The following is a 230,686-nucleotide window of genomic DNA, read 5'->3' as shown; positions in this document are numbered from 1 at the left end:
AAACAAGATTAATGGCCTGGATCCACAAGTAGTAAGAGACAGAGTATCTTTTGAACACCTTACACCGCTTTTCCCTCAGGAAAAATTCAAATTAGCAGAAAGACAAAGTACAATTTCCACAAGGATAATGGATCTATTTTCTCCTATAGGAAAAGGACAACGTGGAATGATTGTCTCTCAACCAAAAACAGGTAAAACAATGCTATTGAAGGATGTAGCAAATGCAATTGCTGCAAATCATCCTGAAGTATACCAAATGATACTACTAATCGATGAACGTCCTGAAGAAGTAACAGACATGCAGCGTAACGTACGTGGAGAAGTTATCGCTTCTACATTTGACAAAGAAGCACACGAACATGTTAAAATTGCAAACATTGTATTAGAGAAAGCAAAACGATTGGTAGAATGTGGTCATGATGTAGTAATACTTTTAGACTCCATTACACGTTTAGCAAGAGCATACAACACTGTACAACCTGCTTCAGGTAAGATTCTTAGTGGTGGTGTAGACGCTAATGCTCTACACAAACCAAAACGTTTCTTTGGTGCGGCTCGTAATATAGAAAACGGAGGATCACTTACTATTATAGCCACAGCTTTAACAGAAACTGGCTCTAAAATGGACGAGGTTATTTTTGAAGAATTTAAAGGAACTGGCAATATGGAATTACAGTTAGATCGTAAAATATCTAATCGTAGAATTTTCCCTGCTATCGACCTTACATCTTCCAGTACACGTCGTGATGATATTTTATTAGACGAAAACACTATTCAAAGAATGTGGGTAATGCGTAAATATCTTGCAGATATGAACCCTGTAGAAGCAATGGAATTTATCAATGATCGTTTTAAACAAACTCGTAATAATGACGAGTTCCTGATTTCCATGAATGGATAAATTATAAACCATATAATATATAGGTAACGGCTGTCAAAAATTTGACAGCCGTTTTTATTTAAAATTTTCTTAAGACTAAACCTGCTATTATCTAATTAATTAATTTTGCATCTTAAAAACTATCAGCCGAAAGGTTTATAAATAAATCTAGACTAAGCATTACTAAAAAGATATTTATCATGAAGACCTTATTATATAGCATATTTACTATTTCGATTTTATTAGTCGGCTGTCAAGGCAATAGTCAAACTCAAGATCAAAAAAAAGCAGCACTCCAAAATCAAAACATAACTGCAGTTCAAACCAAACCAATTAATGAACTAGAGCGAGCTTATTTTGCAAGTGGATGTTTTTGGTGTGTAGAAGCGATTTATGAAAGTGTAAAAGGAGTGAAAGAAGTTGTCTCTGGATACTCCGGAGGACATACAGAAAACCCAACATATGAATCAAGCAACACTGGACGTACAGGTCACGCAGAAGCAGTAGAAGTTTTATACGACCCGAAAATCGTTTCCTTTTCCTCGTTAGTCGACGTTTACTTTGGATCACAAAACCCGACTCAAATAAATGGACAAGGACCAGATAGAGGCTCCCAATACAGATCTATTATATTTTACCAAAATGACAATCAAAAAAACATAATTCAAAAAAAGAAAGATTTACTGAGCAAAACCCTCAATAGAAAAATTGCAGCAGAAGTCACTCCTTTTCAAAAATTTTGGAAAGCGGAAGGCTATCATCAAGATTATGAAAAAAGGAATCCTTATAACAGATATATTCAAAATGTTTCTATTCCGAGGCTGAAACGTTTTCATAAAAAATTCCCCGAATTAATTAAAGACATTCATTAATCGATTTCTCATTATACATTTACAGATTCTTTATCAAAAGAATCGTATTCTCAATAAAATCGTACACATAAAAAAGGTCAGCGATTTCTGACGACACCATAATTAGTTAAAAAAAAGAACATCAAAACTTGCATTTTGAAGAGCAGAAAAAGGAATGATTTTGTTAAATTTCACGATATATCTAACACTAAAACAATCTTTTATGTTTTACAAAAAATAAAATCACACAATACCGTAAGCGCCTTAATATCAAAATTATACGCATCTACTTTAAAAAGTCACTTATCTAAAAACTCAACAAAATACTATGCAAGCATAATAATAAATGTTAAAATATTGTAAAAAAAGCTAATTTCGACTATAAATATTTTTTCATTTAAAAATTGACAAAATTTAGTTTATAAGCAAATTACCCTTAACCGACTTCAGCCCTTATAAATGCAGCATAAATCAGATGTAATACACAAAATAATCGTTGAAAAACACAAATTGTTGAAAAAAAAAGTAGAATTTTATACAAATAAAATGGAAACAAGTTGTGTTTTTCATATTAATAACTTACTTTTGTTTATAGTTTAAGAGTTTTCAACTCAGTTAATTAATTAACAAGTTTAAACTTATACTGAAGAAAAACATGTTTAAATGTTTGATAAACAGGATTTTAGACTAAAAAAAGTTCTTTAAAAGATTATAAATTTTAACACAATGTCAAGATTTGTTAATAATTTATAAATGTCAAAAAAAATGTTTGGCATGTTTTTTGAGAGTGAGATTTTTGAACAATAATTTGAATAAAAACTTTTAAATCTGATAAAAAAAATAAGATACTAAAGCAAAAAAGATTAACACCTTTTATAAGAACCCTAATCTGCTTTATTTTTTGAATTTTAATTATGTAAACACAGAAAGATTATGAAATCAATTTTTACATTTATTTTACTATTGGTGATGACATCCTCGACTTTTGCCCAAATAAGGTCATTGGATCGCTATTTAATGGCTACCGCCAAATTAGAATTACGAACTGGACCAGGTGCAAACTTTGACATTATCGCAGAGATTCCTCAGGGAACTCAGGTATATGTTATTAGTTCTGGATACGGAGACTGGAGTACAGTCCAGCACAAAAACGGTAATGGTTTTGTGCAAACAAAATTACTAGCTGAAGATAGTAGTATTGCAGATGCTGAAAGAGCTGCAAAAGCCGCTGAAGCTAGAAAAAAGGCTGCACAAGATGCTGCTAATAAAGCAATCGCTGCTGCTGAAGCTGCAAAAATTGCTGCTGCTGAAGCCGCAAGAAAAGCTATCGCTGAAGCAGAAAGATTACAGAGACAAGCTGAAGCTGATGCTGCTGCCGCTGCCGCTGCCGCTGCTGCTGCAAATCAAAACAAAAGTGCTGCTGAACGTAGAAGATTAGCGGAACTTGCAGACACACAAAAAGCTTTAGAAGCTGCCAACAAAAGAACTTTAGGGAATACTGATACAGCGTATAGTCCTATAGAGTCGAAAACAGCTTCAAATGGCAGTAATGCTAATTCATCAAGAGCTACGGCCGCTCCATCAAAAGTGACTAGAGAGAATAAATTTGCTAGTTGGGAGAAAAAGAGCTATAAATCAGGTGCTACTCCAAAATCATTCAATTTCAAAGGTAAATTCGAATATAAGTTAGATAACTACCTTAAAGTAGATGTTGGTAACAATACGGACGTGGTTGTTAAACTTGTAAAAATGGGTAAAACTGAAAAGGATGATGAAACTGTGAGGATTGTATATATTAACAGCGGATCTACCCAGTTTATCAGAAATATTCCTCAAGGTGAGTACTACTGTGTAATTGCTTACGGAAAAGAGTGGAAAGAATCTCCTAGTAAAAATGGAAAAAAGCAAGGAACATTTACAAAAAATGCTTTATACGAAAAAGGACAGGACATCTTAGACTACAACACAATTAAGACTGAAGAAGGTATTAATGTACCATCTTACAGCTTATCTTTAGATCTTATGCCAAATGGAACATTATATAACAATGATGCAGAAGATCAAGATAATATCGATGCTAGTAAGTTCAATGCGTTCTAAGAAAATGATCTAAACAAAAAAATATATTTTATTATCACCAATAATAGATGTAAAGTAAAAAGGCACCATAAAATGGTGCCTTTTTTATTTCCAATTATCCTTTATTATATTAACAAAAGACAATCCAACCTATTAAGATGCTAATTACAAAATCCATCATCAAAAGCAATTGTCAGATCTATATCTCAAAACCTTAGTCAACCCTAGAAAAAAAGCCTTAGCGTTTATAATTAAACTTCTAAGGCCTTATATTAATATTTTATTACTTCTAATTTATAGATATAACGTAGTTTCAAGTTCTAAATAAATAATTTATAATTATCCATTATTACGATGTCTTTCTCTAGCTAACAACGTGTTTTTAAGAAGCATCGCTATAGTCATTGGACCAACTCCTCCTGGAACTGGTGTAATAAAAGAAGCTTTTTTGCTAACGTTTTCATAATCTACATCACCTACAATCCTATACCCTCTCTCTCTAGTATCATCGGCAACTCTGGTTATACCAACGTCGATAATGACGGCATCATCTTTTACCATTTCAGCCTTCAAGAAGTTAGGAACTCCTAAGGCAGAAATAACGATATCTGCTTGAGAAATAATCTGGGTTATATTTTTAGTATGACTATGGGTTAACGTTACCGTAGAATTACCTGGCCACCCTTTTCTTCCCATTAGTATACTCATAGGCCTCCCAACAATATGACTTCTTCCGATTACCACTGTATGTTTTCCTTTGGTATCTACATTATAACGCTCTAATAGCTCTAAAATACCAAATGGAGTCGCAGGAATAAAAGTTGACATATCCAATGCCATTTTACCAAAATTCATTGGATGGAAACCATCCACATCTTTATTAGGATCTACAGCTAACAGCACTTTCTGAGTATCAATTTGTGGGGGCAAAGGTAATTGAACTATAAATCCATCAATATCTGAATTTTCATTTAGTTCTTTGATTTTAGCTAATAGCTCTATTTCACTAGTAGTACTTGGCATTTTCACCAAAGTAGACTCAAAACCTACTCTTTCACACGCTTTTACTTTACTACCTACATAAGTAAGACTTGCTCCATCGTTACCCACCAAAACGGCAGCAAGGTGTGGAACTTTCTCGCCTCGGTCTTTTATTTTCTGAACCTCGACAGCAATTTCATTTTTTATATCGTTACTTACTTTTTTTCCGTCTAAAACTTCCATATTAAGCCCCTACTCTATTTTTAAGTTATATATTGTTTATACAAGTTATTTCATTTTACCCATCATCTGCATCATGCGTTTTCCGCCTCCGCCTTGCATCATCTTCATCATTTTACTCATCTGATCAAACTGCTTAAGTAATTGATTGACTTGCTGTACAGAAGTCCCCGAACCTTTACCGATACGTTTTTTTCTACTAGCGTTTATAATTTGAGGTTTTGTGCGCTCGTCTGGCGTCATAGAATGAATAATTGCTTCTATATGCTTAAAAGCATCATCATCGATATCTACATTCTTCATCATCTTACCGGCTCCAGGAATCATACCTACAAGGTCTTTCATGTTCCCCATTTTCTTAACCTGTTGAATTTGCTTCAAAAAATCGTCAAAACCAAATTGATTTTTAGCAATCTTTTTCTGTAATTTTCTGGCTTCCTCTTCATCAAATTGCTCCTGAGCTCTTTCTACAAGGGAAACAACATCTCCCATTCCCAAAATACGATCAGCCATACGAGAAGGATAGAATACATCAATTGCTTCCATCTTCTCTCCAGTACCAATAAATTTAATTGGCTTATTAACAACAGATTTAATAGAAATAGCTGCACCACCTCGGGTATCACCATCTAGTTTGGTAAGTATTACCCCGTCAAAATTCAAAACATCATTAAATGCTTTAGCCGTATTCACTGCATCCTGACCTGTCATGGAATCTACAACAAATAATGTTTCATCTGGGGTAACAGCTTTATGAATATTCTCAATCTCGGTCATCATTACTTCATCAACAGCCAAACGTCCCGCTGTATCAATAATCACCACATTAAATCCATTAGCTTTAGCGTGAGCAAGACCAGCTTTAGCTATTGCAACTGGATCGTTATTATCTCTATCACTAAAGACTTCAACATTTATTTGTTCTCCTACTACATGCAATTGGTCTATCGCTGCTGGTCTGTAAACATCACAGGCTACTAAAAGAGGGTTCTTAGTTTTTTTAGTTTTCAGAAAGTTAGCTAGTTTTCCGGAAAATGTAGTTTTACCAGAACCTTGCAATCCTGACATTAAAACTACAGAAGGGTTTCCAGATAAATTAACTCCTGCAACTTCTCCACCCATTAATTCGGTCAACTCATCTTTTACAAGTTTCACCATTAATTGTCCAGGCTTAAGGCTTTTAAGTACGTTTTGACCTAATGCTTTTTCCTTTACAGTAGCTGTAAAATCTTTTGCGATCTTATAATTTACGTCCGCATCAACTAACGCTCTACGAACTTCCTTAAGTGTCTCAGCAACATTTACTTCTGTAATTTGACCGTGGCCTTTTAGAATATGTAACGCCTTATCTAACTTATCACTTAAATTATCAAACATATGCTTTCTTCAGGTTTTTCTACATCCACTTTTTTAGCAGACAGGTGCAAATTTAATGATTTGAAGTGTATTAATAAAGAATGGTTAAGACAGAATTCTAAATATCCTAAGAAGAAATTAGCTTAAAATAAAAAAGCTATTAGAAAGAATAAGAATTCTCTTTCTAATAGCTTCTTGGACATCATAATTTTGGCTAATTCAAATCATGTCCTTTGGTTATAAAGATGGCGGAATTAATACACCATTAATTACATGTACAATACCATTAGATGCTTCAATATTAGCGATATCAACTCTGATAATTTCGTTTAAAAATACTTCACCATTAATCATTTCAATAGTTACTTCATCTCCTTGAACCGTAGTAACAGTCTGACCCGTAAGCAAATCATCTGCAGTAAACTTACCTGCTGCAACATGATATAAAAGCACTTCAGTTAATGCATCTCCTGCAGGAATTGCTTCTAAAGCATCAAATGCATCGTTAGTAGGCGCAAATACTGTAAAAGGACCTTCTCCATTTAGGGTATCTACTAAATCCGCTACTTGCAATGCTCCCACTAGCGTAGAGAGTTCTGGTGTAGCAACCGCTATCTCAACAATGGATTGCAGATCAGCTGGTGGAAGTAATACTCCATCAATTACATGTACGATACCATTAGAAGCTTCAATATCTGCAATACTAACTTTTACATTCCCATTCAAAAAGACTTCTCCGTCAATCATATCGATAGCAACCTCATCACCTTGAACAGTAGTAACCGTCTGACCAGCAAGTAAATCTTCTGCAGTAAATTTACCGGCAGCAACGTGATACAAAAGTACTTCTGTTAATGCATCTCCTGCAGGAATTGCATCTAATGCATCAAACGCAGCGTTAGTAGGAGCAAATACTGTAAAAGGTCCATCTCCATTTAAGGTATCTACTAAATTAGCTGCTTGTAATGCACCAACCAATGTAGAAAGTTCTGGTGTATCTACAGCGATCTCCACAATTGATTGTAGATCAGCTGGAGGAAGTAATACTCCATCAATTACATGTACGATACCATTAGAAGCTTCAATATCTGCAATACTTACTTTAATAGAACTATTTAAAAAGACTTCTCCATTAATTATCTCGATAGTAACCTCATCACCTTGAGCAGTAGTAACCGTCTGACCAGCAAGTAAATCTTCTGCAGTAAATTTACCGGCAGCAACGTGATACAAAAGTACCTCTGTTAATGCATCTCCTGCAGGAATTGCATCTAATGCATCAAACGCAGCGTTAGTAGGAGCAAATACTGTAAAAGGTCCATCTCCATTTAAGGTATCTACTAAATTAGCTGCTTGTAACGCACCAACCAAAGTAGAAAGCTCTGGTGTTGCAACTGCTATTTCTACTATTGATGGTAATGGTTGAAAAGATGGCGGTATTAACACTGTATCAATAATTTGGATTACTCCATTAGAGCCCCCAATATTTGCAGAAAGAAGTTTTACTGTATCATTGATAACTATCTCATTATTTTCGTTTAAACTTACTTTTACATCTTCACCTTGCAATGTTGTTATCATTTCCTCTATTAACAACTCTGCTGTATTGAATCTTCCACTAGCAACATGGTATAAAAGAATTTGTTTTAAAACTTCTAATCCTGGGACTTCCTCTAAGGCTGCAAAAGCTTCATCTGTAGGAGCAAAAACTGTAAAAGGACCTTCTCCTGATAACGGCGCTACTAAATCTGTAGCTTGTAACGCTCCCACTAAAGAAGTAAATCTACCGTCCTCAACAATTAAATCTACTATGGTCTTATCTGGAAAAACGGTCTCTATCAATTCTGCATTCCAATCTCCTCTTCCTATACCGCCGTTACCAAAAATTCTAAAACCTCCTTGTAAATTACCTTCTGTATCTACTCTTCCAATTCCGAAAATGAGACTTCTTCCTGGAGGGTTAATTATTAAATAAACAATTCCATCGCTTACAATAGCCCCTCTAGTTCTAGCTCTAGTTCCATCAGGTAAAATTAAATTCCCTCGAACAATTGTAAAACTTGCATGGTACAAGGTGAAATTTAACCTAAGTTCACCTTCAATGTCTGTTCCAGCACCTGCTCCGCTATTTATCGTTGCCGAAAAATCATATACTCTTCTTTCTCTACTAATATCAAATCTCGTACTTTTAGAAGTGTCAAAAGCTTCCTCATCATTTTCTGGCTCAGCCAATTCTCCATCAATAATGTTTTGGGTCATTTCTTCGATTTCATCAAAGCTTATAATCTTTGATTCTTCAAATTCGATCTGCTCAGGGTTTGATTGGTCTAATTCATTATTATCTGTTTGACAAGAGACCAAAAGGGACGTTACAAAAAGGCACAAGAATGGTACCGTTAATCTTTGGATTAGCGTTTTCATTGGTTTTAATTTAAATTAGTTAATACTTAAAATGAGTGTGAAAAAAGGGCATTTAGTATTGAAAAATCGGGGGTTTCAATTTCTAAATGCCCTTTCGGGGGAATTATTATCTTGGGGCAATAATTTTTTGTTTTTTAGTTTGCAGCTGGCAATAATACTTGATCAATCGCATGAATTACACCGTTAGCAGCTTGAACATCAACTACAATAATGTTACTTGCACTGGTATTTCCGGCTCCGGTTACACTAGGTGCAGATGCGTCGATCGTTACATCTCCATTTAAGGTCGTAACAGGACCATCAACTAAATCTGTAGAACGTACATTTGCTCCTCCTACCACATGATAATTTAAAATAGCAGCTACTTCATTCTCATCTGTTGGTACGGTAATCGCTGCAAAAGCATCATCTGTCGGTGCAAATACTGTAAAAGGTGCCGGGTCAGTACCTAAAGCAGTACTTAAAATACTTGCAAAATCCGTTGATGGAGTCAACGTTGTCAACGCAGCTACTAATGTTGAAAAATTAGCATCTGCTGTGGCAAAAGTTACAACAGTGGGTAACGTAATTACAGCATCTACCTTATGGATTACTCCATTAGATGCTACGATATCTGCTTCACTAACATCAGAAATACCATTGAATGAAACACCACTATCTGTATTGATATAAATACTTATGTTATTCATAGTATCACCGTAAGTAGCTAATGTATTCGAGTATGTTGTAGTAAGAGCTGTAGAAACATTTGTTCCAGCAATTACGTGATTTAACAGCACCTGTTCCAAATCAGCAGTTGAAAATCCTGAAATATCACCCAAATCTGTAAAAGCATCGTTATCCGGAGCTAATAAGGTTAGATCACTATCTTCTCCACTTAAAACAGCAGCAAAGTCCGTATTAAATCCAGTGGTCGTAGTAGCAACCGTTGCTAGTGTAGAAAAATTACTATCTAATCCTACGAATGTTAACATTGTTGGTAATGAAATTACTTTATCAACTGCGTGTATAACACCATTATCCGTCATTATATCCGGCGTAGTAACTGTAGACTCTCCGTTAATAACTACACCACTAGTAGTATTAATGTACATGCTTATGTTTGCTCCAGAATTAGCCTCAGTAGCTATGTTTTTCACATAACCTGTTGTTAAATCTGCAGCGGTTTCAGTTGTACCTAGTACATGATTTCGTAAAACTTGTTCTAATGTTGCAACTGGCACATCCTCTAAAGAAGCTCCGTCTAAAAATTCAGTGAATGCTGCATTATTTGGTGCAAATACGGTAAAAGTACCTGTTCCGTTTAAAGCAACATCCAGTCCAGTTCTTTGTAAAGCAGCTAACAAAGAGCTATAATCAGCATTATCTGCCACAAAATCTGCTATGGTCATCGAATCTGGAATAAATATAGTATCATCATCATCACTACAAGAAGCGATAGAAATTATACATAATGCTAAAAAAGCTTTTTTGAAGAAATTTTTCATGTTATTGGTTTTAATTTTATAATTAATTGTTCGATGATGAAACAACTGATAAAACAAAAGTGCTACCCTTAAAATTGATTTTAATACTTTTTTAACTTTTTGTTTAATGTTTTAGTTAAAAAAATTAAACAAAATTTATCCGTCATTTTCTTCACAGGATGTCTCAAAGGCAAGAATTCTAGATAGTAACTCGTCGTTATGTGTTGCATCTAGATACTCTCCATTGCTTAGCAATAATCTAATAGGATAATTTATTGCCACCAAAGTGTTTTCATCAAGATTTTCCATAAATCCAAATACTTGAGCGTCATGCACAACCTTTACTGTTCTAATTATATTATTATTAGAATTAAAAGTTGCAAATCGAAAAGGGTACACAAAATCCACGCATTCAATATCATCATCCTGTACTTCACAACTATTGGCTAACAATTGCAACTCTATATCATTTTCAATAATTTCTTCTACATGATTATCTCTAGTTACAGTAATAGGAAATTGAATTTTAATATCATCAGATTGATTTAATTGATTGTAATCTTCTATTTGATCAATTACAATCTCCTCTGTTGTATTTCTTATTATAGAATAAGGTAAATTAATACTATAGCAATTACCACCATCTACCAAATCGTCATAAGATCCATCATGTGTAACAATATTTCTCATTAATTTTGCTAGTTGTGAGTCTTTCGGAATCGTGTTATCGAGTGTCGAATCAATAAATTCTCGTTCTTCTTCTTGACAAGAAATCATAAAAAAAGTACAACTAACAAACACCCCTACAATACAATACCTTAACTTTTTCATATCACTATTCTTTATTCTACTTACTATAATAACAATTTAAGTGCCCAAATTCCCACTAGCTTAAGTTTTTTTTTAATTTTGAAGAAAACTAAAAATGCCTAAAGATCTATTTGAAAATGTTTGTGAAGAAAGATTGTTTTCGCAACTTTTTGCAAAACATTCTAAAAATCTTCACGACTTTATCTATTACAAATATGGTGAACATATCAACCCAAAAGATCAAGTTCAGGAAGCATTTATTAAACTTTGGGATAATTGTAATAAAGTTTCTTTAGAAAAAGCAAAAAGTTTTTTGTTCACAGTTGCCAATAATCTTTCCCTAAACCAAATAAAACACGATAAAGTAAAATTAAGGTATCAGCAAACAGAAACAAACGACAGAACCAACGAAAGCCCTCATTTTGTATTAGAAGAAAAAGAATACCTTCAAAAATATCAAACAGCACTTGCAAAATTAACAGAGGCTCAACGAGTAACTTTTCTGATGAATAGAATCGAAGGAAAAAAACATAAAGAAATTGCTGATTTATTAGGGATTTCGAGAAAAGCTGTAGAAAAAAGAATTTATGGCGCTCTAGAGAAATTAAGAAAAGACATCGAAGGAATTTAAAAACAACAAAGCAAGAGGTAGGAATTAATGCCTGTCGATTGTTATAGTATTAAGAATCTTGTTATGAAGAAGAAGGATCTTATTAAAAAGTGGTTGAACAACGAACAACTCACTAAGCAGGAATCAGAGGCGTTTGAGAAATTGGACGCCTATGATTCTTACGTAAAGATATCGGAAACTGCGAAAAAATTCAGTGCCCCAGATTATGATATCGCAAGCAATCAAGAAATACTTAAAAAGAAATTATCAGGACGAAAAAGAATTACTTCCAAAAACTCTTATCGAAAAACATTCTTACGAATTGCTGCGGTTTTTGTTCTCGGACTTGGATTATATTTTTCTTTCTTCAAAGAGTATGATACAACCATAGATACTGTTGCTAGCCAAAAAACTACTCACGAGTTACCTGACAAGTCTATTATTAGACTTAATGCACTTTCTTCCATAACTTATGATAAAAAAAATTGGGATGATGAGCGTAAATTATCTTTAGAAGGCGAAGCATATTTCAACGTAGCCAAAGGTAAGAAGTTTGACGTATATACTCCATCAGGTGTTGTAAGTGTTATCGGAACTCAATTCAATATTAAGCAAAGAGATGACATTTTTGAGGTAACCTGTTATGAAGGAGTTGTTAGTGTTACTATTGCTAATCAAACAAAATATTTAAGAGCTGGAGATGCTTTGGAGCTAGTTGCAGAACAAATAAAAGAAAAGAAAATTACAGATAAAGAACCTACATGGCATTCTAATAAAAGTTATTTCCAGAAAACCCCTTTCACAAGGGTATTGAAAGAACTAGAATGGCAGTATGGAGTCACTGTAAAAATAAAAAATATTGATCACTCTATACTTTTTACGGGTAATTTTGTACATTCAGATATTCAAACGGCATTAAAGGCAATTACGATTCCGATGCGTTTGAAATATGTGATTAATAACAAAACCGTAACCTTATACAAAGAGTGATTAAACCCAAAATCCTCGTTTCCAGTGTCCTGATATTTTTTGTTCTTTTTACGGCAATATCCCAAACCGAAAAAGGCACTCATTCTCTTATATCTGTTTTAAACACTATTCAGAAAAAATTTGGATACGATTTTTCATATATTAATGAAGAACTAGAAGGTGTTTATATTCCCAAACCTTTAGATTCCATAAATTTTGAGGAAACCATAAGGTATCTTGAGAGCAACACACCTTTTAACTATACTATTCTAAAAGATAATACGGTAGCACTAAGTTTTAAACCGTTAGAAATTTGTGGAATTCTAAAAGGTACAGATGATATCATTATAACTGATGCTACTATTCAGAGTTCGAACAATGCTGCAATTAGTGATATTGAGGGTAAATTCATACTTAAAATTGAATCACCTAATCAGAAAATCAAAATTAAATATCTAGGGTATGTACCTCTAATACTTTCTCCACTAGATTTTATTAAAGAACCTTGTAAAAACATTATTTTAACTCAAAAGGTTGAATATATAAATGAAATTATCCTTAATGACTATTTAATTAAGGGGATAGATAAACAACTAGATGGTTCTGTTCGTATAGATTATAATAATTTTGGTATCCTGCCAGGGCTTACTGAACCTGATTTGCTACAAACCATACAGGCTCTTCCGGGCATCCTGAGCGTAAACGAAACTGTTTCTGACATTAATGTACGTGGCGGAACTAATGACCAAAATCTTATACTATGGGATGGAATAAAGATGTACCAATCCAGTCATTTTTTTGGACTCATTTCTGCATTTAACCCCTATCTAACCAAAAACGTGCAAGTATTCAAAAATGGTTCTAGTGCAAGATACGGCGATGGAGTTTCTAGTGTGATCGCGATGAATACTACCAACAACATTAATAATGAACTAGATGCTAGTATTGGTCTAAACCTAATAAGTGTTGATAGCCATATTGATACTCCTATTAACAAAAAATCTTCCATTCAATTAGCTGTAAGACACTCGATCAATGAAATCCTAAAAACTCCTACCTATAATCGATTCTTTGATAAAGCATTTCAGAATTCTGAGGTAATTAGTAGTGATAATTCTGATGAACGGTTTTCTTTTTATGATGCAAGTATGAGATGGTTGTATCAACTATCATCAAAAGATCTTATTAAAATAAACGCCTTGGTAATGCGTAATAATCTTGTTTTTCAGGAAAACCCTAGGGATAGTCAAATTGATATTTCCAGAGAAAGCAGTGCTAAACAAAAGAATATTGTAGGTGGTATTCTGTATCAGCGTAATTGGAGTGAAATTTTTCGGAGCGAACTACTCCTGTATGGAACAAACTATACTCTAGAAACAGTTAATTCGGATATACAAAATAACCAGAGACTTTTACAAGAAAATGATGTTCTCGAAAATGGTTTAAAGTTAAATACTTTACTTAAGACTGATTTTAATATTAATTTAAAAAATGGATATCAATTCAATGAAACCGGAATATCATATCTACGGGATCTAAACAATCCGACGTTTAGAGACCTTACAAAAGAAGTCGTTAGAACACATAGCTTATTCTCGGAGATAGAATATAGATCTGATAGTAATTCTATATATGCCAATTTGGGAGCTCGTCTTAATTATTTAGAGAAGTTTGATACCTATATTTTTGAACCCCGTGTAAATCTTTACAAACGATTTACCAATCATTTTACACTGGAACTTCTTGGTGAAATAAAAAGCCAGTCAAGCTCTCAGATTATTGATCTTCAAAATGATTTTTTAGGGATAGAAAGTCGACGATGGGTGCTATCCAACAATGAAGACATCCCTATATTAAAAAGCAAACAAGCCTCTATTGGTCTTAGTTATAACCATAATAATTGGTTAGTTACAACAGATGTTTATTATAAAGATGTTGAAGGTATTATTACCCGAAGCCAAGGTTTTCAGAATCAATTTGAATTCATAAATGATCATGGTAGCTATGCTGTCTTAGGAATTGATTTTTTGGTAAATAAAAGATTTAAAAACTTTAGTACTTGGCTGAGCTACTCCTATGCAGACAATGAATATACATTTAATAATTTAAGTCCTTCTAATTTTCCTAATAATATTGATATACGTCATAATATAAATTTTGCTGTTGCATATAACAAGAATAATCTAAAAATCTCTGGTGGTGTTAACTGGCATAGCGGAAAACCAACTACTTTACCGAACCCAAGTAACATAATCCAAAACGAAACTATAAACTACTTAAACCCAAATAGTGACCGATTGGATAGTTACATCAGATTAGATCTTTCCTCTACATATACTTTTAAAATTACCGAAAAAATAAATGGTCTTGCAGGAATTTCTATTTGGAATATTACTGATCAGGAAAATATTTTTAATAATTATTACATCAGAAGAGATCAAAACGAAGTGGAGGAAGTGAAAGAATTAGGTCTTGGTATTACCCCAAATGCTGTCTTACGTCTAAATTTCTAAAGATTCTTTACACCATTGTAAGTAACTACATCTTCTCCTCCAGCTACTTTCTCAATATTTTTGATTATTTCAAAACCATTTTTCTTAAAAAAATCTTTTGTACTCATATTAATTCGAGTTGTTAAGATTCCTATGTTAGCTTCTTCGGCTATGTTCTCCAAAGTTTTATACAACTCTTTCGCAATACCTCTACCTTGATAATTTTGATGAACAAAAATATATTCTATTACTCCATCTTTACTAAGAGAAAATGAACCAACCACCTCTCCATTTAGTTTTGCATTGTACACAAAATCTTCAGTAAACTTTTCAATCCAATGTTTTTTATCCAACGCTAACCTAGAAAATATTTTCACTTCTTCTTTAGTGAAAATTTTGGAACCATAAATAGTAACTGTCTGATAAAAAAGACGCTGCATTAAAGGTAAATCACTATCAGTAGCTCTAGAAATTTGATAATTCATTTAGTATAGTAGAAGAAAACTTCTTTTGTTATGGGGTAAAACAACTTTTTTCTAAAATAAACAAAAAACACTTAGAAATAAAAATTTTTGTTAAAAAAAACATAAAATTAGATGAAAATATTGTAATTTATACCTGCCCTAAATAATATGTATGAAACACCGCTATCTTTATTTGACATTGGTATTACTCCTTTTTAGCAATGTGTCTCTTTGTCAACAAAAACAATTGGACAGCCTTATTCAAGTGACAAATTCTACATCAGATTCATTACATATTAACTTAGCTGCTGACCTAATTTATGAATTGAGCTTGAATGAACAATTCACAGAAGGTTTAAAGTATTGCGACACTTTCATAAGAATTTCTAAAAACATAAAATATGACAAAGGAGTTGGTCAATTACACAATGAAAAAGCATCTATATATAATCAAACTGATGAACTCTACGAATCATTAAAATGTTTTGACCAGGCAGCTTTATATTACGGAAGAATTAATTACACCCGAGGGCTTGCAATGATTCAAAATAACAAAGCTGTTATAGAACAGCGATTAGGCAACCCAGAAAAGAGTATTACCCATCTCTTGGAAGCAAACATATACTATGAAAAACTAAAAGATAGTGTTAGTCTATCGACGACTATCAATAATATTGGGAATGTATACGGAGACCTTAATGAATTTGATGCAGCTAAAAAATATTACTACCAATCATTACAACTAAAAAAGAAAACGAATTCCAAAACCATAGGTTCTACACTAAACAATTTAGCTATAATTTACACAAAAGAAAACAAGCTAGATAGCGCATTAGTGTTACTAAATCAATCTTTAAAAATAAACAAAAAAGATAATGATAGTAAAGGTATCTCTGAGGCATATAGTGCACTGGGTAAAATCTCTTTTATTAAGAAAGAATATCAACAGGCAAAAAAATATTACGAATCCGCACTTTTTCTTGGTGGGAAAATAGCTTACAAAGAACGACTTACCCGAACAAAGCTGTCATTAGGTGAAATTGCTATCAAAACAAACAAATATAAGGAAGCAGACACATATATCTCTGCTGCTAGGAAAGAGGCAAAAAACCTTAACTCTACCCCTTTATTACTTAATAGTTATGATTTATCTTCAGTCTTGGATTCTGCAAGAGGTAATTATGTAAGTGCCTATAAGTGGCAAAAAGAATATAAAAATTTATTTAATGAACATACACTTAAAGAAACCAGCCAGAAGATAGACCTAGTTAAAAAAAGGCTTGAAAACGAAAAAAGACAACAAGCTATTTTGGATAAACAAAAAATAGCAGAACAAGAGGTTAAGGAAGAGCTATTTAAACAAAAAATTTACACGTACATTGCGATTGCCGCTTTTGTTGTCGCCATTATTTTTATCATTGGAATCGTAAAAAGCAGGTTACAAAGGGCAAAGTATATCAAGGAACTTAATGCATCTAATCAGGTAAAAAATAAATTGTTTTCTATAGTTTCTCACGATTTAAAAAATGAAATTCACGGGCTGGACAACACGTTTAATTTATTAAGAGATGATGTAATTTCTGAAAATGAATTTAAAGAAATCATTCCAATACTTTCCAATAGTACTCATCAAACCTCTTTACTATTAACCAACCTTTTAAATTGGTCAAAATCTCAGATGAATGAACTTAGAGCAAGTCCCAAATCATTTAACTTTTCAGAAATAATACAGGATAAATTCACTTTTTTTGCATCCAAAGCATCTCATAAACAAATAAAGCTTATAAATAACCTTAATAATACTACTCAAGTTTATGCTGATAAAGATATGAGTAACATCGTAACACAAAACTTAATCGCTAATGCTATAAAATTTTGTAGCTCTGGTGACACAATCACTATTTATAAAAAAGAAGAAGAAAATAGTACCAAAATCTATTTTGAAGATACAGGAATAGGAATTTCTGAAGAAAATATAAGCAAACTATTTTCTGATGAAAATCTAACTACAAAAGGGACAAACAATGAAACAGGTACTGGTTTAGGGTTAAAAATCTGTATAGAATTAATTACTCTCAATCAAGGTACCTTAGACGTTGAAAGTACTCAAGGAGAAGGAAGCACTTTTTGCATTACACTTCCTAAAACTTCAGTCTCATAAATTATTATTACATACGTTCCGGAACCTGAACCCCTAATAGTCCAAATGCAGATTTTATAGTTGCTCCAACTACTCCCGAAAGTTGAACTCTAAAAATCTTTTCTGCCTCAGAATCTGCTCCAAAAATGGATACATTCTGAAAAAACGAATTATATCCCTTCACTAAATCATAGGTGTAATTGGCTATAATTGCCGGACTTAAATCCTTTGCTGCATTCTGAATGATTTCAGGATACATTTCTAACAACTTTATCAGTTCTTTCTCTCTTCCGTCCAACGTTATATTTTTCACAAGACCACTCCAATCAAAATCTGCTTTACGCAAAATTGCTTGAATTCTTGCATATGTATATTGGATAAAAGGCCCTGTATTTCCTTGAAAATCTACTGATTCTGAAGGGTTAAAGAGTATTCTTTTTTTAGGATCTACTTTTAGAATAAAATATTTTAATGCTCCCAGACCGATAGTTTTGTAAACTGCATTTTTTTCTTCTTCAGAATATCCTTCTAATTTTCCTAATTCTTTAGAGATTTCTCCAGCGGTTTCAGCCATTTCCACTATAAGATCATCTGCATCGACTACAGTACCTTCTCTACTCTTCATTTTACCACTAGGTAGATCTACCATTCCGTAGCTTAGATGATGTAAATTCCTGGACCAATCATATCCAAGTTTTTTAAGAATCAGAAACAGCACCTTAAAATGATAATCCTGTTCGTTAGCCACGGTATAAATCATACCTCCGATGTCTGGATTATCTTTAACACGCTGTATGGCCGTACCAATGTCTTGAGTCATATATACCGCCGTACCATCACTACGTAATACTAACTTTTCATCCAATCCTTCATCCGTAAGATCACACCAAACAGATCCGTCTTCTTTCTTAAAGAATACACCACTAGCAAGACCTTCTTCTATATTATCTTTTCCTAAAAGATAGGTGTTACTTTCATAATAATAGCTATCAAAATCGACACCTAATGTCTTATATGTCTGATCAAAACCTGCATATACCCAACTGTTCATGGTTCTCCAAAGTTTTACAACATCTTCATCTCCAGCTTCCCATTTTCTAAGCATTTCTTGGGCTTCCATTAAAATAGGAGCTTCTTTTTTTGCTTCGTCTTCTGTTTTTCCTGAAGCGATCAACTCTGATATTTCGCTTTTATATTCCTGATCAAACTTTACATAATAATTACCTACCAGTTTGTCTCCTTTTAACCCGGTAGACTCTGGAGTTGCTCCATCCCCAAATTTTTGCCAGGCTACCATACTTTTACAAATATGAATCCCTCGATCATTAATAATCTGGGTTTTATATACTTTTTTACCACTAGCTTTAATGATTTCTGCTACCGCATAACCTAACAAGTTATTTCTTACATGACCTAGATGCAGTGGTTTATTCGTATTGGGAGAAGAATATTCTAGCATTATAGCCTTATCCCCTTCTCTTGGAGTTACGAAACCATAGTGTTCGACATCTTTTATTTCTGTAAAAAAGTTTAAATAATATTGATCAGCAATTACAAGGTTAAGAAATCCTTTTACCACATTAAATGCAGTAATCTCTTCTACATGTTCTACCAAATACGTTCCTACAGCTTCACCTATCTGAACAGGATTACCTTTTACGACGCGTAACATAGGGAAAACCACCACTGTAATATCACCTTCGAACTCCTTGCGAGTTCCTTGTAATTCTACAGATTCTAAGTTTGCGTTATACAGTTCTTTTATTGCTTCTTTTACCTGTCCTGAAATGGTTTGCTGTAATATCATTTTATAAATTGTATTTGATACAAAAATCAGGCAGCAAAGATAATAGAAATATAATCTTCTACCACTTCAATACAGATCAATTCGTATCTTATAACAAAAGAAAAAAATGCTGATTAATAATACCTTCCGAGATCCCTAACTTAAAAAAAAATATTGATCAACAAGTTGGAAAACCATTTACCATAAAGTAACGAGTAAAATTAGGTGAAATCGTTTCTCCTAAACTTAGCATAACAGAAGCCAGTATAGAAATTAATAATTTAAACAGTTGCAATATAGAACTTAGGCCTAAAGGTGTTTTAGTAGGTTTTGGAGTTCACTTAGAAACATATTTATTAGTGATTCCTTTTTATAAATTAACAATCTACAAAGAGAAAGCAGAAGAATATAGTATTTATAAAGACAATTATTTTATTAAATTTTATGCAAAAAGTACGGATACAGTCATTCATAAATATGCAAAAAAATCAGCTATAAAGTAAATAAGTAGGTCTACAAAAATTGAAGATTTATGATAAAACCCGACTAAAGCTTTAATAACTAGCTTATGTAAAATCCTTCTATCCCAGCTAAGTATAACCAATTTATTTCTTCGTATCTTTTACCTAAAAAGATGCGGATACTACTTACTGGTGCCAACGGCTATATTGGTATGAGATTACTGCCCTTATTATTAGATTCTGGTCACGAAATCATTTGTACTGTAAGGGATAAGGATAGACTGTCGATCGATCAGGAGACAGTGAAAAGAATTTCTATTGTAGAGATAGATTTTTTAGAAGATCCAGATACTAAAATCCTGCCTAAAGACATTGATGTAGCATATTATCTAATTCATTCTATGAGTTCATCAACTTCTGACTTTGATAAAAAAGAAGAGATTTCTGCTCAAAATTTCAATACGTATGTTGCTCACACCAATATCAAACAAGTAATCTATCTAAGCGGTATTGTAAACGAAAAGAATTTATCTAAACACCTTTGGTCGCGAAAGAATGTTGAAGAAACCTTATATCAAGGAAATTTTAATCTAACCGTTTTACGATCAGGAATTATCGTTGGATCCGGTAGTTCTTCTTTCGAAATCATAAGAGATCTATGCGAAAAACTACCTGTAATGATAACACCAAAATGGGTAAACACCAAAACGCATCCTATTGCTGTTAGAGATGTTCTAAGTTTTATGACGGGAGTACTAGGCAACTCTGAATGCTATAACCAATCATTTGATATAAGTGGCCCCAATGTAATTACCTATAGACAAATGCTATTACTTTACGCAAAAGTAAGAGGGATCAAACTGTTTATTTTTACACTACCTGTTATGACTCCCAAGCTTTCTTCTTATTGGTTGTATTTTGTGACCTCTACCTCTTATAAACTTGCGTTAAATCTGGTTGACAGCATGAGCATACCTGTAATTGCCAATGATAAACGGTTACAAGAAATGTTAGGAATTGAACCTATGACATATACCAAAGCGCTGGAATTAGCATTTATTAAAATTGAACAAAATCAGGTAGTATCAAGCTGGAAGGATTCTATGATCAGCGGACGTTTTGATAAAGACATCCAGAAATATGTTACAGTTCCCAAAAAAGGATGTCTTAGAGACAAGAAGAAAATTAAAATTAGTGACCCTAATCTGGTAGTCGAAAGAATATGGGCAATCGGTGGAGAAACCGGTTGGTATTATGGAGATTGGATGTGGAAAATAAGAGGACATATAGATAAATTTTTTGGTGGAGTTGGATTAAGAAGAGGAAGGACAAATCCAGATAAAATTTACTCTGGAGACGCTTTGGATTTTTGGCGAGTTTTGGTTGCTGATAAAAACGAAAAGCGTTTGCTACTTTTTGCCGAAATGAAAGTGCCGGGAGAAGCTTGGTTAGAATTTGACATTGATAAAAACAACATCCTCCATCAAACCGCTACATTTAGACCAAGAGGGATTTGGGGTAGATTATACTGGTATCTTATGGTTCCTTTTCATTACTTTATATTTGGTGGAATGATACGCAATATCGTATCACAAAGCACAAAATAACATAGATAAAAAGCTTATTTTTATCGATAAATAGCACTTCTGCGGAAAAATATTAGTATTTTTGTATAAAAAGCACATGCAGAGATCATTACTTTTTCTAAGCTTATTAATTATTACAATTAGTTGTAGTACTAAGATAGAACATGACTCTCAACTAGAAGACCTTACTGAGTTTTTATCAGGGAAATTTTCATCAAAAAAACAAGCAAAAGAAGAATCTGGGTATTTTGCAGTATGCCTTATTAATATTCCTATTTGGAAAGATAGACCTGGTTATTGGTTTTATCAAGAACTATACGATGAAAAAAATAGTACCTCAATTTACAATCAAAGAATAATAAATTTTCAGAAATTAGATAGTACAACTATTAATAGTATTAACTATATTATCCCTAATCAAAAAAGATATATAAACGGTTGGAAAGATATTTCTATGTTTGATAACTTAACGATTGATAGTCTTAAAAACAGAGAAGGATGCGATGTGTATTTCAAAAAGGAGACTTCAACTATTTACCATGGAAAAACCAAAAATGGTACTTGTTCAAGTAGTTTAAGTAACAAAATATCTTACACAACAAGTAATATCGTAATTAGTAAAAACAAAATCACCTCTTGGGATCGAGGCTATGATATACAAGGAAAGCAGGTTTGGGGTAGCATTCAGGGACCTTATAAATTTATTCGAGTTCCTGAAGACTAAGAGATTAATCCATAAAATCTCCAAGCGTTCTATTTTCTAAAACTTTTAGGGTATTATCTCTTACTTCTATCATAAGCCGATGTACGGTACAGGCATCTTCATCAGGACAATCATCACATTTTTCATAAAAGTTCAAACTTACACAAGGCAACATTGCTATTGGCCCTTCTAACACTCTTATTACCGATGCCATTGAAATTTCTTTAGGCTCTTTAATTAGATAATATCCACCGCCTTTTCCTTTTTTAGAACCTAAAAGACCATTCTTACGAAGGGTGAGTAATATACTTTCTAAAAACTTTTGAGAAATATTTTCACTTTTAGCAATCTCAGATATTAAAACAGGATGTTCGCACCTTTTTCTTGCTATATAGGTTAGCGCTTTTAATCCGTATTTTGTTTTCTTCGAAAGCATTTGTTTATTTATTACATCAAAAATAGTTAAAAGATATCACTTCGCATTTTTACAATATCTTTTAACTATTTTCAGATCATAATTATCTCTTTGGAAGAAAAACTTCTGCCATCATACAACGGGCGCTCCCACCTCCTAATCTTTCGATTGTTTCAAGATTGCTATGCAAAATAGCACAATGTTTCTCTATTTTAGATATTTGATCCTTTGATAAACTATTATATGCCGCAGAAGACATTACTAAATATTGTTTTTCATCAGCTCCAACTACTTGTAACATATTCCCAGCAAAGTTATTTACCTGAGCTTCTGTAATTGAAATTATTTCTTTACCATCATTCTTTAGGTGGTTTACTAAGCTTTTTCGTTCTTTTTTATCATCTACACAATCTAAACACACTACCGCAAAAGTTTCTCCAACTCCCATCATAACATTGGTATGATAAATTGCCAATCGCTCACCTTTCACTGTTTGATATGCCGTAAAAATCACTGGAGTATACTCAAAATCCTCACAGAACTCAATGAGCAATTGTTCATCTGCTCGTGGCGAAAGTGCGCAGTACGCTTTTCTATGAAATCTATCCAAAACAAGACTTCCTGTACCTTCAAGAAAAATACCATCATCTTCTGCTTCGGTATAGTCTATTATATTTTTTATTTCAAAACCAGCATCTTCAATCGTATCTAAAACCTCGGGGCGACGTTCTCTCCTTCTATTAACAGCAAACATAGGATATAAACCTACATCTCCATTTTCGTGAAAAGAAACCCAGTTATTTGGAAAAATAGAATCCGGCGTATCATTTTCCGGCTTATCATCTATTACAATAACATTTACACCTACTGATCTGAGTTTTTCGATAAAACTATCAAATTCTTTTTGTGCTTTTATATTAGCGTCTTCCGTACTATCATCAGTGGTATCCTGATAGTAGTTATTAACTGCCGTTTCCTCATTCATCCTAAACTTAACCGGACGAATCATTACTATAGTGTTTGTGATTTGTTTCATTATCTAATCTCTTATCAATGGCATAGTAGAACAACGTAAAAGACCTTCTTGTTTTGCTATTTCTGAATAGGGAACTTCTTCTACAGTTATATTTAAGCTACGTAACCAAGTATTTAATCTAGTAAAGCCTTTCTCTGAAATCACTATATCTTCTGATATAGAAAATATATTAGAGTTCATATAATACATTTCATCTCTATTAATGTGAAATAAATTTTCATTTCCAAAAAAGTCAACTAAATATTTATAATCCTCTAAATTTCTGAATCCTTCTTTATGGATTATAGCTTTATTTTTACCTACAGGTTGAAAACAGCAATCTAAATGTAAAGCATTATCTCTTGGATCATTCATTGATTTACTGAGATCAAACTCTTTCACTATTTTATTTGGAAAAAGCGATCTAATATATTCTACCCCTTTCATATTAGTTCTTGCTACAATGCAGTCGCTATAATCTTCTCCTTTATAAGTACCTATAAAAACATGATCGTTATGGATCATAATATCACCTCCTTCAAAATGAATATCTTCTGATGGGGCTTTATAGACTTTATCTGGATCGATTTGATCAATTACATATTGAATCGCCTTAATCTCCTTTTCTCTATCAGGAAGTATATTTGATTTAATAAATGCATCCTCTAATACTAATGCAATATCTCTTGCAAAGATTTGATTATAATTATCTATTATTTCGGGTCTATATACTTTTACATCATACTTTTCAAAAACCTTAGCTACAGCTTCCATCTCTGAAACCATATCAGCCTCTTTAGGGTATGTTCCAGCTTTAATATGCTCTATGGATTTAGGATCGTAAGCTTCTTCAATTTTTGGAACAGGACCATTACTTATGGCCGTCCCTAAAACAACTGCTCTAAGTCTTGAAGTTTCATTTTGGATATTTAATTTCAATCGTCTAATTTTAAGGTAAAACTATAGTTGCTATATCATTTTATGATCCAACAAATATAGGAAGAGGGGCTATGTAGATGCTAATTTTATTCAAAAAAAATATCAACTTTTTATCAAATTCCTAAAGTAAGCTTCTTTAAAAACAACATATTGATAATTTCACAAAAAAAGGGTGTTGAAATATTTCAACACCCTTTTACTTTTATTAGCTTTTATTTATCTTTCAGAAACTGGTTTAAAAGACCTAAACGTTTCTCCTGTATATATCTGTCTTGGTCTTCCTATTGGTTCTTTACGAAGGCGCATTTCTCTCCATTGTGCAATCCAACCAGGTAATCTTCCTAATGCAAACATAACCGTAAACATTTCGGTTGGTATTCCTAAGGCTCTATATATGATTCCGGAATAGAAATCCACATTCGGATATAATTTTCTTTGTACAAAATATTCATCCTCTAAAGCTACTTTTGCAAGACCTTTAGCAATATCTAGAACAGGATCTTCCATTCCTAGATCAGCAAGTACCTCTTCTGCTGCTACTTTTATAATTTTTGCTCTTGGATCGAAGTTTTTGTATACTCTATGTCCAAACCCCATTAAACGGAAAGAATCTTCTTTATCTTTAGCCTTAGCTATATATTTTGCCGTATCACCTCCATCTTCTTTGATCGCTTCCAACATTTCAATAACCGCTTGATTTGCTCCTCCGTGCAAAGGTCCCCATAACGCTGAAATTCCTGCTGATAAAGAAGCAAACAATCCAGCGTGAGATGATCCTACAATTCTAACTGTAGAAGTAGAACAATTTTGCTCGTGATCTGCGTGTAGAATTAATAGTTTATCTAAAGCATCATTAACAATCTTATTAGCCTCATATGTTTTATTAGGCCTAGAGAACATCATTTTATGTAAATTCTCAACATATCCCAAAGCGTTATCTCCATAATCCAATGGCAAACTTTTTCTTTTTCTCATTGTCCAAGCTGCTAACACAGGAAACTTAGCTAAAATTTTAACAATAGCATTATACATCTCCTCCTCAGAATCAACATCTACAGATCCGGGATTAAAAGCTATCAACGCACTTGTTAGAGATGAAAGAACCCCCATTGGATGAGCACTTTTCGGAAATCCATCAAGAATTTTCTTCATGTCTTCATCTACGTGAGACTCCTCTTTTATGTCTTTATCAAATTTATCAAGTTGTTCAGCTGTTGGTAACTCTCCAAAAATCAATAAGTAAGCTACTTCTAAAAAATCTGCTTTTTCAGCTAGCTCTTCTATAGAATATCCGCGGTATCTTAGAATTCCTTTTTCTCCATCCAGAAAAGTAATCGCACTCTCACAACTCCCTGTATTTTTATATCCAGGATCAATAGTTGTTATGCCTCCAGTGGCACCTCTAAGAGTTTTGATATCAATTCCTAATTCTTTTTCAGTTCCTTCTATTATTGGGAACTCATATTTGTTACCGTCTATTTCTAAAGTAGCTTTTTTTGACATTGTGATTATTTAGAATTTTGCTGTTATAATAAGGGTTGCTAAATTACAAAATATAGTGTTAATATATTATTAATCGTACCATCTATTTTATAATAGAAATCTCTCTTTGATGTTATACCAAAAAAAAGAGGATTCATTACGAATCCTCTTTTTAAAATCATTTTTTTTCATAAAAAACCAACTTATAAATTATAAAAATTGATTAGTTATTGTAAATACATAAAACTGTGTATCAATAAGAACAATCCTAACAAGAGTTATTTCTATTCTTAAATCTATTTACTTTTTAACTTTGAATGCTTTTTCCTTTGGATAATAAGCTACAACACCTAGTTCTTCCTCTATACGAAGTAATTGATTATACTTCGCCATTCTATCACTACGTGATGCCGAACCTGTTTTAATCTGACCTGTATTTAGAGCCACCGCTAAATCAGCGATAGTGTTATCTTCAGTTTCACCAGATCGATGAGACATTACGGAAGTATATCCAGCATTATGTGCCATATTTACAGCTGCTATTGTCTCTGTAAGTGTCCCTATTTGGTTTACCTTAATTAAAATTGAATTAGCTATACCGTTTTCGATTCCCCTTGATAATCTTTCTACATTTGTAACAAATAAATCATCTCCAACTAGCTGTACTTTATCTCCAACTTTATCAGTTAAATATTTCCAACCATCCCAATCATTCTCGTCCATTCCATCTTCTATTGATACAATAGGGTATTTAGAAGCAAGTTCAGCAAGGTAGTCAGCTTGTTCTTCACTTGTTCTTATGACACCTGTTTTCCCTTCAAACTTAGTATAATCATACTTGCCATCAACGAAAAACTCTGCAGCAGCACAGTCTAAAGCAACCATTACTTCATCTCCAAACTTATATCCAGCTTTCTCAACAGCTAATGCAATCGAATCCAAAGCATCTTCTGTTCCATCTAATGTAGGCGCAAAACCACCTTCATCACCTACAGCAGTACTTAATCCTCTATCGTGAAGTACTTTCTTTAAATTATGGAATATTTCAGTTCCCATTTGCATTGCATGGGTAAAATCTTTTGCTTTTACCGGCATTACCATAAATTCTTGAAATGCAATTGGCGCATCACTATGAGATCCTCCATTTATAATATTCATCATCGGAACAGGTAAAGTGTTTGCACTTACTCCACCTACATAACGATATAATGGCATATTAAGTTCGTTAGCTGCAGCTTTAGCTGCGGCTAAAGAAACACCTAAAATTGCATTTGCTCCTAATTTTGATTTATTAGGAGTACCATCTAATTCGATCATGGTCTGATCTAATAAATTTTGGTCAAATACAGAATATCCTAATAATTCTTCAGCGATTATGGTATTTACATTTTCTACTGCCTTTTTAACCCCTTTACCCATATAATCACTTCCACCATCTCTTAGTTCTACAGCTTCGTGTTCTCCTGTTGAAGCTCCAGAAGGAACCGCAGCTCTACCTAAAACACCATTTTCGGTAATCACGTCTACTTCTACTGTAGGGTTACCACGTGAATCTAAAATTTGTCTGGCGTGAATATTTATAATTACACTCATTTCTTGATTTGTTTTTGTTGGATAATTTTAATTCTTCGCAATATACAAAACAGGTAAATTTAAATACCTCAGAAAACCTCTTAATTTATTGCTTAAACCACAGTAAACACAACAAGTTATCAACTATAACGTTATAGATCAACTTCTTGCTGAACACAAGGTATTTGCAACAACCACAGAAGTTTTAAGCTTCTACCTTTGCTTTTTTAATATTACTAATAAACTGATCGAATAAATAAATTGAATCATTTGGTCCAGGGCTAGCTTCTGGATGATATTGCACTGAAAAACAATTTTTGTTCTTCATTTTAATTCCAGCGACTGTGTGATCATTTAGATGAACATGAGTAATCTCTACATCAGAATTATTTTCTGTTTCTTCTCTATTAATTGCAAAACCATGATTCTGAGATGTTATTTCTCCTTTTCCTGTAATTAGATTTTTTACAGGGTGATTGATCCCTCTATGGCCGTGATGCATTTTATATGTACTTATACCGTTAGCTAGAGCGATTACCTGATGTCCTAAACAAATCCCAAACAATGGTAAATCCCTTTTGATTATTTCTCTAGCTGTTTCAATAGCTTTCGATAACGGCTCGGGATCACCAGGGCCATTAGAAAGAAAATAACCATCAGGGCCCCATTCGCTCATCTCCTCGAAAGTCGTATCATAAGGAAAAACCTTAATATACGCATCTCTTTTTGCCAGATTACGAAGTATATTCTTTTTTATCCCAATATCTAAAGCTGAAATCTTATATGTTGCATTAGGATCCCCAAAAAAATAAGGTTTTTTAGTAGAAACCTTGGATGCCAGCTCTAGTCCATTCATATCAGGAACTGCAGCTAATTGTTTTTTTAATGAATCGATATCCTCTATTTCCGTTGAGATTAAGGCATTCATTGCTCCATTATCTCGTATATAACTTACCAAAGCACGTGTATCTACATCTGATACCGCTAATAAGTTATGTTCTTCTAAAAACTCTTGCAGAGAACGATCAGCAAGGTCACGAGAGAATTCATAACTGAAATTTTTAACAATCAAACCAGAGATTTTAATCGAATCTGATTCTACTTCTTCGTCATTAGTTCCATAATTCCCTATATGAGCATTGGTAGTTACCATTAACTGCCCGAAATAAGAAGGATCCGTAAAAATCTCCTGATACCCTGTCATTCCAGTATTAAAACATACTTCGCCGAATGCCGTACCCTCTTTTCCAACAGCTTTTCCATAAAAAATAGTTCCGTCCGCTAGTAAGACAATTGCTTTTTTTCGAGATTGATATTTCATCTTATATACTTTTTGCTATTTAATTTCCTATTAAAGGTTCTAAACTTTTTTAAAAATATTCAAAAAAAAAGGATAAACGATGAACGTTTATCCTTTATAGTTATGTGTAAATCACATTTCTCATTTATTCTTCTTCAGAACTAGGAGTTTCAACTACTGGTGCAGTTTCAGTTTTCTTAGTTCTACCTCTTCGAGTAGATTTCTTTTTAGCTGGTTTACCTGCATTATAAAGCTCGTTATAATCAACTAGCTCTATCATTGCCATATCCGCATTATCCCCAAGACGATTACCCAGTTTAATAATTCTGGTATATCCTCCAGGTCTATCGCCAACTTTAGCAGCTACATCTCTAAACAATTCTGCTACTGCATACTTGTTACGTAATTTACTAAACACAATACGACGATTGTGCGTAGTATCTTCTTTAGACTTAGTTACTAATGGTTCTACAAACTGCTTAAGCGCTTTTGCTTTTGCAACTGTAGTATTTATTCTCTTATGTTCTATAAGAGAACAAGCCATATTAGCAAGCATAGCTTTACGATGTGCTGTCTTTCTACCTAAATGGTTTACTTTTTTTCCGTGTCTCATGACATTAAAAATTTAAGCATCATCTTGCTCAATCTACCTCGTGCAGAGAGCAAAATATGATGTGTTAGTCTTTATCTAATTTATATTTAGAAAGATCCATACCAAAATTAAGACCTTTAACATTTACAAGCTCTTCAAGCTCTGTTAAAGACTTCTTACCAAAGTTACGGAACTTCATCAAATCGTTCTTGTTATATGATACTAAATCACCTAATGTATCTACTTCTGCAGCTTTCAAACAATTAAGAGCTCTTACAGAAAGATCCATATCAATCAACTTAGTTTTTAACAACTGTCTCATATGCAATGATTCCTCATCATATGTTTCAGTCTGCGCGATCTCATCAGCTTCTAATGTAATACGCTCATCAGAGAATAACATAAAGTGGTGAATCAAGATTTTTGCCGCTTCAGTCAACGCATCTTTAGGATGTATTGATCCATCAGTAACAATTTCGAAAACTAATTTTTCGTAATCTGTCTTTTGTTCTACACGATAATTCTCAATGCTATACTTAACGTTTTTAATCGGAGTATAGATTGAATCTGTGAAAATTGTACCTATAGGAGCATTAGCTTTCTTGTTTTCTTCTGCAGGAACATAACCTCTACCCTTTTCGATAGTAATCTCAAGGTTAAGTGCTACTTTCTTATCCATATTACAGATAACTAAATCCGGATTAAGAACTTGGAAACCTGAAATGAATTTTTGGAAATCTCCAGCAGTCAATTGTTCTTGACCAGAAATTGAAATTGTAACAGACTCGTTATCGATATCCTCAATCTGACGCTTAAAACGTACTTGCTTAAGATTCAGAATTATTTCTGTTACATCTTCTACAACTCCAGAAATAGTAGAAAACTCGTGATCTACCCCTTCAATTCTTAATGAAGTTATAGCGAATCCCTCTAAAGAAGATAGCAAAACTCTTCGCAAAGCGTTACCAACTGTTAATCCGTACCCTGGTTCTAATGGTCTAAATTCGAATTTACCATCAAACTCACTAGAGTCGATCATGATAACTTTATCGGGCTTCTGAAAATTTAATATTGCCATATTATTGTTTCTTCTAAGAGTTATTACTTCGAATATAATTCGACGATGAATTGTTCGTTGATGTTTTCCGGAATTTGAATTCTTGCCGGAACAGATACGAAAGTACCTTGTTTTGTGTCATTATTAAAAGTAATCCACTCGTATACTTTGCTATTATTAGCAAGAGAATTTTGAATAACTTCTAATGACTTTGATTTCTCTCTTACCCCTACAACATCTCCAGGTCTTAACTGGTAAGATGGAATATTAACTAATTCTCCATTTACGGTGATATGTCTGTGAGAGACTAACTGTCTAGCTCCTCTACGAGAATTTGCCAATCCCATTCTGAAAGCTACGTTATCTAAACGAGATTCACATAGTTGAAGTAAAACCTCACCAGTAATCCCTTGTGATCTTGTTGCTTTTTCGAACATGTTACGGAATTGACGCTCTAGTACACCGTAAGTATATTTAGCCTTTTGCTTTTCCATTAATTGGATAGCATATTCACTTTTTTTACCTCTTCGTCTGTTATTACCGTGTTGACCAGGAGGATAATTTCTTTTTTCGAATGACTTATCGTCTCCGAATATCGCTTCGCCAAATTTACGTGCGATTTTAGTTTTTGGACCAGTATATCTTGCCATTATGTTATTAATTTAATTTTTAGAGGAGGTTATGAATTAAGGTCTCTTTCCTTCGATAATCCTTTGTTCCTCTTTTAGACTTACTTTTAATTACTATATATGAAGTATAAAAGATCCCGAAAAAATTTCGGGATACAATTATTATACTCTACGTCTTTTTGGAGGACGACATCCGTTATGCGGCATTGGAGTTACATCAATAATTTCTGAAACTTCAATTCCTGAATTATGAAGAGATCGTATTGCAGATTCTCTACCATTTCCAGGTCCTTTAACATAAACCTTAACTTTCTTTAATCCAGCTTCGATTGCTACTTTAGAAGCATCTTCTGCAGCTAACTGCGCAGCATATGGAGTGTTCTTTTTAGAACCTCTGAATCCCATTTTTCCAGCTGAAGACCAAGAAATAACGTCTCCTTTTTTATTTGTTAACGATACAATAATGTTGTTAAAAGAAGCTGTTACGTGTGCTTCTCCTACTGATTCAACAATTACTTTACGTTTTTTTGAAGTTGACTTTGCCATACTACTTATTATTTAGTTGCTTTTTTCTTATTAGCAACTGTTTTTCTTCTTCCTTTACGTGTTCTAGAATTATTCTTAGTACGCTGTCCTCTAAGTGGTAAACCAGCTCTGTGACGAATACCTCTATAACATCCTATATCCATAAGACGCTTGATATTTAACTGTACTTCAGAACGTAATTCTCCTTCTATAGTAAAGGTACCTACAGCTTCACGTATACGACCAATTTGATCATCATCCCAGTCAGAAACTTTAATACTCTCATCTACTTTGGCAGCGGCTAAAATTTCTTTAGCTCTACTTCTACCAATTCCGAAGATATAGGTTAATGCTATAACTCCTCGCTTTTGTTTAGGTATATCTACCCCTGCAATTCTTGCCATAATTACCCTTGTCTTTGTTTAAATCTAGGATTCTTTTTATTAATTACGTAAAGACGGCCTTTTCTACGCACAATCTTGCACTCGGCACTTCTCTTTTTTATTGATGCTCTAACTTTCATCTCTTTGTGTTTAAATTCTGAAAATACATATTAAGCATTTCAGAAGGTCTCGTTAACAAGATTTTCAGCCCGCAAAAGTACGTAAAAAATCTTAATTAACTAATATTCTTAAAATTATTAGTATCTGTATGTTATACGAGCCTTTGATAAATCATAAGGGCTCATTTCTAACTTAACCTTATCTCCAGGTAGTAATTTTATATAATGCATACGCATTTTACCTGAGATATGAGCTGTCACAACGTGACCGTTTTCTAGTTCTACTCGGAACATTGCATTAGACAATGCTTCGATTATACTTCCATCTTGTTCTATTGCTGGTTGTTTTGCCATTATGCTACTGCTTTACGGTTTTTACCAGTTTTCATTAATCCGTCGTAATGTCTATTCAATAAATATGAATTGACTTGCTGCATTGTATCTATTGCCACACCTACCATAATAAGTAATGAAGTTCCTCCAAAAAACAGTGCCCAACCTTGTTGTACATTTAAAAGCTTTACAGCAATTGCGGGGAAAACAGCAATTAACGCTAAGAATATAGATCCTGGCAACGTTATCTGTGACATTATTTTATCCAAATACTCTGCAGTTTCACTACCTGGTCTAATTCCAGGGATAAAACCACCGCTTCTTTTTAAATCATCCGCCATCTTATTGGTAGGAACAGTTATAGCAGTATAAAAGTACGTGAATATTATGATCAATAATCCAAACAATAAGTTATACCATAATCCAAATATATCGCTAAACGCAGCTGCTATACCTTGAGAGGTTTCGGACTGTGAAAGACCTGCTACTGCAGCTGGAATAAACATAATCGCCTGAGCGAAGATAATCGGCATTACACCAGAAGCATTAAGCTTTAATGGTATATATTGACGTGATCCGAAAACATTCTTTTCATATCCACCACTAGCAGTTCTTCTAGCATATTGCACTGGAATCTGACGTACAGCCATTACCAATAACACCGATGCTAAAATAATTACAAACCATATTACCAATTCAATCAATACCATAATAATATCACCACCTTCTCCAGAAGTTCTAGAAATAAAATTCTGAACAAATGATTGAGGCAGTGTAGCAATGATACCTACCATAATCAATAATGAAATACCATTACCAATACCTTTATCAGTAATTTTTTCACCTAACCACATAGCAAAAATACATCCAGTAGTTAAGATGATTACAGATGATACAACGAAAACAGTTTGACTGATCTCTGTACTAAAAGCAGCAGGAGGAAGTGTTGCAAATAAATTATAAATATACCCTGGTCCTTGAACTAAAGTAATTGCAATAGTCAACCATCTGGTAATCTGATTAATTTTCTTTCTTCCGCTTTCCCCTTCTTTTTGTAATTTTTGAAGATATGGAATAGCTATTCCCATCAATTGCACAACAATCGAAGCAGATATATAAGGCATGATTCCTAAAGCAAATACCGAAGCATTCGCAAACGCTCCTCCTGTAAATGCATTAAGTAATCCTAGTAAACCATCCTGAGTCTGAGTACCCAAATTAGCTAACTCTGCCGCATCTACTCCTGGTAGTACAACTTGTGCTCCAAATCGATATACTAAAAGCAATCCCAGTGTAACTAAGATTCTATTTTTTAGTTCTTCGATTTTCCAAATGTTTTTTATTGTATCAATAAATTTCATGAAATGTCTTTTATAAGGTTACTGCTTCACCACCTGCTGCTTCAATAGCTGCTTTAGCAGTGGCTGTAAATTTATGAGCTGAAACTTTTAGCTTAGCTTTCAATTCACCTCTACCCAGTATCTTAACTAAATCATTTTTTCCTGCGAGACGTGTATCTAATAGCACGTCAAAATCAACGGTATCAGTTATTTTACCAGCATCAACTAACTTCTGTAAGGTATCTAAATTGATTCCTTGATATTCTTTTCTATTGATATTCGTGAAACCAAACTTAGGCACACGTCTTTGAAGCGGCATCTGCCCACCTTCAAAACCAATTTTTCTAGAATATCCAGAACGTGATTTTGCTCCTTTATGACCACGAGCAGCAGTTCCACCTTTTCCGGAACCCTGACCACGACCTAATCGCTTACTGTTATTTTTTACTGAACCTGCAGCAGGTTTTAAGTTACTTAAATCCATGTGCTTATATTATTTTGTTTCTACAGAAACTAAATGTTTAACTTTATTTACCATCCCAAGGATATTAGGAGTGTCATCGTGCTCTACAACCTGACCAATCTTTTTAAGCCCTAAAGCCTCTAAAGTTCTTTTCTGTCTTTGTGTACGGTTAATAGCGCTTTTTACTTTCTTAACTCTAATCTTTGCCATCGTTCCTAATATTTATCCTTTAAACACTTTCTCTAGTGAAACACCTCTTTGTTTTGCTACTTGCGCTGCACTTCGCATTTGCAATAAAGCATCAAAAGTTGCTTTCACCACATTGTGTGGGTTAGACGATCCTTGATTTTTAGATAGTACATCGTGTACACCTACAGACTCTAATACTGCACGGATTGCTCCACCAGCAATAACTCCTGTACCAGTTGCAGCAGGCATTAACAATACTCTTGCTCCACCATACTTACCTTTTTGTTCGTGAGGTAAAGTTCCTTTAGTTAATGGTATACGTACTAAATTTTTCTTAGCATCCTCTACTGCTTTTGCAATAGCTTCAGCAACTTCTTTAGACTTACCTAAACCGTGACCAACAACACCATTTTCATCTCCTACAACTACAATAGCAGAAAATCCGAATGCTCTACCACCTTTAGTTACTTTAGTAACACGTTGTACTCCAACTAAACGGTCTTTTAATTCAAGTCCACTCGGTTTTACTAATTCTGCGTTTTTATATTTTTGATACATAATTTCTTAGAATTTAAGTCCTGCTTCTCTAGCTCCTTCAGCTAATGATTTTACTCTACCATGATATAAATACCCCCCTCTATCGAAGGACACAGTATCTACACCTGCTTTTTTAGCTTTTTCAGCAAGAGCCTTACCTACCAAGCTTGCTTTTTCTGCTTTATTTCCTGATGCAGCAGCAATGTCTTTATCTCTTGAAGAAGCTGAACCAATAGTTTTACCGGTTACATCGTCTATGATTTGCGCATAGATCTCTTTATTACTTCTAAAAACAGATAATCTAGGACGTTGTTCTGTTCCGCTTACTGTTCCGCGGATTCGCTTTCTGATTTTTAATCTTCTTAAATCTTTTGAGAATGCCATAACTTCGTTATTATGCAGATTTACCTGCTTTTCTTCTTAATTGTTCTCCTACGAATTTAACTCCTTTACCTTTATATGGTTCTGGCTTACGGAAACCTCTAATTTTAGCTGCTACCTGTCCCACTAACTGTTTGTCGTGAGAAGTTAATTTTACGATCGGGTTTTTACCTTTTTCAGATATAGTTTCTATTTTCACCTCAGGAGCAACATCTAATACGATATTGTGAGAGAAACCTAGAGCTAGATCCAATTTTTGTCCTTGGTTAGAAGCTCTATAACCTACTCCTACTAATTCCAATTCTTTGGTATAACCTTCAGAAACACCTTTTACCATATTATTTATCAAAGCTCTGTATAAACCGTGCTTTGCTTTATGATCTTTAGCCTCACTAGGTCTTTCTAGAACAACCTTATCTTCTTCTACCTTCACCTTGATAGCATCTATCTCTTGCGAAAGCTCTCCTAATTTTCCTTTAACAGTAACAACATTACCTGTCACTTCTACAGTGACACCAGACGGAATAGTTACTGGATTTTTTCCTATTCTTGACATTTCTTTTGTCTTTTATACTGTTAATATACGTAACAAAGTACTTCTCCACCTACATTCTCTTGCTTAGCCTGTTTACCAGTCATCACACCGTGAGAAGTAGAAACAATCGCTATACCTAGTCCGTTAAGAATTCTTGGTATTTCGCTTGACCCTGCATATTTACGTAAACCAGGCTTACTGATTCTTTGTAATTCTTTTATTACAGGTTCTTTGGTCAATTTATTGTATTTAAGAGCTATCTTAATACTACCTTGTGTTGTATTATCTTCAAATTTATAACTTAAAATATATCCTTGATCGAATAATATTTTAGTGATCTCTTTCTTAACCTTCGATGCAGGGATCTCAACAACTCTATGTTGAGCACTATTTGCATTACGTATTCTAGTTAAATAATCTGCTATAGGATCTGTATTCATTGTATATAATTTATGACCTTGGTTTTCCACTATTTTAGCAGAACCTTAGACCAATTAATTTTTTATTATTACCAACTAGCTTTAGTTACTCCTGGAATTAATCCTTGATTAGCCATCTCTCTAAATGTAACACGAGAAATACCAAATTGACGCATATATCCTTTTGGTCTTCCTGTTAATTTACAACGATTGTGCATACGGATTGGAGATGCGTTTTTTGGCAGTTTCTGTAATGCTTCATAATCGCCAGCTTCTTTTAAAGCTTTACGTTTCTCAGCATATTTAGCAACTGTTTTTGCTCTCTTCACCTCACGGGCTTTCATTGATTCTTTAGCCATAATTAATTCTTTTTAAAAGGTAACCCTAGTTCTGTTAACAATGATTTTGCTTCTTTGTCTGTATTCGCCGAAGTTTCAAAAGTGATATTCATTCCTGAAATCTTGTTCACTTTATCGATATCAATCTCTGGGAAAATGATCTGCTCAGTAATTCCTAATGAATAATTACCTCTACCATCAAAACCAGTAGCGTTAATTCCATTAAAATCTCTTACACGAGGTAAAGCTGAAGTAATCAGACGATCTAAAAATTCGTACATTCTTTCTCCTCTTAACGTAACCTTTGCACCAATTGGCATTCCTTTACGCAATTTGAAAGTCGCAACATCCTTTTTAGAAATTGTAGCAACGGCTTTTTGACCTGTGATCATTGTTAATTCATCTACTGCGTAGTCAATCAACTTCTTATCTGCTACAGCTGCACCAACACCTCTACTTAAAACAATTTTTTTAAGTTTTGGCACTTCCATTACATTACCATAGCTGAATTCTTCTGTAAGAGCCGACATTACTCTGTCGCTATACTCTTGTTTTAGTCTTGGGATATAAGCCATAACTATATTACTTCATTAGATTTTTTAGAAAATCTTACTTTCTTATCTCCTTCTACTCTATACCCAACTCTTGTTGCATCACCACCAGAGGTTAACAACGTTAAATTAGAAATATGAATAGCTGCTTCTTGCTTCACTATACCACCTTGTGGATTAGCAGCGCTAGGCTTTTGGTGTTTAGAAACTAAGTTCACACCTTCTACAATTGCCTTGTTCTTATCTTTCAATACTTTCTGTACGGTTCCCTGTTGACCTTTATTGTCTCCAGCGATAACCTTTACTGTATCTCCTGATTTAATTTTTAGCTTTGTCATCTTTGCTATACTATTAAAGCACTTCTGGCGCTAGTGAAACAATCTTCATGAACTGTTTATCACGAAGTTCTCTTGCTACAGGACCAAAAACACGTGTTCCTCTCATTTCTCCCGCTGGGTTCAAAAGAACACAAGCGTTATCGTCGAAACGAATATAGGAACCATCTGGTCTGCGCACTTCTTTTTTGGTACGAACTACAACTGCAGTAGAAACGGCTCCTTTTTTAATGTTTCCATTAGGAGTTGCTTCTTTTACACTGACAACTATCTTGTCTCCTACAGAGGCGTATCTTCTTTTTGTACCACCTAAAACACGGATAACTAAAACTTCTTTACCACCTGTGTTGTCTGCTACTTTTAATCTAGACTCTTGTTGTACCATAATTACTTCGCTCTTTCAATTACTTCTACTAATCTCCAGCATTTGGTTCTACTCATAGGTCTTGTTTCCATGATCTTTACAGTATCACCAATATTGCAGTCATTTTTCTCGTCGTGTGCAACGTATTTTTTCGTTTTTAACACGAACTTTCCGTACATCGGGTGTTTTACTTTTTTTACTTCAGCAACAACAATTGATTTTTGCATCTTGTTACTAGTAACTACACCTATACGCTCTTTTCTTAAGTTTCTTTTTTCCATCTTTCAGCAGAATTAACCGTTTAATTCTCTTTTAGTTAACTCAGTAGCCATTCTTGCAATAGATCTTCTCACTTTACGTAATTGCAAAGGGTTTTCTAATGGAGACATAGCGTGAGCCATTTTTAAATCTGAATACTCTTTACGAGATTTACCAAGTTCTTCTTGCAATTCAGCTGTAGACGATTCTTTTACTTGTGATTGTTTCATAGTCTCTTTTGAATTTTAACCTTGATAGGTTCTTGACACGATAAACTTAGTTTTTACTGGTAGCTTCTGTGCAGCTAAGCGCAACGCTTCTTTTGCTACATCATATGGCACACCACTGATCTCAAATAAGATTCTTCCTGGTTTTACAACTGCCGCCCAATATTCCACAGCTCCTTTTCCTTTACCCATACGTACTTCAAGAGGTTTCTTAGTTATAGGCTTGTCTGGGAAAATTTTAATCCACAGAGAACCTTCTCTTTTCATATAACGTGTAGCAGAAATACGTGCCGCTTCTATTTGTCTAGCAGTAACAAAACTTGAATCTAATGATTTAATTCCGAAAGTTCCGTTAGCAAGTGTATGCCCTCTTTGAGAAAGGCCCTTCATACGTCCTTTTTGTTGTTTACGGAATTTTGTTCTTTTAGGCTGTAACATTGTTAATTTACTTTAAAAAATTACTTTCTACGACGTGATTTATTATTTCCACCTCGTCCGGCTCCTCTATCGCCTCCTTTTCCTTGTTTCTTAGAAAGACCAACTAAAGGAGAAAGTTCTCTCTTACCATATACTTCGCCTTTCATAATCCATACTTTAACACCCAGTCTACCATAAGTAGTGTGCGCCTCAACCAAAGCATAATCTATGTCAGCTCTAAATGTTGATAAAGGAATACGACCATCTTTATACGACTCTGAACGTGCCATCTCAGCACCATTCAAACGTCCTGAAATCTGAATTTTGATACCTTCCGCATTCATTCTCATTGCAGCCGCAATAGCCATCTTGATTGCACGACGGTAAGAGATACGACTCTCTATCTGTCTTGCAACACTAGATCCAACTAAAAATGCATCAAGTTCCGGTCTTTTGATTTCAAAAATATTGATCTGAACTTCTTTATCAGTAATTTTCTTAAGCTCTTCTTTTAGCTTGTCTACCTCTTGACCACCTTTTCCGATAATAATACCAGGTCTAGCAGTAGTGATAGTAACGGTTACAAGCTTAAGCGTACGCTCAATAATCACTCTAGATACACTAGCTTTAGATAAACGTGCGTGTACGTACTTTCTAATCTTATCGTCTTCGGCAAGTTTATCACCGTAGTCATTACCTCCGTACCAGTTGGATTCCCATCCTCTAATGATACCAAGGCGATTTCCGATTGGATTTGTCTTCTGTCCCATACTATTTATATTAGCTTTGTGTATTATTTTTTGCTGCAACCACGATTGTTACGTGATTAGAGCGTTTTCTTATTCTGTGTGCACGACCTTGTGGAGCTGGACGTAGTCTTTTCAACATACTACCTCCATCTACACGGATCTCTTTTACAAAAAGATCTGCATCTTCGATGCTAGCGTCTTCATTTTTCGCCTGCCAGTTTGCTATTGCAGAAAGCAATAACTTTTCTAAACGACGTGATGCTTCTTTAGGATTAAATCTAAGAATATGAAGTGCTCTTTCAACTTTTTCACCACGAACTAAATCCGCTACTAAGCGCATTTTGCGAGGTGACGTAGGACAGTTATTAAGTTTAGCGAAAGCAATTTGCTTTTTCTCTTCCTTAATTCTTTCTGCCATTTCTCTTTTACGAACTCCCATAGCTTAAATTATTTTTTACCTTTATTTTTAGCACCAGCGTGCCCTCTAAAAGAACGTGTTGGCGAAAACTCTCCTAACTTATGACCTACCATGTTTTCTGTAATATATACAGGAACAAATTGGCGACCATTATGTACTGCAATTGTCTGACCAACAAAATCAGGTGATATCATTGATGCTCTTGACCAAGTCTTTATCACAGTCTTTTTATTAGCCTCTACATTCGCAGCTACTTTCTTCTCTAATTTATAGTGAATGTAAGGTCCTTTTTTTAATGAACGTGCCATATCTTATTATTTCTTTCTACGTTCTACAATATACTTATTACTCGCTTTCGTCTTAGAACGGGTTCTGTATCCTTTTGCAGGAAGACCCTTTCTAGAACGTGGATGACCACCTGAAGATTTACCTTCACCACCACCCATTGGGTGATCGACTGGGTTCATCACTACTGGACGTGTACGTGGACGACGACCTAACCAACGACTTCTACCTGCTTTACCACCAACCAATAATTGATGATCACTATTAGAAACCGCACCTATAGTCGCTACACAACTCATCAGCACCAATCTCACCTCTCCAGAAGGTAATTTTACCGTAGCAAATTTACCATCACGAGCCATAAGCTGAGCAAACGATCCTGCACTACGCGCCATAACAGCACCTTGACCAGGACGTAATTCTATACAAGAAATGATTGTACCTAAAGGGATATCACTAAGTGGCATTGCGTTTCCAATTTCCGGAGCAACATTGCTTCCAGAAACAATGTTCTGACCAACTTGTAGACCATTTTGAGCTATAACATAACGCTTCTCACCATCTTGATAGTTTAGAAGCGCAATAAAAGCAGTTCTGTTTGGATCATATTCTATTGTCGCAACGGTAGCAGGAATTCCTTGCTTATCACGTTTAAAATCAATAATACGATACCTTTTTTTATGACCACCACCTTTGTAGCGCATGGTCATTTTTCCTTGATTGTTTCTACCTCCAGATCTTTTTTTCGGAGCTAATAAACTCTTCTCCGGCTTATCAGTAGTAAGGGCATCATACCCATTAACTACTCTAAAACGCTGACCTGGGGTAATTGGTTTCAATTTTCTTACTGACATTTTTTAGTCTTAAAGATTACTATATAAATCAATTACATCACCTTCCGCCACCTGTACAATAGCTTTTTTAATAGCTTTTGTTTTACCAGTGACCATTCCCGTTTTTGTATAACGAGTTTTACGGTCTGGACGGACATTAATTGTACGAACTTTAGTAACAGATACTCCATAAGCAGACTCAACTGCTTTCTTGATCTCTACCTTATTCGCTTTTTTATCTACTACAAAACCATAGCGGTTATACACCTCACTATCAGCAGTAGCCTTTTCCGTAATAATAGGTTTTATTAAGATACTCATGGCTTCTATTTACTTAAATTCGTTTCAATTCCTTTCAAAGAACCTTCTAAAAGAACAACATTCTTTGCATTAAGTATTTTATAAGTACTTAATTCTGAGGAAGTTATAACTTCAGAGCTTTTTAAATTGCGTGACGACAAATATACATTTTTATTTGACTCTCCCAACACAAATAAAGATTTTTTACCATCAAGCCCTAAAGACTTTAAAACAGTGGTAAAATTCTTTGTTTTAATTGTATCAAAAGTAAAGTCTTCTACAATTGTAATTGCCTTCTCATTTGCTTTAATACTTAGCGCAGATTTACGTGCTAATCTTTTTAAATTCTTATTCAATTTAAAAGAATAACTACGAGGTCTAGGACCAAAAATTCTACCTCCACCTTTGAAGATAGGAGATTTAATACTACCTGCTCTAGCTGTACCAGTTCCTTTTTGTTTCTTTATCTTTCTTGTACTACCTACAATCTCAGCACGCTCCTTAGCTTTGTGAGTTCCTTGACGTTGATTTGCCAAGTACTGCTTCACATCTAAGTATACAGCATGATCATTAGGTTCTATACCAAAAACAGCATCAGAAAGGTCTACCTTTCTTCCTGTTTCTTTTCCGTTAATATCAATTACTGCTACCTTCATTACTTCTGAATCGTTACATAAGCGTTTTTATGTCCAGGAACACACCCTTTCACAACAAGTAAGTTCTTTTCAGCAACTACTTTTAACACTTTTAAGTTTTGAATTTTTACTTGATCTCCACCCATTCTTCCAGCCATTCGCATTCCTTTGAATACTCTAGCAGGGTAAGATGCTGCACCTATCGAACCTGGAGCTCTTAAACGGTTGTGCTGACCGTGTGTTGCTTGACCAACACCAGCAAAGCCGTGTCTTTTAACAACACCCTGAAAACCTTTTCCTTTAGAAGTCGCTGAAACATCAACAAACTCTCCTTCAGTAAAATGATCTACTGTTACTGTATCTCCTAATTTGTACTCCTCATCAAAACCCTGAAATTCGACAACTTTACGTTTAGCAACAGTTCCTGCTTTCTTAAAGTGACCTAAAGCCGCTTTAGTAGCATTTTTGTCTGCTTTGTCATCGAAACCTAATTGAATAGCTTCATAACCATCCACCTCTTCAGTTCTGACTTGGGTAACCACACATGGCCCAGCTTCGATCACAGTACATGGAATATTCTTTCCATTTTCATCGAAGATGCTAGTCATGCCGATCTTTTTTCCTATTAACCCAGACATATTTATTAATTATTAATTAGTATTCTACTTATTATTTTGCAAAAAAACAGGGTCAAAATACTTCAACCCTGAATGTATTTTTTTGCCGTTTTTCCCTTGCACGCAGCTTGGGACATTTATCGTAAGATTTTCTTACTTAGAAGTTTTATCACACTTTGATCTCAACCTCTACTCCACTCGGTAATTCTAGCTTCATTAACGCATCGATCGTTTTTGAAGATGAGCTATAAATATCCAAAAGTCTTTTGTAAGAACTTAATTGAAATTGCTCTCTAGATTTTTTATTAACGTGAGGAGAACGTAATACTGTAAAAATCTTCTTATGTGTTGGTAATGGAATTGGGCCAGTAACCACAGCTCCAGTACTCTTAACGGTCTTAACAATCTTCTCTGCAGACTTATCCACTAAGTTATGATCGTAAGATTTTAGTTTTATTCTAATTTTTTGACTCATTTCTGTAAAATTAAGCGTTAACTCCTTTTGCTGCTGCAATTACTTCTTCTGAAATATTAGAAGGAGTTTCAGCATAGTGAGAAAATTCCATAGTAGATGTTGCTCTACCAGATGACAATGTTCTTAACGTCGTAACGTATCCAAACATTTCCGAAAGTGGTACAGTAGCTTTTACAGTTTTTGCACCAGCTCTATCACCCATATCACTAACTTGTCCTCTACGTCTATTAAGATCACCTACGATATCACCCATATTCTCTTCTGGAGTAATAACTTCTAATTTCATAATAGGCTCCATTATAACCGCTTTCGCAGCTTTTGCAGAGTTTTTAAATCCTAACTTAGCAGCCAATTCGAAAGATAATTGATCCGAATCCACATCATGATAAGAACCATCTTTCAATGTTACCTTAACAGCATCAACTTCATACCCTGCTAAAGGACCATTTACCATAGCCATTTTGAATCCTTTTTCAATTGAAGGGATAAATTCTTTAGGAACATTACCACCTTTAATTGTAGATTCAAACTGAAGACCTACCACACCTTCATCAGCTGGTTCAATTGTAAATACAATATCAGCAAACTTACCACGACCACCAGATTGTTTCTTATAAACTTCTCTATGATCCGCAGATTGTGTAATAGCCTCTTTATATTCAACTTGTGGTTGACCTTGATTAACCTCCACTTTAAACTCACGCTTTAAACGGTCTACAATCACATCCAAGTGAAGTTCTCCCATTCCAGAAATAATAGTCTGTCCTGAAGCCTCATCTGAACGCACAGTAAACGTAGGATCTTCTTCCGCTAATTTAGCTAATCCCATACCTAATTTATCCACATCGGCTTTGGTCTTAGGCTCAACCGCGATACCAATTACTGGATCCGGGAAGTCCATAGATTCTAAAACTATAGGATGCTTTTCAGCAGTAAGTGTATCTCCTGTTTTAATAGATTTAAATCCAACAGCAGCTCCAATATCTCCTGCTTCTATATAATCAATAGCATTTTGCTTATTAGCATGCATTTGATAGATACGAGAAATACGTTCTTTTTTACCTGAACGATTGTTTAATACATAAGAACCTGCATCTAAACGACCCGAATATGCGCGGAAAAATGCTAAACGACCAACAAATGGATCCGTAGCAATCTTAAATGCTAAAGCAGCAAATGGCTCCTTTACATCTGGCTTACGAATTTCTTCCTGATCTGTATCCGGATTCACCCCTACAATACCTTCTTTATCCGTTGGAGAAGGCAAGTAACGACATACAGCATCTAATAAAAACTGAACACCTTTATTTTTAAACGCAGATCCACAAATCATAGGAATGATAGACATATCCATCACAGCAGCCCTAAGCGCAGCATGCACTTCTTCTTCTGTAATTGAATCCTCGTCTTCCATAAATTTCTCAAGAAGATCCTCATCATACGCAGCAACCTCTTCAATAAGTTTACCACGAAGTATTTTCGCTTCTTCTTTAAGATCCTCAGGTATATCTACAACATCAAACGTAGCTCCTTGCCCTTCTTCATGCCATACAATAGCACGATTCTTAACTAAATCTACGATCCCTTTAAAATCTTCTTCGTCACCAATATTCAATACTATAGGCACTGCATTAGAACCTAACATATCCTTAACTTGTTGACACACTTCCATAAAATTAGATCCTTGACGATCCATTTTATTTACAAATCCAATTCTTGGAACTTTGTAATTATCTGCAAGTCTCCAGTTAGTCTCTGATTGTGGCTCAACACCATCAACAGCACTAAACAAGAATACCAATCCATCAAGTACACGAAGAGAACGATTTACCTCAACAGTAAAATCAACGTGACCTGGAGTATCGATAATATTAAAATGATACCCTTTAGTATCATCTAAAGGTTGACCATTTTCTGTTGGAAACTTCCACTCACAAGTTGTTGCAGCAGAAGTAATTGTAATACCTCTTTCCTGCTCTTGCTCCATCCAGTCCATCGTAGCAGCACCATCATGCACCTCACCAATCTTGTGACTAACTCCCGTATAATATAAAATACGCTCAGTTGTCGTAGTTTTTCCCGCGTCAATGTGCGCAGCAATACCAATATTTCTTGTATATTTTAAATCTCTAGCCATTTCTGTTCGTGATTAAAATCTAAAGTGTGAGAATGCTTTATTTGCTTCAGCCATCTTATGAGTATCAACTCTTTTCTTAACCGCAGCTCCTTCTTCTTTTTCTGCAGCAAGAATTTCTGCAGCAAGTTTTTGAGCCATAGACTTTTCGTTTCTCTTACGAGAAAACTGAATCAACCACTTCATAGCAGTAGATATCTTTCTATCAGGTCTAATTGGGTTAGGAATCTGGAAGGTAGCACCTCCAACACGACGGCTTCTTACTTCTACATGTGGCATTACGTTAGACAACGCATCTTTCCACATTTCCAAAGCGGTTTTTTCTTCGTTTTGTTTTTTCTCTTCTACGATATCAATAGCATCATAGAAAATTTTAAAAGCAACCGATTTCTTTCCGTCCCACATCATCATGTTTACAAAACGAGTCACTAATTGATCGTTAAAACGTGGATCCGGCAAAATAGGTCTTTTTTTAGCCTTTCTTTTTCTCATGTCTTCTTCTTAAAGTTTTTTAATTACTTCTTAGGGCGTTTTGCACCATACTTAGATCTACGTTGCGTTCTTCCTTCAACACCTGCGGTGTCTAAAGCTCCACGAACAATGTGATACCTAACTCCTGGTAAATCTTTTACCCTTCCACCTCTAACTAATACTATCGAGTGCTCCTGTAGATTGTGACCTTCACCTCCGATGTATGCGTTTACTTCTTTACCATTTGTTAACCTAACACGAGCTACTTTACGCATAGCTGAATTTGGTTTTTTTGGTGTAGTAGTATAAACACGCGTACAAACACCGCGGCGTTGCGGGCACGAATCCAAAGCAGCCGATTTACTCTTCTTAGTTATTTTGGCTCTACCTTTTCTTACTAATTGTGAAATTGTTGGCATAATTTGCTTTACACTATTATTTAAATATATTTTACAATACCTCTTTTATGAGGGCTGCAAAGGTAGAAATATTTTCCAGCAATTCAAATCCTAATGCATTAATTTTCAAATAGATTTAAAATGATATTATTAAACCGTAAGAAATCCCTCTATTTTCCGTTATTTTAGCACTATTAAAAAGCAAATTGAAAACATCTATATTCTATATTCTTCTCCTTAATATATGTATACATTCATTTTGTAATGCACAAAACACCATTCTAAATCTATCTATTAAAGGAAATGATTCTATTGAAACTTTAAAAATAGACAGCATTGGATATGAAAAGCGTTTTAAGAATTTTCTAAATTTAAAAGCAGAGATAGATGTTACCCAGAAAAAGCTTTTAAAATCAGGATATCTCGACATCAGACTAGTTAAAGTTCAAAAAACATCCGACTCTTTATTTACAGGTCTTTTTGAACTAAATAAAAAATACACCAAACTAACCATTTCTTACAACAAAGAATTAATCCCAAGGGAAATCTTAAACCAAATATCAACCATTGTAACTGACAAACACTTTTCTATATCTTTTGAAAAAACAGAAGAAGCACTTCAATTTCTCACAAACTACCTGGTCAACCAAGGAAACACCTTTAGCAACTTATCACTTATCAATATTAAAAAAAACAAAGATGAAATTTCAGCAAAACTCATAAGTACTAAAAGCAAGACCAGAACAATTGATGACATCATTATCAAAGGCTACAGCAAGTTCCCATACTCCTATTTAAAATACAATAGCAGAATACGAAAAGGAACTGTATTCAAAAAAAACAGCGTCATTGAAAAATCTAAGAAAATTGATAACCTTGGTTTTGCGAAAAACATTAAACCTCCGGAGGTTTTATTTGAGAAAGACTCCACCAAAGTATACCTATATCTCGAAAAAAAGTCTGCCAACACCTTTGATGGATTTCTTGGTTTTTCATCTGATATTGAATCTGGCGATCTAGAATTAAATGGTTATTTAAACTTAAACTTAATTAACAACCTGAATTATGGAGAACAGCTTAATCTTATATACAAAAGCGACGGAAACGAGCAGCAAAGATTTCAAGCCAATATCTCATTACCTTACATACTAAAAACACCTATTGGCATAGAAGCTGGTTTAGATATTTTTAAAAAAGATTCCAGTTTTTTAATTACAGAGCAAAAAGCAAATCTTAACTATCTTATTAATGACAAGAAGAGTGCTTTTATCGGATACAAAACCATTTCTTCAAATAATCTTCTTGACACCCCTCAGCCATCTTTAAACATTAGCGACTATTCCTCATCATTCTTCGCAGCCGGCTTTAATCACACTAGAAGACGAAATAACAGCTTATTTCCGATCAAAAACAAATATACTATCACAGGAGAGTTTGGCAACAGGAAAACGGACACAGAGAGCATCAACCAAATAAAAGGGAGCATCGATATTAGCTACACCTTTGAACTAAACCAAAGAAACTCTATTTTCTTAAAAAATACTGCTTCCGCGATTTTTTCTAACAACCTTTTTACTAATGAGTTATTTAGATTTGGAGGCATTAATTCAATACGAGGTTTTGAAGAAAACAGCATCAATGCGTCCTTATTTAATGTATTAAACACAGAATATCAATACACATTATCGTCAAACCTATATATTCATTCTATTATAGACTACTCTTATTTCGAAGATGAAAGCTCTGAACTATCTGAGAACCTTACAAGCTTTGGATTTGGCTTAGGATTAAATACTCAAACAGGGTTATTCAGAATAATCTTCGCAAATGGAAAAAACAGTGATTCAAACTTCAAATTCTCTAATACGAAAGTTCATATTAGTCTTAATGCAAGGTTTTAAATCTTAATTAACAGTGTTTAATCGAACTAGGAACTCAAACAGTAATGCTACTTCAAAAATATCAAAACAGCGTCCTTTTACTTTTCCAAACAACCTGATTACTTATCACCACTAATATCTTATAATATATTATGAAAAAATACTTACACATAACCCACACAAAAAACACTTGCTTCTTTACATATAAACAACCTCTAAACAGAGATAAATAGTCAGCACAAAAAGTGCAAACACCACATTATAAGGTCATAACAAAATTTCATATTATTTTAACCAATAAGGGCAATAATTTGATTTTAAATTAAACAAAAGTTGTTTTATTAAGATATTATTATGATTTTTGGAATAGGCTAATTCTAATAATTAAAACAATAATGAAATCACAAACAAATCGAATTCTGATGCTTTTTCTAGCATTAGTCACACAAATCTCGTTTGCTCAAGAAAGCACTATAACGGGTAAAGTTACGGACGACACAGGCATACCTCTACCCGGCGTAAATATTATCGTAAAAGGGACTAACAATGGCACCCAAACTGACTTCGATGGAATCTATTCTATCCGAGCATCCCAAGGCAGTGTACTGGTTTACAGTTACCTTGGGTTTGCCGACAAAATGGTTACCGTCGGATCCAACTCATCTATCAATGTACAACTAGAAGCTTCTGCCGCAGAATTGGAAGAGGTAGTAGTAACTGGTGTTGCCTCTGGAACAAGTAAACGCAAATTAGGTGTTTCTGTAAATTCAGTTAAAGCTGAAGATCTGCAGGTTCAAGGTGCACAGTCAGTTGATCAGGCATTACAAGGTAAGATTGCTGGTACTATTATTCAGTCTACAACGGGTCAACCCGGACAACAACAAAATATAATACTCAGATCAATTAATAGTTTGAACTCTTCTCAACCAATGATATTAATTGATGGGATTCAAGTATCTACCTCTCAAACAAGTATCGGTGGTGCCTCTAATCAGAGTTCTCGTTTAGCAGATATTGATTTTACCAATGTAGAAAGAGTAGAAACAATCTCAGGTGCTGCTGCTGGTACCATTTATGGTGCTCAGGGAGCAAATGGTGTTATTAATATTATTACTAAAAAAGGTAAAGCTGGAGCTCCAAAGGTATCCATTAGATCTAACGTTAGTATCGCTTCTGCTATTACAAATGACGATGCAAATAGAGCAACTTTGCATCATTACTCAACCAACTCAGAAGGTTTTTTGATAGACCTAAACGGAACCCCTGTTACCAATCTAAATGGGAACGCTCAATATTTAGCAGTTGACCCAAACGAAAGAGATGTAAATGGAACCATGCTTGGAGCACAAGGTATTAATGACACACCATTCGCCGAACCAACATTTTTAGCATCGGATATTTTATTTACTAAGGCATTTAATACTACGACAGGAATAACAGTATCTGGAGGATCTGAAAATATTACATACTTAGTTGCAGGTAATCGATCAGAGCAGGAAAGTGTTCTCGTTGAAGGAAAATATATAAAATATGATGCGCGATTAAGCCTGGGGTTTGATTTAGGTAAGAAAATAAAAATAAATACCAGATTTGATGTTATTAACAGCACCAACGATACAGGAACTAATACAGACAATGCAAATGCGAGTAACCTGATCAACAATGTATTTCAGAACTTACCTCACGTAAATTTCTTTAACAGAAATTCTGATGGAGACTTAACAGTTTCTCCTGATGCGACTGATCCAAACTCTATTAATCCCTTTTTCTTTAGAGAAACTCAAACAAGACAAGATAACATTACTCGTTATCTCGCTAATTTTGACTTAGTATATAAACCTTTGGAGGTGCTTACGCTAAACATGAAATATGGATATGACACCTACACGCAAAACTTTGCTTTCTTTCAAGAAAACCAAAGCAGCCATTTACAATCAGGTTCGATCCCTACAAATATTACAGGAATTATAAATCAGATAGATACTCAAGAATATTTTCAGAACTTATTGTTATCTGCAAATCTAACCTTAGATTTTGAGGAGGACCTAAAGCTGAATGTACCTATTACATCTACTACGACTTTTAATTTTGATTGGAGAGATCAGGAATTGAGACAAACTCTTGTAACAGGTACCAATCTTCCTGCAGGCCCTTTTGGATCTTTTAATATAAACCAAGCCGTAGTAAAAACCTTTAATGGCTTTCTTGAATCACCATTTAGGACTTACGGATTTTTAATCAACCAAAAATTTGATTACCAATCGTTATTTGGGTTCTCAGGTGGTTTTAGAAGAGATTTCTCCAATAGATTTGGTAATGGTTTAGACTTTACCTTCCCACGTGCTGATGCCTATTTCAATATTGCAGAACTTTTTGATTCTAGTATTGTAAACTCATTTAAATTAAGAGCTGCTTACGGTGAGGCAGGTATACAACCGCTATTTAGCCAAAACATCTTTACGTTTGCCTTAACAACAGTAGGTAGTGAAGCTTTATCCAGCATCCCATCTACAGTTTCTAATCCGGACCTAGAAGTTGAATTATCTCAAGAAACTGAAGTTGGTATTGACTACACCTTTACTCCTAGTGATGGCACTTGGTTTAATAGAGTTGATGGTTCTATTAATTACTTTGACCGTAAAACAGAAGGAGCTATTTTTGATTTAGGAATCCCTTCTAGTACGGGTGGTTCTGCTGTTTTCGACAACTCTTATGACATTAGTAGTGATGGTATTGAAGCATCGATAGATTTTGGTATCTATAATTCTCAAAAAACTAAATGGGACTTTGGCGTACGCTTTACAAAATCCACAGCTACATTGGACAGAATAGAGAATGGACTTCCAGTAGTAGTTAATGACAATTTTGTTTTACAAGAAGGCGAGGAGATTGGTACATTTTCGGTTTTTCCTGTTATTACTAGTCTTGATGCTGTAGACAACAGCGGAAATAGAATTATTCCAGCTGCCGATGTAGATGACTTTACCATTGCAAGCTCAGGATATGTCGTAAATAAGAATACTGGTAATGTAGTTATTGGCCCAGACAAAGAAGTAAGAGGTAGCACGCAACCAGATTTTGTTTTAACTTTCATAAATGACATTTCTTTATTTAATGATGTTGTTGGACTTTCATTCCAAATTGATTGGTTCCAAGGTTTAGACGTATACAATAGAGCAAGACAATGGCTATACAACAATGGATTACATACTGATACTGCTGTACCTGTTTCTATTGAAGATCCTACAGGAGCGGTTCAAACAGGTGCTTTCGTAAGTTATTATACATCTCTTTACAATACCAATGTACCTACTTCAGAATTTGTGGAAGACGGATCATTCATACGTTTCAGAGACATTAGTCTTAGATTTAAAATTAATAAATTGCTTAAGGCAGATATTTTCGACCAGATAAACTTAACTGTTTCAGGAAGAAACCTTATCACCATAACAGACTATAAAGGTCTAGACCCTGAAGCAGCGAGAGGCTTTGGAAACACTTTCCAAAGAGGATTTGATGAATTTACGCACCCAAATGTAAAGAGTTACAATTTCGGATTAAATCTTACATTCTAAAAAATAAAAACTATGAAAAGTTTATTTAACTTAATAGTATTTCTATTAATACTAACCTGTTTAACAGGATGTCAGGATAACATCCTTGACACAGATATTGACCCGGTGGATAACAATCTACCAACTATAGCTTCATTAGGAAATGTTGATGGACTGACTACTTTTTCGAAAGGTATTTATGATTTTATTTCTTCTGAAGATGTTTTCGAGAGCGTAGGACCAGAAAAAGAAAGTCCGATGCTATGGTTTACTTATGGATATCACGAAACTATGGGAGATGTACTTACCATGCCTTGGGGTAATTTTGGTGGAAGATGGATAAATCAAACAGAATCCGTTGTTTTAGACGATGGAACTGTTGTCACCCCACCAGCAGGTGGACCTCAACCTGGTGAAATCGCAATTAGAAATACCCGAGATGCCGGTAGCGACAATGCTTTGCAATACGAATGGAGAGATATGTATAGCGTTATAGTGCAAAGTAACACTATCGCAGAAGCGTTACCGGAGCTACCAGCCGACGACGTTACCAAAGATGCTTTTCTTGCTTGGTCCTTATGGTGGAGAGCATATGCTTACAGCAGATTAGGATCGTTATACGAACTTGGTGTAATCAATGATAGTGGATTAATTACAAACCCTACTTCTATCCCAAGCACAGCTTTTGTTACAAATACAGCCATAATTGCAAAGTCAAATTCTTTATTAGATGAATTAGAATCTCTTTTAAATAGTGTTACAGACGATAGTGGTTTTGACAGTACTTTTACATCCTTCTTCCTTAGTCATATTGGAAGTTTAGGTAAAGCAGGTTTATTGGAAAACATAAACACCTTAAGAGTTCGAAATCTAGTATACAACACAAAGGTTGTTGATATGAGTGCTTCTGATTGGAATGAAGTGATTACTCTAGCAAGCAATGGTGTTTCCTTAAATGATAATGCTTTTGTAATGAGGTCAGAATCCTCGTTTATCGCAAATGGCTGGTTACCATCTGCAGTATTAGGTTTTTGGTACTTTCCTAGTGATCGTTTAATACAGGATATAAATCCAGGAGATGCAAGGTTTGACGAGTACTTTATTCAAGATCCGGATGATGGATTTCCTTTCCCTAACCAAAGAGGTAGAGGAATACAATATGGAGCCTCTTATTTCTGGCAGGTAGAATCACCAATCCAATCAAATGTTGCTGAAGAAATAGCAATGTATTATGCCGGTAGTTTTGAAGAAAATCAATTATTTTTAGCAGAAGCCAAAGTTAGAACCAATGATATCGAAGGCGGTCTTGTTCATTTGGATGCTGTAAGAACCCTTCAAGAATCAGAACTAGCAGCTACGGTTGGAACAGGCTTGACTCAAGATCAAGCCTTAGAGGAAATTAGAAAAGAACGTCGTTTAGCACTAATTTTTAGAGCTGTTTCCTTTTATGACGCTCGTCGTTACGGCATAGCATCCGGTTCTAGAACAGGAGCACGTGTACTAGATCAAAATGCTGTACTAAACACAAATGCTACAATTAATTATGGATATCTGGAATATTGGCCAGTGCCAGCATTCGAATCAGATTTTAATAATATTCCATCATCTTTGGAATAATAAAATAAGTTAAACTTTTTTACACAATAAAAGAGGTTGTTTATAAACAGCCTCTTTTTTACTTTTAAGTAATGAAAAATATCATTAAAATCCTGATATTACCTCTTTTCTTAGCTTCGTGCAATGAAAAAGAAACTTTACAGGCTCCCTTTTTATTTTCAAAATTGGATCACGAATCTACAGGAATAAATTTTCAGAACAACATTTTAGAAGATAGTAAGTATAATATTGTAAACTACCTATACTATTATAATGGAGGCGGAGTGTCTGTTGGAGACATTAATAATGATGGTTTACCAGATATTTATCTCATTTCTAACAGAGGCAAAAACAAACTTTATCTAAATCAAGGGAATTTAAAATTTAAAGATATTACTGAAAAATCAGGAACCGGTGGAAACTCTGATTGGAATACAGGCTCTACAATGGTTGACATTAATGGAGATGGTTTGCTTGACATCTATGTCTGTGCTGTAACTAAAATTTTAGGGTTCAAAGGCAACAATGAACTATTCATTAACAATGGAGACGGAACCTTCAAAGAAGAATCAAAAAAGTACGGATTAAATCTTAAAGGATATGCCACACAAGCATATTTTTTTGATTATGACAAAGATGATGACTTAGATGTTTACATAGTTAATCATGCATTACACACTAAAAACTCTCATGGGCCTTCGCACATTAGAAGAAAAAGAGTTGATTTTATAGGAGATAGATTATTAAGAAATGACGGTTCAACGTTTAATGATGTAAGTCTTGATGCAAAGATTTATGGAGGAGCAAATGGATATGGACTAAGCGCAGCAATTGCGGATTTTAACAATGACGGATGGGATGACATTTATGTCTGTAATGATTTTCATGAAGATGATTATTATTACATAAACAATAGAGACGGAACTTTTAGCAATGAATTATCCAAAAATTTCGCCTATACGAGCAGATTTTCTATGGGTAGTGATGTTGCGGATATAAATAATGATGGATATCAGGACTTAATTACTTTAGATATGCTTCCAAATAATGAAAAAGTATTAAAAGAATCAGACGGAGATATTTCATACAACACTCAAGACTTTCTTATTAAGCAGGGATACCAAAAACAATATGCCAGAAACATGCTTCAATTAAATAATAATGGAATGTATTTCACCGAGACCGCATTATATAATAATATAGCTGCGACCGATTGGAGCTGGTCCCCACTTTTTGCCGACTTTAATAATGATGGGCATCAAGATTTATTCATAACCAATGGGGTTTCTAAAAGACCAAATAACCTAGACTTTATGAGGTATCTTTCTAATTCATTTAAGACTAAGTCTAAAAACAATGACGACTGGCTCATTAAATCATTAGATGCAATGCCTACAGGAAAAGCCTCTAACCAAATATTTGAAGGAAATTCCAAAACCTTTACTAATAGAACAGGAAAATGGATTAACAGCACTTCTACGCTATCTAATGGAGCTACATACGCCGACTTAGATTTAGATGGAGATCTAGATTTTATCACCAACAACCTTAACGATTATGCTAGTATCTATGAAAATAATTCTAATTCCACAAACAACAATTCTAACTTATCTATAAAACTCAATTATACAAAACATAACAAATTAGGTATAGGCTCAAAAGTATACTTGTACTCCAAAAAAAATACTCAATATAAGCAACTCTTTTCTTCAAGAGGATTCATTTCTTCTGTAGAGCCCAAACTTCATTTTGGTTTAGCTCACAACGATAGACTCGACTCCATTGTTGTTATTTGGCCTAACCAAACAAAACAAAAACTTCATCCTGAAGCTTCTTCAAGTAATATTACCATTAATTATAGTAACAAGACTAAACCTATATCGGTTATAACAAAAAATACGCCTCCACTATTTATAAAAGAAAATCTTATTCAATACGAACATCTAGAAGATTCATATAATGATTTTAATATTAATAAATTAATTCCTTATAAAGTTTCAACTCAAGGTCCTGCTATTGCTATAAGTGATATCAATAACGACGGAATGGATGATATTTTTATCGGAGGCTCTTCCTATAAAAAATCCAAACTGTTCATAGGCTCTTCTAATGGTTACAAGGAAATATCTGCACCCGAAATAGAAAAAGACTCTATAAGTGAAGATGTAGATGCTATTTTTATTGATATTGACAATGATAATGACAAGGATCTGTTGGTAGCATCTGGCATTATTTTGAAAAAAGATTCTTTATACCAAAACGATAGAATATACATAAACAATGGGAATGGAATTTTTAAAAAAGGTAAAAACATTCCTAAAAACCAATTAAACACTTCTACTCTAAAACCCTATGACTATGATCAAGACGGAGACATTGATGTTTTCGTAGGAAATAAGTCAAATCCCGAAAGTTTTGGAGAAAAACCATCTGCTTATATCCTCAAAAATAAAGGGAATGGAATGTTTGAAAAAGACTCAAGTTTTGTTCTAAAAAGTATGATTACCGATGCCACTTGGGCTGACCTTAATAATGATGGGATAAAAGATTTATTAATTGCTTCGGAATGGGATCAGCCAAGAGTATATTTAAATCAATTAGGAAAACTAAAAGAAATAGAAGGGCTAAGTACTTTAAAAGGATTATGGCAATCAATAACGACTTTTGATATTGATAAAGACGGAGACCAAGATATTATGCTCGGTAACTGGGGATTGAACACAAAATTTAAGGCAACACCAAAAGCCCCAATAAGAATGTATTATGCTGATTTTGATCAAAACGGTAAAAAAGAAACGATTCTAGCTTACGCAATAAATCAACAATATTATCCAGTAAATTCTAAAGACGAATTAGCATCCCAATTACCAATTATTAATAAATTGTATAAAGACTACAAGAGTTACGCAAAAGAAACAATCGAAAATATCATAAAAAAACTGAATACATCTTCATCAATAACCGTTTATAATGTTAATACACTTTCGAGTGGCTATATTATTAATGATGGCAATAATTTCAGTAAATTTAGAGAATTTCCTTCTTCACTTCAGTTATCACCGATAAATTGTTTTATAAAACACGATTTCAAAAAAACAGGATCTGCACAACTATTAACCGCAGGTAATTTTAATGGTCTTAATACGTATCACGGTGTTTTTAACGCTAATACCAATTTTTTAATCCATCAAAACGAGCATATTTCGAACATAAAGTACCAATTATTAACTGAAATTGGCATAAATTCATTCAAAAAACAGATTGAAAAATTAAGATTAATTAAATATAAAGAAAAGGAATATCTAATATCCGTTTCTAATAACGATAGCTTATTTACATATAAATTAGAATAACACAATAATATCTTTATAAAACATAATCATTTTAAAACTAAGGTTTTCCAAAAGAATTATACTACAAAAAAAATAATTTATAATTTGTTAAAACTTATTATAAAGTTTATTCTACAAATAAACAAAATTAGCAAAACCCTTCTACTACAACGTTATAGAAGGGTTTCATATTTTAACACACCACTTTAACAATATTTTAAATTTTAGGATCAAAAAGTTGTTTTATAAAGATATTATTGTGATTTTTGGCATTGGCTAATTCAAATAAATTATAAAATGAGAACAAAGTTTAGAGGAATTCTAACGCTATTGCTGGCGTTTGTAGTGCAACTAACGTTTGCACAAGAAAAAACGATCTCAGGTAATGTGACCGACAATAGTGGTCTACCATTACCAGGGGTAAATATCGTTGTAAAAGGTACTAGTAAGGGTACGCAATCTGATTTTGATGGTAATTATACTATTGAAGTAAACAGAGGAGCTGTTCTTTCATTTAGTTATCTAGGTTTTACAACAAAAGAAGTTGTAGTTGGAGATGGAGACACCATCAACGTTCAACTTGCTGAAGATGCTGCTACCTTAGAAGAAGTAGTAGTTACTGCACAAGGTATCCGAAGAGAGAAAAAATCTTTAGGATATGCCGTTACTGTAGTACAAAGCGATGAAATTGAACAAAAACCTGAAGTTGATATTAATAGGGCATTAAATGGTAAAATACCTGGTGTTCAAATTACAGGAGCGGGTGGTGCTACAGGTAGTGCAACGAACGTATTCATTAGAACCAGTGTTTCTATTACTGGTAATAACCAACCACTTTATATAGTAGATGGGGTTCCTTTCGAATCCAGTCCTAATACAACTGGTGGTTTTACATCAGGTACTACAAGTACTAGTAATCGTACTCTCGACCTTAACCCAGATAACATTGAAAACATTAGTGTTCTTAAAGGTTTAAGTGCAGCCAATTTATATGGATCTCGTGGTAGAAATGGAGTTATCTTGATTACTACAAAAGCAGGTTCTACTCAGAAAAGTAACAAGAAATTTGAAGTAAATTTTTCTAATACAACTTACGTAACTCAAATATCTAATTTACCTGAGTTTCAAAACACATACGGACAAGGAGCTGACCAAGCTTTTAATCCAGGTTTTGTAGGTAACTGGGGTGCTGCGTTTTCTGATATAGACACTGTTATTCATCCATATGCAAACGGAAGAAATCCAGGTTTTGAAGAATTATTTCCTCAGTTTTTTGGAATAGAAATTCCTTATCAAGCTGCAGAGAATAATGTTAAAGATTTTTTTAGATCTGGTCTTGGTCGATCTACATCTGTTGGTGTATCAAGCGCAACTGATAAAGGAAACTTTAGTATAAACTACAACAATACTGATGAAGATGGATATATCCAAAGTAATAATTTAAGAAAAAATAGCTTCAGTGTTGGTGGTAATCTAAAGTTGTCAAACAATTTTAATGTAGGTGGTACTCTAAATTATGTTAATACAACACTTAGAACTCCTCCTATTAGTGCTAGTAATGGTATTGGAGCGCTTACTATTTTCCAAAGACTATTATTTATTCCAAGAAATATAGACCTAACAAATTTACCGTATCAAAATCCAATTGATGGTTCTAGTGTTTATTATAGACCTGATATTGAAAACCCATACTGGTTACTTGATAATGCAGGTACTTCATCTGACACTAGAAGAACATTTGGTTCTTTCAATGCTGGATACACTTTTAACGATCATATTAGTCTGCAATATACATTTGGTCTTGATACATATACTGACTTACAACGTTTTTCTGTAAATAAAGGAGCAGTTGCTCGAGCAGAATACCAAGTAGGTTATTTAAGAACAACAACGTCAACAAACGAGATTTTAAATCATAGAGCAATCTTAAACTTTGATGGTTATCGTGCTGGTAACTTTAGATTTGGTGCACTTGTAGGATTTGAAAGTAGAAGGGATGAATTCGGAAGAGACGGAATCGCGAGTACTAATCAAGTTGTATTCGGAAGACAAAATCATGATAACTATATCAATCATAACAGTGTTGATCCAGTATCGGGTGTAGATTTACAGTTTAACGACGAGAGAAATGTAGTTGGTTTCTTTGGAGAAGTTAAAGTAGATTATAACGATTTCTTATATGCAACAGTATCAGGAAGAAATGACTGGGTGTCTAACGTTCAACCGGCAAACAGATCAATTTTCTATCCAAGCGCATCTTTATCTTTTATTCCTACTTCAGCATTCGAGGGATTAAGAAGTGATGTTCTTAATTTTCTAAAATTACGTGGAGGTTATGCAACATCTGCTGGTTTCCCAACATTATTTAGAACGGCTCAACAGTTAAATTCTACAGCTAATGCATTTGGTGGAGCTACTAATCCTACCACAACAAACACATTATCTGCAGCTCTAGCTAATCCAGACTTAAAGCCAGAACTACATAGAGAAATAGAATTAGGTATTGAAGCAAATTTCTTTAACAGCAGAATTACATTAGACGCTAGTGTATATTCTAGAGTTTCGAAAGATCAAATTTTACAACAAAATTTATCTCCATCCACAGGGTTTTCATCAAGATTTTTTAATGCTGGTCAAATTGATGGAGAAGGTATAGAAATCGCCCTAGGTTTAACACCTATAAAAACTGATTCTTTTTCTTGGAATATACAAAACAACTTTACTGCTTTTGAAACAGAAGTTGTAGAGCTTCCTGAAGAAAGAATTTTAACTGCAGGATTTGGAGGATTAGGTAACTACGCTATAGAAGGAAGACCTCTAGGAGTTATATTAGGTACATACTATATAAGAGACGATAATGGAAATATCTTAGTAGATGCAGCTAATTCTACAACAGAAGGAAGATATTTAACTAGTAATGATGTTCCTGTTGATGACATTTTACAAGAAATTGGAGATCCTAACCCAGACTGGAGAATGACCACTATTAACACTTTTAGTTATAAAGGACTTTCATTATCTGCGCAGCTAGAATATACTCATGGTGGTGATATTCTTTCGAATACTGCTCAAAACTTATTATTAAGAGGAGTTACAAGAGATACTGAGGACAGAGAATCTACAACAATACTACCAGGTGTTGTAGGTGATCCTACAACAGGACTTCCTGTGCTAGACAGTAATGGACAACCAATACAAAACTCAGTGCAAATAGGAGCTAACGATATATACTTCCAAAATGTATTTAGAGCTGATGAAGGTAGAGTATATGATGGTTCAACATTAAGATTAAGAGATGTAACCTTAGCATATAAATTATCAGAAGAAATGTTAGCAAAAACTCCTTTCGGAAGTATTTCATTCGCAATATCTGGTCAAAATATATGGTATAAAGCTTACAACTTCCCAGAGTATCTTAATTTTGATCCAGAAGTATTAAGTACAGGTGTTGGTAATGGACAAGGATTAGACTTTCAAACCGCTCCTACATCTAAGAGATATTCTTTTAGCATAAAAGCTACTTTTTAATAACAAATTAAATTGAAAATGAAAAAAATTAAAAACAATATAAGTAGATACTTTGTAGGTATTGCCACATCTCTTACAATTCTATTAGGATCGTGTGACACAACAGAGTTAGACCTTACAGTTTCGCCAAACACTCTTTCTCCGGAAAGTGCAGATCCTAATTTTATCTTAAATCAAATGCAAATTGATTTAAATAAAATCTTTGAAGGAGTTAGAGATGAAGCTACAAGCGTAATGAGATTGGATAATATGTTTGACACGTACCAGTCTAACATAGAAAACACAACATTCAATTCCTTCGCACCTCCATCTGATGATAATGTTTGGCAAAGAGGTTATCGTATAAATGGGAATAGACTTTTGTTGGAATCTTTAGCAGAGGCTGATCCGGATCTAGTTCAAATAAAATCAATAGCAGGATTAATAACTGCCTATACCTTCGCGACTTTTGTTGATATTTTTGGAGATGTACCATTTAGTGAAGCGAACGATCCAGCAATTCTTAACCCTTCTTCCGATGATCAAGTTGCCATTTATGATGAGATGTTCTTATTAATAGATGCTAGTATTAGCGGATTAGTTGGACAAACCAGTAGAATAACTACTGATTTATATTATGGTGGAGATTTGACGAAGTGGATTACATTTGGAAATACATTAAAATTAAAAATGTATAATCAAATTAGTAATATAGATGCTACTAGAGCTAGAACAGGGATTAACTCTTTAATTGCCGGTGGGGACTTAATGGAAACTGTTGCTGATGATTTCCAATTCTCATACACTACTGATACAGCCCCTGCAGAAAGTAGACATACTTATTTTACAGAAAATTATCTTGCTGGAGGAGGTTCTATCTATATGAGTAACTCCTTAATGAGAACACTAAGAGATAGTAATGATCCTAGACTACGATACTATTTTTACAGACAATCTTTGACTGAGCCAACAGGTGATGACTTACCTTGTAACATAGATCCAAATGAATGCTATATCGGAGGGTTTTATTGGGGTAGAGTACATGCTTTCTCACAGGGAATTCCTGCTGATGGTTTAGCTAGAACTATTTATGGTGTTTATCCTGGTGGTGGATCGTTTGATAATGACAATAATACACCTGGTACGTTAAATCCAGGATTGAATGGCGCTGGGATTAATCCTATCCTTTTATCAAGTTATGCGAAATTTATACAAGCAGAAGCTGCTATAACTCTAGGAACTACAGGTGATGCAAGAACTCTTTTAGAAGAAGGGGTAAGAAACCATATTGCTAAAGTTATGGCTTTTGGTGCTGCAGATGCTCAAGCTGCCTTTGCACCAAGTACAGCTGACGTAGATAGTTTTGTTAATAATGTATTGAGTGATTACGATGCTGCGGCAACTGACGAGGATAGACAAACAATTATTTTGGAGCAATATTATATTAGTAACTATGGTAATGGTATAGATGCATATAATTTCTACAGAAGAACTGGACTTCCTGAACTTCAGGATCCAATTGATGCTTCACCATTCCCTAGATCATTTATAATAGCATCAGATGAGGTAAATGTGAATCCTAATATTGATTTTAATCAACTTACGGATCAGGTATTCTGGGATAACAATCCTGCAAACTTTATCGATTAATTTAATTTTCAAAAAACATGAAAAACTTAAATAAAATATTAGTCTTACTGTCATTCGCAATGATTATTTCATGTACCGATGACAGCAAAAATCCTTTACCCGATTTTTCAGCTTCTCAAGGTTCATTTATACGCTTTGTAGATGAAGTAGCTCCTCCCACGCTTAGTTTTGCTGTTCCTGCTGAAGCTAGCTTTTCTTTGCCAATAGAGGATATAAATGGAAACACTGCTAGTTATACTTTAGATATGGTAGCGACTGTAGGTGGACAAATTTCAACTGTAGATAATTTCCTAACAATTGATAGCTTTCCTGCTACATTAACTATTAGTGCTCAAATGATTGCAGATGCTATAGGAGTTCCCTTAAATTCTTTAGGATTTGGTGACAACTTTGCTTTTGTTGCTGAAGCAGTAAGAAACGACGGTGTTTCATTCACTGGACAAGTTCCTGTTTTTGATGCTGATACTGGGATTCTTTCTGGAGGTAACACTTCTACTAATTTATTAGGAGGAGTATACAGAAATGCAATGGCTTTCAATTTTACATTTGCTTGTCCTCAATTTGAATTATCCGAATTGGTTGGTAATTATGATGTAACCAGCAATGCACTTGAGGGTGGACTTGGATTAAGTGATCCAGATAGAACTAGAGAAGTTATTTTAGGCCCAGGCGCAAATCAAATTACTGTAGTCGGTGGCTCAGTAGGGTTTGTAGGAGGTGATGACTTAGTTGTTGATGTAGATACTTCTACTGGTGCATTGTCATTAGGAGCAAGTGGAGTTGCATTTCCTGTAGGTGCAGGTGGTCTTACATTTGATTCAGATTACGGACCTTTTGCTGCATCACCAGCTGGTTTAGCTCTAACCTGTACTGCTGACACTACCTTAACTATGCCCGTTACATTAACTTGTTGTGGAGGAGTATGGACTCTCGTTTTAACTAAACAATAATATATCATGAAAAACTATAAATATATCTTTTCACTATCTATAATTCTAGCAGGATTTGCATCTTGTGATGATGAAGATAATGAACTAAATAACGTCGTATTACCAAGCGCGCCATCAGTAAATGTTACTGCTACTATTAATACTACTAATGCATTTGCTGCTATAGGAAGTGATTTAAATTTTGACATCACTGTTCCTCAGGGTTTTTCTGATGACGCTATAATTCAAGTTGACTCGAAATCTCCAGCTATTATTACATCTACTCAAGTTAGATTAGAAGATGGTGCAACAACAGGTTCAGGTACAATCACCGCGCTAGATGTAGACGCAGGAATTGGATATGAACCTCAAAGTGTTCAGCTTGCTGCTTCTGGAGTAAGATTAGTAACCATAGAAGGTGAAGGTGATGATGAAACGATTACTCCTGTAGCTAACGACAATACAGCTTTAAGCTCTGAGCCAATTACAATAGACATTTATGATAGAATAGAGGAATCAAATCCTGCTGGAATGCTTGTATTGATTGACTGGCTTAACCCAAATGTTAATGACTTTGATGCAGAAATTATCGATGAAGGTTTTACCGGTTCTTTTGGTAGTTCTGGTACAGGATCAAGGTATGAAGTAATGGGCTTTGGTAATGGTAATCCTGATGGAAATTATGATATTTATCTTACTGTTTTCAGTTCAGATATTACTAACCCGGCTACAACGGAAGATGTACCTACAAGAATATTTTTTACAGGACCGGATGGTGTTACTACTATTGTAGAGGTTGTTGTTCCTGCTGGAACTGTTTCTAATGGAAGATTTCCTGTTGCCCGATACACCAAAACAACAGTTGGTGGTGTAGCTGAATACTCTAATTTTATAGCATTATAATAAATCGCTAATAAAATATTATTTATCGACAAACCTGTAATTTTTTACAGGTTTGTTGCTTTTTAGCACATTAACAAATCAAAAAAAACAGCATACAAATACAATTACATTGTGCGCTACCTATTAAGATGAAAAACGAATCACAAATCTTTGGAATAAGAGCAGTCATCGAAGCAATTAACTCAGGTAAAACTATTGACAAACTTTTTATTCAGAAAGGTTTACAAGGTGAACTAGCCAAAGAATTGATGAGTCTGCTTAAAAAAGAAAATCTTAATTTTTCTTCTGTACCTATCGAAAAGCTTAATAGACTAACTCGCAAAAATCATCAAGGTGTTGTCGCGCATATAGCTCCAATCGAATTTCAGGATTTAGAAAACTTAGTACTACAGGTTATCGAATCCGGTAAGACTCCCCTATTTTTAATTCTTGATCAATTATCAGATGTTCGTAATTTTGGTGCAATCATTAGAACGGCTGAATGTACTGGTGTACACGGAATAATTATTCAGAAGAAAGGAGGAGCTCCAGTAAGTGCTGATACTGTAAAAACCTCAGCAGGTGCCATATTCAAAATTCCAATTTGCAAAGTAGATCATATTAAAGATGCTATGTTTTATTTACAAGCTTCAGGAATCCAGATCGTGGCAGCAACGGAAAAAGCAACTTCCCCTATTTATGATATTGATTTAACTACTCCTACCGCAATAGTAATGGGTAGTGAAGGAAAAGGTATATCTAACTCCGTAATAAAGATTGCTGATCACATGGCTAAATTACCAATGTATGGAGAAATAGCATCTCTAAACGTTTCTGTTGCCTGTGGTGTGTTCTTATATGAATCTATAAGACAAAGAATGTAGGAACTAATAAATATTAATAATTTTCTTTAGAAGAATCATCTTTAGATTTATACTCATATACTATTTCGATATCACCTTCTTCTTCGGGAAGTTTTTCTATAAAATTACCGTTTTCATCGAAATGCTTTAGAAACTCGTCATCATCAGGATTATAATCTGAAGATTCCCAATAATATGTTTTTGGTTTAGCGATTCCTTTTTTTATCAAGAAAGCTAATAATACGCCAACTATTAAACCCGATAAATGCCCTTCCCAAGAGATCTTTGGATCTACAGGTAACGTATACCAAATCATGCTCCCGTAAATAAAGACCACCACAAACGACAATGCAATTAATCTAAAATGCTTTGCTATTATTCCTTTAAAAAACAAAAAACCGAAAAGCATATAAATAATACCACTAGCCCCAATATGATTGGCCGGTCGCCCTAATAACCAAGTCATACCACCAGTAAACAGCACTCCTAAAAATAATACCTTCCAAGAATTTTTCGGATAGAAGAAAAAAAGTGCCATCGACAAAATTAATAACGGTAATGTGTTATGCCATAGATGTGCTAAATCTCCATGAATAAAAGGAGAAAAAAACACCCCTCTTAACCCAGTTAAGGTTCTGGGGTATATTCCGAAATGATTAAAATCAAAGCCAAAGCGAATCTCAAACCAAAAAGTAATCCAGATAGCCAATACAAATAATATTGGATATCCAATAACTCCCGTACTAAATTTAAAATGATTACTTCTTTCCATAAGCATTTGATATAAATCAAAAAACCATCCAAAAACCAAACACCGCTAATTTGTCAGTAATTCGAACATTCAAATCGTATAAAAGATGTCATAAGCTGGTTGAATAACGAATAAAGTTACTAATTATAATATATCTACTTAACTCTCTTTAGTACCTTTGTGATTATGAATAAACCGCTGGCAGAAAGAATACGCCCTAAATCATTAGAAGAATATTTAAGCCAAGAGCATTTAATTGGTGATGATGGTTCGCTAACTAAACAAATTAAAAAAGGAATTATTCCTTCTTTAATTCTTTGGGGTCCTCCTGGCGTAGGAAAAACTACCTTAGCTAATATCATAGCTAACGAGTCAGATAGACCGTTTTACACTCTTAGTGCCATTAATAGTGGTGTAAAAGAAGTACGTGAAGTAATTGATAAAGCTAAACAAAGCGGTGGGTTATTTACTTCTAAAAACCCAATCCTATTTATTGATGAGATTCATCGTTTTAGTAAGTCTCAGCAAGATTCTTTGCTGGGAGCTGTAGAAAAAGGTTGGATCACATTAATAGGAGCTACTACAGAGAATCCAAGCTTCGAAGTAATTCCTGCTTTGCTATCCCGCTGTCAGGTATATGTTCTAAATCCTTTCGGAAAAAAAGAATTAGAAGCCCTACTTGATAGAGCTATGCAACAAGATGACTATTTACTATCAAAAAAAATAAAACTCAAGGAAACAGAAGCATTACTTAGATTAAGTGGCGGAGATGCTAGAAAATTATTAAACATTTTTGAACTAATAGTATCCAGTCAGGATCAGGATGAGATTATAATTACCAACGATCTTGTTTTAAAACTTGTACAACAGAACACAGTACGATACGACAAAACAGGAGAGCAACATTATGACATCATTTCAGCATTTATTAAATCTGTTAGAGGAAGTGACCCAAACGCAGCGGTCTATTGGTTAGCACGAATGATTGAAGGAGGAGAAGACCTAAAATTCCTAGCACGTAGGATGCTCATATTAGCATCCGAAGATATTGGCAATGCCAACCCTACCGCTTTGATTATGGCTAATAATACTTTCCAGGCGGTTACTACTATAGGCTATCCCGAAGCCAGAATCGTATTAAGTCAATGCGCTGTATATTTGGCAACTTCTCCAAAAAGCAATGCGTCTTACATGGCTATTAATAAAGCTCAACAATTAGTGAGGCAAACCGGAGATTTGTCTGTGCCTTTGCATATAAGAAATGCTCCAACTAAATTAATGAAAGAATTGGGTTATGGTGAGGATTATAAATACGCCCACGATCATAACAATAATTTTATACATCAAGAATTTCTTCCTGAATCCATAGAAAACACAAAGCTTTATGAGCCAGGTAATAATCAGCGTGAAAATGCACTAAGAGCTTTTCTAAAATCACGATGGGGTGATAAATATAATTACTAGAATTACTGACGAGCAAAAGTATCAGTAATCAACTTATCAGTCACCGGATTAATTCTTTCCAGAATAAAATTCCCGTATGCATCAAAATATCCGATACCACTTAAATCACCTGCTTGTATAATATAATTATTCTTCCTGCTTGACTTAAACACTTTTCCAATAGAAGTAGATTTTGCATTTTTCTTTTGCATTAATTCAAAACCGTATACTTTACTTTCAAAAAAGAATATTTCTTCATTATAGATAAAAGAAACCGCTTTTGTTACTGACATTTTTTTTGAAAGTTTATCTTGAGTTTCATTTGTTGCCTCTACCCTATCATTTTTGGTAACCGGAGCTTCTTCTGATACGACTGGTTGAGCTGAAACCTTTGGTTGCTGAACTGAATTATTTTCATTTTGCACAGAACCTTCATGTTTGCCATTATACTTATAATTTAGGTACTCTACATCTTTAAACGCATCTCTAAGAGCCTCGTGATAGGATTTTTTAAAATCTTTTTCTCTACTTGTTCCCTCTTTGGAACTAAAAATAATTTCACCATTACAATCAATTAAGTCAACAATAAGTTTTGTCTTCAATAATCCTGATTCTTTTTTCACATCAGCCCTTAACCCTTTACATCCATTCTTTTTTAGATCATCCGGCAATTCATCTCCTCGCATAAAGGCTTCAAAACCATACTTTTTAAATAAAAATTTCGTCAATGAGTTTAACTGATACCCATCATTTTCCTTTAAAAACATATACCCTTCTGGGACAATGACGTATTTATAATCATTTACACTCTGTTGAGCAGAAAAGTTGATAGTAAAGAAAAGTGCAAGCCCAAAAAATAAAATACGTGTCATATTCATTACATTATTACATTAAATCCTAATTGAACAGATACTCCCCTAGCATCTGCAAGATTAGAATATTCTAAAAGATTATTTGCCGAAATATAGAAATTAATTTTGTTAATATGGGTAGACATTAAAAAACCAATATTCTTATAAGAATAATCATCGACTGTATATGTCAGTTTTGTTCTTAGAAAACTAGACAAGCGCTTATAATAAAACAGTGATGCTGCATACTGCGGTCTTTTGGGTCTAAACTGCGTAAAAATCTGTAATCCAAAAGCGTCCTGATAAGGAGGGTCATTACAATCGCAGGTACCGTCATCATACTTATTATAGGAATACTTTATAGAACCGTTAAGTTTTAAAGGACGTAAAGCAGCGTAACTCGTATTAAGAGTATCGATAGGTATTGCTTCTTCTAACTCGTCTAAAACATCCTGACCATTATCATCTGTAATCGGAGTCTCTATTCCTTCAAAAGCAAAACTACCTCTAGCTCTGTAGGTCTCAACATCCTTCGTATAAAAAATCATTCCTAAATCGGTCATACTACCAGTAACAGTCAATTGATCTTCTAATTTATAACTAAATCCAATATCCACACCAACACCTAAATTTCCGCCCAGAAATGCTCTTCCTAAAAACTTATTAAGCACTTGTTTTGCTCCATCAGAATTATCTTCAGATTCAATGTCGCGCAAAGAAGCATATCCTGCAGTTTGCAAACTCACATCTGCATCACTTATTAAATGCTGATATATGTTATTTCCCTGAGGCGTCTCTATCGTAGTAAAAGTTCCTCTATTTTTTGTGCTTCGAAAATTAAATATACTAGAATAGAGCTTTGCTCTTGCACCAAACGTAAGCTTCTTATTTACTTTTTTATTGTAGCCAAAATGGTAAACAGTTAAGAATTCTCCGGTAGCGCTAATATTAGAAAATCGAAACGGAACATTAATAAAATCTTGATTTCCCTGATATGCTAATACTGCAAAATCTTTTGGGAAATAGACAATCAAATCAAGTTCCTGATATATACCTCCAGAATAGTATAAATTCTCATCATTTTTACTTCTCCATCCAAAATTTATGAGATCTAATTGCTGTGTAAGCGTAAAAAAATCATTGCTCCCCAACGTATTTATGGTATTTTCAATCTTATCATTTATATCCCTACCGTCATCAGCAAAAACATCATAAATCGAAGCTCCTTTAAACCCAACATTAAAATGTATCTGAGATAGAAATGGTACTCCAGCATGATACTTAAAATTTATGTCCGCGCCTGGATTAAGCATTAATGATTGGGGCAAATCTGTAAAATCATATAAGGTTTCTTTATTCTGAGAATATAATGAGCATCCCAACAAACCTAAAAGGCATAGTAAGATTCTCATAATTGATAATTTACATAGTAAGTAGCCTTTGATCTTATTTGCAAGGCTCCCCTTAGATCAGAATTTAAAGTTGGAACAATAATTTCCGTAGCTATTTTTTGAGCAGAAGCTAATTCATTTAAAGTTGCATTGTTTAATGGTTCAAAATCTGAAAATGATATAACAGGCTCTGTTCCTTCTCCTAATCCTGCTAGCACTTCAATATTATATAGTTGTCCTATCGGTTGACCTGCTTGTGTTAAAAACTGAAACTGGATCGTGAATGCTACTGGAATAGTGTTCCGAACTTCCATAGTTAACTCTACCCTATCTAAATTATCTATAGCAAAATCTGTACCTACTAAATCATAATTTATGGTATCTCGTAAAACTTCTGGAGGAATTGTAAATTCAGTATTTGGAGGAGTACCTTGAGGAATATTATCCTCTATATCAAATTCTGAATAAATAAAATCTGCTTCAAACACAGGTGTAAGAACAACCTCATCAAGTTGCTCAAAATCGAGTTCCTTGACACAAGAAGCTGTCATCAAAATTGCGCCAATAAATAGCAGCAATGCATAGGTTTTTTTTATTTTCATCTGGGGGGAGTTGTTTAGTAATAACGAAAATATACAAATATTTATTACTAAATGTAAGTTTTTATCTGATTTAATGCTGAAACCTGTATGGCTTTTGCCGGCAATTGCTCTTGGTGATAGTTAAAACATATTGTCTTGATCCCCATAGTTTCTGCACCGACAATGTCTGCTTCATAATTATCTCCAATCATCAAACTCCTATCAATATCGGCACCGGAAACCTTTAGAGCATGTTCAAAAATAATAGGATTAGGTTTTTTAACACCAACCTCTTCGCTATTGGTTATGGTTTTAAAATAATGTCTGATTTCAGCATTAGAAAGTTTTGTATGTTGTACCTCTCTAAAACCATTGGTAATAATATGTAACTGATATTTTGGCATTAAATACTCTAACAACTCTTTTGCGCCATCAATTAAATAATTATTAAGAGGCAAAAAATTAATATAATCATCAGACAAAGCATCTATAACCTCTAATGATAATTGTTTACCAAAAACAGCAAAGGCTTCTATAAGACGTCCTCTACGAAGTTCTGTTTTAGTTACTTGTTCTTCTCTATATAATTTCCAGTAACGTAAATTTATAGGCTGATATACTGATAAAAATTGATCAATAGAAATCTGAATTTCGAATTTATCGAACATTAACTGAAACGCCAAAGCCGAATTTTTATCAAAATCCCAAAGTGTATGATCTAAATCAAAAAATATGTGATCAAGCTTTTCTATTTTCATCTTTATTCCAAATAAATTCCAATATAGATTTCCAATAAGTTTGTTCATTGAGTTCACTAAACAAACCATTACTAAAAACCGGAATGAATAACCCGTTTACCTTTTTTATTTTGTCTATATAAGCATTTAACTCTTGCTTTACAGCATATTCATTTTCCGCATTCTCAAAACTTTTGGGTGTACAACAAAAAGAATGTATCACCAATGGTGTCTGCACCTCATAATCCAGATCATAAAACATGAAAGGAGTACAGGTTCCAGCTCTAAAACCAGAATGCCCTGGATAACCCATAGAATAGTCTTCTTTAACTTCTAATTCAATAAAATTCCTGTAAGCCTCGGGTAACTTTATTTTATAAAAAGCACATAACGAATATTGCAACTGTCTGTTTACAATATTCTCGATTCTCATTTTCTCTTTTTTTAATACTCCTAAATCCGAAATCGCTTCATAAGACACCTTAAGGCCAATATCTATATAATCCGAAACGTGTTTAATTATTCCTCTATGCTCAGGATTATTATGATTGATATTTTTCTCATAATTTGTATAATCGCCCAGACCAAAAAACATAATACATTTCCTGACATTCTTTTTTTGTAAGTCAATAATAAAATCAAAGGTATTATATGGATCTTTTTTCAATCCCAACATTACCTTTATTCTATCGGTTACTTCAGTGATTTTTAACTGCCAAAGATCCCGTATCCCCCCTCCTATTGATCTCAAAATTCCTTTTTGCCAATACGCAAAGGTCTGATTTACGTATAAAATAGGAAGAACACTAAATTGCTTTTCCTGAAATTCTATATTTGGATATTTTTCTTTTAAAACATTCTTGAATTTATATGACCATATATCAACCACTGGTTCTTCCAAAAATCCGTTTGTGTAAGCTATACTTTCTGTAGCAGTAAATCTTCCAAGTTCATCTTTTACATGCGGAAGATATTCCTCATACCTGGTTAAGAGATAAAACGTAGCTGCAAAAATGTCGAATGGTAATACTGCATTCGCATGTTTTACCTGAAAAAAACACTGAGTATCTTCCCAAGGAAAAACTTGAATATCCACCTCATTAAATCCATGCTCAAAAAGTAAATCAACACTTTGAAAATAAAGTTCTTTCCCCAGTGGCTGTTTACCATATGACAGTTTAGGTCCATCATGTGCAATGAATGACTCTATTTTAGAAGTAAAGTCAACCTCCAATCCCAAAATTCGTTTACAGATATGTCTAAACGTATAAGATACTCTGGGAGTTATTTTTTGAACATAAACTAATAGCATACTTCTGTTTATAGCATTACTTCATCTGCAAAGCTAAAATACTTCTTTTCTGTTATTATTAAGTGATCTAATAATTTTATATCTAAACTTACTCCAGCGTGTTTTAGCTTTTGAGTTAATGCTTTATCCGAGGAACTAGGAATTAACGATCCACTAGGATGATTATGAGCCAAAATTATAGAAGTTGCACCAAACTCTAATGCATACTTGTATACAATTCTTGGATCCACCAATGTTCCTGTCTTCCCTCCAATACTGATCTGTTTTTTCTGTAATACTTTATTTGAATTATTCAAATAAAGCACCCAAAACTCCTCATGTTCTAAATCTCCTATAAAAGGATTGAGAATACTATATGCATCTTTACTATTAGTGATTTTAGACATCACAGGATCGTCTTCTTCCTTCCTTCTTCTTCCTAGCTCCAATCCGGCAACAATGGCAATTGCTTTTGCTTCTCCTATACCTTTAAAGCCCATTAACTGTTTTACCGAGAGTTTTCCTAATGAATTGATTTGATGATCTACACTGGCTAAAATTCTCTTACTTAACGCCACAGCACTTTCATCGCGATTTCCCGAACCTATCAAAATAGCAATCAATTCAGAATCACTGAGCGCATTCTTCCCTTTAACCATTAATTTCTCTCTTGGACGATCATTCTCATCCCATTCCCTGATAGAAAATGAAGAATTATATTCACTCATAAAAAATTTTAACACAGTTTTATTCCCTAAACACTTTAAGACATAAGTATAAACTATTTATCTCAAATACAAGATATTATTATCCGAAAAATACCAACAAATATTGTTCACAGTGTTCATGTTTACGGATTGATTAAACATATATTTGTTTGAAAATGAAAGTTTTACTATATTTGACCACCCATAATCTAAAAACATTGAATTTAACAACTTCAAATTAACCTATTTATGAAGAACATTTTTACTTTCGTATTATTACTAGTTACTATTAGTTTCTATGGACAAGACAATAAACGTATCAGCTTTTTAAATCTAGTAGGAAACCACATACAAGTACCTAGAGGATGCCAAGCACAATCGGAGTTTGAATTACTAGCCTGTAATGGAACATCAATTAAGTGGGATTATTATAGCGATGATATGTTAAAAGATGTCTTTTACGCTACCATTAGTGCTTTTGCAGAAGGAAAGAGTGATGATGAACGAAGCGAAGTTATTTTTACTTCTTTTGGAAGTGAGTTGAAAGGTTTCAAATTTAAATTTGGAAATACTTTCCAATACTTTTTACAAGGAAAAATTAAAGACCAACCCTTAATGATGAATCTTGGAACACCTTCAGATATTTCTGCCAATGGTGATTTAGAAGGCATACTAAAGCTTGTTTTCGAAAAAGTAGGTTAGCAAATCTATTTTCTTTTTTGTTTTATTGAAAAGTTATTTAATAATAGCTTAGGATATCTATATCCAATTTTTAAAATAATTCTGTTATTTTTGAGTATTGGATACTAAACAATATAAGATATGAAATCCCTCTTTGATGAAACTGTAAAAAACGAAATAGAAGATCGCATTCATAAATTATCTAATGACAGTGCTCCGGCATGGGGCAAGATGGATATTTCTCAAATGTTTTATCATTGTCAGTTTCCACTTAAAATTGCATTAAAAAAAGAACACCCACCAATGAAACCTAGTTTATTGGCTAAGTTATTCTTTAAAAAAGCAATGTATAATGACAAACCATGGAAGAAAAGTCTACCAACACACCCAAAACTTAAAATAGTAGATGCTAAGGTTTTTGACGAAGAAAAACAGACTTTATTAAAACTGGTAAACGAATTCTCTGAAAAAAGAACTATTACCGAATGGGATCCGCACCCTATGTTTGGAAAGTTCACAAAAGATCAATGGGGTAAAATGCAATACAAGCATTTAGATCATCATCTACAACAGTTTAACATATAGTCTGTGTATCCACCAAAACATCACCAAGACTATAATACGGAGAATATTAAAAGTGTAGCAGTTGCATATCCATTTGCTACCATAATTTCTGCACAAGGAACAAAACCTTTTATTACTCATGCACCTCTTATATTTCATGGAGATAAACTCGTGGGACATATCGATGCCAATAATCCGCATGTAGAATTATTAAAAGACAACTACCCTATCATTGCTGTTTTTCAGGGACCACAAACCTATATTTCACCATCTATTTATACTACAAAGCAATTACCTACCTGGAATTATATCATCGCACACGCAACAGGAATTGTAAAAGAAATTAAAGATCCTGAATCTATAAAAAAATCTATGGTTACTATGACAGAGTTCCTCGAGGCTCCTAATCAAGATTTTAAATTATCAATAGGAGATCCGCGCATGGATCGTTTAGTTCCTTATATACATTGTTTTGAAATTGAAGTACAACAATGGGAAGGAAAATTTAAACTTAGTCAAGATAAAGTACCTGCTGATATTAAAAATGCTAAACAAGAATTAATCAAAAACAATCAGAAGAGTGTTTCTGATTTTGTTAATGGATTGTTTGAGAAGCATTTTTAATATAACATCTTAAAACCTGTTAATCTATTATTACCTCCCTATAATTAAAAGGAAATTTACGTTTAATCATCTTAACTTCTTCCTTGCACAATTTAAATTGTTCATTATTAAAAGAATAATCAAAACAATCCCCTTTATCTGATAATACCTCAAGGGCTTTTCTCTTTTTCAAAATAACTTGCTTATAGCAAGATAATACATCCATGTATTCCTGATAAGAAAGGTCTTTGGAATATTCGAGTTCAAAATAAACATCTTCTCTAATATATCTTTCGAATACTTTTTTTAACTCTTTATCTCCTACATTTTTTTGCTCTCCTATAGTATAACCATTTTCAACCAGTATAGTTTTTTTAGTAAGTCCTTCTAAATAAATCATATCTAACCTAGGTGGCATTGGAAACTCGGGCATTAAATAATCGGGAATTCTAATTCTTGTAGCAATACCATATTTAGGATAACGCTCAACAAGTTTATCATTGTTTTTAGTAACATATTTAATCCTATAATAACCATTAATATAAAGTATTTTCTCTAATTTTTTCACAATCTTAATTGGTGTCTCTTTTGCTGCTAACAAATTAATTGTGGTAAAATCCTTCCTATACATTTCATTCTCAATACTTTCCAAATAGTCATTATATCTATCCAAACCTATCCTAAAATCTCCTCTACCATAAATAACATAATACTTTCCTTCATCCCAAAACAATTTAAGGGTCATATATGAAATTATAGGCTCATAATTTTCGTATTCAGAAACTGGCAACTCTATAGTAGGATTACTTTCTTCCATTAGATCATTTATTTTTCGTGAATCTAATGGATGATGCAAAGCTAAAACCAAAGCAATAATCGTTAATATTAAAAAATGTAGGATTTTTGCTCTTAGTCTATTCTTTTTGATGACCTGACCTAGAGTTTTCCAGCTTTCCAAAAACAAGACAACTAACAATAAGACAAATACAAAATAATACTGATGGATGAATTCAAAATCTATGAACATAGAAACCATCAAACCAATAAAATAAGCAACTTTTGCAAACCAATACACAAAATTAAACGCAAGAAATATATGATCATTAATAATTCGTTTATGCTTTGTGGAATGATTCCCAAATACTCTTTGAGGTCTGCTTAAACAGAATAAAACAAATGCTGAATTACCTAATACAACTGCTAATCCAGATGATAAAACATTGTTCCAATATTGTCGATAGGGGCTAAATTTTATAATTCCGTTACTATCATTAAATCCTAATTGAAATATTCTAAAAACTTCAACAAAAATGGTTAAAAAAGAATACACAAAAAATATTGTAAAAAAACCAATTCCTAACCCAGTTATGAGTCTACTTAAACTTATCTTTTTAAAATCAAAATTGTTACCTCCAAATTTCCTTTTTACCATACCATGCCTCTTCCTAAATAATTCCTCTACAATATTGGTACTATTTATAATCATAGTGTTACATCATTAAACAGAAAAAGGTGTCACAAAAATGCAACACCTTATTTTTATCTTTCTGTAAACTTAAATTAAATCATCTCTTTCACCTCATCAAAGTCTAGTCCTCCGTAATTACCACTACTCATAAGTAACAAGGCAGAATCGGTAAAATCTTTTTGTTTTAAGTATGATTTAAACTCCTTCGGATTCGTATAAATAATAAGATCATCTCTTTTAAAAGCTCTTTCAATCTGATCTGCAGACACCTCTTCTAACTGTTTAATTTTTACAGCATTTGGTGAGTAAAACACTACAGCTTCATCAGCTGCATTTAGTGCGCCTTCATACTCCTTTAAAAACTCCGCATTTAGACTACTATACGTATGTAACTCAAGACAAGCCACTACCTGCTTATCTTTATATTGCTCCTTAACAGCATTGGTTGTTGCACTTACTTTTGACGGACTATGTGCAAAATCTTTATAAGCAACAGCATTAGAACTCTCTGCAATTTTCTCCAATCGTTTAGAAGCCCCGGTAAAAGATGCAATTGCCTCGTAAAACTCATCCTCATCAATGCCCATATGTTGGCAAATCCATTTGGCTCCAGCCAAATTACTCAAGTTATGTGCCCCAAAAACTTCAATAGGCATCTCCCCTTCTGGTGTTTGTAGTAAGGTCTCCCCATTTTCTACTCTATATTCTGGCGTATTATATGGTATTTTCCGAATCTGATTTTCTGAGTTTTCAACTACTTTAACTACTTCAGGATCTTCTGCATTATAATTTATGCTTCCTCCACGAACAATACTGTCTACAAAAACCTGAAACTGTTCTACATAATTATCAAACGTTGGGAATACATTAATATGATCCCATGCAATACCACTTATCAATGCAATATTAGGTTGATACAAGTGAAATTTAGGTCTTCTATCTATAGGCGAAGAAAGGTATTCATCACCTTCCAGCACCATAAAATCATTATCTTCTGTGAGATGCACCATCGTATCAAAACCTTCCAGTTGAGCGCCCACCATATAATCCACTTCCTTTTCGTGATAATGTAATACGTGCAAAATCATAGAAGTTATGGTAGTTTTTCCATGAGAACCACCGATTACTACACGAGTTTTATTCTTAGATTGTTCATAAAGAAATTCGGGATATGAATATATTTTCAATCCTAATTCCTGAGCTTTATTTAATTCCGGATTATCTTCCTTGGCGTGCATTCCTAAAATAATCGCATCAATATCTTTAGTGATTTTTTCAGGATACCAACCAAAAGTTTCGGGCAATAACCCATACCGATCTAATCTTGATTTTGATGGTTCAAAAATCACATCATCACTTCCGGTTACCTGATCTCCTTTTTGATGCAGTGCCATAGCCAGATTGTGCATAGCACTACCTCCTATCGCAATAAAATGTACACGCATAATTATATTCTTGATTCGAAAGAGTAAAGATAAAATTAATTGCGAAGTTAGAATTATGATTTACGATAAAACAAAAAGTCTGTTAGTTTTGGAATTTATTTATTTTTCACTCAACTAGCCTCAAACAACATCCTCACGCCCAAACATACCCACATACTCAAAAACTCTCACACTCAAAAACTCACCTCTTTGACTAAACAAAACAAGGTTTTCCCTAATTTATCGTTGCAATTATGTAGCTTTATATAGTTATTTACTTTCTTCAAGCTTTTATCCAATAAAGATTGGTATAAGACTTGTATTATTGTTTTAACAAACACAAAAAATCAAACAGATGAAAAAATATATCATTCTTGTTTTCATACTCTTTATTACAAACCTAAATTATATGATGGCTCAAGATAACTATCAAAGCGATTGGAAAAAAGTAGAAGATTTTGACCAACAAGGGCTTCCAAAATCTGCATTAGAAGTTGTAGAAATGATTCACACTAATGCTAAAAAAGTTAATAACACGAATCAAGCTACTAAAGCATTACTCTATAAAGCTAAGTATAATTTAGTATTAGAAGAAAATGCACAATTAAATATCATCAAGGAATTTAAAAGTGAAATTGCTAAAAGTGAATTTCCTAGAAGAAATATTCTAGAAAGCATTTTAGCCAATCTGTATTGGCAATATTTTCAAGAGCATCGATGGCAATTCTATAACAGGACTAAAACTTCTGAAAAAGTAGATAAAGAAGATTTTAGAACCTGGGATTTAGAAACTTTATTTGCAGAAATCCATTTGTATTATGAGAAATCATTAAATAACGGTCTATTAGCCCAACAAACAGATCTTGTAGAGTTTAATGATATCCTTTCTCAATCCAATGATTCTAAAATCTATAGACCTACGCTTTTTGATTTTTTATCACATAATGCACTAGCGTTTTATAAAACTTCAGAAACCAATATTACCAAACCAGCATATGCATTTGAAGTAGATTCTCCTGATTATTTAAAGAGCTATGAGGAATTTTCTAGACTGAATATCACAACGAAAGATTCATTATCGTTACAATTTCACGCATTAAAAATATATCAAAACCTCATCAATTTTCACAAAAGAGATAAGCAACCTGATGCTTTAATCGAAGTAAATATAGAGCGCCTGAAGTTTATCCACGATAATGCTCTATTTAGTGATAAACAAGAACTGCTACTAGCAACTTTGGTTTCGGAAAAAGAAAAACATCAAAATAATGCTTCTTCTACTTTATATGACTATGAAATTGCAACGCTATACCAAACCCAGGCTTCAACGTATATACCTACCGAAAATGAAACACATCGATGGGCACTTCAGAAAGCCTTAAAAGTTTGTGAAGAAGCAATTACTAAATATCCAAAATCCAGAGGAGCTAATAATTGTAATTATTTAAAAGATCAAATTCTTGAGAAACAAGTAAATTCTATCAGATTGGAAAGTTATATTCCGATTAACAAACCAACCAGACTTCTAGTGAATTATAAAAACTTGGAGTTACTATATTTTAAAGTTCTAAAAGTCAAACAAAATCAATTAAAGTCATTTCAGGAAATTTATAAACAAAAGGAGAAAATCGCTTTTCTGAATAAATTATCTGTTGTCCATTCTTGGAGTTCCACAATTCGTGACGAAAAAGACTATCAAAATCACACTACCGAAATTGCAGTTCCCGAATTAGAACAAGGAAGTTATATTATCGTCGGATCAACCACAAAAGACTTAAGTGAAGAACACACATTTTCTTTTGGAAATCTTCAGGTCACAAATATTACCCTAGTTGAAAACAAAACAGCAAGCGAAACAAAATTTCAGATAATAGATAGAAATAATGGTGCTCCGATTCCTAAAGCCACTATCAAATTGGTTTCTAACAACCAAAGAAACAGCTTAAACCAAACCTTGACTACTAACGAAAAAGGAGAAGCTTCTTTTTCTAAAGAAGGTTATTACTACAATGTTTTGGCAACAGTAAGCAAGGGAACAGACAAAGCTTATTTTAGTGGATTATATCTTAATCAGTATGCCAGCACCAATGAACCTGATATAAGTACCAGACACACCTCGTTCCTTTTTACAGACCGAAGTATTTACAGACCAGGACAAACGGTATATTTTAAAGGAATAATGATGGCTGCAACAGGAAAAGAAAATCCTAAAGTGGTAGCCAACAGGCAAACCTTTGCAAAACTTATTGATGTAAACGGGCAACAAGTTAAATTATTGAGCTTTATAACTAATGAATATGGATCCTTTGCAGGTGAGTTTATTCTACCATCCTCTGGATTAACCGGTAATTATACAATTCAAACAGATAATTACAATAGTACTTCGTTCTCTGTAGAAGAGTATAAACGCCCTAAATTCGAAACAAAATTTAACCCGGTTACTGAAACGTATAAAGTTAATGACAGTATCAAACTTACCGGTACTGCCACTGCCTATGCAGGTAGCAATATCACCGATGCTAAAGTAGTATATCGCGTATACAGACAAATACAATATCCACGCTGGTGTTATTGGTTTCCAAGAAACACCGAAGAACAGGAAATCACACATGGAGAAACTAAGACTAATGACACAGGTGAATACAGCATCACATTTGCTGCGCTACCAGACAAAAGTATTTCGAAAGAAAATCAACCGATTTTTACCTATAAAGTAATTGCAGATGTTACTGATATCAATGGGGAAACGAGAAGTACCACTACCTATGTTAATGTTGGATATCACGCCTTAACCGCATCCATAAATATCACTTCCGAAATTGACAAAACCAAAAAAGATAACACACTCAGTATCGCTACCCAAAATTTAAATAATGAATTTATAGCAAATAGTGGAACAATAAAAATCCATAAGTTACAAGCACCAGATTGTCCACTACGTACTCGCCCTTGGAAAGCACCGGATTATAGTAGCTTTACAAAAGAAGAATTCAAAAAATTATTCCCTCATGATGCATATGGCAATGAAGATGATTTTAGAAATTGGGAAAAGGGAAACATGGTTTTTGATAAAACCTATGATACCAAAGAAACTAAAGATAATGAGAAAGGTACTAAGGATATATCTTTTGGAAATATCAAAAAGTGGGAAGCTGGTAAGTATATTATAGAACTTAACACTAAAGATAAATTCGGACAAAAGGTAAAAGACATCAAATACATTACTGTATTTGACCAATCAGATAATACTATTTCGGATAATAAATTGTTTGAAATTACTACGAATAAAACAACCTACACTATCGGAGATGAAGTGATGCTAAAACTAGGTTCTGCTTCAGAAGATATGTATGTAACAATAGATATCGAAAAGAACCATAAGGTTATTGAAACCCAAATTGTAAAATTATCCAATAATAGTAAAACCATTAAAATACCAGTAAACAAAGAAGATCTGGGTGGATTTGCGGTTACATACAGTTTTGCTAATTATAACGCCTACAAAAGTGGTACTATGCCTATTGCAGTTCCTTATGAACCTTCAGAACTTACGATTGAGACTAAAACATTTAGAGACAAGCTACAACCGGGACAACAAGAAACCTGGAGCTTTACAGTTAAAGGTCCAAAGGGAGACAAAGTAACTGCCGAACTGCTGGCGAGCATGTATGATGCTTCATTAGATCAGTTCAGACCACATCAATGGTATTTCAATCCGATTAACAGACCTATTTACTATTCATATTCACAACGAAAAGCTGCCGGAAGCTTTACCCAAGGAAATTTCAATATTTATAACGGGTATACGCGACACACTAGTTTCCATCATCAGGGGTATGATCAATTAAACTGGTTTGGGTTATACTTTGGCAATTCTTATTATTATGGAAATGGTCTCGCAGGAAGTGTACGAGGAATGAAAAGAAGCAGAATGGCTAATAAAAGTGCTCCCGCTCCGATGGCAATGGAAATGGTTGCTGATGATGCAGAAATGGAAGAAGTTGCCGTATCTGGGAATGCTGTGAAAGAAGAAAGTGAGGCAGATTCATTGGGTCATGTCGAAAATAAAAATAATGTAAAAGAAGACAAGAAAGAGCCATTATTAGAAGGAGTTAAAATTCGTAAAAACCTACAGGAAACCGCTTTTTTCTTTCCGAAGTTAACCACTGATGCAGAAGGGAATGTAAGTTTTAATTTTACAGCTCCTGAAGCTTTGACCAAATGGAAATTACAGCTACTTGCACATACCAAAGAACTAAATGCTGGCACACAAGTATTAGAAACGGTTACCCAGAAAGAATTAATGATCTTACCGAATCCTCCCAGATTCCTGAGAGAAGGAGATCAAATTACCCTGAGTTCTAAAGTATCTAATATTTCTACTAAAGATCTTACAGGTATTATAGAATTACAATTGATAGACGCTTTAACAGGAAAATCCATAGATGCAGATTTGCAGAACGCAAATATTCGTCAGGATTTTTCTGTAAAAGCAGCAGGGAACACTAATGTATCTTGGAACCTTCAGATTCCAGATAATGTACAGACAGTTCAATATAAAATTGTAGCCAAAGCAGGAGATTTCTCTGATGGTGAGCAGAATGTATTACCGGTATTATCAAACAGAATGATGGTAACAGAGACATTACCGATGTGGATTCGTTCGAATCAGACCAAAACATTTACGTTAGATAAGCTAAAGGATAATACGTCTACTACGTTAAAAAACCATAAGCTTACCTTAGAAATGACTTCTAATCCAGCGTGGTATGCTGTACAAGCACTACCCTACTTGATGGAATATCCGTATGAATGTGCCGAACAGACATTCTCCAGGTATTATGCCAATTCATTGGCTAGTCATATTGCCAATTCTAATCCAAGAATTCAGGAAGTATTTAATCAATGGAAAAATACCGATGCCTTACTAAGTAGTCTGGAAAAAAATCAGGAGTTAAAATCTTTGATTATCCAAGAAACTCCTTGGTTACGAGATGCACAAAGCGAAACCGAACAAAAGAAACGCATCGCACTGCTTTTTGATCTTAATAAGATGAATAACGAATTGCAGAGTGCATTAAATAAATTACAGCAAGTACAGTTTAGTTCAGGAGCATTTCCTTGGTTTAAAGGTGGAAGAGAGAATCGCTATATCACACAACATATCGCGGCTGGTTTTGGGCACTTAAAAAAATTAGGTGTTACAAAATTTGAGAGCAAGACTCAGAATATGCTACAAAAAGCGGTTCGATATCTGGATCAGGAATTTGTAAAAGAATACAATGAGCTTAAGAAATACTGTGAGCGAAATAAGATCGATATCAATAAAGATCATCTAAGTTATACACAGACACACTATTTATACATGCGTAGTTTCTTTTCGGACATCAAAAGAGCTAATAGTACTAATGAAGCTTGGGAGTATTATATGAGACAGTCTAAAAAGTATTGGCTGAACAGAAACTTATATTCACAAGGAATGTTGGCTTTGATATTACATCGAAATAATGATGCTACTACGGCTACCAAAATCATTAGATCATTAGATCAAAAAAGTATCACTAGCGAAGAATTGGGTATGTATTGGAAATCGAATACCGCGAGTTGGTACTGGTATCAGGCACCAATAGAAACCCAGGCGTTAATGATTGAAGTTTTTGCGGAGATTGAGCAAGAGCCTAAAAAAACAGAGATTGTAGATAATCTTAAGGTTTGGTTATTAAAGAACAAACAGACCAATCGTTGGAAAACCACCAAAGCCACTACAGAAGCCGTATATGCTTTACTATTACAAGGCAGTGATTGGTTATCTGTGACCGATATGGTAGAGATTGTATTGGGCGATCAGAAAATTGATCCAAGCCAGATGGACGATGTAAAAGTAGAAGCCGGAACGGGATATTTTAAAACTTCCTGGAACGCTAATGAAATACAAAAAGATATGGCTACAGCCAAAATCACCAAAAAAGGAAAAGGGATTGCTTGGGGAGCTTTGTACTGGCAGTATTTTGAAAATCTGGATAAGATAACATCAGCAGAAACTCCATTAAAACTAAAGAAAAAATTATTCCTTAAAAAGAATACAGATACTGGTGAGGAGATTACAGAAATCACTGATAAAACACAATTACAATTAGGAGATTTGGTAAGAGTTCGAATAGAATTGCGATCAGATCGAACTATGGAGTTTGTGCATATGAAGGATATGCGCGCATCTGGATTAGAACCCATCAATGTGATCTCACAATACAAATATCAAGATGGATTAGGATATTATGAAAGTACTAAAGATGCTTCTACTAATTTCTTCTTTGACTATTTACCAAAGGGGGTTTATGTTTTTGAATATGATCTGCGTGTTAACAACAAAGGAGATTTCTCTAATGGTATCACTACGATCCAAAGTATGTATGCACCAGAGTTTAGCAGTCATTCTGAAGGAGTACGAGTGAAGGTGGAGTAATCATCAGTTTTTTCAAAGTGACTAAAACCATCTTAGAAATAGCTAAATTAATACTAAACAGATATGACAAAAAGTTTATTCTTGTTTGCAATTGCATGTATCCTATACAACTCAATCATAATTGCTCAAACAGATAAAGATAAAGCTCAAGAGCTTTTGAAAGAAGGCATCCAACTTATGGACAATGGCGCAATCGATGAATCCATTGAGATTCTGAAAAAAGGGACAAAACTATATCCAGATAGAATAGATTTTCCATACGAAATTGCATATGCCAACTATCTAAAAAAAGAATATAAAAAGGCTATCAAAATATTAGAAAAATTGACAGATCACAAAGATGTGTCAGATTACATTTACCAACTTTTGGGAAATAGTTATGATTACATCAAAAAACCAGAAAAAGCATTAGAAACATATCAAAAAGGGATGAAAAAATTTCCTAAATCCGGTAAGTTTTATCTGGAATCTGGGGTTATAGAGGCACTAAGAAAAAACTATAATGAAGCAATAGTATTTTGGGAACAAGGAATCAAAGTAGAACCTAATTACCCTTCTAATTACTATCAATTATCTAAACTATTCTCCAATACTGACGAGAAACTGTGGACCTTATTATATGGTGAAATATTTATGAATTTAGAAGCCGGATCAAAAAGAACTTCGGAAATAAGCAAATTACTTTATGACACTTATCAGGAAAGTTATGAAGTATTGACAGATTCTTCCGGTCAATTCAATATTACTAAAAAAGGTTTTGAAATAATTATTACTGATAAAAAGGATATGAAAGATCTTAAAAAAGGGATACTCCCTTTTGCCGGGACCTATGCGAGTGCGTATGCATTTGCTGGAATTAATTTTCATTCAGGAATCGATATTAAGTCGATCTACAATGCAAGAAAAAGTTTTTTAGATTTTTGGTTTGAACAGAAAAAGTTCCATAAACAGTATCCTAATAAAATACTCTCATTCCAAAAAGAAATTCAAAAAGAAGAAATATTTGAAGCATATACTTACTGGTTAATTTCAGAGGGGAATCCTGAAGAATTTGAAAAATGGTATAAAGAAAGTCCTGAAAAATTCGAGAAATTTGCAACTTGGTTTAAATCTACATCCATAGATATCAAAGAAAAGGATTTGTATTCTAGAAGAGATTATTAAGTTAAAACTTGTCTTTTTGATAACTCCTATTAAAAATCAAACTGTTTATTTTAATTGCTATATATGTCAAAAAACGATGAAAAACGTGAGATTTCTTGTGGAATATCTGAACTCAATAAAGAATAGCTCGAATGTTAGAAGTTTCGAAAAGAGGGATTGGAAAAATAAAAAAACGGCTTAGAACACGATATACGTGATCATAACAGCTAAGTAATAAATCTATAGGTTGTTGTACTTTTGCAATGGCGCAATGCTTGCAAAAAGGTAAAGTAGCAACCAATGCCTTGAAAAATCGAAAAGCGCGGTAACATTTTGCTCTGCTACGACACATATATTAAAAGTTGCGTTTTTAAATAAAATGAATAAATGAAATTTAACTTATTTAATAAAAAGAAAAAACCAATCAACATCAAAGAGGAATGGAATAACCTCGGAAGCAAATATGCCAAAGAGATTAATGAAATGGTCGAATTTGGAGAAAAAAACGGATGGGAAAACTGGAAAGGAACAGAACCAGTAGACAAAAGAGACCACTTAGCAGATGATATCTTTAACCTCTTAAAAAAAGCAAACGAGACAAACACTGTCAAAGAATTTAGGAATGACTATCCTCCTTCTCACGGTCCATTAATCAAGTTTTTGGAAAAGAAAAGCCAAAGTATAGAACAACTACAATTTATTAATGAACAGAAAATTGTATTCTTAACAGGAACATCATACCAAAAAAGGCAGGCTTATATTCTTGACAATGAAAATTCTTTAAAATTAGATTCTTCTATTAATGCTATAGGTAAATCCAAAAAAAATAATGTCTTTGCTATTGCAACTGAAAACAAAATAATAACTACTCAAGGTTGGGAAGGAGATATAATTTCGACTTTTGAATTAAAAGAGGCTAAAAATTTAGGAATAACGGAGTTAATCCCATTTAATGATGGGCTTAAAATTCTACTAGTCACTTCTGAAGGCATATATCTAATCACAAATGAATCTGAAAAAATGATTCATCCCGTACCTGATTTAGAGGATAAAGATTGGAATTCTTATATTGATATGGAAAATGCAACCTTATCTAATGACAACCGATTTATTGTGGTTGGAGACCAATGTTCAGAACATAGAATTTTAGACGAAGAAGGTTCGCAAATAGGTGGAATTGGGCAGCAATCAGAATACCCACATTATTGTCTTTTTTCTAAAAATGACAATCAACTAATTACGAATTCCTGCCATTTTTATAACGGAATTACAATTGGAGTATCAACAGATAATTTGAATGGAATTGATATTCCTGAATATGAAGAGAGTCAATTATACAAAACCATAGACGAAGGAATGCGTGTTTATTGTGGAGTTGCTACTTCAGACGTTTACATTTTAGGTGATGCTCACGGATATATAAGAGCAATAGATCACAATGGAAAATGTATCTGGAGGCATTTTTTAGGCTCAACAATCAGTGGAATTACAATATCAGATGACGAAAAAACATTGTGGATAGGTTCTTATTCTGGTATGCTTCATAAATTACAATTAGGAAAAGGATTTAGAGATAATCATACCATAGGTAATGGAAATCATTATGAAGATTTCCGATTGATTTTATGGAAAGAAGAACCTGTAATGAAGTGGTAAATAAAAATAACTAAACATACAAGAAATATTAAGTACAAGCTAAAAACAGCTTAGGAAATGAATTTAAAAATCTATCACGTAATACTAGTATTGTTTTTGTTTTCTTCTTGTAAAAAGAAACCAGCGAATTTTAATACAGAAGAATTAAATGGAGTCTGGTCAGGCCTTTTATTCCAAACTAAAACAAAATACGATTCGATAGTCATAAGACCTGCAAAATCACCTGAAAATGTTATTCTATACCAAAATGGAAAAGCTAATATCTTTAAATTAGAAAAAAAGGACAGTCTTTTGACTTTCACAGGTGATTCAGGACTAAGATTTGATGCGACTTTTTCCAATAACACAAAGTCGTTATATGGTGTGATTACTGATAATCTTTGGACTCAAAGTTTGCAGTTTCTGAAATCTAAAAACTATTGGATTGCCAAAATAGTTAAACCCGAGATAATTGACACAGATTATCAAGTATATCTAGAATTTTATAAAGATAGCATAGATGTTATTAAGGCAAAGATTCAGAGCAACAAAGAAAACAGAGAACTACATTTTAAGATTGATTCTGTTTTGATCAATGGTAATGAAATCAATTTTAATATTACAAATAATAGGTTTGGGATCTCAGCGGAGTTTAATGCAGAAGACAACAATCTTTTATTATCTTATGGTAATACGGGCGGAAAAAGGAAAGTAAGTATGACCAAACTAAATCCGTCAAAAATGGATGGGTACAAACCACTAGCTAATCAAAATTACACTTATAAAACTCCAGACGCTATTGATTCTCATATTAAAACCGCGTCTTTAGATGATGTTGGAATTAACAAATCAATGTTAGCATTAATGCCCAAAATGAATAGTGGCAAATATGACCATATTCATAGTATAATAATCACTAAAAATAATAAACTCGTTTTTGAAGAGTATTTTCACGGGTACGATAGAGAGTATCTTCATGACATTAGATCTTCCTTTAAATCAATTTCATCCTTGTTACTTGGAAAATCAATGATGATGGATAAAAACATCCAAGTCAATAATCCTATTTTAAATTACTATCCCGAATATAATATTTTAGATAAAGACAAAAACGAGATAACCATTCATCACTCTTTAACAATGAGTACAGGTTTGAAACTAGAAGACGAAGATGAAATGCAATGGGATAATAACGATTGGGTTGGTCACAAGTTGAATCTTCCAATGAAGCACGAACCTGGAAAAAAGTATCAATATTCATCTGGTGGAATGAATTTATTAACTGGAGTTATTCAAAAATCTACAGAAAAGTACTTACCTCTTTTCCTATATGAAGAAATTCTAATTCCAATGGAAATCTATAAGTTTCAGATGAGGACTTCCCCACAAGGAAGAGCATACTTGCCAGGAGACTTTTATCTAAGACCAATTGATTTTACAAAATTTGGACTTCTAGTTTTAAATAAGGGTGTATGGAATAATCAACAAATTATAAGCTCTGAATGGGTTAGCACCTCTACCCAACCATATATTAAAGGAAGTTGGCCGAAAAATTCAGATTATGGATACTTATGGAGACTATTAAAAAGAAATGTTGGAGGTAAACAAATGAAAACTATTGAAGCTTGGGGCAATGGTGGACAGTTTTTGATTATCATTCCTGAAATAGAAATGACTATCACTTTTACAGGAGGGAATTACAATCTCTTCCCAGAAATGGAAGAAAAACCTCTCAGTTTATTAAACGAGTTCATTTTACCCGCAGTAGAATTGAAAAGTAACTAGGCCCAACATCGCATAAAGTTAATTACTATTACGATCCTGCTTACATTAGTCCTAGCCGACTTCTATACGTGATTTATTTCCTAAATTTAGTGCTTAATCCACATAACTATTCTTATACAAACACGTCGCCAACATATCCAAAAAATGATGAAACGAATTATAACAATGTCATTTTAGGACTGATATTTTTGAGTTGTTCAGAAAAGTACATTGCACAACAAAATACCCTGTGAAAAGCATAGCTATAATAGTATTTTCGAGGAGTTTTTGCTTATTTAATTAAACTACCAAATTTTCATAAACCAAATAAGAAATAAAAATGTCAGGATAAATCGATTGGTTCAGGCTTGCTTTCCTTGATCAGATTCATATATTTGGTGGTAGCGATAATCAAAAAAAAGCACAAAATTATTGGAAATTAAAGTAGAGTTAATAGAGAGTATTGGAAAGATAGTTGTTTTTATAATGGTCATTCTTTCCGTTTTTCTTTTTACTGTTAAAACCAAAAACAAGTTATCAAATAGGTTATTTGGCATCTACTTATTAGTTATAGCATTTGATCTGATTGGTTTGTTCACCAACAAAACGTTAGAATATCCCAATATCCAAAATTTAAAGACCTCTTCTAGCCTACTACAATTACCCTTATTTTATCTTTATGTATTATCCGCTTGTTATTCTAACTTTAGGATTACAAAAAAACACATTGCACATTTCTTTTTATTCTTATTATTTGTTATCATTTTCAAGATAACTGCATTCTCTAGCCAAAGTTTATGGTTCTTTGAAATAATTGGAGAATTACAATATTTCGCATACATAATTACGGTATTTATAGTTTTAAAAAAATACAAAACACTATATCTTGAAAATTATTCCAATGCAAATTATGCAATCTACAAATGGCTATTTCAGATTACAATATTCTCTTGTATAGCGCATACATTTGTTATTACAAGATGGTATTTATCTAATTCTATGTATCAAGAATATGTCCTAAATATGAATATAATAATAAGCCTTTCTGTCTTATCCATAACTATATTCTTTGTTTTAAAAGCATTATATCAACCCGAACTTTTTACGGGTATTAATATAAATTTAAAGCCAGTAAGAACAATTATTGAAAAGAATTTATCTCAGAAAAATGTTCAAAAAAACCATTCCGAAAGTAAAAATCTAAAAAGGCTTACTTCATTTATGGAAACCGAGAAACCATACTTAGATTTTGAGCTAACATTACAAAAATTAGCATTACAATTAGATATTTCCGAAAAAGAATTATCCATATTAATCAATCATCAAATAGGGAAACATTTTTTTGACTTTGTAAATGAGTACCGTATAAATGATGCAAAACTACTACTACAAGATCCTACTAAAAAAGAGTTTACTGTTTTAGAAATCTTATATCAGGTTGGTTTTAATTCTAAATCATCTTTTTATACCGCTTTTAAGAAAGCGACAAATCAAACACCTACAGCCTACAGAAAATCAAACAACTAGCAGTAGTCCGACTTTAAGTCAAACCCATTATTTAGTCTGAAATCAGTCCGACTTTCTTTACTCGGACTTCTAAAACATTAAAATAATTCAGATTTGTATCAAATTAAAAAAAATAGATACTCATGAATTATATCTTAAAAGCAACAAGGGTTATAGCATTATTACTTTTCTCTCAGTCAATTCTGGCACAATATGAGGTTATTGAAAAGGGAACAATTAAAAAAATAGATTCTTTATTTAACTTCTATCATCAGGATAACCAGACCGGATCTGTAATGTCTATTATACAAAATGAGAAAACCATTTATCAGAACTATAAAGGACTAGCTAATATAGAACACCAAATTCCAATATCTAATTCTACTGTTTTTAACATTGCATCTGTTTCTAAGCAATTCACTACTTTTCTTGCAATGCTATTAGAAGAAGAAGGGAAACTCTCTTTTAATGATGATATTAGATTCTATATAAAAGAGCTTAAAGATTTACCCAATAAAATAACAATTAAGCAACTTGCTAATCATACACATGGCTTGCCTAATCCAGATGAATTATCGCACCTAAAAGGTGTAGAAACAATGAATCATAAGGAAGTTGTTGAAATGTTATTAAACATAAAACAAACTAATTTTGAAGCCGGAGATAAACTTGTATATAATAATACGGGATATATATTACTGTCTATAATTATAGAGCGAGTAGGTGAAAAATCATTTAAAGAGCAACTAGAAGAAAAGATTTTCACTCCATTAGGAATGAATAATACAACTGTTGTTGATAATAAAAATACTGTGATTATGAATAAAGCATATTCATATAACTTAAGCGGTAATAACTATATAAAAAATCCGGTTAAACTTTCTACGATTGGATCATCTGGTATTTTTACAACAATAGAAGATTTAGGTTTGTGGGTTAAAAATTATCAAAAGATAACTTTTGGAAAAAGGGAGTTTTATGAAAGAATGCAAACCATAACTGTTCTAAATTCTGGTAAAAAAACAAACTATGGTTTAGGTTTACAACACGATAAACACAAAGGTATTGATGTCGTATTTCACGGTGGAGGTACAGAAAGTTATCGTTCATACATTCTTCACGCACCAGAACACGAATTATCACTTATCTTTTTATCAAATAAGGGAGGCATGTTAGGATTGGATGTTATGTATAATGCTCTTGAAATTATTTTAAAAGATGCTATTCAAGAAAAGAAAGTAGACAAAACCGTAAACAATAAAAACCTAAAAAAACTAGAGGGAACTTATGAAATATTTCCAGGCTCTTATTATACATTTATTGCAGAAAAAGGAAATCTATATTTTCAGGAATTTGGAAGAACAGATAAAACGCTGCTTCCTGTACTAGATAAAAACGTCTTTAATTTTCCGCTTATCCCACATTCTAGGTTTACATTCTATAAAGACCATGTTGATTTTCATATTGCCGATATGACGTATCCCTGCGCAAAAACAGTTTTAAAATTACCAAAACCAGAGAGCATAAACTTATATAACTTTACCGGAACATATAAAAACACCGAACATAATACTTCATATGATTTGGTAGTAAGAAACAATAATTTAATTGCGACGCATAATAATAAAAGTTATGACATAGTACTAAAACCTCTAGGAAAGAATAGTTTTTATGGTAACCAATCATATTTTGGAAAAATAGATTTTATAACTAATACTAATGGAGTTATTGAATCTTTAAAAGTATCCGGGCAGAATCTAAAAAATATAGTTTTCAAAAAATCAATTGAGTAAACAAATACGTCATATAAAAATCAGTCCGACTTTTTTTATTCGGACGTTTAAGTCTATATGATTCTTCATTTTTATTTAAAACTAATAACTCACAATGATGAAATTTATTTACACATTCGCATTAGTGCTAGCCGCTCAATTATGCTTTAGTCAACAAATACCAAAAGAATTAAAAGGAATTGATGATGAAATCATTCAATTAATGAAAGAATATAATACAATTGGGGTATCTGTGGCTGTAGTCAAAGATGATAAAGTTATATATTCACAAGGATTTGGTTATCGAGACTTAAAACAACAACTGCCTGTTACTGAAAATACACTTTTTCATATTGCTTCTATGACCAAAGCTTTCACGGGTTCTTTGTTAGGTATTTTAGAATCAAATAATCAATTATCTCTAAAGGGCAAACCTGGACAATATGTCCCAAATTTTCAGTTTTACAATGACCAAATGAATAATCTTATTGCTATTGAAGATTTATTAAGTCACAAAAGCGGAATTGGTTCTCAAGGTGTTTCTTTAGAAATGTTCCCGGATAAAAATAAATTAAGAACCGTACAACGATTGCGCTATTTAAAGCCTGAATCCGAAGTTAAAAACAGTTGGAATTACAGCAATATGGGATATACTCTCGCAGGAACTATTGTTGAACAAGTAACAAATAAAAGTTGGGATGCTAATATTCAAGAAAAAATATTCGATCCTTTAAATATGAGAAACTCTTGTACTACAATCGAAGAAATGAGGCGATCTAACAATTTTTCATTGGGTTATGGAATGTACAAAGGAAAATCAGAACTAGTTCCTTATCAAAATTATTATGCTTTTGGTCCAGCTGGTGTCATTAAAAGTTCCGTAAAAGATCTATCTAGCTGGATGCGTACTTGGTTAAACAAAGGTGTTTTTAATGGAGAACAAGTCATCCCAGAAGCATATATTCGTGAAGCTTCCAGACCTCAAAACCTAAAATATAATGAAGAATATACAAAAGATTCATTTTTATATACAGAAGGGTTTGGTTGGCGTATTAGGTCTTGGAATGGTCACTACAGGTTACGTCATGGAGGCAATACTCACGGGTTTAGTAGTGTAACAGAGTTATTTCCCTTTGAAAATATAGGAGTTGTTGTTTTATGTAATCAAAGTGGTTCTATACTTCCTTACATTATATCTGATAAGATTTCAAGAAGACTATTTCAACTTACTCCAGAAAGTGAATATCCAGTACTTGTTTCTGATATATATAAACCTAAAATGGAGAATACATCATTTAATGCAGATAAAATGCCAACACAGCCTATAAACAACTTTTCTGGGATATACCAGGCTGATGGCTTCGGAAAAATAGAGGTTATTGAAAAAGCTGGTAAATTACTGGCAATATTTCCTATTAATACATTTAAATTAGAACATTCAAATTATAATAACTTCTATCTAAAAGGTATGAAAGATTTTAAAGAATCCTTCGACCCTGAATTTACTATTAAATTTATGACGGATACAAAAGGAAGAATATCAATGTTAGAAATGTATGCTCAAAAAAGAACCCATTGAATTTCACAAAAAGTAAAAACACTTTCTGAAAAAATGAAATATAATTTGCACAGTTACGACATATATATTAAACGTTAGCAAAAATAGAGAATGACTAAACGAAAAGTAATTTCAACAGGAATAAGATCTAAAAAATACTTTCTGTCTTGGTTTGTTATAATAATATCATATATTCTAGCTAAAATTGGAAACATTAATGGTGGACTCTTTCCCCGAAGATATTTCGTGATTTAAAACATTTAATAATTATAAATAGATAAATAACTAAAAAACTCATAATGATGGATATAGGTCATAATCGCTCAAAACCAATACTCAAGTCAAGCTACGATATACACATTAAATCTTCTTTGTAATTTCAAAAATAAATCAATGAGTTTGACATTTTTGGATATTTTAGTCTCACTTGGATTAGCCCTGAGCTTTTTCTTGGTAGTTTTAATATTTATTTCAAAATCTTTTAGAAGAGATGTCAATAACTATTTTGCAATAGCGATCATAGCACTTAACTTTTTTTTAATTATTACACAATTTGAAGACCTAGTCCCTTCTAATGGGATTTTAGAATTAATAAGTTGGGAGTTTTTATTTCCTCTCGCATTTCTAATGTTTTCTTTAAAAGCTATAAGACATCCTTTAAGTTTTAATAAGAAAATTTGGTTTCTGGGTTTTCCCTTTATTTTATTTAGCTCATTCCAAATTATAGACTTTTTTTTCGATTTTGATGTGTATGATTGGCTGTCAGGATACAATGAAGATAGATTGCTATACCTCATTGAAATTAAAGCTATGTTTTTCTTATTTTTTTCAATTGTGCTTATTGGCTTTTCGTATTTGAAAATCAGAAATACAAACACTTTATATAGAAAAGAAAAAAAATGGTTGGAGTTAAATAGTTTATTCCTCTTCTCATTCCTACTAGTTTGGATTTTTAGTGAAGTAATTGACAGCGTATTCGATTTTCCAATTTGGGAATACCTACTTGCCATACTTGGTATCTTTTTAATTCTAATTACTTACTTCGGAGTTCATCATCTCAATGTTTCTGAACAAAGACAACAAATGTCAAAATTGACAGTATCTAATGATATTGAAAATCAGACAATAAATACTTTCAAACTAAAACCTCAGAGCGAAGATATAACCCTTTTTCAAAAAACGAATAAAAAGACAGAGACTCTTATTTCGCTTATGGAAAAGGAAAATTACTACTTAGACTCGAATCTTACGCGTAGTATAGTAGCAAAAAAATTAGGAATAAGTGATGGGTACTTAAGTGAAATTTTAAAAACAGACTTAAACACAAACTTCAACGATTTTATTAATGGATACAGAGTGAATCAAACCATTAAAATGTTTCATGATAAAAGTTTTGACATTTTTACACTTGAAGCTATAGGTTATGAAGTTGGATTTAAATCTAAAAGCGTGTTTTATAAATCATTTAAAAAAGTAACCAAAAAATCACCTGGCACCTACCGAAACATATTAAAAATGTCCTGAAATGTCATAATACTGACAATTCTAAACCTATAGATGGTTCAGAAATAGAATTTCGAATTATAATAAAACGTTATTTGTATCTATAAAAACAAATAATAAATACGTTAAAATGACAGTAGTTAAATCCCAAAAATTAATGATTCCGAATATCATTCGCACGCTAACACGAATTACATTTATAACCTTTCTTTTAATAAGTTGTAGTAGTGATGATGATTCTGAAACCAAACCACCAAGCTTATCTATAAATAAAATAATGCCTTTAGGAGCATCGAGAGTTGAAGGAGCGCGACCAGAATTCGAAAGTTTCAGATACGAACTTTGGAAAGACTTAAAAGAGAATAGTTGGACTTTTGATTTTATCGGTACTCAGTCAGATGAAGCATCTTATCCTGCATTCAATGATGAAGATTTTGATATTGACCATGAAGGTAGAGGCGGTTGGACTTCGGGGCAAATTTTAAGCGGGTTAAATAATTGGCTCAATCAAACCAGTTCACCTGATATAGTTCTGTTTAGTTCACCAGGTGGAAATGACATATTGGAAAGTTTGAACTACGACCAAACGATATCAAATATTATTGAAATAATTAATACGTTACAGGCAAACAATCCAAATGTAACAATTGTTATTGAGCAACCCGCTCCGGGTCATTCGGACTTTATGACGGCAGAATTCACAAATGCTTTTAATCAAATTCAACAAGATGTTTTAACCATTGCAGATGAACAATCAACAACTACATCACAGATTATTGCAGTAGATATGTTTAGTGGATTTATTGATGATTTTTTAGCTGACGATGTGCACTACAACGAGGCTGGAGGAATATTTATAGCAAATAGGTATTATGATTTACTTCAAAACATACTGGAACAATAAGAACTAAAGAAAACAATGTGCATATAATCAATTGTAAAAAACAACAAAAATGATTAAAAAGATAACTACCCGTTTATAGTAACTAAAACCAAATGGCACCTCGTAAAAAATAAGATAGCAATTTCAGTACAGGACGGGAAATCAAAACCAGTAATACTAAATCTTGATAATGAAATAAGAACAGAACTTGACAGCATAAGCACTGACGGAGCAAGAGCAATTGGATGGAATAGCAATGGAGATTTATTAGCTGTAGGAGATTATGAGAGATTATTAGTAATTTTTGATGAAGATGGAACTTTTATAAAAAAATAGATACTGGTCAAATGATAGAGAATTGTTAGCCACTACGAGTGAAAATATAAGACTTTGGAATAAAAACGGAATCTTGGGAGCTCAAAAAGCTTCCGAAGGCCTTCTTTAGGGTATTGATTGTAATAGAGATGGAAGTAAATTAGTAACAACAGATGAAAAAGGGAAAATATTGGTTTGGGATAAAAACTTGAATGAATTAAAAGAACTTAAATATTCTAAGGCTGCCTACAACAAAGGTTATAATTTATTATTATGGAACTTCCTGCCGGAAATTCCTATCTTTAAACCGAAGCTCGGTTATCGCCGAATAGTCCTCGCGGACAATTCCGCAACGAAACCATAACCCAACAATTGCAAAACATTCAAATGAAAAACCTTTTTAATATCATAATAATCCTGAATTTTGGTTTTAGTTATTCGCAAACTAAAAACGATTCTTTGATTTTAAGCAGCTATCTCAAAACAGAATTAATGTTTGCAGAATTAGTTCCTGAAAAAATCTTAAATGAAAAAATCAAGTTTATACAAGAAAGCTTAATTGTTGAAGATTACGGCTTACCGTCTCGCATTAACTTTTCCGATTCTAAAAAACATAAACCTGTTCATCATTGGATTTCTTATAACATTATATCTGACAACCTAATTTTAACCAAACTTGATTTACCTTTCGATATTAATGGAGAATTGATTTACTCAAAAAATAAAATGAAAGAAATTCTGAAACCATACCTAAAAGTTTTGGAACGTAAAACCAATGTTGATTTAAAGAAAGCAATCGAAATTGCAAAAGAAAATGGATTGACAAAGATTTATAATTGGAGTATTGATTATGAGAATAGAAAATTAGTTTGGACTTTAAGAAGCAAACTTGAAAATAATATGCCAGAAGTTATTAAGATAAATTCTAAAAACGAAAAGATATTATCGAAAACTATTGAAATATCAATTCATTAAAAAAACGTTTTACAACAACATATATGTGTTTATAGCAGCTAAGTGATGAATCGAATAGATCTTGTATTTTTGGTTAGGCTCAATGTTTGCTTCAAAGACAAACTCCACAGTGTTACTTTTTAAATAAATTATTTTTTGTCCAGTTTATTAATTAAAAAACTGGACATTTTTGCTGTTTTTGAAAAAAACCTTGAAAGCAACTGAATATATTAGAAACACGATAGACCGACTACCAAAGGGATATATTTTCACCTACGAGGACTTTGATATTGATGTGAATAAAAAAGAAGCAATCATCAAAGCCTTAAATCGTATGGTAAATTCAGGCAAAATTGAAAAACTATCAAAAGGAAAGTACTTCAAACCTGAAAAAAACCCTTTCGGTACGCTTCAACCTAATCAAGAACAAATAGTTAAAGACTTAATAAATAAAAATGGTAAAGTGGTTGGATACCTTACAGGTTATAGCATATACAATAAGCTAGGATTAACAACTCAAGTCAGCAACATAATACAAATAGGGGAAAATCAAACTCGCCCTAAATTTAAACGAAAGTATAAACATAAAAACAAAGGTCAGTGTAAAACTAAAAAATTAGTAAGTAGAAATCTGCTATTACTCATACACGAGACCTTTATCTGCAATTTTAGAACGACATTCAGCTTACATCAAATTAAAGGAAAATACACTTTTTTTTTAATGAGAAAGTGCACTTATCACTTGAATCCAGTTAACACGAAAATTTATTTTATTAAAATACATGTCAAGTTACTTATCTTTATAATACATTAAATTAATCTTTTTATTATGGGACTAGACATTAAACCACCAGCTTCCTTTTGGGTCGTGGCAATTTTTGCTCTTTTATGGAATATTATTGAAATTTACTTTAGTTCTTTTGAAATAAATTTTCTACAAAAAAATTCAACTGCCGAGGAATTTGAGAATATACAGTCACTTCCTGTTTGGTATATAGTTGTATTCATAATTGCTTTATTTTCTGAAATGTTAGGTAGTTTTATGCTGTTTATGAGACAAAAAATTGCTACTAAATTTTTTGCAATGTCATTAATCACTTTGCTTTTTATAGAATCTTATTGGCTCTTTATTCTCGACATTAATAAAACTTCAATTGTGTTTTCCATTATTATCCCAATTGTAGTTATTGCTATAGCAACATTTCTTTATTTCTATAGTAAAAGAGCCACTAAAGAAGGCTGGCTTAAATAGACAAGAGTTCATTAAATTTTGACTTTTAGATTGCTTAAAAAAAATAGTGGAGAAATTGCTAAAACAAGAGTATCGACATAAATAAAGATCAGTAATAAATCGAAAAGTTAGTAAGTAAATCTATTACTTTTTCATATGATAGACCGTTACCTACGATTTAAAAAACATTATGAATATGAAAAAACTTATAGTCAGAATAGCTTCAAATCTATTTCCAAATATCATAACATCATTTGCGTACAATCAATTAACAAACCCTCAAGTTCGTAAACTTCGAGAAAATGAATTGAATACTTTAAACAAATCCGCAAAGGAAAATTTTAAATTCAAGGACTTTGACATCCAACTATATACTTGGAAAGGTGGTGAAAAAAAAATCCTCCTAATTCACGGCTGGGAAGGTCAGGCAGGAAATTTTTCGGATTTAATAGAAAAGCTTTTAGAAAATGGATATACTGTGCATTCTTTTGATGGACCATCTCACGGTTTCAGTAGTAAAGGAAGGACGAGTTTATTCGAGTTTTCGGAATTAGTTGGAGTTTTGATTAAAAAATATAACATAAAATTATTAGTCAGTCATTCATTTGGAGGAGTAGCTACAACTTATGCTTTGTTTAATAATCCAGACCTACGAATTGAAAAATATGTATTGATAACGACACCAGATAAGTTTATCGAAAGAATAAATGATGTTTCAGAAATGGTTGGAATTAATGATGACGTTAAAAACCGATTGATTAATAGATTGGAAAAAGAGACAGGAATTAATGTTGAAACTTTAAATGTTAGTGATTTTGTTAAAACTATAAACGTGGACAAATCACTCATAATTCACGATAAAAACGATAAAGTAATTCCAATCGCCAGGTCAAAGAATGTACACCAAAATTGGACTGCATCTGAATTTAAAGAAATTGAAGGAACGGGGCATTTTCGTATATTAAGAACAAAAGAAGTATTAGAAAAAATCGTAAGTTATATACATTGAGCAAAAAAACCAGCAGGCATCAAGATACACATAACTAACAGACAACTAGTTAATTAATACAAGTTTAGGCATATTTGCAAGTCCGCCAAATTTTATAATTTACACGCAACTGATCATACACAAGACAGTTACCTACAAGCTAAAAACATCGGAACATACATTAAAAATTGAAAGAATTTAAAAGATTTATAGAGCAATATGAAAAAATACCTAATTCGGATTGGGAATTAATTTCAGAACGTTTCAGAAGAAAAGAATTACCAAAAAACTATAATCTTTTGGAACAAGGAAAGACCTGTAAGCATCTATATTTTCTTGAAAGTGGACTTTTGCGCTTTTTTATTTTAAAAGATGGGTCAGAAATTACTAAATTCTTTACAATAGCACCATATTGCTTTACTTCACAAGCGAGTTTTAATTCAAAAAAACCAGCAAACGAATATATCCAAACCATAGAAAAATCAATTGTTTGGGAAACAACTTTTGAGGAAAACCAGGAACTACTAAAGTTAAAATCTTGGAATAGTTTTGCTCGTAAAATCACACAGGAGGTTCAATTTTTTACAGAAGAAATCTTAGAAGAACTACAAACAGAAACAGCCGAAAACCGCTATCAGAAATTGTTAAAAAATCAACCAGAATTACTTCAAAGAATACCTTTAAAGCACCTTGCATCTTTTTTTGGTGTCGCACCACAATCATTGAGCAGAATAAGAAGGAAAATGCTATCATAAAAAATAAGTTAACATAGGTTCAGTATATTGTTTTGAAAGTTTTGGAATTTTGCAATTAAAATCTCAAAATGACATCATCAAAAAAACAAACAAATTATCATTTTCAATATTCAATCTTAATAAATAATTCTCAACAAAAAGTTTGGGACTTTTTAACTAGTGTAGATAGATGGAAACAATGGGACACTGAACTTGATGATTCTATTCTTCTGGAAAAATTCTCATTTGGTGCAAAAGGTATATTAATACCAAAAAAAGGACCAAAATTGAAATTTCATATCAGCGAATTGACTCCTAATGAATCTTACACATTTGTAACTAAAATGCCAATTGGTACTTTAGAAATAAAACGAACTCTGGAAAATAAAGGAAACCAAATTGAATTTACGGACGATATAAGATTTACAGGATTTCTAAAAAGGTTTTTTGGTCTTATGCTTGGTAGTAATTTTAAGGCTGTTTTGCCTAAGGTAATGGAAAACTTTAAAAGACTCGCTGAACACGAATAAACCAAATTAAAATGATTGGACTAAGAATAATATACATATTGAACATAATTGTTGCAGGACAAATCGCAATTTCCGCACTTTCAAATCCGAAAAATTCTGCTTTAACAACTTTTGGAAATGCTTATCAACCTACAGAAGTTATTAGGCTTATAGGCTCTCTATGGTTAGCTATTGCAATTTTATCCATTTTAGGGCTTTGGAAGCCAATTACATTTTCGCCAGTACTTTTATTACAGTTTATCTATAAAGGAACTTGGTTATTTATAGTGGTACTTCCTGCATTTCGAAATGGTATTCCTTTTCCCAAAACTATGGCAATGTTCTTTGTCATTTGGGTTTTAGTCTTACCTTTTTTGATACCCTGGAAAGAGTGGTTGAATTAAAAATTCGGTACGTGTTTAATCTAAAAAACCAGTATCTTTTAATACGCTATCTTTCATACACAAGACATTCCAAAAATGATATTAGGTATTTAAAACTACGTCAAAATTTCTAGTAGAACAATTAAAACTGCTCTATAATTTGAAAAAAATATTTACCCTATTATTTCATTTTTAGTTACAATTTTCAAACTTCGTCGTCATCATAGTATCTATTATTAAATAAATACACTTTTATGAGATTCAAATTAATATTGTTTAGTTTTTCCCTTTCTTTCTTTTTTATAAATGCTCAAACAACTAAAGATTCCAAAGCGGAATTGGAAAAAGTAATTGATGTTTTTAGAGTATCAATAATAGAGCATAATGATTTTGAAAAATTTTCTAATTTATTTTTACACGATTCTATTACTTGGGCAGCAATTATAACAGGAAAGACTAAAAAAAGAGTGCTTCAACAAAAACCTGATTTCACATTTAAAACTAGTAGTTACAAGGCATTCTTTGAAGAATTGAAAGATGGAAGCGAAGAAAAATTTTATAACGTTAAAATAGATGTGCTAAATGAATTTGCAACCATATCATTTGATTACAGCTTCAATGTTAATTCTAAAATTCAAAATTGGGGAACTGAATACTGGTCTCTAATTCTAATAAATAATACATGGAAAATCACAAGTGTCACTTGGTCTCAGAATATGCAAAAACTGGAAGCCTGCCCTTTTGAAGCTAAGGATCTCTTCAAAATGAACTAATAAAGATAATTAGTAAAAACTTTCCGAAAGGTTCTTATGCATTTGCGAAAACCGCCAATTTTTTAAACTCACAATTCTTACTTTATTTTATAAATTTAATAATTGTAGTCCTTTGGTAGGTTTTTAAGATTGATAAGTTAAAAACAAAATACAAAATTCAGCTCTGTTAATTCGAAAAGAAACTGCTTTTTAATTGCCCTAAGTTTCTTATAGCAGATATCGTTTGTATATAGAAAAGCACAAGCAACTATTAGTAAAACTTTTTCGTCTGTATATGTATAGAATACTTATCTAACATATATCAAAAAAAGTTTGCTATGAGAAAAATAACGCAGATAAATCGATTATCTTAAACATCCTAATCTTGCTCCAATTTATATATTTGGCGTTAGTATTCTTCGAAAGAAAACCTAGTTTATTCAAGACAATATTAGAATTATTTTTAAAATTGTATCAAAACCATAATTGATTCGTCTACAAGGTATGAGCAGAACTTATATATATACTTTTGTCCTATTGTTTTTTTCTTTAACAATCACCGCGCAAAATAATAACAAAAGGATTTCGGGTCAATTACTAGATAAAGAAACTAAAGCGCCTATAGTGTTTGCTTCCATCTATCTTAAAGGACAAACAATCGGAACAACCTCAAATGAAGAAGGAAATTTCACCTTTCACTTCTCATCAATTGAAGGTGCAAATATCGTAGTTATATCAAGTATAGGTTATGAATCGGTCCAAATAGATATTGATGATTTTGTTTCTAACCAGAAAATATTTCTTAGTTCTAAAATTGATGAATTAAATGAAGTTACAATCATCGCAACCAAAAAGAAGAAATTAACAGCAAAGGAAATTGTAAAAAAAGCATATCTGGAAATTGAAAACAACTATCCTATAAAACCTTATATATCTGAAGGCTTTATTAGAGATGTCCAAAATGAAGATGATAAATATGTAGAATATCTAGAGTGCGCAGCTAGATTTTATAACGAAGCACACAACATTGATAAGGAACCAAAAGTAGAATTAATTGAAGTAAAGAGTAATTACATTGCCAAAAAAAATCCTTGGAATGAAAAATGGGATAGGAAAAACTCAATTATTGATTTAATAGAAGATGACTTCATTAGGTTTGACTATGGACCAATTAAAGGTAAAAAAGGGTGGAAATATGAATTAGAAGATGTATTACTTTACAATAATAAATACGTTTATAAAATTATCGCAAATGATAAACCTTTTCAAAGAGCGATATTATATATAGATACAGAATCTTTTGCTTTCGTTAAAATGGAGCTTACAAGAACAACAAATAAAGGAAAATCTTGGAAAAGACGATTTTCAAACGGACAGCAGGTAGTACACTACAATGTTGTTTTTGAGTACCAAGAATTTAACGGAAAAATGTATTTGAAATATCAAAAAGAAGAAGATACTTGGGAAATATATGATATTAAAGATCCTCTAAAACTTTTATTCACTAAGAACCCAAAAAAAGAACTTTTCATTAACAAAATAGTCATTGAAGATATTGAAAATTATCCTTTTGAAGAAAATATGCAAATTGGAGTAAGCCTTGAAAATCAGGCAAAACCTTATAATTCTAAATTTTGGTTAAATTACAATGCCCCTAAAAAAACGAAGGACATGAGTAAAATAGAACAATACTTAAAAGAAAATATTGATTAAGGATTTTACCAATATCGAATACCTGAAAACTGGAAATAAAAGACAGCAACAAGCCTATATACAATTGTCTGAACTCGAAATTTTTGATAAACTAAATGCATACAACCCTATCCTTACCGGAACCATCCCAATTGAGATTGATACACCAAAAAGTGATTTGGATATCATCTGTCATTGTCTTAATCACCAAGAATTTCAAACGACTTTAACCAAATTGTATGCTGATCAAAATGATTTTGAGATGAGATCTGGTTTTTGGAACGGTCTAATATCCGTCATTGCTAAGTTTCAAACAACAAAGTATGTGATAGAAATTTTTGGGCAAGATCGGCCGACTCAAAAACAATATGCATATAGACATATGATTAAAGAGTATGAAATTCTAAATGCAAAAGGAGCAGAATTCAAAGAAGAGATACTAAAACTAAAAGAAGAAGGGCTAAAAACAGAACCTGCCTTTGCTAAGCTATTAGGTTTGATTGGCGATCCGTATGAAGAACTTTTAAAGTTCAAAATATAATAACTTTCTTCAACAAAATCCACTCAATCCTGTCTGTACCAAGAGACAGGTAATTACTTTTGATACTATCTCTGCTATAACCTACATTATTTTATTGTTCTGATATTTTCTCACTCACCAAAAAGAACACTTTACGTATCAAAAAGAGGTGTTCACTAATTCTACATTTCATATAATCTACTGTAAACGTAGGTTTGAAGTATTAACTATAAAGAATGATACTATGAATAATCAATTTAGTTTAAACATCAAAAGTCCTTGTACTGAAGATTTTAAAAACTTTTCGCCAACAGAAAAAGGTGGATTTTGTAATTCCTGCACAAAAGAAGTGATCGACTTCTCTACAATGAATTCTCAGGAAATCGTACATTACTTCGAGACAAATACCACTAAAAACACCTGTGGAAGATTTAACAGTAAGCAATTAACAACCTATAATATACATACTGCTCCAAAAAGAAAGAACATTAGTTTTATTAGCGGAATTGCCTTTGCCTTTATAGCCTTATTTTCTTTTACCAAAACACAGGCACAAAACATAAAAAGTCAAATAAAAACCACGGATGAGAACCCTTCAAAATTTCAGAATATCGTTAATGAGAATAAAATTACCGTAAAAGGTGTGGTTTCGGAAAACGGCATTCCGTTGCCAGGTGTCAATGTAGTTTTAGAAGGTACTGCGTTAGGTACATCTACTGATTTTGATGGTAATTTTGAGTTTCCCGTACAACTCAAAAAAGGTGGTGTTTTAATATTTAGTTATATAGGTTTTACTTCTAAAAAAGTAGTAATTCAAGATAAAAATTCTGTTAATGATATCGCCTTAAATGTAAACCTAAAAACACCTGGTTGTGTACTGATGGGAAAAGTAGCGGTAAAAAAAGTGTATAGTTCAAAAAAGAATTAATCAATCAGCACAGTTATGAGAACCAGCCTTTATATCTTTTTTCTTGCCGTTTTCTCCAATTGTCTATATGCTCAAATCTCTGATTTTGCATCCATAGATTTCACAAGAGCGGATAACATTGCCCAATTGAATGAAGGAGTTTCTTTAGAAAATCTTCCCGTTTTAGCACATCAACTAACAAATACATTACCCAGCGATGTAGAAAAATTTAGAGCTATCTACAAGTGGGTCTGCCAAAACATTAAAGGAGATAATACGCAGTTTACCATAGTGAATAAAAAACGAAAAAAGCTTCAACGTGATTCCATTTCGTTTTTGAAATGGAATCATGAATACAAGAAAATTGTTTTTAAAAAGTTACTGAAACGCAAAAAAACAATGTGTACTGGCTATGCCTATTTGATTAAGGAATTATGTTTTCTGGCAAATATCCAATGCGAAATTGTAGATGGATACGGAAAATCTGTAGCGTCCAATATCAAAGAACTGGAAATGGCCAATCATTCCTGGAATGCTGTGCGATTAAACGGCAAATGGTACTTATGCGATGCTACTTGGTCAAGTGGATATCTAAATGAATATAATGCTTTTGTAACAGCCTATAACGACGGGTACTTCTTGACAGACCCGGTTTTATTCGGAAAAAACCACTTTCCTTTAGAACAAAAGTGGTTACTTAATGATACTATAACGGCTACTGATTTTATAACAGCTCCGTTGGTATATGCAGAAACTTTTGAAAACAACATCACTCCTATGTATCCACAAAATATGGATATTTCGATCAACAAGAATGATGAGATTACATTTAGTTTTAAATCCGCTAACCTTATTTTGGATAAAAATATTGCTTTAGTTCATTATATTGGCGCTAAAGAAAAAACTTTAAAGATTTATAATACCGAAAATGTTGATAATATCATATCCTTCACTCACACGTTTACTCGAAAAGGCTTCTATGACATGCATCTAAAAATTAACGACAATATCGTAGCCACTTATACGATTACAGTTACTAAAGGTTAGTATAAGTTACATAGCTAGGTCGCAGCAAACTGATATTAGTTCTTGGATCATCCAAAAGAATTCATTGATTTTTCGTAACTAGTACTATGCAACTGGTAAAAAAAATATTAAAATACTTGGGAGTGATACTCCTAATTCCAGCTACGTATTTCATTGTTGCCTTACTTTGTTCTTATATTCCCGTGACTCCAAAAACCAGTAGTGTAGAACAAAATAAAAGTATCTATTTAGCCACTAATGGTATTCATCTAGAAATCATCATTCCCAAAACAGAAATAGATTCTTTACTTCTTAATGGATTACGATATAGCGAGCAAACGCAATTCCTATCCTTTGGTTGGGGAGACAAAACATATTATACAAAGGCTGCAAAATCAATGGATTTTACCAATGTAAACAGATTTCAGGCTGCACTACTAAATTCTCCTTCTTTAATGCATGTGACAAGACATAACAATGCACAAGGTCATTGGATGGAAATCAAAATGACAACTACACAACTTATACAAATACAGACATATATTAAAGAATCATTCTTTCACGATACTGATCGTCATAAAACAATGGTACCTGAAACAAGTTATGGTAGCATGGATAATTTTTACGAAGCTAATGGAAGTTACAATTGTTTTAACACATGCAATACTTGGGTGAATACGGGTTTCAAAAAAAGTGATCTAAAAGCATGTCTTTGGACACCGTTTGATTTTGGATTATTACGTATTCATAAAAAGTAAATAACACCTTTTTGAAGTATGATTCACAAAATTCAGCAATTAATTAACACTTTAAGGAGGAAACCAAAACAGCTTTTCCTTATTGATGGATTAGGTGCATTAGTTACTGTCTTTTTTTTAGCTGTGGTGTTAACTAGATTTCAGGAGTATATTGGGATGCCGGTAAAAATGCTCTATTTTTTATCCGCAATAGCTTTTGTATTTGCAGCATATTCCATCTCATGTTATTTCTTAAATCCAAAAAAATGGCAATCTTTACTTAGGATTATTGCTTTTGCTAATCTAGCATATTGTTTTATCACTATTATTTGTATCTATAATTTCTATGAAAGTTTAACCGCTTTAGGGCTGCTCTACTTTTTCTTGGAACTCTTAATTATTTTTGGATTGGTAGCCATAGAATTAATGGTGATATTGAATTCAAAAAACAAATAACCTATAAAATCATAGTAGTTTAGTCCCAAATCGAAAGCTTATTTCCTATTTGAAAAGGCACTAAATTTTTATAAGTTTAAAGGAATAAAAATCAACATGAAAGAATAAATTGGTTCACGTATATTTTACCTTTTTTAGATTCACATATTGAACCTTAGCAATAATTAGATAAATGAAATTATTAAAACGAGTTTTTAAGATTATCTTCATACTCATTGGGGTACTACTAATAACAATTCTTATCATACTGGGAGTTGATATACAAAAAACAAGCTACCTGAAAGTCAAAAAGAATGAGTTTACAAATAACAACTCATATCTTATTAGGAATGTTAATATTATTCCGATGACACAAGACACTATTTTGACTAACAAAATGATATATGTCAAGGAAGGCATTATTCAATCTATTGAAAACAGTATTAAAGTTCAGGGCATTGAAGTGATTGACGGAGAAAATGGATATGTTATGCCAGGACTTATAGATATGCATGTCCACATATGGGATCGATATGAACTTGGTTTGTATCTATCAAATGGTGTTACGGCAGTTCGCAATTTATGGGGGATGCCAATGCATTTGAGAATTAAAGAGGATGTAAACAATGACGAGATTATTTCACCAATATTTTTCACAACCGGACCTAAACTCACAGGTCCAGAATTTATTGGAGATGATAATTTACAATTAACAAGTCCCAATGAAGCTAAAGAAAAAGTAATTTCATATAAGGAGAGAGGATACGATTTTATTAAAACCTACTATGGTTTAACAAAAGATATATTCGATGCCGTTATTGAACAAGCAATAATCTCTGATATAGATATTGTTGCACATCCTTCGCAAAAAGTTCCTTACGCTTATCATTTTAATCCTCAAATAAAATCTATAGAACATGCTGAAGACATTATTCAGCAACCTCTAAACTATAAATTAGATACATTAAAATTAAAAGAAGTGATTAATGATTTCTCGAAATCAAAACACAGTTCTTTTAGCCCAACTTTAACGGTTTATAATAACATTTACCAAATGCTTATTGATGATAAAATTTTAATCTCAGAGCAACTACAATTCATGAATCCGCTTATTAAAAAAGTAGATAGTAAAGCACAATTTGAAAGATGGTTCACTACTAAACAAAGAGATTCTTCTATTGTGACGACAATAAAAAATCAGCATGATTTTCATTTAAAAATTATCAAAAAGCTTCATAAAGCAGGCACCACATTTATCTGTGGAACAGATGCTGGAATAGGCATAACTATACCTGGGTTTTCAATTCATCAAGAACTTGCATTCTATAAAGAAGCTGGGCTTTCTAATTATGAGGTATTAAAAACAGCTACTGTAAATGCTTCAAAAACTCATTCGATTATGAACAATATGGGAACCATTGAAGTTGGCAAAATTGCAAACTTAATATTAATAGATAATAATCCTTTATTAGATTTATCTGCATTGCATAACCCATCAACTGTATTTATAAAGGGAAGAAAATTAAACAAAGAGACTCTTGATTATTTTGAAAAAAAAGCAACGAATCGTAAGAATTTAATTGCTTCCGCTGTTAGATATCTAGAAAACTTAATAATTGAACGATAAATTATTACTAACAATACTAGCTTCTTAACAATGTCAATAGAACTAAACCACAAATTAGAGCTTCAGAAACAAGGTTTCACAACCATTCCAAACATCTATTCAAGTAAAGAAATCGACGAATTGATTAAGATGCTGAAATCTTTAGACACTGAAAATTCTAATTTTCGAAAAACTAAAGAGCTATTTGCTATCAGACAATTTTTAAAGGAAGTTCCAAAAATTCAGAATTTGGTCCTTAATCATAACCTCAAGAAATTAGTTCGTGAATATTTTGGAGAAGATTTTTTCTTAGTAAAGTCAATATATTTTGATAAACCACCAACTTCTAATTGGTTTGTATCCTATCATCAGGATCTGTCCATTTCGGTAAACAAAAAAGAAATAATACCGGAATATACCAATTGGACAGTTAAGAAACATCAATTTGGAGTACAACCTCCTTTAGAAGTTTTAAAAAATATGTATACGATACGAATACATCTGGATGAAACCAATGAACATAATGGAGCTTTAAAAGTAATACCAGAATCTCATACCAAAGGAATCTATAGACCTGAAACTATCAATTGGAATGTTGAAAAAGAAGTAGTCTGCAATGTACCCAAAGGAGCAGCCATGTTAATGAAACCACTACTATTACATAGTTCCAGTCGTACAACAAACCATCAGAGAAGAAGAGTCATACATCTAGAATTTAGCAATAAAGAACTAGCAAAAGATCTGAATTGGGCAGAAAGAATCGATTATTGTAAAACATAAAAAAACCTCACAACTCTATCTAATTGTGAGGTTCTCCGGTTTTAAACAAACACATTAAATTATGTCTTTCTATTTTCTAGGCATCATTACAGTTTCTAGCGTATGGATCATTCCGTTAGCCGCTTCAATATCAGTTGTCATCAAACGACCAGAGTTACCATTCTTATCGATTAAATAGATTTTACCTCTTTTTCTGCTAGCTATTAATCTAGTGCCGCCCAAGGTTCTTAGTTTTACACTTCCTCCTCCTTCATTAATAGCTTTAATAATATCTTGTTCATTGATAGTTCCTGGAATAATATGACAATTCATAATAGAAGTCATATCATCCTTGTTTTCTGAGGACATCAATTTATCAATGGTTTCTTTTGGTAATTTCTTAAATGCGCCATTTAACGGAGCAAATACAGTATATGATGTTGTACCATTAAATTTGGTAGCATACTCCGAAGATTGAATGATTTTATTCAACTCCGTAAATGCAATATCATAAGATATCAACTCATTAATCGTAGATACATTAGTTTCTTTAGAAGGAATATCAGCTTGAGCTATCAACTTATTATTTTCTAAAGTTCGATCTTCTTTCTTAACAACAAGATCCTGGCAAGAAACAAATGTAATAATCAGAATAAATGCAAAAATGTTAAATAAACTATTAATCTTCATTTTAAAATTGATTTTTATGGAGTAATTCTTATGTTATTTATAACAGTTATATAATCAATGTATTACTTGAATACGGGTTAAAACTATTGTAATTAACGTTAACAAATGTTAACAAATGAGTATTCGTAAGAACTCAATTAGTAAACGTTTTTATACACCTGTGGTTGTACCGTAAAAGACCTAATTACGACTATTAAAAACCGAAAAGTATACACTCATAAGAATATTTTAAAATGCTATTATCAACGTAAAAAACATTATTTTTAACGTAATCATCTTAATTAAACTCATTAAACACCGGGCTATTATGAAATCAAATAACTTTATATGCTTACTACTTTATTCTATGTTGGTTATTCCAATCTATGGTCAAAAAAAACCATCTGAAAGTAAACAAGCAATCATAAAATCGATAGAAAAACATCAACAAGAACTTATCAATATCAGTGATCAAATTTGGGCATTAGCAGAAACTGCTTTTGAAGAAAATCAATCTTCAAAATTATTAGCAGATTATGCGGAGAAACAAGGGTTTACTGTAGAAAGAGGTGTTGCTGGGATGCCAACAGCTTTTGTAGCAGCCTACGGATCGGGGAAACCTGTGATCAGTGTATTAGGAGAATTCGATGCATTACCCGGAATCTCACAAAAAGCACAACCTACAAAATCTCCTCTCATAGAAGGTGCAGCAGGACATGGTTGTGGACATAACCTTTTTGGTGCTGGAAGTCTAGGGGCAGCGATTGCTGTAAAAGAACTCATAGAAAGTGGTAAAATAAAAGGAACCGTAAAGTTTTTTGGTACCCCAAGCGAAGAAAAATATTTTGGTAAAATATGGATGGTTAGAGAAGGTTTATGGAATGATGTAGATGCCAATATTAGCTGGCATCCATCAGCATCTACCAAAGCAGATGTACAAAGTTCTCTGGCACTAGTGGATTTTAAAGTTGAGTTTTTTGGACAAGCAGCACATGCATCTGCCGATCCGTGGAATGGCAGAAGTGCCTCTGATGCGTTAGAATTATACACTACCGGAATTAACTATTATCGTGAACACGTAAAACCAACCGTTCGTATGCATTATCACATTCAGGATGGCGGACAAGTAGTTAATGTAGTTCCCGATTACTCAAGATTATGGATGCGTGTTCGTGATACAAAAAGATCTGGTATGATGCCTGTATATGAACGTGTGCAGAAAATGGCAGAAGGAGCGGCTATTATGGCAAATGTAGATTACAAAATTTCATTAATCTCCGGAATTTATGAAGTACTTGTAAACCGTGAAGGAGGAAAACTAATGCAAAACAACCTGGAACTTCTTGGACCGATTACTTATACCGATGAAGAAATTGCTTTTGGTAAAAAAATTCAGGAGATCACCAAAAAAGAACAAGTAGGAATGGATAGTGCTATTAATCCGCTTGAAGAAACCAAAGAACATCCTGGTGGCGGATCTACAGATGTAGGAGATGTGAGCTGGAACGTACCGAACATTAATTTAGGCGTAACGACCGCTCCAAAAGATACACCTTGGCATTCGTGGGCTGTAGTAGCCTGTGGTGGAATGAGTATTGGTCATAAAGGAATGCTATACGCATCCAAAGCAATGGCAATGACGATGACAGATCTTTATGAAAATCCGGAAGCCTTAGAAAAAGTAAAAGCTGAGTATAAAGAGCGTAAAGGAGATGAAGTGTATGAAGCTATCGTTCCAGAAGGACCACCTCCAATCCCAAGTAATACTAAAAAGTAATAAGGTCGAGAATAGAATCTATGAAACGTAGTATAAAAAGAATTACATTCATCCTATTGATCGGAATCATTTTCTTTGTTGCTCATATTTTAATATCTACTGGTTTTTTTAGAACCATAGAAAACAAATTTGAAGGAACAATAGTAAAGAAAATACCTATTCCTGGTGCGGAGGATATTACCGTGAGTCCATCAGACGGTTTTGCCCTAATCTCTTCTACAGACAGAGAAATATATCCTCCTGTAAAGGAAGAAAAAGGTGGGTTATACTTGATGGATTTAAAAAATGAGAATTTTAACCTTACTCATCTAACCGCTTCTTTTGATCAATCTTTTGCTCCTCATGGAATTTCCATGATCAAAAAAGATAGCACCTATAAAGTGATGGCGATTAACCACACTCCAGATGGACAACATGCTATCGAAGTTTTTACAATGCGTGACAAAAATTTGGTTCATGAAAAGACACTAACGCATCCTTCCTTAGTGAGCCCAAATGATCTTGTGCTAATCGATGAGAATCGCTTTTATGTAACCAATGATCATAAATATACAGATGGATTCGGTAAAGTACTGGAAGAATATCTCGGCCTTTCTATATCTAATGTCTTGTATTATGATGGCGAAAATTATACGGAAGTGGCAGATGGAATTGCCTATGCCAATGGAATTAATTATGATCCCAAACGAAACTTATTATTTGTGGCATCTCCCAGAGGTTTTTTGGTTAAAGTATATTCGAGAAATGCAGATGGTTCGCTGGAGTTTATAGAAGACATCCCTTGTGGTACAGGAGTAGATAATATTGAAATCGATACCAATGGAAACCTCTGGGTAGGAGCGCATCCTAATTTATTAAGATTTGGATCCTATGCCAAAGGGAAAAAAGAAACTTCTCCTTCAGAAATTATTAAGGTTACGTATCGCGGAAAAAATGATTACGATATAGAGCAGGTATATACAAATGATGGAACAGTAATGTCAGGATCAACAGTTGCGGCTCCTTTTGAAGATCTCATTATATCCGGAAATGTTATGGATGATCATTTTTTAATTCTAAAAACAAAAAATTGATAGATCAAATGGTTTGAACAACTAAATAATTTTAGTTTTTACTAAACAATGATAGAGTCCTTAAAAAATCATATCCTAAGATTCGTAAGTCCTTCTAAAAAAGAAATGGAAGATTTCCTAAACATTATTGAGTCCGAAAATATTCCTGCCAAGCATTATATATTAAAAGAAGGACACTATTGTAATTACAATCATTTCATTGTAAAAGGTTGTTTCAGATCATTTTTTATCAATGAAAAAGGAGTTGAAAAAACCATCAATTTTGGGATTGAAGATTGGTGGCTTACAGATTTTGATAGTTTTATGAATCGAACCCAAACACAACTTAATATACAGGCTACTGAAGATGCGACAGTTCTAAAAATTAGTAAACCAAACCTAGACATGGTTCTAAAAAGTTCTTTGGAAATCAATAAGTACTTCAGAATTATTTTGGAACGTGTACGAATAGCGGATCAAAGAAGAATTCAGTACATGTTCAATCTTTCTGGAGAAGAACTTTACAACACCTTTTACGAATATAACCCAGAATTTGTTCAGCGTATTCCACAATATATGTTAGCATCTTATCTTGGTTTTACACCCGAATTTCTAAGCAAAATAAGAGCAAAAAAACACTCCTAATATATTTCTTAATCTAGATTAAGTTTTTCTTCATTTCATATGTTGAATTTTGTCTTGAACAAATAATCTAATAAACATGAAAACCGACAGAATAAACATTAGTAAAGTAAATCCAAACGCTTATCAACCATTATTTGATTTATACAATAATTGCAAAAAAAGCACACTAACCGACTTAGAATTTTTACTGATAGAAATTAGAGCTTCGCAAATCAATGGTTGCGCATATTGTATACAGATGCATATTAAAGATGCTATTGAAAAAGGCGAAAAACAATACCGAATCCACGCACTACCTGTATGGAAAGATTCTCCTTTTTTTACTGAAGAAGAACAGATCATTTTAGCAATGACTGAAGAGATTACTAATATTTCGGATTATGGCTTATCTGACAATGTGTATCAAAAAGCCATTGAAACATTTGGAGAAAAAAAAGTAGCGGATATTATTCTGGCTATATGTGGAATCAACTCATGGAACAGAATTGGAATAGCTACTTTACTTGTACCTGTACCTTCACAAGAATAAATTTAGAAACTATTTTATTATGAAAATCATCTATATCAAACTCTTCTTACGAGTTAGTATCGCTGTTGGATTTATATCAGCGGTTGCAGACAGGTTTGGCTTTTGGCCAAAAGAAAAAGCAGCTTGGGGTACTTGGGACAGTTTTTTAGCATACACAGAACTACTGAATCCTTGGGCTCCAGATTTTATGATCAATAGCCTCGGAATAGTAGCAACATTCTTAGAAATATTGTTAGCAGTTTTTTTACTTGTTGGTTTTAGAACCTCATTATCAGCAAAAGCAAGCGGGTTTTTATTATTGATTTTTGGTGTTGCGATGACAACTACATTGGGTATCAAAACTCCTTTGGATTATTCTGTATTCTCTGCTTCTGCTGCAGCATTTGGTTTAAGCCTTATAAAAGAACAATATCTGGAAATCGACCTGTTATTTGGTAAAGAGATAAGCTAAAATAATTAGACCGAGTTTTTAACCATTCGTTAAGTCATTGATAATTATTTATATCATAATTTTGAGATATAACTTCAAAAATCTCTTATGGAAAAGAATGACTGGTCACAACTGGAATTAATAAATAACACTGATCGTCCTAAAAAGAGATTCGAACTTCAGGTAGAAAATGAAATCATATTTATAGAATATATTCTTACCAATGACAATTCCATATACCTAACTCACACAGAAGTCCCGACACTTATGGAAGGAAAAGGTTTAGGTAGTACGATTGTAAAAAAAACACTCAACTACATTCAGGAAAAAGAATATAAAATGATACCGCTTTGTCCCTTCGTTGCGGCCTATCTAAAAAAACATCCCGAAGCAGCAGACGGAATACTAAAAGAAGGGTACTCTGTTAAAGGTTGAGATGTGATCACCCTGATCTGAAAATTTGATGGCGAACATTAATAATCGTGTATTGCTATCTATTTTTCAAAGTATTCTGTTTTGTAATCTATTCACCAAATATCCAGAAATTTTTAAGTAGATTTTCGTAGAATTTTTATACTAAATTGATAAAGAGTTTGTTTTACATCTAAATTTGGTCCTTAACCAAACATTAAAAACACACAAAATAATAGTCCTAAAAAATCCTTTTGGGTAGTTAGACTATTATGTTACAAACTCTTAACCACATGAAAAATCACTTACTTTATTCGCTACTCTTATTGATAACCGTAACAACTGTAAAAGCACAGATTTCCGGAACCGTCAAAGATCAATCAGGAAATCCGATCGAAAACGCATTAGTGTGTGATGCAAATAATGTAACCAATTATGCCAAAACAGATGAAAATGGAATTTTTGATTTAACAACCGGTGATAATAGCACTCAATTAAGAATTGGTGCTTTAAAATATGAAACTGTAAAATCCACATCACAGAGAAATATCATTCTTGCCCCAGATCCATTGTTAGAAAATGATGAATATCATATCAGCTTTGATCATTTAAGAGTTGGTGATACATATACCGAAAATGAACTTAAAGAAGATTTTCCTACTTCTAACGGAATTGGGTTTTATGATGGACAAACCATAAATGGTCAAAAAGATAATACACAAGATAGAGCTTCGATTGACTATGAAAACAGTATTGATCCCGGCGGAGTTTCTCTAAAAGTAAAATACCCAAAAGGATTACTTAAAACGAATAGTTCTGGTATTGACACCAGAATACCATTAATGAACACCTTTAAAGATAATTATTATGAATCTTCAGATTTATATCTATCATATTGGATAAAGTTCAGTGATGATTTTGACTTTAATCTATGTGGTGGTAAACTACCAAGTCTTGGTGGATCTGATCCAAATACTCCTGATGGAGAGAGAGACAGTAATAGATGGAAGGGTCGTATTATGTTCAGAAAAGGTGGTGCAATTCAGTTCTATATGGAACTTCCTGGCGAACAAGAGCCTGCCGATGACGCTACTAACGAGGATGAAAATGAACTTCGCTTTTGGGGAGATCGTGTAGTAGATGGCACCAACATCTGTTCTTTTGAATATGAAAATTATCTTCGAGCGCAAGGATGGCATAATATCGAACTACATTATGTTCTGGAAAGCACTCCTAATGGCAACGATGGTCTTTTTGAAGGATGGGTAGATGGCGTAAATTATGATTTTGTAGGATCTAATTATTTTAATTACTACAGAAATCCATCAGAAAACAGAGAAAATATAACTATCAATCATATACTAATCTCTACTTTTCTAGGAGGTTCTGATGTAGATGATTACGCTCCAAAAGATACTGATTATTATGTTTGGTTTGATGAATTTAGAGTTTCCGAACAAAGAATTAATGAATGGGATTTTTATACAAATACTTTATCTGTAGAAGAGTATAATGAAATATCAAACATCAAAATTTTCCCTAATCCTAGCTCAGGATCCTATAACCTTACTAAAAAGACGGACTGGATCGTCTATGATCTTTCAGGAAAAGAAATTACAAACGGCATCGGCAAAACTGTTGATCTTACAGGATATCCAAAAGGGGTATACTTTTTGAAAACGGAAATATCAGATGTTACTTTAAAGCTAATCCTGAAATAAACTTAGAACTCAACAATAACACAGGATTTTATGGATCAATTATTTAGCATTTTCCATAGCTCATCCTTAAGTTCCTGTAACCCTTGTTGAGCAACAGAAGAAATAAATAAGTAAGGTACATTTAATTGTTCATCTAACTCAGACTTAAGTTCTGCTTTTAATTCATCATCCAGCATATCACATTTAGAAATCGCTATCAATCGCTCTTTATCCAATAAATCCGGATTGTATCTTCGTAATTCGTCTAATAAGATCTCATATTGTTCCTTAATGTCTGGAGCATCTGCAGGAATTAAAAAGAGCAATGTAGAGTTACGTTCTATATGTCTCAGAAAACGATGACCAATACCCTTACCTTCTGCAGCTCCCTCAATAATACCAGGAATATCTGCCATCACAAACGTCTGGAAATCTCTATACTCTACAATCCCCAAATTAGGTTTAAGTGTTGTAAACTCATAGTCTGCAATTTTTGGTTTTGCAGAAGTAATCACAGATAGTAAGGTAGATTTCCCTGCATTGGGAAAACCTACCAAACCTACATCTGCCAATATTTTTAATTCTAGCGTGATATCAAATTCCTGACCTTCGATACCAGGTTGTGCGTATCGAGGAGTTTGGTTCACTGAGTTTTTAAAATGCCAGTTTCCACGTCCACCTTTTCCTCCTTCTGCAAGTACTATTTGTTGTCCTTCTTCTGTAATTTCATGAAGAATTTCTTGAGTTTCAGTATCTCGGATTACAGTTCCTAGAGGTACATCTACATATACATCTTCTCCATCTGCACCACTACTTCTACTTTTACTTCCGTGCCCTCCATGTTCTGCTCTAAAGTGACGTTTGAACTTAAGATGGAGTAATGTCCACATATTTGGATTACCTCTAACAATGACATGACCTCCACGACCACCATCACCTCCATCAGGACCTCCTTTGGTAATATATTTTTCTCTATGTAAATGTACAGATCCTTTACCACCATTTCCTGAGGTAACGTGCAACTTCACATAATCTACAAAATTCCCTTCTGTCATAATACTTTACATCTTATTCAGGTCTAGACCAGAATCTTTTCAATTTAATCCTTTTCACGATCTCGAGTGAAGTTTTCACATCACTCAAATAGTAACTATAATTTATCAATTACAGAACTTAATCTGTCGGTAATTTCTTCTTCTGCTCCAACCCCATCAACTCCAAAATACTTATCTTGTTTTTGATAATAGTTTTTTAGAATTTCCGTTTCATCATAATAAACCTTAATACGATTGCGAATCACACCTTCATCTGCATCATCAGGACGCCCAGACGTTTTTCCTCTTTTCAATAATCTCTGAACCAAAACCTCGTCATCAACATCTAAAGCGACCATAGCACTTACTTCTGCTCCTTTAGAAGACAGCAATTCTGCTAGTGATTCTGCTTGCGCTTCTGTTCTTGGGAAACCATCAAATATAAAACCTTTGGCATCCGGATTTTTATCTACCTCAGCGTTTAGCATATTAATAGTTACCTCATCAGGCACCAATTGCCCTTTATCAATATATGATTTAGCTAATGTTCCTAACTCAGTAGCATTTTTTATGTTATATCTAAATACATCTCCTGTAGAAATATGTACAAGATCATATTTTTGCTTTAAAACTTCCGCTTGTGTTCCTTTTCCTGCTCCCGGAGGTCCGAATAACACTAAATTTGTCATGTTGTTTTGTTTTAATTGGTAAACTTCTGTAAGATTGCGACCTAAGCCGTCATAGTCTAGCCCATATCCTACAATAAATCGATTTGGGATTTCTATCCCTATATAATCTATAGTAATTTCTTTAGTATATGCTTCTGGTTTAAAAAATAAAGTTGCAATTCTTACTTCTTTGCATCCTTTATCCTGAAGCATTTTTGTCAACTCTACAATCGTATTACCGGTGTCCACGATGTCCTCAAGAACAACCACAGTTCTACCCGATATCTCTTCTTTTAATCCTATAAGTTCTTGGACATTAGCAGTTGTTTCTGTCCCTTCATAAGAAGCTAGTTTCACAAAACTCACTTCACAATCGTGATTAAATCGCTTCAATACTTCGGATACAAACATAAAAGCACCGTTTAGCACTCCAATAAAAAGAGGTTTTTTACCTGATAAATCCTCATTAAGCTTATCAGCCAATTTGTCTATTGCTTTGGATATTTTTTCTTGAGCAATAAAGGGTGCAAATTGTAAGTTGTGTAGTGTAATCATTGTATTATGAGATTATCACAGTATCCGTTTGGTTTTTAAAGCGGCAAAGATAGTGATTACAAACAAGACTTATGATAGATCTCTACTGCATTTACTGTCCAATATTGCGGTTTTTACTTATTAAAAATTTATTTTTGTTGCCTAAGGCAAATTAGATACTCCAAAAAATGACAAACTATTTTTCGTCAGACTTTAAGTTAGGTATCCTCGGTGGTGGTCAATTAGGTAAAATGATGCTCTACGAAACCCGAAAATATGATATCCAAACCTATGTTCTAGATCCCAACCCCGATGCCCCTTGTAGAATAGCCTGTGATCACTTTCAGCAAGGTGATCTTATGGATTATGAAACTGTCTACAACTTCGGAAAAAAAGTAGATATACTTACTTTCGAAATTGAGACTGTTAACATAAAGGCTTTAGCCCGATTAGAACGAGAGGGAAAAAAAGTATATCCTGATTCTAAAACTTTAGAAAAAATTCAAAATAAAGGAAGACAGAAACTTTTCTACAAAGAACAAGGAATACCTACAGCTGATTTTATGCAGTTTTCTAATAAAGCGCATCTGGCAGAAGGCATTACCAGTGGTAAAGTAAAACCTCCTTTTGTATGGAAAAGTACACAAGGCGGGTATGACGGCAAAGGAGTTTCTATTATACGAACCGGAGCAGATATTGCAAAGCTTCCTGATACAGAATGCATAGCAGAAACCTTAGTCGATTTCAAAAATGAACTTGCGGTAATTGTTGTTCGTAATCCTTCGAATGAAATAAAAACCTATCCTGTGGTAGAAATGGAATTTCATCCAGAAGCCAATCAGGTAGAGTATGTGATTTGTCCGGCCAGAATTGACGACAAAATTGCAGAAAAGGCAAGAAAAATTGCGGAAAAAGTATCCAAAGCCTTCTCACATGTAGGTATATTGGCTGTAGAGATGTTTCAAACGAAAGATGGTAATATTCTAGTGAATGAGGTTGCTCCAAGACCACATAACAGTGGTCATTATAGTATAGAAGCTAGTTACACCAATCAATTCGAACAACACATAAGAGCCATACTGAATTTACCGCTTGGTGCTACTGAGAGTAAAGTTGCCGGAATTATGGTGAATCTTGTAGGAGCTGAAGGACATACAGGAAATGTTGTTTATGAAAACATAGAAACCATTATGAAACTGAAAGGTGTTACTCCACATATCTATGGAAAGAAGCAAACCCGACCTTTTAGAAAAATGGGACATGTAACAATTGTTCATGAAGATATTGCTGAAGCAAGAAAAATTGCAGAAAAAGTGAAGAAGACTATCAAAGTGGTCACTGATTAACACCTAATAGAAATCAAGTATTACGATATCTCAGATCAAAATATAAAACTAGCTTATAATAATAAGAAATAGCACACAAATGAGTAAAGTAGGAATTATCATGGGTAGTACAAGCGATATGCCCGTTATGGAAAAAGCAATTGAAATACTAAAAGGTTTTGATATAGAAGTCGAAGTTGATATTGTATCTGCACATCGCACACCAGAAAAATTATTCGATTACGGAAAGAATGCTCATACCAGAGGAATATCGGTAGTTATTGCCGGAGCTGGTGGAGCTGCTCACCTTCCTGGGATGGTAGCTTCTTTATCCCCTTTACCGGTGATAGGAGTTCCTGTTAAATCAAGAAACTCAATTGATGGTTGGGATTCTGTTCTTTCTATATTACAAATGCCTGGCGGTGTTCCTGTAGCAACTGTAGCGCTAGATGGAGCGATGAATGCTGGAATTCTTGCTGCCCAAATCATTGGTGCATCTGACAAATGCGTATTGGACAAAATTCTAGTATATAAAGAAGGGTTAAAACAAAAGGTGATCGAAGGAGCTAAACAGATAAAAAAATAACTACTAAAAATTACAGTAAAAAAAAGAGTCGCTCCTCAGCGACTCTTTCCAATATCAGGTCTTACAATAGAATATAACAATATTTATTAACCAACTTAAATATATTACACAAAAAATTCATCGTAAGACCATACTCTTAAAACCTGGTACAAAGGTAATCCCTTACTTTAATTACGCAATAATTATCTGTCAAAACTTATTAACATTTTCGATAAAATGCGATTTTTATCGATAATATGCAATAAAATCATTTTTATTTCATTTTTTTCCCATAGAAAAACATACATTTTACATATTTCTATATTAAAACCGTAGATTTTTAATCAAATAGAAAAGAAAAGAGCTACAATAATTGTAGCTCTTTCAATATATTTGATCTTTGCAAAGATTACTTATCGTTGCCATACCCCTACAGCAATAATGTAATTAGATTCTTTGTTTAGATCATTACTAATAAACCTAGACAAATGTATGCGTATCGCCTTTGGTTTAATCAAAATATTATATCATAAAAAAGGCAATCATCGATAAAAAACACACTTTTTCGACAAGTGAACATATAAAACATAAAGAAAACATCATTAGATAATGAAAAACCCATTATTAGAATTATTTGACCTTGCTCCTTTTTCTCAAATACAATCGGAGCATTTTTTACCGGCTATCAAAAACGCAATTACCATTGCGAAACAAGAAGTAGATGCTATTGTAACGAATACAGAAAATCCTTCTTTTTCTAATACTATAGAAAAACTAGAATATAGTGGAGAATTACTCGATAGAGTAACTAGCATCTTTTTTAATCTTAATAGTGCCGAAACCAATGAAGAAATTCAGAAGATTGCACAAGAAGCTTCTCCGTTACTATCTGAATTTAGCAACGATATTGCTTTAAACACAGATCTATTCAAAAGAATAGAAGCTGTTTATAACAATAAAAATACAATAGACCTTTCTCCAGAACAGTCTACGTTACTAGAAAAGAGATATAAATCATTTTCCAGAAATGGGGCAAATCTTCCAGCGGATAAAAAAGAACAACTCAGAGAAATTGATAAGGAACTTTCTCAATTGAGTCTTAAGTTTGGTGAAAATGTGCTGGCCGAGACCAATAAGTTCGAAATGTTATTAACAGATGAAGCTGATCTTGCCGGTCTGCCGGACGGAGCTAAAGAAGCAGCTAAAGCACTTGCTAAATCTAAAGAAAAAAAGGGATGGATGATTACCCTAGATTATCCTAGTTATATCCCTTTTATGACCTATGCGGATAATAGAGAATTACGCAAAAAATTAGCACTTGCTTTTGGGGCAAAAGGATTTCATAAGGATGAGCTGGACAATCAAGATATTGTACTTAAAATAGCCAACTTACGTCACGAACGCGCTAAAGTTCTGGGGTATAAATCTCACGCTAATTACGTATTAGAAGAACGTATGGCAGAAACTCCTGAAAAGGTGTTCTTCTTTCTTAATGAAATACTGGAAAAAGCAAAACCTGCTGCAGAAGGAGAATTTAAACAATTAGAAAATTTTGCTAAAGAATTAGACGGAATAGATCAACTGCAAAAATGGGATGGAGCGTACTATTCAGAAAAATTAAAGCAAAAGCTTTTTGATCTTGATGATGAAAAATTGAAGCCATATTTTAAACTAGAGAATGTTATTGACGGTGTTTTTCGGGTAGCTACTAATTTATTTGGCTTACAATTTGAAGAAACGGATCAAGTAGACAAATACCATGAAGAGGTGAAAACCTATCATGTTACTGATACTCAAGGGAATTTTATTGCCGAATTTTACGCGGATTTTCATCCAAGGCCTGGAAAACGAAATGGTGCCTGGATGACATCTTATAAACCTCAGATGAGAAAAGATGCTAAAAATGTAAGACCACACATCTCTATAGTGTGTAATTTCACCAAACCTACACCAAGCAAACCTTCGCTTTTAACTTTTAACGAAGTAACCACATTGTTTCATGAATTTGGTCACGCCTTGCACGGGATGTTAGCCAATACTACCTATCCTGGATTATCAGGAACTAGCGTATATTGGGATTTTGTAGAATTACCAAGCCAGGTGTTAGAGAACTGGTGTTATGAGAAAGAGTCCCTAGAATTATTCGCCAAACACTATGAAACTGGCGAAGTGATACCTATGCAATTGGTACAAAAGATAAAAGAGTCATCCACTTTTATGGAAGGAATGACCACAATGCGTCAATTAAGTTTCGGATTACTTGATATGTCTTGGCATTCACAAAATCCTGCTGACATTAAGGATGTAAAAGCACACGAAAAGAAAGCGTTTGCTGGTACTTCTATATATCCTGATGTTGCTGAGAACTGTATGAGTACCTCTTTTTCTCATATTTTTCAGGGAGGTTATTCTGCTGGATATTATTCCTATAAATGGGCAGAAGTATTGGATGCAGATGCTTTTGAATATTTTAAAGAAAATGGAATCTTTAATAAAGAAGTAGCCACTAAATTTAAAGACAATGTACTATCTCAGGGAGGAACAGAAAACCCTATGACCTTGTATAAACGATTTAGAGGACAAGAACCAAAACCAGAGGCACTGTTAAAACGTGCAGGGTTGATAAAAGAATAGTTTCTCAGAAATAAGCAATTAAAAAAGGTGCTTCAGTTTTGAAGCACCTTTTTAGATTACGGTTTTAAGTTATTGTTTCGATTTATTTTGGGATTATTGAATTATTAATTTACGTACTGCTAATTTTTCTCCTTCACTTTCTATTCGTATCAGATATATTCCTGATCCTAATGATAGGCTACTAGCAGAAATATTGTTAGCTCCAGAATTTAATTGAATTCTAGATGCTTTTTTTCCTAAAATTGTATAAATCGTTGCTACAACACTCTTATTAGTAGCTCCGCTAACATTTAGCACGAAACTATCTTTAGTAGGATTAGGAGCAATCGTAATCATAGATGCATCTAACTCATCTTCATCTCCTAGTATTGGAGTTTTGGTTCCGAAAGCTACTGCTGCTGATGAGGATCTTGTACAAGAACTTTCATAGATCTTTATATTCGAAAAAATTGAGTTGTTAGTGCTTCCTGCATCATTATCATTTATAAATACCAATCTATCCATAGCACCAGTATAAAAATCTCCAACCGGTATTGTATATGATGTAGTACCACTTGAATAATTGTCATAATTGGTTACCCCGTAGTTTTGAGAACCGTGAATTTTAAAATACCTATTAGAGGTTAAGGTATTATCATCCTCGAAACCTATTCCATGAATCTCTCCTTGAGAAGTACTACTGAAATCAAACTCTAAGACTGTAGAGGAAGTTACGGTATAGTTAAGCGAAATGTATTTCCAAGTGTTATTTTGCAAGGAAACTCCAGATCCGCCGTTTAGTACAGAGAAATCACCTGCTGAATCCTGATTAGAAAAAGCTGTGATTGTATAATCATTAAAATCTAAAGTTACACATGGGTCTGGATTCGGATCTACAGTAGACTCTCCTATTCTAAAATCATCTATTGCGATATCGCCTTGCCAACTGTTTCCCGTAACTGTATTAAACCTCACTTGTATATCAACTCCGCTATAAGCCGCCAGATTTATATCGGCTACATTCCAATCACTGCCTTGCGAACCAGATATGCTAAAAATACTTGTCCAACTCGTACCGTTATCCGTACTTATATCAAATGATAAGTTACCGATAGCACTTCCTTCCATATGATATTTAAAACTAATACCGGGATTTGTCAACCCATTTAAATCAAAACAAGGAGAATTCAATATTGCTCTTTTGTTTGGGAATCCTGTTCCATTTCCAGAAGCTTCTACATAAATATAGGAAGATCCATCTGCTGCACTTGCCGGACCAGTTCCGTTAGATGGTGTACCATTAGTATCCACTGTCCAATTAACATCATCACTTGTGGACTGTGTCCAAGCACCAATGGATCCTTCAAAACTTTCTGCGTTAGGAAAACTTGTAATACTGATAGTACATTCATCTCCACCTCCGCCAGGATTTACTCCGTTAGAGATTTCGATCAAATATTCTAATGCTAGTTTACAAAATTTAGCTGCGTGGGTAGCATTAGGAGTTGGAGATCTGTCAAAAGTATCTCTCGTTGTATGAATATTTGGGTTACTTTGATTAAATGTTGCTTCAAAAGGAAAAGTTACTGCATATCCTTCTTGTGCCCAACTATAGTGATCAGAACATCCATAGTTACATTGTGATGTACCATAAGTAATCCTATGTGTTCCAGAAGCATTATAATAATTCATTAACTCCACTAAAAAGTCATTTAATGTATCATCATTATATGAATCCGTAGAAACATACACATCATTTGTAGACCCTTTATAGTTAGTCATATCTAGTTGCATATAGCTTACTACATTTACATTACGGTTACGGTAATCTTCAGCAATTTCTCGAGAACCTCTAAGACCAACTTCTTCTGCTGCAAAAGCCATAAATTCCATCGTTCTTTTAGGTCTAAAATTCATATCGAATAAAACTCTTGCTGCTTCAGTAATTGTAGCAATCCCGGATGCATTATCATCAGCTCCCGGAGCATCATTATTAGTCCCGCCTGAAGTAGAATCTATATGACCTCCAATGATTACGAATTCATCCGGTTCTTCAGTTCCTGTGATGGTCATAACTACAGAAGGCATATTTGTACTGGTATGGTTTACAATACGAACGGATACATCACTTCTACTACCCGCTAAGTTCTCCCATTTCGTTTTTAGATCCAAAACAGCTTGAGTGGCACTACTCTTTGTATGATAACGAGTTCCATAATTTTCTAATTCCTGGATTTGATTTGCAATATTTAGATTATTTACTAAATCGAGGCTTTGTCTTACCAATTGATCCTGGGTAATAGAAAATCCTCCTGCAAGTTTCTGATATAGTCTTCTCTGTTGTATGGCTGAAATTGCATTCTTCTTTGAATTCTGATAGATAAAACCAGGACCATGAACTAATACCTTATCATGTAATTCGTGAGCAGCTTCGTCGCTAAGCATTACTGCACTGTAACCATTCTTTGATTCGATAATTTGTATATCCTCAGGATGATCTTTTTGAAGCCCCAAAGCATCTTTTGTTTCCATCGTCGCATAAAACATATCCGATGGTTCCTGTGCATGACTATTGTATATGCATAGACAGAATAAAATTGTTGAAATAATTAAGTTAAATTTTTTCATTTTAAATGAGTTTGTGTTAGACTATTAACTTACACAAAACCAAACTATTACCAAAGTGGGGAATCCGCAAAAAAACAACTGTACTAACATCCGTTAGTTTGTGGTTTTAACATAATTAACAAATTAAACTTTCAATAATTACTGAAAGTTTAAAATTTATTGTATATTTGTCCTATGAATTACACAGAAGCAAAAGATAAGTTTATATCCACTTGGGGAGCCTTAGGTACTTTGTGGGGCATTAATAAGGCAATGGCACAGATCCATGCATTGTTATGGATCTCACCAGAACCGCTTTCTATGGAAGACATTATGGAAGAGTTACATATTTCTAGAGGAAATACCAGTATGAATCTTCGCCAATTAATGGATTGGGGTATTGTATTTAAGGAAAGTAAACCAGGAGAGCGTAAAGAGTATTTTGTTTCTGAAAAAGATGTACAAGAGTTAGCTAGACAAGTAGCCAAAGAACGAAGCAGAAGAGAAATAAAACCTGTGATCAAAGTATTAAGAGAAGTATCCGGTATTGAAGGTGACGGCACAAAAAAAACAGAAGAATTGATCAAACAAACCAAGGCTTTGTATGAATTGGCAGATAATGCAGATACGATGATGAATAAAATCGTAAATCAAGAGTCTAATTGGATTACAAAAACGCTTATGAAACTTATTAAATAATAACCTAAAACATAATTAATAAGATACAAGGAAGAAATTCCTTTTATTTTTCAAACTATGTTTCAAAAATTATTGAAACTTTCAAATTATTAGAATTATGAAAACAATACATAACATTAACAAATGGAGTCTTATTATCACTTTACTACTTTACTTAACGATATATCTTGGATTGTTAGCTCAGATTCCACTAGGGTTCATTCAGTTTGTTCTTGCTCTATCTATTTTAAGCCACTGGAAAAAATTGAATTTACTATCTAAAAGATTGATCTCTATTTACTGGTTTCTTTTTATTTCTTATTGGATAGCATTCTACATATTAAATCAAAGTTTTGAAACCATGTATGGCCTGATATTTTATGCTATCATTCCGATGAGTATCGCATCCTATTTTGTGTTTGCCACATACCAAATCAAAAAAAGCACTTATGAACCTAAACTTGATTACATATAGTATATACATACTAATCACTGTATTCATTATTATCAAGGTAGGGCTTATTTGTTATAAAAACGGAAACATATTTGTAGCGCATCTTGTTCCTGATGACAAAGATTTCTGTTTACGAATAAACAATATGCTTTTGATAGGATACTATCTCATCAATATCGGATACACAGTGATAACCTTATCCGGATGGACTACGATCAACTCTATTTCACAAATGATCGAAAGCTTGTCTAAACATACAGCAATCATAATCTGTATACTGGCAGTTTTACACTATTTCAATCTATTCTGGATAACAAAATTTATTAAAAATATTAAATAATTATAAATACGAACTTTATGGAAACTTCTAAAATTTTTATAGGATACATTATCTATTTACCCATAGCAATTGTCCTCACCTATTTTGTGTCTAAAACACTTTTCAAGAATGGAAAAACCTTTATGATCGATATTTTTAAAGGGAAAGATGACATTGCAATCGCAACAAATCGTCTATTCGAAGTAGGTTTTTACTTATTAAACATTGGTTGGGCACTCTTAATTCTGAAAATTGATAACTATCGCTTTAATGACACTTATCAAAATTTAGTAGAAATATTAAGCTTTAAAATTGGTGGATTTTCAATGTATTTAGGGTTAATGCTATTCCTTAACATGTATCTATTTTTTAGAGGAAGAAAAAAATCTAAACAAAAGCCAGCAGTTGTTACTCAAACAATAAGACCAAAAGGGCCTCAGGTTCAATAAATATATTGTGTTTTTCAATCATAAATAAAAATATTTTGTTATGAATACTACACTTCCACTCCTACGTAAAATTAGATTTCAAAAATCTAATAAAGAAAATCTCATAGAACTCTATGATGAAGCTACAGAAGATTATGAATTCTGGAGCAAGGATTTCAATATGCATTTTGGATACTATATCCCTTTTAAAACAACACTTTTTAAAAGAGATACTATGCTTAATGAAATGAATAATCAAGTCTTCAATAGATTACATTTCAGCAAAAAGAATGGACTTATTGCAGATTTGGGTTGTGGAATTGGAGGTACTATGAGATATGGTTTACGAAAGTATCCAAGGATCAATATTCTGGGAGTAACACTCTCCCCTTTTCAGGCAACTGAAGGCAATAAAAGATTTAAAAAAATGAACGGGTTGATTCTGGAAGAAAATTATTGCAATACATGTTTTGCTTCTGATAGTTTTGACAGTGCTTATGCCATCGAGAGTTTTTGCCATTCAGGTCATAGTGAAACAGCGTTAAAAGAAGCTTACAGAATAGTTAAACCTGGTGGAAAACTGGTAATAGCAGATGCTTTTCTAAAAAAAGATGAAGATCAATTATGTCCTGGAAGTCATTATTGTTATGATCAACTATGCAAAGGATGGAGTCTGGAAGGGTTAGGCAGTATACAGCGAGTTAAAAAATCTTTAGAGGAACTTGGTTTCAAAAACGTAATCGTAGAAGATATTTCTTTTAGAGTAGCGCCTTCTGTATTGCACGTGCCTTTTGCGATAACCGGTTTTATTTTTAAAAAACTATTCAAGAAAGAAGCGCTGAAACTCCAAAGTTGGAAAAACCTTAAAGGATCTCTCTTTGCATTACTATCAGGGTTGCATATGAAAAGCTTTGGATATTATATCATAACAGCAGAAAAATAGCTTGATGAATATTGGTTTAAGAACATATCAATGGATGTATATCATTATTGCTACCGTAATATCAACAGTCGTATTGTTTTATTACGCAAAAGCACTTCCGGAATTGATTCCTAATGATAATTTAACCAAGGAAATGATCATGTGTTCTGGTCAACTTTTATGGCAAGGAAGTATCATATTGATTTTTATAAAGAGAAAACTTCATACCTATTTATATAATATGATTACGGTCTCTTTGTTAGGTTCGTTAGCCTTAATTCCGATGATATTTTTGTTTCAAAAAGAACAAATTTCGATGGAGATCCGAATTCTTTTATTCTTACTGGTTGTTGTACTAATGATTATTGAACACGCAAGAAGAGTTAAGAAACTGGCATTACCATTTTATTTAACCTTAACCTGGATAACATACAGAATTCTGTGGTTACCCATATTATTATTTTAATTTTAAAGAATATGAAAAAACTAATTATAGCAGCAGGAACAGGTTTCTTAGGAAACGTCTTGGTTGAGCACTTTAAAAACAAAGCGGAGACTATTGTAATACTCACTCGTAGTAAAAACAAATCCATCGGAAATATCAAATATGTACATTGGGATGCCAAAACGCTAGGAGCATGGAAACAAGAACTTGATGATGCAGATGTTCTTATCAATATGACAGGGAAATCTGTCGATTGTAGATATCATCAGAAAAACAAGGATCTTATTCTTTCCTCTAGAGTAGATGCTACGGCTGTATTAGGCAAAGCTATTCTAGCATGTGAAAATCCACCAAAAGTTTGGTTAAACTCTTCTACAGCTACCATCTACAGACATTCTTTGGATAAAGAAATGGATGAAGTCGATGGTGAGATCGGAACAGGTTTTTCTGTAAATGTAGCTACCAATTGGGAAAGTGTTTTCTTCTCTCATCATACTCCGAAGACCAGAAAAGTAGCATTGAGAACCTCTATTGTTCTAGGAAAAAATGGAGGAGCTTTACAACCTATTCTCAATTTAGTGAAAATTGGTTTTGGCGGGAAACAAGGTAAAGGAAACCAAAAATTTAGCTGGATTCATGAACTTGATTTTGCAAGAAGCCTGGAGTTTATTATTGAAAATTCTGCCATGCAAGGTCCTGTAAATATCGTTGCTCCTAAACCCACAGATAATAACGGTTTAATGAAAACACTGCGAAATGTTACCAAAACTCCCTTCGGAATTCCACTACCCAAACCGCTTTTAGAGATCGGAGCTCGGATTATTAAAACTGAAACTGAATTGATTCTAAAAAGCAGAAATGTTATTCCAAAAAAACTACAAGATGCAGGTTTTAAGTTTAAACAGCCTAACCTGATCCAAGCGCTAATAGATTTAACTTCATGATTATGACTACAATTCAATTAAGCACCATTATCCAGGCGCCTTTGGAAATTGTTTTTGACGCAGCAAGAAATATTGATCTTCATATAAATTCCGCAAAGAAGACAAAAGAAAAAGCTATTGTAGGAAGAACTTCTGGACTGATAGATTTATATGAAACCGTGACTTGGAGAGGAAAACATTTTGGCTTGTATCTGACTCATCAAAGCAAAATAACATCTTTAAGATATCCAACTTACTTTATAGATGAAATGATTCAAGGTCATTTTAAAAATTTTAAACATCAACATGTTTTCAAAGAAACAGTAACCGGAACTGAAATGATTGATTTCTTAGAATATAGAACTCCTTATGGTTTTTTAGGAAGGTTTTTTGACCAGTTATTTTTAAAAAAACATTTAACCAAATTTCTTTCTACAAGAAACCAATTTATAAAAACTGAAACAGAACGATCAACAATAGTATAATTATCTTTAACTATTGTCTGAGGTTGTTTTTATTGAATCACAACAGTAATCATAAGTCACAAGCATATTCAAAAAAAACATTGTTCCCGATCTACTACGAGGTTTCTTTTACAAATTCTTCTACAATTCAATGGATTAAACTTATTTAAGATTCAACTTTTTATCCTATTTTTGGGGAAAAGAGCTAATACACTATGTCGACAAACACAATAGACCCCAATTCGTGGATAGATAAATACAGTGACTACCTGTTTAACTATACCATAGTGCGGGTCGATGACAGGGAAATTGCACAAGATTTAGTGCAAGAGACCTTTTTTGCAGGTCTTAAATCAATGAAAAACTTTAAAGGAGAAGCAAGTGAACGTACTTGGCTTATTTCGATCCTTAAAAGAAAAATCATTGATCACTATAGAAAAATAAATAGTAATAAAGGTAAAGCAGAAGTACGTATCAATTACACTAATGATGGTGAAACTGAAGGAGATTGGCTAGAAGAAAGAGTAGCAGATCCCTTTGACCAAAATGCCGAAGGTAAAATTGAGAATAAAGAATTAGGAATCGCCATTCATGATTGCCTTGATAAATTACCTGAGAAGCAAGCTCGTATTTTCTCTATGAAAACGATTCAAGGATTTGATACAGAGGCAATCTGTAATGAATTCGATATTACTGCGTCTAACCTTTGGGTAATCATCCATCGAGCACGTACAGCGATGGCAGGATGCTTGGAAAAAAACTGGTTTTAATACACATGAGTAAAGAAAACAAAATATTTGTAAGCTGTGATAATGCCAATCACATTTGCGATAAAAATCAATATAAGGAAGCCTCTTTTTGGGAAAAGGTAAAATTAAATATTCATTTAATTTATTGTAAGGCTTGTAGAAAATATTCGTCTAAGAATACGAAACTAACTAATTTAGTCAAAGATCCTAAAGTCATAAGTATCAACCAATCGGCTAAGGATGCAATGAAAGAACAATTAAAGAAAAAAATGGCTGAACAAGAATAAATAAGTTAGTAACCCCCAAATAATAGTATTTTAAAATTGTAATGAAAACAAGTAATAGTTTATTAGTTTCCTGCGAGGAAGCAAAGTTTATCTGTGATAAAAATCAATATGGTGAAGCATCCATTATGGAAATCATCAAATTGAATATCAGATTAATGTATTGTACAGTAACAAGAGCTTATTCTAAAAGAAATAATAAGCTTACTAAAGCAATTAAAAAGTCTAATTTACAAATTATTGAACCTTCTAAAAAAGAACAGATGAAGGAACAATTACGGCAAGAATTATCCAAATAAATTTTGCATTAAAACCCATATAAACAACCACATAATCGGAATACTTTCGACCCAAAAGGAACAAAAGTATTCCGATTGTTTTTTATCCGTCCCCCACAAAAACAACAAGCTGATAATCGTAATAGATACTGTACTTAGAATTTCCGTAGAAAAAAGTTCGGCTTTAAATACAGTAGCTAACAAAAAAATCACCAATAAAATACTCCCAAACACCTTAGTTCTTGTAATGCCTATTTTCTGAGGGATTGTTTCTAATTCTTTTCCATCATATTGCAAGTCTCTAATTTCAAAAGGTAGCATGATCACTACCACAAACAAAAAACGCTGTATGATTTCTATGATCATATTAAACTCTAATGCCCCTTCTGCATAAATAACAGGTATCAATACCGTAATTCCAGTCCAAGTAACACCGATAATAAAAATTTTAATCCCCGCTACACTTCTCAAGTTTTTTTTATTTGGAAAAATAGGAACAGCATAAAGTATTGTTAACAGCACAAAAGGCAACATCCAAAGCAACGTGTCTATTGACAACTGATATCCAAAATACGCGAAAATTATAGCACAAACAGTTGTTAATATCTTGATGCCAGTCATTGATTTGGTCAATCTTCTGTGATATAATTCCGAGATATTAGCATACTTTACAAAATTATACGCTACAATAGAGCCTAAAAAACTGAAATATATATACGCGTCTCCACCTAAAATTTCGAACTTTAAAAAAGTAAGTTTAACCAAGGCTGCCACAGCTAATGCTACATGAATACTACTGTTTACATAAAAACTAAATATACTTTTTAGGGTTTTCACACTGAGAATTTAGGGGAATCTGTTAATAACAGTGTAAATTGGTTAAAAACTTGCTAGGTTTAGGTTAATTTATTGTGAAAATTTTAGGGATTAAATATGTACTTTTGCGCTTTCAATCTCAACTGTTTTTTTGCTATGAAAACTGACTCATTTAAACTGCGTCATATTGGTCCTTCAGAAAAGGATCTTGATAATATGCTGAATACAATCAAGGCTGATTCTATGGATCAACTCATCCACGAAACTGTCCCTGATGACATTTTACTAAAAGCCCCGCTACAACTTGACGAGGCTATGAGCGAACAAGAGTATTCTGCTCATATACAGCAGTTAGCTGCCAAGAATAAAGTATTTAAAACCTATATAGGTTTGGGATATCACGAAGCAAGTTTGCCAGCAGTAATACAACGTAACATCTTAGAAAATCCAGGATGGTATACTGCGTATACACCATATCAGGCAGAAATTGCTCAAGGTAGATTAGAAGCATTGTTAAATTATCAAACAATGGTTTGTGATCTTACTGGAATGGAATTAGCCAATGCCTCTTTACTTGACGAAAGTACTGCAGCTGCAGAAGCAATGACCATGTTATTTGCAGTGAGATCCAGAGCGCAGAAAAAAGAAAATATTCATAAGTTTTTTGTTTCTGAAGAAATACTACCACAAACACTTTCTTTATTAAAAACCAGAGCTATTCCATTAGGTATTGAATTGGTAATCGGTGATCATACAAAATTTGATTTTTCAACAGGCTTTTATGGTGCTATTTTACAATATCCAGGTGTATCCGGTCAAGTATTTGACTATGCAACTTTTGTAGAAAACGCACATCAGTCCGAAATTAAAGTAGCAGTCGCTGCTGATATTCTTAGTCTTGTAACGCTTAAATCTCCTGGTAGTTTTGATGCAGATGTAGTAGTAGGTACTACACAGCGATTCGGAATTCCATTAGGATATGGAGGACCTCACGCAGCATATTTTGCAACCAGAGAGGAATACAAAAGAAACATTCCAGGTAGAATCATTGGGGTTACTCAAGATATGAATGGGAATCGTGCCTTACGTATGGCATTACAAACCCGCGAACAACATATTAAAAGAGATAAAGCAACTTCTAATATCTGTACGGCTCAGGTATTATTGGCGGTAATGGCAGGAATGTATGCTGTATATCACGGTAAGGATGGGTTACAATACATCGCGAATAAAGTAAATACCTCAGCAACTGAGCTAGCCAATGCTATCGAATCATTAGGATACCAACAATTAAATACAGTGTTCTTTGACACGATTCGAATTAAAGCTGATGCAAGCAAAATTAAAGAAATAGCTGAAGCGCAACAGGTAAATTTCTACTATCCAGATGCTGAAACAGTATCTATCTCTTTAAATGAAGCTACAACAATTAAAGATTTAAATACTATTCTATCGATTTTTGCGAAAGTTGCTGCTAAACAATCCATTGAAATTAAAGAAATAGGTAGAACAAATATTATTGATTCCAGTATAAAACGGAATACCGAATTCTTAACGAATGAAGTATTTAACACCTATCATTCTGAAACAGAATTGATGCGTTATATCAAAAAGCTAGAACGTAAAGACCTTTCTTTAAATCATTCCATGATTCCGTTAGGTTCTTGTACAATGAAGCTGAATGCTGCATCAGAAATGCTACCGTTAAGTAATCCACAATGGGGGAACATTCATCCATTAGTTCCTATAGAACAAGCGCAAGGATATCAGGAAGTACTAAAAAAACTAGAGGATCAATTAACCGAAATTACAGGTTTTTCAGGAACTTCTTTACAACCTAATTCAGGAGCCCAAGGAGAATTTGCTGGTTTAATGGTGATTCGCGCATATCATGAATCCAGAGGAGATCATCACAGAAACATTTGTTTGATCCCTTCTTCTGCTCACGGTACCAATCCTGCATCTGCAGTGATGGCCGGAATGAAGGTAGTAGTAACCAAAGCAACCGAAGAAGGAAATATAGATGTAGAAGATCTAAGAGAAAAAGCTGAAAAATATAAAGACAATCTTTCTGCATTGATGGTAACGTATCCTTCTACTCACGGAGTCTATGAATCTGCAATTAAAGAGATTACTAAAATTATACATGATAATGGTGGACAGGTATATATGGATGGTGCCAATATGAATGCTCAAGTAGGATTAACACATCCGGGAGCAATTGGTGCAGATGTATGTCACCTAAACCTGCATAAAACGTTTGCTATTCCGCACGGAGGTGGAGGACCAGGAGTTGGACCTATCTGTGTTGCAAAACAACTTGTGCCATTTTTACCAGGTAATCCTGTTATTACTACAGGAGGAGATCAGGCAATTACTGCTATTTCTGCAGCACCTTGGGGATCAGCTCTAGCCTGTTTGATTTCTTATGGATATATCACCATGTTAGGAGAAGAAGGTCTTAAAGAATCTACAATATATGCTATTCTGAATGCTAATTATATCAAGGAGCGATTAGATGGACATTATAGTACATTATATTCTGGAGAACGTGGTCGCGCTGCTCATGAAATGATTATAGATTGTCGCCCGTTTAAAGCAAATGGAATCGAAGTAACAGATATCGCTAAGAGATTAATGGACTACGGATTTCACGCGCCTACGGTTTCTTTCCCTGTTGCAGGAACCATTATGATTGAACCAACAGAAAGTGAAAGCAAAGCAGAATTAGATCGTTTTTGTGATGCTATGATTAGTATCCGCCAGGAAATTGCAGAAGCAACTGCAGATAACCCTAATAATGTGATGAAAAATGCGCCACACACCTTGGCTATGTTAACAGCAGACTCTTGGGATTTCCCCTACAGTAGAGAACAAGCAGCATATCCATTATCATATGTAGCAGATAACAAATTCTGGCCAACAGTAAGACGTGTAGACGATGCTTATGGAGATAGAAATCTTATTTGTACCTGTGCTCCTATAGAAGAATATATGGAGGAGGTATAAATCAACATATATCTAAATAAAAATTGCCTGATACTTTATTGTTGAGTATCAGGCAATTTAGTTATATCACTATATAGTTTTCAAAAACTCTTTTACCGCTTCCCAATAGTTTTTACTATCGGGAAATTTATCCCAAAGCGCTCTTGATCCATGGTTTCCTTTTGTTTCAGGAAGAAAAAATTGTTTTTTATCCGACGTAATTGCGTCATAGATTCCTGACCAATTCTTTTTTTCATTCTTAGCAGAGGTAATAAATACTGGAACTTTAATATTAACAGCGCTAGAAGTAATAAAATTCTTTTTACCAAAATATTCTCCTGGAGCGAAAGACAAAACCCCGTTTACAACATCTGGGTTATCTCCCGCATATTTTAATACAAGTGCTGAAGAATAAGAACTTCCCCAAACAATAATTTTTTCCGGGCTATATGTCTTTTTTACATAATCTACAGCGGCTTCTATATCCTGAAAAGCATCTACAAATTCTGTTTGTTTACCCTCCGTTTTAGCTGCAGCGTTTGTTTTATTAGTTATATCATTTACTGAGCCACCAGATCGCTGATCCACTGCCATACAATGATATCCTAACGCAGTAAGTTTTGGAGCAATCTCCAGATATTCTCCACGACTCCATCCTGCCTGATGAAAAAGAATGATAAACTGATTACTGTCTTTTGCCTCATACACATCTGCCGTCATTGTCAATCCATCTTTAGAAGGAAAATCAATAGTTTTTTGACCATAGATTGAAACGGTCAGGAATAAAATTACTGAGGTAATTACGTTTTTCATAGATAACAAATGATTAATACAAATAAGATTAAGTTCCTCAAAGTACTAATTTACATAATAGCTATATATTATTATTTTGTTATAATTTCCAAAAAGGTATAAAGAGTAGCTATATCGGAACGATATTCCTATCTCCATTTTTACGTAGGTAGCTTTTAATTATTTTGGTAGTATGATAGGTATGTTTCTGAAGATTTAAGAAATTATCGAAGTCCTCTATCTTAGCAATTTGTTCATCTTCTTGTATGTATCCAAAACCTTTATAAACGCCATCCTGGATCATTACAAAACTTTGCTCATTAAATGTTCTGCCTTTTTCCTTAATAAAATAACTTTTTTGATCTCTTCGTAAAGAGGATAAAGCTTTTTGGACTCTCATATTATACAAGGCAACAGATTCTTCTCCTATGCAAATGCCTTTACAATTCTTAATTTTATAATGAGAACACCGTTCTGTAGTACTCTGTAAACTACAATATCGTGGACATAGCTGATAATCTTCACAAAGCTGTTCTAGTTTTTCTACTGCCTCTGCCCTGCTATAAAATATTTCTACAGAATGATCTATAGAATGCGATCTGTCTATTGCCAATTGAACCACTCCTTTTCTATTCGTATAAAACATAATACAATAAGGAGCTACCGGTCTTTTCTGAGCTTTATTAAATTTCGGATAATGTTTTTGTATTTTTTCTGATTCTAATAATAGAGCAACTAATTCATTACCTGTTACCTCATAATCTATCGTATATGTAGCCTGACCCAGTGCATATTCTTTATTCTTTTTATCATAAAAATGACTGATCACCCGCTGTTTAATATTTTTCGCTTTACCGGCATATATTACTTTTCCTTTTTGATCTTTAAATAAGTAAATACCTGTTTCTTCTGGCAGTACATCTATGTTTTCAGCTTTAAGATGTGGCGGCAATGTAGCTTCCTTAGAGCGTGCATTTAAGAATTTATTAATAACTAAAAATTCAGGATCAAGGCTCAGAATTCGTTGAAAAAGAATCACGGTCGCATCCGTATCGCCTTCAGCTCTATGTCGATCTTCTAAGGGAATATTAAGAGAAGAGCATAGTTTTCCCAAGCTATATGAAAACATGCCTGGAATTAATTTTCTGGATAAACGAACGGTACACAGTTTTTTCCGAACAAATGAATATCCAAGGTTTTTAAACTCTCCTCTAATCACATTATAATCAAAAGTTACATTATGCGCCACAAAGATCGCCCCAGTAGTCATCTGTACAATTCGTTCTGCTATTTCGTGAAATCTGGGTGCATTTCGCACCATATCATTATCAATCCCTGTAAGACCAGTAATAAAAGGTGGAATATGACATTCGGGATTTACCAGAGAAGTGAATTTATCTATAATCGTACTGCCTTGTAACAATACAATACAAATTTCTGTAATGCGATTCCCTTTAATGCCCTTACCTGTGGTTTCTACATCAATAACAGCATATAATTTTTCTGACATTACAATTTTTTTGAGGTACAAATTTAAAAGAAATAATTGATATTTGGAATTTTTCCTTTTATAATGGAAATTTTCCTATATCAGAGTGGCTAAAAAACTATTCTCTTAATAAATACGCCGCTAATCTAGTAGCATTTTCCTGATAAGCATTATCAAATCCTACCGGAAGTGCATTCTTTTTATAATACGCAGTCAAGGTTTGCTTAGAAACGAAACTCATTTCTGCATTTGGATAACATTGTATCAATGCTTCTAATTTAAAAGAAACAGAAGCAGCTGCAAATTTTCCTTTGGTTTGTCTACTAATAATAGCGATATGATCTGGCTGTATAGTATCAAAAAACTCATGAATCTCTTTCAGAAAGTTCTCTATATCCTGATTACTCTGATCATCTTTAATTTCGATATACTTAGTCTTACCAGTAAGGTTGGTATATTCACCTTGCAGATCTTTGGATAATACCATGCAGATTGCTCTTTTTTTATCTATTTCTATTCCGATTACTTTCATTATTTAATATTAGTTCTATTTAAAGATTCTTAATTCACCGAAATCAATGTAATATCAAATAGTAATACTGAACCTCCCGGAATCGGCCCTACCGACCTACGACCATATCCCAAATGTGAAGGTATCAATAGTGTACAGCTACCACCTTCTTTCAAATATCTAATCCCTTCTCTCCAGCCTTTTATTACCTCTTGTAAAACAAAAGAAATACCGTTTGCATCACTTTTATCGAACACCGCACCGTTTGTAAAATATCCTTTATATGCCACAGTAACCATATCTGATCTTCTGGGCCTGATGCCGGTTCCTGGCGCATGAACAACAAAATACAAACCTGTATCACTTTTTCCTGCTATCAGACCATTATCCTCTATATATTTTATAATCTCTTTCTCGTTCTCTTCTCTAAGATCAGCTTTTATTTGACCTGCATTACAAGAAACAAAAAGAACGGTTATAAAAGTGAATATGGCGTATTTCATCTATACTATTATTTTTTTATTAACCACAAATCTAATACTATACACTTTCTAATTCAATAGTTAATGATATTATTTTACATAACACTATCATAGAATTAGGGATACTTTTTTTTAAGATTATTAATTTAAAGGAAACGGCTGCCGCTGCAAACTTTCTTTTGGTTTGTCTACCAATAATAGCAACATGCAATGGCTCTATAATATCAAAAAAAGCATGAATCTCTTTTAGAAAAGCTTGAACATCTTGATTACTCTAATCATCTTTAATTTCGATACACTTCGTCTTACCAGTAAGGTTTATATAGTTCCCATTTTCATCCTTAGACAACACTACAGAGATGGCTCTTTTTTATCTATCTCGATTCCGATTACTTTCATGAATGTGTTTTTAAAGATCAATTTTTATAATCCTCAGGTTGTAGCTTTTCTCCATCCCAAGTAAGATTTCGTTGTTGAGAAGTAGTAACATACCAATCAGTTTCTTCATCTTTCATTTCCCCATTTTCCTGCTTGTAGATAATTATATTAGGCATTCCTTGAGGATCTGAAGGGAATATAAAATCCGAATGATAATGATATAATCCTCCATCTCCTATTTCTGAAGTATTAGCCATATGAATAAGTTGACCTCCACTATAAACAACATAGGATTTTCCTCCATCAATACCACAAGCTTCACTATAATTATCAATAACAATAATATCATCCATTTGTTCTACTCCTTTATTGTCATAATGTTTAACCTCGAAAGCTCCATTCCCAAAGATTCTTACTTTCTGCTCGCTTTGCATTTTCTGATCCCTCACTGTTCTGATAGTAGCATATGTCGATCCCTCTGCATCTTTTTCTAACCCATAAATAAAATAAGTATCATTACCAGTTTTACTATTATACCTAGCAAAAGAAAACAAACCGCCTACAACATATCCTATTTTATCCCCACATTCCACTTTATACCAAGGCATACTAATTCCTTTATATTCATGCAAGCTATCTTCAACTGCAAGAATGATTGCTTTAGAGTCTATAGGAAGTAATGCCAAGGTTTGTGAATCTGTATTTGGAGCATCTCTAAGTTTTACATTATCCCCAAACATATGCACCTCATCACCTACCGAAAACTTATATCGTTCATCATAGGCTTGTCCCACACTTGATTGAATTACAAGTAAAGCAATTAATAAGGTAACTTGTTTTAAATTCATGAAAATTATTTTTATTTCTTTTCGAAGATTACTTTAGAAGCATTTAACTCAAAAACCTCATCCGGGATTTTCTTTTCTTCTATCAAAGTAACCTCCTGAATGGTTTTGAACAATGGATAAAATTCGGTTTCGTTGCGAATGCTTATCGATTTAGCTTCATTCACAAAAAGATTCCAAAAACCGTCAGTATAGTTTTTGTAAAATTTGGCATTCAATTTATATTTTGGATTAAAGTAATAAGTCCCTTTAATCATCTCAACATATGCATCTGGCTCCAAAGGTTTATAGTTGATCGTAACAGATTCACACAGTTCATTAAGCACCTCTTTCTTATCCGTGTTTCTTTTAAACTCAACCAGTTCTTCTTTTTCAGTTCCGAACTTTGTTTTTATAATAGTATCTGATTTTTCATATTCAGTATAGGAATATCCTTCTTTTAGTGCTACTATAATCTTCATCCAACCCTGTGTACCTTCAGCGTGGTAGATCATAGCATAGCGATCTTCTTGTACATAGGCCGAAAAAGAAGTTCCCATTTCTTTTTCCAAATACTCCACAGGAATGCTTTTATTAATTGGCTCATATTGTATGCTATAGAACAATTCTCCTTCAAAATATTCTTGTCCAATGCTGATCTGAACTACCAGTAAAGCTATTAATAAAGTAAGACGTTTCAAATGTGTCATTAACTAAAATTTACGCTAAAATACAGATTATTAAGATCTATAGAGAATTATATAAAATCTTGGAATGCTTCAATCCGATATATCCATAATTCACACAATTGATATTTCCTTAATCAATTAACAAAATTGATACAACCACAATATTTATAAACGTAAAATATTTATATATCAACAAAAAAACATTAAATTGGTTGACCAATTTAATTTATCATGATTAAGAACTAACATATTACTAATTCAATAAAACTAATACTAGCTTTTAAAACCTACATATAAGAATCAAACCAAAACGCGAAGGCTAGCTCATTTTGTAACTAAACTATTTAACACATTCATATGAAAAATCTTCACACATTTTGGCCTGTAAAAAAGCAAAAAGAATACGATCCCGATGATTTGCTATCTAAAAAACTATTAAAAAAAAGAGGTATAAAAGCGATGTTCCTGATTCTTTTTCTCTTTTCCACTCACCTTTTCGCTACCGAATACACAGTTAATTCGATAAATGAATTTAACAATTTGAACTTATCACCAGGAGATGTGGTCATCTGGGAAAATGGAACGTATAGTAGTGACGAAAGACTTGTATTTAGTGCTAATGGAACCGCATCCAACCCTATTACCTTAAAAGCCGAAACACCCGGTGGCGTTATTTTTAATAATGGACTGCAAATGGATATTGCCGGGAACTACCTCATAGTCGAAGGTTTTCACTGGAAAGGAGGCTACGGAGCTAGTAATTTTATCCAATTCAGAAACGGAACTACGTATGCACAAAATTCTACAATTCGAAATTGCGTCATTGACGGTTTAGGTGTAGAACCTGGTGATGCGGCAGAAGCTGAACAAGATGGAGCCATTGTTAAACATCGATGGATTGTATTATACGGAAATAATAACAATGTATTAAATTGTTCTTTTTTGAATAAATCTACTGCAGGGGCCTTGGTATTAGTAGAATTAGAATACAATGCAGAAGTGAACCGCTGTGACATTGTTGGCCATACAATAAGTAACAATTACTTTTATAAATATGAAAAAATGGATCCTTCATTATCAAACTCTGGTGATAGTGAAACGATTCGTGTTGGAACTAGTGAATTCCAGAATGTAGATTGTAGAACAACGGTAAGCAATAACTATTTTGTTGAGGCAGATGGTGAAAATGAAATTATTACTAATAAAAGTGACAACAACACCTATCAAAACAATACTTTTAGAAGATGCCGAGGATCATTAACGCTGCGTCATGGTTCTGGAGCTACTGTAGAGGGCAATTACTTTTTAGGAGAAAATGTTGATGGAACCGGAGGAATCCGAATAGTAGATAGTGACCATACGATTACTAACAATTACATTCAGGATTGCATCACTGTCATTGATCAAGCAAAGTGGAATAATGGGATTACATTTATGGGAGGTTCTACCAACTCTCAGGATAATTGTAACGCTACAAGTGTATCTAATGGTTATCAAAAATCAGAAGACATTACTGTTTCCAACAACACTATTGTAAATACCAATGCTCCATTATTTTTTAACGGAGACAAAGGTACTAGCAGCAACACTGGTAACGTTGCTAACAATGTCATTTTCTTTTCGGGTAATTCATCTAATATTACTGATGTTATTACCGAAGATAATAATGGAGATTTTTCATCTATTGGTTCCACCTTATCTTATTCAGGAAATGTATATAATAATACAAACTTAGGAGCATCAGTAAGCGGATTCTCTTCGGCAAATTTATCAGCTAGTACTAATGGTGAAATTTTTAGTATTTCTGGTACCAATGCAGGATCAAATATATCTCAATCTCCTTACTCCGATAGCGATGTAGCGATAAGCGTTGGCGCTTGTTTTGTTAACTCTACCGGAAATTCTTTGAGTTCTTGTAGTAATACTCCTCCAACAGATGTACTAACGCTATCTGCAATCAATGATTTTGCAGCTGCTGCCGGAAGTCAGACGCTTACTGTAACATCCAATGTTAATTGGACAATATCCGATGATAGTTCCTGGATCACTATAAGTCCTACATCTGGAGTAAATAATGGCAGCGCTACTATATCAGTCACTATCAACTCAGAAAGTAGTACAAGAACTGGTACTGTAACTGTTAGCGGTGGAACTTTGACCAGAACAATCATTATAACTCAGTTAGGTGTTGCAGGAACTGTACCTGTAAATGGAGTAGTTCTTTCTCCGAATAATACTACTATAGAAGTCGGAAACACTCAACAATTGACAACCTTGATATCGCCTGATAATGCTACAAATCAAAACGCTACATACACCAGTAACAACCCTTCGGTAGCGACGATCAATTCTAATGGAGTAATCAACGCCATTAGTACAGGTGAAGCTATTATCACAGTGACCACACAAGATGGAGAATTCACTGATACCGCTACTGTAACAGTAATCTCTCCTACTACCGGTGACAATCTAGCTTTAAATAAACCAGTAACAGCCACAGGAACTCCAGATGGTAACAATAGTGCAGACAACTTAGTCGATGGATCCACTAATTCTCGTTGGTCAGTCAATGGTTTTCCTCAGTCATTTACTGTAGACCTTGGAGATAGTTTCGGTATTAATAAAACCGAATTGGTTTTTTACCAAGACAGAGCATACCAATATAGTATTGAAACTGCTACTGATGCTAACGGAACTTACAGCGAAATAGTTGATAGAAGCAATAACTCGACACCGGGAACAGTTTCGGCTCCTGTAACTGATTCTTTTTCTTCGGTAAATGCGCGTTATGTTAGAGTAACTGTATCAGGTGCATTTGCCTATTCTGGACCCTGGATTAGCATCCTCGAATTTAGAGTCTTTGGCAACGCTATTGATAATACTAATTGTACTGCAGGAAGTAATCTATCATTAAATGCGAATATTTTTTCTTATAGTGATCAACAAACAGCAAATCCAGCGAGCAATATTATCGATGACAATACCGATAACAGATGGTCCGCAGAAGGATTTCCTCAAAACGCAGTAATAGACCTAGGAGAAGAATATGCTATCAGCGAAATCGAATTATATCCATATAACAATAGAGCCTATCAGTTTGTTGTAGAAGGTTCTAGTACTTCTGCAACTTCGGGATTCTCTATAGTAACCGATGCCTCCAATAATACATCTGGCGGTTCGGTGATTAACAGAAGTTTTTCTACGCGAACGGTTAGATATGTAAAACTAACCATTACAGGTGCATCAGGATATTCAGGCAGTTGGTCGTCTATAAACGAATTTAAAGTAATCTGTTCTGGCAGTAGCCAGAGTCTATCCAATAGAATTGGATATCAAGAGGTTTCTAATATTTCGATCTATCCAAACCCTTTTACAACAAGTCTAACAGTTCAATTATCAAAAAACAATACCGAAATCACCAGAGTACAACTTATAGATATATTCGGTAGAGAAGTTTCTAACGAGCCTATAAGTAACTCCTCTAAGAGTATTAGTTTTGCTACAAACTTACCAAAAGGTGTTTATTTCCTCAGATTATTGAGCTCAACTAATAAAATAATTAAAACAGAAAAAATAATTAGCGGTTCCTACTAAATCGTGATTTTATACATTTTATAAATTGAGGCTGAATTCTAAGATGAAACTGAAAAATTCAGCCTTGATTTTGTATCAAATAATTTTAAGAATTAGAGATTTTCACTTTCGTGCGTTAACAACCATTGTTTTCGTTCGATACCTCCACTATAACCGGTCATACTTCCATCTTTCCCGATGACTCTATGACACGGAATTATAATCGAAATTCTATTACAACCATTTGCAGAAGCTACTGCTCTAATCGCTTTTGGATTATTTATTTTTTCTGCTTGTTGTTGATAGGTAGTTACCTGTCCATATTTAATTTCTTTTAAACTACACCAAACCGTATTCTGAAACTCAGTTCCTGGTGTTTCTAAGGCAACCTCAAAAACCTTTCTTTTCCCTTCAAAATATTCGGTGATTTCTTTTTTCGCTTGCTTGATCTGTTCATTTTCTCCTGCTATGATCTGTGCATTCAATCGTTTTTGCAAATCTTTAAACTCTGTTTCAAGCATACGCCTATCCACAAATTCTAATAAACACACTCCCTTTTCTGTAGCACACACAAACATAGGCCCCAAAGGTGTTGTCAATCTATTAATTAAAATCACATTCCTATTTATACTTTTTTGAGGAGATTTTCCGATTACCTTTTTAAACGTATATCCAAAACCGCTCAAGGATTCATATCCCGAATCAAAAGCAGTATGTGTAGTATTTTTTCCTTTTTTTAATTCCTGAAAAGCATTATTAATCCGATACATCCGCTGATACGCCTGAAACGTCATTCCATAGTTTTTCTTAAACCATCGTCTCACCAACTCTGGACTGATTGCTAGTTCCCGTAACTGATCGTCTGTGATTTTCTCCTTTGGGTTTTGCTTTACCAACCTAATCGCTTTTTCTACGGGTTCTGGTGCTTCATTAGCGTTTTCTGTTGGCTTACAAATCTTGCAAGGTCTGTATCCATTATCCAATGCTTCTTTAAACGAAGTATAGAATTCTACATTCTCTAATTTTGGTTTTCTGGCTCTACAGGTAGCGATACAAAAAACAGAAGTCGTTTTTACACCCACAAAAAAGATCCCTACAAAGCTTTCTTTTCTTTCTAGAAGTGCTTTGTAATACGTTTCTATCGTTTTGTTTTCTGTAATCAACATCTTAAAAAATGGATTGAACTGATTGTTGGTCTACGACCTCTTTGGTAGTGCTTTCTAACTGACTGTACATCCTATCAAATAGAAAATTACCCATACTAATTCGTTGTACACCTATATTCGCTAAGGTCTCAAAATCCGGAAGATTCGGCATACACATCACATTGATCGGCAACTGTGTACAAGTTACAATTTCTCTGATATCTGATTCCTGTTCTATGCAGGGAGTAAAAATTCCGTTAGCACCTGCTTGTTCATATAATTCGATTCGTTTTTTGGTTGCTGCTACTGCATTAGGATGCTTTACTAAAAAGGTATCTGTTCGGACATTGATAAAAACATCGACATCCTTTTGAGACAGCAAGTTGCTTACGGCTATGAGTGTATCTGCAAATTCGGTTGCGTCCAGTAGTATTCTTTTATCGGTAACAATACTATCTTCTATATTGATTCCTACCACACCCAAACCTGCAAGTTCTTTAATATATTTTGCGATAATTTTTGGGTCTCGACTATAACCGGATTCCAGATCTACAGATAGTGGCAGATGGGTATTTGCTGCGATTCGTTTTACAAAATACAGGAGTTCAGAAAAATCCATTTCCTCTCCATCTTGATATCCTAAAAGACTCGCAATTGCAGCGCTTGAAGTTCCTATGGCCTGAAACCCTAATTTCTCGGCCGTTTTGGTACTGGGTACATCCCAAACATTTCCCAATAGCAAAGGTGTTTTTTGATGATGTAGCTCTTTAAAATTCATTGTCCTTTGTTTTTATACAAAGTACCGATGATCATATTCAGCCAGCAACCGAAAACTGGACATGTATTTTTTTTGTCTTGTATAAAGAAGAGTACGTAAACTAAGAAGTTTACAATTTCGTAGAACAAGTTCCGCACGCATTACGCTATACAAGGTTACCACGTTTTTAATTGAAATACATATAATAAGTCAGTAGTATAGCTGTCATATTGTAAATTCCGTGAGCCACTATAGAAGCAGTCAATCGTTTGGTTATTATGAATAATAAAGTGTACATAACAGTTGGAATCAGAATATCAAACCAATCCAAGGCACTAATTGGCATATGACCAAGCGAAAACAATACAATAGATAAAACTGCAGAAAACCATAGTCCCATTTTTTGATTTTCAAAGACATCTTTAAGCACATTAATGAAATATCCTCTATTAAAGAGTTCCTCTGTAATTCCGCCACCTATTACTCCTAATGCAATAAATGAGAAAGTTCCTATTAAACTGCCATCATACATTCCCAACATCCCTTTAATGTCGGCGCGGTTAATTCCGCCAGTGTTCGGAATTATCAATGCAAATTGAAGAATTGTCCATATAGCCCCGAAAACAACACCCAATAAAACATCCTCTTTGATATTTACAAATTGAAGTCCGATATAACTAAAATCTTTTTTTAGGATTTTAAGTGAAGTATAGAGCAAAGCAACAATTGAGAAAAACTGAAATAAAGCAATAAATAGTAAATTTATTCCAATTTTTCCTCCATTAATTTTAGTAACTCCAAAGAATATATCTGGAATAATGAAAAGGACATAACCAATAACGATAGTTAGAATAAAAACAATGATTGTCTTTGTTTTGCTAGTTGCTTTTTGATGTATTTCTGTCATTTCCCTTCTTTGCTTATATTCTCTTTTCAGACGATTAATTTGTGTTTTTGTTACATCCTAAATGTGTGCTAACAATTATGTATAGTTACCAGGGTAATCACACACCTTATTCATTAAATATATAGCTCCCTAATATTTATTTTATTCTCACTACCGAACTACCCTTACCAAAAACCAATCCTTTACGGAAATTTTATACGGAAATATAGATTATTTTGATTGGGTATTCTGATAGGAGTCCGTAAACTAAGAAGTCAAAAACTTTGTAGAACGAGTTAACTTGTGACAACTTTGCCGCGTTTCTCACTTCAATTTTCTTTCTTTTAGAAGTCTTTTCAACGCTTTATTTTTTTCCGGTTTATGAAATACTTTGAATATAAAAAATAGAGGGATCAATGTAAAAAGTCCAACAGAATTTTGCAGAATGCTGTACACTATAATTCCAAACATAAATCCAATTAACGCAGCATTAATGATGGAAGCTGATTTCATTTTTTTCGCTTCATCCAACAGTTCTGAATCAGTTAATTCTGATAGTTCTTTTTTCATTATCTATTACTCTTGATAGTTATATTTTGAGTCGTATATTTTTGTTCCATATTATGGTCAACGCCCTTTGCAAGGAGCGTTAGCATTCCGAAATGTATGTGCTAAAATACCAATTTTTATAATTGGATATACTGATAACGAAAATCTGTCTTCGGGCAGACACGGGTTTGCTGCTTCACCTAGAACGCTAGTGTTATGTATTTCTCGACATCAAGTGTATCATTTTAATGTCATTAACGTAAAATATCTAAAGTAGTTAGTACGGATAAAAATCATATGCATCTTCAACTTTTCCAACTTAAAATAGTCTGCTTCAATTTCTCTTCCTTATAAGTAGTAGGTGACATTTGATACTTTTTTTTAAAAGACTTTGTAAAGTAAGCAGGGTCATTAAAACCACAATCGTATGCTATTTCTGAGATAGTCGATTTGGATTTTTTAATCAGTAAATCTCTTGCTCTTTCAAGTCTCTTAGTCATTACATAACGAGAGTACGTTGTTTGAAATTCCGCCTTGAACTTTCTTTTAAAAGTAGAAGGACTCATATTAGCAATAGCTGCCATTTCATTAAGAGAAATATCCTCGAATATATTTGCATTGACGATTTCTACTAAGGTATATTCATCCCTGTAAAAAAGGGATGATAACAATTCGATTACCGGATTTGGATTTCGGCTGTTTATCAAGAGTAAGGTCAGTTCCTTTACTTTAAGTGCAACCAACTCTTCTGTCGCAAGTTCTTTATTATCAAAATAGAAAAATAGACTATCCAGATATTTGGTCAATAGCACGTCCAATTCTAGAACAGCGTTCAAAGGACTAGTTACTTCTTTTTTTTCGAACGAGCTTACTTCGGTCGTTGATAACACTTTTTGCATTACCTCAGGATGAAGTCTAAGAATAACCACTTCGGATACCGCATTCTCATCTGTATTGTACCATTTATTTACGTAGGTACCGCATTTCATTAAAACGCCCTGTGTATTTGTAATCTCTGTTTTTCCATCAGCGCGATATATATTACCTCTTGTATGTATAGGAAATATGAAACAAGCCGTATTATCCAAATCGGCAGCGGCTATAAGCGGTGGAGAAAAGGTGAAATGGCTGATAACAGCTTTTCCACCTAATTCTAAATGTCGTTGTGTCAAAATCACAGCTTTTTACTTATATAAATGTTTGATTTCTTTCCATTTTTCCTCTGTAACTACCTCTCCGGTTTCGGCGTGATAATCTATACCATATGCATATTTCTGAAAGCCCTTACGCATACTTCCCTTTGCCAACCCTTTCAGAAACTTCGGTTTAGTAAGATAATGAAAACGTATTTTCAAGAGCGTTTTATTCTCTGAAATTTTCACGGCATCCATATTGACCCAGGTGTAATCAATGTTTAATGTCCCAAATCCTTTTTTGTTGGCAATCTCTATAGTGATATGATGATTTACTGGGTCGTACTTTGCAATTTCATCAACAAAATACTTCTTATCACGGCTATCGGTCATATACATAATACGCTTAGCACCAACTTCTGCTTTGTTATATCCATCTGCCCATTCTGAGTATGGACAATCGGGATTGCTATCTGCTATGTTCGCAAAATTAGTTCCTATAATTTCCCAAACACGGTCAACAGCTGCATCTATCTCTTGTTCCACTTCTACAAATGCAACTTTCTTGCGCATCTTCGCATCCTTTTTAGCCACTTTTTTATTGGAAGCAAGTTTGTCAGGATGTAGTTCTCCAGTTTCGATATAGTGTTTTAATTCTCTGGTCATACTCTCCAGGGCTTTTCTTGTTGCGCCTTTCATGATACCTTTCATCATTCCGCCCATGATACCAGTTGCTCTCATAGTCGTTTTACCTTTGATGAGCGTACCATTGGCAGTTTCTTCCAAAGTCCAAATATTTATAGCATCCTTTACGAAACCTGGAAGACCATCTGCAAGCTCATATTTAAGCAGATAATTTTTATCGTCATATTCCAAAATTTGTTCTTTCGTATCATCAAAGCCAGCGGCTGTAATTTCGCAGGCACGAATCGTGTAGTCTGAACCACCTATAGGTTCACCAAAACCTTGAGAGTGTGACACACCTGATGACCACTTTCCTATACCTGCCCAATCTTCTGCCAGAATAGCCCATACCTCATTAATTGGTGCATTAATAATGGTCTCTGCTGTAGCTACAACATTGGGTTCTTTATCTTTGATTGCTTCCGCTCTCGCGAAAGTGGAGTGTACCACTAAAAGAAGTAGAAGTACTCCATTTTTTACTGTTTTTTTCATCATCATTTTTTTAGGGTATTGCGGATTTATTTCTTTTTCCGATTATACTTTTCTATCGCTTTTCTCTTCGTTGGATGGGGTTCGCCATGCTCTACGAAGTATTTTAACTCTTGACACATTGCTTTAAGCACTTTTTGAGTGCTTCTAGTCATAAAGCCATTCATCATAGCGCCCATAATACCAGTAGCTCTCATTTCGGTAGTTGCCTTGACGAGTGTTAAGGATTCATCTTTAGGAAGTAACTGCCAGGTATTGTATGCATCTTTTACAAAACCAGGCAGTCCGTGAAACAATGTGTATTTAAGAATGTAGCCCTCTTTATCATATACCGTGATTCTTTCTTTGGTGTCACTAAATCCGGTTGCATTAATCTTGCAGGCACGTTCGGAACAAGTACTTCCGTTAATCGGAGTGCCAGAACCTTCAGAGGCGTCCACTCCAGAAGCCCAATTCCCAATATCACCGAATTCTACGGCTAGGATCTGCCATATCTTTTCTATAGGGGCCTTGATAATGATGCCTGAAGATGCGTTTACATTTGGTTTTTTATCATGCATATCTAATGGATTTATCTTTTAATTAGATATTCCAAAAGTAGCTGTATGAATACCGAACAGGTATGATTATTGGGTCAATCCATTGGAAAAAAAGACCAAGCTATAAATAATAGAGTGAGTGAATTAATTTTCTTACTAACTAAATGATATGCCTATTGAAGATTAGTTCAGAATTTAGTGTAAGTTAATAAGTAGATTCTTGTTAGGAACAATAGCTTTCTGTTGCTATTCCTATGAATTAAATTCAAAAGAGGAAGAGTATCAACAATCCATGATACATTTAAGAAGAGTAATTGAAAAAAAGCGTCACTTCGTGTTTTATCGTAATGAAATGAAGATAAAATAGCCTGCCCGCCACTGGAGGGTATCGAGAATAGCTTTTTTAGGTAATAATCCTATCCTCGATACACTTCTCCTAAGGTCGAAGAAATAGAATTGACGGATTTTGGCTAAAAAATCATCTAAATGCACAATAGGTTATCAACAAACAAAAGGGTAGCAAATTAAATTTGCTACCCTTTATCATTTATAATTTACCTTGTTTTATTTTTAATATAAAATATTCAAAGCATCTCTATCTGAAGCGGTAAATTCTCCATCCTCTCCGGTACCAAAGCAACCTAGCATAATAGAATCAGCATACGGAGACCAAGGCGTCCCAGGAATCCAGATCGCAGCCGGACTTACTGATGGTTCTGCAGGAAGCGGTCCTGTATATCCACAGCTCCAACGATTGTACCAATCCTGATGTCTAAAACCAACACTATGTCCTATTTCATGACCTATCACATGCTCTACTACATTCCTACTATAGGTATCACTATCCAGTCCGGAGTTAATACGCACATACCGATTGGGTCTACCTGCTGGAGTAGGGAATCCGGCGGATCCTCCTGCACCTCCATTTACTCTATACACCACCATATCTACTTGCGATTGATCATTACCATAAGTCAGTGTAAAATTCAGCGTGTTAGGTAATGCATTATAGTTTGCCACTGCCCAGGATAATGTAATCTGCATTTTAGGAGTCAAGTCATAAATTGAACCTGTACCTGTCCAACCCAAAATCCTTATGTTTCTGTACTGTGGTGCAACAATATAATCAGATTGGTATTGTTTATTATCCCCATCCGTAGATACCAGATCTGGATATTCTTTTAGGTTATCGATAGGAATCGTGATATCCCCAGATACCAGGTATTTCTCTTTGGATCCGTCTGGTAGCGGAATATCCTGTATCGTTACATTTTCTATATTGACTCCCATTTTAGATAGTTTATCCAACTGTGCTTTGGTGGGTTGTTGGGCTACCTCTTCTACAGCAGTATCAGAGATGTCTTCTTTTTGGCAGGATATCAAGCATCCTACCATAATAGCGCAAAGCGCCAATAATTTTAGATTTTTCATTTGGTTGTGGTTTTAATAATACAACATTCAGTTAGTAATATCCTATTACTACATTACATCAATCTTTATACATGAAACAACATCTGATGCCATTTCTGACCCGTTAAGATGGGTGGTCTTTAGGATGTAATATAAGTTTGGGATATCATACCTTTTCCAGGTAGTTTTATTGTGATTATTATCAGGCTAACACCGCGGTTTGTATGACTGATATAGGATAGACTCAAATATACAGTAAAAACCAATTACTAAAAACAGATTGGACGTACACAAAAGCTTAGATTTCCTGTAAAAACCTAATATACAGGTATCTACATATTAACACAGGGGAAATAAATCCTTTAGAAATAGCTAAAAGACCTTTGTAAAACAAGGGAAATAACCCCGAAAACTTCAGTTGTTTGACCCAAAGAATACTCATTACTACAGATGAAGATGTATTAAACAGAAAGGTTTCTGTTGCTATTCCTATGAATTAAATTGAAAGAAAAGAGTATAAACAAACCTGGCATGGAAAACATTTCTGCGCTATCATACCCTAGAGCGATTGGGTTTTTATTTTTAATATTGGATTAAAAAAATTAATTTTAAATGCTAGTCTCTATTTCCGTGTATAAATTATCTCTAAAAAATGAAAAATTCTATTTGTCTACTATTATTACTGCTTTTACATGCTAATGAGTTATTGGCTCAAAAAGAAAAAACACTTAACACCTTAGAAAAAAAGCAGATCGCATTTAATACGAAAGCGCTGACATCTATAAATAGTTTGTTTCATGAAAAAGCAACAATTTCACTTTTTCCAAAACAAAAAATAGCACAAGGTGCTCAGGAAATCAGCGACTATTATCAAAACACCTTTTCTGAAAACAAAACCCAAAATATAGAGCTTTTAGATCGTATTATTTTTAGAGGGACCATTATTGACAAGGAACTTGTAAAAACTCCAACTAAAAATATAGAGCGCATTGTTTTTTATAAATTCAAAAAAGACAAGATAAAATCAATGACTATTCTTTTGGGCAAAGATCCGACCAATCCAGACCCTACGTTTATTATTGATAAACAACTGGTGGCCTACAATGCAAGGAATATCGATGCTTTTGTAAATACATACTCAGAAGACATAAAAATATACAATTTTCCAGATAGATTTAAAACATCAGGTCATAGCGAACTTAGACTAACCTATGATATGTTTTTTAAAAACACACCCAATTTACATTGTAAAATAAAAAAACGCATAGTTATGGGTGCCATTGTGATTGATCAAGAAGTGGTTCAGGCTAATGCAGGAAAAACGATACATGCTGTCGCTATTTACGAAGTAAAAAATGGACTAATCGATACAGTAACTTTTATTCAGTAAAGTGCTTAGGCATATCCATCTGATTTCCAGGATCAAACAAAAAGCCAGCAAATCGAATTGCTGCTTTTTTTCTCTTAAATCTACTCTTATATCTACTCTTGTAGCATTTATATAGGACGTTACATATTGATCTCGTATTATGCCTACAGAATACTATTAGGAGTACCCTGCAAATCGACACCAAAAAGGACAATTAAAGTTCCAAAATAATATTCATTGATGATGTGATAATGATAAAATTCTTCCCCATCACTGTGCTGTGTCGCTCCATAATGCCCTCCTGATTCATCTAAATCCATAGGATAAGAGCCATCCATTTCTCTTCTTCCATAAATTAAAAAGCCATCTGCCATAATCCCTATCAATTTTTCATCATCATGAGAAAGTACAGTATTTTCGGGAACATCAGCAGACTCTGCGTGGTAGTGATAGCCCGAAGGGCCAACGTGAGCTCCAGCATAATCAAATGTTTCTGCAATCTCTTCTTCTAATGGTCTATTGGGTCCTTCCGTATCATTAAAAATAGGGACACCCGTTACAGAAATGCCAATAGGACCTAAGCCTGTAGCGGTGCTCGAAGCCGCTATTTCTGGAGCAGTAGGAACGGTAAGAGTAAAAGTGCGATCGCGAAAGCTACCAATACGACCAGGAGTCTGAGCGACGGCCACCACGGGTTCGATGTAAAGAGAGTCAGTTTCTTCCCAGTATGGAGTAGTATGATTAGGTAAACCATCCGAATCAATGGTAATTTCATCACCATCAAATGAAATGACCACCCCATCAGGATCAAACTCATCAAACGCAGCCATTGGTGTGCTGACTTCAGTTGATGAATCATCTGTGTCATCCGCATTATCTTTACAAGATAAAATAAAAATAATGCTTCCTAAAAGAAGTAAAATTGAAAATTTTAGATGTTTCATTTTTTTAAAATTTAAATATGTGAGTGTTTCATATTTAGACATTAGCTTTTAAAAAAGGTTTAACCTGGGAAGTCTTTTATAAACTCAAAAAAAGACAAGATAAAATCAATGACTATTCTTTTAGGCAAAGGCACAACCAATCCAGCCTCTACGTTTATTATTGACAAAAAACTGGTGACCTACAATGCAGAGAATATTGATGCTTTTATAACTATGCAATCTGTGCGGTTTTACTAAGTATTTAATAATATCATTCTGAAATCTCACTCATACTCGGCACGGAAAACATTTCTGTGCTATTCGGTTGTTTAGGTAAAAAAATACAAGCATAGCGTTATTTAGGACGAGACAGAGAGCACTAGAAGGTAATATATTTGTTAAAAAATTAACGTTACTTAGTCATTAAAGGGTACTTCTTAGGTACCTCCTCTCTACCTCTGGAGTACCAAGAGGATACCTCTGAGCTAAGTCCATCTTAGTTCTATGGGAAGTAACACTTAGCTCTAACACAAGCGCCACTTAGTTCTAACACAAGTACCACTTCTGTTTGAAGTACCCCCTTCGTTAATTTGCAGTACCCCATGCCGACCTTTTCGGCAAGAGTACCCACTACCATAAGTACCCTAAGTTATGTTCTGACTGATGTATACCCACTTATACAAGTACCCTCTCCCCACTTATAGTAGTGGGTTTGAGACATTTTTAGCTAATTTTTATTATAGAAATGTTAAAATTTATTATTTAGTAGTTACGTTTGGAATCTTCTTATTACGTTGGTTTAATCATAGAAATCGAATGGATATGTACTAAACCGAAAGGTTTCTGTTGCTATCTAACCTTGATACTACGAAGTTGCAAACTTAGCAGAGCGGGTAAATCTAAGGTGTAGGTGTTATTACATGGTATCGTTACACCAAATCAAAGTAAATACAAGTTAAAGCTATCGTGTTAAAAAAACCATGTACGGCAATAATAAACCACAAATCATATTTACGCAAGTAGAATATCAGGGCTAAGAGTGCTCCTACAATCCAAGTAACAAGTTGCCCGGTAATTCCCTGAGAACTATGCATAAAGCCAAAAAAACCAGTAATTAGGACAATGTTAAGCACAATACTAACTTTGCTTGCTCCAAAGAATTTTACAAATTGTCGCATAAAATAACCACGAAAGATGATTTCTTCTCCAAATCCCGCAGTAGCCCACACTAATAATAAAGTAATTAAAAAGGTTGGAAGACTTCCTTTTAATTGATCAAAACCTGAATAATCTATAGGAACTCCTGTGAGTTTTGTAATTCCAGGAACCAATACAAAGACATAAAAAGCAAAGAGTCCTAGTGTGACTAATGGAGCAAGTACAAAAATGTTTTTGAATGTGAATTTTTCACGTTGAAATCCAAGTGCCGAAAATGGTTTTCCTTTGTATTCTATATAATTCGCTATAATGATTACTATAGAAATAATGATATTTTCTATGGTTATACGGAATGGTCCAAACCAAAGAAAGCAGATGATTGCAATGGTAATTAATGGAATTAATATTTGTCGTAAGGTGATTTTGTTCATTGTTTTTTGATTTTAAATTCTAAACGAAATAATGAACAAAATCTCTGAAAACCCCTTTAAATGCTTATGTTTTTACTGAATGGTCGAAATTTATAACTGAATAGTCGGTAGTTTTTGGTGTCTTTTATTGAAACCAATCCATAAATGCTTTTCGCTTGTAACGACTGATATTGATTTCAGCAATTGTATCGTTTTTAATGAAAGCTTTTAACCGAATACGCAACTTGCCATTTTCAATCTTTTCAATTAGGTCTACAGTGTCTTTGTGAATGATAATTTGCCGATTGGCTCTAAAAAATAATTGATCATTTATTTTTTCTTCGAGCTCATTTAATGTAAAATCGGTGTTAATTGTGGTGCCATCATTTTGAACAGTATACACAATTTTGTTTTCGCTGTAAAAGCACGCAATATTTTCATAGGTAAGCTTCATCATTTTCGCGCCGCTGTCAATAGTAATTTCAGCATCTCTTATAGATAACTTATATAAATTGTATAGGTCTTGAGCATACAATAAACCTATGAGGACAAAACATATTAATAAGGTAATGAGTAAACCTATTAATACATAATAGAATTTTATCTGTCCACCTGAAACTATTTCTGTAATAATATCTGCGGGAATATATATGATTGTAATATATCCCAGCGTAGAGGCCATAAACCTTGCGATAGCAGCAATTTCTAACTTTTTAGAGAAATGTTTTTTCTTGTAAAGTTTAAAATTAAGATGCGCTATGATTCCAACGAAAGTGGATAAAATAATCGTAAAAAGAAAACCTACAATAGGGAATCTATACGATCCACTATCCAGAAAATTATCACTCGCTGCTAGATGATTGACTACCAAAGAGAAAATTATTAAGATAATTGCTTTCTGAAACCAACGCCAGGCAGCACTACTAATACATGTATGCCATACTGTTTTTACTGTATTCTTGGTTGGTTGTGTAGTACTCATGAATTAGACGCTCCTTTTTTTTGTCAGATTCAAAAGTAAAGAATAATTTCTCTATAGAATGCGCTATCGGGATTATGCTGTTATCTAATCTTTGATGCTAGGAAGTTGCAAACTTCTCAGAGCGGGGAATTGAATTGCAAAGTCACGACCTGGTTATGTCTTTTAGTAAAGATATTGTTGACTTTGAAATGATAATATAATGTATACTGTAACAAAACGTATGTTTATTTGTCTTTGAAATATAACTAATCATTACATTTTATGAAACGTATTTTTCCTACTTTATTATTATTGTTTATTTCAATAATTCTTATAAACTGTAAAAGCCACACTTCTATAGACTCTTATATAAAAGAACTAGCGGCAGAAGGTGATTTTAACGGAAATGTTTTAGTTGTTAAAAACGGAGAAACCATTTATGAAAACTCTTTCGGTTTTTCAAATGGTTCTAAGACTACAAAATTAACCAATCAATTTAGGTTCGATTTAGGATCTGTCTACAAAGAATTTCCTGCGGTTTCAATTATGCAACTTCAAGAAAAAGGGTTGTTAAATACAGAGGATAAAATTGACATATATTTAAAAGATTTACCAAATTGGTCTTCTAAAATTACTATAAAAAACTTGTTACAATATACAAGTGGTTTGCCAAAGGTAGCTTGGGACAAATATTTTGAAAAAGATGAAAGAGTTACAGACCAAAAAATAAAAAATGATCTATTAAATCTTAATGAATTAGAATTTGAACCTGGTTCTGATTATTTATATACCAATTATAGTCCAATTTTATTGGGGCAAATTGTAGCAAATATTACAAAACAACCTTTCTCAGAATATGTAAAAGAAAATTTATTTATTCCTTTTGGTTTAAATAATGCTAAAATTCACGCAGAAGTTCCTTATTTAAATAAAGATTTAATGGCAATTCCTTTTGATAAAAATTTTAAGGAAGACACTTATAAAGTTACTATTTCTGGTGTGATTTTTAGTTTGACTGCAAAAGACATACAAAATTGGTTAACTAATTTACACGCATTTAAAATAATTAGTAAAGTGTCTTTACAGTTTTTATCTGAAGAAGCAGATTTCTGGGGTAATATTCAAGCTCCTTTGGGCAGTGTTACATGGAAAAACGGAATCGTAAAAGAACATTATCACCATGGTGAAGCTGGTAATTATGAATGTATTGTAAAAAGATTTAATAATGATAAAGACTTGCTAACTATAATAGTTCAAGCAAACCAGAAACATGGAAACGTAATGGATATTGCAGATGACATTAAAAGTATTTTAAAATATAATTAAATATTAAAAACTATAGGTTTTCTCCATTTCACATTTAAGTATTGGTGTTTCTTTTGCTTGCAGATAATGGTCTTGTATATGAAAAGTAACGGATTTTTACGTGTTAACCTTTTGGATTATAACCAATCTCTATTTTATTATTCATCTTTCGTTTAAGTTTTTTGTAACCGTTATTTAGAACAAGGCAATCTATAACGTCACTAGTCACACCTGTCCGCCTAAGGTGGAGACTATTGGGATGGGATGAATATGCTAACGTTTTTAATGCTATCTATGTATTATTTATATTTGAATAAGTTAAGGTGATATAAATATTTAAAAAATTAAGTTGTTATGCTGGTAAAGGAAACTCTTCAAGAATATTTAAAACCTTATGAGGTGAATTTTGAAAAGCTACATCAAGAATATCGGCCTATGTTACGGTTGGTAAAGGAATTGATAGGAGTAGTACCCAATTGTGATCCTATTTTAGAAATATGGCCTACAGGTTTTCGTACCTATAATCTTTTCGTTCCTAATTTTTTAAATCTTCCTCATTCATTGTTTGGAAAAAAAGAATTAAAAAGTATGATGGGATTGGCTATGTATACTTCCAGCAGGGCTGCAGAATGCATGTATTGCTCTGCACATTGTTGTTCTTATGCCTTAAGAAGAGGTTTATCTGAAGATGCTATCACCGGAGTTAGAACGCTTAAAGAAAAAAGTGTAGTGACAGTTTCTAAAGGACTAGCTACCGTACCAGCTTCATTAAAAAAACAAGAATTGATTGAATTTAGATCTCACTTTACGCAGAAAGAAGAGGACTGGATTGTGTTTTCAACGGTACTTATGGGGTTCTTGAATAAGTTTATGGATGCTGTTGGTGTAGAATTAGAGCCAGAGGCAATACATGATGTTGGCGAACTTTTATATCCTACGGGATGGACCCATGGAAAACATCTTAAGGATAAGATTAAAAGTAAAGCATCTATAATAGAAGTTGATAATTTTAAAACCTTTTTTAGGGTAATAAAAGAAGCTCCAGGAGCTATTAAGCTAGAAAAAAATTGGACTAAAGAAGTCCCTAATACAGGCGAAAAGGCCAGTTTTTATCTTCAAGAATATATAGGGTATTCGTTTCCCATACTTAAAAATATTAAGCATAAAAGAATAGTTACTTCGCTAACTACGATTTTAAGAGATAATTTGAATTCAAAAACTACTGTGATAGGGCTTCCAGTAAAGGTTATAGTAGGTTATATTTTTGCCATAGCGGTTGAAAATGAAAATTTAGAACTAGAATCTATTGCTTTAGCTAAAGTATTGGCCCCAGAATTAAATGAAGACTTCTTTTTTACTATAAAAAATATATTTGTATCCTCTAAAAATCAAAGTATAGAAGTATTAAAGCTTAGTCTAGAATCAGAACTTGAAGAAGGGGTTTTGTCTGAACTTGATCTTATAATCTTATTGTTGGCAAAAGGAATGGCTTCAAGTCCGTCTGCTATAGAAAGTCACTTAATAGCTCTAGTAGAAGAGAACCTTAAACCTGAAATTGTTGTCGAAGTAGCGGTATGGATATCCATACAACAAGCAATTCATCGTTTAGATCGCTATTATGAGATTAGTAATCAACTAGAATAATTAGTTTTAGTTATGGCAAAAATGAAGTAAAATTGCCTTATGTTCTTGGCGGTATTATTATTCTATAATTTCTCCTTAAGTGCTTTTCTCTAAAAGTATATTCTAAAGACAAGTGTTACAATAGTAAATGAAATAGTGAACTTATAATTGTAACAATAATTAGAAAAATAAAAATTGTTTGCTAAGTTTCTTTACATTTTAATAAATTTTCTCGAATTCGACTTTTCTGATTGGTTTGTTTATGGAAGATTACATTCATACTAAAATTAGTATAAAATAAACTAGTCTCAATTTCATGGTTTTGGGAATGATTTACAACGTTAAGTGCAAGAAGCGTTGCCATCCCGCAGGGTGGCTATGATTTTCACATAGTGTTAGAGATAGATGTTTTATTCTAAACGATTGTTGAGTTTTTTAAAGATTTGGCTTTTTGATACTGTTGGTAAAGTTTTGAGTTTTTATTGATCGGATCGTGTGCCGAATCTGGTAAAGTTTGATTTTTGATCCCACACATATTTAAGAACCCGAACATATGTACTAGATGATTAATTCGATGATCATTTTCACTTGTAGCCAGGTCAGGGTTATCTTTCAAATCTATTAATCGTTGAAGGTCTTCTTTTTCTTGAACTAGACCAGTAGCATCAAAAGCATTATTTAAAGTGTCTATTATTTGTTGCTCATTTTTAGTATTGAATTTCATCATTTCTTGTTCGTCTATAGGAAATAATTGTTTCTTATTTTTAAAATAGTGGAGATGGAAACTCAGCGCGTGCCCATATGTACAATATTGGCAACCATTTATACCTGAAATGGCTACAGCTAACAAATGTGTCCTTTCTGAGCCTATTTTTTTCATCACTCTTTCATACTTAGGCATATTTTTAGCAAACCAAATAATTGATTTCCAACCTCCATGTATTTCTACAATATCCTTCATTAAGTTAGGACGAAAACCCCAAAGAGAATTTCCAATAAATTCTAGTACTTTTATTGCGAGTATTTTCATTACACTTTTTTAAAAAGATTGTTTACTTAACTAATTACCAAGCCAAAACGATATTAAATGCTTCTAATACTTGCTGATCTCTAACGTCGTACTAAACTCAGCCTTAACGTGGTTGATTAAATCGTTTACGTAGTGATAGCGAAGATAAACTATTTGATCCATGGAGTTTAAGGGCGATTGGGTATTTACGTTAGTAGAAAGTTATTTGCTTTCTGATAATGATGCACTATTCAATTCTTGGGGAAATAATAACACATTTGGGTTTTTAAATATATAAAAATAAATTAATTGTTGTTATTTTCTTTTATAATGGTATTGTTACTCCTATGGTTTAAAAATCTATCTCGATAAGTACTACGAAGTTGCAAACTTCTTAGAGCAGGCTTTGTATACTGATGGCTAGGGAGAATATTTTTGTGTTATCGTATTTGATGATTGTTTTTTTTTGTAACCGTTATTTAAAACGAAGGCAATCCGATAGCGTAGATTTGCAATCTGCGTGGTTTTACTAATTATTTGATGACATCATTCTGAAATCTTACTCATACTCTGCACGGAAAGCATTTCCGCGCTATCATATCCGAGCGATCGGGTTTTTTTGTAATCGTTATTTAGGGCAAGGCAATCCGATAGCGCAGATTTGCAATCTGTGCGGTTTTATTAATTATTTGATAACATCATTCTGAAATCTTACTCATACTCGGCACGGAAAGCATTTCCGCGCTATCATATCCGAGCGATCGGGATTATTATCTCTAACTTTTATTCATTAGCCTTTTTTATATCCTTTACAATTTCGGTTACCTTCTTTATAAGTTCTTCATTTTTCATTATAAATCCTGAATTTATAAGTTTCTCTGCAACTTTAATTTTATCGATATTATTAACTGATTTTTTCGTGGAATTGATTGATTTTTCAACTTCTCTTCTAATTTCTTTTGCAGATATCCCGTTCAAACTGCCATTTTTATTTTTTTGAATTTTACTGAATATTTCATTGCTTAATTTTATTGATGGCTTGAATTTAGGTTTTGCATCTAAATCTATATACTTACACCTGTCTCCAAAAACGGAGTTGTCAATTTGAATGTTTTTTACCTTATGGACAATTTTTACAGCATTTTTGAACTCATCAAAGGGAATATAGTTTTCTATTTCCCTTAATTTTGTCAACCAGCAAAAAGCTTTATTTTTCTTGAATAATTCTACAATCTTTTTTTTCTTAGGATTATATCTTTCTCTTGATTTAGTTCTATCACTATCCATTATTAGAGCATAATTTTGGTTTAGCGATTCAATAAATTCTAAATTCAAATCTCCTTTATTCATTAGAAAATGCTTATATGAACTTCCTCCATAAAACATAATACTGTAGTCTTCTCCTTCTATTAATGAGTCGTCAATTGATTGAATAAAATAATTTAAATATATCTTATCACTTTGTCCTTCAACCCACAAAAGATAGTTTGTTTGATATAAATCATTAGGTCTGTAACCAAGGTCTTTTAAAATAGCAATTTTTTCAGTTTTAACATCTGAGTAATGTAAATTAGTTTTCACCCCTCGTTTGGACACAATAAAAATTGAATTATTCAATGAATTGATAAAAATTGAAGAATGAGTAGAAATAAAATAAGTATGGTTTTCAAAAGAACACATTGCTCTATACAGAAGTCTTTGCCATTTAGGATGCAAATGCGTTTCAGGTTCTTCAATGAATATTATATTTCTTTTTAATCTATTTATAAATATTGGGAATAAAATTATAATCAAAGTCTGTAAACCATCTCCCAATTTGTAAACTGGAAATTGTTTTTCATTTCCTATTTTGATATGCAAGACGTCATCATCGTATTTAGGAATTAAGTTTATTTTTTTCTTAAATACATTGTCTTCAAGGAACTTTTCAAATTCTTTTATCTCATTTCTTTCACTTTCGTCTCCTAACAGAAGTTTTTTTACCTGTTCATAAATTGATAGACCTGTAAATATTTCCCCATTTGTAATGTTCTGTTTAAAATAATCATGTTTAGTTCTGTTCAAATAAATATCATTGTTGGAAAAAGAGCTTTCATTCTGAGCTATAGGTCTTAATCCTCTTAATATTGGTATATATATTTTGGGTATTTTACTATTCCCAATCCCAAACTTATCGATAATTGTACCAATTGCATGAGTAAATGACTTAGAATTAGATATCACATTAATTAAAAAATGATGAGTACCAGAATGATTGGATAATTCAAATTCTTCTTTATTTAAAGTGCTACAGTACCAATACAGGTCTAGAATATCATTTAATACATTTTTTTCATTATTTTTAACTCTATCAATTATTGATTCAAGTGAAGATCTATATCGATATGTTATTCCGTATCTTGTTATACTTTTTATTGAATTTAATAACTGTCTTCCTACAGATTCAATTTTATTAATGGATTGATCATCTATATCAAAAATAAATTTCACATTATTAGAACTAGAGAAAAGAGTTCTTAAGAATCTACTTTTTCCAGAATTATTTGCTCCCACAAACGTATTCAAATGACTGAAGTTTGAAATTATTCCAAAGTATCTAGTCCCTTCAAATGATTCTTCTACGGATTTATCTAATTTTATACCTTTTAGTTCTGTCATTTTCTAGGTTAGAGATAATATTGTTGTATATAGTTTGTTGAGCAGTTAAGCAATTAATCTAGTAAATAAAAACTGAAGATAAAATCTACGAAGATTTTCGTAAATAAGCTAAAACTAGCAATTAATTTTACGTTGTTAGACTTAATTATATTTATTATGGATGTATTCTCTTTTTTTAGCATATACTTTTAAATTAGGGTCAGAAAATCTTACATGTCTTTTATCTCGTGAAATGACTAATATTGGTTCTATTTTCCCTTTTTCAGTTAATTTATCTAAATATTTCGAAGGTGTTTCTACTCCATATTCTCTTGCCATTTCATATACTTCTTCAATAAGAACATTATTTTCGTCAGATGAAGCAAATAGTTTTAGTATTAATTCTCTTTCCGCAGATGTTCTGCAAGTATCAATATATCTAAATTCTTGAGTTAATTGGAATTTACCCTTTATTAAATTGGTTTTAACTTCAAGGTATAAACCATCATCAATTCTTTTCAGCTTTCTTTTAAATGCAAGTAACAATGATTCTTTTCCTAAAAGGTGAACAAAATAAGGAAAACCTTCTGCTTCCTTTACTATATCTTCTATAACAGAATCATCGAAAGTTATTTCTTTTTTTAAAGAATTGACAGCATTGTTGATTATTAATCTTAACTCCTTTTCGCCCATAGGTTTAACTAGCACACTGCTAATTTGTCTTCCTACTGATGCATGGTCTTCAACCAAATCTTCTACACTTTCTCCAATTCCAATAACACCAAATTTCACAAATTTAGAAGAGCAAGTTTTTACTAACGAAGCAAACCCTTTTTTATCTTTTAGAATATCAAATTCGTCAATCAATATAAGAAGCCCCGATTTTTTTTGATTATCTTTTTGAGTAGTCGCTAATGCTTGTCTAAACTCTTGTATCAAATCATCTGTAACTCTTTTCTCATAAGTTGTTTCATCTTCACCTTCAACTCCAGCTTTGAAAACATAAGCACTACCTCCAAGAGAAGCTTTTTCTCTCTCTTTATACGAAATAGCCCGTTTATTTCCATTTTTATTTCGAGAAAAAATAGAATCATTTTGGTCATCTCCTAATAAGATTCTTGTAATTAATGACTTAATATCAACTATGAAGTCATCGCAAGAAACCAAATGAACCATAAAATCAAAACCTTTTTTAGGTAATAAGTAGTCTAAACCTATTTCTTTTGGTAAAGTCTTATTTCCTTCAGCAATTAGTTTAATTTGTCGAGCGATTGAAGACTTTCCAATTCCTCTAATTCCAAAGATGGATAAAAATGAGCTCTCCGTCGATAAACCCAAAATTAGTGATTCTATCTCTTCATAACGACCAATAAATTTATTAGGGTCGTTTATTTCGTGTGTTGGTGAAAATGCGTCATTTATATCTGTAATGTCTAATTTCATAGTTTCTGTTAGTTAAGCACAACGGTTGTATATAGTTACTCTGGTAATCATATCCCCGCATTTGAGAGATATATAGTCACCTATTTATTAAATTCTCCCTACCAAACTACCATAATCACCAACCAATCCCTTACGGGAATCCACAATGGTGATACTTTAGTACATACAATGATGAAATAGGACTACAGGAATCTGTACGCTTAGGCGATTGGGTATTTACGTTAATAGAAAGTTTACGGCTTTCTGGTATGAATGCGCTATTCAATTCTTGGGGAAATAATAACACATTTGGGTTTTTAAATATATAAAAATAAATTAACTGTTGTTGTTTTGATTATTTATAGTTATCGTTTTTATTCTGGATTCCAGCCTACGCTGGAATGACAGGTTCCTTGTTTTTTTTTTAGAGACTCTGGCTTCCGCTATACAGCAGAATGACAGGTCATTGTTTTGTTTATTTATAGTTCTCGTCTTTATTCTGGATTCCAGCCTACGCTGGAATGACAGGTTCCTTGTTTTTTTTTAGAGGCTCTGGATTCTGCTTTACGCTTCGACAGGCCTGCGTACCAGATTTTTTTGAGTTGCCCCCTGAGCGTACACTGAGCGGAGTCGAAGTGTAGCGGTTACTCTATTGACTCAGAATATTCTAAAAATAATCGGCATCCTGCGATGCACCAGGCATAGGTTTCTGCTAACTTCTGCTCTCCTGCTGTTGCTGCGTGTTCTCCTTCTGCCGTACAGATAATCACTATATGATCTATAGCACCTACCATTAGTTTATACAATCGGTCATCAGATCGTGTGATAAATGGTGATTGATTGGCTATTTCTAAATCATTTTTTATAGTTGCGATTTCACTACCAACACCGATCTTTATTACTTGCATCATAGACACAAACCGGATCAATCCCGATAAAAAATCAGTAGGCTTACATAAATATCCAGATCGAGCAGGATTAGGAATCGCATCCGTACTGCTCTCACTTACAATTTGTTGTATCATCGCAGAAAATGTAGTCGACATATCGGGGAAAATTCTCTTATTACAAATGTATTTTATTTTTGCAAAGTACTGCTTCCTCCACACGAAAAAAACAGGTGATATCACCTGTTTTTTTGGTTATGATGATAGATAAATTGAATTTACATTTAATAGAAACTGATAATAAAAATTTAAAACATGATAGAATATACCTTACTCATTTCTTATTAAAATACTCCTATAATTCTATACCCTTTATTTTCAAAATAATCTTTGAATTTATCCTTTTGAGATTTATAATTGACCCAAGTCCAATGTGTGGTAATATTACCCCAAGAAGTTCCATTATGTGCTTTTTTAGTCATAACCACGAACCATGCTTTCTTATAATGATCATATGTTATGCTGGATAAAATATATCCTTGTGATCTTTTATTGTTTATCAAATCTCTCGGAAAATCTACTCTATACTCTGCAATTTGTTTATGGTTTCCTCTTTCTTTTGGCATTAAAACCGAAAATATCGTTTTATAATTATACGTTAGACTTCTAGCGCTTTTACATAACCATCCTCGATCCCATCCTTTTTTGACTCTTTTTAGAATGTTTTTATTGTAACCAGGAGTTCCGGAAAAATAACTGTTGCTTACGGGATTTACGGAAATCTTGTTAAATAAATAAAAGGATTTAATTCTATTATTATGAACATATGGACATATACTTTCTATCGTATATCCATCATTCAACTTATCTTTAATTTGCTGATTATTAGGATTAAGCATATAATACTGTCCTTGGTTGGTTGGTTTCTTTTCTGAGACAACAAACCATTCACCTTTCTTAAAACCAACATGAGTTATTCTATACCCTAAATCCCATTGGGTCTTTATCCAATCTTTAGGAAAACTACTGCGAATAGTATAAGATTGGTTTTTTTGAGATTGTTGTAAAATTATATAATGACTTTGCTGTGTATAACAGACATTATACATAAAACCGATCAACACTATAAAAAGATAATTATATTTCATTAGTAAGATATTATTAATCGTGAAGTACTACGCTAAGGAGAAAATACGAGTACAAAGCTGCTCTATCTAAATCCTCCCAAATAATGATAAGGCCAAAAAGTTACAATTCTTGTTCTGTTGATTTCTGTTAGTTCACCACTCCAAACTTTTTCATATAAAGCTTTTAAATCTTTTCTGTCATTTGCCGTCATTTTGGACTCTGGCCCATAATTCATTATGGTAAAAGGTTTGTGTGCTCCAAACTTAATCGAAGGGTAAGCAGCTTCGCTAATTTCTGCGAAGAAATGTCTCAATCCAAAAATATGTCCCAACTCATGAGCCATGGTCTCTATCTGTTCTTGTTCACTTTGCAAAAACATTTGTGGATAAATCACTAATTGATGTCTTCCTCCATCCGGAAAAAAAGCACTTGCCAAAGTGCAGCCTCTATGATCACAATTATCTTTCTTTACTATAATTTCAAAATCCCAAGCATCATTTCGTTCACTAAACCTAATAGGAGCTGCATCTCCCCATTCTCTTATTCCTTTGGATAATAAAGTCCTTATCCCATCCATCGCTTGATCTGGATACTGAAAAAAATTATAAAGACTTGGGTTAAAACGCCATCTAAGATTTACATCTTTTTTCCAAAGAGGAATAAACCCTTCGGATGCATCAACAACAATTTCTGCGGGATCTCTATCTTTTGGTGTTGCATATCCTCTGGAATCCGTTTCACATTTTATAGAACTCTTACCATAAAGGTGGATATTTGACTCTGCAGGTGCAAATGGATTGTTGTCTTTTCTTTCTGAAAAAATATTTTTCGATACCTTATTTTTTTTATTTGTTCCCATTTTATCAGGTTTAGATTAATAATTATTTTTTAATGTATAAACACGAGGTTCTGAGCTTCTTATATTCATTAGTTAATACTGCTGTTTTTCTTCACATATCTGATCGTCTAATCATATCTCTCATCTTTTTAATTGGACTTCTTTAATAAATCATTTTTTACTGCCAGTGGCATTTTCCAGTCGTATTTGGTGGCTATTATATTATGGACCTCGTCCCAATCTTCAGATTCGGTATGCTCCAATTTTTTTCTATTATCGGTAAGGTATTTTGCGATTTCATATACCTGATGAAACTGGTTATAAGCATCTTCACTTGCCCGAAAAGCAAGAATGGCTTTATCGATATCCTTGTTTAAGAGAAAAGAAAAACCTTTTGATTCCCAGTTCAAAGCTGCTTTATAATCCTTTTTATTTTCTTTTGACGGAACCACTATTTCTGGATTAATAATCTTATCATTTTCTTCTATTTGCTGTTTCAATTCTGATAACTTACTTTTCTCAGTGGTCGTTAAATTATCTCCTTTAGTCTTTAAGCTGTAATACTTCTTTTTAAGTATCGAATCACTAACTAAAACCGGCGCAATTACCTTTTTGTACTCTTCATTAACTTCTGTGTAATATGCTTTCCAACCGGCCTTTAATTTCTCTGATGGAGTAACCAAAGCAAAAAACTGGGCTAACATCCTTTTCTGTCCTGGATCTTTGTTAAGAATGATAAGCTCTGTTACATACTTATCATATTGCTTGATTTCTTGTAATCCGGCAGCCCGATCCTTAAAACCATAATTGATAATAATTGTAATCAGCACTAAAAACACAGAACCGATAAACCATTTATACAATTCTATTCTGTACTTATATTTTTCAAAATCAAACTTGATTTTTGCAATATCAGGGTCTTCTATTTTGATAATTTCATCATCTTTTGACATGATTTTTTGTTTAGCGGTTCTTTAAAAAACTTTTAATTTTATTTTTTAATCGTAAGAAATACAAGCTCTTATATATGGGTATGGATAGGTACCTCCCCATAGAGACAAAACATATTCACCATTAGGAATAGAATGAGTCCCATTTTGGAAAAATCGTATTCCATTTCCCGGAACACTCCTTAATTGGATTTTGTTGACATTTCTTCCTAGGCTAACACTTACTCTTCCTCCTGTTATCAATACGTTTGGTTTTTCATATTCACCGTTTGCGCGTAAGATGGTGCAATCCCTATTAGTATATGCACTAAGCGCTTTTGTCACATCATCAGCTATATCGATATTTAATTCATCAAATCCTTTACCTTGTGCATCTTCGCCAATAGCTTCAAAACCTTTATGAACCTCTTTTTTTAATACTTTTTCCATTATTCTATATATTTTGAATTATTATAATACGGTAAAACTACTTTCGAAATCACCTCAACTCAATACCCATTACCCGGTATTTTAAGGAATTACCCCCTTATCTACATACCCTTTAGCCCTCGAAAAGGTAGTTCGAGGGATTGATTTAATAGCTATAAGGGTTTCCGTAAGGGTTCCAAGGTCTAAAATGAAGCCTCAGAGCCCCGAAATCAGGGCTCTGAGGCTTTTAGAGAAGGCAATTACCCCTAATTTTAGGGGTCAGAGGCCATAAAGTGATCCTTCGAAGCATTATTTTAATACTTCGAAGGATTGTTTTACTCTTTATAGGGGTTTCTGTAAGGGGTCAAAGGCCTACGATTTGGGTTGCCAGCCTTTTTTACGGGCAATTACTTTTGATTATAGGGGTCATAAACCACAAGATTTACTATTCTGTCACATTGAGCGGAGTCGAAATGTAATGAAAACCAAGGGTGGTTGTTTCTCGACTCCGCTCGAAATAACAGGAAAAAATTACTTTTTTAAATAACCTCTTAATGATTATACTAAGTTCTGGAATCGTGCGAAGTACTTTAGGAAGTGGATAACAATACATCTAGATAGGTACAAAATATAGCGAAAAGAGGTAAAGCCATATTGAAATAGCCTTACCCCTTTATATCAAGAATTATTCTTCGATTTCCGGTAAAGAAGACAGATTATCCTCGGTATCATAGTTAGGATAGGTCGTCATATATTCTACCAGTTGAAGGTCGGTTTCTCCTTCTGCTGTTCGGATATAATAGCGCCTGTGACCGTGTTCTATATCGAATTCTGCACGCTGTATGGGCATCTGTATTCCCAAGGCATCATTACACAAATGACTTACCCAGCTTTCCCAGGGAGTGCGTCGCGAACCTCTGATTCGTATATGAGTCACCTGAAAACTATTTCCTAAACCGGCAGTACCTACAGACTCCCCTGGCGGTGGTGCTGGCAACGTACTTTCTGGCAATGATCGCAGATTATTATCCGTGGTTTCATCTGGCAGCGTGGTCAGGTATCTTTTTACATAAATACTAGTACGAGCACCATCAGCTCCAGCTACATAATACCGTACTCTATTGTACTTAATATCTTCTAAGGCATCTGCCGCCGATACGGTTTTAAACATAGGCCCAAAATATAGCTCGGTAATCCTACCTCCTTCTCTACGAACCGCTGTTACGGTATGTGCATATTGCTTACAAATAAATTTATGGATCTCTGCTGCCAGAAAATTAGGCCGTTCTACGTGCATTGAATGTCCTGTATCTGCCGCATAAACGGCTTTGCCTGGATTATTGATCATTCTAGGTGCCAGAAACTGAACACCTTTATAGATATTAAATCCAGTGAAATCATCCACCACATCATTCTCACCACCAATTAACAAGGCGGGAATCGTTGAAGCTTCATAGCAGGGAACTCCTCTACTGGCTGCAATTTCCTCCTGATGACTGAATAACAGTTGCTCATAAGCAACACGCCAGTGCATTCTTCTTCTGTTAGCAGAATACGTCTCTAGTAAATATGCCAATGCCATCTGCGTTACAGTGGCAGCATCCCATCCTGCACGACATTCTGGTTTCAACTCACTAAGCCAGGTATCTGATTGTTTAATGACAATGATATTAGCAGTTCCCTCAAATACAGAAGAACCAAAAACTATAGAACCGGTAAGACCTGCAGCTAATGGTGCTGCCAAACCTCCCACAATGGGAATAAATGGAACAATTCCTCCTACCAATACAGATAATAAAGGTTGAGCCAGCACAGAGATCAATCTGGTTACAGCTTCGAATCCAGGTGTACCATCATTGATAAGACGTTCTCCAACCAATTGAAGTGCTATAAAATTCTGACGAGAATCATCATTTTCTTCTTTTGTACAACGAGTCCTAGGTCTCTCTATAGCTTCTTTTCCTATAGGTTCGAAATCTTCTCCAGGACTAGGTATAAAATAATCTTTTGGGCCAAATGATGCATACGAACTAGCAGGTGACCAGGAAACCACTCCGGTAAGCCATTCGGGATTTGTGACCAGTTTTTCTGATAACCTCAGCGCCAGGTTTCCACCCATACTTCCACCCATTACTGCCGCAATGCGATTCAGGATTCCTGGTCTTCCGTAAGCGACCATCATCCTATCTAATTCTTCTAAAAAAGAAACTGTAAAGGCTTCATAATATTCCAGAATCCCAAAGCGTCTCTCTGAAGGATGATCAGGAGAATAATTTGTGGTTGCTTCTAAAGGAGAAATGACGTCATGATCAAAGTACTGCGAGTACCCGTTAGATGGATAATCAAAGGCAATCATTACCAATGGTTTAGACAGGCAGGATGCTTCTGAATTGACAAGGTGTTCATAGAATGTGTATCCTTCTTCAATATTAGAACTATGTCCGTGCATAAACAGAACTACCATTGCATCATCCGGAATTTCTGGTGGAACATCTGTTGCCGGTAAATTATCAAGAATATTAATTAGTGGTGCTGTATCATCAGCGCCTGCTATTGCGTATCGTGTTCTGCAACTAATAGGTATACCATTATGAGTAACTCCTACCACAAGATCTCGGGTAGCCCAGTTTGCTGCGGGTACGTTTACAGGTCGTGATGGTTGATCATTCTCTGCATCGACAGCAATCCAACCCAATTCGGGACGCAACCCTTCTCTATACGCGACAGGGCCATGCAATGCCCAGATAACAGTTAATGCTCTATTGACCACAGTATCAATTGCACTACGAATGACCGTTTCTTCTGTGGGAAGTGTCACCACCATTCTGGTAGCTGCAGTTTCCATTTCTGCAAAAATTAGTTCCTTAGTAGCAGGAATACTATAGCTAAAAACACCACCAGATTCCACGGTTGCACTCCCCCGAAAACTGGACAGATTCGTGACACCACTAACTGCAAGATCTGCGATTGCCATGGGAATATCGGGATTATCCGCACCTCCAAAACCAGGTCTAACGGTAGCTTCTTCTTCTACGACTAATTGAAAAACGGCTGCAGAAGCCAAAGTCCCCACAGCATCTCCTGGTTGTACGAATGATCCATCCCGAAATGATTGATTTAGTCGACCATCTACAGAAAATAGTCTATTCTGCTGGTCTTCATTAGGAAAGTAATAGCCTCTTAGATTGGTAGACGGACAAGGTTCTTCTATAGCGTTAAGAACCGTTGCGCTTAAAATTGAAATATCCATTGTTACGATTTTTTACGAATGTTGGTTTATATTCCATTAGTATAAAAAATCGTAGGGTGGTAAACTTTTTTATGCATTCAATTACAGATAGTTATGTTTTTTCTGTAGACATATGTATTATAATTCACCCTCCTTTAGGAGCCTATTAATCTACAATTTATCAATTGGAGCCCTTCGACTCCGCTCAGGGCTCGGTCTTTTACATGCTTGGCCTGAGCTCTGAACCGAAGAACGTTTACAATGAGCCCTGAGCGGAGTCGAAGGGCTCAGAGTTTCTGCTGCCACTGGAGACTGAGGCTCTCGAAGTCTCTTTCTTTAAAAACAATATATCAAACCACTACAGGTTCTCTGGATTGACAGCTAGGTTCTTAAATAACTTTGCTTTCGTACCGAAATACTTATTCTGTAATTTGTTACTTTTTAACTCTGCATCAATCAATTTGCTTTCTCGGGAATTGATCAAAAACAAGGAACTCTCACCAAAACTAAACTTACGTTCTTCTGCTTTTAATAAGGTGGTATAATCACTTACAATATTAGCGATTAAATTATTTTGAGTTTTAAAGGATTCTAACTCGTTATAGATCGCATTTACTTTATTTTCTATCTGTACTTGTACACTTGCCAATTCATATTGGCTATCCTGAATTTTATATTTAGCTAGCTTTACCGCCCCACGCTCTTTCCGCAAAAACAATGGAAACTGAAAGGTGACGCCTCCTTTGTAGTCTGCAGTATTAAAGGAGTTAGCTACTTCTGGCGAAGCCGTTAGGAAATTGTACTCCAGATTAATTTTAGGTAGCAACTTATTCGCTTTGAGTCTACGATCTATTTCCAGTCCTTCTATTTTATAGTTCAGTGACCTTAGTTTAGGATGGTTTACCAAATCTACATCTGTAAACAGTGCCTGCTGTATCTGTAATGTCTGATCAATAACTTCATCCACCTGGTTATCTGGTATCACATTAGGTTGTAACTCTACCGGGATATTATTTCCAATCCATAGATAGTTAGAAAGATCTAAAGCAGATTTCATCAGTTTTACCTTTGCCTGTTCTAAGCTTAACTGACGATTCTGTACCGTGATCTTAGCCTCTACAGTATCAATGATTGCTTTATCTCCGGCTAAGGCACTCTTTTTTACACCTTCGAAACGTACTCTCGCATTGGTTAAAAAATTCTGATAGATTTCTTTTTCATTAAATGCTTCTAACCAATCAAAATAAGCTAAAGATGCGTCGTATAGAATCTCGTTGACCAAAAGGTCACGATCTGCTTTGGTTTGCTCTCTAAATAATCGGGCTTTTTTAAGTGATGCCATACGATCATTGATCAATAATCCCTGCGCAATAGGTACGGATACTCCAGCACTATACAATCCTTCGTCCGGCACTGTTCTTTCTTCATTGAGAAAAACCCCTTCATTCTGCTCGAAATTAGCTTTCAACTCGATTCCGTACCAGGTTGGTACTTTAAATGTAGCATTCAGCAAATCATAATATTCGTCTCCTTTAAACTTTTTTCGATCATAATCTACTTCAATTTTAGGATCAAAACCTCCTCTGGATTTTAATAGGTTTGCCTCTCCTACACTTATGTTTAACTCAGCTTGTTTCGCAACCGGATGATGCTTCTTTACAAAACCCAGATACTCTTTAAAATTAAGCGTAATGGTATCTTCTTCCTGTGCACATAGCACCGTGGTCAAAAAAAGAAAACTGTACAACAAGTATTTGTTCATAGATTATTTCTTTTTGGCTGTAGCAGTTGCTGCTTTATCTTCTGGTTGATAATAATTAGGTGGAAAACCGTTAAGCTGTCTCCATAGCTCGAACCAGATCGGTACATCTTCTAATAAGGCAATAGTATACGCTCCTGATCCGACACGTACACCATCTGGCCATTCATGATCATTAGGATCTGGTGATATCAATACTCTATATTTTCCGTTAGCACTAATAAACGTTTCTACTGCAACTACTTTACCTCCATAAGTTCCGTAGGACACATTAGGCCAACCACTAAATATGATTGCAGGCCAACCATCGAATTGTACTCTTACTTCTTCACCAATGTGCACCAAAGGCAGATCTATCGGCCTTACAAAAGTTTCTACTGCCATGTCATACTCTGATGGCATAATCCCTACTAATTCATCACCTTCTTTAAAGGTTTCTCCGATACCCGATTGGATGGCTTTATTGATGTATCCATTTTGTGGTGCTTTGATATAGTACAAATCATTACGTATCTCATAGTTTGTATATTCGTTCTCTAGCTTAGTTACTTGTGCTTCTGCATCAAATTGACCAGATTGTGCAGTAAATCGATCACTTTGAGACTTCGATATTTTCTCTGCATACTCCGCCTGAATACGATTCATCTCTATCTGTGCATTGATCACATTATTTTTACTAGCCAGTAATTTGTTTTCTTGTGAAATTAATTTGGCTTGTGTCTCCTGCAGTTTCAATCGTTTCTCTTCTACATCAGTTAGTGATTTCAAACCTTCTTGTTCTAACTGAAGTGTACGGTCGTACTGTCTTTCTGCAATGCGGATATTGGTATTAGCTGCTTGCAGATCAATACTATCACTTTTTACTTTTAATCTAGATTGTAATAACTTATTATTTGCTTGTTGTGATTTTAGTGCACGTTCTCGCACCAGTGCATCAGCTTGGTTACCCAATGCTTTCACCTTTTCTTCATACGAAGTAACCGACATAGATTTTGCTCTGATCTGTTGTCCTGTTCTCGATACTAAATTAGGGTCAAAATATTCGTTTTTAATCTCTGAAATTCGCAAGATAGTATCTCCTTGCTTCACATAATCTCCTTCTCGAACATACCATTGTTCTATTCTACCCGGTATTGGTGATTGGATTGTCTGCGGTCGTTGACCCGGAGTTAAGGTGGTTACAAAACCGTTACCTGTGATGTTCTGAGTCCAGGGAAAAAACAATATGATAAAAACGATGATGGTAAATGCCAATAAAAACCGATTAAAATATTTATAATGCTCCTTACCAAATACCTTCTGTGATGCTTTATATCCTAAAATATCCACAGTTTTGTTTAGTTTGTTATTTGAAATATTTAGCATACCTTTTATTTTTCGCTTACTATTTTTCCATTATCTACTGTAATAATTCTTCCGCAGCGTGATGACCATTTATTATTCTCACTGACTACTACCAATGCCCAAGGACTTTCTGGATCTGCCAGAAAATCCATAATTCTTGTAGCTTCTGCTCCATTAAATTGATCTAATGGATCCTTAAGAATTAGCAACTTTGGCTTTCTGACAATGCCGCGAGCCAATACAATCTTTTTAGCAATTGTATAGGGTATTTGTCTTCCTTCTGGATATAACATGGTTAATAATCCTTTTGGCTGTTCCTTAACAAATTGAAGTAATCCTACTTTCTCTAGTGCCCAATACACCTGCTCACTGGTAATACTTTTATCTCCGAAGGTGATGTTTTCTAAAATAGTTCCTTCAAAAGGAGATTCTTCTGTAAGCGACTGTCCTAAATACCCTCTGTAGTAATTAAGGTTTACTCCTTTTAGCGAAACATCGTTAATATAAATACTACCGTTATCAGGTTCTATCAAACCAGCGATCAATCGTAAAAGCGTTGTCTTACCAGAACCATTAGATCCTTGTATTAATATGGTACAAGTCTCTGAGATATTAAGAGAAATATTATCTATGATTTTTTTGTCTCTATCTGGAACTGCATAAGAGACTTGATCTAGTTCTATTATAAATCCTTGGTCTTCTTTGAAGGGTTTTTCTCCTTCCTGAGGTTCTAGTTCCTTATCGACAACCTGTCCTATTTTTTCTAAAGAAGTTAGTACATCATAAAAAGACTCCAATCCTACGATTAGTTTTTCTACAGAGCTGATCACTAATAAAATGATGATTTCTGCCGCTACAAACTGACCGATATTCATTTGCTGATTTAAAACCAGTACTCCACCTATTAATAAAAGTCCCGCTGTTACCAGCACCTTAAAACCAATCATCTGAATAAATTGTATCACCAATATCCTAAAATGACTCTCTCTGGAATCCAGGTAATCGGCTACCAGAGCATCATTCTTAGTTAGTGACAGATTCGTTCTACCGGATAGTTTAAAACTTACAATAGATCGTGCTACTTCCTGAATCCAATGAGCTACTTTATACTTGCTTTTGGATTCACTAAGACTTGTCTCCAGTCCTTTGGTTGCTGTATATTTAAATACGATATAGATTAATACTAATAACAACAAACCATAAATGATAAAGAATGGATGATAAAAAGATAATAGTAAGAGCCCGAAAATGATTTGGACTAAAGCAGTAGGGAAATCCACTAATATTTTTGATAATCCCTTTTGAATTGTCAACGTATCAAAAAAGCGATTAGCGAGTTCAGGTGGATAATAATTACGTAGTTCACTCATTTTGATTTTAGGAAACCGATACGTAAACTCAAAAGAAGCTCTGGTAAAGATCTTCTGCTGTACATTTTCAATAATTCTGATTTGCATAAACTGAAGTATCCCAACAAATAGTACACCTGCAGTAACCAAAATTACCAGAATTACCCAGGAAGTACTTACTTGAGCCCCTTGCAGTAAATTGATAATCGCTTGTATCCCTAAAGGAAGCGACAAACTTACCAATCCCGCAAAAATTGCATAATAAAATATTTGGAGGATATCTCTTTTATCAAGTTTTAAGAGCCCCATCAGACGCTGCCAGGCGGTCAATATGTTTTTAGTCATTCTTTTGGTTATTTAAAGAATTAAATACTAGGTTAATAAAGTATGTAGTGGGTGTGATTTTCTCATCACAATCGGTTAATGAAGAAAAATGATCCTTTAGGAAATGCTGATGCAGAGAACCTTCGGTCACGGTACTCGCCAAACTGGTAGGATACTTATAATCACTATCTACTTCCGTAATCATATCCTTGATCCGGTTTACCAGCCTTTTATATATAGAAAAATATCCTTCTTTGTTTTCATTATCAACTTCTTTAGTTAAATATGATTTAGAATATTCATTAATAACAATTTTGTTTAATAACACCTCATTAATATGAGAAAAAGAAGAGTCTTCTTTTGTTGCACGAGTAATAATTTCAATCGCTTTATTGAGTTTCTCTTTCGAATCAGAAATACTATTGGTTGTAAATACCAATTGATATTCTAACCATCCCCAATACCAAGAAGTAAGATATAAGAGTAGTTTATGCTTATTTTCAAAATATCTGTAAATCGAACTTTCATTAGACCCAATTTTTTCTCCCAGTTTTTTAAACGTGAAACTGTCAAAGCCTATTTCATCAATTAATAGAATACTAAACTCTATAATTTTTTTTCCTAAAGTCGAAGATTCCGGATCCTTAAGATATATATTATTGTTGATATTAACTTTTAAGTCTTGAAGTATGTATTTCATAAATAAAACTATTTACCCCAAAATTAATAGTATTACTATCAATATATGGTACGTTAACTATTATTTAACCAAATTTTATGTTTTATTGTTAATCAAATATTGGTAACTTTAGGATACACATCAATATATAAACACAATACACACGTACATGAAAAATCTAGTATTTATTGCATTCTTATCGATCGTAACGATGAATGCTCAAGATTCAAAAGTCTTATCGACAGACACTATAGTCGTTGGCGATGTTATTACCTTAGGAGCGCCTTCAGGACAGACCTATCAACATATCTTGTTTCCTCGTCCAAATTTCATCATCAAAAAAGGAGGAACTACTAATTTCAGACAATTACAAGGAGTTCAAGTAGTTGTCACTAATAAAGAAGTGATTGAAGGAAAGACGCATATTACCATTAAAAGAAAAGATGGAAAGAAGTTTCTTAACAGTATAGCTGTGGTAAAAGTAAATCTCGAAGCTGCCGCTGGAGTTAAAGAAATATTATAATGTTTGTATAAATGAATGAGGACATACTCAATCTATGTCGAGCTCCTCTTTCTTTTTTATTTCTGCAAGTTTATCTCGGATATCCTGATCATCCAGATATCTGAGTAAAGCTTGTTTGAAGTAATCCTTTTTGCCATAAGTCATCTCGGATTCTTCGACAAGATGACCTTCTCTAAGCATATTTCCCTCTCCGGTGACTAACCATGTAGGATTAATCTCTGTATACAATTGTATAACCTTTTCTATAAAGTCACCACCAATATTACTATTAGCCGATTGCAATCTATGTAAATATCCTGCACTCGCACCTATAGAGAGGCTAAAACTTCTAAGACTAATTCCTAAATGGGCTGCAAAAACAATAACTCTATCTAAAATTTTATCTTTTTTATCCAAAATATTGACTATTATTTGCGTATATCCAATATTTTATATAATATTGCATAACAAAACGATAACATTACATTCACAAAGATACTTATACCAATAACATTAGCCAACTTATTTATGATCACACCTGAAGAACGTACTGCGATCTTAAAGGTCATAGGAAGTAAGCACGTAAAAAAAATACAAGCTTACTTAAACCAGAACAAGATTTTAAGCCCAAACAAAAAATCATATTCCAAAACGAGTATATCCTATATTCTATCAGGAGAAAGAGAAAATGAGATTGTGGAAAATGCAATTTTTGCCTATGCCCATCAAAAAATGATTGAAAAAGAAAAACAGCAAGAATTGCGGGATCTTATTGTCTCTAAGCAAAAATTATAGCCCAAAACCAAAGTACTTGTCCGAATACCTTGTAATTTTGCATCTATACATTAACGTAAACCAAGGTATTTTTGGACAAGGATCATTTAAAAGACATAACTAACCGCGAGGATATTGAGTATTTGATGTGGGCGTTTTATAAAAGAGCGTTGAAAGATCCTTCCATTGGTTTATTCTTTACAGAAATAGCCCAAATTAATCTGGAAGATCATATTCCACATATTACTGATTTCTGGGAACAACAGCTATTTTATACAGGCAACTACAAAAAGAATGTATTGCAGATTCATCAGAACCTGCATCAAAAAAAGGCAATGGAAAAAATCCATTTTGATACCTGGCTAACATTATTTACCACAACAGTAGACAATAACTTTAGCGGAACTAAGGCAGAATTAATGAAAACACGAGCATTATCCATCGCTACCGTAATACAATTAAAAACCGGACAAAATTGATCCGCCTTTATTACCTCCTATAGTAATTATAAAAGCTTAGCCATCGTAAAGTTTATTATGCAAGCATAATAAAGTGGTTTTTAATAGCTACCTTCCCTTCTGCAAAAAAGAAAAAGGAAGATGAATATCAAAATAACCGGCACAGGAAGCTATATTCCTACAGAAATTATACAAAACGAAGATTTTGAAAACCATCAATTCCTTAATACTGATGGTAGTCAAATCAGACATCCTTCTCCTGTTGTTATAGACAAATTCCAAAAAATTACAGGTATTGAAGAGCGTAGATATGCTTCTTCAGCATTAAATACCTCAGACATTGCTTTTCTCTCTGCCCAAAAAGCCATTACTGATTCGGGTATTGACGCAGAAACCTTAGATTATATTATTGTTGCTCACAACTTCGGAGACGTTACTAAAAATTCATCACAAGCTGATACTGTACCTAGTCTTGCTGCCAGAGTAAAGCATCTTTTAAAAATTAAGAATCCATATTGTGTGGCTTATGATGTACTGTTTGGATGTCCCGGCTGGATAGAGGGAATTATACAGGCAGTCTCTTTTATAAAAAGTGGTATGGCAAAAAAGTGTCTGATAATCGGTGCAGAAACCTTATCCCGTGTCATCGATAAGCACGATCGAGATTCTATGATTTATTCTGATGGATCAGGAGCCTCTATTATCGAAATCACAGAAAATACTGGAGGAATTATATCCTCTGCAAGTGCCTCTCACACCTATGAAGAAGCCAATTTTTTATACTTCGGAAATACTTATGATACGACATCGAAAGATACTACCAAATATATTAAAATGTATGGCCGTAAAATATATGAATTCGCTTTAACCAATGTTCCTAAGGCAATGAAAAGGTGTCTGGATCAAGCTAATGTTGATATTTCTCAGGTTAAAAAAATTCTCATCCATCAAGCCAATGAAAAAATGGACGAAGCCATCGTAAAACGATTCTATGAATTGTATGAACAGGATGCTCCTGATGGTATTATGCCTATGAGTATACAAAAACTAGGAAACAGTAGCGTGGCCACCATTCCTACACTTTTTGATTTAATTCTAAAAGGAAAAATAGCAAATCAATCTATTCATCCAGGAGATATATTATTATTTGCCAGTGTTGGTGCCGGTATGAATATTAATGCTTTTTTGTATCAATTCTAAATCAATTTATAAAAATCTACATATCTGAATATGGTAATCTTTGTAATTGTCTATTTTTACAACTTATAACAGCTAGTAACCCATTTACAGATGTACGAAGGAACGTTTCCTCACAAACGATATAAAGAAACACTAGAATTCTTAAGAGCGCATGTTGCGGCTCCTGCAACGATACTAGACCTTGGTGTCCATAATCCTTTTGTGGAGTTTATGGAAAAAGAAGGATACACCGTAAGCAATACATCTGGAGAAGATCTTGATTTAGAAACTGAAGCTGTAAAAACAAGCGAAGTAGAAGTTGTAACGGCTTTCGAAATTTTTGAACATCTTATTGCCCCTTTTAATGTATTGCGTGATATTAAAGCAAACAAGATAGTAGCTTCTATCCCATTAAAATTATGGTTTTCTCCAGCATATAGAAGTAAAACAGATCCTTGGGATCGTCACTATCATGAGTTCGAAGATTGGCAATTTGATTGGTTATTAGAAAAAGCCGGTTGGGAAATAAAAGCCAGAAAGAAATGGACACATCCTATCAAAAAAATTGGTTTCAGGCCTTTGCTTAGGTATTTTACTCCAAGATATTATATTGTATACGCAGAAAGAAAATAGTTTAGATTAAAATACTACTATCTTGAACATTTATATTGTCATACCAGCACATAACGAAGAATTATTGATTGCTAAAACTTTAGACTCATTAGTTGCTCAGACAATACTTCCTAAAAAAATAGTAATAGTTAATGACAACTCTACCGATGGTACAGAAGCTATAGTCAACGAATTCATTGATAGACACGATTATATTTCTTTGGTAAATACAAGTTCTTCTGAAGATCATATGCCGGGTAGCAAAGTTATCAACGCATTCTATCAAGGATATAAAACACTGGATGATGCGTATGATGTGATCTGCAAGTTTGATGCAGATCTTATTTTTTCGAAAAACTATCTGGAAACATTAATAAAACATTTCGAAAAAAATCAAAAAACTGGAATGGTCGGTGGTTTCTGCTATATTCAAAAAGATGATGATTGGATTTTGGAAAACCTAACAAATAAAGATCATATTCGAGGGGCATTAAAAGCGTATAGAAAATCTTGTTTTCAGAATATTGGAGGACTTAAACCTGCAATGGGCTGGGACACAGTAGATGAACTATTAGCACAATACCATAATTGGGAAATCAAAACCGATGAATCATTAAAAGTAAAACACCTGAAACCAACAGGAAATACCTATAACTCAAAAGCAAAATATAAACAAGGAGAGGCCTTTTATAAAATGCGATATGGTTTTGTCATTACTTTGATTGCATCCATAAAATTAGCTTTACTAAAAAAACAACCTCGATTGATTAATGATTACATAGCTGGTTTTTTTAAAGCCAAAAGAGCACAACACCCCTTCTTAGTTACCAAACCTGAAGGTGAATTCATTAGAAAGCTTCGCTGGAAAAAGATTAAAAAGAAGTTATTCTAAACCTCTTCCTGAAGTGTTTGGTAATTATAAAAAATAGACCTAAATTGCCCCACACACAACTTACAAGTATCTACTTTTAATAAAGCATTAGACTGTTTTTTGAAGTTTAATGGGAATGTTTAATACAAATATTTCAAAACAAACAAATGAAAAAAAGTAGGCTCTATAGCTATCTACTAGCTATTCTATTAACTGTAAGTTCTTGCACGCAAACTAGTACTACAAAACAAACCGATGAAACCAATCTTGTTACCACCGTCGAAGAATTCAATAAAGCTATTGCTGTAGCTCAACCTGGAGACGAAATTACATTGAGTAATGGTATCTGGAATGATGCTCAATTTGTTATTACAGCAACAGGAACAGAAGAGAAACCCATTATAATTAAAGCACAGGAAAAAGGAAAAGTTATTCTATCAGGTAATACTTCTCTAAAAATCGGAGGGAAGCATGTAATTATAAAAGAACTAGTTTTTAAGAACGGTTATACCGAAGAAGATGCCCTTATTATCTTTAAAACCGATGATGGAAAATTAGCAGAAAACTGTAGACTTACCGAAATAGCAATTGATCATTTTAATCCGACTAATAGATTCGATAAATCCGAATGGATTCATCTTCACGGAAAGAATAATCGAGTAGATCATAACTATTTTGGAGGAAAGCTAAATGCCGGAGTAACCCTGGTGGTAAGACTAAATAACAAAAACAGTTTAGAGAATCATCACAGGATTGATCATAATCATTTTGGATACAGACCCAACTTAGGATCTAATGGAGGAGAGACACTTCGGGTTGGAGTTTCGACATATTCATTAAGTCCATCGAGAACATTGATTGAAAATAATTACTTTGAACAATGTGATGGCGAAGTAGAAATTGTTTCTCTTAAATCAAGTGACAATATTGTGCGTAATAATGTTTTCTATGAATCTGCAGGTGTATTAGCACTAAGACACGGAAACCGAAACTTAATAGAAAACAACTTCTTTATTGGAAATAACAAACCAGGTACGGGAGGAGTTCGGGTTATTAACGAAGGCCATACAATTAGGAACAACCATTTCCAGGAACTAAAAGGAAAACGTTTCTTTGGGGCACTACCAATAATGAACGGAGTTCCTAATTCACTAATTAACAGGTATCACAGAGCAGAAAACACAGATATAACTGGAAATAAATTTTTGGAATGTGATCATATTCAGTTTGGAGTTGGTGCAGATAACGAAAGAACTGATCCTCCACAAGATATTAGATTTACTAACAATATTTTCTACCATCCTGAAAGAAAACAAGTCTTTGAAGCAATTTCTGATTATAGTACCTTCTCCTTTTCAGGAAATGAAGTAATATCTGCAGATTCAAAATTCAATCACAAAGGATTTAAACAAGCCGAAATTACGTTCTCAAAAGATCCGACAGATGGCTTACTAAAAAACCAAACCTATCAACCTAAGCTTCCTTTTACAAAAAATGAAGTAGGACCAAACTGGTATACGCCTCAAAAGAAATATTTTGAGATTACTAATAAAAACTCGAACGCAGCACAAGTATCCAGTAATGAAAACGATACTTTATTTAACATAGTAAAAAGTGCATCATCAGGAGATACCATTCAATTAAAACCGGGAACTTATACTTTCACGAAACCTTTGGTCATAAACAAAACCCTGACAATCAGAACTGATGAAAGTGATAGTCCTACAATCTTTACATATGATCAAAACGAATCACAAAAGCCGTTGGTCATTATAGAAAATGGAGGAAGTCTCTCCATTAAGGGAGTTATCTTTGATGGTGCTTCGGAAAATGGTATTGCACAATCTGCTATCGCAACCTCATCAAAACCTATGATAGAGCACTATAAATTAAAGGTAGTTTCTTGTGAATTTAAAAATTTTAATGCAAGTCGTAAAACCGCCTTTAGAGCTTATAAAAATACCTATGCAGATACATTGATTTTTAAGAATTCTACTTTTCATAATATTTCCGGAAATGCTATCAGTTTAGATGGAGAAAATGAAAATAGAGGGCGTTACAATGCAGAGTATGTAAAAATCGATAAATGTCATTTTAGCAAAGTAATGGGTAATGCGATCTCGCTATTAAGAATGGGTAATGACGAAAGTACTACAGGACCGTACCTGGAACTAAAAAACTCCACCTTCATCGATGTCAACAATAAAGATTTAGGGAGTGTGGTTTTGCTTTGGGGAGTTCAGAAATTGAATATAGATAATTTATTATTCATTAATTCCGGAAAAGGCGGACGAGCCATAAAATACGAAGATCCGGGATGGGCTATTAGCAGTATTGATAATATCAGTCTTATCAATTCTGGTCGTATCGAATCTTTTGGAGAACGCACTGGCAATAATATCGAAATTATAAAAACCGAAAAACCATTGGAATATCTTTCAAAATATAAAGGTTTTAAAGCCACACAGTAAAAAAAATTATCCAACAACTATGATTAAAAGTGGATTCCAGCCTACGCTGGAATGACAATTACTTCTTGGACATGTACCCTTTTGTCATTCCTGCGTAGGCCGGAATCCAAAATGAATAAAAAAGTTTAAATGCGATACCCTAGTATCAAAATAACGGTGCTATTTCTGTTAAACATTTCTCAAAACTAGACAGACTTGTCTAGTTTTGTTTTTTTTATATATATTTGCCGTATGAAACATTCCAAAGTGAGAGATCATATTGTAGCAACTGCTTCTACTTTATTTTACAAAAAAGGCTACAACCTGACGGGAATTAATGAAATTATTAAAGAAGCGGGAATTGCCAAAGCTACCTTGTACAATCATTTCCCATCTAAAGAAGATATTTGTATTGCCTATCTTCAATTTAAGAATGATACTTTTACTAAGGACATAAGAGATTTTGTATATAAAGCTTCGCCTGGAAAGGATAGAATATATGCGTTATTTGATTTTCTAAAGTTGTTTTTTGATCAAAAAGATTTTAATGGATGTTGGTGTTTAAATACGTACTCTGAAATGCCGAAAGAAAATGAAACAGTGCGCATTGAAATTCAACAGCAAAAGAATGATTTCATACATTTCATCAAAGATCTTGTTATCGGAAATTGTAATCAAAACTCTGATCAAGCTAACGAAATGCTTGCTAAAAAGATTTACTTATTATATGAAGGGGCGATTTCTGAAAGCAAATTACATCAAAGTACTTGGCCAATAGAGGCCTCTTTATCTTTATGTAAGAAAATCATCGAATAAAAAAATTTACATTAACAGAGACAGACTTGTCTGTTCAATTTTAATTATTTAAATATATTATATATAATGACACAATTCAAAAACAAAACAGCTCTAGTAATTGGAGGAACAAGTGGAATCGGTAAAGCTACCGTTGATTCCTTAATAGAAGGAGGAGCTATCGTACATGTAGTAGGTAGAAATACATCTAAAATTCCTGATGGAGATAACATCATTAAACATCAGGTCGACATTACCAACAAAGATAACGTTGATCGACTTAACAAAACTATTGCGGACCTAGATCGCCTAGATTACCTGGTAAACGCATCTGGGATTTTTGGTCCGAAAGCATTTTTAGACCACACAGTTGAAGATTATGACTCTTATCAAGATCTAAACAGAGGGTTCTTTTTTATTACGCAATCAGCCGCTAAGAAAATGAAAGAAAGTAATAGTGGCTCCATTGTCAATGTAGGTTCTATGTGGGCCAAACAAGCTGTGAAAGCAACTCCTTCTTCTGCATATTCCATGCAGAAAGCAGGATTACACTCGCTAACACAACACTTAGCAATGGAATTAGCAGATCACGGAATCCGAGTAAACGCAGTATCTCCTGCTGTGGTAGAAACTCCTGTTTATGATAGCGTTTTTGGAGGGGCTGATGAGGCTAAAAAAGCGTTGGTTGGTTTTAATAATTTTCATCCAATCGGAAGAAACGGAACTGCACAAGATGTAGCTAACAGTATTACGTTCTTATTATCGGATCAAGCTTCATGGGTAACCGGAGCTATTTGGGATACCGATGGTGGTGTAATTGCAGGAAGAAATTAATTTAAAAAAACATCTGATTATGTATGATATGAATCACCTAAAAAAATTAGGTACACTTAGTAAAAATGCATCAGAAGCTATGAAAGCTTTTCAGGCTTTTGATAACATCGCATTACAAGAAGGAGTTATCCCCGTAAAATACAAAGAACTAATGGCCGTTGCCGTTGCATTAACTACACAATGTCCATATTGTTTAGAGATTCACAAGAAAAATGCAATAAAAGCCGGTGCTACTACAGAAGAACTAGCAGAAGCCACATTTGTCTCTGCCGCACTTCGTGCTGGAGCGGCTGTTGTACACGGAACACACCTTATGGATGAATAAACTAATATTATAAAGAGTAAAACGCTTAAAAGAGAGTGTTTTACTCTTTATATTTATATCGAATATGAAATCAAAAGTACTTATTATAGGAGCTGGATTAACTGGCCTATTACTAGCTTACAGATTAAAAAAAAGTGGAATAGCCGCAAAGGTTATTGAAGCTAGAAATAGAATCGGAGGAAGAATACACACACTACAATCCAAAAACGAAACTCCAATCGAAATGGGAGCGACTTGGTTAAGTACTCAACATTATGAATTACTTATGTTGCTAGAAGAATTAGAGCTTCCAGTTTTTGAACAATTTATGGAAGGAATTACACTTTTTGAACCATTATCCACTGCTCCACCACAACAAATACAATTACCAACTAATCAACAACCTAGCTATAGAATACAAGGTGGAACAATTTCGATTATCAATAGACTTGCTGAATTTCTTACTAATGAAGAATTAATCCTAAACGAAAAAGTAACACATATTAACTATCTGAAGGATCACTTCGAAATTGATTCAGAATCTGCAACCCATTATGTTAATAAAGTAATTTCTACCATCCCTCCTATGCTTCTTATGAATTCCATACAATTCAATCCATTACTACCTGAAAATGTAATTGATATTGCCAACAAAACTCATACCTGGATGGGTGACTCTATTAAATTTGGCATTTCGTATAAGCAACCTTTTTGGAAAGAAAATAAGTATTCGGGAACGGTTTTTAGCAATGTTGGTCCTATCACAGAATTATACGATCATTCTAATGCAGAAAACACTCGCTTTGCACTAAAAGGTTTTCTACAAAGTGGTTTGAACACCTACACCAAAGAGCAAAGAAAGTCTAAGGTATTAAATCAACTTCAGAAATTATTTGGAGACAAAGCTTTGGAATATCTAGCATACGAAGAAGCTGTTTGGAAACAAGAACAAAACACTTCTATTCATTCAGAAAAATTTATATTTCCACATCAGAATAATGGGCATAATTATTATCAAAATGGCTTTTTTGATAACAACTTCTTTATTGCTGGATCAGAAACCGCTACAAGACATGCGGGATATATGGAAGGCGCAATACACAGCGCTCAATCCATATATCAAAAACTTATTTAAATACTCTTATTTTAATATGAAAGGCAACACATCACCTGTAGCGCCATTAGGGAATGTTATTCCTAATAACGCAGAAATAGTTGGGGCAATATCAGGAATGGTTGTTTTCTCTGTAGTGCTTCCTTGTTTAATACCTTTACCCATAAACAATAAAGGAGCATGCGTATCGTAATTCAATCCACTTCCGTGTGTGGATCCTGTCCGAGAATACAGAATAGTCGCAGGGTTTAATACAAAAACAACGTCTCCACTTCTTTTCTGATTATATCCTTTTTGGACTAAGGCAGCAATTCCTTCGGTATATGTTCCCGTTAATAATTGTTCTCTAGTAAATACCTTGTCTATTTGATCATATTGTAAGATGTAATGTGCAGTAGCTTTCTGTAAATCCTGAGCATTTACATTATTTTTATTTAAAACATCATATGCAAAAAAGACTTGGTCATTATCTATTTTCTCTATCAATCCGTCCACTTTAAATCTTTCTTTTACAAAAGCCATAATCTTAGTCGATAAAGTATCCATTTTAAAATAACCAGATGGTATCTTTAGCGTCTGTAAATACGATGGTACATGAACAGCTCCGTGATCCGCGGTTAAAAAAACCGTATAATTTCCTTTTCCAACCTTTGCATCTAATGCATTAAAAAATCGTTCCAAATCTTTATCTAATCTCAAATACGTATCTTCAATTTCTTTAGAATTTACTCCAAAATTATGTCCTACATAATCCGTACTAGAAAAGCTCACTGTTAGAAAATCAGTTATCTCATCTTTACCCAAAGCCTCACCATCTATAGCAGCAATGGCAAAATCTGCCGTTAAGCTATTACCGTATGCAGATCCCTTGATAATATCATAACCTTCATTTTGATCCTTCAGACCAGCTAAGTCATAAGGAAATGTGGCGGTTTCTTTTCCTTTAAACCCTGCCTCAAAATTATTTAGGTCTGATCCACTTTCAGTATATGAATCGATATCATATAGAGTATTCCATACTTTTAGATAGGATTCTGCATTGTCAGAGTCATTAAACTGTTGTACCCAATTTGGTAAGTCATTTCTATAATACGTACTGGTAATCCATTTTCCTTCATCTTTTCCTCTAAACCAATACGCACCATTTGCCGAATGTCCTGCAGGCAAAATTGCTCCTCTGTCTTTTATTGCAATTCCGATAGACTTCCCTTTTAACTGTGTATGCAATCGATTCTGATCCGCAACGGTTGTAGTTTTCATACGATGCGGAGACATTCTCTCCATCTCGCTATCTGAACCAACTGCTCTTACGGATGGATCACTAGCACAATACACACCTTTTTTACTAAATTTATCGTACCAATAATTAGAGATAATCCCATGATTTTGAGGGGTAGTACCTGTAAATACCGATGCATGTCCTGGGCCAGTATAGGTAGGAACATAGTTAAAATGATTGTTTTTACAATTAAATCCCTCTCTAATCATTCTCTTAAAACCACCTTCTCCAAAACGATTATAAAAACGTGTTAGATAATCATATCTCATTTGATCTACCACCATCCCAACTACTAGTTTTGGTGAAACATTTATAGTCTTTTCCTTAGAAAATTCATTAGAATCTGGATCTGGTTGTACTTGCTGTGACTTACATTGTATAGAAAACAGAACCGCTCCAAGAATTAAGAATACTTTCTTTATCATTACTTTTCAAAATTTAGATGGCCAAAATACCATTTATGCAAATGTAAAACTTTAATGGAAGGTTACATGCTGTACCTAATTTTTTTTCTATTTTAGCCCTTCTAATGTAGCGCATATGTTTTATCTGGACGATATTGGTCGTTATTTTTTAATGTTAAAAAAAGTTTTTAGTCGCATGACTAAAGGTTCAGTGCTTAGAAACTTGATTTTCAAAGAAATAGACGACCTTATTATTGGTTCATTAGGAATTACTGTATTTCTTGCTTTCTTTATTGGTGCTGTAATTGCTATACAAACTGCTTTAAACCTTACCAATCCGCTAATTCCAAAACAATTAATTGGTTTTGCTTCCAGACAATCGATGATTTTAGAATTTGCCCCAACCTTTCTTTCAGTAATTATGGCTGGTAAAGTAGGCTCTTTTATCACATCCAGTATAGGAACCATGAGAGTTACAGAGCAAATAGATGCATTAGAAGTAATGGGAATTAACTCTCTAAATTATTTAGTATTTCCAAAAATCATTGCTATGTTTATGTATCCTTTTATTATAGCAATTGCAATGTTTGTTGGTGTATTTGGAGCATATATAGCTGGGGTTTATGGAGGGTTTGTTTCGGGCTCTGAGTTTTTAACAGGGCTCCGCGAGGAGTTTATCCCATATCACTTAGTTTATGCTTTTATTAAGACGTTTATTTTTGCCTTTCTATTAGCAACTATTCCGTCTTTTCACGGGTATTATATGACAGGTGGAGCGCTAGGTGTTGGTAAAGCGAGTACTTCTGCGTTTGTTTGGACAACAGTGGTTATCGTAACTTCTAATTATATACTAACTCAATTATTGTTAAGCTAATGATAGAAGTAAAGGATATTCATAAAAGTTTTAATGGAGAACAGATTCTTAAAGGAATCACTACAACTTTCGAGCGGGGTAAAACTAATTTAATTATTGGAACCAGTGGTAGTGGTAAAACTGTTTTTCTAAAGTGCATGCTTGGGTTGTTTACACCAGAAAAGGGTTCTATTTGTTATGATGGAGCCACCTATTCTGATCTTTCTACAGAGGAACAGAGAAATCTTAGAGAACAAATGGGGATGGTATTTCAGGGAAGTGCATTATTTGATTCTATGACAGTAGAAGAAAATGTAATGTTTCCACTGATGATGTTTACCAAACAGAAAAGAGAAGAAATGCGTGAACGGGTAAATGAAGTATTAGCTCGTGTAAATCTAGAGAATGCAAACAATAAGCTTCCATCAGAAATAAGTGGAGGTATGCAAAAACGAGTAGCTATTGCAAGGGCGATTGTAACTAGGCCCAAATATCTATTTTGTGATGAACCTAACTCTGGATTAGACCCCAGAACAGCTATTGTGATTGACAATCTGATAAAAGAAATCACAGAAGAATACGACATCACTACGGTCATCAATACCCATGATATGAATTCTGTTATGGAAATTGGAGAAAAGATTGTTTTTCTAAAATATGGTAATCTAGAATGGGAAGGTGATAAAACACAAATTTTCAAAACTGATAACGAAGCTGTAACAGAATTCGTTTACTCTTCTAACTTGTTTAAGAAAGTAAGAGATGCACAGTTAAAAGGACTCTAGAAAAACTTGATTTTAAAACTCTTAATTCCTTAGTAATTTATTTTTAGTAGAAGCGTCTAATTTATTACTAACTAACTTTCGAAAAATTAATCAAACATTTTTAAGAATTAGTTAAGATTTTGATTATTAAAACTTTAACACCAAATGTGGTATTGCCGTAAATAGATTTTACAGAGTTTATTTACCTTTAACTTCATAAATCTTAAAACCTTACAACATGTTAAAAAATGTTTCAAAATTCGGAATTAAACTAAGTAAAGATCAGCAAAAGGAAATTAATGGAGGCGGATTACGTCCATCCAGATGTTGCAACCCAGCACTTTCTTGTTGTGTCCCTAATCCAAATTACAATGGTTCTAATTGTCAATTCGTTCCAGGAAATCCAAACTCTTTTCCGGTTCCTTATTGCATTTAATATTTAAACTTATTCGAAACTGCTGATTTACTTTAGTGCATCAGCAGTTTTCTTTTTAAGTGATGATTCGTTTATTTCTTAATACTTCAATATTTATGCACTTTTTAACTTATACATATACATATTGGAAATGATAAGTAGCCCTATAAAAAACACATTTATTAAAGAAATAAAAATTGAATCTTTATGTGCAATGTGTGCTACAATGGCAGTTACAAAAAATAATCCAACTCCCGCATATCCCCACTCTTTTACCTGAACCGGTATTTGTGGTATTAATAAAATAAAGACGGCAATTATCTTCAGAACTCCCAATTGAATCCTAAAAAAGTTAGGAAACCCTAATGACTTGATTCCCTCTATAGTTTCTTTATTAAAAAAGTAAGTATAGGAACTCCATAACAGCATTAAAGAAACCAGAGCGGTTGATGTCCAGTAGATTATTTTCACAGGTAAATTTATTTTATGAATTTATATACTCATACATTGAACGTATGCGTTTTTTATGATATATAAATATATTAAAAAAACGCAATTCTAGGTGAATTGCGTTTAATAAGCTTTTTTTTAACTCATACTTGTTTTATTAGAGTTTTTTCATAAACAAACGCATTTTCGGAATTATAATATTAGCATCTTCTTCAAGGGCAAAATGACCAGTATTCAGAATATTAATATCTACATTCTTAAGATCACGCTGGAAAGCATTGGCTCCGGATTCTGGAAAAAAAGCATCGTTTTTACCCCATACAATAAGCATAGGAGGCTGATTCTCTCTCAGGTACTGCTGCCATTTAGGGTACAGTTTGATGTTATTCTGATAATCGTAGAATAAATCTAGATTTACTTTATGAGCACCAGGTCTAGACATACGTGCATAGTCTAAATTCCAAGTATCAGGATTTATATTTTCAGGATTTCTGACACCATGTGTGTATTGCCATTTTAAGCCTTCTAAAGAAAATACACCTAGCAATGCGTTTTCGGTTTCTGAATTTCTATTCTCCCAAAGGTTTTTTACTCCAGCCCAAGCTTCACCAAGTCCCTTTTCGTAAGCATTACCATTTTGATTTATAATTCCACGAACTCTTTCGGGATGCTTAGTAGCAATTCTTAAACCAATTGGGGCTCCATAATCTTGAATCATCAACACATAAGAATCTAATTTTAATTTTTCTAACAATCCATCAATTGTTTCTGCAATATTATCAAAAGTATATTCGTATTCTGAAGCATCAGGAAAATCACTTTCACCAAAACCGGGATAATCAGGTGCAATTAAATGGTAATCATCTGAAAGTTCAGAGAGTACTTTGCGATATTGATGTGATGAACTTGGAAATCCATGTAATAAAACGATTGTTTCTTTATTAGGATCGCCAGCTTCTCTATAAAAAATATTAATCCCATCAATTTTTTGCTTTTTAAACGTTGTAGTAACTTTCTGTTCCACAATGTTTCTGTCATCATTTGTTTTTTGTTCTTTATTGGTATTAGGTGAACAACTAATCACCAATAAAACAATAATAAATAGTATATTTTTCATGATATAAATTTTTATGCGGTTAATTGTAACTTATTGGATTCTTGAAACTCCCATTCTCCTTTTATCATTCGGGTTACATAGCAATTATCAGCTTCCTTGATAAGATAATCGCGTTGCTCTTCTGTAATGTCTCCTTCAATGTTAATTCGAGAATCAACGGTAGTCTTAAAACTTCTGTCCTCTTGCTTAAAAGCATCTTGAGATAGGGCTGCATTTACTTCGCCAATCTCCCAACTCTTTCTTCTGGCTGCATTACGGATAGTAGCTACTTTACACATTGCAATTCCAGCTAATACCAGCTCTACAGGTGAGAAGCCCAAGTCTGTTCCCTTTGACGGGATTGGTTCATCTCCAATAATCGCGTGTTTTCCATTACTTATTACAGATTGATATCCAATCGGTAAATTTTTGATGTTTATTTTAGTACTCATTTTTTTATGGTTTTAACCCTTTTCCAGATTATGTCTAGAAAAGGGTGTTATTGTTTACTTTCTAAAGTTGTTTATTTCAGTTACAATTTCTTGAGTTGTGAACACGTGACTGGCAATCATTTTAAAATTAACAACCGCAGCTTCATAAGCATTAAGACCAGGTAAAATAGCTCCTGCAGTAGCATCCGAAACTACGGCTACGCGAAATCCTGATTCCACTAAATCTCTCATATGGGACTCGGTACATAGATTAGCAGACATTCCTGCCAAAATTACATTGCTGTATCCGTGTTTACGTAATTGTAATGCAAGATCATTAGATTCAGGTCCATATACCTTGTGAGGATTTGTTACGATAACATTATCTTCATCTATGTATTCTTTATAACGATCTAACCAATCAGCACCAGACCCTTCAAATCCTTCAGTTTTAAGTGTATGTGATCTATCAAACATGTTGATTTTATGCATTAGTGCCTCAAGTGCTCCTTCTATCTCCCACTGGTGATCATGTTTGTAGTAATAATGCGGTGATACGAATACTTTAATATTTTTTTCTTTGGCAACTTTAAATAGTGCTTCAAGGTTTTCTACTGTGTTATTTTTTGTAACGCTTTCGCCTACCACACCCCAGGTAACACCATCAGGGCTAAGAAAATCATTTTGTGGATCAGTGATTACAATGGCTGTGTTTTCGTCAACTGTAAAACCAGGATCTGGTAGTTGAGCGTAAGAGTTCGTATGAAATCCTATTGTTAGAATTACTAACATTCCTAATTTAAAAATTTGTGTTTTCATTTTTTTTATTTTTTATGTTTATACTATTTTTCAAAAGATTGTAAAAGAACTTATATCTTATAAGCTGTCATTTTTACATTATCCGTCATCGTTCTATAATTTGGAGATGTCTTTCTCACTTTTTCGATAATTTTATCATAATCTTCCTGTGTTCCACTCCCTTTTACTTCATAATTGAATTTGAGTTCTTCAAAGCCAACAGGAGCTTCTTCATCTACACCCAGGAATCCACGAAGGTTTAATTCTCCTTTAATTGTAAGGGTTACATTTTCTAATTCAATATTATTATTGGCCGCATTAGCAACAAAACCAACCATCATACATCCTGCAAGTCCTCCCAAAAGATATTCTTGTGGTGATGGATAGCTATTAGCACCTAATAATTCATTAGGCTCATCAATAATAAATTGAAAATCTTTCTCAATTTCTTTATCACCTACTGTTTGATTAAGCGCAGTGATTTGAGTCTTTACACCTCCCTGCCATTCGGCTTTAATTCCATATTTAGAAATTGCTTCAGAAGGTATTTCTGTAATTGTATCGACATATTGTTGTAATCCTACTGTGTCAATACCATTAATTTTTATATCAGACATTTTAATACTTTTTTAAAGGGTTATCATTAGTTTCTTCCTGCCATTACACCTCCGTCTATATCCCAAATCGCTCCAGTTACCCAAGAACTTTGATCTGACAATAAGAAGTAAATGGTCTTTGCTATATCATCAGTACGCCCCACTCTACCGATAGGGTGGAAATCATTGAATCCTTGCAAAGTCTCTTCAATTTTATCTTCTTCTATAAAGGCTCCGTAAATCGGTGTAACTACTACTGCCGGCGATACCGCATTTACTCGGATATTGTATTCGGCTAACTCCATAGCGAGATGTTGTGTTAATGAATGAAGGCCTGCTTTAGCCATAGAATAAGCCGATGAAGGAGTTGCCTTAATAGCTTGTTTTGCCCACATAGAACCAATATTTACTATCGATCCTCCTCCGTTTTTGATAAGCACCTTAGAAGCTGCTTGATTGATAAAGAAAAAAGCACGATTAAAGTTGTGATAGGTATCATAATCCTCTTCTTCGTGTTCTAGAAACGGTTTTGGGCTAAAATAACCTGCCGCATTTACTATATATTTTAAATTAGGTGCTATACCTTGGATAGATGTTGCAAAAGATTTGACTGCTTCCGTGTCACTTAAATCAACACTTATGGACTTTACTGATCCAAGTCTAGACAATTCTCGTTCGGCTTTTGCAAGGTTAGAATCATTTCGACCAACAATAAGGACCTCGATACCATCTTTTACTAAAAGTTCTGCGGTGGCTTTTCCCATTCCTGAAGTTCCACCAATAATTAAAGCTTGTGTATTCATTTTTTATTTTTTTTAGAATTAATACTGGTACAAAATTCAGTATAATCTCAAATAAAAAATGGTAATCCAGAAGCTAAGAATGGTAATTTAGAGATGCGCTTTTTGAAATTGTTTCGGAGTGTAACCCGTACCTTTTTTAAAATACTTGGTAAAATAAGTGGGATCTTCGAAACCTAAGCCGTATGCAATTTCTTTTATAGCAGAGGAACGATTAGAAAGCATACGCTTTGCTTCGAGAAGTTTACTTTGTTTTATAATATTTGCAGGAGTATCCAGCAAAATAGCTTTAGAAACCTCTGTAAGTGTCTTCGAATTAGTTCCTAATGTGCTAGCGAAATAATCTATACTATGAAAGCTTTCTATTTCTTCAAAAACAAGTTTTTTAAAGTCAGCAGCTAGTTTATGTTCTGGGTTTGTTTCAACATCAATACTACCGTCAAGTTTTCTTAAACGTTCAATTTGAAATAAAATGTTTTGGAAATAATGATATACTTGCTCTTTGTAATAGCTGTCTTTACTATGAATTTCTGATTCTATATAGGAGGCTAACAGCCCTACTTTTTTTGTATCACTATCCGATAACTTCAAGCAGTTACTACCTATTTCATTAAAGATGGATAATGAAAAGCGGTCCATCAATCCAGCCTTACTTTTATTGATAAAATAGTCATTAAAATGAAATAGATATCCTTCATTAGGGGCATCTATACAGAAATAGTGAATCTGATTACGATTTATAAAAAAGATCGTATTTGCATCATGATCGATAGTGTCATAATCCACAAAATGTCGGCCGGCTTTTTTAAACCAAATTATCTGATAAAAGCTGTGTCTATGAGGAACAGATGCATGCTGTTTATTTTTTTCAAAATAGGATAAGGCATCATTCACTTCAAAGTGAAGTTTTGAATAATCATCTTTATGCAGATCATATCTTTTAATTGTGTCCAACGCTCATTTATTATTGTCAACAAATGGATATCCCAGATTGTATTATTTTTATTACCCTATTATAAACTTATAATTACGCTTAATATTGTTAATTTATACAACTACCTCACCAATAACGTATCAGCCTTCAGCTCACCAGTAATCCACTCTCGGAGATCTTTATTTCTAACATCGTTTAAGCTATCTGATACTTGGAATTTCCATTGTGGGAAGATAACTTTTACGGTATCTACTTTTAGGAAATTGGATTGTAGTACTTCTCCATAACCTAGCTGAGATAAATCCGGGAAGCGGATTTTTGCATCTTTGGCAATATTATTATAAGGCAATACTTCTATAGGAATTACTTTTTGTGCTTCGGCTAATTGAGTTTCCATTAGCGCAAGTCGTATCTTTAGATCTTCGACCTTATCTAATAATGTTTCATTTTCAGTTTCTAAACGATTTAACTCTACAATATATCTATCGTTTGCTTTAGAGATTTGCTCAATTCCTCTTGCTTTATTACCGCTAATTTTCAATGTAAAATCTCTTATACTTTCGTAATTTTTCAGCTCATTTTGTAAATCACTCACAGTTGCTTCAGCGATTTCACCATCAAAGTATAATTTGATAGACTTATCATCATACTCATAAAATTGCTTGCGTAGATATAAATTAGGGTTTGCATCAATTTCATTGGCCAAAAAACTTTTATAATCCCTATCAGCATTACTCATACTCAAGGTATTATAAAAGGTCCAAATCGCCGGAATAATCGCTATAATTGCCAAAGCGGAAGCCAGTCTAGCTATACGTTTCCTTTTTGCCGAATTTGCATAACGGAGCATTGGAAAACGTAATAACTTAGCTACAATAAAAGTAGATAATGCAATAAAAATGGCATTAATACTAAAAAGATATATTGCACCTATTGCATATTCCGGATTTAATTCTGCAATTCCATATCCAACCGTACACAAAGGAGGCATTAAAGCCGTAGCAATTGCAACTCCTGCTATAGCATTGGGCATGGTTCCTTTTTTGGATTTAGCAACAATCAGTGCTAAACCACCAGAAATTGCCACAAAAACATCCAGAATCGTTGGAGCTGTCCTGGATTCTAGTTCTGGCGTAAGCTCTGTCAAAGGTGAAACTGCAAAATACAAAGTAGCCGTTAAAACGCTGAGCCCAACCATCACCCCCAAATTAACCAAAGATCGTTTAAGCGTATCAATATCATTAATTGCGATAGAAAGGCCAACACCTACAATCGGTCCCATTAATGGAGAAATTAACATCGCACCGATCACAACCGCCGTAGAACTAACATTTAATCCAATAGACGCCACAAATACAGAAAATATAAGGATCCAAGCAGTATGTCCTTTAAAAGGAATATCATTCTTAACATCCTCTATCGTCTGATCTCTATCTGTATCCGATCGAATATCTAATAAACCTGAAAGAAATAATTTGATACTTACAAAAAGGCCTTTAGCGTCCCTTTTTACAGATTCTTTAATTTCTTCTTGTTCTGAATTAACAGGTTGGTTTGTATTTTCTTCCATTAGTATTATCCGTATTTTTCTCCGTAGGTATCTTTTACTTTTTTAAGTACTTGTTTAATATCCTGTTCTTTCTTTTTGGGGTAAATTAACAGGACTTCTTCTTTATCTACTATAATATAATCCTTTAGTCCATCCACTACAACAATTTTATCTGTAGCAGTTCTAATCATATTACCTGTAGCGTCCTCTGCCAAAACCCTGGCATTCACCACCGCATTATTAGCATTGGTTTTATCAAGTTTATCATATAAAGACCCCCAAGTACCAAGATCATTCCAATCAAAGGTAGCAGCAAGCACATATACATTTTCTGCTTTCTCTAAGATAGCATAATCTATAGAAATATTTTCTGCGAGTGGATAATTAACCGCAATAAAATCATTTTCTTCTTTTGTATTGTAAGTATCCAATCCTTTTTCAAACAAAACGGTCATCTCTTTTTGGAATTTAGCGAAAGCGCTTACAATACTTTTGACACTCCAAATAAAAATTCCGGCATTCCAGAGATAGTTACCTTGATTTAGGAATTGCTTTGCTGTTTCATAATTAGGTTTTTCTGTAAACTGAGCTACTTTTTTAATAGCATTCGTTTCTTTATCGTATTGTATGTATCCATACCCTGTATTTGGAAACGCAGGTTGGATACCCAAAGTCATTAGAATATCTTTTTCTGAGCAAGCATCAAAACTTTGCTTTAAGTTCCCTACAAATGCATCTTCATCTTCAATCCAGTGATCACTTGGTGCCACTACCATAACTGCATCTGGATTTTCTTTCTGAATTTTCAGTGCAGCATATAAGATGCATGGAGCTGTATTACGCATTGCCGGTTCTGTAACTACTTGGCGCTGTTCTGCATCAGGCAATTGCTCCAATACCAGATCATTATATCGCTCATTGGTCAGAATAAATATATTCTCGGTTGGGATGATTTTTGCTAACCTACTAAATGTACGTTGAATCAATGTCTCTCCAGTTCCTAGCATATCGTGGAACTGTTTCGGAAACTCTGTTGTACTTACAGGCCAAAATCGGGATCCGACTCCACCAGCCATCAAAATGGCATAATAATTTTTGTTCATAATTAATTTAGTAATTCGACTTCAGCATTGGGGTTAAACAGGTATACTCTGCCTGTGCTAATTTCGACACATTCATAACGTTTAATACGTTTATTTCCTTTTTGGAATATCTTTCCATTATATAATCTAAACTTACTTCCTAAAGGTACTTCAAAGATATAATTTTTATCATTCTCTGGGTCATATTGTTTTAGCGCTAATGATAGTTTTGCATCTGTATCACTACTTGCTCTCGGATTCTTAAAATGATTGGCAATAACAGGCAATAATCTGGATGGAAAAACATCTGGATTGATGTACGGTAGCATCAATTGCTGAAAAGTTCGTTTCCATTCTATTCCGTGGGGTTTGATATAACGTCCATGCTTTTCGAAAGCAACCAAATGAGCAATTTCGTGAATCAATGTTATCAAAAACCGATAGGCATTCAAAGATGCGTTAACAGTGATTTGATGTCTACCATCTGGCATTTTACGATAATCACCATGACGAGTGACACGTTCATTCACAATTTTTAGGTGAACATTACATTTCACAATCAAATCAAATGCCGGTTCTATTGCTCGTTCAGGGATGTATCTTGCCAAGATTTCCTTCATTGCCGCAAAATACAAAATTAAGCGCATCTGTCCGATGCGCTTATAAAAGATTTATTATCGAAAATAATTAGTATGCTCCTTAATTACTATTCATTAATCTTACAAACTCTGCTCTATATCCCTGCTCATCATTCCCTTTACTGTTTTTTGCCAAAGTGGTGATATCTTCGATGTTTTGATTTTGCATATATTTTGAGTTTCTCAACTTCATCCCATACCAAGCTACAGAAGCAGCAAATTGAAAGTCCGTTGAGATTTGTTTTTCGGTATCTGTTTTATGTATATGGACCATTTCAATACTTCGATCTTCCTTTGGCTTTTTATACCTAAATTTTACGGTAAACAACTCGTTTCCATGTTTAGCTTTCTCTGCTTTTTCATTTTTTTCAGAATATTTTAAATCTGAAACCTCCTTAAGATATTTGCTTTGTACTCCGATTGGTATCACTTCATACAATGCGGTAACCGTATGTCCGCTACCAAGTTCTCCGGCATCTTTAGTATCATCTATAAAATCTTCATCATTGAGCAATCTATTTTCATAACCTATCAAACGATATGCCTGTACTTTGGCTGGATTAAACTCTACCTGGATTTTCACATCTTTTGCAATGGTATATAATGTTCCTCCAAACTCAGTCCCTAATACTCTCTGTGCTTCTTGCATCGAATCGATATAGGCATGATTACCATTACCAGTATCTGCTAGCGCTTCTAGTTTACTATCTTTATAATTACCCATTCCAAAACCTAGACAGGTTAAAAATACTCCTGATGTTCTTTTTTCTTCAATCAATTTTTTCATGCCGGTATCACTACTAACTCCTACATTAAAATCCCCATCAGTTGCCAGAATCACTCTATTATTTCCATTTTTGATATAATGTTCCTCAGCTATTTTATAAGCTAGCTTAATTCCTTCACCACCAGCAGTCGAACCTCCTGCTTGTAGATTATCTAATGCTTCTAGTATCTTTTCCTTATTTTTTCCACTTGTTGGTTTGAGCACTACACCAGCAGCACCTGCATATACAACAATGGACACCTTGTCTTCTGTCCTTAATTGAGCCACCAACAGTTTAAAAGCCTTTTTTAGTAATGGTAATTTGTTGATATCATTCATAGATCCAGAAACATCAATTAAAAACACCAGATTGGATGCCGGAAAACTTTCTGCTGGTATTTCTTTGCCTTTTATTCCTATTTTGACCAATTGTGTTTCTTCATTCCAAGGAGTTGATCCGGATTCTGTATGAATTGCAAAAGGATGCTCATCTACAGGTTGTTTATAATCATACTTAAAATAGTTTATCATCTCTTCTATCTTCACCGCGTCTTCAGGAATCTCCTGACCATTATTAATCATCCGGCGAATATTACTGTATGAAGCTTTATCAACATCTATAGAAAAAGTTGATAGTGGAGCTAAACTGACTCTTTTAAAAGTATTTTCATTGACTTCGGCATAAGATTCATCATTCATTTCTTTCATAAGAGCAGGAGGCGATGACTTAATTGCAATTTCGTTTTGTACTGCTTCAAACTTAAATTCAATTGGTTCTATAATAGATTCCTGTTCTTCTATATCTTCAATCATAAATTGTTCAACAAAAACCTCTTCGTTTACTTCTTTAATCTTAGGTACCTCTTCGTTTTCTGAAATAACTAAGTCGTGCTCTTCTTTGACATCAACAACTATATTAGCAGGCGTCTTCGTTTTAGGATCACAAGAAGTGATCAGTAAAGCGGATAATCCTATTATCCCCCATCTGTTTTTTTTAATACTCATTGTTTTCATACTATTTAGTTTTGTTACATTTAATAGTGAAACAAACATAATACCACAATGAGATCCCGATAAAATATATTATCGTCCTTTTTCTTCGTTATACAAATTACTCGAGTGTGGTATTATTAAAATTGAAAAAAATCTTATGTTGTTTTAAAAGGCCTACTACTATTTCCTAATCCATTTAAAATAGATAAAAACCAAAACTCCTAATAGCACTAATGGCCAAACATAAAAGAGTACTAGAAATAAATGTTGTAAAAGATTCCAACCAAAAGATAATCCATCCGCAGCCCTATCCATAAAACTTTTTACGTACTTCTGAGGTTCCTCTTTAGGAACAACTGTTTCATAAAAATCAAACTGAATTGTACTATAAGACACTCTATTAGCCAGATAGTTTAATCGCCCTTGTGCTGCTTCTATTTCCTCCTGGAGCACTCTTAAATTATCTTCCGTCAACAAAATATCTTCTACAGTCTTTGCTCTGGTTTTAAGAATAGTTTCATAGCGCTGCTTCACTTCTAACTTTGTTTTCAATCGTGATTTAACATCAATATATTCTTCAGTGACGTCTACGGTCGATATATTTTTATAATCCACAAAATCTGCCAAAGTGCAAATACTATCCAATACTTCATCAAAATTTTCTTGAGGAACTCTAATCGTAAACCTATTTTCTTTTACGTAATTGGTATGAGTAAAGCGTTCATCAGAAACATAACCTTTATATTTAGAAACTATTTCTTTTGATAGCATACTTGCTTGTTCTACACGATTTACTTTGATACGACAATTTGCATTTTTAATTATCCTGAGCTTATCGGTTACAATTTCTTTTTTATCTTCTTTTTCGGATGCATTCAAAACTGAAGCCTCTATAATTTCTTCCATAGGAATACTTCCCGAAGCATCGTTATAATCCTTTTCTGCTTGAGAACAAGACAGTACGAGAAATAAAAGACATAAAACCTGAAGTATCTTAATCAGTTTCATATTAGTTCGCTTTTTCATAACTATTCATTAATCTTACAAACTCTGCCCTATATCCCTGCTCATCATTCCCTTTACTGTTTTTTGCCAAAGTGGTGATATCTTCGATGTTTTGATTTTGCATATATTTTGAGTTTCGTAATTTCATTCCATACCAAGCTACAGAAGTAACGAATCGAAAGTCAATTGACGTTTGCTTTTCGACATCTGTTTTATGTACATATACCATCTCAATGCTTTGATCCTCCTTTGGTTTTTTATACCTAAATTTTACGGTAAACAACTCGTCTCCATATTTAGCTTTCTCTGCTTTTTCATTTTTTTCAGAGTATTTTAAATCTGAAACCTCCTTAAGATATTTGCTTTGTACCCCGATTGGTATCACTTCATACAATGCTGTAACTGTATGTCCGCTACCCAGTTCTCCGGCATCTTTAGTATCGTCTATAAAATCTTCATCATTTAGTAATCTATTTTCATAACCTATCAAACGATATGCCTGTACTTTGGCTGGATTAAATTCTACCTGGATTTTTACATCTTTTGCAATGGTATATAATGTTCCTCCAAACTCAGTTCCTAATACTCGCTGTGCTTCTTGCATCGAATCGATATAGGCATGATTACCATTACCAGTATCTGCTAGCGTTTCTAGTTTACTATCTTTATAATTACCCATTCCAAAACCCAGACAGGTTAAGAATACTCCTGATGCTCTTTTTTCTTCAATCAATTTTTTCATGCCAGTATCACTACTAACTCCTACATTAAAATCACCATCAGTTGCCAGGATCACTCTGTTATTTCCGTTTTTGATATAATGTTCTTCTGCTATTTTATAAGCTAGCTTAATTCCTTCACCACCAGCAGTCGAACCTCCTGCTTGTAGATTATCCAATGCTTCCATTATCTTTTCCTTATTTTTTCCACTTGTTGGTTTGAGCACTACACCAGCAGCACCTGCATATACAACAATGGATACTCTGTCTTCTGTCCTTAATTGCGCCACCAACAGCTTGAAGGCCTTTTTTAGTAATGGTAATTTGTTGATATCATTCATAGATCCAGAAACATCAATTAAAAACACCAGATTGGATGCCGGAAAACTTTCTGCTGGTATTTCTTTGCCCTTTATTCCTATTTTGACTAATTGTGTTTCTTCATTCCAAGGAGTTGATCCGGATTCTGTATGAATTGCAAAAGGATGCTCATCTACAGGTTGTTTATAATCATACTTAAAATAGTTGATCATTTCTTCAATTTTAACCGCGTCTTCAGGAATCTCCTGACCATTATTAATCATCCGGCGAATATTACTGTATGAAGCTTTATCCACATCTATGGAAAAAGTTGATAGTGGAGCTAAACTGACTCTTTTAAAAGCGTTTTCTATAATTTCTTTGTACGCCTCATCATTTTCATTGATATCTTGTTTAAAATCCACTCTATCTTCTAAAACAATACTTTCGTGAACAGTATACTTTCTGGTAGCATACTGGTTGCAAGAGCTTATTCCTAAAAAGAACAATCCAAGAAGTATAAATCCGATTTTTTTAATAGTCTTTGTTTTCATATTTATTGTTTTTACCTTGTTAAACTGAAAACAAACATAGTATCATAAAAACCTGTACTCTTGTATAGCCTTTGTAAAACAATTGTAAACCGTTTTACAAGTCATATTTACTTAATAATCAAAACAATACAATTATTAATCCTGAAGAACACATAGCATTCTCTCTTCTTAAAAAAGCCGTTACTAGACAGTTTTTAAAAGAGAATACTGCCTCGAGTGATGATATCGCTCAGTGGAAAGGTCAGGATATTATATTGTTTCAGGAAGATTTACGAAAACAAGTAAAAGGTAGTATTAGCGAAAAATCTTTCTACAGTTATTTTAAAAATAATGCGGAAAAATTACCTCGGGTAGACATTCTTAATATGCTGTCTGAATACAGTGGTCATAAAAATTGGGCAGATTTTAAAGCAATGAATTCTCAAAAGAAAATTCAGAAGAAAAGTCGTGTAGTTTCTAAATTGATTGGTTTTTTGTTAATTGGAATTGTATTTATCACCTCTGCTTATTTTTTAATTCCAAAAGCACACACCTTTAGCTTTTGTTTTATTGATCAGGACAGAAATCTACCCATTACCAAAACTCCTATCGATATTATAGTCCTAAATGATAAACAGTCTCCTTTTTATGCAAAAAGTGATAGTTTAGGATGTTTTAAATGGAGTACAAAAGACGACTATATTCATTTTGTTATCAAATCTCCATATCATAAAACCGATACTATTTTTAGAACTGTTTCATCTATAACTAATGAAAATATCCAAGTTAGTACAGATGATTATGCCTTAATGTTACATTATTATGCGAATGGTAAACTGGAGGATTGGAAAAACAGAAAAAATGAATTATCCAGAATGATTGCCAATGACGCAACTATTTTTCAGGTACTGCCATCGGGATTAGGTATTGAAGTATATTCTAAAAGTGAATTCATTGATAAACTCACTACACCAATCAAGAGTTTAAGAAATATTGAAATTATTGAATCCAAAAGATCCAAAGGGCAAATTGTTAAACTAAAATTCAGAGTGAAATCATGAAACAGTTTGTATATCTCATAATATTATTACTGATTATAGGTTGTGCGAACAATTCATACAAAATGATGGAAGCTGAAAGCGTAACCGATGAGGCTATTTCTGTGGAAGAGAAAACCTCTTTTGACGCACTAGAAGATGCTTACTCTGTTTTGATTACTGAAAAGTTACAAGATTATTTAGACAAACAAATACTAGTAAAACAACACCCGGAATTTAAGAGCAAAGAGAAGGATGTAAAATTATTTAACTCAAAAGACGTAAAAGAAATACAACAAATTAATTTTATTGAACAACCTGAAGTACTCTCTGATTCAATTACTAAAATAATCACTCAAGTTCATTTTAATAATACCGAAACTGACACGATTGTTTCTTATATAAAAACCTCTTCTACAATGATCGACGGTGTTAAGTTTAAGACATCAAAAGCAGTTTTTGAAAGGATGAAATCATCAACAAAAATCGATTAAAACATCTTTTTTAACATAATTTTTACGGTTTTTCCGTCTTACAATGACTCTAAAACCATTATATTTTAGGCTTTTCGACGAAAAAAAATTAGCATTTGTCGAGTATTTTGAGTTTTTAACTTGTTGTTAATCAATTATTAATATTTTTGATTCCCTGATTTTAACATTTTATAAAGAAAACTTAACAATCAAACGTCATGAGAGCTTTTATAATTTTACTATTACTTTTTATTTGTACTACAAGTATAGCACAACCCCAAGTTGAAGACCAAGATCCGAAAGAGAAATTAAAATTAGTGGAAACCCAACTAGAGGAAGTAAACAAAAGGTTAGAGCAGCTGGCAGAACAAAGAGCAATTCTTTTGCAACAAGAATTGAATCTTAGTAATTATGCCAGTGATCGTATTAAAAAGGTAATCATAAAATATTCTATTAAGGCTAATAAAATAATTCAGTCTAATGCTTCTGCTAACGAAAAAACAAAAGACTTAACTAATATTGTTTATTTTCAGAATGAAGAGTTTAAGAAAGTACTTACTGTACATCAATTCTATAAGTATCTTAAACTAACGGATATTTAAAAGACATAATAACTATTAGGGTGTACTACTAGACACCTGAAGCACTTTACCATTATAAAACTTATTAGCAGTCAACGAGAAATCTTTAATATATGTAGCCATTTCTATGGCGGTTAAAGGGGCTTGATATCCAGGAAATGCTTCTTCTAACATTTCTGTTTGTACAGCTCCTAGCGCTAATACATTAAAAGCGATACCACTTTCTTTATATTCTTCTGCTAAGAGTTCACTTAATGTAATAACCGCTCCTTTACTAGAACTATAAGCTGCTAACCCAGGAAACTTCATACTTCCCTGAATACCTCCCATACTACTCACGGTAACTACATGACTCCCATTTATCATAAAAGGTATTACCAAGCGAGTAATTTCGGCTACGCCAAAAACATTCACTTTATATACTTCTTCAAATTCTTGTGTAGAAATTTCTGCAAAGGGTTTATTTAATAATTTGCCTGCATTATTAATTAGAACATCTACTTTCTTCCAGGTTTTGGTTATATAATCGGTCATTTTTACTAGATCAGACGGATTACATAGATCGCAGGAAAATGTATGAATATTTTTGTTATTAAGAGCCGCAATAGGCTTCTCATTTCTTGATAAAGCCAGCACCTGATGTCCTTCGTCGGCAAACAATTTAGCCATCTCATATCCTATTCCTCTGCTTGCCCCAGTAATTATAATATTTTTCATGTTTTTTTATAAAAAAAGCCCTTTCAGGTTTTAGAAACCCAAAAGGAGTAAAAATTTAATTTAGCTTAATTTCTTTTGTTGGCGTATTTAGTATACTCGTAATTGCCGGCACACAATCATTAATGAGCTCTGCCATAAATTCGAAATTCATCTCAGAAACCTCATCATCTACATGGTGATAGTAGTCATAATTGGTGAAATCAAAAGTAGAAATCGTTTGACAAGGCACATTGAATGCAGAATAAAAAGGATAATTATCACTTCTTCTAAATAACTGAAATTCCTTTGCTTTGGGTAGAAAACCTATTAATTCTTTCCCTGAATATTCATTGATTTTTTCTGCCATATTTGAAATTTCATACCCTGTAATGTAGGCTTTATATGTTTTATCATTTAGTGGCACTCCTATCATTTCGAAATTTACCATCGTATATAAGTCAAGATTTTTCTCTTTTAAAACTTTTGCTAAATGATCAGAACCTAGCAACCCTCTTTCTTCTGCTCCAAATAACACGAACAAAACACTACGTTTATTACTTTTTACCTCTGCAAAATGTTTTGCCAATGAAATCACTGCGGTACTTCCTGCTGCATTGTCGTTAGCTCCATTAGCGATTGTATCGCCATCTACATCTTTTCCATTTCCTATATGATCAAAATGTGCTCCTATTACTACAAACTCATTAGTTAAGTCAGGATCGGTACCTTTAAGATAACCTACTACATTGTAGGTTTCAATTCCTTTGGCATCAAAAGTATTAAGATATGATTCAAAATAAGGTTCTATTCCAGACTTCTTAAACTCCTGCTCTATAAATTTTGCTGCTTTTTCCAGTCCTTTACTTCCAGTATCTCTACCTTCTAATTCATCGCTAGCTAAAAAATTCATGATAACTTCTACGTCAGAAGCTGCCACATTAGACATAGGGGATTGCGCTGTAGTTGCTTCTTTACAAGTTATAAATAAAAGCGCGATGATAAAAAATGTTATCTGTTTCATGTGTTTATTATATTGTTTTGAATGTCAAAAGGAACTCACCAAATAATCATTTTTGAAGTGTATCAAAAATTTCGTTATGACTCGTTTCATGTTTTTTTTCTGAATAATGAATGATTTTTGATAAAGATACTTAAAAAGTGTACTCTTAGACATCCAATTATGATACCATTATATCTTTTATTTTTAGGAATTGTAATAACATAACGGTCCTGGCGTCTTTGATTTCACCTGTTTGTATCATATCAAATGCTTTTCTAAAATCTATTTCTAAAACATCAATATATTCTTCTTCATGATCAAGCCCACCTCCTTTTTCCACCTTCATTTCATCTGTATATTCGGCAATAAATAAATGTGCTATTTCTGTCATTATAGCTGGAGATGCATACACCGAAAATGCTTTTTCAACAGAACTAATATCATAACCTGTTTCTTCCAGTGCTTCTTTTTTTACACATACTTCTGGAGTATCACCATCAAGAGATCCTGCACAAACTTCAATATTCATTCCAGATGTATTCCCATTTAAAAGAGTAGGCAATCTGAATTGCTGTGTGAGAACTACTGTGTTCTTTTGGAGGTTATATAACAATACAGAGGCACCATCACCGTGATCGTAGACTTCCCGAAGGTGTTTTTCTGGAATATGAGCATCTGTATGGGTATACTCGAACGTATATTCTTTTAATAAAAATGTTTTATCTGATAGTATATTTGATTGTAAATTTTCAATTCTCTTTTTCATTTTTTAAATATAAAAAAATCCCACTTCAAAAAAAGTGGGATCTTAAACATTATATAATTCCTTTATAAAACTATGCTAACATAGTTACAGGGTTTTCTAAATATTGTTTTAATGTTTGCAAAAATTGTGCTCCTGTAGCCCCATCAACGGTTCTATGGTCACAAGCCAACGTTACTTTCATAGTATTACCAACAACAACCTGATCATTTTTAACAACTGGTTTTTTAACAATTGCTCCTACCGATAAAATAGCAGAGTTAGGTTGATTAATAATCGAAGTAAATTCCTGAATACCAAACATACCTAAATTAGATACTGTAAAAGTACTTCCACTCATTTCTTGTGGAGTTAATTTTTTATCTCTGGCTCTAGTTGCTAAATCACGGACTCTGGTATCAATTTCCATAATATTCATATGATCCGTAAATGGCAGAACTGGTACAACCAATCCATCTGGAACTGCTACAGCTACACCAACACTGATATGCTTGTTATATACGGTAACATCATCTTTCCAAGAAGTATTCACTTGAGGATGCCTTCTTAATGCCATTGCACAAGCTTTAACCACCATGTCATTAAACGATACTTTTGTATCTGGTAATTCATTAATTATTTTACGAGAAGCAATCGCATTATCCATACCTACTTCAATCGTTAAATAATAATGAGGTGCATTAAATTTTGATACTGAAAGGCTTCTGGCGATGGCTTTACGCATCTGCGAATTCTTCACTTCTTCGAAACTTTCTTCTCCTGCCGGAGCAAATGTCTGAATTGACGGAGTAGATGTTGCTGTCTTAGACGATACTGGAGTGCTAACTGCTGCAGAAGGCGTAAATGTCTCTACATCTTTCTTTACAATTCGTCCATTCTCTCCAGTACCTTTAACCTGAGATAAATCTATTCCTTTATCTGCTGCTATTTTTTTAGCTAGTGGAGAAGCAAATATTCTTCCTCCAGAAGAAGAATTACTTCCAGAACTAACCGCTGTTGTTTCTACTTTTTCTTCTTTGACCACTGCTTCTTTAGGAGCTGAAGTACTAGCTTCAGGCACACCATCTTTAAGACCTGAAACATCTGTTCCAGCTGGACCAATAATAGCGAGCAATACGTCTACTGGAGCTGTTTGACCTTCTTCTATACCGATATACAATAACGTACCGTTATAAAAAGATTCAAACTCCATTGTAGCTTTATCTGTTTCTATCTCAGCAAGAATATCACCTTCTTCGACGGTATCACCAACCTTTTTCAACCAGGTTGCTACAGTACCTTCTTCCATTGTATCACTAAGACGTGGCATTGTAATCACTTCTACTCCTTCAGGAATAGTTGTGGCAGCCGCTGAGCTTGAAGCTGATTCTTCAACTTTCTCTTCTTTAGGGGCTTCCGTTTGTGGTGCTTCGTTTCCATTCAACAGACCAGAAATATCTTCTCCTTCTTCACCTATGATCGCCAAAAGCTGATCAACTGGTGCAGTTTCACCTTCTTCAATTCCAATATGAAGCAATACTCCTTCATAAAAAGATTCGAATTCCATTGTTGCTTTGTCGGTTTCAATTTCCGCAAGGATATCTCCTTCACTAATTTTGTCACCTTTCTTAACAAGCCACTTCGCGACAACTCCTTCTTCCATGGTATCGCTCAATCGCGGCATATTAATTACTGTAGCCATAATCTATTGTGGTTTGTGTGATAAAAATGGGTAATCTTCTTGTTCGTATACAACGTCATACATCAAATTCTTTTCTGGGAATGGAGAATCTTCTGCAAATTTTTGACATTCTGCAACTTTATCTTTCACCCCTTTGTCAATAGAAGCGATTTCATCATCAGTCGCATATTTTTTATCTTTAATTATATCCAGAACCTGAGTAATTGGATCAATCTTTTGATATTCTGCTACTTCTTCTTTTGTACGATACTTCTGAGCATCACTCATAGAATGTCCTCTGTAGCGATATGTTTTTAATTCAAGAAAAGTAGGACCTCCACCTGTTCTAGCTCTGGTAATTGCTTCATCCATTGCTTCTGCAACTTTCACAGGATTCATAGCATCCACAGGACCACAAGGCATCTCATATCCTAGTCCAAGTTTCCATATGTCTGTATGATTAGCTGTTCTTTCTACGGATGTACCCATAGCATATCCGTTATTCTCTACGCAAAATACAACAGGTAAATTCCATAACATGGCTAAATTAAAAGTTTCATGAAGCGATCCTTGTCGTGTAGCTCCATCACCCATAAATGTTAAGGTTACAGCATCTCTTTTATAGTATTTATCTGCAAAAGCTAAACCGGCACCCAAAGGAATCTGTCCTCCAACGATACCGTGCCCTCCATAGAATCTATGTTCTTTAGAAAAGATATGCATAGATCCTCCCATTCCTTGAGAAGTACCTGTTCCTTTTCCGTACAATTCGGCCATTACTCGTTTGGGATCTACACCCATTCCGATAGGCTGGACATGATTACGGTATGCAGTAATCATCTTATCTTTAGTAAGATCCATTGCATGCAAAGCTCCTGCTAAGATAGCCTCCTGACCGTTATATAAATGTAAAAATCCTCTTACTTTTTGTTGGATATATACTTGAGCAAGTTTGTCTTCAAACTTTCTCCAGAAAAGCATATCCTCGTACCACTTCAGGTAAACTTCCTTGGTTACTTTTTTCATCTAAAATGTAATGATATTTCAAAATTAAGCCAACTTTATTGCTGACCCCTCTAACAATTACAGAATTTGTCTGCTAATTTTTCAATTAAGCGAAAAACAAAAATAATATATTAGTTATTAAGGAGAAAGGAGTTATGAATAAAAATGTACGAAAACGTTATAAATACGAATTATCAAAAATAAGGGGCAATAAATTAGCTAAAGAACAAGATTTTACTACTTTTCCTGTTTCTCCCATAAAATAGATTTCGATTGGTTTCTTCTGATTTAGTTCATATTCTGCAATTGATTGCCTACAGGCACCACAAGGCGGGGTTGGTGTTATCAGCTGATGCTTTAAGGATTTCGCAGAAAGTGCCATTCTTAAGATTGGAACACCGGGAAAGTTTGCTCCTGCTGCATATATAGCTACACGTTCTGCACATAAACCAGAAGGATAGCAAGCATTCTCTTGATTATTCCCAAGAATAACTTTCTGATTCTCTAATAGTAATGCTGCTCCAACTAGAAATTCAGAATATGGAGCATAGGCTTTATCCCTAATATCAAAAGATTGCTGCATTAAATCCTGAATATCCTCTGGCAACTCTTCTAATGAATCATATACTTGTAAAGTGGATTTGATTTCTATTTCTTTCACGCATTCAAAGTTTTATAATTGTTTACCAACAAATTAGAACTTGTATTAGTAATCAATACTATTTTATAATTAAGAATCCACAATGTACTATAAACAAAAAAAGTATCAAACATTAGCGCTTGATACTTTTTATTATTGTTTAGATCCATTCGTCTATCTATCGTAGTAATCCTCTCCAAAATTAAATGAGAGACCAAAACGAAGTGTTCCTTCTAACGGACTTCTTACTGCAGAAGTGGAGAATAAATAGGAAATATCTATATTAACAATAGTATATTTAAAACCAGCACCCATAGATACAAATTTACGTGCTCCTTTTTCCTCTGCTTCGTTAAAATAACCTGCTCTAAAAGCAAATACATCACGATAGACATATTCAGCTCCCAATGACCAAGTAAATTCTTGTAACTCTTCACTAAATCCTCCATCTGCATCACCCCAAGATGAAAAGATAGCTCCAAATGAACTTATTTCTTGATATTCTTCATTATCCGAAGCATCTATATCGCCATCGCCATCAAAATCCTGAGGACTTGGTACCAATAATTTAGCAAACTCTAGAGACGGTGTAATTCTGTTATACTCATCTAAAAGGAAATCAAAACCAGCTCCTAATCTAAAAGTAGTTGGAATAAAATCTTCTTGCCCTGCATCATCATATTTTAATTTAGGACCGATATTGGATATATTTAATCCTGCTCTCCATCTACCATTAAAAGAGTTATATGCAACTTCTTCACTTTGATAATATGCAGATACATCTACCCCAAAACTACTTGCTGCTTCTGCTTCGGATACCTGGTCTAATTTTAGATCAGATCTCAAGTAACGTCCCGTAACCCCCATAGAAAAGGTAGGACTCAACTGCGTCACATAAGACACATCAAAGGTCAATTCATTTGGTTTTTGAATCAATCCAAGGTCATTAGCGTTTTGTCTAAATTCTATTTCTCCAAGACTAAAGTATTTAAAACTTGCTGCAACAGCACTACGCTCATTAAATCTATTGTAATACGTTAGGTTTCCCAATCCTATATCGTTTACCAGACTACTTAAATATGGAGTATAGTTTACACCAACTCCCTGTTGCTTAGATATAAAAGCATATTTGGATGGATTCCATTGTTGTGAAAATGCATCCGGAGTCGTAGCAACCCCTTGATCAGCTAAACCTGCAGCTCTAGCATCTGCTGCAATTAGTAAAAATGGAACGGCTGTTGTAATTGCCGTTTGACTTCTTTCATCTTGAGCATTCATTTGAAAATTCAAAAGCGAAATGAACGCCAAGCTGATTATAAAGATCTTCTTCATGTGAAAATTGATTTTGACAAATATATAGTTATTTAGTTATTTATAGTATAACGAGTTTTTCAAATTTCTCAACCCGCTGATTTGTTAACGTTGATTTTACAGATATCTTATACACATAAACGCCTTTTCCTAATTTATCCCCAAAATCATCTCGCCCATCCCATTGAATATCCTCTCTATAGCTTGTTTTTCCAGACAGTGTTTGATTATTTGTCCAGATTACTTTTCCTGAAACCGTAAACACCTGAACCTGAACTTCTAAGATATCACTGATCGCACCAGAATGCTCAAACCAAAACTCAGTATGACTAACGAATGGATTTGGGTAATTTAGTACATTATTTAGTGCAAAACCAGCAGCGTCTGCTACTACAAATTGAATTTCCTGAGTAGAAGAATTATTATAAACATCCCACCCTTTAAACGTCAACGTATGCAACCCGGGTTCTAAATCTCTAAATTTAAAATTAACAAGTCCCTTCGTAAAATCATCCACCTCTGTCTCATAAAAGTCGTTAAGAATAAATGGATTAGATTCATCTCCATCGATTATCGCAGAAATATCATGACCTATACCACTAGCCGTGTTAATACCGTTTTCATCTTCAAGTTTTGCAATTAGTATTGGAGAATCATTAGTAACACCTCCCGAAACAAAACTCTCATCATTCATAAATAATTGGATTTGTGGCCCTACATTATCCTCTGGTGCATTTTCATTTAATCCACCTATCAGAATTGTTTGATCCACGCCTGTTTGATTTTCTAGCACACCATTTCTTGCAGAATAAAAACTTATTCTTCCTGTATCAACAGGGATACCAATATCTCTCGGCACTATAAACTCGAAATTAAAAATACCGTTTGTTACTGATGCTTTTCCTCTAAAAATAATTACCCCTAAAGTTTTAAAATCTAATACTACAAGTTCTCCTGAATCAAAAGTCCCGTCATTAGCAAGTGTCTTCCTGTCTATTTCTTTATCATAAATAGTCGCTGATAAAACACCATTATAATCGGATAGCAAAGTACCTGATTCATTAACTACTTCTCCTGAAATTTTAATCCTACTTAAAGCCTTGAGTGTATCAACAGCTTGTGTAATGGGCGTATCATTGATATTGGTTAAACGAATATTGGGTTTAGGAATAGCCATTTTCATAGCCGGATCTCCAAAGAAGAAAACCACTCTTTTTCTAGTACCGGACAGCGAATTTTTCATTAACCTAACAGCTTCCGCAACTGTTGGAAACTCAGAACCATCTGGAAATAAAAACTCAGACAATCTATTATTTATTAATATTCCATCACCTACAAATACATCTCTAGTGGTACTAATAAGTGATACAGCGCCTCCTTGCGGATTTTTAAACATAAGTTCCCCTGCAGTTTCCCTACATGGGTTATCAAATTTTGCAAACTCACAAGTAACAGTTATAAAAACTGGAAGTTTATTAGTATTAGCAAGTTCTGTAACATCAGACTTATTAAATATAAATTCTTTTGCTAATCCATCTTCTCCCCCATGCCCAAAATAATCAACAACCACAGCTCCTGTCTCAATAGCGCTAGAAATCGCCTCATTTACCTTTGGGTATCTACTCCCAGATGCCGAGGATTCTTGCTCAAAAGCATCTGCATATATTTTAGTTAAATTAAGATATGGTTTTCTCTGAACTAATTCATCACCTAATTCATCCAGAATTCGTTGAATTTGCTCCTCCCAATCTTCATCCACATCATCCGCTATTAATAAAACAGAATTTCTCCATCTCCCGAAAGATTGTTCTCCAGAATAATCTATAATTTTAGTAACCATAGTATCAGCTAATTGAGGTGTATCTGCCAATATTCTGCCCACTGCAATATCTAACTGATCACTCGCTCCCATTTGCCCCTCTGTTGGATCCATAGCACCAAAGAAATCGTCAGTAGCAAACGAACTAACTAACGAAAAACTATTTAAACTCTGAAAAGTAGGCACAATATTACTATCGGAACAATTTTCTTTTAACAATAAACGCTTATAATCAACCGAACCATCTCCAAAAAGACATACATATTTCAACTGCTCATTAGGGCTTGATGCATTCTCGTACACATATCTAACTAAGTTCCTAATAGCTACGATGTCTTGTTTACCACTTCCAAATTCGTGATAAATTTGATCCAGTGTTACTACCTTTACATTATAATTATTCAAAGTTCTATGATGATCTGCAAGTCTATTTGCGGATTGCACTAATGAATTATTAGCAATGATTAAATAATCGATATCTTCAAACTGCCCTTGATTATTTAGGAAAATGGTCCCTTTAATATCCTGATTATCTACTCTTGCCGTTTGATCCGCTAATGGATCATAATAATCTGTTGACACAAGAGCGACATATTGGCGGAACTCTCCCAAAGTAGCCTTAAAACTCAAAGTAGACGATGCATTATTATTAGTAATGCTAGTTATAGCCTGGGGATTCGTCACATCCCATACTTGAGACACATTGCCGCTATTTGATATATTATATTGCCCTATCCCAGTTAATGTGGCAGCTTCCTCATAGGAAAATTGCATTTGAGAATTTGCACCTATTAAAGCTCTTTCTGCCTTTAGACTTACAAAATCAAGATAACCTATCGCGGAAGGGTTTCCATTATTGTTATAATTCAAATTAACTACTACCTGATCCGAATTAGAAGAAACATCCCTAATAATTTCTCTAGGAGAAACTAATGATGATCCTGAAATTTGGGAAAAACTCAGGACACCAACCTGTCCTCCATTTACGTTAACATTTAAGCTTGACGCGGAAGTCGAAGTGGCAGCAGCGAGAACTCTTAATTCAATTGGTTCTGACGTGATTAAATTAGGAAAATCAAAATTATAACTTCTACTACCTTGTATATCAAAACGATCTCCAAACCAACGCCTTCCTATTTTGGCAATATTATACTCATCTACTTCATAAAATTGATAATCTGTAAATGAATTAATCTGCGTATCAGCTGCTCCTGCAGGCTCGGTATAATTAGACACCCTTCTTCCATTTGTACCTTCAGCAGTCACGTAGTAATAAGATTTATCAGCATAAAGATTAATATTCGTTAGGTTTTCTTCACTATATCCCGTAGTATCTTCTCCGTAAAAAAGGATATAATCATTTCCTGAAAAGTTACCATCTTCCCCTCCTACAACCTGAATTGCATTTTCTCTTAAATCAAACTCTGTATTTTCTTGATTAATCAAGGGCATCATTTGCCCTCCATTACCGTAAATCTTTATCGTATTTGGATCTAGAGAAGATACATCCATTCCTAAACTACTTAAAAATCCTGGTGTTATTCTAAAAATTCCGGTTTTATCCACATAAAAACGAAACCAGTCTCCAGAAGCCAGCACTGAATTGCTTATAGGAAATCTCTTAGCATTCGCTCTACGCGTTCCTGTTTGATAAACAATATCAAATGACACTATTTTTTTAAAAGTATTCCCATTTCTTATAATAGGCGATAAACTTCCAAAACCAGCTTTTTTGTTTCTAGCATTAATTGAGCCTATTTTATAGGTAAGCTCTTTTGGGATTAAATTTAAATCTAGATCCTTTAGTTCTGCTTTCGAAATATTCTTGTAGACAACATTATCCAACCTCGCAGTTGTAGAATTAATTTCTCCTGATTCTTTCCATTTCGTTGTGAATTGCACTCCAACATCATCTCGATATTCAAAGTTTTCCTCATCAAATCCCGGAACAGTAAACGAAACATTACTAGATGTACTAATTTCTACATCCTTCCAGTCAATATCAATATGTACTGTTTGCTGAGCCGAAATGAGAGCAGAAATCAGTAGCGCATATAAAATTGTAATTTTCTTCATCATAGCGTATAACGGGTTTAACACAGTTTTAGTGTTCCGTAAATTATGGTTTTTATTCAAAAATAATAATAAACATAGAAATATTGCGTTAAACCAAAGTCAATCGTGAAAAACATATTTTTTTCGCGATTTGATATTATTTTAAAAATATTAGGGTAAATTTAACGTTAATTATTATATTGCGAGCCCTAATTTCTACTTTAACGAACTTAAAATTATGAAAAACGCGTTAGTTTTTAAGTCGCTAATGGTTCTTACCGTTAGTACCTTACTGTTTAGCTGTAACAAGACAGATTACGGCAACAGTTCTAGAGCCACTGGATGGAAATACAACTCCAAAGATGGTGGATTCCAAGTAAACACTAATTACAAAGAACAAGAAACAGGACCAGGTCTAGTTTTTGTTGAAGGAGGAACCTTCACCATGGGACGTGTTCAAGACGATGTAATGCATGATTGGAACAATACTCCTACTCAGCAGCATGTTCAGTCATTTTATATGGACGAGACCGAAGTCACTAACGTGATGTATCTGGAATATCTTGATTGGTTAAAAGGGGTATATCCTCCTACAGAACCAAAATATAAAAATATATATCACGGTGCATTGCCTGATACATTGGTATGGAGAAATCGTTTAGGTTTCAATGAAATGATGACCAATAACTATCTACGTCACCCGGCTTATGCTAACTACCCAGTGGTTGGTGTTAACTGGATTCAGGCTGTAGAATTCAGTAAATGGAGAACTGACCGTGTGAACGAAAGAATCCTTGAAGAAGAAAGAGTAATTAAAGAAAATGCTCCTTTCGAAGATGTTTCTGCAGAAAGCACTTTTAACACGGACACCTATTTAAATGCTCCTTCTCAAACTTATGGAGGAAATGATGAAGCAACCAGAGGAGGTAAACAATCAGAACAGTATGAAAAAAGGAATGATTCTACGGGATTATATATCCAACGTAAGGACGGATTACTTTTACCAAAATACAGACTACCAACCGAAGCAGAATGGGAATACGCCGCTTTAGGATTAGTAGAATTAAGAAGTTATAACATTTACAGAGGTAGAAAAAAATATCCTTGGGATGGACAATATACTCGTTCAGGAAAAAGAAGAACTCGTGGAGATCAATTAGCTAACTTCAAGCAAGGTGATGGTGACTACGGTGGTATTGCTGGATGGAGTGATGATGGTGCTGATATTACAGCTCCAGTAGCATCTTATGACCCTAATGACTATGGTCTTTATGATATGGCCGGTAATGTTGCAGAATGGGTAGCAGATGTATACAGACCAATTGTAGATGACGAGTACAACGACTTTAACTACTATAGAGGTAATGTATATACTAAAAATGCAATCAACCCTGATGGAACTGTAAAGATCGTAACAACCGATTCTATTATTTATGACACCTTAAGTAATGGTAAGATTGTAGCAAGAGTGTTGCCAGGAGGTATATTACAGACCCCTGTTGATGAAAACGAAACATACCTAAGAACTAACTTTACTCAAAGTGACAACCGTAACTTTAGAGATGGTGATAAAAGTTCGTCAAGATATTACGAAGGGTTCCAGGACGAAAACATTCCTAACAGAAGAATGTACAACTCTCCTATTCATAGTGTAGAACCAAGTGCAGAAGATAGCACGAAGTTAGACAGAAGATATGATGAATCTAGTAAAAGAACTACTATTGTAGGTGAAGAGGTAAGAGTATATAAAGGAGGTTCGTGGAAAGACAGAGCATATTGGCTAGATCCTGCACAGAGAAGATTTTTCCCTCAGGATATGTCTACCGATTATATCGGATTTAGAAATGCAATGTCTCGTGTAGGTGAAAAGGCTAAAAACAAAAAAACACCTAAACATAGAAAGCCTAGATAAAAAATAAAATTTATTTGTTCGTTAATAAATACAAAGCCCTGACATTTATGTACAGGGCTTTTTAATACAATTTTAATAAATGAATACAGCTGGAATACATCAATTATTCATAGAAAGTAGTGGCGTTTGCACTGACACTCGAAAAATCAAGAGCAATAATCTCTTTTTTGCCCTAAAAGGAGATAATTTTGACGGTAATACGTATGCGCAACAAGCGATTGAAAGTGGTGCTTCTTATGCCATAATTGATGACGAAAAATTTTTGATTTCTGAAAAATGCATTCTGGTTGATGACGTCCTGAAAACACTTCAAGATCTAGCAACATATCATAGAAAGTATCTAGATATTCCTATAATAGCTCTTACCGGAAGTAATGGCAAAACCACGACAAAAGAATTAATTAATTGTGTTCTCTCATCTGTCTACAATACAACTGCAACTGTCGGCAACTTAAACAATCACATAGGTGTTCCTCTTACTCTTTTATCCATGAATAAAAGTACTGAAATTGGGATTGTAGAAATGGGAGCTAATCACATAAAAGAAATAGAGTTCTTATGTAATATTGCTTGTCCGGATTTCGGCTATATAACAAACATAGGAAAAGCACATATAGAAGGCTTCGGAAGTCTAGAGGGTGTTTTACAAGGAAAAACCGAGCTTTATCAACATCTAAAGAAACACAACAATCTTATTTTTCTAAACGCAGAGGACCCCAAACTTTCTAAAGCATCAGAAGGAATTGATACGTTTACATTTTCCCAAACTTCGGACAGTAGTATAAACGTAAAGCTACATGCAGTTAATCCGATGGTAAGTGTAAACTACAAAAACCACATTATAAGTAGTCACCTTATAGGCTCTTATAATTTTACAAATATCGCAGCAGCCATAGCAATTGGTCATTATTTCAAAATTAGTCCAGAACAGATTAAAACTGCTATCGAGTCTTATATTCCGTCGAACAACCGCTCTCAGATTATAGAAAAAAACAAATCTACCATCATACTGGATGCCTATAATGCGAATCCGTCGAGTATGAGTGCTGCAATAAGCAATTTTCAAGAACTAGCGTACAACACTAAAACAGTCTTTCTTGGTGATATGTTCGAACTTGGTCACACGGCTCCTGAAGAACATCAAAAAATAGTGGATCAACTTATCCAAACGTCCTGTAACACTATTTACCTGATCGGTCATAACTTTTTCGATACCTCAATAGAAGACACGCGAATTCGAAAATATAAGTCCTTTGAAGATCTTGAAGAAAACGAATCTTTGCAACAAATCCAAGGAGCTATCCTTATTAAAGGATCTAGAGGAATGAAACTCGAGCGTATTTTGGATTTAATTTAATAGGATTAATCAGATCTTTATTACTTACTATTTATATAATTTTCAAGATTATTAAGAGACACTTTTATTGACTTCTTAAAAGCTCTTTTCATAACTAAATGTAACATAATTTTTTTAAAAATTGATTTTGCTTTTGGATACAATTCCATAATCAAACTACACGAATTCACTGAAGTTGGAATAATTATATAAAATTGATGCACTGAATCAATAACAGGAATATCCGTTGTATACTCTCCGTACACAAGACGACCAGATTGAACAGTTTTAGTCACCGTGGTAAAATTTAATCGTTTACCATCTATGACACAAACGTGTTCGGTTCCTAAACGAGTCACCTCGTCTGGATTATACTCAAATTCATCAACTCCTTTAACCCAATGATGGCGATAACTATAATTCGTAATATATTCTAATAATTCTTGCGCAGGAACCTTGTAATCCTTTTCTATTACCAATCCCGGAGAACTTGTAAATTGAACTTCATAGGGAGTTTCATAAGAAGTAAGCTTCAACTTTTCTTTATCAATTTCAGAAAACGAATATCTTATATTTTTCCCATCATACATATCTCCATTGGTAGAAAAATCAAATAACTGACTTTTATAATCATAAGGAATACCTATAACATCAGACAAATTTTCACTTAGTAACACATAATTATTGCTAGAAATTGAATTCTTCAGCAACCTATGTGCTTCTATAACCACTTGTCCAAATGGTTTGCTTTTATTCTGAACCGTAATGAATTGTAATTCCCCACAATGTGCTATGATCTTCAGTTGAAGGTTAGGTGCTGTTGCACATGCATTACAAGGACAAACACGATTCCTTTCTAACAATTTAAGATGACTATAAAAAGCCGTAAACATAGTCTCTATTTGCGCCAATAATTTTTCCTGAGAAGGAACCTCTCCATCTTTATAAAAAAACAATGCATCACCTTCCACTTCAGCCAATCTCAATTTTTGAGTATTTGCTTTAATCAAAATTTCTAGTAACTCTGCTATTACGTGCTGACTATGGGCTATTTCTGTATTTTGAACAAACTGTGTATAACCTGATATATCAGGAATAAAAAGTAAAGAATTAGACATTACGCAAAAGTATTAACAGTGATATAGAATAAATCTAATGATTTCTATCAAACACTAGATGCTTTTATGTAATATTTAGGAATTAAAGCGTTAACAAAAAGGCTTTATTTTACCTAAAACCAAAAATTCATACTATTTATCATTTTGATTCTTTAGTATAAACATGCACATCGCTTTGTGGAAAAGGTATCGAAACACCATTGGATTCGAGGCGTTTTTTCGCTTCTTCTATTGTATAAAAATGAACCGCCCAGAAATCTTCATTAAGAGCCCAAAAACGTAATGATAGCGTTACTGCACTATCCCCTAGTTCCGAAACATATATTTCTGGAGCTGGATCTTTAACAACCTTCTCCTGACCGTTAATTAAATCAAGTATAATCTCTTTGGCTTCTTTAATATTACTATCATAAGAAATTCCAATCTCAATTTTACCTCTTCTTTGATCTTCTGAAGAGTAATTAATAATATTTCCATTAGATATTTTTCCATTCGGAATCACAGCCAACTGATTTCCAAAAGTATTTAACTTAGTAGTGAATATGGAAATTTCTTTTACTGTACCAGAAACACCTTGAGCCTCTATAAAATCACCAATCTTAAAAGGCTTAAAGAATAAAATCAAAACACCACCGGCAAAGTTAGAAAGAGACCCCTGCAGCGCCAATCCTATCGCTAATCCTGCCGCACCTAATATCGCTACTAGAGAAGAAGTTTGAACTCCTAATTGAGTAACAACTAATACAATAAGTAAAATCTTAAGACCGATACTTATTAGATCGTATAGAAATTTCTCTAATGTTTCATCATAGTCCTTCTTTTGAAAGAATCTACGAAGTCCTCTGCTAAAAACATTGATAATCCATATTCCTACAAAAAATATGATTATAGCTGAAATTAATCCTGGCAAAAAGTCCCAAACCCAAGTCACGAATTGATCCCAATTTTCTTTTGTAAGTCCTAGTTTGTCCATTTTATCTAAAGTAATTTATTTATCAACATTCAAAAATAATTGTTCTTAACTAAAGTTCACACTATAACCTTACAAGTTTTTATTTCTTTTTACTTTTCATTTTTTTTCAGAAATGCCAATCGTATTCTTTCTGAAAATTGTTCACTTTATTAACCAACTTATTAAATCACTAACATGCAAATACAAAAAAACCATTCAAATAAATGAATGGTTTTTTAAATTTAAGTGGGCAATGAGGGATTCGAACCCCCGACCCCCTCGGTGTAAACGAGGTGCTCTGAACCAACTGAGCTAATTGCCCTCTATGTTTTGTGCAACCCTTATTCCTGATTGCGGATGCAAATATAAGACAGTTTTACAGTCTACCAAAAGATTTTTAAAGAAAAATTAAATTATTTCTGCCACTACAAATGTGCTACCCCCTGCATATACTAAATCATCCTTGCTAGCCATCTGTAAAGCAGCGTTGTAAGCTGATTTTACCGAAGTATAGCTTTCTCCTTTTAAATTAAATTTTAATGCTTCTTTTTTTATTATCTCCTCGTCTAACCCTCTTGTTATTTCGGGTTTTGCAAAGTAGTATGTCGCATTATCTGGAAATAAAGGTAATATATTTTTCAAATCTTTATCATTAACAACTCCTAAAACAATATGTAGCTTATCATATTTTTCATTTGACAATTGATCCATAACCAATCGTAAACCATCTTCATTATGAGCTGTATCACATATCACTTTAGGGTTCTCTTGTAAGATTTGCCATCTCCCTAGTAAACCTGTATTATTCGCCACGTTGCTAAGACCTTTTTTAATATTCTCCTTGCTAATATTCCATCCTTGTTCTTGTAAAATAGAAATCGTCTGCAATGTCGTTTTTACATTCTCCTTTTGATAATCTCCCTTTAGATCAGTATCAAATATATCCCCCCGATAATCCGATGTAAAGAAAATATCACTTTGAAGCGACAACGCTTTATTAATGAAAACTTTCTTCGTTTCAATTGTAGTTCGCCCAACTACTACTGGAACATTCTTTTTGATAATTCCAGCTTTTTCCGATGCTATTTCTGACAATGTATTTCCTAAAAACTGCGTATGATCTAATCCAATATTGGTGATAATAGATATTTCTGGTGTTATAACATTGGTAGAATCTAATCTTCCACCCAAGCCTACTTCGACTAACACTATATCCGCTTGTGAGTCAGCGAAATATTGAAATGCTAACCCTACAGTCATCTCAAAAAAAGAAAGCTGATTTGCTTCAAAATATTGTTTATGAGAAGCAATAAAATTAACCACATACGCTTGACTAATCACCTCTCCGTTAATACGGATTCGTTCTCTAAAATCTTTAAGATGAGGAGACGTATACAAACCAACTTTATATCCTGATTCTTGTAAAATTGATGCAAGCATATGGCTAGTAGATCCTTTACCATTAGTTCCTGCAACATGAATACTTTTAAATCTGGACTCAGGATTATCAAGATATGAGGCGAGTTTAACCGTATTTGTTAAATCAATTTTATAGGCACTTGCACCTTGACGCTGATACATTGGTAACTGTGCAAACATCCAATCTAAAGTTCCTTGATAGTCGATAACTGTCTATTTATTTAACTTAAAAAAATACAACTGAATCTTAAAAATATACGGAGTTACTTTTCTAGTGTTTAAAATCGATTAAAGGTACTAATTCTTATCCGGTAAAAAATCTTAAAAAGTACAATTATTGCCTTGATTATTTGTGATTATTCCCCTAAGCCGAAAGTTACTTCTACAAATCCGATTTGTTTAGCAGGAGCTTTCTGATCGGCTTTCCATCTGAAGGTAAGCGCCGTCTTTTTTGCGGGGTCTAGAAGACATCTTGCACTATTAGTAGTTCCTTTAACACCTGGAGTTGCCTGAATAACTTTACCCTCTCTGTTCACTACAATTTTAACAACGACTCGACCTGCTTCATTACATTCCTGTACGACCTTAGAATTGGTAGGACGACCTCTTCCATTAAGACCATAACCAACTCCACCGGTTCCTCCAGGACCAGGTTGTCCATAGTAACTAGTCGCATAAGGGTTTCCGTTTGGATTTCCTTTATCACCTGGTTTACCGTCATCTCCTTCTCCTCCTTTTGCTTTTCCATCGCTTTTGGGGCCATTAGAGAAACTATCTAGTATATCTAAAGTTGATTTATCAGGTTTAGGGTCTGGTTTCTTTTCTACTACTTTCTCTACAGGTTTTTCTATAGGCTTCTCAACCGGCTTTTGCTCTACTGGTTTATCTTTTGGCTTTTCTTTTGGTTTCTCAACCTTTTTTTTAGGTTCTTTTTTCGGTTTTTCTTCTACCACCGGAGCATCTTCCACATCTTGTGTAACCACCTCTTCGGTAATCTCTGGAGTTTCTGGCTCTGGTTCCGGTGTAACCGGAGTTGGTTCTGGAGTAGTTTGTTTTGGTGATGATTTAATCGCTTCTTTAGGCTGTACATCTCCCGATCCTGTAAGTGTGGTTCCAAAATTAACCGCAATACCTCCTTCTGGAGTAGGATCCAAAGCACCTAACCCCAAATAAAACAATAGAAAAATAATAGCCACGTGCAATATTGTCGTGATTATAAAAGATTTCTTTTTATGTTTAGTATCTAAATTCAGCATCAATTATTCCGGTTTTACCGCCAGGATTACTTTAAATCTATTTCTATTAGCTATATCCATAACACCAACAGCTTTCTCTATCGGCACTCCTTCTTCTGCTCTAAGTATAATTGTAGGTTCATTTTGACCTGACAATTTAGATTTCAAGGTAGATTCTAATCTACTTTGACTTATCCGCTCATTATCCACATAATATTGTAACTTATTGGTAATACTCACAGATATGTTCTGTACGTTAGAGCTTTTTCCCTTTGCTTTAGGCAAGATCAAGTCTAATGCTTCTGGAGTTATCGTTGGTGATGTTAATAAAAAAAACACCAACAACAGAAATACGATGTCTGTCATAGAAGACATACTAAATTCTGGACTTACTTTATTTCTTCCTCTTAAATTCATATTAAGCAGGTTCGTTTAACAAGTCAAGGAAATCTACTGCCGTAGCTTCCATTTGATGTATTACTTTATCCGTTCTAACAACCAAATGATTATATCCAATATACGCTATAATACCTACAACAAGTCCTGCAACTGTAGTAGTCATTGCTGTATAAATACCTTCTGCCAAAGTTCCCATATCTGCACTTCCTGAACTTGATGCCAGATTATGGAATGCTAAAATCATACCAATTACAGTACCTAAAAAACCAATCATTGGTGCTGCACCTGCTACAGTAGCAAGGATGCTTACATTTTTTTCTAGTTTATACACTTCTAATCGACCTGCGTTTTCTATAGCTTTATTAATATCCTCCAAAGGATTACCTATTCTGGAAATTCCTTTTTCAGTCAATCTAGAAACAGGATTATTAGTTTGCGCACATAAGATTTTAGCCGCTTCAATTTTACCACTTGCTACATTATCTCTAATTTGATCCATAAAACTTTTATCTATTTTGGATGCCGCTTTTATCGCAAAAACTCTTTCGAAATAAATATAAACCGCAACAAATAACAATACAAAAAGGATTGCTATAATAGTTACCCCAGCGGCCCCACCACTGAGCAATAAGTCGATAATTGATAATGTTTTCTCTTCTGCTTCTGGATCAATTTCTTTGGTATTTTGGGCCAACATACCAAGCATTAATAAATGGGTCATATATGTTCTTGTTAATTTAGTGTTAGTATACTAACGTTATTTCTATAGGTTAAGTATATTCTTAATTGTTGTTATAATACATAAATTATACCTAAAAGACCTACTCCTCCAAGTACAATAGTATATGGTAATGCCATTTTCACCATTCTTCCATATGACAATCCTATTAACGGAGCCAAAGAAGAGGTTAGTAAAAATAAGAACGCTGCCTGACCATTAGGTGTTGCAACACTTGGCAAATTTGTACCTGTATTTATAGCTATTGCTAATTTCTCAAACTGTTCTCTTGTTATTGCCCCATTGTCAAATGCCTGTTTTACCTCTCCTATATATACTGTTGCAACAAATACATTATCACTAATCATAGATAACACTCCATTAGCTACATAAAACATAGAAGGTTGTTTGCTTGGATCCAGGGTTAATGCCCAATCAATGATTGGTGTAAAAAGATGTTGATCATGAATCATAGCTACTATTACAAAGAAAACCACTAATAAAGCTGTAAACGGCAAAGCCTCTTCAAACGCTTTACCCAATTGATGTTCTTCTGTAATCCCCATAAAAGCTGTTTGTACAATAATTAATGCCAAACCTATAAACCCAACAGGAGCTATGTGTAATGCCAAACCAAGAATCAGTAATATTGCTGATATGGCTTGTACGATTAATCCGTATTTAGATTTATCCGATCGATTAGCATCCTCTTGATCGGTATAATTTTCAATTATTCTTCTTGCCACTTCAGGTAATTTTGCTCCAAAACCAAACCAACCTGTAAATTCTAAAACCACTGTTGTTAATAATCCTGCTGCTAAAACAGGTAATGTTATCGGAGCCATTTTAATAAAAAACTCTATAAAGTCCCACCCCATTCGTTCTCCAATTAGTAAGTTTTGAGGCTCACCAACTAAGGTACAAACTCCTCCCAATGCTGTACCTACGACACCGTGCATTACTAAACTTCTTAAAAAACTTCGAAATTGCTCTAATGTTTCTCCACTTAATTCTTTTCGATCTAATGATCCGTCCTGATCAAAATCTGAAGCTGGCATCGAATGAATCTTATGATACACTCCATAGAAACCAACAGCTACACTAATTAAAACCGCTGTTACTGTTAAGGCATCCAGAAAAGCAGAAAGTACAGCTGACAGAAAAACGAAAAGCATGGACAATATCATCTTTGATTTAATCTTGGTAAACACTTTACTAAAAATATACATCAGCAAAGGTTTCATAAAATAGATCCCGGCAACCATGAACACCAACAATAAAACCACTTCTAGGTTTTGATCTACCTCGTGATATGCATTTTTAGGTGTAGTAAGGTTTAATGCTAAAATTTCTATTGCTAATAGGCCACCTGATTGTAGGGGATAGCATTTTAATGCCATTGCAAGTGTAAAAATAAACTCTCCGATAAACAACCACGCAGTAACTGCTGGACCTAATACAAAATAGGAAAACACATTAAAAATGAGAAATCCTATCATTATTGTTTTAAACCATTTTGGACTATTGCCAAGGAAATATTTTAACATAGTATACGCTATTATTTGTGTTACAATTATACCAGCTGTTTGAATGCTAACTCAAACGCTGTTCTACTTATATTAGTTTTAGAAATACTCTTATCAAAAATTCTCTGCACTGCATCTTTAATGGTCTGTGACGTATCATTAAAAATTGCTTCGTCAGTCATCAAAACTCTTCTCTCCATGAAATATGCAAATACTCTAGCCATTCCACAATTAGAGATAAAATCAGGAATTAAACTCACTTGTTCGTCTGTATATTCCATAATAGAACCGAAAAATATTTCCTTATCCGCAAAAGGAACGTTAGCCCCGCAAGAAATAACCTCTAATCCTGAGTTTATCATCTGGGTAATCTGATTTTTTGTTATTAATCTAGACGCTGCACAAGGTGTAAATATTTCTGTCTGGAGCGACCAAATCTTGTCATTTAGCTCCTCAAAAGGAATTAAGGTTTCACTATATAACTTATTTCCTTTTTTATTCAGATATAGCTCTTTAATTTCTTCAAAGGAAAACCCTTCTTCATTTATCAATCCACCAGCATGATCAATAATACCTACAACTTTTGCTCCCATTTCGGAGAGATAATAGGCAGCAGCAGATCCAACATTACCAAATCCTTGAACTATAGCTTTTTTACCCTTCACAGTTCCACCATAGATATCATAATAATGTCTTACCGCCTCAGCAACCCCATATCCAGTAATCATATCGGCTACGGTATATTTTCTTGATACGTCAGGTGAAAACGTAGTATTTTCTAACACTTTTATCACTCCCTGACGCAACTGTCCTATTCTATTTATCTTATCTGCTTCTGTAGGTTGAAAATGCCCATTAAAAACACCTTCTTGAGGATGCCAAACTCCGCAGTTCTCTGTTATCGGAATCACTTCATGAATTTCATCAACGTTTAAATCTCCACCAGTTCCATAATAGCTTTTCAGCAATGGTGAAACCGCTTTATACCATCTTTCTAACACCCCTTTTTTTCTTGGGTCATTAGGGTCAAAATTAATGCCTGATTTTGCACCACCAATATTTGGTCCAGAAACGGTGAACTTCACCTCCATTGTTTTTGCTAGCGAAAGGACTTCATTCATATCCAACCCTAAACGCATTCTCGTACCACCACCTGCAGCTCCTCCTCTTAATGAATTAATAACCGTCCAGCCTTCTGCTTCAGTTTCAGAATCTTTCCAGTTAAAAACTATTTCCGGGGCTTTATTTTCGTATTTCTTTAATAATTCTTTCATTTTTTAAAACTTCAATTTACACACACTTTTGTCATAAGACACTACTTTATCTAAATTTCTAATTAAATATCTCTCCATTACGGAGCTAGTGTTGTCTCATAAAAAAAATGTTCTTTAATAAATTGAAAATAATGTCTAATAAAGGACTTCACAAATATAAAAAACTAAATAGGGCGAAAGCTCAAATTAAAAAAATAATAATTCAAAAATTATTTCCGTTTTTTAAGTAGAGAATGTACTTCAAAAATTAGGTAAAATAAAATTCAAGAAACCCAATATTATTAGTCTCACAAAAGAGTATATCAAAAAATGAAAAAAACACAAAAACTATATTATTATAACTTATATTTGTAGAATTAATAAAAATATCGAGTTTATCTCGACTTATTTTTATCAAAAAGTTGAATTCGCGTGTTATGCACGCACAGTAAATTAGGATCAAATATGGACTTTAAACTATCCGAAGAACAATTAATGATACGCGATGCTGCTCGTGATTTTGCAAAAGCAGAGTTATTACCTGGAGTAATCGAAAGAGATAATAAACAAGAATTTCCTACTGAGCAAGTCAAAAAAATGGGTGAGCTTGGATTTTTAGGAATGATGGCTTCTCCTGAGTATGGCGGTGGTGGTATGGATACCTTATCATATGTGCTAGTAATGGAAGAATTATCTAAAATAGATGCCTCTTCTTCAGTAATTGTATCTGTAAATAATTCTTTGGTATGTTGGGGACTTGACACCTATGGTACTCCGGAACAAAAAGAAAAATATCTAAATAAATTAACAACAGGAGAGTCGATTGGAGCATTTTGCTTATCAGAACCTGAAGCCGGAAGTGATGCTACTTCACAAAGAACTACTGCAATAGACAAAGGTGATCACTATATTCTAAATGGAACCAAAAACTGGATCACTAATGGTGGAACTTCAGATTACTATTTAGTTATTGCTCAAACAGATAAAGAAAAGAAACATAAGGGAATCAATGCTTTTATAGTAGAAAAAGGATGGGAAGGTTTCGAGATTGGCCCAAAAGAAGATAAATTAGGAATTAGAGGTAGTGATACACACTCTCTTATTTTTAATGACGTAAAAGTTCCTAAAGAAAATCGAATTGGAGAAGATGGATTCGGATTTAAGTTTGCCATGAAAACATTAGCTGGTGGCCGTATCGGTATTGCTGCACAAGCGTTAGGTATTGCTCAGGGAGCCTATGAACTAGCAAAAGAATATTCTAAAGTTCGTAAAGCATTCGGCACAGAAATTATGAATCATCAGGCTATTGCATTTAAGCTTGCAGATATGCATGTACAAATTGAAGCCGCAAGAATGTTAGTATATAAAGCTGCAATGGACAAAGATAATCACGAAAATTATGATCTATCAGGAGCTATGGCCAAATTAGCTGCGTCTCAAGCCGCAATGGATGTAACTATTGAAGCAGTGCAGGTTCACGGTGGTAATGGTTTTGTAAAAGAATATCATGTAGAGCGTTTAATGAGAGATGCAAAAATCACTCAGATATATGAAGGTACTAGTGAAATACAGAAAATTGTAATTTCCAGAAGCATTCTTAGAGATTAATTAGTCAAATATTCTCTATTTTAAAATCCCCAAATCGTTAATACGTTTTGGGGGTTTTATTTTGCCAATACTCTATTCAAAAATATTTCAGTCAATATACTTTTAAATAAAGAATATTATACAGAAGGAGCATAGGTTTATATTTATATAGATTGACACTTACTAATCATTATCTAACACCCTCATACATATATCTATAGACAACACTTAAGTTGACATTCATTTTTAAACATATTCAGGATCCTAGATATGCGTAAACACATAGATAGCTATGTAAAAACCAATATTTAATTTTATGGTATAAAAAAACCCTTCATTTAGTAATGAAGGGTTTTCAAGGAAGGCGGCGACCTACTCTCCCACGATTGTAGTACCATTGGCGCTAACGGGCTTAACTTCTCTGTTCGGAATGGTAAGAGGTGAGCCCCGATGCTATAACCACCTTAAGCTGTTATAAATGAATAAGGTATATTTACTAATGAATACTAAAGGATAATGAATAATTTAATATTTCATTATACAGTATTCACTATACATTAAACATTTACATAATAAGTTAACATATTGATTTAAATTGAATAGAGTGTATAGTATAAAAGAGTTTTTTACTAAAAAGAAGCTATCAAAGCAATTCTCCGCCCTGCTGATTGCTCAGCAGGACGTGCGCATAAGCCTATGGGTTATTAGTACTACTCGGCTATGACATTACTGCCTTTACACCTATAGCCTATCAACGTG

The 230,686-nt window shown here is 33.7% G+C and carries 214 protein-coding genes, 1 tRNA gene, 1 rRNA gene and 1 pseudogene (1 of these 217 cut by a window edge); 94 read left to right on the top strand and 123 right to left on the bottom strand.

Annotation, left to right across the window (positions count from 1 at the left end):
- The 3 genes from rho to Q0910_RS11150 all read left to right on the top strand — a co-directional run.
- Nucleotides 1–901 carry the 3' portion of a transcription termination factor Rho gene (gene rho, locus Q0910_RS11160; protein WP_299216030.1) on the top strand. The gene continues 779 nt to the left of window position 1, outside the view, so 901 of the gene's 1,680 nt are visible here — the last part of the coding sequence; its start codon lies beyond the left edge, outside the window; the stop codon is at nucleotides 899–901.
- 179 nt (nucleotides 902–1,080) lie between these two features.
- Nucleotides 1,081–1,752 carry a peptide-methionine (S)-S-oxide reductase MsrA gene (msrA, locus tag Q0910_RS11155; RefSeq protein ID WP_299216028.1) on the top strand — a complete coding sequence of 224 codons (672 nt, stop codon included), beginning with the start codon at nucleotides 1,081–1,083 and terminating at the stop codon, nucleotides 1,750–1,752.
- A gap of 912 nt (nucleotides 1,753–2,664) precedes the next feature.
- Nucleotides 2,665–3,831 carry an SH3 domain-containing protein gene (locus tag Q0910_RS11150; protein WP_299216026.1) on the top strand — a complete coding sequence of 389 codons (1,167 nt, stop codon included), beginning with the start codon at nucleotides 2,665–2,667 and terminating at the stop codon, nucleotides 3,829–3,831.
- Between the two features lie 318 nt (nucleotides 3,832–4,149).
- Here the strand turns inward: Q0910_RS11150 and Q0910_RS11145 are convergent, their stop codons facing one another.
- From Q0910_RS11145 to Q0910_RS11125, 5 genes are all read right to left on the bottom strand, one after another.
- Nucleotides 4,150–5,034 carry a bifunctional 5,10-methylenetetrahydrofolate dehydrogenase/5,10-methenyltetrahydrofolate cyclohydrolase gene (locus Q0910_RS11145; RefSeq protein ID WP_299216023.1) on the bottom strand — a complete coding sequence of 295 codons (885 nt, stop codon included), beginning with the start codon at nucleotides 5,032–5,034 and terminating at the stop codon, nucleotides 4,150–4,152.
- 45 nt (nucleotides 5,035–5,079) lie between these two features.
- Entirely contained in the window at nucleotides 5,080–6,408 is a 1,329-nt protein-coding gene (gene ffh / locus Q0910_RS11140) for a signal recognition particle protein (protein WP_299216020.1), read from the bottom strand.
- A gap of 216 nt (nucleotides 6,409–6,624) precedes the next feature.
- The gene (locus Q0910_RS11135) at nucleotides 6,625–8,808 is read right to left on the bottom strand and encodes a fasciclin domain-containing protein (protein WP_299216017.1); all 2,184 of its coding nucleotides are present in this window, start codon (nucleotides 8,806–8,808) and stop codon (nucleotides 6,625–6,627) included.
- A gap of 134 nt (nucleotides 8,809–8,942) precedes the next feature.
- Nucleotides 8,943–10,295, bottom strand: a complete 1,353-nt coding sequence (locus Q0910_RS11130; protein WP_299216014.1) for a fasciclin domain-containing protein — start codon at nucleotides 10,293–10,295, stop codon at nucleotides 8,943–8,945.
- A gap of 135 nt (nucleotides 10,296–10,430) precedes the next feature.
- Nucleotides 10,431–11,105 carry a hypothetical protein gene (locus Q0910_RS11125; RefSeq protein WP_299216011.1) on the bottom strand — a complete coding sequence of 225 codons (675 nt, stop codon included), beginning with the start codon at nucleotides 11,103–11,105 and terminating at the stop codon, nucleotides 10,431–10,433.
- Nucleotides 11,106–11,199: 94 nt separating this feature from the next.
- On the opposite strand from Q0910_RS11125, the gene Q0910_RS11120 reads away from it, so the two are divergent.
- The 3 genes from Q0910_RS11120 to Q0910_RS11110 all read left to right on the top strand — a co-directional run bounded on the left by Q0910_RS11120 (nucleotide 11,200) and on the right by Q0910_RS11110 (nucleotide 15,176).
- Nucleotides 11,200–11,715, top strand: coding sequence for a sigma-70 family RNA polymerase sigma factor (locus Q0910_RS11120; protein ID WP_299216008.1), 516 nt, complete (start codon nucleotides 11,200–11,202; stop codon nucleotides 11,713–11,715).
- A gap of 63 nt (nucleotides 11,716–11,778) precedes the next feature.
- Nucleotides 11,779–12,684, top strand: a complete 906-nt coding sequence (locus Q0910_RS11115) for a FecR family protein (protein ID WP_299216005.1) — start codon at nucleotides 11,779–11,781, stop codon at nucleotides 12,682–12,684.
- Complete coding sequence (locus Q0910_RS11110; protein ID WP_299216002.1) at nucleotides 12,681–15,176, top strand: TonB-dependent receptor plug domain-containing protein; 2,496 nt, start codon at nucleotides 12,681–12,683, stop codon at nucleotides 15,174–15,176. The genes Q0910_RS11115 and Q0910_RS11110 overlap by 4 nt, the downstream gene beginning before the upstream one ends.
- On the opposite strand, the gene Q0910_RS11105 is transcribed toward Q0910_RS11110, so the two are convergent.
- Nucleotides 15,173–15,640 (bottom strand): GNAT family N-acetyltransferase, encoded by a 468-nt coding sequence (locus tag Q0910_RS11105; protein ID WP_299216000.1) that lies wholly within the window; start codon nucleotides 15,638–15,640, stop codon nucleotides 15,173–15,175. The two genes, Q0910_RS11110 and Q0910_RS11105, sit on opposite strands and share 4 nt — an antisense overlap.
- A 151-nt stretch (nucleotides 15,641–15,791) precedes the next feature.
- Here Q0910_RS11105 and Q0910_RS11100 point away from each other — a divergent pair, with 151 nt between their 5' ends.
- The gene (locus Q0910_RS11100; RefSeq protein WP_299215997.1) at nucleotides 15,792–17,780 is read left to right on the top strand and encodes a tetratricopeptide repeat-containing sensor histidine kinase; all 1,989 of its coding nucleotides are present in this window, start codon (nucleotides 15,792–15,794) and stop codon (nucleotides 17,778–17,780) included.
- 7 nt (nucleotides 17,781–17,787) lie between these two features.
- On the opposite strand, the gene argS is transcribed toward Q0910_RS11100, so the two are convergent.
- Nucleotides 17,788–19,566 (bottom strand): arginine--tRNA ligase, encoded by a 1,779-nt coding sequence (gene argS, locus Q0910_RS11095; RefSeq protein ID WP_299215994.1) that lies wholly within the window; start codon nucleotides 19,564–19,566, stop codon nucleotides 17,788–17,790.
- Between the two features lie 613 nt (nucleotides 19,567–20,179).
- Between argS and Q0910_RS11090 the strand changes: the two genes are divergently transcribed.
- Together Q0910_RS11090 and Q0910_RS11085 are read left to right on the top strand one after the other, a co-directional pair.
- Entirely contained in the window at nucleotides 20,180–21,613 is a 1,434-nt protein-coding gene (locus Q0910_RS11090; protein WP_299215991.1) for an SDR family oxidoreductase, read from the top strand.
- A 76-nt stretch (nucleotides 21,614–21,689) separates the two neighbouring features.
- Entirely contained in the window at nucleotides 21,690–22,316 is a 627-nt protein-coding gene (locus Q0910_RS11085) for a chromophore lyase CpcT/CpeT (protein WP_299215988.1), read from the top strand.
- 4 nt (nucleotides 22,317–22,320) lie between these two features.
- On the opposite strand, the gene Q0910_RS11080 is transcribed toward Q0910_RS11085, so the two are convergent.
- The 38 genes from Q0910_RS11080 to rpsL all read right to left on the bottom strand — a co-directional run bounded on the left by Q0910_RS11080 (nucleotide 22,321) and on the right by rpsL (nucleotide 46,346).
- Nucleotides 22,321–22,731, bottom strand: coding sequence for an Rrf2 family transcriptional regulator (locus Q0910_RS11080; RefSeq protein ID WP_299215985.1), 411 nt, complete (start codon nucleotides 22,729–22,731; stop codon nucleotides 22,321–22,323).
- Between the two features lie 82 nt (nucleotides 22,732–22,813).
- Nucleotides 22,814–23,746 (bottom strand): citrulline utilization hydrolase CtlX, encoded by a 933-nt coding sequence (ctlX, locus tag Q0910_RS11075; protein WP_299215982.1) that lies wholly within the window; start codon nucleotides 23,744–23,746, stop codon nucleotides 22,814–22,816.
- 3 nt (nucleotides 23,747–23,749) lie between these two features.
- The gene (locus tag Q0910_RS11070) at nucleotides 23,750–24,664 is read right to left on the bottom strand and encodes an amidinotransferase (protein ID WP_299215979.1); all 915 of its coding nucleotides are present in this window, start codon (nucleotides 24,662–24,664) and stop codon (nucleotides 23,750–23,752) included.
- 216 nt (nucleotides 24,665–24,880) lie between these two features.
- Nucleotides 24,881–26,167: a citrate synthase gene (locus Q0910_RS11065; RefSeq protein WP_299215976.1), complete on the bottom strand. Its 1,287-nt coding sequence runs from the start codon at nucleotides 26,165–26,167 to the stop codon at nucleotides 24,881–24,883.
- 279 nt (nucleotides 26,168–26,446) lie between these two features.
- A complete protein-coding gene (eno, locus tag Q0910_RS11060; protein ID WP_298318619.1) occupies nucleotides 26,447–27,739 on the bottom strand; it encodes a phosphopyruvate hydratase in 1,293 nt (430 codons plus the stop codon).
- Nucleotides 27,740–27,923: 184 nt separating this feature from the next.
- Nucleotides 27,924–29,039 carry a glutamine-hydrolyzing carbamoyl-phosphate synthase small subunit gene (gene carA / locus Q0910_RS11055; RefSeq protein WP_299215972.1) on the bottom strand — a complete coding sequence of 372 codons (1,116 nt, stop codon included), beginning with the start codon at nucleotides 29,037–29,039 and terminating at the stop codon, nucleotides 27,924–27,926.
- Nucleotides 29,040–29,163: 124 nt separating this feature from the next.
- Nucleotides 29,164–29,631 (bottom strand): 50S ribosomal protein L17, encoded by a 468-nt coding sequence (gene rplQ / locus Q0910_RS11050; RefSeq protein WP_091411313.1) that lies wholly within the window; start codon nucleotides 29,629–29,631, stop codon nucleotides 29,164–29,166.
- A gap of 64 nt (nucleotides 29,632–29,695) precedes the next feature.
- On the bottom strand, nucleotides 29,696–30,688 hold the full coding sequence (locus tag Q0910_RS11045) for a DNA-directed RNA polymerase subunit alpha (RefSeq protein ID WP_027392530.1): 993 nt from the start codon (nucleotides 30,686–30,688) through the stop codon (nucleotides 29,696–29,698).
- Between the two features lie 23 nt (nucleotides 30,689–30,711).
- Nucleotides 30,712–31,317, bottom strand: a complete 606-nt coding sequence (gene rpsD, locus Q0910_RS11040; RefSeq protein ID WP_299215968.1) for a 30S ribosomal protein S4 — start codon at nucleotides 31,315–31,317, stop codon at nucleotides 30,712–30,714.
- 141 nt (nucleotides 31,318–31,458) lie between these two features.
- Nucleotides 31,459–31,842 carry a 30S ribosomal protein S11 gene (gene rpsK / locus Q0910_RS11035; protein WP_091411316.1) on the bottom strand — a complete coding sequence of 128 codons (384 nt, stop codon included), beginning with the start codon at nucleotides 31,840–31,842 and terminating at the stop codon, nucleotides 31,459–31,461.
- Nucleotides 31,843–31,850: 8 nt separating this feature from the next.
- Nucleotides 31,851–32,225, bottom strand: coding sequence for a 30S ribosomal protein S13 (gene rpsM / locus Q0910_RS11030; protein ID WP_118461098.1), 375 nt, complete (start codon nucleotides 32,223–32,225; stop codon nucleotides 31,851–31,853).
- 2 nt (nucleotides 32,226–32,227) lie between these two features.
- Complete coding sequence (gene ykgO, locus Q0910_RS11025) at nucleotides 32,228–32,344, bottom strand: type B 50S ribosomal protein L36 (protein WP_013621733.1); 117 nt, start codon at nucleotides 32,342–32,344, stop codon at nucleotides 32,228–32,230.
- A gap of 117 nt (nucleotides 32,345–32,461) precedes the next feature.
- Complete coding sequence (gene infA, locus Q0910_RS11020) at nucleotides 32,462–32,677, bottom strand: translation initiation factor IF-1 (RefSeq protein ID WP_010181908.1); 216 nt, start codon at nucleotides 32,675–32,677, stop codon at nucleotides 32,462–32,464.
- Complete coding sequence (secY, locus tag Q0910_RS11015; RefSeq protein WP_299215963.1) at nucleotides 32,677–34,017, bottom strand: preprotein translocase subunit SecY; 1,341 nt, start codon at nucleotides 34,015–34,017, stop codon at nucleotides 32,677–32,679. The genes infA and secY overlap by 1 nt, the downstream gene beginning before the upstream one ends.
- Nucleotides 34,018–34,027: 10 nt before the next feature.
- A complete protein-coding gene (gene rplO / locus Q0910_RS11010) occupies nucleotides 34,028–34,480 on the bottom strand; it encodes a 50S ribosomal protein L15 (protein ID WP_118461094.1) in 453 nt (150 codons plus the stop codon).
- A 9-nt stretch (nucleotides 34,481–34,489) separates the two neighbouring features.
- Nucleotides 34,490–34,669, bottom strand: a complete 180-nt coding sequence (gene rpmD / locus Q0910_RS11005) for a 50S ribosomal protein L30 (RefSeq protein WP_149624746.1) — start codon at nucleotides 34,667–34,669, stop codon at nucleotides 34,490–34,492.
- Nucleotides 34,670–34,681: 12 nt separating this feature from the next.
- Complete coding sequence (rpsE, locus tag Q0910_RS11000) at nucleotides 34,682–35,206, bottom strand: 30S ribosomal protein S5 (protein WP_298543188.1); 525 nt, start codon at nucleotides 35,204–35,206, stop codon at nucleotides 34,682–34,684.
- Nucleotides 35,207–35,212: 6 nt separating this feature from the next.
- Nucleotides 35,213–35,569, bottom strand: coding sequence for a 50S ribosomal protein L18 (gene rplR, locus Q0910_RS10995; protein WP_299215958.1), 357 nt, complete (start codon nucleotides 35,567–35,569; stop codon nucleotides 35,213–35,215).
- A gap of 10 nt (nucleotides 35,570–35,579) precedes the next feature.
- Nucleotides 35,580–36,122, bottom strand: coding sequence for a 50S ribosomal protein L6 (rplF, locus tag Q0910_RS10990; RefSeq protein ID WP_299215956.1), 543 nt, complete (start codon nucleotides 36,120–36,122; stop codon nucleotides 35,580–35,582).
- 20 nt (nucleotides 36,123–36,142) lie between these two features.
- Nucleotides 36,143–36,541, bottom strand: coding sequence for a 30S ribosomal protein S8 (gene rpsH, locus Q0910_RS10985; protein WP_091411328.1), 399 nt, complete (start codon nucleotides 36,539–36,541; stop codon nucleotides 36,143–36,145).
- A 68-nt stretch (nucleotides 36,542–36,609) separates the two neighbouring features.
- Nucleotides 36,610–36,879: a 30S ribosomal protein S14 gene (rpsN, locus tag Q0910_RS10980; protein WP_010181917.1), complete on the bottom strand. Its 270-nt coding sequence runs from the start codon at nucleotides 36,877–36,879 to the stop codon at nucleotides 36,610–36,612.
- Nucleotides 36,880–36,881: 2 nt separating this feature from the next.
- Nucleotides 36,882–37,433 (bottom strand): 50S ribosomal protein L5, encoded by a 552-nt coding sequence (gene rplE / locus Q0910_RS10975; protein WP_299215951.1) that lies wholly within the window; start codon nucleotides 37,431–37,433, stop codon nucleotides 36,882–36,884.
- A gap of 2 nt (nucleotides 37,434–37,435) precedes the next feature.
- The gene (rplX, locus tag Q0910_RS10970) at nucleotides 37,436–37,747 is read right to left on the bottom strand and encodes a 50S ribosomal protein L24 (protein WP_299215949.1); all 312 of its coding nucleotides are present in this window, start codon (nucleotides 37,745–37,747) and stop codon (nucleotides 37,436–37,438) included.
- Nucleotides 37,748–37,760: 13 nt separating this feature from the next.
- Nucleotides 37,761–38,129 (bottom strand): 50S ribosomal protein L14, encoded by a 369-nt coding sequence (rplN, locus tag Q0910_RS10965; protein WP_027392543.1) that lies wholly within the window; start codon nucleotides 38,127–38,129, stop codon nucleotides 37,761–37,763.
- 2 nt (nucleotides 38,130–38,131) lie between these two features.
- On the bottom strand, nucleotides 38,132–38,389 hold the full coding sequence (gene rpsQ / locus Q0910_RS10960) for a 30S ribosomal protein S17 (RefSeq protein WP_027392544.1): 258 nt from the start codon (nucleotides 38,387–38,389) through the stop codon (nucleotides 38,132–38,134).
- 12 nt (nucleotides 38,390–38,401) lie between these two features.
- Entirely contained in the window at nucleotides 38,402–38,596 is a 195-nt protein-coding gene (rpmC, locus tag Q0910_RS10955) for a 50S ribosomal protein L29 (RefSeq protein WP_027392545.1), read from the bottom strand.
- A 15-nt stretch (nucleotides 38,597–38,611) separates the two neighbouring features.
- On the bottom strand, nucleotides 38,612–39,031 hold the full coding sequence (rplP, locus tag Q0910_RS10950; protein WP_298318665.1) for a 50S ribosomal protein L16: 420 nt from the start codon (nucleotides 39,029–39,031) through the stop codon (nucleotides 38,612–38,614).
- 20 nt (nucleotides 39,032–39,051) lie between these two features.
- Nucleotides 39,052–39,780: a 30S ribosomal protein S3 gene (rpsC, locus tag Q0910_RS10945; RefSeq protein ID WP_027392547.1), complete on the bottom strand. Its 729-nt coding sequence runs from the start codon at nucleotides 39,778–39,780 to the stop codon at nucleotides 39,052–39,054.
- 10 nt (nucleotides 39,781–39,790) lie between these two features.
- Entirely contained in the window at nucleotides 39,791–40,198 is a 408-nt protein-coding gene (gene rplV / locus Q0910_RS10940; RefSeq protein ID WP_118461079.1) for a 50S ribosomal protein L22, read from the bottom strand.
- Nucleotides 40,199–40,206: 8 nt separating this feature from the next.
- Nucleotides 40,207–40,485 (bottom strand): 30S ribosomal protein S19, encoded by a 279-nt coding sequence (gene rpsS, locus Q0910_RS10935; protein ID WP_027392549.1) that lies wholly within the window; start codon nucleotides 40,483–40,485, stop codon nucleotides 40,207–40,209.
- A gap of 6 nt (nucleotides 40,486–40,491) precedes the next feature.
- Entirely contained in the window at nucleotides 40,492–41,316 is an 825-nt protein-coding gene (gene rplB / locus Q0910_RS10930; protein ID WP_299215944.1) for a 50S ribosomal protein L2, read from the bottom strand.
- Between the two features lie 9 nt (nucleotides 41,317–41,325).
- Nucleotides 41,326–41,616 (bottom strand): 50S ribosomal protein L23, encoded by a 291-nt coding sequence (gene rplW, locus Q0910_RS10925; protein WP_118461075.1) that lies wholly within the window; start codon nucleotides 41,614–41,616, stop codon nucleotides 41,326–41,328.
- Between the two features lie 5 nt (nucleotides 41,617–41,621).
- A complete protein-coding gene (gene rplD, locus Q0910_RS10920; RefSeq protein WP_299215941.1) occupies nucleotides 41,622–42,251 on the bottom strand; it encodes a 50S ribosomal protein L4 in 630 nt (209 codons plus the stop codon).
- Nucleotides 42,251–42,868, bottom strand: a complete 618-nt coding sequence (gene rplC, locus Q0910_RS10915; protein WP_299215938.1) for a 50S ribosomal protein L3 — start codon at nucleotides 42,866–42,868, stop codon at nucleotides 42,251–42,253. Before rplC ends, rplD begins: the two co-directional genes overlap by 1 nt.
- Nucleotides 42,869–43,016: 148 nt before the next feature.
- Nucleotides 43,017–43,322: a 30S ribosomal protein S10 gene (gene rpsJ / locus Q0910_RS10910; protein WP_010181931.1), complete on the bottom strand. Its 306-nt coding sequence runs from the start codon at nucleotides 43,320–43,322 to the stop codon at nucleotides 43,017–43,019.
- Between the two features lie 10 nt (nucleotides 43,323–43,332).
- Nucleotides 43,333–45,459, bottom strand: coding sequence for an elongation factor G (fusA, locus tag Q0910_RS10905; protein WP_299215935.1), 2,127 nt, complete (start codon nucleotides 45,457–45,459; stop codon nucleotides 43,333–43,335).
- A gap of 12 nt (nucleotides 45,460–45,471) precedes the next feature.
- Nucleotides 45,472–45,948 (bottom strand): 30S ribosomal protein S7, encoded by a 477-nt coding sequence (gene rpsG, locus Q0910_RS10900; protein ID WP_118461067.1) that lies wholly within the window; start codon nucleotides 45,946–45,948, stop codon nucleotides 45,472–45,474.
- 23 nt (nucleotides 45,949–45,971) lie between these two features.
- On the bottom strand, nucleotides 45,972–46,346 hold the full coding sequence (rpsL, locus tag Q0910_RS10895) for a 30S ribosomal protein S12 (protein ID WP_024770883.1): 375 nt from the start codon (nucleotides 46,344–46,346) through the stop codon (nucleotides 45,972–45,974).
- A 185-nt stretch (nucleotides 46,347–46,531) separates the two neighbouring features.
- Between rpsL and Q0910_RS10890 the strand changes: the two genes are divergently transcribed.
- The 9 genes from Q0910_RS10890 to rlmB all read left to right on the top strand — a co-directional run bounded on the left by Q0910_RS10890 (nucleotide 46,532) and on the right by rlmB (nucleotide 64,539).
- The gene (locus Q0910_RS10890; RefSeq protein WP_299215931.1) at nucleotides 46,532–48,226 is read left to right on the top strand and encodes a ShlB/FhaC/HecB family hemolysin secretion/activation protein; all 1,695 of its coding nucleotides are present in this window, start codon (nucleotides 46,532–46,534) and stop codon (nucleotides 48,224–48,226) included.
- A 374-nt stretch (nucleotides 48,227–48,600) separates the two neighbouring features.
- Nucleotides 48,601–51,780, top strand: a complete 3,180-nt coding sequence (locus tag Q0910_RS10885) for a SusC/RagA family TonB-linked outer membrane protein (protein ID WP_299215928.1) — start codon at nucleotides 48,601–48,603, stop codon at nucleotides 51,778–51,780.
- Nucleotides 51,781–51,792: 12 nt separating this feature from the next.
- Nucleotides 51,793–53,376 carry a RagB/SusD family nutrient uptake outer membrane protein gene (locus Q0910_RS10880; protein ID WP_299215925.1) on the top strand — a complete coding sequence of 528 codons (1,584 nt, stop codon included), beginning with the start codon at nucleotides 51,793–51,795 and terminating at the stop codon, nucleotides 53,374–53,376.
- Between the two features lie 71 nt (nucleotides 53,377–53,447).
- On the top strand, nucleotides 53,448–56,708 hold the full coding sequence (locus Q0910_RS10875) for an FG-GAP-like repeat-containing protein (protein ID WP_299215922.1): 3,261 nt from the start codon (nucleotides 53,448–53,450) through the stop codon (nucleotides 56,706–56,708).
- A gap of 276 nt (nucleotides 56,709–56,984) precedes the next feature.
- The gene (locus Q0910_RS10870; RefSeq protein ID WP_299215919.1) at nucleotides 56,985–60,215 is read left to right on the top strand and encodes a SusC/RagA family TonB-linked outer membrane protein; all 3,231 of its coding nucleotides are present in this window, start codon (nucleotides 56,985–56,987) and stop codon (nucleotides 60,213–60,215) included.
- Nucleotides 60,216–60,233: 18 nt separating this feature from the next.
- A complete protein-coding gene (locus Q0910_RS10865) occupies nucleotides 60,234–61,844 on the top strand; it encodes a SusD/RagB family nutrient-binding outer membrane lipoprotein (protein ID WP_299215917.1) in 1,611 nt (536 codons plus the stop codon).
- 17 nt (nucleotides 61,845–61,861) lie between these two features.
- Complete coding sequence (locus tag Q0910_RS10860) at nucleotides 61,862–62,794, top strand: hypothetical protein (protein ID WP_299215914.1); 933 nt, start codon at nucleotides 61,862–61,864, stop codon at nucleotides 62,792–62,794.
- Between the two features lie 6 nt (nucleotides 62,795–62,800).
- Complete coding sequence (locus tag Q0910_RS10855) at nucleotides 62,801–63,676, top strand: hypothetical protein (protein ID WP_299215911.1); 876 nt, start codon at nucleotides 62,801–62,803, stop codon at nucleotides 63,674–63,676.
- A gap of 128 nt (nucleotides 63,677–63,804) precedes the next feature.
- The gene (gene rlmB / locus Q0910_RS10850; protein ID WP_299215907.1) at nucleotides 63,805–64,539 is read left to right on the top strand and encodes a 23S rRNA (guanosine(2251)-2'-O)-methyltransferase RlmB; all 735 of its coding nucleotides are present in this window, start codon (nucleotides 63,805–63,807) and stop codon (nucleotides 64,537–64,539) included.
- 13 nt (nucleotides 64,540–64,552) lie between these two features.
- Here the strand turns inward: rlmB and Q0910_RS10845 are convergent, their stop codons facing one another.
- Complete coding sequence (locus Q0910_RS10845; protein ID WP_299215904.1) at nucleotides 64,553–65,290, bottom strand: rhomboid family intramembrane serine protease; 738 nt, start codon at nucleotides 65,288–65,290, stop codon at nucleotides 64,553–64,555.
- Between the two features lie 165 nt (nucleotides 65,291–65,455).
- Between Q0910_RS10845 and Q0910_RS10840 the strand changes: the two genes are divergently transcribed.
- On the top strand, nucleotides 65,456–66,733 hold the full coding sequence (locus tag Q0910_RS10840; RefSeq protein WP_298318731.1) for a replication-associated recombination protein A: 1,278 nt from the start codon (nucleotides 65,456–65,458) through the stop codon (nucleotides 66,731–66,733).
- Between the two features lie 2 nt (nucleotides 66,734–66,735).
- Here the strand turns inward: Q0910_RS10840 and Q0910_RS10835 are convergent, their stop codons facing one another.
- From Q0910_RS10835 to radC, 6 genes are read right to left on the bottom strand one after another with little or no spacing between them, the layout of a single operon-like run.
- The gene (locus Q0910_RS10835; RefSeq protein ID WP_299215900.1) at nucleotides 66,736–67,584 is read right to left on the bottom strand and encodes a hypothetical protein; all 849 of its coding nucleotides are present in this window, start codon (nucleotides 67,582–67,584) and stop codon (nucleotides 66,736–66,738) included.
- Nucleotides 67,585–67,589: 5 nt separating this feature from the next.
- Nucleotides 67,590–68,975: a DUF5723 family protein gene (locus Q0910_RS10830; RefSeq protein WP_299215897.1), complete on the bottom strand. Its 1,386-nt coding sequence runs from the start codon at nucleotides 68,973–68,975 to the stop codon at nucleotides 67,590–67,592.
- Nucleotides 68,972–69,556 (bottom strand): hypothetical protein, encoded by a 585-nt coding sequence (locus Q0910_RS10825; RefSeq protein WP_299215894.1) that lies wholly within the window; start codon nucleotides 69,554–69,556, stop codon nucleotides 68,972–68,974. Before Q0910_RS10825 ends, Q0910_RS10830 begins: the two co-directional genes overlap by 4 nt.
- A 47-nt stretch (nucleotides 69,557–69,603) precedes the next feature.
- Nucleotides 69,604–70,293, bottom strand: coding sequence for a YjjG family noncanonical pyrimidine nucleotidase (locus Q0910_RS10820; RefSeq protein WP_299215891.1), 690 nt, complete (start codon nucleotides 70,291–70,293; stop codon nucleotides 69,604–69,606).
- On the bottom strand, nucleotides 70,274–71,584 hold the full coding sequence (locus Q0910_RS10815; RefSeq protein ID WP_299215888.1) for a polysaccharide deacetylase family protein: 1,311 nt from the start codon (nucleotides 71,582–71,584) through the stop codon (nucleotides 70,274–70,276). The genes Q0910_RS10820 and Q0910_RS10815 overlap by 20 nt, the downstream gene beginning before the upstream one ends.
- Before the next feature lie 8 nt (nucleotides 71,585–71,592).
- Entirely contained in the window at nucleotides 71,593–72,291 is a 699-nt protein-coding gene (gene radC, locus Q0910_RS10810) for a DNA repair protein RadC (protein WP_299215886.1), read from the bottom strand.
- A gap of 228 nt (nucleotides 72,292–72,519) precedes the next feature.
- Here radC and Q0910_RS10805 point away from each other — a divergent pair, with 228 nt between their 5' ends.
- From Q0910_RS10805 to Q0910_RS10795, 3 genes are all read left to right on the top strand, one after another.
- A complete protein-coding gene (locus Q0910_RS10805) occupies nucleotides 72,520–72,972 on the top strand; it encodes a hypothetical protein (RefSeq protein ID WP_299215883.1) in 453 nt (150 codons plus the stop codon).
- Between the two features lie 120 nt (nucleotides 72,973–73,092).
- Entirely contained in the window at nucleotides 73,093–73,536 is a 444-nt protein-coding gene (locus Q0910_RS10800; RefSeq protein WP_299215878.1) for a DUF1569 domain-containing protein, read from the top strand.
- A gap of 3 nt (nucleotides 73,537–73,539) precedes the next feature.
- A complete protein-coding gene (locus tag Q0910_RS10795; RefSeq protein ID WP_299215875.1) occupies nucleotides 73,540–74,139 on the top strand; it encodes an FMN-binding negative transcriptional regulator in 600 nt (199 codons plus the stop codon).
- Between the two features lie 19 nt (nucleotides 74,140–74,158).
- Here the strand turns inward: Q0910_RS10795 and Q0910_RS10790 are convergent, their stop codons facing one another.
- Together Q0910_RS10790 and Q0910_RS10785 are read right to left on the bottom strand one after the other, a co-directional pair.
- Nucleotides 74,159–75,604 carry a hypothetical protein gene (locus Q0910_RS10790; protein WP_299215872.1) on the bottom strand — a complete coding sequence of 482 codons (1,446 nt, stop codon included), beginning with the start codon at nucleotides 75,602–75,604 and terminating at the stop codon, nucleotides 74,159–74,161.
- A 74-nt stretch (nucleotides 75,605–75,678) separates the two neighbouring features.
- Nucleotides 75,679–77,031, bottom strand: coding sequence for a Mur ligase family protein (locus Q0910_RS10785; RefSeq protein WP_299215870.1), 1,353 nt, complete (start codon nucleotides 77,029–77,031; stop codon nucleotides 75,679–75,681).
- 334 nt (nucleotides 77,032–77,365) lie between these two features.
- Here Q0910_RS10785 and Q0910_RS10780 point away from each other — a divergent pair, with 334 nt between their 5' ends.
- The 25 genes from Q0910_RS10780 (at nucleotide 77,366) to Q0910_RS10660 (ending at nucleotide 108,806) form a co-directional block, all read left to right on the top strand.
- Complete coding sequence (locus tag Q0910_RS10780) at nucleotides 77,366–83,473, top strand: alpha-2-macroglobulin family protein (RefSeq protein WP_299215868.1); 6,108 nt, start codon at nucleotides 77,366–77,368, stop codon at nucleotides 83,471–83,473.
- 63 nt (nucleotides 83,474–83,536) lie between these two features.
- Nucleotides 83,537–84,637, top strand: coding sequence for a hypothetical protein (locus Q0910_RS10775; protein WP_299215865.1), 1,101 nt, complete (start codon nucleotides 83,537–83,539; stop codon nucleotides 84,635–84,637).
- 366 nt (nucleotides 84,638–85,003) lie between these two features.
- Nucleotides 85,004–86,272 (top strand): hypothetical protein, encoded by a 1,269-nt coding sequence (locus Q0910_RS10770; protein WP_299215862.1) that lies wholly within the window; start codon nucleotides 85,004–85,006, stop codon nucleotides 86,270–86,272.
- 57 nt (nucleotides 86,273–86,329) lie between these two features.
- A complete protein-coding gene (locus tag Q0910_RS10765; protein ID WP_299215859.1) occupies nucleotides 86,330–88,036 on the top strand; it encodes a serine hydrolase in 1,707 nt (568 codons plus the stop codon).
- 411 nt (nucleotides 88,037–88,447) lie between these two features.
- Nucleotides 88,448–89,542: an AraC family transcriptional regulator gene (locus tag Q0910_RS10760; protein WP_299215856.1), complete on the top strand. Its 1,095-nt coding sequence runs from the start codon at nucleotides 88,448–88,450 to the stop codon at nucleotides 89,540–89,542.
- 122 nt (nucleotides 89,543–89,664) lie between these two features.
- The gene (locus Q0910_RS10755) at nucleotides 89,665–91,314 is read left to right on the top strand and encodes a serine hydrolase domain-containing protein (protein WP_299215853.1); all 1,650 of its coding nucleotides are present in this window, start codon (nucleotides 89,665–89,667) and stop codon (nucleotides 91,312–91,314) included.
- A gap of 94 nt (nucleotides 91,315–91,408) precedes the next feature.
- Nucleotides 91,409–92,872, top strand: a complete 1,464-nt coding sequence (locus Q0910_RS10750) for a serine hydrolase domain-containing protein (RefSeq protein ID WP_299215850.1) — start codon at nucleotides 91,409–91,411, stop codon at nucleotides 92,870–92,872.
- Nucleotides 92,873–93,244: 372 nt separating this feature from the next.
- Nucleotides 93,245–94,375 (top strand): helix-turn-helix domain-containing protein, encoded by a 1,131-nt coding sequence (locus Q0910_RS10745; protein ID WP_299215847.1) that lies wholly within the window; start codon nucleotides 93,245–93,247, stop codon nucleotides 94,373–94,375.
- Nucleotides 94,376–94,484: 109 nt separating this feature from the next.
- Nucleotides 94,485–95,258 carry a GDSL-type esterase/lipase family protein gene (locus tag Q0910_RS10740; protein ID WP_299215844.1) on the top strand — a complete coding sequence of 258 codons (774 nt, stop codon included), beginning with the start codon at nucleotides 94,485–94,487 and terminating at the stop codon, nucleotides 95,256–95,258.
- A gap of 786 nt (nucleotides 95,259–96,044) precedes the next feature.
- Nucleotides 96,045–96,527: a hypothetical protein gene (locus Q0910_RS10735; RefSeq protein ID WP_299215841.1), complete on the top strand. Its 483-nt coding sequence runs from the start codon at nucleotides 96,045–96,047 to the stop codon at nucleotides 96,525–96,527.
- Between the two features lie 190 nt (nucleotides 96,528–96,717).
- Entirely contained in the window at nucleotides 96,718–97,320 is a 603-nt protein-coding gene (locus Q0910_RS10730) for a DUF6088 family protein (protein ID WP_299215838.1), read from the top strand.
- A 15-nt stretch (nucleotides 97,321–97,335) separates the two neighbouring features.
- Nucleotides 97,336–97,758: a hypothetical protein gene (locus Q0910_RS10725; RefSeq protein WP_299215836.1), complete on the top strand. Its 423-nt coding sequence runs from the start codon at nucleotides 97,336–97,338 to the stop codon at nucleotides 97,756–97,758.
- 175 nt (nucleotides 97,759–97,933) lie between these two features.
- Nucleotides 97,934–98,746: an alpha/beta hydrolase gene (locus tag Q0910_RS10720; protein WP_299215835.1), complete on the top strand. Its 813-nt coding sequence runs from the start codon at nucleotides 97,934–97,936 to the stop codon at nucleotides 98,744–98,746.
- A 167-nt stretch (nucleotides 98,747–98,913) separates the two neighbouring features.
- The gene (locus Q0910_RS10715) at nucleotides 98,914–99,480 is read left to right on the top strand and encodes a Crp/Fnr family transcriptional regulator (RefSeq protein ID WP_299215833.1); all 567 of its coding nucleotides are present in this window, start codon (nucleotides 98,914–98,916) and stop codon (nucleotides 99,478–99,480) included.
- A gap of 68 nt (nucleotides 99,481–99,548) precedes the next feature.
- Entirely contained in the window at nucleotides 99,549–99,989 is a 441-nt protein-coding gene (locus Q0910_RS10710; protein ID WP_299215831.1) for an SRPBCC family protein, read from the top strand.
- A gap of 11 nt (nucleotides 99,990–100,000) precedes the next feature.
- Nucleotides 100,001–100,372 (top strand): hypothetical protein, encoded by a 372-nt coding sequence (locus Q0910_RS10705; protein ID WP_299215829.1) that lies wholly within the window; start codon nucleotides 100,001–100,003, stop codon nucleotides 100,370–100,372.
- 233 nt (nucleotides 100,373–100,605) lie between these two features.
- The gene (locus Q0910_RS10700; RefSeq protein ID WP_299215827.1) at nucleotides 100,606–101,124 is read left to right on the top strand and encodes a nuclear transport factor 2 family protein; all 519 of its coding nucleotides are present in this window, start codon (nucleotides 100,606–100,608) and stop codon (nucleotides 101,122–101,124) included.
- A gap of 483 nt (nucleotides 101,125–101,607) precedes the next feature.
- A complete protein-coding gene (locus Q0910_RS10695; RefSeq protein ID WP_299215825.1) occupies nucleotides 101,608–102,816 on the top strand; it encodes a carboxypeptidase-like regulatory domain-containing protein in 1,209 nt (402 codons plus the stop codon).
- A complete protein-coding gene (locus tag Q0910_RS10690; RefSeq protein ID WP_299215823.1) occupies nucleotides 102,809–103,336 on the top strand; it encodes a DUF4269 domain-containing protein in 528 nt (175 codons plus the stop codon). The genes Q0910_RS10695 and Q0910_RS10690 overlap by 8 nt, the downstream gene beginning before the upstream one ends.
- A 223-nt stretch (nucleotides 103,337–103,559) precedes the next feature.
- Entirely contained in the window at nucleotides 103,560–104,243 is a 684-nt protein-coding gene (locus tag Q0910_RS10685) for a carboxypeptidase-like regulatory domain-containing protein (protein WP_299215822.1), read from the top strand.
- A 15-nt stretch (nucleotides 104,244–104,258) separates the two neighbouring features.
- On the top strand, nucleotides 104,259–105,269 hold the full coding sequence (locus tag Q0910_RS10680) for a transglutaminase domain-containing protein (protein WP_299215821.1): 1,011 nt from the start codon (nucleotides 104,259–104,261) through the stop codon (nucleotides 105,267–105,269).
- A gap of 122 nt (nucleotides 105,270–105,391) precedes the next feature.
- Nucleotides 105,392–106,006 (top strand): DUF2459 domain-containing protein, encoded by a 615-nt coding sequence (locus tag Q0910_RS10675; RefSeq protein WP_299215811.1) that lies wholly within the window; start codon nucleotides 105,392–105,394, stop codon nucleotides 106,004–106,006.
- An 18-nt stretch (nucleotides 106,007–106,024) separates the two neighbouring features.
- Entirely contained in the window at nucleotides 106,025–106,441 is a 417-nt protein-coding gene (locus tag Q0910_RS10670; protein ID WP_299215809.1) for a hypothetical protein, read from the top strand.
- Between the two features lie 172 nt (nucleotides 106,442–106,613).
- On the top strand, nucleotides 106,614–108,047 hold the full coding sequence (locus tag Q0910_RS10665; RefSeq protein ID WP_299215807.1) for an amidohydrolase family protein: 1,434 nt from the start codon (nucleotides 106,614–106,616) through the stop codon (nucleotides 108,045–108,047).
- Between the two features lie 30 nt (nucleotides 108,048–108,077).
- The gene (locus Q0910_RS10660; protein WP_299215805.1) at nucleotides 108,078–108,806 is read left to right on the top strand and encodes a phytanoyl-CoA dioxygenase family protein; all 729 of its coding nucleotides are present in this window, start codon (nucleotides 108,078–108,080) and stop codon (nucleotides 108,804–108,806) included.
- 69 nt (nucleotides 108,807–108,875) lie between these two features.
- On the opposite strand, the gene Q0910_RS10655 is transcribed toward Q0910_RS10660, so the two are convergent.
- Nucleotides 108,876–109,475, bottom strand: a complete 600-nt coding sequence (locus Q0910_RS10655; protein ID WP_299215803.1) for a fasciclin domain-containing protein — start codon at nucleotides 109,473–109,475, stop codon at nucleotides 108,876–108,878.
- Nucleotides 109,476–109,782: 307 nt separating this feature from the next.
- On the opposite strand from Q0910_RS10655, the gene Q0910_RS10650 reads away from it, so the two are divergent.
- The 7 genes from Q0910_RS10650 to Q0910_RS10620 all read left to right on the top strand — a co-directional run bounded on the left by Q0910_RS10650 (nucleotide 109,783) and on the right by Q0910_RS10620 (nucleotide 116,019).
- A complete protein-coding gene (locus Q0910_RS10650; RefSeq protein ID WP_299215801.1) occupies nucleotides 109,783–111,231 on the top strand; it encodes an amidohydrolase in 1,449 nt (482 codons plus the stop codon).
- Between the two features lie 20 nt (nucleotides 111,232–111,251).
- Nucleotides 111,252–112,304 carry an SMP-30/gluconolactonase/LRE family protein gene (locus tag Q0910_RS10645; RefSeq protein WP_299215799.1) on the top strand — a complete coding sequence of 351 codons (1,053 nt, stop codon included), beginning with the start codon at nucleotides 111,252–111,254 and terminating at the stop codon, nucleotides 112,302–112,304.
- 48 nt (nucleotides 112,305–112,352) lie between these two features.
- Nucleotides 112,353–112,928, top strand: coding sequence for a Crp/Fnr family transcriptional regulator (locus tag Q0910_RS10640; protein WP_299215797.1), 576 nt, complete (start codon nucleotides 112,353–112,355; stop codon nucleotides 112,926–112,928).
- Nucleotides 112,929–113,004: 76 nt separating this feature from the next.
- Nucleotides 113,005–113,457: a carboxymuconolactone decarboxylase family protein gene (locus Q0910_RS10635; RefSeq protein WP_299215796.1), complete on the top strand. Its 453-nt coding sequence runs from the start codon at nucleotides 113,005–113,007 to the stop codon at nucleotides 113,455–113,457.
- Between the two features lie 19 nt (nucleotides 113,458–113,476).
- The gene (locus Q0910_RS10630; protein ID WP_299215794.1) at nucleotides 113,477–113,908 is read left to right on the top strand and encodes a DoxX family protein; all 432 of its coding nucleotides are present in this window, start codon (nucleotides 113,477–113,479) and stop codon (nucleotides 113,906–113,908) included.
- Between the two features lie 87 nt (nucleotides 113,909–113,995).
- The gene (locus Q0910_RS10625; protein ID WP_299215792.1) at nucleotides 113,996–114,322 is read left to right on the top strand and encodes a GNAT family N-acetyltransferase; all 327 of its coding nucleotides are present in this window, start codon (nucleotides 113,996–113,998) and stop codon (nucleotides 114,320–114,322) included.
- Between the two features lie 269 nt (nucleotides 114,323–114,591).
- Nucleotides 114,592–116,019 (top strand): polysaccharide lyase, encoded by a 1,428-nt coding sequence (locus Q0910_RS10620; protein WP_299215790.1) that lies wholly within the window; start codon nucleotides 114,592–114,594, stop codon nucleotides 116,017–116,019.
- 35 nt (nucleotides 116,020–116,054) lie between these two features.
- Here the strand turns inward: Q0910_RS10620 and obgE are convergent, their stop codons facing one another.
- Together obgE and Q0910_RS10610 are read right to left on the bottom strand one after the other, a co-directional pair.
- On the bottom strand, nucleotides 116,055–117,053 hold the full coding sequence (gene obgE, locus Q0910_RS10615) for a GTPase ObgE (RefSeq protein ID WP_299215788.1): 999 nt from the start codon (nucleotides 117,051–117,053) through the stop codon (nucleotides 116,055–116,057).
- 95 nt (nucleotides 117,054–117,148) lie between these two features.
- A complete protein-coding gene (locus Q0910_RS10610; RefSeq protein ID WP_299215786.1) occupies nucleotides 117,149–118,255 on the bottom strand; it encodes an adenylate kinase in 1,107 nt (368 codons plus the stop codon).
- A 167-nt stretch (nucleotides 118,256–118,422) separates the two neighbouring features.
- Between Q0910_RS10610 and Q0910_RS10605 the strand changes: the two genes are divergently transcribed.
- The 3 genes from Q0910_RS10605 (at nucleotide 118,423) to Q0910_RS10595 (ending at nucleotide 122,758) form a co-directional block, all read left to right on the top strand.
- Nucleotides 118,423–119,580 carry a 5-(carboxyamino)imidazole ribonucleotide synthase gene (locus Q0910_RS10605; protein ID WP_299215784.1) on the top strand — a complete coding sequence of 386 codons (1,158 nt, stop codon included), beginning with the start codon at nucleotides 118,423–118,425 and terminating at the stop codon, nucleotides 119,578–119,580.
- Between the two features lie 79 nt (nucleotides 119,581–119,659).
- Nucleotides 119,660–120,145, top strand: a complete 486-nt coding sequence (gene purE / locus Q0910_RS10600; protein ID WP_298543000.1) for a 5-(carboxyamino)imidazole ribonucleotide mutase — start codon at nucleotides 119,660–119,662, stop codon at nucleotides 120,143–120,145.
- A 588-nt stretch (nucleotides 120,146–120,733) separates the two neighbouring features.
- Complete coding sequence (locus Q0910_RS10595; protein WP_299215782.1) at nucleotides 120,734–122,758, top strand: M3 family metallopeptidase; 2,025 nt, start codon at nucleotides 120,734–120,736, stop codon at nucleotides 122,756–122,758.
- Between the two features lie 93 nt (nucleotides 122,759–122,851).
- Here Q0910_RS10595 and Q0910_RS10590 read toward each other — a convergent pair whose 3' ends face one another.
- Nucleotides 122,852–125,365 (bottom strand): M20/M25/M40 family metallo-hydrolase, encoded by a 2,514-nt coding sequence (locus Q0910_RS10590; RefSeq protein ID WP_299215779.1) that lies wholly within the window; start codon nucleotides 125,363–125,365, stop codon nucleotides 122,852–122,854.
- Between the two features lie 174 nt (nucleotides 125,366–125,539).
- Between Q0910_RS10590 and Q0910_RS10585 the strand changes: the two genes are divergently transcribed.
- From Q0910_RS10585 to Q0910_RS10535, 11 genes are all read left to right on the top strand, one after another.
- Complete coding sequence (locus Q0910_RS10585) at nucleotides 125,540–126,043, top strand: MarR family transcriptional regulator (protein WP_299215777.1); 504 nt, start codon at nucleotides 125,540–125,542, stop codon at nucleotides 126,041–126,043.
- 97 nt (nucleotides 126,044–126,140) lie between these two features.
- The gene (locus Q0910_RS10580; protein WP_299215775.1) at nucleotides 126,141–126,497 is read left to right on the top strand and encodes a hypothetical protein; all 357 of its coding nucleotides are present in this window, start codon (nucleotides 126,141–126,143) and stop codon (nucleotides 126,495–126,497) included.
- The gene (locus tag Q0910_RS10575; protein WP_299215773.1) at nucleotides 126,472–126,816 is read left to right on the top strand and encodes a hypothetical protein; all 345 of its coding nucleotides are present in this window, start codon (nucleotides 126,472–126,474) and stop codon (nucleotides 126,814–126,816) included. The genes Q0910_RS10580 and Q0910_RS10575 overlap by 26 nt, the downstream gene beginning before the upstream one ends.
- A 17-nt stretch (nucleotides 126,817–126,833) precedes the next feature.
- A complete protein-coding gene (locus Q0910_RS10570; protein ID WP_299215771.1) occupies nucleotides 126,834–127,244 on the top strand; it encodes a hypothetical protein in 411 nt (136 codons plus the stop codon).
- A gap of 40 nt (nucleotides 127,245–127,284) precedes the next feature.
- Nucleotides 127,285–128,166: a methyltransferase domain-containing protein gene (locus Q0910_RS10565; protein ID WP_299215769.1), complete on the top strand. Its 882-nt coding sequence runs from the start codon at nucleotides 127,285–127,287 to the stop codon at nucleotides 128,164–128,166.
- A gap of 4 nt (nucleotides 128,167–128,170) precedes the next feature.
- On the top strand, nucleotides 128,171–128,611 hold the full coding sequence (locus Q0910_RS10560) for a hypothetical protein (RefSeq protein WP_299215767.1): 441 nt from the start codon (nucleotides 128,171–128,173) through the stop codon (nucleotides 128,609–128,611).
- Nucleotides 128,612–128,622: 11 nt separating this feature from the next.
- A complete protein-coding gene (locus Q0910_RS10555) occupies nucleotides 128,623–129,534 on the top strand; it encodes a TIGR01777 family oxidoreductase (RefSeq protein WP_299215765.1) in 912 nt (303 codons plus the stop codon).
- A 2-nt stretch (nucleotides 129,535–129,536) separates the two neighbouring features.
- Complete coding sequence (locus Q0910_RS10550) at nucleotides 129,537–129,998, top strand: SRPBCC family protein (RefSeq protein WP_299215763.1); 462 nt, start codon at nucleotides 129,537–129,539, stop codon at nucleotides 129,996–129,998.
- Nucleotides 129,999–130,192: 194 nt separating this feature from the next.
- On the top strand, nucleotides 130,193–130,747 hold the full coding sequence (locus Q0910_RS10545; RefSeq protein WP_298542976.1) for a sigma-70 family RNA polymerase sigma factor: 555 nt from the start codon (nucleotides 130,193–130,195) through the stop codon (nucleotides 130,745–130,747).
- A 5-nt stretch (nucleotides 130,748–130,752) separates the two neighbouring features.
- A complete protein-coding gene (locus tag Q0910_RS10540; RefSeq protein WP_298320313.1) occupies nucleotides 130,753–131,013 on the top strand; it encodes a hypothetical protein in 261 nt (86 codons plus the stop codon).
- Nucleotides 131,014–131,054: 41 nt separating this feature from the next.
- Nucleotides 131,055–131,309, top strand: coding sequence for a hypothetical protein (locus Q0910_RS10535; protein ID WP_298542973.1), 255 nt, complete (start codon nucleotides 131,055–131,057; stop codon nucleotides 131,307–131,309).
- Here the strand turns inward: Q0910_RS10535 and Q0910_RS10530 are convergent.
- Nucleotides 131,298–132,125: a hypothetical protein gene (locus tag Q0910_RS10530; protein ID WP_299215760.1), complete on the bottom strand. Its 828-nt coding sequence runs from the start codon at nucleotides 132,123–132,125 to the stop codon at nucleotides 131,298–131,300. The two genes, Q0910_RS10535 and Q0910_RS10530, sit on opposite strands and share 12 nt — an antisense overlap.
- A 135-nt stretch (nucleotides 132,126–132,260) precedes the next feature.
- Here Q0910_RS10530 and gcvP point away from each other — a divergent pair, with 135 nt between their 5' ends.
- Nucleotides 132,261–135,113: an aminomethyl-transferring glycine dehydrogenase gene (gene gcvP, locus Q0910_RS10525; protein ID WP_299215758.1), complete on the top strand. Its 2,853-nt coding sequence runs from the start codon at nucleotides 132,261–132,263 to the stop codon at nucleotides 135,111–135,113.
- Nucleotides 135,114–135,182: 69 nt separating this feature from the next.
- Here gcvP and Q0910_RS10520 read toward each other — a convergent pair whose 3' ends face one another.
- The 7 genes and pseudogenes from Q0910_RS10520 to Q0910_RS10495 form a co-directional block, all read right to left on the bottom strand.
- Nucleotides 135,183–135,905, bottom strand: a complete 723-nt coding sequence (locus Q0910_RS10520; protein ID WP_299215756.1) for an alpha/beta fold hydrolase — start codon at nucleotides 135,903–135,905, stop codon at nucleotides 135,183–135,185.
- 109 nt (nucleotides 135,906–136,014) lie between these two features.
- The gene (locus Q0910_RS10515) at nucleotides 136,015–137,394 is read right to left on the bottom strand and encodes an exonuclease domain-containing protein (protein WP_299215754.1); all 1,380 of its coding nucleotides are present in this window, start codon (nucleotides 137,392–137,394) and stop codon (nucleotides 136,015–136,017) included.
- A 97-nt stretch (nucleotides 137,395–137,491) separates the two neighbouring features.
- The gene (locus tag Q0910_RS10510; protein ID WP_299215752.1) at nucleotides 137,492–137,905 is read right to left on the bottom strand and encodes a DUF3010 family protein; all 414 of its coding nucleotides are present in this window, start codon (nucleotides 137,903–137,905) and stop codon (nucleotides 137,492–137,494) included.
- 29 nt (nucleotides 137,906–137,934) lie between these two features.
- Nucleotides 137,935–138,387 carry an FKBP-type peptidyl-prolyl cis-trans isomerase gene (locus tag Q0910_RS10505; RefSeq protein WP_299215750.1) on the bottom strand — a complete coding sequence of 151 codons (453 nt, stop codon included), beginning with the start codon at nucleotides 138,385–138,387 and terminating at the stop codon, nucleotides 137,935–137,937.
- Nucleotides 138,388–138,424: 37 nt separating this feature from the next.
- Nucleotides 138,425–138,625 (bottom strand): annotated as a pseudogene (locus Q0910_RS28660) (hypothetical protein); the annotation flags it as partial.
- A 157-nt stretch (nucleotides 138,626–138,782) separates the two neighbouring features.
- A complete protein-coding gene (locus Q0910_RS10500; RefSeq protein ID WP_299215748.1) occupies nucleotides 138,783–139,592 on the bottom strand; it encodes a hypothetical protein in 810 nt (269 codons plus the stop codon).
- Nucleotides 139,593–139,603: 11 nt separating this feature from the next.
- The gene (locus tag Q0910_RS10495; protein ID WP_299215746.1) at nucleotides 139,604–140,278 is read right to left on the bottom strand and encodes a hypothetical protein; all 675 of its coding nucleotides are present in this window, start codon (nucleotides 140,276–140,278) and stop codon (nucleotides 139,604–139,606) included.
- Nucleotides 140,279–140,614: 336 nt separating this feature from the next.
- Here Q0910_RS10495 and Q0910_RS10490 point away from each other — a divergent pair, with 336 nt between their 5' ends.
- Nucleotides 140,615–143,851 carry a chondroitinase-B domain-containing protein gene (locus tag Q0910_RS10490; RefSeq protein WP_299215742.1) on the top strand — a complete coding sequence of 1,079 codons (3,237 nt, stop codon included), beginning with the start codon at nucleotides 140,615–140,617 and terminating at the stop codon, nucleotides 143,849–143,851.
- A gap of 92 nt (nucleotides 143,852–143,943) precedes the next feature.
- On the opposite strand, the gene Q0910_RS10485 is transcribed toward Q0910_RS10490, so the two are convergent.
- The 8 genes from Q0910_RS10485 to Q0910_RS10450 form a co-directional block, all read right to left on the bottom strand.
- Nucleotides 143,944–144,996 carry a methylated-DNA--[protein]-cysteine S-methyltransferase gene (locus Q0910_RS10485; RefSeq protein WP_299215740.1) on the bottom strand — a complete coding sequence of 351 codons (1,053 nt, stop codon included), beginning with the start codon at nucleotides 144,994–144,996 and terminating at the stop codon, nucleotides 143,944–143,946.
- A 1-nt stretch (nucleotide 144,997) separates the two neighbouring features.
- The gene (locus Q0910_RS10480) at nucleotides 144,998–145,753 is read right to left on the bottom strand and encodes an isocitrate lyase/phosphoenolpyruvate mutase family protein (protein WP_299215738.1); all 756 of its coding nucleotides are present in this window, start codon (nucleotides 145,751–145,753) and stop codon (nucleotides 144,998–145,000) included.
- Between the two features lie 166 nt (nucleotides 145,754–145,919).
- Nucleotides 145,920–146,639, bottom strand: a complete 720-nt coding sequence (locus Q0910_RS10475) for a type II CAAX endopeptidase family protein (protein WP_299215736.1) — start codon at nucleotides 146,637–146,639, stop codon at nucleotides 145,920–145,922.
- A gap of 303 nt (nucleotides 146,640–146,942) precedes the next feature.
- Nucleotides 146,943–147,188: an FUSC family protein gene (locus Q0910_RS10470; RefSeq protein ID WP_299215734.1), complete on the bottom strand. Its 246-nt coding sequence runs from the start codon at nucleotides 147,186–147,188 to the stop codon at nucleotides 146,943–146,945.
- A 284-nt stretch (nucleotides 147,189–147,472) separates the two neighbouring features.
- Complete coding sequence (locus Q0910_RS10465; RefSeq protein ID WP_299215732.1) at nucleotides 147,473–148,339, bottom strand: helix-turn-helix domain-containing protein; 867 nt, start codon at nucleotides 148,337–148,339, stop codon at nucleotides 147,473–147,475.
- Between the two features lie 12 nt (nucleotides 148,340–148,351).
- Nucleotides 148,352–149,434 (bottom strand): SRPBCC family protein, encoded by a 1,083-nt coding sequence (locus Q0910_RS10460; RefSeq protein ID WP_299215730.1) that lies wholly within the window; start codon nucleotides 149,432–149,434, stop codon nucleotides 148,352–148,354.
- Nucleotides 149,435–149,502: 68 nt separating this feature from the next.
- Nucleotides 149,503–150,033: an SRPBCC family protein gene (locus Q0910_RS10455; RefSeq protein WP_299215728.1), complete on the bottom strand. Its 531-nt coding sequence runs from the start codon at nucleotides 150,031–150,033 to the stop codon at nucleotides 149,503–149,505.
- Nucleotides 150,034–150,582: 549 nt separating this feature from the next.
- Entirely contained in the window at nucleotides 150,583–151,443 is an 861-nt protein-coding gene (locus tag Q0910_RS10450; RefSeq protein WP_299215726.1) for a M57 family metalloprotease, read from the bottom strand.
- Nucleotides 151,444–152,074: 631 nt separating this feature from the next.
- Here Q0910_RS10450 and Q0910_RS10445 point away from each other — a divergent pair.
- Entirely contained in the window at nucleotides 152,075–152,812 is a 738-nt protein-coding gene (locus Q0910_RS10445; RefSeq protein WP_299215724.1) for a nuclear transport factor 2 family protein, read from the top strand.
- Between the two features lie 143 nt (nucleotides 152,813–152,955).
- Here the strand turns inward: Q0910_RS10445 and Q0910_RS10440 are convergent, their stop codons facing one another.
- The gene (locus Q0910_RS10440) at nucleotides 152,956–153,777 is read right to left on the bottom strand and encodes a YHYH protein (RefSeq protein ID WP_299215722.1); all 822 of its coding nucleotides are present in this window, start codon (nucleotides 153,775–153,777) and stop codon (nucleotides 152,956–152,958) included.
- Between the two features lie 66 nt (nucleotides 153,778–153,843).
- Here Q0910_RS10440 and Q0910_RS10435 point away from each other — a divergent pair, with 66 nt between their 5' ends.
- Complete coding sequence (locus Q0910_RS10435; RefSeq protein WP_299215721.1) at nucleotides 153,844–153,972, top strand: hypothetical protein; 129 nt, start codon at nucleotides 153,844–153,846, stop codon at nucleotides 153,970–153,972.
- Nucleotides 153,973–154,643: 671 nt separating this feature from the next.
- Here the strand turns inward: Q0910_RS10435 and Q0910_RS10430 are convergent.
- Both Q0910_RS10430 and Q0910_RS10425 read right to left on the bottom strand, forming a co-directional pair.
- Entirely contained in the window at nucleotides 154,644–155,303 is a 660-nt protein-coding gene (locus Q0910_RS10430; protein WP_299215719.1) for a CPBP family glutamic-type intramembrane protease, read from the bottom strand.
- 124 nt (nucleotides 155,304–155,427) lie between these two features.
- Entirely contained in the window at nucleotides 155,428–156,264 is an 837-nt protein-coding gene (locus Q0910_RS10425; protein ID WP_299215717.1) for a LytTR family DNA-binding domain-containing protein, read from the bottom strand.
- A 261-nt stretch (nucleotides 156,265–156,525) separates the two neighbouring features.
- On the opposite strand from Q0910_RS10425, the gene Q0910_RS10420 reads away from it, so the two are divergent.
- Together Q0910_RS10420 and Q0910_RS10415 are read left to right on the top strand one after the other, a co-directional pair.
- Nucleotides 156,526–157,569 carry a serine hydrolase domain-containing protein gene (locus Q0910_RS10420; RefSeq protein ID WP_299215714.1) on the top strand — a complete coding sequence of 348 codons (1,044 nt, stop codon included), beginning with the start codon at nucleotides 156,526–156,528 and terminating at the stop codon, nucleotides 157,567–157,569.
- Nucleotides 157,570–157,902: 333 nt separating this feature from the next.
- Nucleotides 157,903–159,192: a hypothetical protein gene (locus tag Q0910_RS10415; RefSeq protein WP_299215712.1), complete on the top strand. Its 1,290-nt coding sequence runs from the start codon at nucleotides 157,903–157,905 to the stop codon at nucleotides 159,190–159,192.
- A 394-nt stretch (nucleotides 159,193–159,586) separates the two neighbouring features.
- On the opposite strand, the gene Q0910_RS10410 is transcribed toward Q0910_RS10415, so the two are convergent.
- The 13 genes from Q0910_RS10410 to Q0910_RS10350 all read right to left on the bottom strand — a co-directional run bounded on the left by Q0910_RS10410 (nucleotide 159,587) and on the right by Q0910_RS10350 (nucleotide 177,155).
- On the bottom strand, nucleotides 159,587–160,201 hold the full coding sequence (locus tag Q0910_RS10410) for a hypothetical protein (RefSeq protein ID WP_299215710.1): 615 nt from the start codon (nucleotides 160,199–160,201) through the stop codon (nucleotides 159,587–159,589).
- Nucleotides 160,202–160,963: 762 nt separating this feature from the next.
- Nucleotides 160,964–162,838, bottom strand: coding sequence for an ATP-binding protein (locus tag Q0910_RS10405; protein WP_299215707.1), 1,875 nt, complete (start codon nucleotides 162,836–162,838; stop codon nucleotides 160,964–160,966).
- 141 nt (nucleotides 162,839–162,979) lie between these two features.
- On the bottom strand, nucleotides 162,980–164,260 hold the full coding sequence (locus Q0910_RS10400; protein ID WP_299215705.1) for a hypothetical protein: 1,281 nt from the start codon (nucleotides 164,258–164,260) through the stop codon (nucleotides 162,980–162,982).
- A gap of 623 nt (nucleotides 164,261–164,883) precedes the next feature.
- Nucleotides 164,884–165,285 carry a hypothetical protein gene (locus Q0910_RS10395; protein WP_299215704.1) on the bottom strand — a complete coding sequence of 134 codons (402 nt, stop codon included), beginning with the start codon at nucleotides 165,283–165,285 and terminating at the stop codon, nucleotides 164,884–164,886.
- 185 nt (nucleotides 165,286–165,470) lie between these two features.
- Nucleotides 165,471–166,274 (bottom strand): hypothetical protein, encoded by an 804-nt coding sequence (locus Q0910_RS10390; protein ID WP_299215702.1) that lies wholly within the window; start codon nucleotides 166,272–166,274, stop codon nucleotides 165,471–165,473.
- Nucleotides 166,275–166,336: 62 nt separating this feature from the next.
- Nucleotides 166,337–167,113, bottom strand: coding sequence for a matrixin family metalloprotease (locus tag Q0910_RS10385; RefSeq protein WP_299215700.1), 777 nt, complete (start codon nucleotides 167,111–167,113; stop codon nucleotides 166,337–166,339).
- A 128-nt stretch (nucleotides 167,114–167,241) separates the two neighbouring features.
- The gene (locus Q0910_RS10380) at nucleotides 167,242–168,045 is read right to left on the bottom strand and encodes a hypothetical protein (protein ID WP_299215698.1); all 804 of its coding nucleotides are present in this window, start codon (nucleotides 168,043–168,045) and stop codon (nucleotides 167,242–167,244) included.
- Between the two features lie 45 nt (nucleotides 168,046–168,090).
- Nucleotides 168,091–168,471, bottom strand: coding sequence for a hypothetical protein (locus Q0910_RS10375; protein WP_299215696.1), 381 nt, complete (start codon nucleotides 168,469–168,471; stop codon nucleotides 168,091–168,093).
- Between the two features lie 664 nt (nucleotides 168,472–169,135).
- Nucleotides 169,136–171,700 carry a DUF3892 domain-containing protein gene (locus Q0910_RS10370; RefSeq protein WP_299215694.1) on the bottom strand — a complete coding sequence of 855 codons (2,565 nt, stop codon included), beginning with the start codon at nucleotides 171,698–171,700 and terminating at the stop codon, nucleotides 169,136–169,138.
- Nucleotides 171,701–172,037: 337 nt separating this feature from the next.
- Nucleotides 172,038–173,441: a TolC family protein gene (locus Q0910_RS10365; protein ID WP_299215692.1), complete on the bottom strand. Its 1,404-nt coding sequence runs from the start codon at nucleotides 173,439–173,441 to the stop codon at nucleotides 172,038–172,040.
- Between the two features lie 3 nt (nucleotides 173,442–173,444).
- Nucleotides 173,445–174,803: a biotin/lipoyl-binding protein gene (locus Q0910_RS10360; protein WP_299215690.1), complete on the bottom strand. Its 1,359-nt coding sequence runs from the start codon at nucleotides 174,801–174,803 to the stop codon at nucleotides 173,445–173,447.
- A gap of 5 nt (nucleotides 174,804–174,808) precedes the next feature.
- Nucleotides 174,809–176,476, bottom strand: a complete 1,668-nt coding sequence (locus Q0910_RS10355; RefSeq protein ID WP_299215688.1) for an ATP-binding cassette domain-containing protein — start codon at nucleotides 176,474–176,476, stop codon at nucleotides 174,809–174,811.
- Nucleotides 176,469–177,155 carry a TetR/AcrR family transcriptional regulator gene (locus Q0910_RS10350; RefSeq protein WP_299215686.1) on the bottom strand — a complete coding sequence of 229 codons (687 nt, stop codon included), beginning with the start codon at nucleotides 177,153–177,155 and terminating at the stop codon, nucleotides 176,469–176,471. The genes Q0910_RS10355 and Q0910_RS10350 overlap by 8 nt, the downstream gene beginning before the upstream one ends.
- A 148-nt stretch (nucleotides 177,156–177,303) precedes the next feature.
- On the opposite strand from Q0910_RS10350, the gene Q0910_RS10345 reads away from it, so the two are divergent.
- Nucleotides 177,304–177,657 carry a hypothetical protein gene (locus Q0910_RS10345; protein WP_299215684.1) on the top strand — a complete coding sequence of 118 codons (354 nt, stop codon included), beginning with the start codon at nucleotides 177,304–177,306 and terminating at the stop codon, nucleotides 177,655–177,657.
- A gap of 27 nt (nucleotides 177,658–177,684) precedes the next feature.
- Here Q0910_RS10345 and Q0910_RS10340 read toward each other — a convergent pair whose 3' ends face one another.
- On the bottom strand, nucleotides 177,685–178,053 hold the full coding sequence (locus tag Q0910_RS10340) for a hypothetical protein (RefSeq protein WP_299215682.1): 369 nt from the start codon (nucleotides 178,051–178,053) through the stop codon (nucleotides 177,685–177,687).
- A 111-nt stretch (nucleotides 178,054–178,164) separates the two neighbouring features.
- On the opposite strand from Q0910_RS10340, the gene Q0910_RS10335 reads away from it, so the two are divergent.
- From Q0910_RS10335 to Q0910_RS10290, 10 genes are all read left to right on the top strand, one after another.
- The gene (locus Q0910_RS10335; RefSeq protein WP_299215681.1) at nucleotides 178,165–178,431 is read left to right on the top strand and encodes a recombinase family protein; all 267 of its coding nucleotides are present in this window, start codon (nucleotides 178,165–178,167) and stop codon (nucleotides 178,429–178,431) included.
- Between the two features lie 71 nt (nucleotides 178,432–178,502).
- Nucleotides 178,503–178,889 carry a group III truncated hemoglobin gene (locus Q0910_RS10330; RefSeq protein ID WP_299215678.1) on the top strand — a complete coding sequence of 129 codons (387 nt, stop codon included), beginning with the start codon at nucleotides 178,503–178,505 and terminating at the stop codon, nucleotides 178,887–178,889.
- Nucleotides 178,890–179,009: 120 nt separating this feature from the next.
- Nucleotides 179,010–180,068: a 3-oxoacyl-ACP synthase III family protein gene (locus Q0910_RS10325; protein ID WP_299215676.1), complete on the top strand. Its 1,059-nt coding sequence runs from the start codon at nucleotides 179,010–179,012 to the stop codon at nucleotides 180,066–180,068.
- A gap of 90 nt (nucleotides 180,069–180,158) precedes the next feature.
- Entirely contained in the window at nucleotides 180,159–180,680 is a 522-nt protein-coding gene (locus Q0910_RS10320; protein WP_299215674.1) for a methyltransferase, read from the top strand.
- A gap of 22 nt (nucleotides 180,681–180,702) precedes the next feature.
- Entirely contained in the window at nucleotides 180,703–181,551 is an 849-nt protein-coding gene (locus Q0910_RS10315) for a glycosyltransferase family 2 protein (RefSeq protein ID WP_299215672.1), read from the top strand.
- A gap of 146 nt (nucleotides 181,552–181,697) precedes the next feature.
- Nucleotides 181,698–184,001: a chondroitinase-B domain-containing protein gene (locus tag Q0910_RS10310; protein WP_299215670.1), complete on the top strand. Its 2,304-nt coding sequence runs from the start codon at nucleotides 181,698–181,700 to the stop codon at nucleotides 183,999–184,001.
- Nucleotides 184,002–184,232: 231 nt separating this feature from the next.
- Nucleotides 184,233–184,796, top strand: coding sequence for a TetR/AcrR family transcriptional regulator (locus Q0910_RS10305; RefSeq protein ID WP_299215668.1), 564 nt, complete (start codon nucleotides 184,233–184,235; stop codon nucleotides 184,794–184,796).
- A 66-nt stretch (nucleotides 184,797–184,862) separates the two neighbouring features.
- Entirely contained in the window at nucleotides 184,863–185,609 is a 747-nt protein-coding gene (locus tag Q0910_RS10300; protein ID WP_299215666.1) for an SDR family oxidoreductase, read from the top strand.
- A gap of 28 nt (nucleotides 185,610–185,637) precedes the next feature.
- Nucleotides 185,638–185,934, top strand: coding sequence for a carboxymuconolactone decarboxylase family protein (locus Q0910_RS10295; RefSeq protein ID WP_299215664.1), 297 nt, complete (start codon nucleotides 185,638–185,640; stop codon nucleotides 185,932–185,934).
- 64 nt (nucleotides 185,935–185,998) lie between these two features.
- Entirely contained in the window at nucleotides 185,999–187,048 is a 1,050-nt protein-coding gene (locus Q0910_RS10290) for an FAD-dependent oxidoreductase (protein WP_299215662.1), read from the top strand.
- 6 nt (nucleotides 187,049–187,054) lie between these two features.
- On the opposite strand, the gene pafA is transcribed toward Q0910_RS10290, so the two are convergent.
- Nucleotides 187,055–188,731, bottom strand: a complete 1,677-nt coding sequence (gene pafA, locus Q0910_RS10285; protein WP_299215660.1) for an alkaline phosphatase PafA — start codon at nucleotides 188,729–188,731, stop codon at nucleotides 187,055–187,057.
- A gap of 115 nt (nucleotides 188,732–188,846) precedes the next feature.
- Here pafA and Q0910_RS10280 point away from each other — a divergent pair, with 115 nt between their 5' ends.
- The 3 genes from Q0910_RS10280 (at nucleotide 188,847) to Q0910_RS10270 (ending at nucleotide 190,763) form a co-directional block, all read left to right on the top strand.
- Nucleotides 188,847–189,584, top strand: coding sequence for an ABC transporter permease (locus Q0910_RS10280; protein WP_299215658.1), 738 nt, complete (start codon nucleotides 188,847–188,849; stop codon nucleotides 189,582–189,584).
- Complete coding sequence (locus Q0910_RS10275; protein WP_299215656.1) at nucleotides 189,584–190,348, top strand: ATP-binding cassette domain-containing protein; 765 nt, start codon at nucleotides 189,584–189,586, stop codon at nucleotides 190,346–190,348. Before Q0910_RS10280 ends, Q0910_RS10275 begins: the two co-directional genes overlap by 1 nt.
- Before the next feature lie 217 nt (nucleotides 190,349–190,565).
- Nucleotides 190,566–190,763, top strand: coding sequence for a hypothetical protein (locus Q0910_RS10270; RefSeq protein WP_299215654.1), 198 nt, complete (start codon nucleotides 190,566–190,568; stop codon nucleotides 190,761–190,763).
- Between the two features lie 93 nt (nucleotides 190,764–190,856).
- Here Q0910_RS10270 and Q0910_RS10265 read toward each other — a convergent pair whose 3' ends face one another.
- The 13 genes from Q0910_RS10265 to Q0910_RS10205 all read right to left on the bottom strand — a co-directional run bounded on the left by Q0910_RS10265 (nucleotide 190,857) and on the right by Q0910_RS10205 (nucleotide 203,453).
- The gene (locus Q0910_RS10265; protein ID WP_299215652.1) at nucleotides 190,857–191,213 is read right to left on the bottom strand and encodes a DoxX family protein; all 357 of its coding nucleotides are present in this window, start codon (nucleotides 191,211–191,213) and stop codon (nucleotides 190,857–190,859) included.
- Between the two features lie 136 nt (nucleotides 191,214–191,349).
- Nucleotides 191,350–192,309, bottom strand: a complete 960-nt coding sequence (locus Q0910_RS10260) for an alpha/beta hydrolase (RefSeq protein ID WP_299215650.1) — start codon at nucleotides 192,307–192,309, stop codon at nucleotides 191,350–191,352.
- A gap of 11 nt (nucleotides 192,310–192,320) precedes the next feature.
- On the bottom strand, nucleotides 192,321–192,740 hold the full coding sequence (locus tag Q0910_RS10255) for an OsmC family protein (RefSeq protein WP_299215648.1): 420 nt from the start codon (nucleotides 192,738–192,740) through the stop codon (nucleotides 192,321–192,323).
- 54 nt (nucleotides 192,741–192,794) lie between these two features.
- The gene (locus tag Q0910_RS10250) at nucleotides 192,795–193,538 is read right to left on the bottom strand and encodes a cysteine hydrolase (RefSeq protein ID WP_299215646.1); all 744 of its coding nucleotides are present in this window, start codon (nucleotides 193,536–193,538) and stop codon (nucleotides 192,795–192,797) included.
- Nucleotides 193,539–193,588: 50 nt separating this feature from the next.
- Complete coding sequence (locus Q0910_RS10245; protein ID WP_299215644.1) at nucleotides 193,589–194,134, bottom strand: OsmC family protein; 546 nt, start codon at nucleotides 194,132–194,134, stop codon at nucleotides 193,589–193,591.
- A gap of 26 nt (nucleotides 194,135–194,160) precedes the next feature.
- Nucleotides 194,161–194,916 (bottom strand): SDR family oxidoreductase, encoded by a 756-nt coding sequence (locus tag Q0910_RS10240; protein WP_299215642.1) that lies wholly within the window; start codon nucleotides 194,914–194,916, stop codon nucleotides 194,161–194,163.
- An 87-nt stretch (nucleotides 194,917–195,003) separates the two neighbouring features.
- Nucleotides 195,004–195,867 carry an AraC family transcriptional regulator gene (locus Q0910_RS10235; RefSeq protein WP_299215640.1) on the bottom strand — a complete coding sequence of 288 codons (864 nt, stop codon included), beginning with the start codon at nucleotides 195,865–195,867 and terminating at the stop codon, nucleotides 195,004–195,006.
- 101 nt (nucleotides 195,868–195,968) lie between these two features.
- Nucleotides 195,969–197,417: a DUF389 domain-containing protein gene (locus tag Q0910_RS10230; protein WP_299215638.1), complete on the bottom strand. Its 1,449-nt coding sequence runs from the start codon at nucleotides 197,415–197,417 to the stop codon at nucleotides 195,969–195,971.
- Between the two features lie 5 nt (nucleotides 197,418–197,422).
- Complete coding sequence (locus Q0910_RS10225) at nucleotides 197,423–198,499, bottom strand: mannose-1-phosphate guanylyltransferase (protein ID WP_299215636.1); 1,077 nt, start codon at nucleotides 198,497–198,499, stop codon at nucleotides 197,423–197,425.
- Nucleotides 198,500–198,501: 2 nt separating this feature from the next.
- Nucleotides 198,502–199,098, bottom strand: coding sequence for a SprT-like domain-containing protein (locus tag Q0910_RS10220; protein WP_299216452.1), 597 nt, complete (start codon nucleotides 199,096–199,098; stop codon nucleotides 198,502–198,504).
- 79 nt (nucleotides 199,099–199,177) lie between these two features.
- Complete coding sequence (locus Q0910_RS10215; RefSeq protein WP_299215634.1) at nucleotides 199,178–200,896, bottom strand: VWA domain-containing protein; 1,719 nt, start codon at nucleotides 200,894–200,896, stop codon at nucleotides 199,178–199,180.
- A gap of 159 nt (nucleotides 200,897–201,055) precedes the next feature.
- Nucleotides 201,056–201,883: a DUF4349 domain-containing protein gene (locus tag Q0910_RS10210; protein ID WP_299215632.1), complete on the bottom strand. Its 828-nt coding sequence runs from the start codon at nucleotides 201,881–201,883 to the stop codon at nucleotides 201,056–201,058.
- A gap of 1 nt (nucleotide 201,884) precedes the next feature.
- On the bottom strand, nucleotides 201,885–203,453 hold the full coding sequence (locus Q0910_RS10205) for a VWA domain-containing protein (RefSeq protein ID WP_366142656.1): 1,569 nt from the start codon (nucleotides 203,451–203,453) through the stop codon (nucleotides 201,885–201,887).
- A gap of 365 nt (nucleotides 203,454–203,818) precedes the next feature.
- Here Q0910_RS10205 and Q0910_RS10200 point away from each other — a divergent pair, with 365 nt between their 5' ends.
- From Q0910_RS10200 to Q0910_RS10190, 3 genes are all read left to right on the top strand, one after another.
- Nucleotides 203,819–204,493, top strand: a complete 675-nt coding sequence (locus tag Q0910_RS10200; protein ID WP_299215630.1) for a hypothetical protein — start codon at nucleotides 203,819–203,821, stop codon at nucleotides 204,491–204,493.
- Nucleotides 204,490–204,963 carry a hypothetical protein gene (locus tag Q0910_RS10195; RefSeq protein WP_299215628.1) on the top strand — a complete coding sequence of 158 codons (474 nt, stop codon included), beginning with the start codon at nucleotides 204,490–204,492 and terminating at the stop codon, nucleotides 204,961–204,963. Before Q0910_RS10200 ends, Q0910_RS10195 begins: the two co-directional genes overlap by 4 nt.
- Before the next feature lie 197 nt (nucleotides 204,964–205,160).
- Entirely contained in the window at nucleotides 205,161–205,544 is a 384-nt protein-coding gene (locus Q0910_RS10190) for a hypothetical protein (protein ID WP_299215626.1), read from the top strand.
- Nucleotides 205,545–205,559: 15 nt separating this feature from the next.
- Here Q0910_RS10190 and Q0910_RS10185 read toward each other — a convergent pair whose 3' ends face one another.
- The 8 genes from Q0910_RS10185 to porU all read right to left on the bottom strand — a co-directional run bounded on the left by Q0910_RS10185 (nucleotide 205,560) and on the right by porU (nucleotide 216,496).
- Nucleotides 205,560–206,240, bottom strand: a complete 681-nt coding sequence (locus Q0910_RS10185; RefSeq protein ID WP_299215624.1) for an SDR family oxidoreductase — start codon at nucleotides 206,238–206,240, stop codon at nucleotides 205,560–205,562.
- A gap of 55 nt (nucleotides 206,241–206,295) precedes the next feature.
- Entirely contained in the window at nucleotides 206,296–207,240 is a 945-nt protein-coding gene (locus tag Q0910_RS10180; RefSeq protein ID WP_299215622.1) for a M28 family peptidase, read from the bottom strand.
- A 157-nt stretch (nucleotides 207,241–207,397) separates the two neighbouring features.
- On the bottom strand, nucleotides 207,398–207,985 hold the full coding sequence (locus Q0910_RS10175; protein WP_299215620.1) for an NUDIX domain-containing protein: 588 nt from the start codon (nucleotides 207,983–207,985) through the stop codon (nucleotides 207,398–207,400).
- A 70-nt stretch (nucleotides 207,986–208,055) separates the two neighbouring features.
- Complete coding sequence (locus Q0910_RS10170) at nucleotides 208,056–209,663, bottom strand: pyruvate dehydrogenase complex dihydrolipoamide acetyltransferase (RefSeq protein WP_299215618.1); 1,608 nt, start codon at nucleotides 209,661–209,663, stop codon at nucleotides 208,056–208,058.
- Nucleotides 209,664–209,666: 3 nt separating this feature from the next.
- Nucleotides 209,667–210,668 (bottom strand): pyruvate dehydrogenase (acetyl-transferring) E1 component subunit alpha, encoded by a 1,002-nt coding sequence (gene pdhA, locus Q0910_RS10165; RefSeq protein WP_299215616.1) that lies wholly within the window; start codon nucleotides 210,666–210,668, stop codon nucleotides 209,667–209,669.
- A gap of 157 nt (nucleotides 210,669–210,825) precedes the next feature.
- Nucleotides 210,826–211,308, bottom strand: a complete 483-nt coding sequence (locus Q0910_RS10160) for a cytidine deaminase (protein WP_299215614.1) — start codon at nucleotides 211,306–211,308, stop codon at nucleotides 210,826–210,828.
- 153 nt (nucleotides 211,309–211,461) lie between these two features.
- Entirely contained in the window at nucleotides 211,462–212,619 is a 1,158-nt protein-coding gene (gene porV, locus Q0910_RS10155; protein WP_299215612.1) for a type IX secretion system outer membrane channel protein PorV, read from the bottom strand.
- A gap of 40 nt (nucleotides 212,620–212,659) precedes the next feature.
- On the bottom strand, nucleotides 212,660–216,496 hold the full coding sequence (gene porU / locus Q0910_RS10150; protein WP_299215610.1) for a type IX secretion system sortase PorU: 3,837 nt from the start codon (nucleotides 216,494–216,496) through the stop codon (nucleotides 212,660–212,662).
- A gap of 214 nt (nucleotides 216,497–216,710) precedes the next feature.
- Here porU and gldJ point away from each other — a divergent pair, with 214 nt between their 5' ends.
- Nucleotides 216,711–218,384 carry a gliding motility lipoprotein GldJ gene (gene gldJ / locus Q0910_RS10145; RefSeq protein WP_299215608.1) on the top strand — a complete coding sequence of 558 codons (1,674 nt, stop codon included), beginning with the start codon at nucleotides 216,711–216,713 and terminating at the stop codon, nucleotides 218,382–218,384.
- Between the two features lie 79 nt (nucleotides 218,385–218,463).
- Entirely contained in the window at nucleotides 218,464–219,741 is a 1,278-nt protein-coding gene (gene murF / locus Q0910_RS10140) for a UDP-N-acetylmuramoyl-tripeptide--D-alanyl-D-alanine ligase (protein WP_299215606.1), read from the top strand.
- A gap of 20 nt (nucleotides 219,742–219,761) precedes the next feature.
- On the opposite strand, the gene Q0910_RS10135 is transcribed toward murF, so the two are convergent.
- The 9 genes from Q0910_RS10135 to Q0910_RS10095 form a co-directional block, all read right to left on the bottom strand.
- Nucleotides 219,762–220,838, bottom strand: coding sequence for a DUF2652 domain-containing protein (locus tag Q0910_RS10135; protein WP_299215604.1), 1,077 nt, complete (start codon nucleotides 220,836–220,838; stop codon nucleotides 219,762–219,764).
- A gap of 139 nt (nucleotides 220,839–220,977) precedes the next feature.
- Nucleotides 220,978–221,811, bottom strand: coding sequence for a mechanosensitive ion channel domain-containing protein (locus tag Q0910_RS10130; RefSeq protein ID WP_299215602.1), 834 nt, complete (start codon nucleotides 221,809–221,811; stop codon nucleotides 220,978–220,980).
- A gap of 226 nt (nucleotides 221,812–222,037) precedes the next feature.
- Nucleotides 222,038–222,112, bottom strand: a tRNA-Val gene (locus Q0910_RS10125).
- A gap of 86 nt (nucleotides 222,113–222,198) precedes the next feature.
- Complete coding sequence (locus Q0910_RS10120; RefSeq protein ID WP_299216449.1) at nucleotides 222,199–223,416, bottom strand: folylpolyglutamate synthase/dihydrofolate synthase family protein; 1,218 nt, start codon at nucleotides 223,414–223,416, stop codon at nucleotides 222,199–222,201.
- 149 nt (nucleotides 223,417–223,565) lie between these two features.
- A complete protein-coding gene (locus tag Q0910_RS10115; RefSeq protein ID WP_299215600.1) occupies nucleotides 223,566–224,465 on the bottom strand; it encodes an energy transducer TonB in 900 nt (299 codons plus the stop codon).
- A 3-nt stretch (nucleotides 224,466–224,468) separates the two neighbouring features.
- A complete protein-coding gene (locus Q0910_RS10110) occupies nucleotides 224,469–224,861 on the bottom strand; it encodes a biopolymer transporter ExbD (protein WP_118460732.1) in 393 nt (130 codons plus the stop codon).
- Nucleotide 224,862: 1 nt separating this feature from the next.
- The gene (locus tag Q0910_RS10105; RefSeq protein WP_299216446.1) at nucleotides 224,863–225,549 is read right to left on the bottom strand and encodes a MotA/TolQ/ExbB proton channel family protein; all 687 of its coding nucleotides are present in this window, start codon (nucleotides 225,547–225,549) and stop codon (nucleotides 224,863–224,865) included.
- An 86-nt stretch (nucleotides 225,550–225,635) separates the two neighbouring features.
- A complete protein-coding gene (gene nhaB, locus Q0910_RS10100) occupies nucleotides 225,636–227,108 on the bottom strand; it encodes a sodium/proton antiporter NhaB (protein ID WP_299215597.1) in 1,473 nt (490 codons plus the stop codon).
- 26 nt (nucleotides 227,109–227,134) lie between these two features.
- Nucleotides 227,135–228,361 (bottom strand): Glu/Leu/Phe/Val dehydrogenase dimerization domain-containing protein, encoded by a 1,227-nt coding sequence (locus Q0910_RS10095; protein ID WP_299215595.1) that lies wholly within the window; start codon nucleotides 228,359–228,361, stop codon nucleotides 227,135–227,137.
- 444 nt (nucleotides 228,362–228,805) lie between these two features.
- Here Q0910_RS10095 and Q0910_RS10090 point away from each other — a divergent pair, with 444 nt between their 5' ends.
- Nucleotides 228,806–229,948 carry an acyl-CoA dehydrogenase gene (locus Q0910_RS10090; RefSeq protein ID WP_299215593.1) on the top strand — a complete coding sequence of 381 codons (1,143 nt, stop codon included), beginning with the start codon at nucleotides 228,806–228,808 and terminating at the stop codon, nucleotides 229,946–229,948.
- Nucleotides 229,949–230,286: 338 nt separating this feature from the next.
- Here the strand turns inward: Q0910_RS10090 and rrf are convergent.
- Nucleotides 230,287–230,394, bottom strand: a 5S ribosomal RNA gene (gene rrf, locus Q0910_RS10085).
- Between the last annotated feature and the right edge of the window lie 292 nt (nucleotides 230,395–230,686).

Source organism: uncultured Aquimarina sp. (assembly GCF_947495315.1).
Classification (GTDB): Bacteria; Bacteroidota; Bacteroidia; order Flavobacteriales; family Flavobacteriaceae; genus Aquimarina.
Note: the sequence above shows the minus strand (reverse complement) of the source record. Positions and strands in the feature narration are given on the sequence as shown.

What these genes read in the sequence shown, in the direction of transcription:
- msrA (WP_299216028.1), top strand. Translation starts at nt 1,081, where the DNA reads ATGAAGACCTTATTATATAGCATATTTACTATTTCGATTTTATTAGTC.
- Q0910_RS11150 (WP_299216026.1), top strand. Translation starts at nt 2,665, where the DNA reads ATGAAATCAATTTTTACATTTATTTTACTATTGGTGATGACATCCTCG.
- Q0910_RS11145 (WP_299216023.1), bottom strand. Translation starts at nt 5,034, where the DNA reads ATGGAAGTTTTAGACGGAAAAAAAGTAAGTAACGATATAAAAAATGAA.
- ffh (WP_299216020.1), bottom strand. Translation starts at nt 6,408, where the DNA reads ATGTTTGATAATTTAAGTGATAAGTTAGATAAGGCGTTACATATTCTA.
- Q0910_RS11135 (WP_299216017.1), bottom strand. Translation starts at nt 8,808, where the DNA reads ATGAAAACGCTAATCCAAAGATTAACGGTACCATTCTTGTGCCTTTTT.
- Q0910_RS11130 (WP_299216014.1), bottom strand. Translation starts at nt 10,295, where the DNA reads ATGAAAAATTTCTTCAAAAAAGCTTTTTTAGCATTATGTATAATTTCT.
- Q0910_RS11125 (WP_299216011.1), bottom strand. Translation starts at nt 11,105, where the DNA reads ATGAAAAAGTTAAGGTATTGTATTGTAGGGGTGTTTGTTAGTTGTACT.
- Q0910_RS11120 (WP_299216008.1), top strand. Translation starts at nt 11,200, where the DNA reads ATGCCTAAAGATCTATTTGAAAATGTTTGTGAAGAAAGATTGTTTTCG.
- Q0910_RS11115 (WP_299216005.1), top strand. Translation starts at nt 11,779, where the DNA reads ATGAAGAAGAAGGATCTTATTAAAAAGTGGTTGAACAACGAACAACTC.
- Q0910_RS11105 (WP_299216000.1), bottom strand. Translation starts at nt 15,640, where the DNA reads ATGAATTATCAAATTTCTAGAGCTACTGATAGTGATTTACCTTTAATG.
- Q0910_RS11100 (WP_299215997.1), top strand. Translation starts at nt 15,792, where the DNA reads ATGAAACACCGCTATCTTTATTTGACATTGGTATTACTCCTTTTTAGC.
- argS (WP_299215994.1), bottom strand. Translation starts at nt 19,566, where the DNA reads ATGATATTACAGCAAACCATTTCAGGACAGGTAAAAGAAGCAATAAAA.
- Q0910_RS11090 (WP_299215991.1), top strand. Translation starts at nt 20,180, where the DNA reads ATGCGGATACTACTTACTGGTGCCAACGGCTATATTGGTATGAGATTA.
- Q0910_RS11085 (WP_299215988.1), top strand. Translation starts at nt 21,690, where the DNA reads ATGCAGAGATCATTACTTTTTCTAAGCTTATTAATTATTACAATTAGT.
- Q0910_RS11080 (WP_299215985.1), bottom strand. Translation starts at nt 22,731, where the DNA reads ATGCTTTCGAAGAAAACAAAATACGGATTAAAAGCGCTAACCTATATA.
- ctlX (WP_299215982.1), bottom strand. Translation starts at nt 23,746, where the DNA reads ATGAAACAAATCACAAACACTATAGTAATGATTCGTCCGGTTAAGTTT.
- Q0910_RS11065 (WP_299215976.1), bottom strand. Translation starts at nt 26,167, where the DNA reads ATGTCAAAAAAAGCTACTTTAGAAATAGACGGTAACAAATATGAGTTC.
- eno (WP_298318619.1), bottom strand. Translation starts at nt 27,739, where the DNA reads ATGAGTGTAATTATAAATATTCACGCCAGACAAATTTTAGATTCACGT.
- carA (WP_299215972.1), bottom strand. Translation starts at nt 29,039, where the DNA reads ATGAAATATCAATCTCGAAAAAAAGCAATTGTCTTACTAGCGGACGGA.
- rplQ (WP_091411313.1), bottom strand. Translation starts at nt 29,631, where the DNA reads ATGAGACACGGAAAAAAAGTAAACCATTTAGGTAGAAAGACAGCACAT.
- Q0910_RS11045 (WP_027392530.1), bottom strand. Translation starts at nt 30,688, where the DNA reads ATGGCAATATTAAATTTTCAGAAGCCCGATAAAGTTATCATGATCGAC.
- rpsD (WP_299215968.1), bottom strand. Translation starts at nt 31,317, where the DNA reads ATGGCAAGATATACTGGTCCAAAAACTAAAATCGCACGTAAATTTGGC.
- rpsK (WP_091411316.1), bottom strand. Translation starts at nt 31,842, where the DNA reads ATGGCAAAGTCAACTTCAAAAAAACGTAAAGTAATTGTTGAATCAGTA.
- rpsM (WP_118461098.1), bottom strand. Translation starts at nt 32,225, where the DNA reads ATGGCAAGAATTGCAGGGGTAGATATACCTAAACAAAAGCGAGGAGTT.
- ykgO (WP_013621733.1), bottom strand. Translation starts at nt 32,344, where the DNA reads ATGAAAGTTAGAGCATCAATAAAAAAGAGAAGTGCCGAGTGCAAGATT.
- infA (WP_010181908.1), bottom strand. Translation starts at nt 32,677, where the DNA reads ATGGCAAAACAACCAGCAATAGAACAAGATGGAAGTATAATCGAAGCA.
- secY (WP_299215963.1), bottom strand. Translation starts at nt 34,017, where the DNA reads ATGAAATTTATTGATACAATAAAAAACATTTGGAAAATCGAAGAACTA.
- rplO (WP_118461094.1), bottom strand. Translation starts at nt 34,480, where the DNA reads ATGGATTTAAGTAACTTAAAACCTGCTGCAGGTTCAGTAAAAAATAAC.
- rpmD (WP_149624746.1), bottom strand. Translation starts at nt 34,669, where the DNA reads ATGGCAAAGATTAGAGTTAAGAAAGTAAAAAGCGCTATTAACCGTACA.
- rpsE (WP_298543188.1), bottom strand. Translation starts at nt 35,206, where the DNA reads ATGTATCAAAAATATAAAAACGCAGAATTAGTAAAACCGAGTGGACTT.
- rplR (WP_299215958.1), bottom strand. Translation starts at nt 35,569, where the DNA reads ATGGCATTCTCAAAAGATTTAAGAAGATTAAAAATCAGAAAGCGAATC.
- rplF (WP_299215956.1), bottom strand. Translation starts at nt 36,122, where the DNA reads ATGTCAAGAATAGGAAAAAATCCAGTAACTATTCCGTCTGGTGTCACT.
- rpsH (WP_091411328.1), bottom strand. Translation starts at nt 36,541, where the DNA reads ATGAATACAGATCCTATAGCAGATTATTTAACTAGAATACGTAATGCA.
- rpsN (WP_010181917.1), bottom strand. Translation starts at nt 36,879, where the DNA reads ATGGCTAAAGAATCAATGAAAGCCCGTGAGGTGAAGAGAGCAAAAACA.
- rplE (WP_299215951.1), bottom strand. Translation starts at nt 37,433, where the DNA reads ATGGCTTATATCCCAAGACTAAAACAAGAGTATAGCGACAGAGTAATG.
- rplX (WP_299215949.1), bottom strand. Translation starts at nt 37,747, where the DNA reads ATGACAAAGCTAAAAATTAAATCAGGAGATACAGTAAAGGTTATCGCT.
- rplN (WP_027392543.1), bottom strand. Translation starts at nt 38,129, where the DNA reads ATGGTACAACAAGAGTCTAGATTAAAAGTAGCAGACAACACAGGTGGT.
- rpsQ (WP_027392544.1), bottom strand. Translation starts at nt 38,389, where the DNA reads ATGGAAAAAAGAAACTTAAGAAAAGAGCGTATAGGTGTAGTTACTAGT.
- rpmC (WP_027392545.1), bottom strand. Translation starts at nt 38,596, where the DNA reads ATGAAACAATCACAAGTAAAAGAATCGTCTACAGCTGAATTGCAAGAA.
- rplP (WP_298318665.1), bottom strand. Translation starts at nt 39,031, where the DNA reads ATGTTACAGCCTAAAAGAACAAAATTCCGTAAACAACAAAAAGGACGT.
- rpsC (WP_027392547.1), bottom strand. Translation starts at nt 39,780, where the DNA reads ATGGGACAGAAGACAAATCCAATCGGAAATCGCCTTGGTATCATTAGA.
- rplV (WP_118461079.1), bottom strand. Translation starts at nt 40,198, where the DNA reads ATGGGAGTTCGTAAAAGAGAAATGGCAGAAAGAATTAAGGAAGAGAAA.
- rpsS (WP_027392549.1), bottom strand. Translation starts at nt 40,485, where the DNA reads ATGGCACGTTCATTAAAAAAAGGACCTTACATTCACTATAAATTAGAG.
- rplB (WP_299215944.1), bottom strand. Translation starts at nt 41,316, where the DNA reads ATGTCAGTAAGAAAATTGAAACCAATTACCCCAGGTCAGCGTTTTAGA.
- rplW (WP_118461075.1), bottom strand. Translation starts at nt 41,616, where the DNA reads ATGAGTATCTTAATAAAACCTATTATTACGGAAAAGGCTACTGCTGAT.
- rplD (WP_299215941.1), bottom strand. Translation starts at nt 42,251, where the DNA reads ATGAAGGTAGCAGTAATTGATATTAACGGAAAAGAAACAGGAAGAAAG.
- rplC (WP_299215938.1), bottom strand. Translation starts at nt 42,868, where the DNA reads ATGTCTGGGTTAATAGGAAAAAAGATCGGCATGACTAGCATCTTCGAT.
- rpsJ (WP_010181931.1), bottom strand. Translation starts at nt 43,322, where the DNA reads ATGAGTCAAAAAATTAGAATAAAACTAAAATCTTACGATCATAACTTA.
- fusA (WP_299215935.1), bottom strand. Translation starts at nt 45,459, where the DNA reads ATGGCTAGAGATTTAAAATATACAAGAAATATTGGTATTGCTGCGCAC.
- rpsG (WP_118461067.1), bottom strand. Translation starts at nt 45,948, where the DNA reads ATGAGAAAAAGAAAGGCTAAAAAAAGACCTATTTTGCCGGATCCACGT.
- rpsL (WP_024770883.1), bottom strand. Translation starts at nt 46,346, where the DNA reads ATGCCAACAATTTCACAATTAGTAAGAAAAGGTAGAGCCAAAATAACT.
- Q0910_RS10885 (WP_299215928.1), top strand. Translation starts at nt 48,601, where the DNA reads ATGAAATCACAAACAAATCGAATTCTGATGCTTTTTCTAGCATTAGTC.
- Q0910_RS10880 (WP_299215925.1), top strand. Translation starts at nt 51,793, where the DNA reads ATGAAAAGTTTATTTAACTTAATAGTATTTCTATTAATACTAACCTGT.
- Q0910_RS10875 (WP_299215922.1), top strand. Translation starts at nt 53,448, where the DNA reads ATGAAAAATATCATTAAAATCCTGATATTACCTCTTTTCTTAGCTTCG.
- Q0910_RS10870 (WP_299215919.1), top strand. Translation starts at nt 56,985, where the DNA reads ATGAGAACAAAGTTTAGAGGAATTCTAACGCTATTGCTGGCGTTTGTA.
- Q0910_RS10865 (WP_299215917.1), top strand. Translation starts at nt 60,234, where the DNA reads ATGAAAAAAATTAAAAACAATATAAGTAGATACTTTGTAGGTATTGCC.
- Q0910_RS10860 (WP_299215914.1), top strand. Translation starts at nt 61,862, where the DNA reads ATGAAAAACTTAAATAAAATATTAGTCTTACTGTCATTCGCAATGATT.
- Q0910_RS10855 (WP_299215911.1), top strand. Translation starts at nt 62,801, where the DNA reads ATGAAAAACTATAAATATATCTTTTCACTATCTATAATTCTAGCAGGA.
- rlmB (WP_299215907.1), top strand. Translation starts at nt 63,805, where the DNA reads ATGAAAAACGAATCACAAATCTTTGGAATAAGAGCAGTCATCGAAGCA.
- Q0910_RS10845 (WP_299215904.1), bottom strand. Translation starts at nt 65,290, where the DNA reads ATGGAAAGAAGTAATCATTTTAAATTTAGTACGGGAGTTATTGGATAT.
- Q0910_RS10840 (WP_298318731.1), top strand. Translation starts at nt 65,456, where the DNA reads ATGAATAAACCGCTGGCAGAAAGAATACGCCCTAAATCATTAGAAGAA.
- Q0910_RS10835 (WP_299215900.1), bottom strand. Translation starts at nt 67,584, where the DNA reads ATGACACGTATTTTATTTTTTGGGCTTGCACTTTTCTTTACTATCAAC.
- Q0910_RS10830 (WP_299215897.1), bottom strand. Translation starts at nt 68,975, where the DNA reads ATGAGAATCTTACTATGCCTTTTAGGTTTGTTGGGATGCTCATTATAT.
- Q0910_RS10825 (WP_299215894.1), bottom strand. Translation starts at nt 69,556, where the DNA reads ATGAAAATAAAAAAAACCTATGCATTGCTGCTATTTATTGGCGCAATT.
- Q0910_RS10820 (WP_299215891.1), bottom strand. Translation starts at nt 70,293, where the DNA reads ATGAAAATAGAAAAGCTTGATCACATATTTTTTGATTTAGATCATACA.
- Q0910_RS10815 (WP_299215888.1), bottom strand. Translation starts at nt 71,584, where the DNA reads ATGCTATTAGTTTATGTTCAAAAAATAACTCCCAGAGTATCTTATACG.
- radC (WP_299215886.1), bottom strand. Translation starts at nt 72,291, where the DNA reads ATGAGTGAATATAATTCTTCATTTTCTATCAGGGAATGGGATGAGAAT.
- Q0910_RS10805 (WP_299215883.1), top strand. Translation starts at nt 72,520, where the DNA reads ATGAAGAACATTTTTACTTTCGTATTATTACTAGTTACTATTAGTTTC.
- Q0910_RS10800 (WP_299215878.1), top strand. Translation starts at nt 73,093, where the DNA reads ATGAAATCCCTCTTTGATGAAACTGTAAAAAACGAAATAGAAGATCGC.
- Q0910_RS10790 (WP_299215872.1), bottom strand. Translation starts at nt 75,604, where the DNA reads ATGATTATAAATAGTACCAATATTGTAGAGGAATTATTTAGGAAGAGG.
- Q0910_RS10785 (WP_299215870.1), bottom strand. Translation starts at nt 77,031, where the DNA reads ATGCGTGTACATTTTATTGCGATAGGAGGTAGTGCTATGCACAATCTG.
- Q0910_RS10780 (WP_299215868.1), top strand. Translation starts at nt 77,366, where the DNA reads ATGAAAAAATATATCATTCTTGTTTTCATACTCTTTATTACAAACCTA.
- Q0910_RS10775 (WP_299215865.1), top strand. Translation starts at nt 83,537, where the DNA reads ATGACAAAAAGTTTATTCTTGTTTGCAATTGCATGTATCCTATACAAC.
- Q0910_RS10770 (WP_299215862.1), top strand. Translation starts at nt 85,004, where the DNA reads ATGAAATTTAACTTATTTAATAAAAAGAAAAAACCAATCAACATCAAA.
- Q0910_RS10765 (WP_299215859.1), top strand. Translation starts at nt 86,330, where the DNA reads ATGAATTTAAAAATCTATCACGTAATACTAGTATTGTTTTTGTTTTCT.
- Q0910_RS10755 (WP_299215853.1), top strand. Translation starts at nt 89,665, where the DNA reads ATGAATTATATCTTAAAAGCAACAAGGGTTATAGCATTATTACTTTTC.
- Q0910_RS10750 (WP_299215850.1), top strand. Translation starts at nt 91,409, where the DNA reads ATGATGAAATTTATTTACACATTCGCATTAGTGCTAGCCGCTCAATTA.
- Q0910_RS10745 (WP_299215847.1), top strand. Translation starts at nt 93,245, where the DNA reads ATGAGTTTGACATTTTTGGATATTTTAGTCTCACTTGGATTAGCCCTG.
- Q0910_RS10740 (WP_299215844.1), top strand. Translation starts at nt 94,485, where the DNA reads ATGACAGTAGTTAAATCCCAAAAATTAATGATTCCGAATATCATTCGC.
- Q0910_RS10735 (WP_299215841.1), top strand. Translation starts at nt 96,045, where the DNA reads ATGTTTGCAGAATTAGTTCCTGAAAAAATCTTAAATGAAAAAATCAAG.
- Q0910_RS10725 (WP_299215836.1), top strand. Translation starts at nt 97,336, where the DNA reads ATGGGACTAGACATTAAACCACCAGCTTCCTTTTGGGTCGTGGCAATT.
- Q0910_RS10720 (WP_299215835.1), top strand. Translation starts at nt 97,934, where the DNA reads ATGAAAAAACTTATAGTCAGAATAGCTTCAAATCTATTTCCAAATATC.
- Q0910_RS10710 (WP_299215831.1), top strand. Translation starts at nt 99,549, where the DNA reads ATGACATCATCAAAAAAACAAACAAATTATCATTTTCAATATTCAATC.
- Q0910_RS10705 (WP_299215829.1), top strand. Translation starts at nt 100,001, where the DNA reads ATGATTGGACTAAGAATAATATACATATTGAACATAATTGTTGCAGGA.
- Q0910_RS10700 (WP_299215827.1), top strand. Translation starts at nt 100,606, where the DNA reads ATGAGATTCAAATTAATATTGTTTAGTTTTTCCCTTTCTTTCTTTTTT.
- Q0910_RS10695 (WP_299215825.1), top strand. Translation starts at nt 101,608, where the DNA reads ATGAGCAGAACTTATATATATACTTTTGTCCTATTGTTTTTTTCTTTA.
- Q0910_RS10685 (WP_299215822.1), top strand. Translation starts at nt 103,560, where the DNA reads ATGAATAATCAATTTAGTTTAAACATCAAAAGTCCTTGTACTGAAGAT.
- Q0910_RS10680 (WP_299215821.1), top strand. Translation starts at nt 104,259, where the DNA reads ATGAGAACCAGCCTTTATATCTTTTTTCTTGCCGTTTTCTCCAATTGT.
- Q0910_RS10670 (WP_299215809.1), top strand. Translation starts at nt 106,025, where the DNA reads ATGATTCACAAAATTCAGCAATTAATTAACACTTTAAGGAGGAAACCA.
- Q0910_RS10665 (WP_299215807.1), top strand. Translation starts at nt 106,614, where the DNA reads ATGAAATTATTAAAACGAGTTTTTAAGATTATCTTCATACTCATTGGG.
- Q0910_RS10660 (WP_299215805.1), top strand. Translation starts at nt 108,078, where the DNA reads ATGTCAATAGAACTAAACCACAAATTAGAGCTTCAGAAACAAGGTTTC.
- Q0910_RS10655 (WP_299215803.1), bottom strand. Translation starts at nt 109,475, where the DNA reads ATGAAGATTAATAGTTTATTTAACATTTTTGCATTTATTCTGATTATT.
- Q0910_RS10650 (WP_299215801.1), top strand. Translation starts at nt 109,783, where the DNA reads ATGAAATCAAATAACTTTATATGCTTACTACTTTATTCTATGTTGGTT.
- Q0910_RS10645 (WP_299215799.1), top strand. Translation starts at nt 111,252, where the DNA reads ATGAAACGTAGTATAAAAAGAATTACATTCATCCTATTGATCGGAATC.
- Q0910_RS10640 (WP_299215797.1), top strand. Translation starts at nt 112,353, where the DNA reads ATGATAGAGTCCTTAAAAAATCATATCCTAAGATTCGTAAGTCCTTCT.
- Q0910_RS10635 (WP_299215796.1), top strand. Translation starts at nt 113,005, where the DNA reads ATGAAAACCGACAGAATAAACATTAGTAAAGTAAATCCAAACGCTTAT.
- Q0910_RS10630 (WP_299215794.1), top strand. Translation starts at nt 113,477, where the DNA reads ATGAAAATCATCTATATCAAACTCTTCTTACGAGTTAGTATCGCTGTT.
- Q0910_RS10625 (WP_299215792.1), top strand. Translation starts at nt 113,996, where the DNA reads ATGGAAAAGAATGACTGGTCACAACTGGAATTAATAAATAACACTGAT.
- Q0910_RS10620 (WP_299215790.1), top strand. Translation starts at nt 114,592, where the DNA reads ATGAAAAATCACTTACTTTATTCGCTACTCTTATTGATAACCGTAACA.
- obgE (WP_299215788.1), bottom strand. Translation starts at nt 117,053, where the DNA reads ATGACAGAAGGGAATTTTGTAGATTATGTGAAGTTGCACGTTACCTCA.
- Q0910_RS10610 (WP_299215786.1), bottom strand. Translation starts at nt 118,255, where the DNA reads ATGATTACACTACACAACTTACAATTTGCACCCTTTATTGCTCAAGAA.
- Q0910_RS10605 (WP_299215784.1), top strand. Translation starts at nt 118,423, where the DNA reads ATGACAAACTATTTTTCGTCAGACTTTAAGTTAGGTATCCTCGGTGGT.
- purE (WP_298543000.1), top strand. Translation starts at nt 119,660, where the DNA reads ATGAGTAAAGTAGGAATTATCATGGGTAGTACAAGCGATATGCCCGTT.
- Q0910_RS10595 (WP_299215782.1), top strand. Translation starts at nt 120,734, where the DNA reads ATGAAAAACCCATTATTAGAATTATTTGACCTTGCTCCTTTTTCTCAA.
- Q0910_RS10590 (WP_299215779.1), bottom strand. Translation starts at nt 125,365, where the DNA reads ATGAAAAAATTTAACTTAATTATTTCAACAATTTTATTCTGTCTATGC.
- Q0910_RS10585 (WP_299215777.1), top strand. Translation starts at nt 125,540, where the DNA reads ATGAATTACACAGAAGCAAAAGATAAGTTTATATCCACTTGGGGAGCC.
- Q0910_RS10580 (WP_299215775.1), top strand. Translation starts at nt 126,141, where the DNA reads ATGAAAACAATACATAACATTAACAAATGGAGTCTTATTATCACTTTA.
- Q0910_RS10575 (WP_299215773.1), top strand. Translation starts at nt 126,472, where the DNA reads ATGAACCTAAACTTGATTACATATAGTATATACATACTAATCACTGTA.
- Q0910_RS10570 (WP_299215771.1), top strand. Translation starts at nt 126,834, where the DNA reads ATGGAAACTTCTAAAATTTTTATAGGATACATTATCTATTTACCCATA.
- Q0910_RS10565 (WP_299215769.1), top strand. Translation starts at nt 127,285, where the DNA reads ATGAATACTACACTTCCACTCCTACGTAAAATTAGATTTCAAAAATCT.
- Q0910_RS10560 (WP_299215767.1), top strand. Translation starts at nt 128,171, where the DNA reads ATGAATATTGGTTTAAGAACATATCAATGGATGTATATCATTATTGCT.
- Q0910_RS10555 (WP_299215765.1), top strand. Translation starts at nt 128,623, where the DNA reads ATGAAAAAACTAATTATAGCAGCAGGAACAGGTTTCTTAGGAAACGTC.
- Q0910_RS10550 (WP_299215763.1), top strand. Translation starts at nt 129,537, where the DNA reads ATGACTACAATTCAATTAAGCACCATTATCCAGGCGCCTTTGGAAATT.
- Q0910_RS10545 (WP_298542976.1), top strand. Translation starts at nt 130,193, where the DNA reads ATGTCGACAAACACAATAGACCCCAATTCGTGGATAGATAAATACAGT.
- Q0910_RS10540 (WP_298320313.1), top strand. Translation starts at nt 130,753, where the DNA reads ATGAGTAAAGAAAACAAAATATTTGTAAGCTGTGATAATGCCAATCAC.
- Q0910_RS10535 (WP_298542973.1), top strand. Translation starts at nt 131,055, where the DNA reads ATGAAAACAAGTAATAGTTTATTAGTTTCCTGCGAGGAAGCAAAGTTT.
- gcvP (WP_299215758.1), top strand. Translation starts at nt 132,261, where the DNA reads ATGAAAACTGACTCATTTAAACTGCGTCATATTGGTCCTTCAGAAAAG.
- Q0910_RS10520 (WP_299215756.1), bottom strand. Translation starts at nt 135,905, where the DNA reads ATGAAAAACGTAATTACCTCAGTAATTTTATTCCTGACCGTTTCAATC.
- Q0910_RS10515 (WP_299215754.1), bottom strand. Translation starts at nt 137,394, where the DNA reads ATGTCAGAAAAATTATATGCTGTTATTGATGTAGAAACCACAGGTAAG.
- Q0910_RS10510 (WP_299215752.1), bottom strand. Translation starts at nt 137,905, where the DNA reads ATGAAAGTAATCGGAATAGAAATAGATAAAAAAAGAGCAATCTGCATG.
- Q0910_RS10505 (WP_299215750.1), bottom strand. Translation starts at nt 138,387, where the DNA reads ATGAAATACGCCATATTCACTTTTATAACCGTTCTTTTTGTTTCTTGT.
- Q0910_RS10500 (WP_299215748.1), bottom strand. Translation starts at nt 139,592, where the DNA reads ATGAATTTAAAACAAGTTACCTTATTAATTGCTTTACTTGTAATTCAA.
- Q0910_RS10495 (WP_299215746.1), bottom strand. Translation starts at nt 140,278, where the DNA reads ATGACACATTTGAAACGTCTTACTTTATTAATAGCTTTACTGGTAGTT.
- Q0910_RS10490 (WP_299215742.1), top strand. Translation starts at nt 140,615, where the DNA reads ATGAAAAATCTTCACACATTTTGGCCTGTAAAAAAGCAAAAAGAATAC.
- Q0910_RS10485 (WP_299215740.1), bottom strand. Translation starts at nt 144,996, where the DNA reads ATGTTGATTACAGAAAACAAAACGATAGAAACGTATTACAAAGCACTT.
- Q0910_RS10480 (WP_299215738.1), bottom strand. Translation starts at nt 145,753, where the DNA reads ATGAATTTTAAAGAGCTACATCATCAAAAAACACCTTTGCTATTGGGA.
- Q0910_RS10475 (WP_299215736.1), bottom strand. Translation starts at nt 146,639, where the DNA reads ATGACAGAAATACATCAAAAAGCAACTAGCAAAACAAAGACAATCATT.
- Q0910_RS10470 (WP_299215734.1), bottom strand. Translation starts at nt 147,188, where the DNA reads ATGAAAAAAGAACTATCAGAATTAACTGATTCAGAACTGTTGGATGAA.
- Q0910_RS10455 (WP_299215728.1), bottom strand. Translation starts at nt 150,033, where the DNA reads ATGCATGATAAAAAACCAAATGTAAACGCATCTTCAGGCATCATTATC.
- Q0910_RS10450 (WP_299215726.1), bottom strand. Translation starts at nt 151,443, where the DNA reads ATGAAAAATCTAAAATTATTGGCGCTTTGCGCTATTATGGTAGGATGC.
- Q0910_RS10445 (WP_299215724.1), top strand. Translation starts at nt 152,075, where the DNA reads ATGAAAAATTCTATTTGTCTACTATTATTACTGCTTTTACATGCTAAT.
- Q0910_RS10440 (WP_299215722.1), bottom strand. Translation starts at nt 153,777, where the DNA reads ATGTCTAAATATGAAACACTCACATATTTAAATTTTAAAAAAATGAAA.
- Q0910_RS10435 (WP_299215721.1), top strand. Translation starts at nt 153,844, where the DNA reads ATGACTATTCTTTTAGGCAAAGGCACAACCAATCCAGCCTCTACGTTT.
- Q0910_RS10430 (WP_299215719.1), bottom strand. Translation starts at nt 155,303, where the DNA reads ATGAACAAAATCACCTTACGACAAATATTAATTCCATTAATTACCATT.
- Q0910_RS10425 (WP_299215717.1), bottom strand. Translation starts at nt 156,264, where the DNA reads ATGAGTACTACACAACCAACCAAGAATACAGTAAAAACAGTATGGCAT.
- Q0910_RS10420 (WP_299215714.1), top strand. Translation starts at nt 156,526, where the DNA reads ATGAAACGTATTTTTCCTACTTTATTATTATTGTTTATTTCAATAATT.
- Q0910_RS10415 (WP_299215712.1), top strand. Translation starts at nt 157,903, where the DNA reads ATGCTGGTAAAGGAAACTCTTCAAGAATATTTAAAACCTTATGAGGTG.
- Q0910_RS10410 (WP_299215710.1), bottom strand. Translation starts at nt 160,201, where the DNA reads ATGAAAATACTCGCAATAAAAGTACTAGAATTTATTGGAAATTCTCTT.
- Q0910_RS10405 (WP_299215707.1), bottom strand. Translation starts at nt 162,838, where the DNA reads ATGACAGAACTAAAAGGTATAAAATTAGATAAATCCGTAGAAGAATCA.
- Q0910_RS10400 (WP_299215705.1), bottom strand. Translation starts at nt 164,260, where the DNA reads ATGAAATTAGACATTACAGATATAAATGACGCATTTTCACCAACACAC.
- Q0910_RS10395 (WP_299215704.1), bottom strand. Translation starts at nt 165,285, where the DNA reads ATGTCGACTACATTTTCTGCGATGATACAACAAATTGTAAGTGAGAGC.
- Q0910_RS10390 (WP_299215702.1), bottom strand. Translation starts at nt 166,274, where the DNA reads ATGAAATATAATTATCTTTTTATAGTGTTGATCGGTTTTATGTATAAT.
- Q0910_RS10385 (WP_299215700.1), bottom strand. Translation starts at nt 167,113, where the DNA reads ATGGGAACAAATAAAAAAAATAAGGTATCGAAAAATATTTTTTCAGAA.
- Q0910_RS10380 (WP_299215698.1), bottom strand. Translation starts at nt 168,045, where the DNA reads ATGTCAAAAGATGATGAAATTATCAAAATAGAAGACCCTGATATTGCA.
- Q0910_RS10375 (WP_299215696.1), bottom strand. Translation starts at nt 168,471, where the DNA reads ATGGAAAAAGTATTAAAAAAAGAGGTTCATAAAGGTTTTGAAGCTATT.
- Q0910_RS10370 (WP_299215694.1), bottom strand. Translation starts at nt 171,700, where the DNA reads ATGGATATTTCAATTTTAAGCGCAACGGTTCTTAACGCTATAGAAGAA.
- Q0910_RS10365 (WP_299215692.1), bottom strand. Translation starts at nt 173,441, where the DNA reads ATGAACAAATACTTGTTGTACAGTTTTCTTTTTTTGACCACGGTGCTA.
- Q0910_RS10360 (WP_299215690.1), bottom strand. Translation starts at nt 174,803, where the DNA reads ATGCTAAATATTTCAAATAACAAACTAAACAAAACTGTGGATATTTTA.
- Q0910_RS10355 (WP_299215688.1), bottom strand. Translation starts at nt 176,476, where the DNA reads ATGACTAAAAACATATTGACCGCCTGGCAGCGTCTGATGGGGCTCTTA.
- Q0910_RS10350 (WP_299215686.1), bottom strand. Translation starts at nt 177,155, where the DNA reads ATGAAATACATACTTCAAGACTTAAAAGTTAATATCAACAATAATATA.
- Q0910_RS10345 (WP_299215684.1), top strand. Translation starts at nt 177,304, where the DNA reads ATGAAAAATCTAGTATTTATTGCATTCTTATCGATCGTAACGATGAAT.
- Q0910_RS10335 (WP_299215681.1), top strand. Translation starts at nt 178,165, where the DNA reads ATGATCACACCTGAAGAACGTACTGCGATCTTAAAGGTCATAGGAAGT.
- Q0910_RS10325 (WP_299215676.1), top strand. Translation starts at nt 179,010, where the DNA reads ATGAATATCAAAATAACCGGCACAGGAAGCTATATTCCTACAGAAATT.
- Q0910_RS10320 (WP_299215674.1), top strand. Translation starts at nt 180,159, where the DNA reads ATGTACGAAGGAACGTTTCCTCACAAACGATATAAAGAAACACTAGAA.
- Q0910_RS10310 (WP_299215670.1), top strand. Translation starts at nt 181,698, where the DNA reads ATGAAAAAAAGTAGGCTCTATAGCTATCTACTAGCTATTCTATTAACT.
- Q0910_RS10305 (WP_299215668.1), top strand. Translation starts at nt 184,233, where the DNA reads ATGAAACATTCCAAAGTGAGAGATCATATTGTAGCAACTGCTTCTACT.
- Q0910_RS10300 (WP_299215666.1), top strand. Translation starts at nt 184,863, where the DNA reads ATGACACAATTCAAAAACAAAACAGCTCTAGTAATTGGAGGAACAAGT.
- Q0910_RS10295 (WP_299215664.1), top strand. Translation starts at nt 185,638, where the DNA reads ATGAATCACCTAAAAAAATTAGGTACACTTAGTAAAAATGCATCAGAA.
- Q0910_RS10290 (WP_299215662.1), top strand. Translation starts at nt 185,999, where the DNA reads ATGAAATCAAAAGTACTTATTATAGGAGCTGGATTAACTGGCCTATTA.
- pafA (WP_299215660.1), bottom strand. Translation starts at nt 188,731, where the DNA reads ATGATAAAGAAAGTATTCTTAATTCTTGGAGCGGTTCTGTTTTCTATA.
- Q0910_RS10280 (WP_299215658.1), top strand. Translation starts at nt 188,847, where the DNA reads ATGTTTTATCTGGACGATATTGGTCGTTATTTTTTAATGTTAAAAAAA.
- Q0910_RS10275 (WP_299215656.1), top strand. Translation starts at nt 189,584, where the DNA reads ATGATAGAAGTAAAGGATATTCATAAAAGTTTTAATGGAGAACAGATT.
- Q0910_RS10270 (WP_299215654.1), top strand. Translation starts at nt 190,566, where the DNA reads ATGTTAAAAAATGTTTCAAAATTCGGAATTAAACTAAGTAAAGATCAG.
- Q0910_RS10260 (WP_299215650.1), bottom strand. Translation starts at nt 192,309, where the DNA reads ATGAAAAATATACTATTTATTATTGTTTTATTGGTGATTAGTTGTTCA.
- Q0910_RS10255 (WP_299215648.1), bottom strand. Translation starts at nt 192,740, where the DNA reads ATGAGTACTAAAATAAACATCAAAAATTTACCGATTGGATATCAATCT.
- Q0910_RS10250 (WP_299215646.1), bottom strand. Translation starts at nt 193,538, where the DNA reads ATGAAAACACAAATTTTTAAATTAGGAATGTTAGTAATTCTAACAATA.
- Q0910_RS10245 (WP_299215644.1), bottom strand. Translation starts at nt 194,134, where the DNA reads ATGTCTGATATAAAAATTAATGGTATTGACACAGTAGGATTACAACAA.
- Q0910_RS10240 (WP_299215642.1), bottom strand. Translation starts at nt 194,916, where the DNA reads ATGAATACACAAGCTTTAATTATTGGTGGAACTTCAGGAATGGGAAAA.
- Q0910_RS10230 (WP_299215638.1), bottom strand. Translation starts at nt 197,417, where the DNA reads ATGGAAGAAAATACAAACCAACCTGTTAATTCAGAACAAGAAGAAATT.
- Q0910_RS10225 (WP_299215636.1), bottom strand. Translation starts at nt 198,499, where the DNA reads ATGAACAAAAATTATTATGCCATTTTGATGGCTGGTGGAGTCGGATCC.
- Q0910_RS10220 (WP_299216452.1), bottom strand. Translation starts at nt 199,098, where the DNA reads ATGAAGGAAATCTTGGCAAGATACATCCCTGAACGAGCAATAGAACCG.
- Q0910_RS10215 (WP_299215634.1), bottom strand. Translation starts at nt 200,896, where the DNA reads ATGAAAACAATGAGTATTAAAAAAAACAGATGGGGGATAATAGGATTA.
- Q0910_RS10210 (WP_299215632.1), bottom strand. Translation starts at nt 201,883, where the DNA reads ATGAAACTGATTAAGATACTTCAGGTTTTATGTCTTTTATTTCTCGTA.
- Q0910_RS10205 (WP_366142656.1), bottom strand. Translation starts at nt 203,453, where the DNA reads ATGAAAACAAAGACTATTAAAAAAATCGGATTTATACTTCTTGGATTG.
- Q0910_RS10200 (WP_299215630.1), top strand. Translation starts at nt 203,819, where the DNA reads ATGCTGTCTGAATACAGTGGTCATAAAAATTGGGCAGATTTTAAAGCA.
- Q0910_RS10195 (WP_299215628.1), top strand. Translation starts at nt 204,490, where the DNA reads ATGAAACAGTTTGTATATCTCATAATATTATTACTGATTATAGGTTGT.
- Q0910_RS10190 (WP_299215626.1), top strand. Translation starts at nt 205,161, where the DNA reads ATGAGAGCTTTTATAATTTTACTATTACTTTTTATTTGTACTACAAGT.
- Q0910_RS10185 (WP_299215624.1), bottom strand. Translation starts at nt 206,240, where the DNA reads ATGAAAAATATTATAATTACTGGGGCAAGCAGAGGAATAGGATATGAG.
- Q0910_RS10180 (WP_299215622.1), bottom strand. Translation starts at nt 207,240, where the DNA reads ATGAAACAGATAACATTTTTTATCATCGCGCTTTTATTTATAACTTGT.
- Q0910_RS10175 (WP_299215620.1), bottom strand. Translation starts at nt 207,985, where the DNA reads ATGAAAAAGAGAATTGAAAATTTACAATCAAATATACTATCAGATAAA.
- Q0910_RS10170 (WP_299215618.1), bottom strand. Translation starts at nt 209,663, where the DNA reads ATGGCTACAGTAATTAATATGCCGCGATTGAGCGATACCATGGAAGAA.
- pdhA (WP_299215616.1), bottom strand. Translation starts at nt 210,668, where the DNA reads ATGAAAAAAGTAACCAAGGAAGTTTACCTGAAGTGGTACGAGGATATG.
- porV (WP_299215612.1), bottom strand. Translation starts at nt 212,619, where the DNA reads ATGAAGAAGATCTTTATAATCAGCTTGGCGTTCATTTCGCTTTTGAAT.
- porU (WP_299215610.1), bottom strand. Translation starts at nt 216,496, where the DNA reads ATGATGAAGAAAATTACAATTTTATATGCGCTACTGATTTCTGCTCTC.
- gldJ (WP_299215608.1), top strand. Translation starts at nt 216,711, where the DNA reads ATGAAAAACGCGTTAGTTTTTAAGTCGCTAATGGTTCTTACCGTTAGT.
- murF (WP_299215606.1), top strand. Translation starts at nt 218,464, where the DNA reads ATGAATACAGCTGGAATACATCAATTATTCATAGAAAGTAGTGGCGTT.
- Q0910_RS10135 (WP_299215604.1), bottom strand. Translation starts at nt 220,838, where the DNA reads ATGTCTAATTCTTTACTTTTTATTCCTGATATATCAGGTTATACACAG.
- Q0910_RS10130 (WP_299215602.1), bottom strand. Translation starts at nt 221,811, where the DNA reads ATGGACAAACTAGGACTTACAAAAGAAAATTGGGATCAATTCGTGACT.
- Q0910_RS10115 (WP_299215600.1), bottom strand. Translation starts at nt 224,465, where the DNA reads ATGCTGAATTTAGATACTAAACATAAAAAGAAATCTTTTATAATCACG.
- Q0910_RS10110 (WP_118460732.1), bottom strand. Translation starts at nt 224,861, where the DNA reads ATGAATTTAAGAGGAAGAAATAAAGTAAGTCCAGAATTTAGTATGTCT.
- Q0910_RS10105 (WP_299216446.1), bottom strand. Translation starts at nt 225,549, where the DNA reads ATGCTTGGTATGTTGGCCCAAAATACCAAAGAAATTGATCCAGAAGCA.
- nhaB (WP_299215597.1), bottom strand. Translation starts at nt 227,108, where the DNA reads ATGTTAAAATATTTCCTTGGCAATAGTCCAAAATGGTTTAAAACAATA.
- Q0910_RS10095 (WP_299215595.1), bottom strand. Translation starts at nt 228,361, where the DNA reads ATGAAAGAATTATTAAAGAAATACGAAAATAAAGCCCCGGAAATAGTT.
- Q0910_RS10090 (WP_299215593.1), top strand. Translation starts at nt 228,806, where the DNA reads ATGGACTTTAAACTATCCGAAGAACAATTAATGATACGCGATGCTGCT.